This is a genomic window from Tabrizicola thermarum (assembly GCF_003574395.1).
GTDB classification, from domain to species: domain Bacteria; phylum Pseudomonadota; class Alphaproteobacteria; order Rhodobacterales; family Rhodobacteraceae; genus Tabrizicola; species Tabrizicola thermarum.
Map to the genome: position 1 here is coordinate 1 of NZ_KZ984536.1, position 227,416 is coordinate 227,416.

216 protein-coding genes, 2 tRNA genes, 1 other RNA gene and 8 pseudogenes (1 of these 227 cut by a window edge) are annotated in these 227,416 nt (G+C 66.8%); 120 read left to right on the forward strand and 107 right to left on the reverse strand.

Annotation, left to right across the window (positions count from 1 at the left end; all coding sequences use genetic code 11):
* Positions 1-169: 169 nt before the first annotated feature.
* Positions 170-1,831: an amidohydrolase gene (locus tag D5084_RS00575; protein WP_128513578.1), complete on the reverse strand. Its 1,662-nt coding sequence runs from the start codon at positions 1,829-1,831 to the stop codon at positions 170-172.
* A 69-nt stretch (positions 1,832-1,900) separates the two neighbouring features.
* A complete protein-coding gene (locus D5084_RS00580) occupies positions 1,901-2,866 on the reverse strand; it encodes an agmatinase (RefSeq protein ID WP_128513579.1) in 966 nt (321 codons plus the stop codon).
* A gap of 164 nt (positions 2,867-3,030) precedes the next feature.
* On the opposite strand from D5084_RS00580, the gene D5084_RS00585 reads away from it, so the two are divergent.
* Both D5084_RS00585 and D5084_RS00590 read left to right on the forward strand, forming a co-directional pair.
* Positions 3,031-3,411, forward strand: coding sequence for a bactofilin family protein (locus tag D5084_RS00585; protein WP_128513580.1), 381 nt, complete (start codon positions 3,031-3,033; stop codon positions 3,409-3,411).
* Between the two features lies 1 nt (position 3,412).
* Positions 3,413-4,183 (forward strand): enoyl-CoA hydratase, encoded by a 771-nt coding sequence (locus tag D5084_RS00590; protein ID WP_128513581.1) that lies wholly within the window; start codon positions 3,413-3,415, stop codon positions 4,181-4,183.
* Between the two features lie 8 nt (positions 4,184-4,191).
* Here the strand turns inward: D5084_RS00590 and D5084_RS00595 are convergent, their stop codons facing one another.
* The 3 genes from D5084_RS00595 to ctaA all read right to left on the reverse strand — a co-directional run bounded on the left by D5084_RS00595 (position 4,192) and on the right by ctaA (position 8,189).
* A complete protein-coding gene (locus tag D5084_RS00595) occupies positions 4,192-5,382 on the reverse strand; it encodes an MFS transporter (RefSeq protein ID WP_162302348.1) in 1,191 nt (396 codons plus the stop codon).
* A 171-nt stretch (positions 5,383-5,553) separates the two neighbouring features.
* Positions 5,554-7,023, reverse strand: coding sequence for a carboxypeptidase M32 (locus D5084_RS00600; protein WP_128513583.1), 1,470 nt, complete (start codon positions 7,021-7,023; stop codon positions 5,554-5,556).
* Positions 7,020-8,189 carry a heme A synthase gene (ctaA, locus tag D5084_RS00605; protein WP_128513584.1) on the reverse strand — a complete coding sequence of 390 codons (1,170 nt, stop codon included), beginning with the start codon at positions 8,187-8,189 and terminating at the stop codon, positions 7,020-7,022. Before ctaA ends, D5084_RS00600 begins: the two co-directional genes overlap by 4 nt.
* Positions 8,190-8,329: 140 nt before the next feature.
* On the opposite strand from ctaA, the gene obgE reads away from it, so the two are divergent.
* From obgE to D5084_RS00620, 3 genes are all read left to right on the forward strand, one after another.
* A complete protein-coding gene (obgE, locus tag D5084_RS00610) occupies positions 8,330-9,352 on the forward strand; it encodes a GTPase ObgE (protein WP_128513585.1) in 1,023 nt (340 codons plus the stop codon).
* A complete protein-coding gene (gene proB / locus D5084_RS00615) occupies positions 9,340-10,464 on the forward strand; it encodes a glutamate 5-kinase (RefSeq protein ID WP_162302349.1) in 1,125 nt (374 codons plus the stop codon). Before obgE ends, proB begins: the two co-directional genes overlap by 13 nt.
* Before the next feature lie 76 nt (positions 10,465-10,540).
* Positions 10,541-11,800, forward strand: coding sequence for a glutamate-5-semialdehyde dehydrogenase (locus D5084_RS00620; protein ID WP_128513586.1), 1,260 nt, complete (start codon positions 10,541-10,543; stop codon positions 11,798-11,800).
* Between the two features lie 21 nt (positions 11,801-11,821).
* Here the strand turns inward: D5084_RS00620 and D5084_RS00625 are convergent, their stop codons facing one another.
* Positions 11,822-12,418, reverse strand: a complete 597-nt coding sequence (locus D5084_RS00625; RefSeq protein ID WP_128513587.1) for a histidine phosphotransferase family protein — start codon at positions 12,416-12,418, stop codon at positions 11,822-11,824.
* Positions 12,419-12,444: 26 nt separating this feature from the next.
* Between D5084_RS00625 and D5084_RS00630 the strand changes: the two genes are divergently transcribed.
* From D5084_RS00630 to olsA, 3 genes are all read left to right on the forward strand, one after another.
* Positions 12,445-12,627, forward strand: coding sequence for a DUF3553 domain-containing protein (locus tag D5084_RS00630; protein ID WP_128513588.1), 183 nt, complete (start codon positions 12,445-12,447; stop codon positions 12,625-12,627).
* Between the two features lie 133 nt (positions 12,628-12,760).
* Positions 12,761-13,540 carry an L-ornithine N(alpha)-acyltransferase gene (gene olsB, locus D5084_RS00635; protein ID WP_128513589.1) on the forward strand — a complete coding sequence of 260 codons (780 nt, stop codon included), beginning with the start codon at positions 12,761-12,763 and terminating at the stop codon, positions 13,538-13,540.
* Entirely contained in the window at positions 13,537-14,358 is an 822-nt protein-coding gene (gene olsA / locus D5084_RS00640) for a lyso-ornithine lipid O-acyltransferase (protein ID WP_128513590.1), read from the forward strand. The genes olsB and olsA overlap by 4 nt, the downstream gene beginning before the upstream one ends.
* Positions 14,359-14,482: 124 nt before the next feature.
* Here the strand turns inward: olsA and D5084_RS00645 are convergent, their stop codons facing one another.
* Together D5084_RS00645 and D5084_RS00650 are read right to left on the reverse strand one after the other, a co-directional pair.
* Entirely contained in the window at positions 14,483-15,742 is a 1,260-nt protein-coding gene (locus D5084_RS00645) for a lytic murein transglycosylase (protein ID WP_435532651.1), read from the reverse strand.
* A gap of 214 nt (positions 15,743-15,956) precedes the next feature.
* Positions 15,957-16,694, reverse strand: a complete 738-nt coding sequence (locus D5084_RS00650) for an RNA methyltransferase (RefSeq protein ID WP_128513591.1) — start codon at positions 16,692-16,694, stop codon at positions 15,957-15,959.
* A gap of 205 nt (positions 16,695-16,899) precedes the next feature.
* Here D5084_RS00650 and D5084_RS00655 point away from each other — a divergent pair, with 205 nt between their 5' ends.
* Complete coding sequence (locus D5084_RS00655; RefSeq protein WP_128513592.1) at positions 16,900-17,520, forward strand: thiamine phosphate synthase; 621 nt, start codon at positions 16,900-16,902, stop codon at positions 17,518-17,520.
* Between the two features lie 107 nt (positions 17,521-17,627).
* Here D5084_RS00655 and D5084_RS00660 read toward each other — a convergent pair whose 3' ends face one another.
* The 4 genes from D5084_RS00660 to D5084_RS00675 form a co-directional block, all read right to left on the reverse strand.
* Entirely contained in the window at positions 17,628-18,179 is a 552-nt protein-coding gene (locus D5084_RS00660) for a GNAT family N-acetyltransferase (protein WP_128513593.1), read from the reverse strand.
* 184 nt (positions 18,180-18,363) lie between these two features.
* The gene (rpmA, locus tag D5084_RS00665; RefSeq protein ID WP_128513594.1) at positions 18,364-18,633 is read right to left on the reverse strand and encodes a 50S ribosomal protein L27; all 270 of its coding nucleotides are present in this window, start codon (positions 18,631-18,633) and stop codon (positions 18,364-18,366) included.
* 6 nt (positions 18,634-18,639) lie between these two features.
* On the reverse strand, positions 18,640-19,086 hold the full coding sequence (rplU, locus tag D5084_RS00670) for a 50S ribosomal protein L21 (RefSeq protein ID WP_128513595.1): 447 nt from the start codon (positions 19,084-19,086) through the stop codon (positions 18,640-18,642).
* A 196-nt stretch (positions 19,087-19,282) separates the two neighbouring features.
* Positions 19,283-20,134, reverse strand: a complete 852-nt coding sequence (locus D5084_RS00675; RefSeq protein WP_128513596.1) for a DUF2059 domain-containing protein — start codon at positions 20,132-20,134, stop codon at positions 19,283-19,285.
* A gap of 198 nt (positions 20,135-20,332) precedes the next feature.
* On the opposite strand from D5084_RS00675, the gene D5084_RS00680 reads away from it, so the two are divergent.
* From D5084_RS00680 to D5084_RS00690, 3 genes are all read left to right on the forward strand, one after another.
* A tRNA-Ser gene (locus D5084_RS00680) sits at positions 20,333-20,422 on the forward strand.
* A 349-nt stretch (positions 20,423-20,771) separates the two neighbouring features.
* Positions 20,772-22,529 carry an AAA family ATPase gene (locus D5084_RS00685; RefSeq protein WP_128513597.1) on the forward strand — a complete coding sequence of 586 codons (1,758 nt, stop codon included), beginning with the start codon at positions 20,772-20,774 and terminating at the stop codon, positions 22,527-22,529.
* Complete coding sequence (locus D5084_RS00690; protein WP_128513598.1) at positions 22,529-23,758, forward strand: hypothetical protein; 1,230 nt, start codon at positions 22,529-22,531, stop codon at positions 23,756-23,758. Before D5084_RS00685 ends, D5084_RS00690 begins: the two co-directional genes overlap by 1 nt.
* Here the strand turns inward: D5084_RS00690 and D5084_RS00695 are convergent.
* The 5 genes from D5084_RS00695 to D5084_RS00715 all read right to left on the reverse strand — a co-directional run bounded on the left by D5084_RS00695 (position 23,736) and on the right by D5084_RS00715 (position 27,684).
* Positions 23,736-24,164: a GIY-YIG nuclease family protein gene (locus D5084_RS00695; protein WP_128513599.1), complete on the reverse strand. Its 429-nt coding sequence runs from the start codon at positions 24,162-24,164 to the stop codon at positions 23,736-23,738. The genes D5084_RS00690 and D5084_RS00695 overlap by 23 nt on opposite strands.
* The gene (locus tag D5084_RS00700; protein WP_128513600.1) at positions 24,161-25,405 is read right to left on the reverse strand and encodes a DNA-methyltransferase; all 1,245 of its coding nucleotides are present in this window, start codon (positions 25,403-25,405) and stop codon (positions 24,161-24,163) included. Before D5084_RS00700 ends, D5084_RS00695 begins: the two co-directional genes overlap by 4 nt.
* Before the next feature lie 67 nt (positions 25,406-25,472).
* Positions 25,473-25,910 (reverse strand): hypothetical protein, encoded by a 438-nt coding sequence (locus tag D5084_RS00705; RefSeq protein ID WP_238382468.1) that lies wholly within the window; start codon positions 25,908-25,910, stop codon positions 25,473-25,475.
* Positions 25,907-27,232: a recombinase family protein gene (locus D5084_RS00710; RefSeq protein WP_128513601.1), complete on the reverse strand. Its 1,326-nt coding sequence runs from the start codon at positions 27,230-27,232 to the stop codon at positions 25,907-25,909. Before D5084_RS00710 ends, D5084_RS00705 begins: the two co-directional genes overlap by 4 nt.
* Entirely contained in the window at positions 27,229-27,684 is a 456-nt protein-coding gene (locus D5084_RS00715) for a DUF2924 domain-containing protein (protein WP_128513602.1), read from the reverse strand. The genes D5084_RS00710 and D5084_RS00715 overlap by 4 nt, the downstream gene beginning before the upstream one ends.
* Before the next feature lie 391 nt (positions 27,685-28,075).
* Here D5084_RS00715 and D5084_RS00725 point away from each other — a divergent pair, with 391 nt between their 5' ends.
* The 8 genes from D5084_RS00725 to D5084_RS00760 all read left to right on the forward strand — a co-directional run bounded on the left by D5084_RS00725 (position 28,076) and on the right by D5084_RS00760 (position 35,388).
* A complete protein-coding gene (locus tag D5084_RS00725) occupies positions 28,076-30,325 on the forward strand; it encodes a hypothetical protein (protein WP_128513604.1) in 2,250 nt (749 codons plus the stop codon).
* A 78-nt stretch (positions 30,326-30,403) separates the two neighbouring features.
* Positions 30,404-30,649, forward strand: a complete 246-nt coding sequence (locus D5084_RS00730) for a hypothetical protein (protein WP_128513605.1) — start codon at positions 30,404-30,406, stop codon at positions 30,647-30,649.
* Positions 30,650-30,784: 135 nt separating this feature from the next.
* The gene (locus D5084_RS00735) at positions 30,785-31,471 is read left to right on the forward strand and encodes an RNA polymerase sigma factor (RefSeq protein WP_238382469.1); all 687 of its coding nucleotides are present in this window, start codon (positions 30,785-30,787) and stop codon (positions 31,469-31,471) included.
* Between the two features lie 84 nt (positions 31,472-31,555).
* Positions 31,556-31,750, forward strand: a complete 195-nt coding sequence (locus tag D5084_RS00740; RefSeq protein ID WP_018303655.1) for a hypothetical protein — start codon at positions 31,556-31,558, stop codon at positions 31,748-31,750.
* Positions 31,750-32,085 (forward strand): hypothetical protein, encoded by a 336-nt coding sequence (locus D5084_RS00745; protein WP_155523084.1) that lies wholly within the window; start codon positions 31,750-31,752, stop codon positions 32,083-32,085. Before D5084_RS00740 ends, D5084_RS00745 begins: the two co-directional genes overlap by 1 nt.
* Positions 32,085-32,960, forward strand: a complete 876-nt coding sequence (locus D5084_RS00750) for an ATP-binding protein (RefSeq protein ID WP_128513608.1) — start codon at positions 32,085-32,087, stop codon at positions 32,958-32,960. Before D5084_RS00745 ends, D5084_RS00750 begins: the two co-directional genes overlap by 1 nt.
* Positions 32,961-33,061: 101 nt before the next feature.
* Entirely contained in the window at positions 33,062-33,685 is a 624-nt protein-coding gene (locus D5084_RS00755) for a hypothetical protein (protein ID WP_128513609.1), read from the forward strand.
* 14 nt (positions 33,686-33,699) lie between these two features.
* The gene (locus D5084_RS00760) at positions 33,700-35,388 is read left to right on the forward strand and encodes a DEAD/DEAH box helicase (protein ID WP_128513610.1); all 1,689 of its coding nucleotides are present in this window, start codon (positions 33,700-33,702) and stop codon (positions 35,386-35,388) included.
* An 8-nt stretch (positions 35,389-35,396) separates the two neighbouring features.
* Here D5084_RS00760 and D5084_RS00765 read toward each other — a convergent pair whose 3' ends face one another.
* Positions 35,397-36,557: an IS110 family RNA-guided transposase gene (locus D5084_RS00765; protein WP_202910011.1), complete on the reverse strand. Its 1,161-nt coding sequence runs from the start codon at positions 36,555-36,557 to the stop codon at positions 35,397-35,399.
* A 249-nt stretch (positions 36,558-36,806) separates the two neighbouring features.
* On the opposite strand from D5084_RS00765, the gene D5084_RS18590 reads away from it, so the two are divergent.
* From D5084_RS18590 to D5084_RS00805, 8 genes and pseudogenes are all read left to right on the forward strand, one after another.
* Entirely contained in the window at positions 36,807-37,217 is a 411-nt protein-coding gene (locus tag D5084_RS18590; protein WP_238382470.1) for a DUF6511 domain-containing protein, read from the forward strand.
* Positions 37,214-37,615: a hypothetical protein gene (locus tag D5084_RS00775; protein ID WP_128513612.1), complete on the forward strand. Its 402-nt coding sequence runs from the start codon at positions 37,214-37,216 to the stop codon at positions 37,613-37,615. Before D5084_RS18590 ends, D5084_RS00775 begins: the two co-directional genes overlap by 4 nt.
* Complete coding sequence (locus D5084_RS00780; protein WP_128513613.1) at positions 37,602-38,369, forward strand: hypothetical protein; 768 nt, start codon at positions 37,602-37,604, stop codon at positions 38,367-38,369. The genes D5084_RS00775 and D5084_RS00780 overlap by 14 nt, the downstream gene beginning before the upstream one ends.
* The gene (locus tag D5084_RS00785) at positions 38,366-40,687 is read left to right on the forward strand and encodes an AAA family ATPase (RefSeq protein ID WP_238382471.1); all 2,322 of its coding nucleotides are present in this window, start codon (positions 38,366-38,368) and stop codon (positions 40,685-40,687) included. The genes D5084_RS00780 and D5084_RS00785 overlap by 4 nt, the downstream gene beginning before the upstream one ends.
* 340 nt (positions 40,688-41,027) lie before the next feature.
* Positions 41,028-41,567: a hypothetical protein gene (locus tag D5084_RS00790; protein ID WP_238382472.1), complete on the forward strand. Its 540-nt coding sequence runs from the start codon at positions 41,028-41,030 to the stop codon at positions 41,565-41,567.
* Positions 41,564-41,764 (forward strand): hypothetical protein, encoded by a 201-nt coding sequence (locus D5084_RS00795; protein WP_128513615.1) that lies wholly within the window; start codon positions 41,564-41,566, stop codon positions 41,762-41,764. Before D5084_RS00790 ends, D5084_RS00795 begins: the two co-directional genes overlap by 4 nt.
* Entirely contained in the window at positions 41,757-42,137 is a 381-nt protein-coding gene (locus D5084_RS00800) for a DUF6362 family protein (RefSeq protein WP_100929097.1), read from the forward strand. The genes D5084_RS00795 and D5084_RS00800 overlap by 8 nt, the downstream gene beginning before the upstream one ends.
* 435 nt (positions 42,138-42,572) lie before the next feature.
* Positions 42,573-43,244 (forward strand): annotated as a pseudogene (locus tag D5084_RS00805) (ParB/Srx family N-terminal domain-containing protein); the annotation flags it as partial.
* 77 nt (positions 43,245-43,321) lie between these two features.
* Here the strand turns inward: D5084_RS00805 and D5084_RS18930 are convergent.
* A pseudogene (locus D5084_RS18930) lies at positions 43,322-43,950 on the reverse strand (phage exclusion protein Lit family protein); the annotation flags it as partial.
* On the opposite strand from D5084_RS18930, the gene D5084_RS00815 reads away from it, so the two are divergent.
* The 5 genes and pseudogenes from D5084_RS00815 (at position 43,937) to D5084_RS00830 (ending at position 47,842) form a co-directional block, all read left to right on the forward strand.
* Positions 43,937-45,127 (forward strand): IS110 family RNA-guided transposase, encoded by a 1,191-nt coding sequence (locus tag D5084_RS00815; protein ID WP_435532652.1) that lies wholly within the window; start codon positions 43,937-43,939, stop codon positions 45,125-45,127. The pseudogene D5084_RS18930 and the gene D5084_RS00815 overlap by 14 nt on opposite strands.
* Before the next feature lie 548 nt (positions 45,128-45,675).
* Positions 45,676-46,425, forward strand: a complete 750-nt coding sequence (locus tag D5084_RS00820; protein WP_238382473.1) for a DNA-methyltransferase — start codon at positions 45,676-45,678, stop codon at positions 46,423-46,425.
* 1 nt (position 46,426) lies between these two features.
* Positions 46,427-46,933 (forward strand): annotated as a pseudogene (locus D5084_RS18595) (DNA cytosine methyltransferase); the annotation flags it as partial.
* Between the two features lie 205 nt (positions 46,934-47,138).
* Positions 47,139-47,621 (forward strand): hypothetical protein, encoded by a 483-nt coding sequence (locus D5084_RS18600; protein WP_238382494.1) that lies wholly within the window; start codon positions 47,139-47,141, stop codon positions 47,619-47,621.
* Positions 47,618-47,842: a DUF7220 family protein gene (locus D5084_RS00830; protein WP_128513618.1), complete on the forward strand. Its 225-nt coding sequence runs from the start codon at positions 47,618-47,620 to the stop codon at positions 47,840-47,842. The genes D5084_RS18600 and D5084_RS00830 overlap by 4 nt, the downstream gene beginning before the upstream one ends.
* A 54-nt stretch (positions 47,843-47,896) precedes the next feature.
* Here the strand turns inward: D5084_RS00830 and D5084_RS00835 are convergent, their stop codons facing one another.
* Positions 47,897-48,469 carry a DUF3489 domain-containing protein gene (locus tag D5084_RS00835; RefSeq protein ID WP_128513619.1) on the reverse strand — a complete coding sequence of 191 codons (573 nt, stop codon included), beginning with the start codon at positions 48,467-48,469 and terminating at the stop codon, positions 47,897-47,899.
* A gap of 90 nt (positions 48,470-48,559) precedes the next feature.
* The gene (locus tag D5084_RS00840; protein ID WP_128513620.1) at positions 48,560-48,784 is read right to left on the reverse strand and encodes a hypothetical protein; all 225 of its coding nucleotides are present in this window, start codon (positions 48,782-48,784) and stop codon (positions 48,560-48,562) included.
* 111 nt (positions 48,785-48,895) lie between these two features.
* Between D5084_RS00840 and D5084_RS00845 the strand changes: the two genes are divergently transcribed.
* From D5084_RS00845 to D5084_RS00880, 8 genes are all read left to right on the forward strand, one after another.
* The gene (locus tag D5084_RS00845) at positions 48,896-49,456 is read left to right on the forward strand and encodes a hypothetical protein (RefSeq protein WP_128513621.1); all 561 of its coding nucleotides are present in this window, start codon (positions 48,896-48,898) and stop codon (positions 49,454-49,456) included.
* On the forward strand, positions 49,404-51,407 hold the full coding sequence (locus D5084_RS00850; protein ID WP_128513622.1) for a phage terminase large subunit family protein: 2,004 nt from the start codon (positions 49,404-49,406) through the stop codon (positions 51,405-51,407). Before D5084_RS00845 ends, D5084_RS00850 begins: the two co-directional genes overlap by 53 nt.
* A gap of 86 nt (positions 51,408-51,493) precedes the next feature.
* Complete coding sequence (locus tag D5084_RS00855; RefSeq protein WP_128513623.1) at positions 51,494-51,700, forward strand: phage head-tail joining protein; 207 nt, start codon at positions 51,494-51,496, stop codon at positions 51,698-51,700.
* Entirely contained in the window at positions 51,700-53,241 is a 1,542-nt protein-coding gene (locus D5084_RS00860; RefSeq protein ID WP_128513624.1) for a phage portal protein, read from the forward strand. The genes D5084_RS00855 and D5084_RS00860 overlap by 1 nt, the downstream gene beginning before the upstream one ends.
* 5 nt (positions 53,242-53,246) lie before the next feature.
* Positions 53,247-55,301 (forward strand): prohead protease/major capsid protein fusion protein, encoded by a 2,055-nt coding sequence (locus D5084_RS00865; protein ID WP_128513625.1) that lies wholly within the window; start codon positions 53,247-53,249, stop codon positions 55,299-55,301.
* A gap of 74 nt (positions 55,302-55,375) precedes the next feature.
* Positions 55,376-55,711, forward strand: a complete 336-nt coding sequence (locus D5084_RS00870) for a DUF2190 family protein (protein ID WP_128513626.1) — start codon at positions 55,376-55,378, stop codon at positions 55,709-55,711.
* Positions 55,711-56,022, forward strand: coding sequence for a head-tail joining protein (locus D5084_RS00875; protein ID WP_128513627.1), 312 nt, complete (start codon positions 55,711-55,713; stop codon positions 56,020-56,022). Before D5084_RS00870 ends, D5084_RS00875 begins: the two co-directional genes overlap by 1 nt.
* Positions 56,023-56,027: 5 nt before the next feature.
* Complete coding sequence (locus D5084_RS00880; protein ID WP_128513834.1) at positions 56,028-56,657, forward strand: DUF6441 family protein; 630 nt, start codon at positions 56,028-56,030, stop codon at positions 56,655-56,657.
* Between the two features lie 15 nt (positions 56,658-56,672).
* On the opposite strand, the gene D5084_RS00885 is transcribed toward D5084_RS00880, so the two are convergent.
* A complete protein-coding gene (locus D5084_RS00885) occupies positions 56,673-57,629 on the reverse strand; it encodes an arsenic resistance protein (RefSeq protein WP_128513628.1) in 957 nt (318 codons plus the stop codon).
* Between the two features lie 129 nt (positions 57,630-57,758).
* Here D5084_RS00885 and D5084_RS00890 point away from each other — a divergent pair, with 129 nt between their 5' ends.
* From D5084_RS00890 to D5084_RS01000, 22 genes are all read left to right on the forward strand, one after another.
* On the forward strand, positions 57,759-58,970 hold the full coding sequence (locus D5084_RS00890) for an MFS transporter (protein ID WP_202910012.1): 1,212 nt from the start codon (positions 57,759-57,761) through the stop codon (positions 58,968-58,970).
* Between the two features lie 40 nt (positions 58,971-59,010).
* On the forward strand, positions 59,011-59,430 hold the full coding sequence (locus tag D5084_RS00895) for an acyl-CoA transferase (protein WP_128513630.1): 420 nt from the start codon (positions 59,011-59,013) through the stop codon (positions 59,428-59,430).
* 24 nt (positions 59,431-59,454) lie between these two features.
* The gene (locus tag D5084_RS00900; RefSeq protein WP_128513631.1) at positions 59,455-60,396 is read left to right on the forward strand and encodes a phage tail tube protein; all 942 of its coding nucleotides are present in this window, start codon (positions 59,455-59,457) and stop codon (positions 60,394-60,396) included.
* The gene (locus D5084_RS00905; RefSeq protein ID WP_128513632.1) at positions 60,396-60,833 is read left to right on the forward strand and encodes a phage-derived protein YdaY family protein; all 438 of its coding nucleotides are present in this window, start codon (positions 60,396-60,398) and stop codon (positions 60,831-60,833) included. The genes D5084_RS00900 and D5084_RS00905 overlap by 1 nt, the downstream gene beginning before the upstream one ends.
* 53 nt (positions 60,834-60,886) lie before the next feature.
* On the forward strand, positions 60,887-61,093 hold the full coding sequence (locus D5084_RS00910) for a DUF7697 family protein (protein WP_128513633.1): 207 nt from the start codon (positions 60,887-60,889) through the stop codon (positions 61,091-61,093).
* A 44-nt stretch (positions 61,094-61,137) separates the two neighbouring features.
* On the forward strand, positions 61,138-63,570 hold the full coding sequence (locus D5084_RS00915) for a tape measure protein (RefSeq protein WP_128513634.1): 2,433 nt from the start codon (positions 61,138-61,140) through the stop codon (positions 63,568-63,570).
* The gene (locus D5084_RS00920; RefSeq protein WP_128513635.1) at positions 63,563-64,735 is read left to right on the forward strand and encodes a hypothetical protein; all 1,173 of its coding nucleotides are present in this window, start codon (positions 63,563-63,565) and stop codon (positions 64,733-64,735) included. The genes D5084_RS00915 and D5084_RS00920 overlap by 8 nt, the downstream gene beginning before the upstream one ends.
* A complete protein-coding gene (locus D5084_RS00925; RefSeq protein WP_128513636.1) occupies positions 64,732-65,598 on the forward strand; it encodes a phage BR0599 family protein in 867 nt (288 codons plus the stop codon). The genes D5084_RS00920 and D5084_RS00925 overlap by 4 nt, the downstream gene beginning before the upstream one ends.
* An 8-nt stretch (positions 65,599-65,606) precedes the next feature.
* Entirely contained in the window at positions 65,607-65,855 is a 249-nt protein-coding gene (locus tag D5084_RS00930) for a hypothetical protein (RefSeq protein WP_045685068.1), read from the forward strand.
* 5 nt (positions 65,856-65,860) lie between these two features.
* The gene (locus tag D5084_RS00935; RefSeq protein ID WP_238382474.1) at positions 65,861-66,058 is read left to right on the forward strand and encodes a hypothetical protein; all 198 of its coding nucleotides are present in this window, start codon (positions 65,861-65,863) and stop codon (positions 66,056-66,058) included.
* Positions 66,045-69,176: a phage tail protein gene (locus D5084_RS00940; protein ID WP_128513638.1), complete on the forward strand. Its 3,132-nt coding sequence runs from the start codon at positions 66,045-66,047 to the stop codon at positions 69,174-69,176. Before D5084_RS00935 ends, D5084_RS00940 begins: the two co-directional genes overlap by 14 nt.
* 39 nt (positions 69,177-69,215) lie before the next feature.
* Positions 69,216-69,893 carry a DUF2793 domain-containing protein gene (locus tag D5084_RS00945; RefSeq protein ID WP_128513639.1) on the forward strand — a complete coding sequence of 226 codons (678 nt, stop codon included), beginning with the start codon at positions 69,216-69,218 and terminating at the stop codon, positions 69,891-69,893.
* A complete protein-coding gene (locus D5084_RS00950; protein WP_128513640.1) occupies positions 69,890-70,759 on the forward strand; it encodes an SPRY domain-containing protein in 870 nt (289 codons plus the stop codon). Before D5084_RS00945 ends, D5084_RS00950 begins: the two co-directional genes overlap by 4 nt.
* Positions 70,756-71,754 (forward strand): FscB, encoded by a 999-nt coding sequence (locus D5084_RS00955; RefSeq protein ID WP_128513641.1) that lies wholly within the window; start codon positions 70,756-70,758, stop codon positions 71,752-71,754. The genes D5084_RS00950 and D5084_RS00955 overlap by 4 nt, the downstream gene beginning before the upstream one ends.
* A gap of 32 nt (positions 71,755-71,786) precedes the next feature.
* Positions 71,787-72,041 (forward strand): DUF6127 family protein, encoded by a 255-nt coding sequence (locus D5084_RS00960; RefSeq protein ID WP_202910013.1) that lies wholly within the window; start codon positions 71,787-71,789, stop codon positions 72,039-72,041.
* Between the two features lie 72 nt (positions 72,042-72,113).
* The gene (locus D5084_RS00965; RefSeq protein WP_128513643.1) at positions 72,114-72,788 is read left to right on the forward strand and encodes a YcbK family protein; all 675 of its coding nucleotides are present in this window, start codon (positions 72,114-72,116) and stop codon (positions 72,786-72,788) included.
* Positions 72,785-73,042, forward strand: a complete 258-nt coding sequence (locus D5084_RS00970) for a hypothetical protein (RefSeq protein WP_128513644.1) — start codon at positions 72,785-72,787, stop codon at positions 73,040-73,042. The genes D5084_RS00965 and D5084_RS00970 overlap by 4 nt, the downstream gene beginning before the upstream one ends.
* 272 nt (positions 73,043-73,314) lie before the next feature.
* Positions 73,315-73,686 carry a winged helix-turn-helix domain-containing protein gene (locus D5084_RS00980; protein WP_128513646.1) on the forward strand — a complete coding sequence of 124 codons (372 nt, stop codon included), beginning with the start codon at positions 73,315-73,317 and terminating at the stop codon, positions 73,684-73,686.
* 65 nt (positions 73,687-73,751) lie between these two features.
* Positions 73,752-74,543, forward strand: coding sequence for a molybdate ABC transporter substrate-binding protein (modA, locus tag D5084_RS00985; protein WP_128513647.1), 792 nt, complete (start codon positions 73,752-73,754; stop codon positions 74,541-74,543).
* Positions 74,544-74,546: 3 nt separating this feature from the next.
* Positions 74,547-75,215, forward strand: coding sequence for a molybdate ABC transporter permease subunit (gene modB, locus D5084_RS00990; protein WP_128513648.1), 669 nt, complete (start codon positions 74,547-74,549; stop codon positions 75,213-75,215).
* A complete protein-coding gene (gene modC / locus D5084_RS00995) occupies positions 75,215-76,315 on the forward strand; it encodes a molybdenum ABC transporter ATP-binding protein (protein WP_128513649.1) in 1,101 nt (366 codons plus the stop codon). The genes modB and modC overlap by 1 nt, the downstream gene beginning before the upstream one ends.
* A complete protein-coding gene (locus D5084_RS01000; protein WP_128513650.1) occupies positions 76,312-77,130 on the forward strand; it encodes a sulfite exporter TauE/SafE family protein in 819 nt (272 codons plus the stop codon). The genes modC and D5084_RS01000 overlap by 4 nt, the downstream gene beginning before the upstream one ends.
* 118 nt (positions 77,131-77,248) lie before the next feature.
* On the opposite strand, the gene D5084_RS01005 is transcribed toward D5084_RS01000, so the two are convergent.
* The 11 genes from D5084_RS01005 to D5084_RS18505 all read right to left on the reverse strand — a co-directional run bounded on the left by D5084_RS01005 (position 77,249) and on the right by D5084_RS18505 (position 86,677).
* Positions 77,249-77,950, reverse strand: coding sequence for a VIT1/CCC1 transporter family protein (locus D5084_RS01005; RefSeq protein WP_128513651.1), 702 nt, complete (start codon positions 77,948-77,950; stop codon positions 77,249-77,251).
* A 93-nt stretch (positions 77,951-78,043) separates the two neighbouring features.
* On the reverse strand, positions 78,044-78,937 hold the full coding sequence (locus D5084_RS01010) for a cation diffusion facilitator family transporter (RefSeq protein ID WP_128513652.1): 894 nt from the start codon (positions 78,935-78,937) through the stop codon (positions 78,044-78,046).
* A gap of 2 nt (positions 78,938-78,939) precedes the next feature.
* Positions 78,940-79,344, reverse strand: coding sequence for an OsmC family protein (locus D5084_RS01015; RefSeq protein ID WP_128513653.1), 405 nt, complete (start codon positions 79,342-79,344; stop codon positions 78,940-78,942).
* An 11-nt stretch (positions 79,345-79,355) separates the two neighbouring features.
* Positions 79,356-80,201 carry a VOC family protein gene (locus D5084_RS18500; protein WP_202910014.1) on the reverse strand — a complete coding sequence of 282 codons (846 nt, stop codon included), beginning with the start codon at positions 80,199-80,201 and terminating at the stop codon, positions 79,356-79,358.
* A gap of 4 nt (positions 80,202-80,205) precedes the next feature.
* The gene (locus D5084_RS01030; RefSeq protein ID WP_128513654.1) at positions 80,206-81,069 is read right to left on the reverse strand and encodes a universal stress protein; all 864 of its coding nucleotides are present in this window, start codon (positions 81,067-81,069) and stop codon (positions 80,206-80,208) included.
* Positions 81,069-82,145, reverse strand: a complete 1,077-nt coding sequence (gene arsB / locus D5084_RS01035; protein WP_128513655.1) for an ACR3 family arsenite efflux transporter — start codon at positions 82,143-82,145, stop codon at positions 81,069-81,071. Before arsB ends, D5084_RS01030 begins: the two co-directional genes overlap by 1 nt.
* Positions 82,146-82,167: 22 nt before the next feature.
* Positions 82,168-83,919, reverse strand: a complete 1,752-nt coding sequence (gene arsA, locus D5084_RS01040) for an arsenical pump-driving ATPase (protein WP_128513656.1) — start codon at positions 83,917-83,919, stop codon at positions 82,168-82,170.
* Positions 83,920-84,012: 93 nt separating this feature from the next.
* On the reverse strand, positions 84,013-84,666 hold the full coding sequence (gene arsD, locus D5084_RS01045) for an arsenite efflux transporter metallochaperone ArsD (protein WP_128513657.1): 654 nt from the start codon (positions 84,664-84,666) through the stop codon (positions 84,013-84,015).
* Positions 84,663-85,040, reverse strand: coding sequence for an ArsR/SmtB family transcription factor (locus tag D5084_RS01050; RefSeq protein WP_128513658.1), 378 nt, complete (start codon positions 85,038-85,040; stop codon positions 84,663-84,665). Before D5084_RS01050 ends, arsD begins: the two co-directional genes overlap by 4 nt.
* A gap of 471 nt (positions 85,041-85,511) precedes the next feature.
* Positions 85,512-86,281 (reverse strand): IS5 family transposase gene (locus D5084_RS01055; protein WP_274378853.1). Its coding sequence is split into 2 segments (ribosomal slippage): positions 85,512-85,945 and positions 85,945-86,281, totalling 771 coding nucleotides; the frame shifts between segments, so codons are not numbered across the junction.
* Positions 86,282-86,326: 45 nt separating this feature from the next.
* Positions 86,327-86,677 (reverse strand): hypothetical protein, encoded by a 351-nt coding sequence (locus D5084_RS18505; RefSeq protein ID WP_202910015.1) that lies wholly within the window; start codon positions 86,675-86,677, stop codon positions 86,327-86,329.
* Positions 86,678-86,685: 8 nt separating this feature from the next.
* Here D5084_RS18505 and D5084_RS01065 point away from each other — a divergent pair.
* From D5084_RS01065 to D5084_RS01110, 12 genes and pseudogenes are all read left to right on the forward strand, one after another.
* A pseudogene (locus tag D5084_RS01065) lies at positions 86,686-87,048 on the forward strand (phage distal tail protein, Rcc01695 family); the annotation flags it as partial.
* Complete coding sequence (locus D5084_RS01070; RefSeq protein ID WP_128513659.1) at positions 87,045-87,395, forward strand: hypothetical protein; 351 nt, start codon at positions 87,045-87,047, stop codon at positions 87,393-87,395. The pseudogene D5084_RS01065 and the gene D5084_RS01070, both read left to right, overlap by 4 nt.
* Positions 87,388-87,519: a hypothetical protein gene (locus D5084_RS18815; protein ID WP_274378854.1), complete on the forward strand. Its 132-nt coding sequence runs from the start codon at positions 87,388-87,390 to the stop codon at positions 87,517-87,519. The genes D5084_RS01070 and D5084_RS18815 overlap by 8 nt, the downstream gene beginning before the upstream one ends.
* 11 nt (positions 87,520-87,530) lie before the next feature.
* The gene (locus tag D5084_RS01075) at positions 87,531-88,190 is read left to right on the forward strand and encodes a lysozyme (protein ID WP_238382475.1); all 660 of its coding nucleotides are present in this window, start codon (positions 87,531-87,533) and stop codon (positions 88,188-88,190) included.
* Positions 88,191-88,195: 5 nt separating this feature from the next.
* The gene (locus D5084_RS01080) at positions 88,196-88,426 is read left to right on the forward strand and encodes a hypothetical protein (protein ID WP_128513661.1); all 231 of its coding nucleotides are present in this window, start codon (positions 88,196-88,198) and stop codon (positions 88,424-88,426) included.
* A complete protein-coding gene (locus D5084_RS18975; protein ID WP_126155604.1) occupies positions 88,419-88,520 on the forward strand; it encodes a DUF3789 domain-containing protein in 102 nt (33 codons plus the stop codon). Before D5084_RS01080 ends, D5084_RS18975 begins: the two co-directional genes overlap by 8 nt.
* Positions 88,513-88,662: a hypothetical protein gene (locus tag D5084_RS18220; RefSeq protein WP_155523085.1), complete on the forward strand. Its 150-nt coding sequence runs from the start codon at positions 88,513-88,515 to the stop codon at positions 88,660-88,662. Before D5084_RS18975 ends, D5084_RS18220 begins: the two co-directional genes overlap by 8 nt.
* 10 nt (positions 88,663-88,672) lie before the next feature.
* Positions 88,673-88,873, forward strand: coding sequence for a hypothetical protein (locus D5084_RS01090; protein WP_128513662.1), 201 nt, complete (start codon positions 88,673-88,675; stop codon positions 88,871-88,873).
* A pseudogene (locus D5084_RS01095) lies at positions 88,870-89,754 on the forward strand (phage/gene transfer agent baseplate hub protein). The gene D5084_RS01090 and the pseudogene D5084_RS01095 overlap by 4 nt, the downstream one beginning before the upstream one ends.
* The gene (locus D5084_RS01100; protein WP_128513663.1) at positions 89,751-90,185 is read left to right on the forward strand and encodes an NlpC/P60 family protein; all 435 of its coding nucleotides are present in this window, start codon (positions 89,751-89,753) and stop codon (positions 90,183-90,185) included. Before D5084_RS01095 ends, D5084_RS01100 begins: the two are co-directional and overlap by 4 nt.
* Before the next feature lie 9 nt (positions 90,186-90,194).
* Entirely contained in the window at positions 90,195-94,160 is a 3,966-nt protein-coding gene (locus tag D5084_RS01105; protein WP_128513664.1) for a baseplate multidomain protein megatron, read from the forward strand.
* A gap of 21 nt (positions 94,161-94,181) precedes the next feature.
* Positions 94,182-96,103: pseudogene (locus tag D5084_RS01110) on the forward strand (DUF2793 domain-containing protein).
* 196 nt (positions 96,104-96,299) lie between these two features.
* On the opposite strand, the gene D5084_RS01115 reads toward D5084_RS01110, so the two are convergent.
* From D5084_RS01115 to D5084_RS01140, 6 genes are all read right to left on the reverse strand, one after another.
* Complete coding sequence (locus tag D5084_RS01115) at positions 96,300-96,932, reverse strand: thrombospondin type 3 repeat-containing protein (RefSeq protein ID WP_128513665.1); 633 nt, start codon at positions 96,930-96,932, stop codon at positions 96,300-96,302.
* An 18-nt stretch (positions 96,933-96,950) separates the two neighbouring features.
* Positions 96,951-97,958, reverse strand: coding sequence for an ABC transporter permease (locus D5084_RS01120; protein ID WP_128513666.1), 1,008 nt, complete (start codon positions 97,956-97,958; stop codon positions 96,951-96,953).
* Positions 97,951-98,895 (reverse strand): ABC transporter permease, encoded by a 945-nt coding sequence (locus tag D5084_RS01125; protein ID WP_128513667.1) that lies wholly within the window; start codon positions 98,893-98,895, stop codon positions 97,951-97,953. The genes D5084_RS01120 and D5084_RS01125 overlap by 8 nt, the downstream gene beginning before the upstream one ends.
* Positions 98,895-99,644 carry an ABC transporter ATP-binding protein gene (locus D5084_RS01130; RefSeq protein ID WP_128513668.1) on the reverse strand — a complete coding sequence of 250 codons (750 nt, stop codon included), beginning with the start codon at positions 99,642-99,644 and terminating at the stop codon, positions 98,895-98,897. Before D5084_RS01130 ends, D5084_RS01125 begins: the two co-directional genes overlap by 1 nt.
* Positions 99,645-99,830: 186 nt before the next feature.
* Complete coding sequence (locus tag D5084_RS01135; RefSeq protein WP_128513669.1) at positions 99,831-100,214, reverse strand: hypothetical protein; 384 nt, start codon at positions 100,212-100,214, stop codon at positions 99,831-99,833.
* Between the two features lie 112 nt (positions 100,215-100,326).
* Positions 100,327-101,613: an MFS transporter gene (locus D5084_RS01140; RefSeq protein WP_238382478.1), complete on the reverse strand. Its 1,287-nt coding sequence runs from the start codon at positions 101,611-101,613 to the stop codon at positions 100,327-100,329.
* 104 nt (positions 101,614-101,717) lie between these two features.
* Here D5084_RS01140 and D5084_RS01145 point away from each other — a divergent pair, with 104 nt between their 5' ends.
* Together D5084_RS01145 and D5084_RS01150 are read left to right on the forward strand one after the other, a co-directional pair.
* Entirely contained in the window at positions 101,718-102,329 is a 612-nt protein-coding gene (locus D5084_RS01145; protein WP_128513670.1) for a cytochrome b/b6 domain-containing protein, read from the forward strand.
* A 9-nt stretch (positions 102,330-102,338) separates the two neighbouring features.
* Positions 102,339-102,959, forward strand: a complete 621-nt coding sequence (locus D5084_RS01150) for an undecaprenyl-diphosphatase (protein WP_128513671.1) — start codon at positions 102,339-102,341, stop codon at positions 102,957-102,959.
* Between the two features lie 18 nt (positions 102,960-102,977).
* Here the strand turns inward: D5084_RS01150 and D5084_RS01155 are convergent, their stop codons facing one another.
* From D5084_RS01155 to D5084_RS01165, 3 genes are read right to left on the reverse strand one after another with little or no spacing between them, the layout of a single operon-like run.
* Positions 102,978-104,972: a bifunctional DedA family/phosphatase PAP2 family protein gene (locus tag D5084_RS01155; protein ID WP_128513672.1), complete on the reverse strand. Its 1,995-nt coding sequence runs from the start codon at positions 104,970-104,972 to the stop codon at positions 102,978-102,980.
* On the reverse strand, positions 104,969-106,330 hold the full coding sequence (locus tag D5084_RS01160) for a sensor histidine kinase (protein ID WP_128513673.1): 1,362 nt from the start codon (positions 106,328-106,330) through the stop codon (positions 104,969-104,971). Before D5084_RS01160 ends, D5084_RS01155 begins: the two co-directional genes overlap by 4 nt.
* Complete coding sequence (locus tag D5084_RS01165; RefSeq protein WP_128513674.1) at positions 106,317-106,994, reverse strand: response regulator; 678 nt, start codon at positions 106,992-106,994, stop codon at positions 106,317-106,319. Before D5084_RS01165 ends, D5084_RS01160 begins: the two co-directional genes overlap by 14 nt.
* 173 nt (positions 106,995-107,167) lie before the next feature.
* On the opposite strand from D5084_RS01165, the gene D5084_RS01170 reads away from it, so the two are divergent.
* Complete coding sequence (locus D5084_RS01170; RefSeq protein ID WP_128513675.1) at positions 107,168-107,569, forward strand: hypothetical protein; 402 nt, start codon at positions 107,168-107,170, stop codon at positions 107,567-107,569.
* Positions 107,566-108,372, forward strand: a complete 807-nt coding sequence (locus D5084_RS01175; protein WP_238382479.1) for a COG4705 family protein — start codon at positions 107,566-107,568, stop codon at positions 108,370-108,372. The genes D5084_RS01170 and D5084_RS01175 overlap by 4 nt, the downstream gene beginning before the upstream one ends.
* A 185-nt stretch (positions 108,373-108,557) precedes the next feature.
* Here the strand turns inward: D5084_RS01175 and D5084_RS18935 are convergent, their stop codons facing one another.
* The 5 genes and pseudogenes from D5084_RS18935 to D5084_RS01200 all read right to left on the reverse strand — a co-directional run.
* The gene (locus D5084_RS18935) at positions 108,558-108,941 is read right to left on the reverse strand and encodes an AAA family ATPase (protein ID WP_128513676.1); all 384 of its coding nucleotides are present in this window, start codon (positions 108,939-108,941) and stop codon (positions 108,558-108,560) included.
* A 5-nt stretch (positions 108,942-108,946) separates the two neighbouring features.
* Positions 108,947-109,147 (reverse strand): hypothetical protein, encoded by a 201-nt coding sequence (locus D5084_RS01185; protein WP_128513677.1) that lies wholly within the window; start codon positions 109,145-109,147, stop codon positions 108,947-108,949.
* Positions 109,148-110,308 carry a DNA phosphorothioation system sulfurtransferase DndC gene (dndC, locus tag D5084_RS01190; RefSeq protein ID WP_128513678.1) on the reverse strand — a complete coding sequence of 387 codons (1,161 nt, stop codon included), beginning with the start codon at positions 110,306-110,308 and terminating at the stop codon, positions 109,148-109,150.
* Positions 110,309-110,363: 55 nt separating this feature from the next.
* Positions 110,364-110,837, reverse strand: a complete 474-nt coding sequence (locus tag D5084_RS01195) for a hypothetical protein (protein ID WP_354001208.1) — start codon at positions 110,835-110,837, stop codon at positions 110,364-110,366.
* Positions 110,834-111,310, reverse strand: a pseudogene (locus tag D5084_RS01200) (recombinase zinc beta ribbon domain-containing protein); the annotation flags it as partial. The pseudogene D5084_RS01200 and the gene D5084_RS01195, both read right to left, overlap by 4 nt.
* On the opposite strand from D5084_RS01200, the pseudogene D5084_RS18980 reads away from it, so the two are divergent.
* A pseudogene (locus tag D5084_RS18980) lies at positions 111,310-111,441 on the forward strand (phage tail protein); the annotation flags it as partial. The pseudogenes D5084_RS01200 and D5084_RS18980 sit on opposite strands and share 1 nt — an antisense overlap.
* Positions 111,442-111,743: 302 nt before the next feature.
* Here D5084_RS18980 and D5084_RS01210 read toward each other — a convergent pair.
* The 7 genes from D5084_RS01210 to D5084_RS01240 all read right to left on the reverse strand — a co-directional run bounded on the left by D5084_RS01210 (position 111,744) and on the right by D5084_RS01240 (position 118,302).
* On the reverse strand, positions 111,744-112,850 hold the full coding sequence (locus D5084_RS01210; protein ID WP_128513679.1) for an ABC transporter ATP-binding protein: 1,107 nt from the start codon (positions 112,848-112,850) through the stop codon (positions 111,744-111,746).
* Positions 112,851-112,858: 8 nt separating this feature from the next.
* The gene (locus D5084_RS01215) at positions 112,859-113,788 is read right to left on the reverse strand and encodes an ABC transporter permease subunit (RefSeq protein WP_128513680.1); all 930 of its coding nucleotides are present in this window, start codon (positions 113,786-113,788) and stop codon (positions 112,859-112,861) included.
* Positions 113,789-113,797: 9 nt separating this feature from the next.
* Positions 113,798-114,679 carry an ABC transporter permease subunit gene (locus D5084_RS01220; RefSeq protein ID WP_128513681.1) on the reverse strand — a complete coding sequence of 294 codons (882 nt, stop codon included), beginning with the start codon at positions 114,677-114,679 and terminating at the stop codon, positions 113,798-113,800.
* A 57-nt stretch (positions 114,680-114,736) separates the two neighbouring features.
* Positions 114,737-116,068 carry an extracellular solute-binding protein gene (locus D5084_RS01225; RefSeq protein ID WP_238382480.1) on the reverse strand — a complete coding sequence of 444 codons (1,332 nt, stop codon included), beginning with the start codon at positions 116,066-116,068 and terminating at the stop codon, positions 114,737-114,739.
* A 174-nt stretch (positions 116,069-116,242) separates the two neighbouring features.
* On the reverse strand, positions 116,243-117,046 hold the full coding sequence (locus D5084_RS01230; RefSeq protein WP_128513682.1) for a metallophosphoesterase: 804 nt from the start codon (positions 117,044-117,046) through the stop codon (positions 116,243-116,245).
* Positions 117,043-117,858 (reverse strand): sugar phosphate isomerase/epimerase family protein, encoded by an 816-nt coding sequence (locus D5084_RS01235; RefSeq protein ID WP_128513683.1) that lies wholly within the window; start codon positions 117,856-117,858, stop codon positions 117,043-117,045. Before D5084_RS01235 ends, D5084_RS01230 begins: the two co-directional genes overlap by 4 nt.
* Positions 117,859-118,032: 174 nt before the next feature.
* Positions 118,033-118,302, reverse strand: a complete 270-nt coding sequence (locus D5084_RS01240) for a hypothetical protein (RefSeq protein ID WP_128513684.1) — start codon at positions 118,300-118,302, stop codon at positions 118,033-118,035.
* A gap of 183 nt (positions 118,303-118,485) precedes the next feature.
* Here D5084_RS01240 and D5084_RS01245 point away from each other — a divergent pair, with 183 nt between their 5' ends.
* The 14 genes from D5084_RS01245 (at position 118,486) to D5084_RS01310 (ending at position 134,740) form a co-directional block, all read left to right on the forward strand.
* Complete coding sequence (locus D5084_RS01245; RefSeq protein ID WP_128513685.1) at positions 118,486-119,319, forward strand: glycosyltransferase family 2 protein; 834 nt, start codon at positions 118,486-118,488, stop codon at positions 119,317-119,319.
* On the forward strand, positions 119,312-119,635 hold the full coding sequence (locus tag D5084_RS01250) for a lipid-A-disaccharide synthase N-terminal domain-containing protein (protein WP_128513686.1): 324 nt from the start codon (positions 119,312-119,314) through the stop codon (positions 119,633-119,635). Before D5084_RS01245 ends, D5084_RS01250 begins: the two co-directional genes overlap by 8 nt.
* Before the next feature lie 37 nt (positions 119,636-119,672).
* A complete protein-coding gene (locus D5084_RS01255) occupies positions 119,673-121,076 on the forward strand; it encodes a glycosyltransferase family 39 protein (protein WP_238382481.1) in 1,404 nt (467 codons plus the stop codon).
* Positions 121,073-121,819, forward strand: a complete 747-nt coding sequence (locus tag D5084_RS01260) for a phosphatase PAP2 family protein (RefSeq protein WP_128513688.1) — start codon at positions 121,073-121,075, stop codon at positions 121,817-121,819. Before D5084_RS01255 ends, D5084_RS01260 begins: the two co-directional genes overlap by 4 nt.
* A gap of 50 nt (positions 121,820-121,869) precedes the next feature.
* Positions 121,870-123,465 carry an ArnT family glycosyltransferase gene (locus D5084_RS01265; protein ID WP_128513689.1) on the forward strand — a complete coding sequence of 532 codons (1,596 nt, stop codon included), beginning with the start codon at positions 121,870-121,872 and terminating at the stop codon, positions 123,463-123,465.
* Positions 123,462-124,340, forward strand: a complete 879-nt coding sequence (locus D5084_RS01270; RefSeq protein ID WP_128513690.1) for a phosphatase PAP2 family protein — start codon at positions 123,462-123,464, stop codon at positions 124,338-124,340. Before D5084_RS01265 ends, D5084_RS01270 begins: the two co-directional genes overlap by 4 nt.
* A 667-nt stretch (positions 124,341-125,007) precedes the next feature.
* Positions 125,008-126,078: a transporter substrate-binding protein gene (locus D5084_RS01275; RefSeq protein WP_128513691.1), complete on the forward strand. Its 1,071-nt coding sequence runs from the start codon at positions 125,008-125,010 to the stop codon at positions 126,076-126,078.
* Complete coding sequence (locus D5084_RS01280; protein WP_128513692.1) at positions 126,075-126,677, forward strand: ANTAR domain-containing response regulator; 603 nt, start codon at positions 126,075-126,077, stop codon at positions 126,675-126,677. Before D5084_RS01275 ends, D5084_RS01280 begins: the two co-directional genes overlap by 4 nt.
* Positions 126,655-127,536 carry an ABC transporter permease gene (locus D5084_RS01285; protein WP_128513693.1) on the forward strand — a complete coding sequence of 294 codons (882 nt, stop codon included), beginning with the start codon at positions 126,655-126,657 and terminating at the stop codon, positions 127,534-127,536. Before D5084_RS01280 ends, D5084_RS01285 begins: the two co-directional genes overlap by 23 nt.
* Positions 127,536-128,456 (forward strand): ABC transporter permease, encoded by a 921-nt coding sequence (locus tag D5084_RS01290; protein ID WP_128513694.1) that lies wholly within the window; start codon positions 127,536-127,538, stop codon positions 128,454-128,456. Before D5084_RS01285 ends, D5084_RS01290 begins: the two co-directional genes overlap by 1 nt.
* A gap of 18 nt (positions 128,457-128,474) precedes the next feature.
* Positions 128,475-130,088: an ABC transporter substrate-binding protein gene (locus D5084_RS01295; RefSeq protein ID WP_128513695.1), complete on the forward strand. Its 1,614-nt coding sequence runs from the start codon at positions 128,475-128,477 to the stop codon at positions 130,086-130,088.
* The gene (locus D5084_RS01300; protein WP_128513696.1) at positions 130,089-131,048 is read left to right on the forward strand and encodes an acetamidase/formamidase family protein; all 960 of its coding nucleotides are present in this window, start codon (positions 130,089-130,091) and stop codon (positions 131,046-131,048) included. It begins immediately after the preceding gene.
* A complete protein-coding gene (locus D5084_RS01305) occupies positions 131,045-132,826 on the forward strand; it encodes an ABC transporter ATP-binding protein (protein ID WP_128513697.1) in 1,782 nt (593 codons plus the stop codon). Before D5084_RS01300 ends, D5084_RS01305 begins: the two co-directional genes overlap by 4 nt.
* A 198-nt stretch (positions 132,827-133,024) precedes the next feature.
* Entirely contained in the window at positions 133,025-134,740 is a 1,716-nt protein-coding gene (locus D5084_RS01310) for a cation:proton antiporter (protein ID WP_128513698.1), read from the forward strand.
* A gap of 96 nt (positions 134,741-134,836) precedes the next feature.
* Here D5084_RS01310 and D5084_RS01315 read toward each other — a convergent pair whose 3' ends face one another.
* From D5084_RS01315 to D5084_RS01360, 10 genes are all read right to left on the reverse strand, one after another.
* The gene (locus D5084_RS01315) at positions 134,837-136,231 is read right to left on the reverse strand and encodes an aspartate aminotransferase family protein (protein ID WP_128513699.1); all 1,395 of its coding nucleotides are present in this window, start codon (positions 136,229-136,231) and stop codon (positions 134,837-134,839) included.
* Between the two features lie 229 nt (positions 136,232-136,460).
* Complete coding sequence (locus tag D5084_RS01320) at positions 136,461-137,117, reverse strand: GntR family transcriptional regulator (RefSeq protein ID WP_128513700.1); 657 nt, start codon at positions 137,115-137,117, stop codon at positions 136,461-136,463.
* Positions 137,118-137,198: 81 nt separating this feature from the next.
* Positions 137,199-138,773 carry a glycoside hydrolase family 43 protein gene (locus tag D5084_RS01325; RefSeq protein ID WP_128513840.1) on the reverse strand — a complete coding sequence of 525 codons (1,575 nt, stop codon included), beginning with the start codon at positions 138,771-138,773 and terminating at the stop codon, positions 137,199-137,201.
* Between the two features lie 97 nt (positions 138,774-138,870).
* Positions 138,871-140,004 (reverse strand): Gfo/Idh/MocA family protein, encoded by a 1,134-nt coding sequence (locus D5084_RS01330; RefSeq protein ID WP_128513701.1) that lies wholly within the window; start codon positions 140,002-140,004, stop codon positions 138,871-138,873.
* 12 nt (positions 140,005-140,016) lie between these two features.
* Entirely contained in the window at positions 140,017-140,766 is a 750-nt protein-coding gene (locus D5084_RS01335) for a sugar phosphate isomerase/epimerase family protein (protein ID WP_128513702.1), read from the reverse strand.
* Between the two features lie 14 nt (positions 140,767-140,780).
* Positions 140,781-143,153 (reverse strand): beta-mannosidase, encoded by a 2,373-nt coding sequence (locus tag D5084_RS01340; RefSeq protein ID WP_128513703.1) that lies wholly within the window; start codon positions 143,151-143,153, stop codon positions 140,781-140,783.
* A 4-nt stretch (positions 143,154-143,157) separates the two neighbouring features.
* Positions 143,158-144,237 carry an ABC transporter ATP-binding protein gene (locus D5084_RS01345; RefSeq protein ID WP_128513704.1) on the reverse strand — a complete coding sequence of 360 codons (1,080 nt, stop codon included), beginning with the start codon at positions 144,235-144,237 and terminating at the stop codon, positions 143,158-143,160.
* A 3-nt stretch (positions 144,238-144,240) separates the two neighbouring features.
* Positions 144,241-145,149, reverse strand: a complete 909-nt coding sequence (locus D5084_RS01350) for a carbohydrate ABC transporter permease (protein WP_128513705.1) — start codon at positions 145,147-145,149, stop codon at positions 144,241-144,243.
* Positions 145,142-146,074, reverse strand: a complete 933-nt coding sequence (locus D5084_RS01355) for a carbohydrate ABC transporter permease (protein WP_128513706.1) — start codon at positions 146,072-146,074, stop codon at positions 145,142-145,144. The genes D5084_RS01350 and D5084_RS01355 overlap by 8 nt, the downstream gene beginning before the upstream one ends.
* Positions 146,075-146,147: 73 nt before the next feature.
* Positions 146,148-147,371, reverse strand: coding sequence for an ABC transporter substrate-binding protein (locus D5084_RS01360; protein ID WP_128513707.1), 1,224 nt, complete (start codon positions 147,369-147,371; stop codon positions 146,148-146,150).
* 322 nt (positions 147,372-147,693) lie between these two features.
* On the opposite strand from D5084_RS01360, the gene D5084_RS01365 reads away from it, so the two are divergent.
* The 3 genes from D5084_RS01365 (at position 147,694) to D5084_RS01375 (ending at position 151,087) form a co-directional block, all read left to right on the forward strand.
* Entirely contained in the window at positions 147,694-148,731 is a 1,038-nt protein-coding gene (locus D5084_RS01365) for a LacI family transcriptional regulator (RefSeq protein WP_128513708.1), read from the forward strand.
* 22 nt (positions 148,732-148,753) lie between these two features.
* On the forward strand, positions 148,754-149,812 hold the full coding sequence (locus D5084_RS01370; protein WP_128513709.1) for a sugar phosphate isomerase/epimerase family protein: 1,059 nt from the start codon (positions 148,754-148,756) through the stop codon (positions 149,810-149,812).
* A 114-nt stretch (positions 149,813-149,926) separates the two neighbouring features.
* Positions 149,927-151,087: a Gfo/Idh/MocA family protein gene (locus tag D5084_RS01375; protein WP_238382482.1), complete on the forward strand. Its 1,161-nt coding sequence runs from the start codon at positions 149,927-149,929 to the stop codon at positions 151,085-151,087.
* Between the two features lie 124 nt (positions 151,088-151,211).
* On the opposite strand, the gene D5084_RS01380 is transcribed toward D5084_RS01375, so the two are convergent.
* From D5084_RS01380 to D5084_RS01400, 5 genes are all read right to left on the reverse strand, one after another.
* Entirely contained in the window at positions 151,212-152,081 is an 870-nt protein-coding gene (locus D5084_RS01380) for an NUDIX domain-containing protein (protein ID WP_128513710.1), read from the reverse strand.
* Position 152,082: 1 nt separating this feature from the next.
* Positions 152,083-152,535, reverse strand: coding sequence for a TrgA family protein (locus D5084_RS01385; protein ID WP_128513711.1), 453 nt, complete (start codon positions 152,533-152,535; stop codon positions 152,083-152,085).
* Between the two features lie 10 nt (positions 152,536-152,545).
* On the reverse strand, positions 152,546-153,760 hold the full coding sequence (locus D5084_RS01390) for an SAM-dependent methyltransferase (protein WP_128513712.1): 1,215 nt from the start codon (positions 153,758-153,760) through the stop codon (positions 152,546-152,548).
* Between the two features lie 58 nt (positions 153,761-153,818).
* Positions 153,819-155,231 carry a cryptochrome/photolyase family protein gene (locus D5084_RS01395; RefSeq protein ID WP_128513713.1) on the reverse strand — a complete coding sequence of 471 codons (1,413 nt, stop codon included), beginning with the start codon at positions 155,229-155,231 and terminating at the stop codon, positions 153,819-153,821.
* 181 nt (positions 155,232-155,412) lie between these two features.
* On the reverse strand, positions 155,413-156,639 hold the full coding sequence (locus D5084_RS01400; protein WP_435532650.1) for an aminotransferase class V-fold PLP-dependent enzyme: 1,227 nt from the start codon (positions 156,637-156,639) through the stop codon (positions 155,413-155,415).
* Positions 156,640-157,062: 423 nt separating this feature from the next.
* Between D5084_RS01400 and D5084_RS01405 the strand changes: the two genes are divergently transcribed.
* The 10 genes from D5084_RS01405 (at position 157,063) to D5084_RS01450 (ending at position 163,974) form a co-directional block, all read left to right on the forward strand.
* The gene (locus tag D5084_RS01405) at positions 157,063-158,109 is read left to right on the forward strand and encodes an ABC transporter substrate-binding protein (RefSeq protein WP_128513715.1); all 1,047 of its coding nucleotides are present in this window, start codon (positions 157,063-157,065) and stop codon (positions 158,107-158,109) included.
* Between the two features lie 75 nt (positions 158,110-158,184).
* Positions 158,185-158,541: a transfer-messenger RNA gene (ssrA, locus tag D5084_RS01410) on the forward strand.
* 115 nt (positions 158,542-158,656) lie between these two features.
* A complete protein-coding gene (locus D5084_RS01415) occupies positions 158,657-159,307 on the forward strand; it encodes a DUF1194 domain-containing protein (protein ID WP_128513716.1) in 651 nt (216 codons plus the stop codon).
* A gap of 72 nt (positions 159,308-159,379) precedes the next feature.
* Entirely contained in the window at positions 159,380-160,636 is a 1,257-nt protein-coding gene (chrA, locus tag D5084_RS01420; RefSeq protein ID WP_128513717.1) for a chromate efflux transporter, read from the forward strand.
* A gap of 85 nt (positions 160,637-160,721) precedes the next feature.
* A complete protein-coding gene (locus tag D5084_RS01425) occupies positions 160,722-161,177 on the forward strand; it encodes an SspB family protein (RefSeq protein WP_128513718.1) in 456 nt (151 codons plus the stop codon).
* On the forward strand, positions 161,177-161,728 hold the full coding sequence (locus tag D5084_RS01430; RefSeq protein ID WP_128513719.1) for a class I SAM-dependent methyltransferase: 552 nt from the start codon (positions 161,177-161,179) through the stop codon (positions 161,726-161,728). The genes D5084_RS01425 and D5084_RS01430 overlap by 1 nt, the downstream gene beginning before the upstream one ends.
* Positions 161,729-161,812: 84 nt before the next feature.
* Positions 161,813-163,207, forward strand: a complete 1,395-nt coding sequence (gene fumC / locus D5084_RS01435) for a class II fumarate hydratase (RefSeq protein ID WP_128513720.1) — start codon at positions 161,813-161,815, stop codon at positions 163,205-163,207.
* Positions 163,207-163,386, forward strand: coding sequence for a DUF4169 family protein (locus D5084_RS01440; protein ID WP_128513721.1), 180 nt, complete (start codon positions 163,207-163,209; stop codon positions 163,384-163,386). The genes fumC and D5084_RS01440 overlap by 1 nt, the downstream gene beginning before the upstream one ends.
* 47 nt (positions 163,387-163,433) lie before the next feature.
* Positions 163,434-163,664 (forward strand): N-(5'-phosphoribosyl)anthranilate isomerase, encoded by a 231-nt coding sequence (locus tag D5084_RS01445; RefSeq protein ID WP_128513722.1) that lies wholly within the window; start codon positions 163,434-163,436, stop codon positions 163,662-163,664.
* 91 nt (positions 163,665-163,755) lie between these two features.
* Positions 163,756-163,974, forward strand: a complete 219-nt coding sequence (locus tag D5084_RS01450; protein WP_128513723.1) for a ribbon-helix-helix domain-containing protein — start codon at positions 163,756-163,758, stop codon at positions 163,972-163,974.
* On the opposite strand, the gene D5084_RS01455 is transcribed toward D5084_RS01450, so the two are convergent.
* The 3 genes from D5084_RS01455 to D5084_RS01460 all read right to left on the reverse strand — a co-directional run bounded on the left by D5084_RS01455 (position 163,959) and on the right by D5084_RS01460 (position 165,578).
* Positions 163,959-164,639, reverse strand: coding sequence for a DUF1638 domain-containing protein (locus D5084_RS01455; RefSeq protein ID WP_128513724.1), 681 nt, complete (start codon positions 164,637-164,639; stop codon positions 163,959-163,961). The two genes, D5084_RS01450 and D5084_RS01455, sit on opposite strands and share 16 nt — an antisense overlap.
* A 6-nt stretch (positions 164,640-164,645) precedes the next feature.
* Positions 164,646-164,804, reverse strand: a complete 159-nt coding sequence (locus D5084_RS18510) for a hypothetical protein (protein ID WP_187644450.1) — start codon at positions 164,802-164,804, stop codon at positions 164,646-164,648.
* A gap of 75 nt (positions 164,805-164,879) precedes the next feature.
* The gene (locus D5084_RS01460) at positions 164,880-165,578 is read right to left on the reverse strand and encodes a corrinoid protein (protein ID WP_128513725.1); all 699 of its coding nucleotides are present in this window, start codon (positions 165,576-165,578) and stop codon (positions 164,880-164,882) included.
* A gap of 157 nt (positions 165,579-165,735) precedes the next feature.
* On the opposite strand from D5084_RS01460, the gene D5084_RS01465 reads away from it, so the two are divergent.
* Positions 165,736-166,821 carry a PA0069 family radical SAM protein gene (locus D5084_RS01465; RefSeq protein WP_128513726.1) on the forward strand — a complete coding sequence of 362 codons (1,086 nt, stop codon included), beginning with the start codon at positions 165,736-165,738 and terminating at the stop codon, positions 166,819-166,821.
* A gap of 79 nt (positions 166,822-166,900) precedes the next feature.
* On the opposite strand, the gene bmt is transcribed toward D5084_RS01465, so the two are convergent.
* The 3 genes from bmt to D5084_RS01480 form a co-directional block, all read right to left on the reverse strand.
* The gene (gene bmt / locus D5084_RS01470; RefSeq protein ID WP_128513727.1) at positions 166,901-167,911 is read right to left on the reverse strand and encodes a betaine--homocysteine S-methyltransferase; all 1,011 of its coding nucleotides are present in this window, start codon (positions 167,909-167,911) and stop codon (positions 166,901-166,903) included.
* 12 nt (positions 167,912-167,923) lie between these two features.
* Positions 167,924-169,783 (reverse strand): phosphatidylglycerol lysyltransferase domain-containing protein, encoded by a 1,860-nt coding sequence (locus D5084_RS01475; RefSeq protein ID WP_128513728.1) that lies wholly within the window; start codon positions 169,781-169,783, stop codon positions 167,924-167,926.
* A 131-nt stretch (positions 169,784-169,914) separates the two neighbouring features.
* Positions 169,915-170,229 (reverse strand): DUF1476 domain-containing protein, encoded by a 315-nt coding sequence (locus D5084_RS01480; protein ID WP_128513729.1) that lies wholly within the window; start codon positions 170,227-170,229, stop codon positions 169,915-169,917.
* A 190-nt stretch (positions 170,230-170,419) separates the two neighbouring features.
* Between D5084_RS01480 and D5084_RS01485 the strand changes: the two genes are divergently transcribed.
* Positions 170,420-171,172, forward strand: coding sequence for a phosphoribosylaminoimidazolesuccinocarboxamide synthase (locus D5084_RS01485; RefSeq protein ID WP_128513730.1), 753 nt, complete (start codon positions 170,420-170,422; stop codon positions 171,170-171,172).
* 71 nt (positions 171,173-171,243) lie between these two features.
* On the forward strand, positions 171,244-171,483 hold the full coding sequence (gene purS, locus D5084_RS01490; RefSeq protein WP_128513731.1) for a phosphoribosylformylglycinamidine synthase subunit PurS: 240 nt from the start codon (positions 171,244-171,246) through the stop codon (positions 171,481-171,483).
* A 25-nt stretch (positions 171,484-171,508) separates the two neighbouring features.
* On the opposite strand, the gene D5084_RS01495 is transcribed toward purS, so the two are convergent.
* The 3 genes from D5084_RS01495 to D5084_RS01505 form a co-directional block, all read right to left on the reverse strand.
* A complete protein-coding gene (locus D5084_RS01495; protein ID WP_128513732.1) occupies positions 171,509-172,873 on the reverse strand; it encodes a cytochrome P450 in 1,365 nt (454 codons plus the stop codon).
* Positions 172,870-174,087 carry a hypothetical protein gene (locus D5084_RS01500; protein WP_128513733.1) on the reverse strand — a complete coding sequence of 406 codons (1,218 nt, stop codon included), beginning with the start codon at positions 174,085-174,087 and terminating at the stop codon, positions 172,870-172,872. The genes D5084_RS01495 and D5084_RS01500 overlap by 4 nt, the downstream gene beginning before the upstream one ends.
* Positions 174,088-174,151: 64 nt before the next feature.
* Entirely contained in the window at positions 174,152-174,907 is a 756-nt protein-coding gene (locus tag D5084_RS01505; protein ID WP_128513734.1) for a cytochrome c biogenesis CcdA family protein, read from the reverse strand.
* Positions 174,908-175,019: 112 nt separating this feature from the next.
* Between D5084_RS01505 and D5084_RS01510 the strand changes: the two genes are divergently transcribed.
* Complete coding sequence (locus D5084_RS01510; protein ID WP_128513735.1) at positions 175,020-175,250, forward strand: sulfurtransferase TusA family protein; 231 nt, start codon at positions 175,020-175,022, stop codon at positions 175,248-175,250.
* A 50-nt stretch (positions 175,251-175,300) separates the two neighbouring features.
* Here D5084_RS01510 and D5084_RS01515 read toward each other — a convergent pair whose 3' ends face one another.
* The 5 genes from D5084_RS01515 to purQ all read right to left on the reverse strand — a co-directional run bounded on the left by D5084_RS01515 (position 175,301) and on the right by purQ (position 182,730).
* Complete coding sequence (locus D5084_RS01515) at positions 175,301-178,021, reverse strand: Rne/Rng family ribonuclease (RefSeq protein WP_128513736.1); 2,721 nt, start codon at positions 178,019-178,021, stop codon at positions 175,301-175,303.
* Between the two features lie 387 nt (positions 178,022-178,408).
* Positions 178,409-178,570, reverse strand: coding sequence for a hypothetical protein (locus tag D5084_RS18225; protein WP_155523086.1), 162 nt, complete (start codon positions 178,568-178,570; stop codon positions 178,409-178,411).
* Between the two features lie 345 nt (positions 178,571-178,915).
* On the reverse strand, positions 178,916-180,244 hold the full coding sequence (locus D5084_RS01520; RefSeq protein ID WP_128513737.1) for a sigma-54-dependent transcriptional regulator: 1,329 nt from the start codon (positions 180,242-180,244) through the stop codon (positions 178,916-178,918).
* Positions 180,245-180,254: 10 nt separating this feature from the next.
* The gene (locus tag D5084_RS01525) at positions 180,255-182,015 is read right to left on the reverse strand and encodes a sensor histidine kinase (RefSeq protein WP_128513738.1); all 1,761 of its coding nucleotides are present in this window, start codon (positions 182,013-182,015) and stop codon (positions 180,255-180,257) included.
* A gap of 46 nt (positions 182,016-182,061) precedes the next feature.
* A complete protein-coding gene (purQ, locus tag D5084_RS01530) occupies positions 182,062-182,730 on the reverse strand; it encodes a phosphoribosylformylglycinamidine synthase subunit PurQ (protein WP_128513739.1) in 669 nt (222 codons plus the stop codon).
* A gap of 96 nt (positions 182,731-182,826) precedes the next feature.
* Here purQ and D5084_RS01535 point away from each other — a divergent pair, with 96 nt between their 5' ends.
* Entirely contained in the window at positions 182,827-184,197 is a 1,371-nt protein-coding gene (locus D5084_RS01535; RefSeq protein WP_128513740.1) for an FAD-binding oxidoreductase, read from the forward strand.
* 3 nt (positions 184,198-184,200) lie between these two features.
* Here the strand turns inward: D5084_RS01535 and D5084_RS01540 are convergent, their stop codons facing one another.
* From D5084_RS01540 to D5084_RS01620, 17 genes are all read right to left on the reverse strand, one after another.
* Complete coding sequence (locus tag D5084_RS01540) at positions 184,201-184,362, reverse strand: DUF3563 domain-containing protein (RefSeq protein WP_128513741.1); 162 nt, start codon at positions 184,360-184,362, stop codon at positions 184,201-184,203.
* Between the two features lie 129 nt (positions 184,363-184,491).
* A complete protein-coding gene (recN, locus tag D5084_RS01545) occupies positions 184,492-186,135 on the reverse strand; it encodes a DNA repair protein RecN (protein WP_128513742.1) in 1,644 nt (547 codons plus the stop codon).
* 34 nt (positions 186,136-186,169) lie between these two features.
* The gene (locus D5084_RS01550) at positions 186,170-187,009 is read right to left on the reverse strand and encodes an outer membrane protein assembly factor BamD (RefSeq protein WP_128513743.1); all 840 of its coding nucleotides are present in this window, start codon (positions 187,007-187,009) and stop codon (positions 186,170-186,172) included.
* A gap of 106 nt (positions 187,010-187,115) precedes the next feature.
* Complete coding sequence (gene lpxC, locus D5084_RS01555; RefSeq protein ID WP_128513744.1) at positions 187,116-188,045, reverse strand: UDP-3-O-acyl-N-acetylglucosamine deacetylase; 930 nt, start codon at positions 188,043-188,045, stop codon at positions 187,116-187,118.
* Positions 188,046-188,239: 194 nt separating this feature from the next.
* Complete coding sequence (gene ftsZ, locus D5084_RS01560; protein ID WP_128513745.1) at positions 188,240-189,877, reverse strand: cell division protein FtsZ; 1,638 nt, start codon at positions 189,875-189,877, stop codon at positions 188,240-188,242.
* 195 nt (positions 189,878-190,072) lie between these two features.
* Complete coding sequence (ftsA, locus tag D5084_RS01565; RefSeq protein ID WP_128513746.1) at positions 190,073-191,407, reverse strand: cell division protein FtsA; 1,335 nt, start codon at positions 191,405-191,407, stop codon at positions 190,073-190,075.
* Positions 191,404-192,300: a cell division protein FtsQ/DivIB gene (locus D5084_RS01570; protein ID WP_128513747.1), complete on the reverse strand. Its 897-nt coding sequence runs from the start codon at positions 192,298-192,300 to the stop codon at positions 191,404-191,406. Before D5084_RS01570 ends, ftsA begins: the two co-directional genes overlap by 4 nt.
* Positions 192,288-193,208 (reverse strand): D-alanine--D-alanine ligase, encoded by a 921-nt coding sequence (locus tag D5084_RS01575; protein WP_128513748.1) that lies wholly within the window; start codon positions 193,206-193,208, stop codon positions 192,288-192,290. The genes D5084_RS01570 and D5084_RS01575 overlap by 13 nt, the downstream gene beginning before the upstream one ends.
* Positions 193,209-193,247: 39 nt before the next feature.
* Positions 193,248-194,177 (reverse strand): UDP-N-acetylmuramate dehydrogenase, encoded by a 930-nt coding sequence (murB, locus tag D5084_RS01580; protein WP_128513749.1) that lies wholly within the window; start codon positions 194,175-194,177, stop codon positions 193,248-193,250.
* 39 nt (positions 194,178-194,216) lie between these two features.
* Entirely contained in the window at positions 194,217-194,483 is a 267-nt protein-coding gene (locus D5084_RS01585) for a hypothetical protein (protein WP_155523087.1), read from the reverse strand.
* A gap of 4 nt (positions 194,484-194,487) precedes the next feature.
* Positions 194,488-194,733 (reverse strand): DUF2484 family protein, encoded by a 246-nt coding sequence (locus tag D5084_RS01590; protein ID WP_128513751.1) that lies wholly within the window; start codon positions 194,731-194,733, stop codon positions 194,488-194,490.
* A complete protein-coding gene (locus D5084_RS01595; RefSeq protein ID WP_128513752.1) occupies positions 194,730-194,996 on the reverse strand; it encodes a DUF2484 family protein in 267 nt (88 codons plus the stop codon). Before D5084_RS01595 ends, D5084_RS01590 begins: the two co-directional genes overlap by 4 nt.
* A gap of 76 nt (positions 194,997-195,072) precedes the next feature.
* The gene (gene murC / locus D5084_RS01600) at positions 195,073-196,482 is read right to left on the reverse strand and encodes a UDP-N-acetylmuramate--L-alanine ligase (RefSeq protein ID WP_128513753.1); all 1,410 of its coding nucleotides are present in this window, start codon (positions 196,480-196,482) and stop codon (positions 195,073-195,075) included.
* The gene (locus tag D5084_RS01605) at positions 196,479-197,573 is read right to left on the reverse strand and encodes a UDP-N-acetylglucosamine--N-acetylmuramyl-(pentapeptide) pyrophosphoryl-undecaprenol N-acetylglucosamine transferase (RefSeq protein WP_128513754.1); all 1,095 of its coding nucleotides are present in this window, start codon (positions 197,571-197,573) and stop codon (positions 196,479-196,481) included. The genes murC and D5084_RS01605 overlap by 4 nt, the downstream gene beginning before the upstream one ends.
* 88 nt (positions 197,574-197,661) lie before the next feature.
* Positions 197,662-198,825 carry a putative lipid II flippase FtsW gene (ftsW, locus tag D5084_RS01610; RefSeq protein ID WP_128513755.1) on the reverse strand — a complete coding sequence of 388 codons (1,164 nt, stop codon included), beginning with the start codon at positions 198,823-198,825 and terminating at the stop codon, positions 197,662-197,664.
* 151 nt (positions 198,826-198,976) lie between these two features.
* A complete protein-coding gene (locus D5084_RS01615; protein ID WP_128513756.1) occupies positions 198,977-199,615 on the reverse strand; it encodes a nucleoside/nucleotide kinase family protein in 639 nt (212 codons plus the stop codon).
* A gap of 167 nt (positions 199,616-199,782) precedes the next feature.
* Positions 199,783-202,155, reverse strand: coding sequence for an ATP-dependent helicase (locus tag D5084_RS01620; RefSeq protein WP_128513757.1), 2,373 nt, complete (start codon positions 202,153-202,155; stop codon positions 199,783-199,785).
* A gap of 191 nt (positions 202,156-202,346) precedes the next feature.
* Here D5084_RS01620 and D5084_RS01625 point away from each other — a divergent pair, with 191 nt between their 5' ends.
* Complete coding sequence (locus D5084_RS01625; RefSeq protein WP_128513758.1) at positions 202,347-205,790, forward strand: pyruvate carboxylase; 3,444 nt, start codon at positions 202,347-202,349, stop codon at positions 205,788-205,790.
* A 311-nt stretch (positions 205,791-206,101) separates the two neighbouring features.
* Here D5084_RS01625 and D5084_RS01630 read toward each other — a convergent pair whose 3' ends face one another.
* Positions 206,102-206,299, reverse strand: a complete 198-nt coding sequence (locus D5084_RS01630; RefSeq protein WP_128513759.1) for a CsbD family protein — start codon at positions 206,297-206,299, stop codon at positions 206,102-206,104.
* Between the two features lie 162 nt (positions 206,300-206,461).
* Positions 206,462-206,779 carry an EF-hand domain-containing protein gene (locus D5084_RS01635; protein WP_238382484.1) on the reverse strand — a complete coding sequence of 106 codons (318 nt, stop codon included), beginning with the start codon at positions 206,777-206,779 and terminating at the stop codon, positions 206,462-206,464.
* A gap of 225 nt (positions 206,780-207,004) precedes the next feature.
* On the opposite strand from D5084_RS01635, the gene D5084_RS01640 reads away from it, so the two are divergent.
* Positions 207,005-207,079, forward strand: a tRNA-Gly gene (locus tag D5084_RS01640).
* A gap of 52 nt (positions 207,080-207,131) precedes the next feature.
* On the opposite strand, the gene D5084_RS01645 is transcribed toward D5084_RS01640, so the two are convergent.
* From D5084_RS01645 to D5084_RS01655, 3 genes are read right to left on the reverse strand one after another with little or no spacing between them, the layout of a single operon-like run.
* Positions 207,132-207,935, reverse strand: a complete 804-nt coding sequence (locus tag D5084_RS01645) for a CpsD/CapB family tyrosine-protein kinase (protein WP_128513760.1) — start codon at positions 207,933-207,935, stop codon at positions 207,132-207,134.
* Positions 207,936-207,941: 6 nt separating this feature from the next.
* Positions 207,942-209,501: a GumC family protein gene (locus D5084_RS01650; RefSeq protein WP_128513761.1), complete on the reverse strand. Its 1,560-nt coding sequence runs from the start codon at positions 209,499-209,501 to the stop codon at positions 207,942-207,944.
* On the reverse strand, positions 209,502-210,602 hold the full coding sequence (locus D5084_RS01655) for an ExeA family protein (protein ID WP_238382485.1): 1,101 nt from the start codon (positions 210,600-210,602) through the stop codon (positions 209,502-209,504).
* 424 nt (positions 210,603-211,026) lie between these two features.
* Between D5084_RS01655 and D5084_RS01660 the strand changes: the two genes are divergently transcribed.
* From D5084_RS01660 to D5084_RS01685, 6 genes are all read left to right on the forward strand, one after another.
* Positions 211,027-217,350: a type I polyketide synthase gene (locus tag D5084_RS01660; RefSeq protein ID WP_128513762.1), complete on the forward strand. Its 6,324-nt coding sequence runs from the start codon at positions 211,027-211,029 to the stop codon at positions 217,348-217,350.
* Between the two features lie 12 nt (positions 217,351-217,362).
* Positions 217,363-221,991, forward strand: a complete 4,629-nt coding sequence (locus tag D5084_RS01665) for a MupA/Atu3671 family FMN-dependent luciferase-like monooxygenase (protein WP_128513763.1) — start codon at positions 217,363-217,365, stop codon at positions 221,989-221,991.
* Positions 221,988-222,644, forward strand: coding sequence for a 4'-phosphopantetheinyl transferase family protein (locus D5084_RS01670; protein WP_128513764.1), 657 nt, complete (start codon positions 221,988-221,990; stop codon positions 222,642-222,644). The genes D5084_RS01665 and D5084_RS01670 overlap by 4 nt, the downstream gene beginning before the upstream one ends.
* 5 nt (positions 222,645-222,649) lie before the next feature.
* Positions 222,650-223,597, forward strand: a complete 948-nt coding sequence (locus tag D5084_RS01675) for a hypothetical protein (RefSeq protein WP_238382486.1) — start codon at positions 222,650-222,652, stop codon at positions 223,595-223,597.
* Positions 223,598-223,763: 166 nt separating this feature from the next.
* The gene (locus D5084_RS01680) at positions 223,764-224,372 is read left to right on the forward strand and encodes a polysaccharide biosynthesis/export family protein (RefSeq protein WP_128513766.1); all 609 of its coding nucleotides are present in this window, start codon (positions 223,764-223,766) and stop codon (positions 224,370-224,372) included.
* 6 nt (positions 224,373-224,378) lie between these two features.
* A complete protein-coding gene (locus tag D5084_RS01685; protein WP_128513767.1) occupies positions 224,379-225,716 on the forward strand; it encodes a porin family protein in 1,338 nt (445 codons plus the stop codon).
* Here the strand turns inward: D5084_RS01685 and D5084_RS01690 are convergent.
* Positions 225,688-226,632 carry a class I SAM-dependent methyltransferase gene (locus D5084_RS01690; RefSeq protein ID WP_162302351.1) on the reverse strand — a complete coding sequence of 315 codons (945 nt, stop codon included), beginning with the start codon at positions 226,630-226,632 and terminating at the stop codon, positions 225,688-225,690. The genes D5084_RS01685 and D5084_RS01690 overlap by 29 nt on opposite strands.
* Before the next feature lie 153 nt (positions 226,633-226,785).
* Positions 226,786-227,416, reverse strand: the 3' portion of a protein-coding gene (locus D5084_RS01695) for a glycosyltransferase family 2 protein (protein WP_128513769.1). 317 nt of this gene lie beyond the right edge of the window; 631 of the gene's 948 nt are visible here — the last part of the coding sequence; its start codon lies beyond the right edge, outside the window — the gene reads right to left on this strand; the stop codon is at positions 226,786-226,788.

The window sequence follows — 227,416 nt, forward strand, 5'->3', positions numbered from 1 at the left end:
AGATTTTCCGAACCGTCGCTTCCGTTCCCGTCCGCTTCCGTCCGTCACCGTCGCCGTTCCGCTTCGGTGAGGCGGTATTTAGGCCCGGACTTCGGGGCCCGCAAGCGGAAAATGACAGGATGATGACGATTTTTTTGGAAACCGCATTTTCCTGCTTAAAATCAGTGTGTTAGTCCAGTCCGCCCGCCATGGAGAGCGGGTCGTGGGTCACCCTTCCCCCGGCGATCGTCAGCGCGATTCCCGTCTTGCCCAGCCGCTCGGGCGGAATCGCCTCGATATCGCCGTCGATCAGCACCAGATCGGCCGCCATCCCCGCCTTCAGCACCCCCGTCAGCCCCTCCATATGTGCGGCCCAGGCCCCGCCCGCCGTATAGGCGCGCAAGACCTCCATCAGGCCCACCCGCTCGTCCTGACAGCCCTCGTAAGGTTGCCGCGTCAGCGCCGCCTGGATGCCGCGCATGACGCTGACATCCGTCACCGGCCAGTCGCTGGCGAAAGCCAGCGGTGCGCCGTGGTCGGCCAGGGTCTTCGTCAGATAGGCATCCCGCCAGCGATCCCGATGGAAGACCTGCGCCATCGTGGACATCGGGAAATCCATCGCCCCCGGCGGATGCGGCGGCTGGACGCTGGCCGTGATCCCCAGCGCCCCCAGCCGCGGCACATCGGCCCGGTCGATCAGCTCGATATGCTCGATCCGATGCCGCAGGTCGGGCCGGCCCGCCGCCTCATAGCCGTCGATGGTCTGCCGCACCGCCCCGTCGCCGATGGCATGGACGGCGATCTGCAAATCGCGGGCCGAGATCGCGCGGCAGATCTCCTTGAACCGCTCCGCCTCGAACAGCGGCGCCCCGCGCTCGGTCGTTCCCGGATAGGGATGCAGCATATAGGCGGTGCGGCTGTCGACGACCCCGTCCATGAACATCTTGACGAAACCGCTCGTCACCCATTCGCCGGTGAATTCCGCCGCCATCGCTGACGCACGGTCCAGTTCCGACAGTTCCATATGCGGCTTGAAATGGAAGGGAACCTTGACCCGCGCGGTCAGGCGGCCCTCCTGCTCCATCTCCTTCAGCAGCACGCAGGTATAGCGGTTGCCGTCCATGTTCACCATGCTGGTGATCCCATGCATCGCGCAATGCGCCAGGCCCGCGGCCACCTTCTCCTTGTCCTTCGCCCGCTGCGCCGCGTCAGGCCAGGGGTCCGGCTCGCCCCCCGTCGCGATCCCCAGCTGCAAGTGCAGATCGCCGGTCAGCGCCAGCACCGGACTGAACGCCTCGAACTCCAGAAGCTCCCCCGTCGCCGTGCCGTCCGCGCCCATGACGACCACATGCCCCGCCGGCATCTTCGCCCCATGCAAGAGCCCCGCTGCCCTTAACGCCGCCGTATTGGCCCAGACCGTGTGGTGATCCGGCGCCATCATCGCGATGGGCCGGTCGGCAATCACCGCGTCCAGATCATGCCGCGTGACCGGATGGTCGAGGATCTCGTACGCCGCCCCCTGCGCCATCACCAGGGGCAAGCCGGGGTGCTTCGCCGCATAATCCCGGAAGAGCCGCGCCAGCTCCTCGAACCCGGACACCCCGCCCAGTTGCAGTTGCGACAGCTCATTGCCCCCCAGCACCAGATGCAGATGGCTCTCCACGAATCCCGGCAGCAGCGTCCGACCCCCGGCATCCACGACCCGCGTCGCAGGCCCCGCCAGCGCCTCCACCTCGGCCCGCCCCCCGACCGCCAGGATGCGCCCGCCCGCGAAGGCCACCGCCTCGGCCCGAGGGCGCGCCTCGTCCATCGTCAGGACCTTTGCATTGGTGATGATCGTCTCAGGCGCCATGCCAGCCTCTTCCTGCTTGCTCTTTTCCCAAATACTCCGGGGGTCCGGGGGCCGGCCCCCGGTCCGCCCTCAACCCCGCGCGACCCGCTCGGCCATGACGCAGAGCATTTCGAACATCAGGCTGATCCCCAGCCAGGCCGTGCCCCCCGACTGATCGAACGGCGGCGAGACCTCCACCAGATCCGCCCCCACCATATCCAGCCCTCGCAGCGCCCGTGCCACCTGCAGGGCCTGCCACGATGTCGGCCCGCCCACCTCGGGCGTCCCCGTGCCGGGCGCAAAGGTCGGGTCCACGAAGTCGACGTCATAACTCACATAGACCGGCCCCGCCCCCACGATCTCCCGCGCCTCGGCCATCACATCCTCCGGCCCTCGGGCGTGGAACTCGGCGATGGGGATGATCCTGATCCCGTTGGCCTCGGCAAAGTCCCGGTCCTCGCGCCCGTAAGCCGTGCCCCGGATGCCGATCAGGACATAGCGCGAAGGCTCGATCAACCCCTCCTCCACCGCCCGGCGGAACGGTGTCCCGTGATTATACCGCGAGGTGCCGAAATAGACGTCGTTCAGGTCGGTATGGCTGTCGAACTGGATCAACCCCACGGGCCGGGCCTTGGCCACCGCCCGCAGGATCGGCAAGCTGCACAGATGATCCCCGCCCCCCGTCAAGGGCCGGATCCCCGCCGCCACGACCTTCGAGTAGAACGCCTCCATCCGCGCCATCGACTCCATCAGGTCGCCCGGATTGGGCGCCACGTCCCCCAGATCGGCACAGCGCGCCAGGTCGAACGGAGCCACCCAGGTCGCCCCGTTCACCGCCCGGATCATCGTGGACAGGTCGCGCAACTGCCGCGGGCCGTGCCGCGGCCCCGGCCGGTTCGTCGTGCCCCCGTCCCAGGGCGCACCGATCAGCCCGATCTGCACCTCGCCAAACCTCGGATGATCGAACGGCACATGCGGCAGCCGCATGAAGGTCGGCACCCCGGCAAAGCGCGGCAGGTCGAACCCGCTGACCGGCTGGAAGAACGTGTCCCGCATCGTCATCCCCTGATTCCCCGGCCATCTGACCAAACCGGCCCCGCCTTGTCAGTGCCGATTGCGACCTCGCCCCGGGGAAACCTGCCACAGGACCAACGCGGCCCTTGACCCGACAACCGTGATCCTTCCTTATCAGGCCAACCCCTTTCCCGAGGAAGCCGCGCATGTTCTCCAAGACCTCCGATCCGACCTCTGCCCCTCCGGTCTCGCGCCCCACCGCCCCCGGCTCGAATTCGGCACGCTCGGTTCTGGGCGCCGATCTGAAGATCACCGGGGAAATCTCCTCGACCGGCTGGGTCGAGGTTCTGGGCGAGATCGACGGCAACATCACCGCCAACGGGCTGATGATCGGCCAGGAAGGCCGCGTCAAAGGCTCGGTCAACGCCCACACGGTCGAGGTGAAGGGCAGGTTCGACGGCAAGGTCGCCTGCGAAAGCTTCACGCTGCGCGCCTCGTCGCAGGTCAAGGCCGACGTGACCACCGCCGCCCTAGTCATCGAAAGCGGCGCGCAGATCGAAGGCCGTTTCCTGAAACCCAAGGCCTGAGGTGAACGCCCGCCTGACCAGAACCGACGCGGAAGGCATCGCCACGGTCACGCTCGCCTCGCCCGGCACGCTGAACGCATTGTCCACCGCGATGCTTCAGGATCTTGCCGCGACCTTCGGCCGGATCGCCGCCGACGACAGCGTCCGCGTCGTGATCCTGGCCGCCGAGGGCAAGGCCTTCTCCGCCGGGCATGACCTGAAAGAGATGCAGTCCTACCGCTCGGCCCCCGATGGCGGCCGCGCGCAGTTCCAGGCGCTGTTCGACCGCTGCTCGGCCCTGATGCAGCAGATCAGTGCCCTGCCCCAGCCGGTCATCGCCCAGGTCCAGGGCGTCGCCGCCGCCGCCGGTTGCCAGCTGGCCTGCACCTGCGACCTGATCGTGGCGTCCGAGACCAGCCGCTTCGGCGTCAACGGCATCAACCTCGGCCTCTTCTGCTCCACGCCCGCCGTGGCGCTCTCCCGCCGCCTCGCCCCCGGCGCGGCGTTCGAGCTTCTGACCACGGGCGATTTCCTCTCCGCCCCCCGCGCCCATGCGCTGGGTGTGGTGAACCGCCTCTCCCCGCCCGACCGGCTGGCCGAGGACACGCGCGCCCTTGCCGCGCAGATCGCCGCCAAGGACCCCGCCGCGATCCGGCTGGGCAAGCGCGCCTTTCAGGCCCAGCTTGGCCTGCCGCTTGACCAGGCCTACCGCGTCGCGGGCGAAGCCATCGTCGAAAACGCCCTCCGCCCCGACACGGCTGCGGGCATTGCCGCCTTCCTCGACCGCCGGTAGACGCTGCCTCAGACCCCGTCCCTTCGGCGCAGAAGGACCAGCATCAGTCCCAGCCCGGTCGCCGCCAGCACCAGACAGGCCGCATAGACAAGCCCCGGCCCGCCCAGCGCCAGAAGCGCCGCGCCGACCGACGGCGCTGCGGCCGAGGCGAGGATCGGCGCCACCGCCACCGCGCCCGAGATCACTCCGAACCCCTCGCGCCCCAGCACTTCGGCGATCAGCACCGGTCGCAGGATCGACATGAGGCCTGCCCCGGCCCCCTGCGCCAGGGCGAAGGCAAAGATCAGGGGCCAGGCCACGCCCGCCAGGATCAGAAGCAGGCTTGCCAGCACCACTCCGCCCATCGACATGACCGTGGCCCGCCCCGTCGACAGCCGGGCCCCCGCCGCCAGAAGAACCAGCCGCCCCGCCACCTGCGCAGGCCCGATGCAGGCCGCCGCGATCGCTGCCAGGGTCGGATCGGCCCCCCGGTCTGCGAACAGCACCAGCACATAGGTCAGCAGCACTCCGTGGTTCAGGTAGACCGCCGTGAACCCGCCCGCGATGATCCAGAACGCGGGCTTCCGCAGCGCCGCCTGCAGCATTCCCGGCGTGGCCGAAGGCAGGACCGTTCCCGGCCGCTCCCGCCGCCGCAACTGCCGCACCGCAACCCGGTTCAGCGGAATGACCAGCACCATCAGCCCGGCAAAGGCGACCAGCGCGCCCTGCCCGCCCAGGACCTGCCCCAGCCAGTGGCCCAGCGGAAAGGCCAGCGTCCCGGCAAAGCCCGCCACCAGCGTCACCCGCGTGATCGCCGCCCGCGCGCCGTATCCCAAACGGCGGGTCAGGAAGGCGAAACAGGTCTCATAGAGGCTCCCCGCCTGCGCGACCCCGATGACCGCCCACAGGGCAAGCCAACCGGCCAGGCTTTCAACCAGCCCCAGCCCCGCCACCGCCAGCGCCATCATCCCCGGCAATACTGTCAGCATCTCGCCGCCCAGGCCCCGGTCGACCAGCCGCCCGGTGAACGGCGTCAGCCCTGCCATGACAAGGAAGGCGAGCGTCGGCCCCAGTGCCAGAGTTCCCTTCGACCAGCCGGTCGCGGCCTCAAGATCCGGCAGCAGCGCCGGAAAGGAATAATAGCTGCCCGCATAGATCAGCGTCTGCCCGACCGCAAGCAGCCAGACCGCCGCCCCGCCCTTCTCCGTCGCGCCTGCCACTCCGCCCCCCATTCGACTTCGTCTCCCCGTCGGAAGGCCGCCTCGCGCGGAGGGGAAAGCTCACCGAGAGGCTCGAAGCATCACGTCTGTGGTTAAGATTTCCTGAACGCCCACGGCCAAGCCCTTGAAATCAAAGGCTTGGAAAAAGCGCCGCGCGCGGCGCGCGGGCCCTCAGACCCCGTAGATCGCCCCGAACTTGGCCTCCAGATAGTCCAGGAGCGGCCCCTCCGACGGCTCGAACCCGCAGGCCCGCCGCACGACATCCCGGGGCTCATGGAGGCCCCCATGCCGCTGCACCCGCTCCCGCAGCCACCCCGTCGCCGCCGACACGTCCCCACGCTCCATCTGTCCGTCCAGCCCCGGAATGTCCGCCCGCAGGGCCTTGACCAGACAGCCCGCATAGACGTTGCCCAGCGTGTAGGTCGGGAAATAGCCGAACAGCCCGCAGGACCAGTGCACGTCCTGCAACATCCCGTTCGAGGGCCGGTCCACCGCCACCCCGAAGTCCGCCCGGAAACGGTCGTTCCAGGCCGCCTCCAGATCCTCGACCTGCAAGTCCCCCCGGATCAGCGCCCGTTCCAGATCGAAGCGCATCATCACATGCAGGTTGTAGTGGACCTCATCCGCCTCGGTGCGGATATAGCCCGGATGCACCCGGTTCACCGCCTTGTAGAAGGCATCCGCATCCGGGATCCCGAAGTCTCCGAAGACCTCGCGCATCCGCCCGAACAGCCAGCCGGTGAAGGCCCGCGACCGCCCCAGCTGGTTCTCGTAGGACCGGCTCTGGCTCTCATGCACCCCCATCGACACGCCCTGCCCGATCGGCGTCAGCGCGTAGCCTGCGTCGATCCCCTGCTCATAGGCCGCGTGGCCGACCTCGTGGATCGTGGAATAGAAGCAGTTGAACGGGTCCGTCTCATTCACCCGCGTGGTGATCCGCACGTCATGGCCCGACCCCGAACTGAACGGATGCACAGCCAGGTCGATCCGACCGCGCGACCAGTCATAGCCGAAGACCGTTGCCAGCTCGCGGCTCAGCGCCAGCTGCGCCTCCTGCGGGAACACCCCCACGACGCCGCGCGGAGCCGCCGCGCCCAGCACCTTCTCGCGCAGCGCCACCAGCCGCGGCCGCATCGCATCGAACATCGCAGCGATGGCCGCCCCGGTCATCCCCGGCTCGTAGTCGTCCACCAGCGCGTCGTAAGGATCACCCCCCGCCGCCAGCGCCGCGCCCTCGGCCCGCTTCAGGTCCACCACCTTGCGCAATGTCGGCAGAAACCCCGCCACATCCTCGCGCGACCGGCACTCGGCCCAGACGCCCTGCGCCAGCGACATCGTCGCCGCGATCTCTTCGGCCAGCTTCGCCGGAACCTTCATCGTCCGCGCATAGGACCGCCGGATCAGCCGCAACTGCGCCTCGCCCACCGCATCGGGGGCCTGCGCCGCCTCCAGCCAGCCCGCGATCCGCGGATCGGTGCGGCGGGCGTGCAGCACCGCCTCCAGCGCCCCGATCTCCTCGGCCCGCTGCGCCGCCGCACCCTCGGGCATCACCGTCTCCTGATCCCAGCCCAACCGCCCGGCGACCTGCGCCAGGGCCTCGGTCTGGCGCTGGAACGCCATCAGATCGTCGAACGCCGTCATGCTGTTCCTTCCCGGATCGACCCCGCCACGGGGTATTGCGAAAGATGCCGCGCCCGCAGGATCAGCACCCAGAGGATCACCGCGCCGATCTGGTGGGTGATCGCGACATGGACATGCGCCGCCGTCAGCACCGCCGCGATGCCCAGGGCCATCTGGACCACCAGCATCGCCATCACCTGATGGAAGGCGGTCCGCGTCGCCTGATAGCTGGACTGCCGCCCCCGCAGCCAGACCACGACGCCAAAGGCGAACAGCAGATAGCCGGACATCCGGTGGATGAACTGCACCAGACCGGGGTTCTCGAAGAAGGCGTGCCAGACCGGCAGGCTGCCGCCCTGCCCGTCCGGGACATAGAAGGCATCTGCCGGGAAGAATTGCCCGTTCATCGAGGGCCAGGTCGGGAAGGCGCGGCCCGCGTCGATTCCGGCCACCAGCGCACCAAGGATCACCTGCAGGAAAGCGAAATGCATCAGCCCGGTGGACAGGCCGAAGAGCTTCGCCTCGCGCCCGCGCCGCGCCGTCATCAGCTCGGCCTCGGACCGGCCCAGCAGGAACACATACCAGGCGATGAAGCCCAGGATCACGAAGGCCAGCCCCAGATGCGTGGCCAGCCGATAGGACGCGACATCCAGCATCTCGCCCTCCAGCCCCGACGAGACCATCCACCAGCCGATCGCCCCCTGCGCGCCGCCCAGCGCGCCCAGAAGCAACAGCCGCCCGGTCCAGCCCGGCGGGATCTGCCTCGCCAGGGCAAAGCCCACGAAGCCCAGCAGCCAGACCAGCCCGATCACCCGGCCCAACTGGCGATGGCCCCATTCCCACCAGTAGATGGTCTTGAAGGCTTCAAGGCTCATCCCCTTGTTCTGCAACTGGTATTCCGGGATGGCCCGGTATTTCTCGAACTCGCTGGCCCAGGTGGCCTCATCCATCGGCGGCAGCGCGCCCGTGACGGGCTTCCATTCGGTGATCGACAGCCCGCTGTCCGTCAGCCGGGTCAACCCGCCCACCGCGATCATGGTGGCGACCAGCAGGAACAGCGTCACCAGCCACAGCCGGATGCCGCGCCGCGCGCCCCTTGGCCGGGCGTCGATCCCGCCGCTTGCTGGCGTGATGGCAGCCTTCTGCTCTGCCCCGACCTCTTCGAATATGCTGCGCTTGGTGGCCATCCGCTGAACCCTTTCGTCTCGGCCCGGACACTAGGCCCCCCCACCCCGGCCTTCAAGGCCCTGCGGCAAACCGGCCGCGGCTTGAGCATCCGCCCCGCTTCCTGTATCCCCGCCCTTTGACCCTGCCCGAAAGCACCGCCATGAAGTTCCTCGACCTTGCCAAAGTCTACATCCGCTCCGGCGGCGGCGGGGCGGGCTGCGTGTCCTTCCGGCGCGAGAAGTTCATCGAGTTCGGCGGCCCCGACGGCGGCGACGGCGGTCATGGCGGGTCAGTCTGGGCCGAGGCGGTCGAGGGGCTGAACACCCTGATCGACTACCGCTATCAGCAGCATTTCTTCGCCAAGTCCGGCCAGCCCGGCATGGGAAACCAGAAGACCGGCAAGTCGGGCGAGGACATTGTCCTCAAGGTCCCGCTCGGCACCGAGATTCTCGACGAGGACGAGGAAACCGTGATCGCCGACCTCACGGAACCGGGCCAGCGCGTCTGCCTCGCCGAAGGCGGCAACGGCGGCTGGGGCAACCTGCGCTTCAAGTCCTCGACCAACCGGGCGCCCGCCCGGGCCAATCCCGGCCAGCCGGGGGTCGAGCGCACCATCTGGCTGCGGCTGAAGCTGATTGCCGACGCAGGGTTGGTCGGTCTGCCGAATGCGGGCAAATCCACCTTCCTCGCCGCCGTGTCGAACGCCCGGCCCAAGATCGCCGATTACCCCTTCACCACCCTCGTGCCGAACCTCGGGGTCGTTGGCATCGACGGGCACGAATTCGTCATGGCCGACATTCCCGGCCTGATCGAAGGGGCCAGCGAGGGCAGGGGCCTCGGCACCCAGTTCCTCGCCCATGTCGAACGCTGCAAGGTGCTTCTCCACCTCGTCGACGGCACGTCCCCGACGATCACGAAGGATTACAAGACCATCGTCACGGAACTTGAAGCCTATTCCGAAGTCCTTGGCGACAAGCCCCGGATCGTCGCGCTGAACAAGGTGGATGCGATGGACGCGCGTCAGATCACCGACCGCCGCCGCGCGCTGGAGAAGGCGAGCGGAGGCCCGGTCCACGTCATCTCCGGCGTCTCCGGCAAGGGCCTGCCCGAGGTCCTGCGCGCGCTTTACGCCACCATCACGGCGGAGGCCCCGGTGCAGGAGGCCACGCCGTGGCAACCTTGACGCTGACCGCGCCCGACATCCGCACGGCGAAACGGCTGGTCGTCAAGATCGGCTCGGCGCTTCTGGTGGACCGCCGCACGGGCCTGAAACAGAACTGGCTCTCTGCCCTTGCCCTCGACGTGGCCGAGGCCAAGACGCGCGGCACCGACGTGGTTCTCGTCTCCTCCGGCTCCATCGCCCTTGGCCGCAAGGTCCTGGGCCTGCCCGACGGCGTCCTGACGCTGGAACAGAGCCAGGCCGCCGCCGCCGTCGGCCAGATCCGGCTGGCCCGCGCCTACGAGGAAGTGCTCGCCCCCCATGGCATCACCACCGCGCAGGTGCTGGTCACGCTGGAGGACACCGAGGACCGCCGCCGCTATCTGAACAGCCGCGCGACGATGGAGACGCTTCTCGGGCTCGGCGTCGTGCCGATCGTGAACGAGAACGACACGGTGGCGACCGACGAGATCCGCTTCGGCGACAACGACCGGCTGGCCGCGCAGATCGCGGTGACGGTGGGGGCGGACCAGCTGATCCTGCTGTCGGATGTGGACGGCTTCTACACCGCGAACCCGAAAGAGGACGCCAGCGCCACCCGGTTCGACGTGGTGGACAGGATCACGCCCGAGATCGAGGCGATGGCGGGCGACCCGATCTCGGGCCTCTCCAAGGGCGGGATGAAGACGAAACTCCTCGCCGCGAAAACCGCCGTCGCGGGCGGCTGCGCAATGGCGATCATGGAAGGCTCCACCCTGCGCCCCCTCAAGGCTCTGGCCGAAGGGGCGACGCGCACCTGGTTCGTCCCCTCCGCCGACCCTCACGTCGCGCGGAAACGCTGGATCAATGCGATGAAGCCGAAAGGCGAGCTGGTGCTGGACGCGGGCGCCGTGACCGCCCTGCGCGCGGGCAAAAGCCTGCTTCCGGCGGGTGTTACCAAAGTGACGGGCAGCTTCGGGCGCGGCGAGCCGGTGGCGATCCTGTCGCCCGAGGGCGTGGTTCTCGGCAAGGGTCTCGTGCGCTATACTTCCGCCGAGGCCCGCAAGATCGCCGGGCATCGGTCGGGCGAGATCGAGGCGATCCTCGGCTACCAGGGCCGCGCGGCGCTGGTACACAGGGACGATATGGTGGTCTAGGGGGCCCAAATTCCTTCGAAGGAATTCGCAAAAGTTTTCGAAAACTTTTGCCCCCCAGTTGAAACGGAGCGAGACGATGGACGGCCAATTCACCGACCTGATGACCGAGATCGGCACCAAGGCCCGTGCGGCCGCCGCCGAGCTGGCCTGCGCCTCCTCCGAACGCAAGGCCGCCGCGCTGATCGCCGCCGCCGATGCCGTCTGGCGCCGCCGTCAGGAAATCTTCGACGCCAATACGCTTGACCTCGACGCCGCCGACCAGCGCGGCATCACGCCGGCGATGCGCGACCGGCTGCGGCTGGACGACAGTCGCCTGCGCGGGATCGTCGATGCGCTGCGCCAGATCGCCGAACAGAAGGACCCGGTGGGCCGCATCCTTGCCGAATGGGACCGCCCCAATGGCCTGCACATCCAGCGCGTTGCCACCCCCCTGGGCGTCGTCGGCGTGATCTACGAATCCCGCCCGAACGTCACCGCCGACGCAGGCGCGCTCTGCCTCAAATCCGGCAACGCCGTCATCCTGCGCGGCGGATCGGAAAGTTTCGAGACGTCGGAGGCGATCCATTCCTGCATGCTCGACGGGTTGAAATCCGCCAATCTTCCGCCTGCCGCGATCCAGTTCGTCCCCACCCGCGACCGCGAGATGGTGACGGCCATGCTCCAGGCCACGCAATGGATCGACGTGATCGTCCCCCGGGGCGGCAAGGGCCTTGTCGGCCTTGTGCAGCGCGAGGCGCGCGTCCCGGTCTTTGCGCATCTCGAAGGCATCTGCCACGTCTATGCCGACCGCGACGCCGACCTGGAAAAGGCCCGTCGCGTGGTGCTGAACGCCAAGACCCGCCGCACCGGCATCTGCGGCGCGGCCGAGTGCCTGCTGATCGACTGGCAGTTCTACACCAGACACGGCGGCGTGCTGATCGAGGACCTGCTGAAAGCCGGCGTCGAAGTCCGCACCGAAGGCGAGCTGCTGAAGATCCCCGGCACGAAACGCGCCGCGCCGGATGATTTCGGACGCGAATTCCTCGACATGATCATCGCGGCGAAACTGGTGGACGGGGTGGACGAGGCCATCGCCCATATCCGCAGATACGGCAGCCAGCACACCGAGGCGATCCTGACCGAGAACGACGCCACCGCGCAGCGCTTCTTCGACCGGCTCGACAGCGCCATCCTGATGCGCAACGCCTCGACCCAGTTCGCCGACGGGGGCGAGTTCGGCATGGGTGCCGAAATCGGCATCGCCACGGGCAAGATGCACGCCAGGGGTCCCGTGGGGGCCGAGCAACTGTGCAGCTTCAAGTATCTGGTGACGGGCGACGGGACGGTCCGACCGTAAGGATCGGCGAAAGCGCGCGGCTCAGAAGGTCAGCCTGATCGTCTTCTCGCCGATGTCGGTCACCAGCCGCCGTCCCTGCCGGGCCAGTTCCTCGGGCACCAGCGCGAAATGCACCTGGTTCGCCCCGATCTCGGCCGGGGCGCGCGGCTCGGTCAGCACTTCCCACAGCGCGGGATCGACCTTCAGCCGAGGCGCCTCGGCCAGGACCTGCCAGCCGCTGTCCGACCGCGTCACGCTGATCTTGCCGCCATAGGCCAAGGCACTTTCCAGGCATTGCAAAAGCAGGAACGCCAGCCGCACCTCGCGGCGGGACAGGTCCGACGGGCTGGTCCAGGCATAGCCGATCCGCCCCCCGCGCCCCAGATCGCCGAGGATCGAGATCACCTCGGACCGCGCGATGCGCTGATCGCCGGAGGCCTGGCCAAAGCAGACGCGAAAGAACCGGATCCGCGCATTGGCATTGGCCACGCTTTCCGAAATCAGCGCCATTTCCGGCCGCGTCCCGCCCGGCTCCATCGCCAGAAGCTCCACCCCATTGCCGATGGCGCCGATCGGGCTGATAAGATCATGGCAGATGCGCGAGGCGATCAGGGCGGCGAGGTCGGGCTTGTCTTGCATCATGAAACCGGGCGAAAGGGCAGGATATGGCGGCACTTCTGGAACCGGGCATGCTGGTGCGACACCCGGATCAGGCGGATTGGGGTGTCGGTCAGGTGCAGTCGAACATCGACAACAAGGTGACGGTGAACTTTGAACACGCCGGAAAAGTCGTGATCGACAGCAAGCGGGTCTTCCTTCTGCCGGTGGCGGGGACTGCTCACCCATAGTGCGAATCCGGCAAGGAAACTCAACCGGGAATTGCTCTATCCCCGCAGGAACCGGCAAACGGTTGCATTGCCGCCCCCCCGTGGCTAAGTCAGTCCGGTCACAAGCCTGAAGCAAAGCCCCAGATCGCCGCGGATGTCCGTCGAACCTGCCCCCTATGCCGTCCGACTGGCCACCACGCCCGAGGACGTGACGGCCGCGCAGGCCTTGCGCTATCAGGTCTTCGTGCGCGAGCTTGGCGGTGACGGCCCGCTGGTCGACCATGACCGGGGATTGGAGCGCGACGACTTCGACCCGTATTTCGACCACCTGATCCTCGTCGACAGCCGCATCGACCCCGCCAGTCACGCCCATGTCATCGGCGCCTACCGCATCCTGCCCTCCGACCGCCGCGCCGCCGCAGGGCGGTTCTATTCCGAGACCGAGTTCGACCTGACCCCCCTCCTCGCCTCGGGCCGCAAGCTCCTGGAGCTCGGCCGGTCCTGCGTCCATGCCGATCATCGCGGCGGCACCGCGATGTTCCACCTCTGGAACGGGCTGGCCGAATATGTGCTCGACCGCGGGATCGAGGTGCTGTTCGGTGCCGCCTCCTTCCACGGCACCGACATCCCGGCCCTGGCCCAGCCGCTGGCCTATCTGCACCACAACCACCTTGCCCCGCCCGAGATGCGGGTCCGCGCCCTGCCCCCGCACCGGCAGGACATGGACCTGGTGCCGAAGGACCGGCTCGACCGCCGCGCCGCAATGGCGGCCACACCGGCGCTCATCAAGGCCTACCTGCGGCTCGGCGGCTTTGTCGGCGACGGGGCCTGGATCGACCGCGATTTCAACACCACCGATGTCTGCCTGGTGATGGACACCGGCCAGATGTCGGCCCGCCACCGCGAGTTCTACATCCGCAAGGCCGGATCATGACCACCTGGCAGGAGGTCCCGCCCCCTCCCCTGCGCATCACCCCCCTCGGCTGGCTGCGCGTGCTTTGGCGCGGCGCGCTGATCGGCGGCCTCACCTACGGCGGGCTTGTCGTTCTTCTTCTGATCCGCCTCGTCGAATGGCCCATGTGCGGTCAGTCGCGCCCCGTCACGCCCTACATCACCCGTTTCGTCTGCCGCTCCGCGCTGCGCCTGATGCGCCTGCCGCTTGTCGTCCACGGCACGCCCATGACCCGACCCGGAGCGATCGTGGCCAACCATTCCTCATGGCTCGACATTTTCGTGCTGAACGCGGCGCAGACCGTCTACTTCGTCGCCAAGGCCGAGGTCGCCGACTGGCCCGGCATCGGCTGGCTTGCCCGTGCGACCGGCACCATCTTCATCGCCCGCAAGGGGACCGAGGCGAAGAAACAGCAGCAGGTGCTGGAAAGCCGCCTGCAGGCCGGCCACAGGCTCCTGTTCTTCCCCGAAGGCACCTCGACCGACGCGATCCGCGTGCTGCCCTTCAAGTCCACCCTGTTCCAGGCCTTCTTCTCGCCCGCCCTCGAACGCACGATGCACATCCAGCCCGTCACCGTGGTCTTCCACGCCCCGGACGGCGAGGACCCGCGCCATTACGGCTGGTGGGGCGACATGGATTTCGCCAGCCATCTTGTGAAGACCCTGGCCACCCCCCGTCAGGGCCGGGTTGAAGTGTTCTTCCACCCCGAAGTGCCCGTCGACGCTTTTCCGGACCGCAAGTCCCTGTCGCAGCATTGCGAACGGGTGATCCGAACCGCCCATGTGAAGGCCGTGGCCTGAACCCTCCATCCGCGTCGATTTCCTGCTCATTTCCCGGAAACGCCTGCGAGGGACCTTCTCCCTCACCCGCAAGGCGCCGCGGCGAAAAGGCGCGCGGGGTGCAAGGCCGGGCAACCGCCTGACGTCAGCGCAGGCGCCGCAGCAGATCGAGGCTCGGCTCGCCCGTCACCGGAACCCCGACACTCGCCTGCCAGGCGCTGATCGCGGCCTTGGTCTTCGCGCCGATCACCCCGTCCGTGCCGCCGGTATCGAACCCCTTCGCAGTCAGCAGCCGCTGCAACTCCTGCCGGTCGGCCTTCGTCAGGCCATTGGCATCCGGCCCGAACGACGCCAGCACCGGCCCGCGCCCCACCAGGCGGTCCGACAGGTGCCCGACCCCGATCGCGTAGTTCTGCGCATTGTTGTAGCGCAGGATGGTCGCAAAATTCTGCGTCAGCAGGAAATACGGGGCCCCGCCGCCGTTGCCGCCCGCGATGATCGACCCGCCCGCCAGGGCCCGCCCGTCCGCCGCGCGGACACCCAGCGCCTGCCACTCCGCCGCCGACTTGCCCTTGCCGCGACCCAGAAGCTCCGCATCGAAGCCGCCCGGCAGCGTGACCTCCATCCCCCAGGGCAGACCGCGCGTCCAGCCCGACTTCGCCAGATAGGCCGCTGTCGAAGCCAGCGCATCCGTAGGGTCCTCCGACCAGATGTCGCGCCGCCCGTCGCCGGTGAAATCCACCGCGAAGGCAAGGTAGCTGGTCGGGATGAACTGGGTATGCCCCATCGCGCCCGCCCAGCTGCCCGTCATCTGACCGGGCGACACATCCCCCGCCTGCAGGATCTTCAGCGCCGCGACCAGCTGCCCCTCGAAGAACTCAGCCCTGCGACCCTCATAGGCCAGCGTCGACAGGGCCGAGATAACCGGCACATTGCCCCGCCTTGTGCCGAAGAAACTCTCCAGCCCCCAGATCGCCGCGACGACATTGCCCTCGACGCCGTAACGGCTTTCGATGGCCGACAGGGTGCCGGCATATTGCGCGTATTTCTGGCGGCCGAGGCTCACCCGTTCGTCCGAGGCGGCGATGTTCAGGTAATCCTCCAGCGTCCGGGTGAATTCGGTCTGGTTGCGGTCCTTCTCGATCACTTCGGGGATGAAGCCCGCGCCCCGGAAGGCCGCGTCGATGGTGCCTTGGCTGATGCCGCGCCCCGCCGCCCGGCCCTTGAACCCCTCGACCCAGGCGTCCCAGCCTGCATCCGGCACGATCCGCGGCGCCGGATCCGGCGCACGAAATCCGACGCCACCTGAGCGGCCACCACTCACACAGGCCGACAGCAAGGCCGCCATCCCCAGCAACAGCGCGCCGCGCCGGGTGAAACCGTCTGAAAATGCCGTCTCCTGCATCGCGTCGCCTGCCATCTGCTCTTGTTGTCCCGCCATGATACAGGCGCGAGGCGCAAGGCCAAGACCGCAATCGTAAGGTGGGCAATATTGCCCACCCTACCCCTGCGCGAAGGGGTCAACCGGTCGGGAACGTGCCTAACCGTTCCTGAATGCCAAAAAGCAAGTCTTTGAAATCACTGATCTGGAAGGACTGTCCGCGCGTGGTCAGCCCACCTCAGTCACCCTGCTTCTTCAGCTTCCAGGCGATCTGCCGCAGCATCCCGTGGAAGGTCTGCACCTCGGCCCGGGTCAGCCCCAGCCGCCCCCACATGTTGCGCAGGTTGGCCTTCATCCCCTCCACCTTCGTCTCGGGAAAGAAGAACCCCGCCGCCTCCAGCCGCTCCTCGAAATGATCCGCCAGCCGGTCAACCTCCTCCCGGCTGGCAAACTCGGTCCGGGCCAGTTCCATGATGGAGGGAGGAACCGTGGCCCCCTGCCGCTGCCATTCATATCCCAGCAGCAGCACGCATTGCGCGAGGTTCAGCGAGGGGAAATCGGGGTTCACCGGCACGGTCACGATCGCATTGGCCCGGACGATGTCGTCGTTCTCCAGTCCCGCCCGTTCCGGCCCGAAGAGCACGCCCACCCGCTTGCCCTCTGCCCCCATCGCGCGGGCCATCTCCATCGCGCGTTCGGGGGTGACGACCTCCTTCACCAGCTCGCGCCCTCTTGCGGTGGTGGCGAAGACGAAATCGCAGTCGGCAATCGCCCCCGGCAGGTCCGCAAACAGCCCCGCGTGATCCAGGAGCCGCCCCGCGCCCGAGGCCATCGCCACCGCCTTCGGGTTCGGCCAGCCATCGCGCGGCCCCACGACCCGCATCCGTTCAAGTCCGAAATTGAGCATGGCCCGCGCGGCGGCCCCGATGTTCTCGCCCATCTGCGGACGGACAAGGATGAAAACCGGAGGGATCATGCGCCACCTTTGCGAAAGCCTTGCCGCCAGATAGGCCAGCCCCCGTCGACTGACAAGAAGAGCCGCCGATGGCCCGGTCAAGGCTGACGCCCTTCGCGGCGCGCCTCCACCCATGGTGCCTGCCGCGGCTCGGGCCCTGCCCCCCGGTAGCCAAGCCCGCAAAACGCTGATAGACGGGCCGGAAACCTGACGCCCGGAGCCCGAAATGGCCGCAGACGACCGCCCGCAGATCACCCTCATCACCCCCCCGACCTTCGATGCCGAAACCTTCTCTGACCGGATCGGTCGCATCCTTGACGGGACCGAGATCGCCTGCCTGCGGCTGTCGCTCGGCACCCGCGACGAGGACATCCTGATGCGCGCCGCCGATGCCGCGCGCGAGGCGGCCCATGCCCGCGACGTTGCCGTGGTGATCGACAACCACCTGATCCTGGCCGAGCGCCTGGGCCTTGACGGGGTCCACCTGACCGACGGGGCGCGGACTGTGCGCAAGGCCCGCAAGGACCTGGGCGCCGATGCCATCGTGGGCGCCTTCTGCGGTGCATCGAAACATGACGGGATGACGGCCGGCGAGGCCGGGGCGGATTACGTCAGTTTCGGCCCGATCGGCGCCACCGCTCTGGGCGACGGCAGCCAGGCCCCGTTCGAGCTTTTCGAATGGTGGTCCGAAGTGATCGAGGTGCCGATCGTCGCCGAGGGCGCGCTGACCGCCGAACTGGTGGCCAGGTTCGGCCCCGTGACCGATTTCTTCGCCGTGGGCGAAGAGATCTGGTCAGCCGAGGACCCTCTCGCAGCCCTCAAGGCCCTGATCGCACCACTCGGCTGATCCCGCTCGCCGTCAGTCCGACCACCAGATACGGCAGATCGGCCCCCGAATGGCCTGACGTCATCACCCCCGGCGCTGTCCGGCGGCGACAGGCAAGAGCCGATGCCCTAGTCCAGCTTGCGGATATAGGTCCAGGTCGGGACGTTCACCCCGCGCGCGACCGAGAAGCTTTCGGCGTCGCCCAGGTACTGGAAGCCCGCATTCGTCAGAACCCGCGCCGAGCCCGGATTGTCCTGGAACACCTCGGCGAACATGGTGCAGTTCTTCTGCGGGTTGGCCGTCACCAGCGCCTGCACGGCGGCCGAGGCGATGCCATGGTTCCAGAAGGCGGGGGCCACCCAGAACGCCACCTCGGACTGGTTGCGGTCCATCTTCTTCAGGCTGATGACCCCCAGCACCTCGGGCAGGCCCGACCGGGTACCATCCATGACCCAGATGTCCTCATCGCCGCCGAAGGTCATCGCGCGGGCGCAGAAAGCCTCGGCCGCGCCAGGCGGCAGGGGATGGGGAATGCCCTGGGTCGCTTCGGCCACACGCCTGTCACCGGCATAGAGCGCAAACAGCCCTGCATCGGACTTTCGCACCGGGCGCAAGGTGAAACGGTCGGTCACGATCTCGACCGGGGGGACGGGGGCGGTGGCGATCTTCTCCAGTATCATGGCTTCCCTCCTTTGAAGCACATGTGGGGATTGTCGGTTGCCCGTGCAATCGCCCGAATGTTTGGCCCTTTCGGGGTGAGGTCGTGACGCCCTGCCACAATCTCTGCGTGAGGCCCCGGAAACGAGAAAGGGGACCGGCCCTTCGGCCGATCCCCCATCTACAATCCGATTGTAAAGGTTCGGCTTACTCGGCTGCCTCCTGGACGGGGAGCACCGAAATGAAAGTGCGGCCCTTGAGACCTTTCTTGAAGGTCACGCGGCCCTCGACCATCGCAAAGATGGTGTGATCGGTGCCCATGCCGACGCCTTCGCCCGGGAACCACTGGGTCCCGCGCTGACGGCAGATGATGTTGCCCGGAATGGCATGCTGGCCGCCGAACAGTTTCACGCCAAGGCGACGACCGGCCGAGTCGCGGCCGTTGCGGGACGAACCGCCTGCTTTCTTGTGTGCCATGGGGTGTTACTCCTGCGCTGCAGCGGCCTTGGCGGCGCGCTTCGGTTTCTCGGCCTTCTCGGCGGGCTTGGCCGCACCGGGGGCTTCGTGGGCGGCGCGGCGGGCGGCAACGGTGCCGATCGCGGCCTTCACGCCGGTCTTTTCGGCGCCCTTCTCCAGCACCTCGGTCACGCGGACCAGCGTCAGGTGCTGACGATGGCCCTTGGTGCGCTGGGAGGAATGCTTCCGGCGGCGCTTGACATAGTGGATGGTCTTTTCGCTCTTGATCTGGTCGATGACCTCGGCCTGGACGGCCGCGCCCTTGACCATCGGCGCACCCACGGTGGTGCCGACCATCAGGATGTCGTTGAACTGGATCTTTTCGCCAGCGACGGCATCAAGCTTTTCAACGCGCAGAACGTCACCCGCCTGCACCTTGTACTGCTTGCCGCCGGTCTTGAGGACCGCAAACATGGGTCTTTCCTTCCATTGCTCCGCGCCCTGTGGCCCCCCTCACGGGTGTTTCGGACCGCCTCTCGAAAGATTTGGCCCGCCTCGGACAGCGCGCCCTTGCGGGCGTCATGAATATGTGAACCCGGGCCAGGAGTCGCCTCCGGATCCGGGATGCGCGCTTATGCGGTGAAGCAGGTCAAGTGTCAAGCGCCCTGCATCAGATATCGCGGCCCTGCATCGCCTGCCCTGCAGCCCGGCCGAGATCGTGGGAAACCTGCCGGAAGACCCGGTCGAAGGCGGTGAACAGGGCCGCGTTCAGCCGCTGTCCGGCCGGGCTTTCCCAGAAGGCGATGTAGGCCTCCATCTCGTCCTTGCTCAGGGGCGCATAGGCGAGGCCGAGATAGGCGTAAAGCCAGGTCGAGGTGTCCGCGCGGATCTGGTCTTCCTGCCCCCAGATGTCGGACAGGATCTGGTCTTCGGGCATGTCCGGGCCGTAGGCTCCGGTCCCGGCGATGCCGGTCATGAAGGCAAGGTTGCCCGACATCGACCCGGCCACGTTCATCTCCAGCAGATCGGCCGCCTCGATCATCCGGCGAATCTGGGCGACCTTGGGGTCACGCGCCGCCGCCGCGTCATCGGCCGCGACCCGAGCGGCCTCTTCCGCTGCGGTGTCCAGAAACGCCCGGCGCGCCTCGATCTCCAGCCCGACGATCTTGCGGCCGAGGTCCGAGCCGAAGAAAGCCACGATCGCGTCGACGGTTTCGGGGTCGGCGCCCAGCTGCTCGGTCAGGGCGGCGTCGAAGCCCGCGCGCAGTCGGCCCGTGTCGTAAATGGCAGAGACGGCATCCTTCCACGCCGCACCGCCGCCCGAGGGGAACATGTCCGCTTCAAGCGTGGTGCCATGAGCCAGACCTTCGTCCCGCAGCACGGCGAACAGGGCATCAAGTTGCAGGACCTCGCCCAGCTTGTCCGCCGCAACCTCGGTCGTCGCCCTGTCTGCAACGGTCTCGGCCGCGAGCGGTGTTGCGATGGCAAGGACGGCGGCAAGGACAAGACGGGACAGAAGCATGGGCGGCGATCCGGAAATGGCGGACCCTTTGCCCGCCCGCCCAGAGGTAGCCCCTTCGCCGGGCCTTGCCAAGGCTCGCCCCCCGCAACTGCCCGTGATCCCGGCACTCTGCGCCCTGCAGGGAAACCGCCGATTGCCCCTTGCGCATCGCGCGGCTCCCGGCTATCCACCGCGCCACATAGACGACCCCTGAAGCGCGGAGAGGTGACGGAGTGGTCGATCGTGGCGGTCTCGAAAACCGTTGTAGGTTTGCGCCTACCGTGGGTTCGAATCCCACCCTCTCCGCCACTTGCCCTCGCGAAAGCGTTCTCCCGATCCGGCTGCGGCGGGATTTTTCCGTTGTTTTCGAGGGTTATGCGGGAGGGGCTGAGCACTGCCCCTGCCGCCAAGAGCCCCGAAAGCGGTCTCTCTGGACCGATATTCTCCGGACCTGTTGCCTGCGCGGATTTGGTGAAGTTCTACAAGTCTCTGAAAATGGAGCTTTTTTTCACGTCCGGCTGAACACTTCGATCTCAGGGGCATCTACCGGATGGGACAAAAATCGAACAGGTGCCTGCCCAAGCCGATAGACGCGGCCGCATCTCAACTATAGGCTTCTCCCGATCTAGCAGGCAACTGAACGGAACGGGCCAACCGTATGGCAGCACAAGATAATCAGAATTTGGAGGGCCAGTTCTTCACTTGGTTGAAGACCTTCCTGAAGGACAAAGGGCTGCAGTTCTCCAAGTGTGGCTTCAAGACCAGAGATGGGCTTGGCGAACGCCACGAATTCGATCTCGCCGCTGGGTACTGGAAAGAACCGAACTATTCCGCGAACAAGCCCCCGCGATGGATCTATCGCATAATTCCCGAGCCCGCTGGGCTTCGCGCTGAAAACCCCGCTGGCGGTCCATTCAACCTAGGTGCGATCAACACGGCGCAGGAAGACAAGGCGGGTGTAGTGTTCCGTCTTGTGCCGCTGATCCAGCAGGGGCCGGGTGACTTTGTCCAAGACAAGAGCTTCGAGGTTCACGCGCTATTTGTCTTTCACGGTGCAACCCCACAAGGGTCGTCTGCCGAACCGTTCAATTTCGATCCCGCGACAGGAGCGATGCGCTTCAAGGGGGCTCCTCTGGTGTACATCGGCTGCGGCCTGCTCGGTCTGATGCCGCGCGACACCGAGTTGAAGATCACGGAGAACGGCATGGAGCGCACGATCACCTATGGAGATGTGATCGACGCACTCGCAGCGGACATCAAATGCGCGCCGGCAGGAAATCCAGCTGCTCCAATCCCGGTCTACGATCTCACAGCGCAAGCCGAAGTTGATCGACTCAAGAAAATGGTCGCGGACGCTTGGGCGGCGGCCGGGCCTGCGACGCCAAAGAATGTTGCAGTCGCTGCAGTTGACGGCGACGAAAATGACGATGACGGTGAAATTATTCCGCCCGAGTCTCTCGAGATTCCGGAGAACACGGACCTTCTTGGCATCGATCCCACTGTATATCGCCAAATCAATGCGGCGCTGAAATCGGGCAAGCAGCACATCATGCTGTATGGTCCACCTGGAACCGGGAAGACAACTCTCGCGCGCTGGATTGCAGCAACCCTCACTGGCGGGAAGTGGACCCTCGTGACAGGTTCGTCAGACTGGAGTTCGCAAGACATCATCGGGGGGTACCAACCAGTAGGCGCTGGCGCCGTTGCCTTCATTCCTGGCGTCTTGCTTCGTCGCTTTGATCGTCCGTTGATCATCGACGAACTTAATCGTTGCGACATCGATAAGGTGATCGGTCCGCTTTTTACGGTCTTGAGCGGCCAGCAGACCACTTTGCCCTACAGGCTAAACATCGAGGACAAAGATAGCCCGCAATATGTGATCTTGCCAGAAAGCAAGCCCTCGGCAGAGCCATACGAGTTCGCGCCAGGCCCGCACTGGCGGCTGATCGCAACCATCAATTCCATCGACAAGGCCGCTCTGTATCAGATGTCCTATGCCCTCAGCCGCCGATTTGGCTGGGTCTATGTCGACGTGCCGCGCGACACGGCTGGTTTCATTGAGTCTTTTATCAGAAAGTCTGATCCAACTTGGGCTGGGCCTGCTGCGGGCGCACCTTGTCCGCTTGGCGCTTTCTGGGCGGCCATCAACAAGGTTCGTGTCCTTGGACCCGCCCCGATCATTGATGCAATCAAGGCCGTCCAGGCGATGGATGATGGCGCAGACTTCTTCGCTGTCCCTACGCCCTCGATGCGAGAGGCTTTGCTCGATGCGGTGGACATGGTGTTGCTGCCGATGCTCGACGGGATTGTGGTCCAGGATGCCGACTTCCTTGCGCAAGCGGCCGTAGACGCCTTCGGCCTTGATGCGGACTCCAGTGATCGGATCAAGCGGCGGATGGAGTCGGTTGCGGTCTGATGGAGGGGATCGACCGAGCGATTTCCGACTTTGCAGCAGGAATCTTCCTCCGGCATTTCCGGTCTGGGACGCTTCTCGGTGCTGACCGGCCGTCGCTTGACCTTGCCCGCGATCTCGAACTCCTTCGCGCGCACTGGGCGATCTCAGCGCCGGTTCGGGAGTTCGTTCAATATCTCCTTGCCCATCGGCACGAAGCGCAGGCGCTACTGCAATTCCAGAGACGAACAGATGACGCAGTCGCGCGCGGAAGGATCGATGCCCGGGCTTCGGTTATTGCGCGAAGGGTGTCCGGGCACCCGTCTCTGATTGTCTCGGAAGAGCCTGTGAGATCGTTCAACACGGGGCCAAACCAAGTCGTCGCTTGGGTTGTGCACATGGCCGCAACTCATGCCGAGCGGCTGTTTGCGATGCAGCCCAAGAATTCGGCCTATGCTGCCCTGATCGAGGCGGCGATGACGGAAATTGCAGCGGTGAAGCGGCTTGACGCTTTGCGAGAACCGCTGAAGCACGTGACGGCTGGACGAAGGCCGGGGCCAAACGCCGTAAGGGATGCAGCGCGGTCGCGACGACTGATCTATCGCTATGCGATTGCGGCCTACACGACGTTGACGGGGGTCGAAGCTGGCGACGAAGCCGCGCTTTCACGTGTCCTTCGAAGCACGCTCATCGGGCCGCTTGAGGAGTGGCGTCGTTTCGAATTGGCCGTTGCGGCGGGACTCGGGGAAGCGCTGTCTGCGGAACTCGGCCTTCCGCTGCGTCTGTCTGTACTTGATGCTCGGCCAGGACAGCCAGTCTTGCGCTGCGGGCGGTACTCGGTTTTCTGGCAGTCAGGCGGCGGTCTGTACGTGCCACCTGCGCTGGAGCCATCTGAGCTGCGGCTTGAAGCCGTTCTCGCTGCATACGGGATGGCTGCAGCAGCGGATCGTCCGGACCTAGTAATTGTCGACGACGAAGCTGGAAGCGTGGCGGCCATCGTCGAGGTCAAGTATCTGGCGGGCGATACGGCAAATGCGCGTTTCCGTGAAGCCGCGGGTCAGATCGTTCGGTATGGGCGGGGATATTGTGGCGAAGCCGAATTGCCCTCGCTGATCCGCCGGTCACTGATTGCTCTAAGCCGCGAAGTCCCCTCACTCATCGATGACACAGCGGACGCGCCCCGTGCGGTGGACTTCGCGGGGATACTGGATGGGCGGCTCAATTCTTGGGTCAGGGAGCGCCTTTTTGCTTAAGCCCATTGAGGGTCGGAGCAAGTTCGCCGCGCAATCGCACTTCAACGGCGCGAGCGGCGGCAGCATCTGCAGCGGGCAGCACCCGGACCTCGCAGAACTGCCGGATGTGCGCGCGGCAACGCCGCCCTGCCTCCTGTGGGGAGCGTGGTAGATCAGCAGGGTCTAGGATGCGATAAAACAGGAGGTACTGCGCGAACATGTTGACGACCTGCCCGCTGGCATGGTCGCGGAGCCGCCGCCTGAGCGAGCCTTTGCCGTCGCGTCTGGCCATGCCCACATAGATCACTTCGTCCCCGGCAAAGATGACATACACGCCCGCTGTGTCGGGCACGACCGACCAGTCAGCCGTGCCCATGGAAACACGAGGACCGAAACCGGCCTTGTCGAGTATCCTTTGGATGTTCACTCGGCGGCGACCTTCGGCGCGGTTGCCGTCTTGCGCATCGAGGCGGGGCGTTGCGCACCTCCATCTTCAAAGAGCGGTACCGCTTCCTCGTCGACCGGCCGTGCGCAGGGCGAAGCGATCTCATAGGGCACGCCGCGCTCTTTGGGCAGTGGCTGGACGGTCGGCACGAAGCGAGCCTTTGCCCCGAGCAGATATTCCTCAGAAAGCTCGCAACAGACCCATCGTCTGCGTAGGTTCTCTGCGACGACGCCGGTCACGCAGGATCCACCGAACGGATCCACCACCAAGTCGCCGGGATCGGTCAGGAAGCGGATGAAGTACTCAGGCAGCTGCGTGGGGAAGCGGGCTGGATGGATGGCAATGTTCTCTGCCCGGCACTGATCCTGGTAGCGTCCATTCGATTCCGTGTTCGCGATGGCGAGCAAGTTGGGTGGGACTGATCCGCCATTGTCCTTGCTGAATTTGTCGGAAATGTCATGGCCGGAAGGGCGCAACTTCGCGGTATAGCCGTTCTTCAGCAAGTGCTCCATTGACTTGGAGTATGGCTGCAGAATGCGCTTGTTGTTCGCCTTTGGATAAGGGGTCTTTGCAAGCCACCAGACGGTGTTCACGGCATCCTTGACGCGGACGCGACGCACATTCACCCATTCAGCGGGTGTCGGGAGCTTCGATGGATTCCACCAGTAGTGCTCCTGACACAAGTGGAAGCCGTATTCTTCGACCAGCATCACCAGTAGTTTGAAGTGGTAGAGGCTGCGCGTCGGATGGCCAGGCTTCCAAGCTCCACCGATATCGATGACCAGACTTCCGCTGTCCTTCAGGACACGATGGAAGCCTTCAGCAAATGGCCGAAACCAATCACAATACTGATCGGCATCTTCGTTTCCGTAACTTTTCTTGCGAACGAGGCCGAAAGGCGGACTGGTCATGATCAGGTCTACGCTTTTCGGTTTCGCCTTGCCGAAAAGGTACCCCCGACTGTCGCCCCACAGAATCTCCCCGTTGTCCGTGGTGAGGAAGGGCTGCACGAGTGACCGCGGAAATGTCCGCGCGTTCGTCTCGATCGCACTATCCCGAGTGCTTTCCTTACCCAGATGCTCCGAATGCAGGAAGCGAATGTACTCACTGACGTTCTTGTATCCCCTCGTTGCCGCAGCCTCTTCGAATGCCGCGCGTTCCTCCTCCGTCAGCCGGATGTTGGTAAACTTTGTTCTAGGATTCTCTGCTCTTGGTCGCGCCATTAGTACTTTCCCTCGTGTCACGCGAACACCATAGCTCTGGGCTTTCCGTAACACAACAACCAAGAGGTTAAAGCGTGGCACAAAAACCCGTCCCCTGGTGAATCTGGTCTGTGGCGGTGGTGCACTGGAGCGCGACCCTCTGCTCATCCCAATCGACCGGGTGAGTTTCCATCAGCCGCGCCAGCGTCACCTCCGTTCCCTGCCTACCATCAAGGATCGCCTCGACGATGTCCGGCGCGAACTGGGTCAGGCGCAGGACCCGGGTCATGTAGGAGGGCGCGATTGCCTCGCGCTCGGCCAGTTCAGCGATTGTGGCGAACTCGCCGGATTCGAGCATCCGTTTCCACCGGAACGCGCGCGCCAGCGCCTTGACCAGCGCACTATCCGTCCGGCGCGACTGCGTAACACCCTCGGGCATCTGCATCTCCTTCCGGCCGCCGCGCTTCACGACGCGGAACGGAACATGGAGCGTCATGGTCTCAGGAATCGGCGTGCCGCGGTTCATGCAGCCGCTCCCATGTCTCCGGCCAACATCTCGCGCGCGAGGCTCCCGAGGCCGTCGACCCGGAGCCGCACATTCATTCCTTGCGTGCCGACTTCGACTCGCTCGACCAGCAGCGCGACGATGCGTGCCTGTTCGGCGGGGAAAAGTTCGTCCCAAAGCGGGTCGATCTGCTGCAAGGCCGCGCGGGCATCGGCCTCGGAGACGTCGTCGGCGTGGGCACGCGCCGCCTTCCACGTTCCCGCAACGATCTCGGGCTGGCGGAACACGGCGCGGATCTGATCGATGAGGGCGGCCTCGATCTCGCCCGCAGGCACACGGCCGACGGGACACGATCCGGCGCCGTGCTTCAACACCGTCTGACTGACATAGTAGCGGTATAGCCTGTCGCCCTTGCGGGTATGCGTCGGCGAGAAGGCGGCGCCATCTGGGCCGAACAGCAGCCCCTTCAGCAGTGCGGGCGTGTCGGCGCGTGTGCGGGCGGCGCGCTTCCGGGGGCTCTCCTGCAGGATTGCATGGACACTGTCCCACGTCTCGCGGTCGATGATAGCTTCGTGCTCGCCGGGATAGCTGTCGCCCTTGTGGACCGCCTCACCGATGTAGGCGCGGTTGCTGAGCATCCGATAGATGTATTTCTTGTCGATCGGGTTGCCGCGCGGCGTGCGGATGCCGCGCGTGCCGACCTCCCGCGCCAGTTCCGTGCAGGACCCGATCTCGAGGAAGCGGGCGAAGATCCAGCGGACATGCGCGGCGGCTTCCTCGTCGACCACCAGCTTCCGGTTCTCGACGCGATAGCCGTAGGGCGGCACCCCACCCATCCACATGCCCTTTTTCCGGCTGGCGGCGACCTTGTCGCGGATGCGCTCGGCCGTCACCTCCCGCTCGAACTGGGCGAAGGAAAGCAGGATGTTCAGCGTCAGCCGCCCCATCGACGTGGTCGTGTTGAACGACTGCGTCACCGAGACGAAGGTCACCCCGTTGCGGTCGAACACCTCGACCAGCTTGGCGAAGTCGGCGAGCGAGCGGCTTAGACGGTCGATCTTGTAGACCACCACGACATCTACCAGCCCTTCCTCGATGTCTTCCAGCAGACGCTGCAGGCCGGGGCGTTCCAGCGTGCCGCCCGAAATGCCGCCGTCGTCATACTGATCGCGGACCAGCACCCAGCCCTCGGAGCGTTGGCTGGCGATGTAGGCTTCGCATGCCTCGCGCTGAGCGTGGAGGCTGTTGAACTCCTGCTCCAGCCCTTCCTCGGAGGACTTCCGGGTGTAGACTGCGCACCGCAGCTTGCGGACGACCTTTGCTTTTTCTGGCGACTTCGTCATGTTCGCCCCCTGTGGTTCTTCAGCCCGAAGAAGGTCCACCCGTTCCAGCGCGTGCCGGTGATGGCCCGGGCGATGGCGGAAAGCGACTTGTAGGGCCGCCCCTGCCATTCGAAGCCGTCGGCGGTGACGGTGACGATTTGCTCGACGCCCTGCCATTCGCGCAGGAGGCGCGTGCCCATGATGGGGCGGTCGCGGTCGGCGCGGATGCCGCGCTTCTTCCTGTCGCCGCCGTCCAGTTCCTCGCCCAGCCGTTCAAGCCGCCGGATCGTCTCTGGCTTCAGCCCGCCATAGGCCAGTTCCTGGATGCGATAGGCGATGCGGCTTTCGAGATAGCGGCGGTTGAACGGCGGCGGCTCGCTGTCGAACAGGTCGCGCCACTGCGCCTTCAGGTCAGGCGTCGGTGTGGTCTTGAGCGCGGCGAGGCGCGCGGGGATGGGATCGGGCTTGTTCATGCATTTCTCCGGTGAGTTGGAGTTGCATGACGGCATTGGCCGGGCGGATAGTGTAGGCAACGTTCTCCGGTATCGTCAGATACTTCGCCCTTCTCCCGCATGCGCAACCGAACAAGCCCGAGCGCCAGCAGGCCGCACAGCTCAGTGCGGCGCTCGGCGGGTGTCATGTGGTTGGGAGGGAGCGGGTTCGGGCGTTTCATGTCTCGGTGGCTATGCTCGGTGGTGTCGTTACCGATCAAAAGCCACCCAGCCGCCCGGAACGGGACATCTCAGAGGAACGGGATGCAGAAATGCGAACAGGGAGAGAACATCAGGGCTTGCCGATCACGGATTTGTCCATGATTATCGCAGGTTGAATCAATCGAGAGCAGTAGTTCATTGAGGTGAGTTCATGGCGCGCAAAGCATCCCCGATCGGTCCGCATGTTCTGGCGCTGATCGAGGATGCGCGCGTCGACCTCGCCCGAGCTGCCCTTGCCGTGCGCGAGGGCGACAATGAGCCGGAATTCAAGCTGCCCGAGGACGTTCCCGACCTCGCCGACGAAGAAGCGGTCGAGGCGTTTCGGCAAGCACTTGTCGAGACGCTGTCGGATTTCGACCGCGATGACCTGCGACCTGCGGAGCAGCGATCACGAAGGATCCGGGCCCTCGCCGAGAAAAAGGGCGTCACCTCGCTCACCACCATCGTCGAGCAACAACTCGATGAGACACGGTCGCAGGAGTTTCACCGGCAGCCAGATGAGCTCTGCAGAAGCATCTGGGCATATCTCCATGAACGCGAAACCTTCGAGGATGCGGAGAGCTTTCACTTCGCCCGACAGTTCCGCGACCACGGCAAGCTCTACGACGCCTTCGAGGTCGAACTGGAGAACCAGGTAGCCCTCGACGCGGCGGCCATCGACGAAAAGGCGCTGGCGTCCAAGATCAAGGGCATGCTCGAGCTGAAGCCCGAGATATCCTGCACGGTCAAGGCGCTCGATCTGCCTGCCACCGATACGCACCCTGCGTCCATCATGCTGATCGTCCGGCACGGTGGCCCGCTTTCGAGCGTCTACGATCACCGGCAAGACGGACGGCGGGGAACCATCTACTACCGACCGCCGAACGAGGCGACGCTGATCTACACGCCCTCGATGCGGCAGATCGAGGTCTGCGCGGACAGCCCCGTGGTGCGCCAGACGGTCAGCGACTCCTTCGCCGAAGTTGCGCTAGGTCACGACATTTCCCAGAAACCTCTGACCTGGAAGCGCTATAATCTTTCGCGCTTCCGCTCTTCGCTTCTCCTGCAGCCCCCTGAGATCGAAGGGTACGCGTTCGAGTTCGCGCGCGTCATCGAAGCCGAGATCCGGCTGGGAACCTGGCGCCGCAAGCTTCAGCTCAAGGTGACGGTCGACGATGACATCCAGGAGGTTGCCGACCGATATCTCGGGGCGCGGAACATCTTTCGGCGTGCCGAAGCGTTCAGCCGTATCACCATCGCGGTGGCCTACAACCTGATCGGCGATGACAAGCAGCGGACGCTCAATATCACGATTGCGGGCACGAAGAGCTGCAACCTGCAGAGCAAGCCCGATCCGGAGGAACGCAGCCTCGGCTTCGCGCTGCTGAAGGAATGGGGAATCCTGAGCGCGTTCAGGCAAATCGCGCATGATGACCTTCGCGCGATATTTCCCCAGCTTGTTCAACTCCACGATCGCATCGAGGACGAGGTCAGCGGAAGTTATCTGCTGGAACTCGGGCTTGACCCGAAGCGTCTCATCGAAGGCGGCCTGCTCGAGCGCCGCGACCGTCAGGACGTGGTTCTCATCGAGGACGACGACGTCGACGGGGAAGGCGCCGTCAAGCCGTCGGCGACCGAAGGCATGATCCACGCTGTCGGTCCTTTCGGCGAAGATGTCGGCAAGCGCCCCGCGTCGGATGTCGAGATGTTCGCGGTCAACGCTCAGTGGCTTCACGAGACGCTCATGCGCCTGATGAAGCCGCTGCTGAGCAAGCGGGCGGCGCAGATCCTGGACCCGGACCTGACCCTCGTCGGCGCGATCCAGATCGATGAGGCAGATGTGCCCGTCTATTTCGCCCGACGGCTCAATGATCCCAAAGCGGCGCAGAGACTGGATCTGATGTTGCGCGCGCGGGGCACCGCTGGGGTGGGCATCGTCTTCGCCGCGAGCGAGGAGATGCCGTCACATCTTGGGCCTAACGTCGTCATGCCGCTGCTGTCCCATCTCGCATCGGCGGACGAGGAAATGCTGTTCGCGCGCGACGGAATAGAACTCGCGTACCGAGACGGTCTTTCACTCGCACGCGGGGGCGTGTCGCCGCGGGTGGTTCGGACAGGCAAGCAGTCCGGCACGCTGTTCATTCCTGGCCGGGAGCCGCTTCACCTCGCTGGGAACGATCAACTTACGATCTTCGAGCGCCTGGTGGTCGCAGCCGCGAAAGGCAGTCCCGACGTTCAGGTAAAGGCGCTGATGGAAGGCTTCGAGTCCAGAAGCCCCCAGCAGGCGTTCCGGAAGGAGACCTGGGACAGCATCCGGGACGTCTATATCGGGAAGGGTGCGAAGAACGGATATTGGCGACTGCTACTCACTGCGCAGCCGACCGAAGCCGTGGCCGAGCCAGCCGAGGAAGCGACCGTCTAACAGCGGTCTAACATGCGGCGGGAGACGGTCTAACAAACCGCTGATTACTGGAAGGGCTCCACATAGAGGAGCACTTCCATGCCGACTCCCTTCCCCCCGCGCCAGGCAGCCCCGACGAGCTGGTCCGGCGCCGCGAAGACCAAGCCCACCACCCACAACTCGGAATGGCGCTGCACGCGCTGTGACAAGCTGCTCGGCGTCTGCCGGGACGGCCGCATGCACCTGCGCTTCGCACGGGGGCACGAGTATCTCGTGGGCTTCCCGGCGCAGGCCACCTGCCGCGGCTGCGGCACGCTGAACCACGCGACCGCACCCGCGCGCTGACGCGCGCATTCACCCAACCCCCTGAAATCGCAGAGACGCGCGACGTCCTGACCTGGCCACGAGAAGGCGCCGGACGCCTGGCCGCAAGGCAGGCGTCCGATGTCCTTCGCGTGGCACGAGATCCGTGATCAACTCATGCATTCATCCTCCAACCTTGACTTCCAGCGCAGTTTCGACGCCGTCCGGCGTGAACAGGCCGCCCTTGCAGCGTTCCGGGATCCGGCGGCCCTGCTGGACGGACTGCACCGCACCCCCGGCGATCAGGGCCAGAAGAACCTGATCCTCGCCGCTCTCGTCAGGGCAGCGCAGGGCGACGGGCCCGCGTCCGACTGCGCCCTGACGCTGCTGTTGCTGGCACTCTGGCCCGGCCTCGACGCCATCCGCCGCCGGTCGATCTGGCGCAGGATCGGCACCGCCGACGAGATCGCGTCCGACGTACTGGCGCGCACCACCGAGGCAGTCCGCAGCCTCGACCTCGGGCGCGTCAACTGGATCGCGGCCACGGTCCTGCGCAATGTCGAGCGCGACATGATCCGCGTGCGCCAGCGCGACACGGCGCGCGAACATCTCGCCAGTGGCGCCGATCCCGACGAGGTGGCGGACAGCGGCGACAGCGGGATCGGCGCAACCGGGTACGCACGGCTGAACGACGCCGTTCGGAAGCTGCTCGGCGACGACGCCCTTCTCGTGATCCGCGTGGCGATCGAGGGCTTCTCCCAGGCCGAGGTCGCCGTGGAACTGGGCCTGACCGAGGCTGCCGCCCGCAAGCGGTACCAGCGCGCCATGCGCCGGCTGCAAGACGCCCTCGAGGAAATCCCCTGAACCGATGTCCCGATCCGGTGCCGCCGGTGGCTTTTCCCATTCGAGCGCCCCGAGCGCCTTCCCTCCAACCGAAAGCAGACACGCATGAACCGCACTGCCGATCTGTCGCTCGAGGATTTCAGGCGTCTTCCGGGGCTCTATCGCCGCTGGGAGCTGACCGAGGTCTGCGAGCCCAACCGCAACTATCAGATCGAGGACGCCGGCGCCCATGCCGACGGGACGCCGCTCTTGGCGATCTACGTCGCCGAGCCCGCGCCCGACGTCCGCGAGGCCGCGTGATGCGCCTCTTCGATCACATCATCCCACGGAGAACAGCCATGCCGGACCAGCCGGACGACATCACCCGACTTCGCGCCGCGAGCTACGCGCTCGAAGACCTCCCCGAAACCATTTCCCCGCCACAGCGCCCCGGCGACGAGCCCCGCGAGCCGCTGCCGGTCGTCGAGGCCACCGTCGACGAGATCGCCTTCGCGATCGTGGAGGCGGAGCGGGAGAGCACGGCCGCCTACCGCCGCGCCGACGCGCTGAAGCGCCTCTACAAGCTCGCCCGCGAGGCGGGATGCATCGGCGCAGATCGCGCCGCCGCGGTGGCGATGACGAAGGAGGGCCAGTGATGGCCCTTCCCATCATCGGCGCCGACGAACGGCTCGCCCAACGCAAGGGCATCAAGGGCGTCATCTTCGGCCGGTCCGGCATCGGAAAGACCAGCCTGCTCTGGACGCTGAACGCCTCCACCACGCTCTTCCTCGACCTCGAGGCCGGGGATCTGGCGGTCGAGGGGCTGGAAATCGACACGCTCCGACCCCGGACCTGGAAGGAATGCCGGGATTTCGCGGTGTTCATCGGCGGGCCGAACCCGGCGCTGCGCGAGGACCAGCCCTACAGCCAGGCGCATTTCGACGAGGTCTGCGGGCGGTACGGCGATCCCACAGTGATCGGCAAATACGAGACCGTCTTCATCGACTCGATCACGGTGGCCGGGCGGCTCTGCTTCCAGTGGTGCCGTGGGCAGCCCGAGGCGTTCTCCGAGAAGACCGGCAAGCCCGACATCCGCGGCGCCTACGGGCTGCACGGCCGCGAGATGATCGGCTGGCTGACCCACCTGCAGCACACGCGCGGAAAGCATGTCTGGTTCGTGGGCATCCTCGACGAGCGGCTCGACGACTTCAACCGCAAGGTCTTCCAGCCGCAGATCGACGGCTCGAAGACCGGGCTCGAACTGCCGGGCATCGTCGATCAGGTCATCACCATGGCCGACATCCCGGACCCGGGCGGCCAGCCTCAACGCGCCTTCGTCTGCCAGACGCTGAACCCCTGGGGCTTTCCGGCAAAGGACCGCTCGGGCCGCCTCGACAGGGTCGAGGCCCCGCATCTCGGCCGGCTGATGGAGAAGATCCAGCGTCCCGCAGCGCCTGCCGCCGAACGCCTGACCTGGCCGCCGGTGACCCCGGCCGATCCCGCGCCCGCGCAGGAGCCCGGCCATGGCTGAGCGCCTCTCGCCACGCCCGGTGTCCCGATCCGGTCGCCGGGGTGGCTTTTCCCATCTGACGCCGCTGCGCGTCCCATCCTCCAACTGAAAGGAGCCGCGCAATGTCCGGACCTTGGAACGACTTCAACTCCGCCCAATCCAACACCAACGTCATCCCGAAGGGCACGCTCGCCAAGGTGCGCCTGACGCTCCGCCCCGGCGGCTTCGACGACCCGTCGCAGGGCTGGACCGGCGGCTGGGCGCGTCGCTCCGCCACCGGCGCCGTCTATCTTGACGCCGAATACACTGTCGTCGAAGGGCCCTATGCCCGCCGCAAGATCTGGTCGCTGATCGGCCTCTACAGCCCGAAGGGCCCGGACTGGGCAAACATGGGGCGCGGCCTGATCCGCGGCATCCTCAACTCGGCGCGCGGCGTGTCGGACAAGGACAACTCGCCCGAGGCGCAGGCCCGCCGCCGCATCAACGGGTTCGGCGATCTCGATGGGGTCGAATTCGTCGCCCGCATCGACATCGGCCAGGACACCAACGGCGAGGACAAGAACGAGATCCGCGCTGCGGTCACCCCCGATCATCGCGACTACGCCGCGCTGATGGGCACGGTCGCGCCGCAGTCCGCCGCCGCCCCGGCGCAGGGCCACGCCCCGCAGCAGCCCACCACGGTCACACAGCCCAGCCAGCCTGCGTCCGCCCCCGGCGCCGCCGGTCGGCCGAGCTGGGCGCAGTAGGGGGGATCCCGGCCATGCGCCTGCGCCCCCGCCAGAAGACCTTCGTCGAGCGCAGCGTGGCTGCGCTCACCTCCCGCGGCAACACGCTGGGCGTGGCGCCCACCGGTGCGGGCAAGACCATCATGCTCTCGGCGGTCACCGGCGAGTTGATTGGCAACGGCGCCAAGGCATGCGTGCTGGCCCATCGCGACGAGTTGACGGCGCAGAACCGCGCCAAGTTCCAGCGCGTGGTGCCGGGCGTCGCCACCTCGGTCATCGACGCCACCGAGAAGTCCTGGGGCGGCCAGGTCGCCTTCGCCATGGTGCCGACGCTGGCGCGGGCTTCGAACCTTGCCGACATGCCGCGTCTCGACCTGCTGGTCGTGGATGAGGCGCACCATGCCGTCGCCGACAGCTACCGCCGCATCATCGACCGGGTACGCGAGGCCAATCCCGACGCCCGCATCTTCGGGGTCACGGCCACCCCGAACCGGGGCGACAAGAAGGGGCTGCGTGAGGTCTTCGACAATGTCGCCGATCAGGTGCGGCTGGGCGAGCTGATCGCCTCGGGCCACCTGGTGCCGCCGCGCACCTTCGTCATCGACGTGGGCGTGCAGGACGAGTTGCGCTCGGTCCGCAAGACCATGTCGGATTTCGACATGGCGGAGGTGGCGGGCATCATGGACCGCGCCCCCGTCACCGACGAGGTGATCCGCCACTGGAAGGAGAAGGCAGGCGACCGGCAGACCGTGGTGTTCTGCTCCACCGTCGCGCATGCCGAGCATGGCACTGACGCGTTCAGGGCAGCTGGCGTTTCCGCCGCGCTGATCCACGGCGATCTGGCGGCCGAGACCCGCAAGGCGATCCTCGCCGACTACGCGGCGGGCGGCATCCGCGTCGTGGTCAACGTGGCGGTGCTGACCGAGGGCTGGGACCACCCGCCCACCTCCTGCGTCGTGCTGCTGCGGCCCAGTTCCTACAAGTCCACGATGATCCAGATGGTCGGGCGCGGCCTGCGCACCGTCGATCCCGAGGAACACCCCGGCATCGTGAAGACAGACTGCATTGTCCTCGACTTCGGCACCTCGAGCCTCATCCACGGCACATTGGAGCAGGATGTCGATCTGGACGGCAAGACCGAGGCTGGTGACGCCCCAACGAAATCCTGCCCCGGCTGCGGCGCCGATATTCCGCTGGCCGCCACCGAATGCCCGCTCTGCGGCGAGGCGTTCCCGCGCGAGGACGAAGAGGCCGGTGAAGGTGGCGGTGCCGCGCCGCTGTCGGGCTTCATGATGACCGAGATCGACCTGCTGAAGCGGTCCAGCTTCGCGTGGGTCGACCTCTACGGCACGGACGACGCGCTGATGGCCACGGGCTTCGCGGCCTGGGGCGGCATCTTCTGGCTGGACGGGGTCTGGTACGCAATCGGCGGGGCCAAAGGCGAACGCCCGCATCTGCTGGGCGTGGGCGAACGGACCGTCTGCCTCGCACAGGCGGACGACTGGCTGAACACCCATGAGACCGACGAGAGCGCCTTCAAGACGCGCTCCTGGTTGCGCCAGCCGCCGACCGAAAAGCAGCTGCAATACCTGCCGCCCGAGTGCCGCCATGACTTCGGCCTGACGCGCTATCGCGCCTCGGCGCTGATGACCTTCGGCTTCAACAAGCGCGCCATCCGCCAGTTGATCGACACGGCGGCCTCTCCCGAACGGAGGGCTGCGTAATGCGGAAGTCAAGCAGCTTTGAAGAGAGGATCGTAGGTCTTTCGGCGCTGGATCATGGTCCAGAGCACGGAGACGCGCCGGCGTGCGAGAGCGATGAGCGCCTGGGTGTGGTGTTTTCCTTCGCGTCGCTTGCGGTCGTAGAACGCCTTGGAGAGCGGATCCTTTCGACAGACAGCGCAGAAGGCGCCCTGGTAGAAGACGCGCTTGAGGGCCTTGTCCCCGCCGTAGGTGCGCCGCCAGCCTGCCTTTCGGCCCGACTGCCGGATCACGGGCGCAAGCCCTGCGGCGGAGGCCAGCGCATCGGCCGAGGGGAAGCGCCGGATGTCGCCGACGCAGGCGATGAACTCTGCCGCGAGCACCGCCCCCATCCCCGGCAGCGACTGGATGAGGGCGCCATCAGGGTGGACGGCGAGCAGGGCCGCGAGGTCGCGGTCGAGGCGGGCGATCTTCGTCCTGGTTTCGAGTGCTTCGGTGGCCATCTCCCGGACCAGCTCGGCCATGGCCGCCTCGCCGGGTACGGCGAGCATCTGGGCACGCGCCGCGGCAAGGGCGTGGTCGGCCAGCGCCTCGGCGCCCTGCACATGCGGGGTCTTCGCGAGATGCGCCATGATCTGCCGCTTTCCGGCATGCCGGATCTCGGCGGGCGTGACGTAGCGGGTCAGCAGGACCAGCGGCCCCTTGCAGGTGACGTCGAGGTCGCGCTCGAGCCCCGGATGGATGCTGCTCAGGAGCCCGCGCAGGCGACAGAGGTGCCGCGTCTGCTCCTCGATCAGGTCGCGGCGACGGCCGACCTTGAGGCGGATCGCCGTCACCGTCTCGTCGTCCGGCAGGATCGGGCGCAGCTCGCGGGTGCGCACCAGGTCGGCGATGGTGCGGGCGTCGCGCGGATCGGACTTGCTCTCGCCCCCGGCAAAGCCCTGGCCCGCCCGATTGACGGCAATGCCCGGCGCATGGACGAGCCGGAAACCTTCGGCCAGAAGCGACGCGCCGAGGAAATGCGCGAAAGAGCCCACCACGTCGAGGCCGATGACCGGCTCGCCGCCAAGCGCACGCAGATCGGCCGCGAAGGAGGCGATCCCCTCCGGCGTGTTCTCCACCGCCCGATCGAGCAGCGTCCGGCCTGCCTCATCGATGGCACAGGCCCAGTGGATCGCCTTGGCGACATCCATTCCCACAGAAATCCGCATGGCGATCCTCCCTCGTTGCCCCGGACCCGCATGCCCCGTCTCGCCGGCATCGCCTTACAAAGCCATCAGGGGCATCGCGTAATCAGCGGTCGATCAAGGGCGGCGATGCGGGCGGCCCAGCCCTCCGAGCCATCGGGAACAGCCAGCATGACAGCCATACCCGCATCGCCTGCGCCCAAGCAGCTTCCCACCGACATGGGCGCATTGAAAAGAGGTAAGGCGGCATGACCCATGTCCACATCCACCCCCATCCCGGCCGAGGACCGGCGGCGGCTCTGGCATCCGCGTGGAACGCTCTGTGCTGTCTGCCGGCAACCCACCCGTGGTTTTGGCTGGTTCGATCCGCACCGGTCGAAGCGACCCCGGCCCTCGGTCTGGTTCTGCTCGATGCCCTGCCAGTCCTTCTGGACGCGTTTGGCGCGGGAGCGCTTCGCCATGGTTGACCTGACCGAGGAAGAGCGCGCCGCGATCACCGCCACCATGAAGCGCGTGGCGCTGCTGATGGACGAGATCGGCTGGGCCACCCCGCTTGCCGACCTGACCGAGGCGCAGGTGCGCGCGCTGATCGAGGAAGCCGTCGAGGGCTTCCGCGAGGCCATGTCCGACATCGCCCGGGCGCAGACGCCGGAGGTGCCGTTTTGACCAAGCTCTGCACGAAATGCAGCGTCGAGAAGGACGTCTGCGAGTTCGGACGCCGACGGCTCAGTCCCGATGGTCGGCAGACCTGGTGCCGCGACTGCCGCCGGGAATACCAGCGCGCCTACGCGCAGAAATTCAGGAACCCCGAGAAGCATCGGGAGGCGCAGCGTCGCTATCGCCTGCGCCACGCCGAGAAATATCGGGCCCACAGCATCGTCAGGCGTGCCGTCAAGGCTTGTCGGATCGTCGTGCCGGTCTGGTGTCAGCGATGTGGCTGCGTGACCGACCTCGAAGCGCATCACCACGACTATGACGCGCCGCTCTCGGTCGAATGGCTCTGCTCGACCTGCCACGGGCTCGCCCACCGCAGCTACGAGGGAGGCCAGCATGCTGGACTATAACCGCCGCCCCAGCTTCGCCGACCGGGTCAACGCCGCCGTCGACCGGGCGCTGACCGCCGATCAGGCCACGCGACCGCCCCGCGATTATCTCGGCGGATCCCGACTCGGCCATGCCTGCGAGCGTGCCCTGCAGTTCGAGTTCACGGCGACGCCGAAGGACGAGGGCCAGGACTTCTCGGGCCAATCGCTGCGGATCTTCGCCATCGGCCACGCCCTCGAGGATCTGGCCGTCGCCTGGCTGCGCGGCGCCGGGTTCGATCTCTACACCCGCAAGGGCAACCGCCCCGATGGCGGCCAGTTCGGGTTCTCCGTCGCGGGCGGGCGCATTCGCGGTCATGTCGACGGCATCGTCGCCGCCGGGCCCGAGGGTTTCGGTCTCGCCGTTCCCGCACTGTGGGAATGCAAGACCATGAACGCCAAGAACTGGCGCGCCTGCGTCAAGGACGGTGTGGGCAAGTCGAAGCCGGTCTACGCCGCCCAGATCGCCGTCTATCAGGCCTACATGGAAGGGACGGTCCCCGGCATCTCGGCTGCGCCCGCCGTGTTCACCGCGATCAACAAGGACACGGCCGAGATGCACCACGAACTGGTGCCCTTCGACGCCGACCTCGCGCAGCGCATGTCCGACCGGGGCGTGCGGATCCTGCAGGCGACCGATGCGGGCGAGCTTCTGCCGCGCGTCGCCACCACGCCCGACTTCTTCGAATGCCGCTTCTGCCCGTGGTCCGAGCGCTGCTGGGGGTTGCCGGCATGAGCGACGACGGCATCCTGCACTTCAACCCGTGGATGGACTTCAACGACGGGCCACCGTCCGAGAACCCGTTCGGCTGCGATCCCGACCCCGACCAGATCGCCATCTTCCTCGACACCGTGTTCAGCTGGTGCGAGGGGCTGATCCCGCTCCGCGGCTTCGTCGACAAGGGTCAGGGCCGGGACGGCAAGCCACACAACATCTGGATCCCCGCCGACGACACTGCGCCCGGCAAGCTCGCGACCTTCGCCGCGTGGGCGAACCGCGAGGGGGCGGCCGTTTATGTCATCCCCGGCACGGTCGAGGAACAGGGCCAGGCCCGCGCCGCCGACGTGCTGCAGATGCAGGCCATCGTCGTCGATCTCGACGCGGGCGACATCCCGGCGAAGCTGGACCACGTTACCCGCCACCTCGGCCCGCCCACGCTGATCATCGAGAGCGGTGGGCGCACGCCCGAGGGCGCGGCGAAGCTCCATGTCTGGTGGCAACTGACCGAACCCGCCGAGGGCGAGGATCTGGCCACCCTCTGCCGCCTGCGCGGCGAGATCGCCGTGAAGGTCGGCGGCGACACGCATTTCCGCTCGGCGCACCAGCCGATCCGGGTGCCTGGCACGGTCTATCACAAGCACGGCCATCAACGTCTCGTGCAGATCCGCGACCATCGCGACGTCGAAGTCGACCTTGCGGATTTCGCCGAAAAGGTCGCCGAGATGCCGCCGCTGCCAGGCGTGGGCTTCGTCAGCGACGCTGCCGCACCGACCGCGAAGCCCGGCATCGACGCGGTGCTCACTACGCCGGTGCGCGAGGGCGCGGTCGACGACTGGTCCCGGTTCCAGGGGGCCAGCGCCGCCATCGGCCATTACGTGCGCCTGGTGCACGAGGGCCGCCTCGACCCGTTCGCGGGCTGGGAGGCGATCTGCGGTTACAACGCCGCCATGCTGCGCCCGTCCTGGCCGCTCGATCGGCTGATGGCCGAGTCTGAACGGCTCTGGGCGTTGCATGTGAAGCGCAACGGCCCGCCGCTCCTGCGCGCGGCCCATGTCGATGCCCCGACCAGCCCGCTGCCGACCTTCAGCCTCGGCGCGTTGCTCGACGACACCAGTCCGATGCCCGAGGACATCATCGGGCCGCGCGTGCTGACGCCGGGCGGGCTCCTGGTGCTGGGCGGTGCGCCCAAGGTCGGCAAGAGCGACTTCCTGATCTCCTGGCTCGTCCACATGGCGGCAGGCGTGCCGCTCCTCGGCTTCACGCCGCCCCAGCCGCTGCGCGTGTTCTACCTTCAAGCCGAGATCCAGTATCACTACCTGCGCGAGCGCATACAGCAGATCGCGCTGCCCGCCACCGTGATCGCCGCCGCGCGCGACACCTTCATCGCCACACCGAAGCTGAAGCTGCTGCTCGACGCGGAGGGCGTCGCGCGCGTGGCTGAGGCGATCCGGGCCGCATTCCCCAACGCGCCGCCCGACATCCTAGTCATCGACCCCATCCGCAATCTCTTCGATGGCGGCCCCGAGGGTGGTGGCGAGAACGACAACACCGCCATGATGTTCTTTCTGAAGGACCGGGTGGAGCTCTTGCGCGAGGCGGTCAATCCGGACGCGGGCGTCATCCTCGCCCACCACACCCGCAAGGCCACAAAGCATCAGGTCAAGGACGATCCCTTCCTCGCCCTCTCCGGCGCCAGCGCGCTGCGCGGCTTCTATACATCGGGGCTGCTCATGCACCGGCCCGACGAGGACAGCACCGCCCGCAGGCTGGAGATCGAGCTGCGGAACGGCCCCGCGCTGCCGGGGAAGCTGATCGACAAGGTGAAGGGGGAATGGGTCGAACTGAACCCGTTGAACGAGCGCCTGGTGCGCAAGGAGGTCGGCGCCAAACTCGATGCCGAGCGGCTGCGCAAGCATGATGTCATCCTCGGCATGCTGCTGGATGAGGCGGCGAGCGAGCGCCTCTATACCGCCATGCAATTCGCCGAGACCTTCGAGAACCGGGGCGGTCTGGGCAGCAAGCACACGATCCGTGAACGCCTCAGCGTGCTGGCGACCAAGGGCTTCGTGAAGTTCCTGCGCGACCCCTCGGGGTTCGGCTTCCCCGTCACCCGGTCGCGGTTCGGCTATCTCTGCGTCGAGGGCATGCAGTTCGGCGCGCCCGCCGATCATGTCGATCCGGCCACTGGCGAGGTCACCACGGAGGTCCGTCCGGTCCTGCCCAGCCACTTCAAATGCCCCCAATCCGGGCTCTGCCTCCAGGTCGAGAACCCTGCCGTCTGGGTCTACCCGGAAGGGCTCGAAGACGACCTCACTCATATGAGTGAGGCCTGACTCATATGACAGCGCCAACTGTGCACTCAATGAAATCAACAGGTTACTGGCAAATAAGAGTTAGGTCCCTGACTCATGCCCGAGGACTTCATGAAGTCTTATTCCGCAATGATTTCAGCCACTTGAACACCTCGGAACAGTTAGGTGTCAAACCCCCATACTACGTATGGGAGGGCCACCCCACAGGGTTGGCCACTCCTCCCATACGTCCGGGCCAGCCGCGCGCGCCGCCGTGACGCTCCCTTGTGCTCTCCGATCCGACGACGGCGGCCCCGTACCGCCAAGCACCAGACCGCCGTCGTCTTCCACCACCACAGGCCACCGGCAAAGGAGACCCATCATGGCTCAGCCGACTCTGATCCCCAATTGCGACGGCGCAAGGTTTGAATCGCTGCCGCTCGACACGCCCCGCAACCGCTGCATCCTCGCGCTCGATCTCGGCACCTCGACTGGCTGGGCGCTCCGCGGCCATGACGGTCTGATCACCAGCGGCACCGTCTCGCTGCGCCCCGGCCGCTTCGACGGTGGCGGCATGCGCTACCTGCGCTTCACCAACTGGCTGACCGAGATCGACCGGCTGTCCGGTCCAGTCGCCGCCATCTGGTTCGAGGAAGTCCGCCGCCACGCAGGCACCGACGCGAGCCACATCTACGGCGGGCTCATGGCCACGCTGACCGCATGGGCCGAGCTGCGCGGCGTGCCCTACGAGGGCGTCCCGGTCGGCACGATCAAGCGTCATGCCGCTGGCAAGGGCAACGCCGACAAGGCCGCCATGGTCGCCGCCGTCCGCGCCCGCGGCTTCAGCCCGGCCGACGCCAACGAGGCCGACGCCATCGCCATCCTGCTCTGGGCGATCGAGACGAAGGGAGGTGTCGCATGAGATGGCATCCCCACGGCTACGGTGGTCGGCGCCGGGATCCCGAGCAGGTCAAGCGCGAGGGCTGGCACGAACAGGGCGTCCTCGCGGTCTCCGCCGATGACGACCGCCTCACCTGGCCCGAGCGTGAACTGGTCCGCCAGCTCGGCGAGAAGCTCTACGGCCCGCGCCCTGCCGACAGGGAGGCGCGCCGTGGCTGATCGCGAATGGACCGCCGAGTGCGTCGCCGATCATTTCGAGGAGGCGTTCCGCACCCTGCGCAAGCTGCCGCCGGTGAAGGCGCAGGGCTATTTCAACACCTGGCCCGACATCGTGCGCACCAGCCGCGAGATCGCAGCGATGGAGCCGCAGCCGATGCGGGTCTGGCCCTCGGCCGCAGCGATCACCCGGCTCGAGCAGACCTTCGACTGGGTGCTCTGGATCGAGGAGGCAGAGCGCAAGCTGGTCTGGTCGCGCGCGGCCCGTGTGCCGTGGAAGCAGATCAGCGGGGAGCTGGGCTGCGACCGCACGACCGCCTGGCGTCGCTGGCAGCTGGCGCTGACCAAGATCGCTGCGCGCCTGAATGCGCAGTGACTCCAATGTGTTGCAACACTTTTTCCTTCGACATCTGCAACAAGTTCGTGCTATTCCGAAGGCAAGATGGGGAGAGTGCGCTGGAAAGCTCGCTCTCCCCTTTGCTTTTGGCCGGATGCAGTTGGATTTCGGGGTGGCTTCCGGGGTCCGGGAAGGGTCCAACCGGTGTCCATCCCGCTAACCCACTGATTTCTGGTTCCTTCCTGGCCATATTCGTATGCTGGCGGGCGAAGCGCGGGACATCGCCAGCGACAGAGCCGGATTTTTGGGAAGCCACCCGGAAGCCGGACCCGCTCATGCCCCGCTCAAACACCAATGAACGCTGGCCTTCCGACCGGACACCGCTGGTAGCCGCTGGACCCCGTGTGGAGTCCGGGCCGGCATCCGGAGTCGGGAAGCCACCGGCATCCACCCGACCGAGGAACCTTGCCCACCATGACTCTGAGCTTCGCCCCGAACGCGATCGAGACGTGGCCGCTGTCGCGCCTCCAGCCCTACGCGAAGAACGCGAAGGCGCATGGCGCGGACCAGGTCGCCAAGATCGCCGCCAGCATGGCCGAGTTCGGCTGGACGGTTCCGTGCCTGGTCGCCGAAGACGGAGAGCTTATCGCAGGCCATGGCCGCGTGCTGGCCGCAACGCAGCTGGGGCTGACCGAAGCGCCGGTGATCGTGCTGGGGCATCTGACGGAGGCGCAGCGCCGGGCGTATCGGATCGCCGACAACAAGCTGACCGAGCTCGGCACCTGGGACGAGGCGCTGCTTTCGGCCGAACTGAACGACCTGCTGGCCGAGGATTTCGACCTGTCGCTGGTCGGGTTTTCCGATGGCGAGTTGGACAAGCTGCTGGCCTTCGTGCCGGAGGGGGACGGTGAAGACGGTGGCGCTGGGGGCTCCGTGCCTCCGGTGACCATCCCCGAACCGCCGCGCAACCCGGCCTCGCGTACCGGCGATCTGTGGATCCTCGGGGATCATCGATTGCTGTGTGGTGACAGCACCAGCGCCGCCGATGTGCGCCGCCTGATGAACGGCGAACGCGCAGTGCTGTTCGCGACCGATCCGCCGTATCTCGTGGACTACGACGGCTCGAACCATCCGACCCGCAACAAGATCCCATGGGCAGGTGGACGACGGCCGACTCGCTGACAGAGTGGGGTTGTTCATCGGACCAACCACTCTGGAGCCANAAAGCCTCGACCATCTCCTGGTTTGAGTTCGCGATCACGTCGAGTGGGCGGTGCTCCTGCCGCATGAGCGCGATCAGGAGACAGGCTGTGAATAGCCAGAAGGGCGAACCGGCAGGAAGGCTGTAGCCGCTGATCATCGCCGTCAGCCGCTCGGCCATCGGCGGATATCTCCGATTACCCCAATGGGCGTGGGTCGGCGTCATCGCATGGATGATCACGGCCGCGAGCGCTATCCCCATGGCGCGCTTCTGCTGGACTTCGGCGAAGTTATGCCCGTGCTTCTTCGCATAGGCTGCAAGGCCGCTCGTCATGAAGTCGCGGGCATAGGTATCGCAGGCGATTTCCTCCTCGGGCAGCGCCGAGGGGGCACTGTTGTCGGCGCAATACATGACGTGTTGGAATTCGTGTAGAAGCGAGAACGCCAGGGCGAACGCCACGAGATCGAACGCCGCCATGTGCTGGACGTCGCCCAGACTTTCACGATCGGAAGTGGGTTCGGGGATATCCGCTGGCCAAGAGATTTCGGCGGTCTGATCGGCTGAAACAAGATCCCATGGGCAGGTGGACGACGGCCGACTCGCTGACAGAGTGGGGTTGTTCATCGGACCAACCACTCTGGAGCCAGCCATGGAGACCACAACCGAGCGCCCTGTCGAACCGACTGCCGTCCGCACCGATCTTGGCGCAATCTTCGTCTCGTTGGAACTCAGCCGTTCGAGCTGGGTCGTCACCGCGTTGTTGCCGGGCGGCGGCGAGAAGATGTCGCGCCATGCGGTTCCCGGCGGTGACATGGTCGGCCTTCTTGCGCGCCTTGCGCAACTCCGGGACAAGGCGCAGGCGCGCACCGGGCGCACCTTCCCGATCATCGTGATCGAGGAGGCCGGGCTCGACGGGTTCTGGATCCACCGCGCCCTGCAGAAGCAGGGCATCGAGAGCCACGTCGTGGATCCCGCCTCGATCGCCACGTCGCGCCGGCGGCGCCGCGCGAAGACCGATCGGCTCGACGGCGAAACGCTCGTCCGGACCCTGTTGGCCTTCAAGCGGGGCGAGCCGCGGGTCTGCGCCATGGTGCGGGCGCCGAGCCCCGAGGACGAGGATCGTCGGCGCATCACCCGCGAGCGCAAGGCGCTGATCGCGGAGCGCGTCGAGCACGTCAACCGCATCAAGGGCTTGCTGCTCGCCCAGGGGGTTCGCGGCTACGAGCCCCTGCACCGGAACCGGCGCGCCCGGTTCGAGGACCTGCGCACCGGAGACGGCCGAGATCTGCCACCCCATCTGAAGGCGCAGATCCTGCGTGAGATCGATCGGTTGGAGCTTCTCCTCAACCAGATCAAGGCGGTGGAGGCGGAGCGCGATACCGCGCTCGCTGCGGAGCCGCAGGATCGCGAGACGCCCGCGGCGGCGAAGATGCTGCTGGATATCAGGGGCATCGGTCCGGAGGTCGCCGCGGTCCTGTGGTCGGAGGGGTTGTTTCGCCATTTCGACAACCGAAGGCAGGTGGCGGCCTATGCGGGGCTGGCGCCGACGCCATGGCAAAGCGGCGCGGTGAGCCGCGAACAGGGTGTGTCGAAGGCGGGCAATCCCAGGTTGCGATCGACGATGATCCAGCTCGCCTGGCTCTGGCTGGGCCACCAGCCGGACTCGGCGCTCACCCGCTGGTTCCGCGCGCGCGTCGAGCAGAATGGCGGCCGCCAGCGCAAGACGGCGATCGTGGCGCTGGCCCGGAAGCTGCTGGTAGCGCTGTGGAAATACGTGACGTCGGGCGTGGTGATGGAGGGCGCCACGATGAAGCCAACGGCCGCCTGAGCACCGTGGCCGAGAAGGAACATCGAATACCGGCCCGGGCCTGATCAGCCCGGATCGGTCCAGGTGGGCGAGCCGTACCAGTCCGTGGCCTGACAACAGGACCGTAAACAAGAAGGGTGTCGCCCCCTCCGAGCCCCGCCCGCCGCACGCGGGATATTGGTGCAGCCGCTCCGAGCGGCGACCGGATGTGAGGTTGATCGTGCCCGGCAGCGGGCCGCGTCATGCAACCGGGCTCCGTTCCTGGACCGAAGGGTATGGAAGATGCCCACAGGCGATGCGTCGCCCCGCGCGAGACGCGCGCAACGCAGCCGCCGGGACCTTGATGGCCACAGGCCCGCAGCCCGAAGCCGTCCCCATTCGGGCCAACCTGCTACACCGCACCGGCCGCGGCCCCGCCGTCGCCAGCGGATAGGTGCGCGCGCCGACGGGGCCGCGGCCTCCGCCGTGCCGGTCTCGAGCCGTTCCGGCCCGAATTCGCCATCGCACCGTGTCGCTGCCCCGTTCTCAGCGGCCTCCAAGGCCAGTGTCTCAGCTCATCGAAGGGATCAATGGCGATGCCAAAGAAACGGTTGACGAAGAAAAGCCCATGTGAGGACTGGTCCGCGTCCTACGGCACGACATGGGACGACAGTTCGCAGGGCGCGGAGCTTTACGATGGTTTCATCGCGGCGGCCGTGGCGGAAGCCATCACCGAGGACGCCGCCTGGTACTGCTGGCACGCGTCGCGCCGCCAGGCGATGCTTGAAGCCTGCTGGGAAAAGGCGGGGGCCTTCGTCCACCAGCAGATCATCTGGGTGAAGGACCGAGGCGTCCTGACCCGGTCGCACTACCTATGGAAACATGAGCCCTGCTTCATGGGCTGGCGCAGACCGAACCGCCCGCCGAAGGTGGCCGAGGAAACGCTGCCGTCGACATGGGCGCTGCCCAGCTTCGCCAAGGACGACCGGCCCGACCACCCGACGCCGAAACCGCTCGACGCCTTCGGCATCCCGATGCGGCAGCACGTCGCGCGGGGCGGGCTCTGCTACGAGCCGTTCTCGGGCTCCGGCTCACAGATCATGGCGGGCGAGGCCAACGGCCGCCGCGTCTTTGCGATGGAGATCAGCCCCGCTTACGTCGACGTCGCCGTCGAACGCTGGCATGCCGAGACCAGCCGCGACGCGATCCTCGACGGCGAAGGTCGGACCTTCGCGGCCGTGAAAGCTGAACGGCTGGGCGACGACACCAACGCCCCGGCCGAAGCTCCGGCAACGGACACCGAACCCGAACCTGCGCGCAAGCGCAAGACCGCCGCGTGACATGCATGACCTGGCTTTACATCCCTCCGGACTTGGCTCCGGAGCCGGAGACGCATGCCTCTTCGGACTCTCCCTCTGCTCCGGCGCGGGCGGGCTCGATCTCGGGCTTGCCATCGCCATCCCCGGATATCGTGCTGTGGGCCATGTCGAACGGGAAACCTTCGCCGCAGCCACTCTCGTGGCGCGGATGGAAGACGCGTCCCTGGATCAGGCTGCTATCTGGGACGACGTTGGAACCTTCGACGGCCGACCGTGGCGCGGCGCGGTGGACATCGTTACTGCGGGCTATCCGTGCCAGCCGTTCTCGGTCGCGGGCCGACGGCTCGGTGCCGAGGATCCACGCCACCTCTGGCCGCATGTCGCCCGCATCATCGGCGAGGTCCAGCCGCCCTTCGTCTTCCTTGAGAATGTCGCCCATCATCTCCGCCTCGGATTCCCCGAAGTCGCCGCAGGACTGGTCGGCATGGGCTACCGCCTTGCGGCAGGCCTCTTCACAGCGGCGGAAGTCGGTGCGCCCCACAAACGCGAACGGCTCTTCATCCTCGCCATCCGCGAAGGCGACGAGCTGGCCGACCCCGCGCGCCTGCTCTGGCACCCGGTCGAGTGGCGGGAACCGGACGGAACTGCTGCGGCTGTGGCCGACGCCTCGGGCCAGTGCCAACGAGAACCGGCAGACGAAGCCGACACCCTCGCAGGAAGCGGGCCAGCACGGGATGAACCTGGCGACCACGGCGGCGCTGTGGCCAACCCCGCAGATCGACAGTTTCCGCAGCCGGGGTGGCGAACGAAAGGACGAGAAAGGCCTGGACCGGATGGCGCGGGATTGGCCGACGCCTATGGCCAACGATGGTTTCAAACCGAGTGCGGGCAACCGGCGGACAGCCGACCTGACCCATGCAGCGGGAATGTGGATGACGCCTACGGCGCGGGACCACAAGGATGGGGCGACGACACTGGCGAACACGCCGGTCAACGGCCTGCTTGGCCGCCAGGTCCTGGCGACGCCGATGGCTGGGAGCGATACCTCCGAGCCGCGCCGGACCTTGAACCCGCTGTTCGTCGAGGCGCTGATGGGCTGGCCCACCGGGTGGACCGGCTTCGCCTCTGTGGCAACGGCGTGGTCCCGTTGGTTGCGGCGTATGCGCTGCGAACTCTGGCAGTTGAACTGCTGGTCGATGGATGAGGCGGCGACATGAAGCAGTCCCGCACCATGTCGCTGGTCGAGTCCGTCGCCAACGTGATCGTCGGCTACGGCGTCGCCGTCGTCACGCAGGTCCTGATCTTCCCGGTCTTCGGGCTGCACACGACGCTGGCGCAGAACCTGAAGATGGGGGCGGTGTTCACCATCGTGTCGATAGCGCGTTCCTTCGCCTTGCGGCGGGTGTTCGAGGCGATCCGGATGCGGACCGCCAAATGATCGACCGCCGCCCCATGCGGGACGGCGGCCATCAGCTTGTCGGGGGCCGGCGCGTCAGGCGGCGGGGAGTTTGTACACGCGCCCCCGGTTCTCGACCTTCTCCGAGGTCACCTCGAGCCCGAGCTTCTTCTTCAGCGCCCCGGCCATCGCGCCGCGCACCGTGTGCGACTGCCATCCCGTCGCGGCCATGATCTCCTCGATGTTCGCGCCGTCCGGCGCGCGAAGCATGGCGATCAGCGTTGCCTGCTTGGTGCCCTCGCGCGGTGTCCGCGTCTTGGGCGCAGCCTCCGGTTCGGTGGGGGTGTCCGGCGCGGCCTCCTCGGTCGGCGCGTCCGTCGCGCTCGCAGGCGCGGTGTTCGCTTCCTCGGGCTCGATGCCGATGGCGGCGAGGCCTGCGTCTGTGGCGACCAGCGTGACGCCGTGGCCGTCGCCGGTCTCGCGCCAGACGGGTTCGTCCTTGCGCATGTCGGCGTCGACCTCTTCGAGGAAGCCTTTGGCGAGCATCGCGCCGACCACCTTGGCGGCGGCGCCGCCGCGCAGGCTCTCGGGCAGCGGCAGGGCGATGTGCTCGGGCCGCTGGGCGGCGGCGCTGAGGATCAGGGCTTGGGTGTCGGAAAGCTTGGTCATCGTCGTCTCCCGTATCGGGGCGCGCGGGATGCGGGCCCTTCTACGAGGTCGAGCCCGCCAGTCGGCGGGCGGGACCGGGAGCGGGTCGTCTCACTCGGCGTGTTCGCCTTCGCTGAAGGCCATGTCGGCGATTTCGCGCAGCTTCGCGCGGTAGTGGTTCAGGGTGCCGACATGGCCCCAGTTGATCTCGTCGGGGCTGGTCTCGAAATGGTCCGCGCTGAGCGCGGCGAGCCGCTCCAGCATCGCGTCGATCTCGGTCTTTGCGACGATGAAGGCGTCGAGGGCTTTCGTGTTGTCTTGTGCGCGGCGGGTCATCGGGTGCTCCTTGGGTCGAGTTGCATCGCTTTCTTGCAGTGACGTTCGCTCTGTCCGCGAGGCTTATCAACTCGATAAGCGCATGATCTTGAATGATAATCGGAGCCGTCAATGCAGGGCATGAGCGAGCGCCAGTACGCCGCCCATGTCGGGCTGTCGCGAGGCGCGATCCAGAAGGCGAAGACGGCCGAGCGGCTGGTTCTCTATCCCGACGGCAGCATCAATGCGGCGGCCAGCGACACGCGGCGGGCGGAGATGACGGACCCGTCGAAGACGAGGAACCCGCCCGCATCGAAGTTGAAGCCTGTCCCCGAAGCGGCGGTGGCCGCCGTCGGCGACACGCTCCGCGAACAGGGGCTGGCGGTCCCGGCCGTCGGGGGCGGCACGACCTTTCTGCAGGCGAAGACGGCGAACGAGGTGCTGAAAGCGCAGGAGCGTCGCATCCGGCTCCAGAAGCTGAAGGGGGAGCTGATCGAGCGGGCCCGCGCGCTGGCGCTGGTGTTCCGGCTGGCGCGCGAGGAACGGGACGCGTGGGTGAATTGGCCCGCGCGCGCGGCGGCGCTGATGGCGGCGGAACTGGGCGTGGAACCGGCCGCGATGCAGAAGGCCTTGGAAAAACATGTCCGTGCACACCTCGACGAGCTTGCCGAGGCCCGGCCTGATTTCCGGTGACGATGATGGCCTGACGGGCTTTGACGGCGCGGCGGAGATTCTGCGCACTTGGGGCGCGGGGCTGACGCCGGACCCTGACCTGACGGTGTCGCAGTGGGCGGACAATCATCGGATGCTGTCGGGCCGGGCCTCCGCGGAGCCGGGGCGCTATCGCACGGCCCGCACGCCTTACATGCGCGAGATCATGGACCGGCTGTCGCCCGGCGATCCCACGCAGCGGGTCGTTTTCATGAAGGCCGCGCAGGTCGGCGCGACCGAGGCAGGCAACAACTGGATCGGCTTCGCCATCCACCAGGCGCCGGGGCCGATGCTGGCCGTCCAGCCGACGGTGGAACTGGCCAAGCGTAACTCGCGCCAGCGGATCGATCCGCTGATCGACGAAAGCCCGGACCTTCGGGAAAGGGTGAAACCTGCGCGATCCCGCGACGCGGGCAACACGATGCTGTCGAAGGAATTCGCGGGCGGCATCCTGATCATGACCGGCGCGAACTCGGCGGTCGGGCTGCGGTCCACCCCGGCACGGTACATCTTTCTCGACGAGGTCGATGCCTATCCGGCCTCGGCCGACGAGGAAGGCGACCCGGTCACGCTGGCCGAGGCGCGGTCGCTGACCTTCGCGCATCGGCGAAAGGTCTTCCTGGTCTCGACCCCCACCATCCGGGGGCTCAGCCGGATCGAGCGGGAATACGAGTCCAGCGATCAGCGGCGCTTCTTCGTGCCGTGCCCGCATTGCGGCCAGGCACAATGGCTGAAGTTCGACCGGCTGCGCTGGCAGAAGGGCCGCCCGGAGACGGCGGAGTATCACTGCGAGGGCTGCGACGCGGCAATCGCGGAACACCACAAGACGGCGATGCTGGAGGGCGGCGAATGGCGGGCGACCGCCGTTGCCGCCGATCCGACCACGGTCGGGTACCACCTCTCGGCGCTTTACTCGCCGATCGGCTGGCTGAGCTGGGAGCGGATCGTGCGGGCATGGGACGCAGCGCAGGGTTCGGACGAGGCGATCAAGGCGTTCCGCAACACGATCCTCGGCGAGACATGGGTCGAGACCGGAGAAGCCCCCGACTGGCAGCGGCTCTACGACCGCCGCGAGCGCTGGACGTCCGGCATGGTGCCTGCGGGCGGGTTGTTCCTGACCGCCGGGGCCGACGTGCAGAAGGACCGGATCGAGGTCGATGTCTGGGCCTGGGGGCGCGGACTTGAGTCCTGGCTCGTCGACCACGTCGTCATCGAGGGCGGCCCCGACCGGCACGACGCCTGGTCGGAGCTGACGGCCTTGCTGGATCGAAGCTGGCCGCATGAACGCGGTGCGCATCTTCGGATCGCGCGGCTCGCCATCGACACGGGCTACGAGGCGCCAGCGGTCTATTCCTGGTCGCGGGCGCAGGGGTTTGGGCAGGTGTCGCCGGTGAAGGGCGTCGAGGGGTTCAACCGCTCGAGCCCGGTCTCCGGCCCGACCTTCGTCGACGCGACCGAGGGCGGCAAACGCCTCCGGCGCGGGGCGAGGCTCTGGACCGTGGCGGTCTCGACATTCAAGGCCGAGACCTACCGCTTCCTGTGGCTGGCGCGGCCGACCGACGAGGACATGGCCGAGGGTGCCGCGTTCCCGCCCGGCTCAGTGCATCTGCCGCACTGGGTCGAGAACGAATGGCTTAAGCAGTTCGTGGCCGAGCAGCTGGTGACGGTGCGCACCAAGCGTGGCTTCGCCCGGCTTGAATGGCAGAAGCTGCGCGAGCGCAACGAGGCGCTGGACTGCCGGGTCTATGCCCGCGCCGCCGCCTGGATCGCGGGCGCGGACCGGTGGCCCGACGAGAAATGGCGTGACCTCGAGGATCAACTCGGGGCGGCCCCCACCGACACCGATCCCGCCGGGCAGATCAACCGGCCGGGACAGACCCCGCAGGGCAAGCGCCGCTCCGACTGGCTCGGGCGGCGCGGAGGATGGTTCTGACATGGTGAGGACCGGTCCGCGCAGCGGATGCGAAGCTCCAGTGGAGCGTCGCAAGGGAACGAACGCACTGAGCGGGAGCGAAGGGCATGAACTGGACGGAAACCGAGCTCTCGGCGCTCCGCCGCGCCTATGCCAGCGGCACGACCCGGGTCAGCTATGACGGCAAGTCGGTGGATTACGGCTCGGCCGAGGATCTGCTCGCCCGCATCCGCACCATCGAGCGCGCCATTGCGGGCGTGGGCCGTCCGCTGCCCGTGGCGGGGCTCGCAGGCTTCTCGCGCGGGGATCGCTGATGTCGGCGACCTGGTTCGATCACGCCATCGCCACGGTGGCGCCGCGGATGGCCGCGCGCCGCGTGATGGCTCGTCAGGCGTTCGAGACCCTGACGCGGGGCTATGACGGCGCGGCGCGCGGACGGCGGACGGAGGACTGGCGCGCGCCGGGATCCTCGGCCGACACCGAGATCGGCGTCGCCGGGGCGCTCTTGCGCGACCGGATGCGCGATCTGGTGCGCAATAACCCGCATGCGGCCAAGGCCGTGGCGGTGCTGGTGAACAACATCATCGGCTCGGGGCTAATGCCGCGCGCGGCCAGCGGCGACGACAAGCTGGACCGGAAGGTAGACGCGCTCTTCGAGCGTTGGACGGCGGACTGCGACGCCGATGGCCAACTCGACTTCTACGGCCTGCAGACGTTGATCTGCCGCGAATTGGTCGAGGCGGGCGAGGTGCTGGTGCGCCGCCGTCTGCGGCGCTCCTCGGACGGACTGCCGGTCCCGCTGCAATTGCAGGTACTGGAGGCCGACTTCCTCGACGCCACGAAATCCGGCGCCCTCGGCGCGGGACGCCTCGTGCAGGGGATCGAGTTCGACCCGGTCGGCAAGCGCCGGGCCTACTGGCTCCATGCCGAGCACCCGGGCGATGCCTATGGCGCCTTGCAGAACGGGTTGCAGAGCCGCCCGGTCCCGGCGACCGAGATCGCCCATGTCTACGAGAAGCAGCGCACACAGGCGCGCGGCGTTCCCTGGGGCGCACCGGTGATCCGCAGCTTGCGCGATCTCGACGACTACGAGGTGGCCGAGCTGGTCCGCAAGAAGACCGAAGCCTGCGTGACCGCCATCGTCTTCGGCGACGACGAGGCGCAGCAGGGCATCGCGCCGTCGGTGGTCGATGCCGACGGGAACCGGGTGGAACAGTTCGAGCCGGGGCTCATCGCCTATGCCCGTGGCGGCAAGGACATCCGGTTCAACCAGCCCTCGGCAACCGGCGGCTATGGCGAATACAAGCGGGCGAGCCTGCACACGATCTCGGCCGGGTTCCGGGTGCCCTATGAGTTGCTGACCGGCGATCTCAGCCAGGTCAATTATTCCTCGATCCGGGCGGGGCTCGTCGAGTTCCGCCGCCAGATTGATGCGGTCCAGTGGCAGCTGTTCATCCCGATGTTTTGCGCCCCTGTCTGGCGCTGGTTCACTGAAGCGGCATGGGCGGCGGGCCAGATCCCGTCGCCCGATGTGCCGGTGGAATGGTCGCCGCCGAAGTTCGAAGCGGTCGATCCGCAGAAGGACGCGATGGCGAACCTGCTGTCGATACGGTCCGGCACCATGACGCTGGCCGAGGTGATCGCGAAACAGGGCCGCAACCCGGACGCCGTGCTGGCGGAAATCGCCGCGACCAACGCCAAGCTCGACGCGCTGGGGCTGGTGCTCGACAGCGACCCGCGGCGTGTCACCAAGACCGGCAGCGCACAGACCGGCGATCCGGCGACCGATCCTGCCGCCGACGACCCGCCCGCTAACGCGGACAATGACCCGGCGCAGGCCGACCAACAGGACTGACCTTCATGGACACGATGATCGAACTGCCGGCCATGCGCCGGTCGGCGGAGCTTGCGCCGAACACGGCCGATGCCGACAACCGCACCGTCGAGGTGGTCTGGTCGGCCGGGGCGCGCGTCCGCCGTGCCACCTTTTTCGGCGAGCCTTATGACGAGGAACTGAGCCTCGACCCGGCCCATGTCCGGCTCGACCGGCTGAACGCGGGCGCGCCGTTCCTGAAGGTGCACGAGCTCGATACGCTCGACGCGGTGATCGGCTCTGTCGTCCCCGGTTCCGCCCGGATCGAGAACGGCCGCGGCATCGCGCTGGTGCGGATCAGCGAGCGCGCCGATGTCGAACCGATCTGGCGCGACATCCAGGCAGGCCACATCCGCGCGGTCTCCATCGGCTACCAGGTCCACCGCTTCGAGGTCTCCAAACCCGAGGCCGCGCGCGAACTCTGGCGCGCGGTGGACTGGACACCGTTCGAGGTCTCCGCCGTCGCCGTCGGCGCCGATCCCGCCGCGGGCTTTCGCGCCCAGCATCCCCTTCACGACTGCGTCCTTCACCGCCGGGACGCCCCCACAGAGCAAGGAGCAGACCCGATGACGGAGCAGACCCAGACCCCGGCGCGCGACGCCGCAACCCCCGCCACCAATCAGCCGACCGAGCCGGTCGAAACCGAGGACACCACCATGACCGAGCCGAAACCGGCTGCGCCCAACCCGAAGGTCGCCGCCAGTGAGACGCGCGCGCAGCCGAAGACGCACGCAACGCCAGCACCCGACACCGAAGCCGTCGCCACCCGCGCCCGCGAGGCCGAGCGCGACCGGGTCTCCACCATCTATGATCTCGCGGGCCGCCTGAACCTCGAGCGCGGCTTTGCCGAGGATCTGGTCAAGCGCGGCGTCAGCGTCGACGAGTCCCGCCGCCTGATCCTCGACCAGGTCGCGGCGAAGTCGGACGAGACCCGGACCTTCGGCCATGTCTCCGTCCCGCTCGGCGCCCGCGACGAGCGCATCACCCGCCGCGACGCCGTGGCAAACGCGCTGCTGCACCGCTACAGCCCGACGCTGTTCCAGCTGGAGGACGCCGCCCGGCAGTACCGAGGCATGACGCTGCTGGAACTTGCCCGCGAAAGCCTCGGCAACGCCGGGGTCAACACCCGCGGCCTGTCGCGCGACGAGGTGGCGACGCGAGCGCTGCATTCGACCTCGGACTTCCCCGAGATCCTGTCGGCGGTCACCAACAAGACGCTGCGGCAGGCCTACGAGGCCTATCCCCGCACCTTCATGCTGTTCTGCCGCCAGGTTCTGGCCACCGACTTCAAGGCCATGCACCGGGTGCAGCTCGGTGAAGCGCCGCAGCTTCTGGAGGTCGGCGAAAGCGGCGAGTTCAAGCGCGGCACGCTCGGCGAGAGCAAGGAGAGCTACAAGGTCAAGACCTATGGCCGGGTGGTCGCCATCACCCGCCAGACGCTGATCAACGACGATCTGGACGCCTTCACGCGGATCCCGGCGATGTACGGCAACTCCATCGCCCAGCTTGAGTCGGACGTGGTCTGGGGCATCATCACCGCCAACCCGGCGATGGCCGACGGCAACGCGCTCTTCCACACCACACACAAGAACCTCGCGGGCACCGGCGCGGCGCTCGATGTCGGCAGTGTCGGCGCGGCCCGCGCCGCGATGGCGAAGCAGACGGGGCTCGACAAGAAGACGGTGCTGAACGTCCGCCCCGCCTTCCTGATCGTGCCCGCTTCGCTGGAACTGAAGGCCGAACAGCTGGTCGCCCAGAACCTTGTGCCCGCCGCGACCTCCAGCGTCGTGCCGCAGTCGATCCGCACGCTCGCGCCGATCAGCGAGCCCCGGCTCGACGCCGCCAGCGAGACCGCATGGTATCTGGCCGCGAGCCCGAACCAGATCGACACCATCGAGTACGCCTATCTCGAGGGCCAGCAAGGCGCCTACATCGAGACCCGCAACGGTTTCGATGTCGATGGCGTCGAGATCAAGTGCCGCCTCGACTTCGGCGCCAAGGCCATCGACTGGCGCGGCCTCTACAAGAACCCGGGCGCGTAAGCCCAGCATCCTGAAACCCGACATGCGGGCGGTCCAATCGGGCCGCCCTTCGTCATTCCACGAGGATCCCCATCATGAAAAACTACGTCCAGCCCGGCAACACCATCACCCTGACCGCGCCCTATGCCGTCGCCTCCGGTGATGGCCTGCTCGTCGGCTCCATCTTCGGCATCGCGGCCGGGGACGCCGCCATCGGCGAGCCCGTCGAGACCGCGCTCATCGGCATCTTCGACATCACCAAGGTCGGCTCGCAGGCCTGGACCGTCGGCGCCAAGGTCTATTGGGACGACACCAACAAGCGCTGCACCACGGTCGCCACCGACAACACGCTCATCGGCGTGGCCATCGAGGCGGTGGCGAGCGGCGCGGGCGACACCATCGGCCGGGTCCGCCTGAACGCGAGCTTCTGATGAGCGCCTTCGCCTTCGCCGTCGGCGTGCTCTTCGCCGATCCGAACATCGGCCGGGACGCGGTCTACATCGCCGACGGCGGCGCGCCCGTGCTGGTGCGCGTCGTCGCCCGGCGCGCCGACGCCATCACCGACTTCGGCGATGCGCGGCTCTGGTCCGAGACCACCCGCATTGACGTGCGCGTGGCTGAGGTGGCGAACCCGCGCCCGGGCGACCGTATCGAGATCGACGGAGACGCCTTCCTCATCCAGGGAGAACCCGCCCGCGACCGCGAACGGCTCGTCTGGACCGTCGATTTGCGCCCAGCGTGACCGCTGTGAAGCTGAAGCTCAACATCGATCCCGACATCGTCGCGATGATGCAGGCCGAGGTCGCGGCAGGCGAACGCGCAGTGACAGCCGCCATGCGCGAGGCCGGGACCGGGCTGAAGTCGGCATGGCGGTTGCAGATCACCGGCGCGGGGCTCGGCACACGGCTCGCCAACTCGATCCGGAGCCAGAACTTCCCGAGGTCGGGCGAGAGCCTCGATGCCGCGGCTCTGGTCTGGTCCAAGGCTCCGGTCATCGTCGGCGCGCATGACACCGGGCCGCTGATCCGCTCGAAGAACGGGTTCTGGCTGGCGATCCCGTTGCCCGCGGCGGGCAAATCCCTGCGCGGCGGCCGGATCACGCCTGGCGAATGGGAGCGGCGCCGCGGCCTGCGCCTGCGCTTCGTCTATCGCCGCACGGGCCCCAGCCTGCTGGTGGCGGAGGGGCGGCTGAACACGAAGGGCCAGGCGGTGGTGTCGCGCTCGAAGACCGGGCGCGGCAAGGTCACCGCGCCGATCTTCCTGCTGGTGCCGCAGGTGAAGCTGCCGAAGCGGCTGGATCTGGCGCGGGATGCGGGCCGGGCGTTGGACAGCGTGCCGGGGTTGATCGTGGCCAACTGGGTAGATGCAAAGTTCTGATGCTGGCGGACTGTCTCAGCGATCGGGCAGAAGCCGCGGCACCGCCTTCAGATAGACCAGCACGCCGAGCAATTCGACCAGCGACTGGAAGACGATGACCACGATGGCCAGCCGCCATTCCTGCGGCAGCGCCAGCGCCAGCGGCAGCACGACGAAGGAATTGCGTGTGCCGAGGCTGAACACCAGCGCGCGTCCTGACCGCGCGGGGAGATCGAGCGCCCGTGCTATTGCCAGCGCCGCGATCAGGGCGAGCACGAGGAAACCGACGAACACACCCGTCACCTGCGGCAGGACCGGAAGGGAGGCGGTCACGGTCTGCACCTGAGATGCGGAAATCAGGAAGACGACCAGCGCCAACAACGGCACCGGGAACCAGGCAAGACGCGTCATCACCGCGCCCCGTCCGGATCGCGCCTCGGCCCATCGCTCTAATAGCCATGCCGCCACCAGCGGCGCCACGATCAGCGTCAGGAAAACGGTCAGGATGGGACCGACTGCGAAGATTTCCAGAAAGGCCGATCCCATGAAAAGCCAGAGATAGATGGGCAACAGCGCCATCTGCACGATCAGGTTCACCGGCGTGGCGGCGATCGCCCGGCCGGTGTCGCCTCCCGCCAGATGCGTGAAGGTGATATACCAGTCCGTGCAGGGGACGAGCAGGACCAGAAGAACGCCCAGCCGGACTGCAGGATCGCTCGGCAGGAACACCAGCATCCCCGCCACGATCAGCGGGACGATCACGAAGTTGCCCGCGAGCATCGCCCCCATGAAGCGCCGGTCGCGGAACGCCTCCGGCAGATGGATCAGCGGGACCTGCGTAAAGGTCACAAAGATCAGGATGCCCAGAAGCGGCCAGAGCGCCGCCTCGAGATGTGCGGCGGCCCCCGGCAGCAACAGACCCAAGCCCAGCCCTGCCAGGATGGCGGCGAGATAGATCCAGACCTGGTGGCGCTCCAGCGCAATGCGGCTCATGTCCATCCTGTTCGATTGTTGCAGTCGAGGTATAACCTCCTCGTCAAAGAAGGCTATTGCCCTCCGATACAAAGAAGAACCTGAAGAATGAACGATGCCGATCCGAATGCGCACCAAACGGGCGTTCCAATGCCCCCCACCGGATGGTTCAACCGCACAGTCGCCGGTGCCGGGGTTACCTCGGCGCTCGGGGATTTCGCTTATGAGACGACGACCGTCATCCTGCCGGGTTTCCTCGCCGTGCTCGGCGTGCCGGCGGCGGTGCTGGGGATCATCGAGGGCATCGCGGATGCCGTGGCAAGTTTCACGAAGATGTTCGCGGGCCACATCGCCGACCGGTTCGGGCACCGCAAGGCGCTGGTTCTCTTTGGCTATGGCCTGACCCCGGTCGGGCAGGCGCTGATCGCCCTCGCGGTCGGCTGGCCGCTCCTGCTGCTTGGCCGCACGGTGTCGTGGTTCGGCAAGGGTCTGCGCGGCCCCTTGCGCGATGCGATCATCGTGCAAGCGATCAGTCCCGAGACCCGCGGGCGCGCCTTCGGGTTTCATCGGGCGATGGATACTGTCGGGGCGATCTTCGGCCCGCTTCTTGGGATCGCGGCACTCGGTTGGGCACAGGGACTTAATTGGCCGGATCCGGCTGATGCGTTTCGGTTCGTCTTCTGGTTAACGTTGATCCCCGGCGGGTTGGCCGTGCTGGCGTTTCTGACGTTGGTCCGCGACCCCGAGCATTCGCCCAACCCCGAGTTGCGTCTGATCTCGACGCTCAAGGGGCTGCCCGTACGGTTCAAGCAATACCTCGGCGCGGTCGGGGTATTCGGTTTGGGGGATTTTTCGCACAGCCTGCTAATCCTGGCTGCGACGGTGCTGCTCACGGCGCAGATGGGCGTTGTGCAGGCGGCGCAGGTGGCGGGGCTTCTCTATGTCTGGCGCAACGTGGTGCAGGTGGTGGCATCCTATCCGGTGGGCGTGCTGGCCGATCGACTGGGGCCGGGCCGCGTGCTGGTCGCGGGCTATGCACTCGGCGTGCTGACCGCTGCTCTGATGGCGACGGCCTTCGCGTTCACGACGGAAAGCCTGTGGTTTCTTGGCCTGATCTTCGCCATTGCCGGTCTCTATGTCGCTGTGCAGGAGGCGCTGGAGGCGACGGTCACAGCAGACATGGTGCCCGAGGACAGGCTGGCGACCGGCTACGGGGCGCTGGGAACGGTGAACGGTGCGGCCAAGCTGATTTCCAGTTCTGCTGTCGGGATCCTGTGGACGCTGGCCTCGCCTCTGGTCGCCTTCGCGGTGGCCGCAGCGCTGATGGCGGCGGGAACGCTGGCCTTGCTCCGAGTCAGGTAATCGGCGTGTCGTTCAACGTCTGAGGTCTATAAGCAGTTCAATGCCCACCCCCCGTGAATCCATCCTCACCGCGCTGCACGCGCGGCTCTTGGCACTGCCCGCCACCGCCCTGCGCGGCGAGGTGCTGCCCGAGCGCGTGCCGGCCGAGGGCCTGCTGATCCTGCGCGATGGCGAGCCGGGGGAGCCGGAAGTGACCCTCTCGCCGCTTGCCTACCACTACCAGCACCGGGCCGAGATCGAGGCGGTCGTGCAAGGCGCCGACCGTGACGCCGCCTTCGACACGTTGACCGCCAGCATCGGCGCAGCGCTCGCCGCCGACCGCACACTGGGCGGGCTGTGCGACTGGGTAGAGGGCGAAGCCCCGAAGCCGGTCGATCTGCCGGTCGAGGGCGCGGCGAGCCTGAAGGCCGCCGTGATCCCGGTGGTGCTGCACTATTCCACGGCCGATCCGCTCGGCTGATCCCGACAACCCGAGGAGAACACCATGGCACGAGCCCAAGGGGCGCGGGCGCAGATGGCGCTTGCGTTCGAGACGACCTACGGAACGCCGCCTGCCAGCGGCTTCACCCGGATGCCATTCGCCAGCGCGACGCTGGGGGCGGAGCAGCCGCTGCTGAACAGCGAACTGCTCGGCTACGGCCGCGATCCGCTGGTGCCGATCAAGGACGCGCTGACGGCCGACGGCAATGTCGTCGTGCCGATCGATGCGGAGGCGTTCGGCTTCTGGTTGAAGGCGGCCTTCGGCCAGCCGATCACCACCGGCACCGCCGCGCCTTACAGCCACGAGTTCCGCTCGGGCAGTTACGTGCTGCCGTCGATGTCCATCGAGACCGGCATGCCGGAGGTGCCGCGCTTCGCGATGTACTCGGGCTGCGTGCTCGACACGCTCAGTTGGCAGATGCAGCGCTCGGGCCTGCTAACCGCGACGGCCAGCCTGGTCGCTCAGGGCGAGGCCATCGCCACGACCTCCGCCGCTGGCACGCTGGCCGAGATCGACCTCCAGCGCTTCGGGCATTTCAACGGGGCCATCACCCGCAACGGCCAGCCGCTTGGCAACATCGTCTCGGCCGAGATCACCTATGCCAACACCCTCGACCGGATCGAGACCATCCGTTCGGACGGGCGCATCGACGGTGCCGACCCCGGCATGGCGGCGCTCACGGGCCGGATCGAGGTGCGCTTCGCCGATCAGCTGCTGGTCAACCAGGCGATCAACGGCGAGCCCTGCGAGATGACCTTCGCCTACACGCTGCCCTCGGGGGAAAGCCTGACGCTGGTGGCGCATGCCGTCTACCTGCCGCGCCCGCGCATCGAGATTTCCGGGCCGCAGGGCGTGCAGGCGAGCTTCGACTGGCAGGCGGCGAAGGATCCGGGGACGGGGCGCATGTGTACGATCACGCTGGTGAACGAACGGGAGACCTACTGATGCTGACACTCGATCTGACGAATGCGCCGCGCTGGCTCGACCTGCTGCCCGGCGTGCGACTGAAGCTGCGGCCGCTGACCACCGCGCTGATGGTCTCGGCGCGCAGCGATGCCGCGATCCGGGCACTGCCGCCCGAGGCTGGGCCCGAGGAACTGGCGATGATCATGGCCAAGGCCGTGGCGCGGCGCGCGGTGCTGGATTGGGAGGGTGTCGGTGATGCCGCGGGCAACCCGGTCTCTGTGACGCCCGAGGGGATCGACGCGCTCCTCGACATCTGGCCGGCCTTCGACGCCTTCCAGTCCGCCTATGTCGCCAAATGGCTGCTCCTCGAGCAGGAAAAAAACGTCTCTGCGCCCTTGCCGAATGGTGGCTCGGCGGGGGCGATCGCTACTGTGCAGCCTGCGAAGGCCCGTGCCCGGACTGCCCGGCGCGGCTGAACCAGCCGGAAACCCCGGAAGGCTGGCAGGTCTGGGATCTCGCGCAACGGATTATGGGGCAACTGCGGGTCGCATCCGGCGCCGACGGGACAGTGGTTCTGGGCTGGGACATAACCGCGGCGCTGGCCATGGCGCAGGCGCTCGGGGTCGCCCCGCTCATCGCGGCCGAATGCCTGCCCGTGATCGAGGCCGTGATGGTCCGCAAGTTCAACGAACAGCGGGCGTCCGATGACCGGGCGTCCCCGCCCGGTGGCCGATGAACCCGGTCCGCAAGCCGCGCCCCGCTCGTCAGGAAGTCTGATCCATGGCCCAGAAACGCGTCTCCGTCCGCCTCGTCGCCGAGGGCGGCAGGCAGGTGAAGGCCGAGTTCCAGGGCATCGGCGATGCGGGCGAGCGCAATTTCAAGCGGATCGAGCGGCAGGCCGATATCACCGGTGCCGTGGTGCGCCGCGTCATGGGCATTCTCGGCGCCGCGATCAGCACGCGCCAGCTTGTGGCCTATGCTGACCAGTGGACTGATCTGCGCTCGCGCGTCGATCTGGCCACCGGCTCGCAGGAAGCGGGTGCTGCGGTCATGGAACGGCTCGCCGCCATGGCGCGGCGGACCTATTCCAGCCTTGGCCAGACCACGGAGTCCTGGCTGGCCAATGCGACAGCGCTGCGCGAGCTGGGCCTGACCACGGCGGAGTCGCTGGATTTCACGGAGGCGCTGAACAACGCCATGGTGGTGTCGGGCGCGCGCGCCGAACGCGCGGCCTCGGTCCAGACCGCGCTCTCCCGGGCGATGGCGCTTGGCACCCTCAGCGGGGACAACCTCAACACTGTGATCCAGAACGGCGGGCGGCTGGCCGAGCTGCTGGCGGCTGAACTCGGCACCACCGTTTCGGGCCTGCGCAGGCTGGGCCAGGAGGGTGGGATCACCGGCGAAGTGATCCGAATGGCGCTCATCGGCAATCTCGAGCTGCTGCGCGAGGAAGCCGAAAGCATGCCGGCGACCATCGGCGATGCCTTCACGCTGATCGGCAACGCAGCACTGCAATTGGTCGGCACATGGGACCAGATGGTTGGGGCCTCATCGACGATGGCCGCGGCACTGATCGGGCTCGCCGACAACATGGAGCGGCTGGCGGCCATCGGCATCGCCTTCGCGGGCTTCATGGCCGCGCGCTGGGTTGCGGGGCTCATTGCGGCGCAGGTCGCCACCATCAGCCTCGCAGGCGCGCTTACGCTCTTGCGCGGGGCGATCATCCGCACTGGCATCGGGGCGCTGATCGTGGGTGCGGGCGAGTTGATCTACTGGTTCGGGCAGCTGGTGCGCGGCGCGGGCGGATTTGGCACTGCGCTCTCGCTCTTGGCCGATCTTGCCCGCGAGGTCTGGGAACGCATGAAGCTCGGTGCCGTCGCATTGGGGCTGGCGATCATGGCGAGTTGGGCCGATATCAAGGGCGCCATCGCGGAGGCGCTGCAGACCTCGCTGGAAGCCGTGGTCGGTTTTGGCAATTCGGCGCTGAACACATTCCAAGGGGCGTTTGAGGCAATCAAGGTGCTCTGGGGCGCGCTGCCCGCGGCGATCGGAGATTTTGCGTTCCAGGCTGCGAATGCGCTGATCTCGGGCGTCGAGGCCATGCTGAATGGCGTCGGCCAGCGGATCAACGGCTTTCTGGAGGGGATCAATGGCGGGCTCGAGGCGCTGGGGATCGAACGGCGCATCTCGCTGATCGGCAATCTGGAACTCGGCCGGATCGACAACCCCTTCGCCGGGTCGGCGACCGAGGCCGGAGCCGAAGCCCGTGCGGCGTTTCAGGCGGCGCTCTCAGCCGAGCCGATCACGATGCCGGATCTCGGGCTGGGCACCTATGCCGAGGAAGCGCGCGGTCAGGCCGAGGCCCTGCGCGCGACGATGGCCGGTGTGGCGGAAGCGGCGACGGCACCGCTCGAATCCATTGACGCCCTGCGCGAAGCGGTGACGGGAAGCGGTCTGGACTCTGAGGCCGCGCTGAACGGCGCACGTACGGCCGCCGAGGGGCTGGGAGAGTCGCTCGATGCTACGGGCGAGGCTGCGGGCCGCGCAGGTGGCGCCGGTCGCGGTGCGGGTCAGGCGCTACGCGAGGCGGCCGATACGGCGCGGGGTGCCTGGGAGGCTACCGCCGAGGCAGTCCGCGCGGCGCAGGAACGCTCGCGCGAGATCGCCCAAGGTCTGGCGCAGGACATCGTCGGTCCGATCAAGGAGGCGCTGCAGTCGGGTGAGTTCACTTGGGAGACCTTTGCCAGCGCCATCTCGCGTATCGCGCAGAACCTCGCGAACCGGCTGATCGAGCTGGCCTTCAAGCCGATCGAGAACGCGCTGATGCGCGCCTTCTCGGGCATGGGCGGAGGCGGTGGGTTCTTCGCGAGCCTGTTCGGCTTCGCCAGGGGCGGCGCATTTGCAGGCGGACAGGAACTGACCGCCTTTGCGCGCGGCGGTGTGGTCAACCGGCCGACGGTCTTCCCGTTCTCCCGCGGCATCGGGCTGATGGGCGAGGCCGGGCCCGAGGCGATCCTGCCGCTGCGGCGCGGGCGCGACGGGCGGCTCGGGGTCGAGATGAACAGCGCGCCCACCCAACCCGCGCAGGACATGTCGACGCGCATCATCAACGTGCTCGACCCGTCGGTGGTCGGCGACTACCTCGCCACGCCCTCGGGCGAGCGGGCCATCCTGAACGTCATCCGCCGCAACCGGAGTGCCCTGAATGCCTGAGATGGGAGGCCCACTGCCGCCGCTGTTCTGGTCCTTCCCGGCGGCGCAGGAGATCGCCGAAGTGCTGGAATGGCGCACCGATGTGCTGACATCGCGCGCGAGCGAACAGCGCATCGCACTCCGACCCCGGCCGCGCGAGATCGTCACATTTCGGCACAGGCTGGATGCGCTGGGGATGGCGCGCGCGACGGAAATGGCCCGCGTCGGGTTCGCCGGAGACTGGCAGGTCCCGCTCTGGCACATGGCGCTGCAGCCCAATGCCGATCTGGCGCAAGGCGTGACCGAGATCCTGCTCGACACCGGCGTGGCGGATTTCCGGAGCGGGGAACTGGCGGCGCTTGCGGTCGATGGCCGCGAGGCGGCGGCAGTGGCCATCGCCAGCGTTCAGGCCGACCGGCTGATCCTGGCGGAACCTCTGGTGCTGCAACTGCCCGGTCCGGTCGTGGCGGCACAGCGGGTCACGGTCGCGCCGATCCGGGCCAGTGCGCTGACCTCAGCCATCGAGGTCACACGCCGCAGGCAGGGCGATGGCACGGTCACGGCCAGCTTCCTCTTGCGCGATGCGCCGGACATCACCGCACCGGTCCTGCCGACCTATCTCGGCCGCCCGGTCCAGACCGATCCGAGCCTTGTACGCCGCCCGCTCACCGCCAGCCTGCGCCGCGCGGTCGAATACGTCGACAACGGTTTCGGCCCGGTTGTGGCCGAGCCGCTGCGCGACGTCTTCGAGCGGAGCGAGACGATCACGCTGAAGGCACAAGGCCGCATTGCACGCCACGCCCTGCGGCGCTGGCTCTGGTCGCTCCGAGGGCGGCAGGCCAGCTTCTGGCTGCCGACCTGGGGGCGCGACCTGCAGTTGCGTGCCGCGATGACCTCTGGATCCACGCTGGTGCGCGTGGCGCCGGTCGCGTCGCTCCCGGCCTATGTCGGCCGCGCGATCCTGCTGGAAATGCCGACCGCGCTGCGCTTCCGGACGATCACCGCCGCCACCGCCGAGGGCGCGGATCACCGGCTCACGCTGTCCTCGAACCTCGGCGAGAAGGTGCCGCTCATGACCAAGGCGCATTTCCTGACCCCGATGCGCGCAGATGCCGACCGCGTGGAGATCCAGCATGGCGCTGTGGCGAGCGAGGTCACGCTGCCTCTTATCGAGGTGCCCGCATGACCTATGCTAGCATCGAAGCCTCGGTCGCAGAGGGCCGCCCGTATTTCCTCTATCAGTTTGTCGAGGTGGATCAGGTCTGGCGTTTCACCAGCCGAGCCACGGCCTGGACCAGCGCGGGGAGCGGCGGGACCGAGATCACCTGGGAGCCAGCCGCCGTGGCCCATGGCGATGTGGTGCAGACAAGCGAGATCGAGCGGGGGCGGCTGGAACTGACCTGGCCGCTCTCGCATCCTTTCGCGCGGCGCTTCCTCGGTCCCTTGGGCAACACGCCCGTGACGCTGACCATCTTCCGTGGCCACGAGCAGGTGCTGGGGGAGACGGTCGCGCATTGGAAAGGCCGCGTGGTGGGGGCCGAGGTGGAGGGGCAGCGGATCCTGCTGCAGGCCGAGTCGATCTTCAGCACGCTGCGACGCGCGGGCGTGCGGGCGAAGTACCAGCGGCTTTGCCGCCATGCGCTTTACGGGCGCGGCTGCGGCCTCGACATCGCGCTCTACTGGCTGACCGGCACGGTGACGGCCGTATCCGGCAACGCCTCGAGCCTGACGATCCCCGAGGCGGCGGCTGAGCCCGCCGGCTGGTACCGGGGCGGTGTGCTCAGGTTCGGCGCGCAGCTCGGGTTCATCACCGGCCATGCCGGGGCCACCCTCACACTGTCGCGCCCGATGCCGGAACTGGCGGCGGCGCTCGCCGCGCCGGAAATCGATCCGGACACCGGCTCGCCGCTCCCGGTCCTCGCCGACATAGCCCCCGGCTGCGATCTGCGCGCCGCCACTTGTGCCGCGAAGTTCGGCAACCTCGCGAACTTCGGGGGCTTCCCCGAGATCCCCGGCCGCAACCCCTTCGGCGGCAGCTCCATCGTCTGAGAACGCCCATGGTCTGGACCTTCATTGCACGGCTCGTCCTCGGGCTGGTCCTCTCGGCGATTTCCTATGCGCTGAGCCCGCGCCCCAAGGTCGAGAAGCCGCAGGCCGCAGGGCTAGACGACTTCTCCCTGCCCACCGCCGAGGAGGGTCGGCCGATCCCGGTTGTGTTCGGGACGGTGCTGATCACCGGGCCGAACGTCGTCTGGGCAGGCGACCTGAAGGTGGATCCGATCAAGAAGAAAGGCGGCAAGAAGTGACGCGTGTGACGATCCAGGACCTGCGCGATGCCCGCTACTGCCTCGCGGGCGTGCGGCCATGGTTCCGCCGCCACGGGTTCGACTGGCAGGCGTTTCTCGACAGCGGCATCGAAGCCGACCGGCTGCGCATAACCGGGGATGCGCTGGTGGAGCCGGTGATCACGATCGCCGAGCAGCGGGAGGCATGCGATGGGCGGGCGTAGCAAGGCGCAGACCGTTGGCTTCCGCTATTCGCTGGGGATGCATCTGGCGCTCTGCCATGGGCCGATCGATGCCATTCGCGAGATCCTCGTTGACCGCCGCACCGCATGGTCTGTCACGACCGGCGGCGGCGTTTCGGGTGGCGGCGCGGCCGTGGAGACGCGGATCGGCACAGTCGCAGGCATGACCGCCACTGCCGCGCTGGCAGGCGACACGGGCGCCACGATCACCTTTCCGGGGACGCGCGCCGGGGTGCGCATCGGCCGGGACTACCGGCTGCAATTGGCGAATGGCACGAGCCAGACCATCACTCTGCGCGGCGTCACCTTCAACGCCACCACGAATGTGAGCTCCTGGTCCGTCCTGCCCGAGGCACTGAGCTTCCCCTCGCAGTCGGTCGAGGTGTTCGAGGCGACCAGCGCCGCCAGCAATGCCGGCGCTGGCGGTGGGCGCATCCGGATAGACAAGCCCGACCTCTTTGGCGGCGAGAGCCGCGAGGGCGGTGTCCGCGGCGATGTCGATGTGCTGATGGGCGGGCCGGGCCAGGGGCAGAACGATTACCTGGCCGCGCGCATGGACGGAGACGTGCCCGGCTATCGCGGGCTTTGCAGCCTAGTGCTTCGGCAGGTCTATCTCGGCATCAATCCGTATCTGAAGCCTTGGGCGGTCCGCGTGACCCGCGTGCTGACCGGCGAGGCAGGCGCGGCGCAATGGTATCCCGAGAAGGCCGCCATCGTGCCCGAGGCCAATATCTCGGACGCCGCGATCTATATCGCGCTCGATGTCTCGGGCTCGATGTCGGGCACGCGCATGGCGGCGCAGAAGGCAGGGGTTGCCGCGCTGATCCGCGAGATCGGGGCCAGCGTCGATCCCGACCGCCCGAACGACATCCGCATCGTGCTCTGGAACGCTGGCGTCGCGGGCGCGACCCTTCGCCGCGACATGGGCCCGGACGACTATGCCGCGCTCGATGCCTGGATGCTGGCGCTGTCGAACAGCACCTCGGGCGGCACCAGCTTTGACGCGGCCTTCTCGCAGGGGGGTGCGTTTTTCGCGGGCGGCGGGTCGAAACGACGGATCGTGATCTTCGTGACCGACGGCGAACCTGCGCCGGTCTCCTCGGTCGATGCGGCGCTGGCGATCATCCGCATGCTTCCGCCCGCCGACATCTTCGGCTTCAACATCGCGCTCGCGAACACGACCTCTACCGCGCGCATCGACAACACGCCCGTGGACGGCGTGCCAGTGATCCCGGCCGGCAACCCGCAGGCACTGGTCGCCTCCCTTCGCGGGGCCTTCGGGAACGGCCCGGACATGAACCCGGCCCATATCATCCGGGAGTGCCTGACGAACCGTGACTGGGGGCTTGGCTATTCCACGGTCGAGATCGGGGCCAGTTTCACGGCGGCTGCGGACACGCTCTACACCGAAGGCTTCGGCCTGTCGCTGATCTGGCAGCAGGACAGTTCCATCGAGGAGTTCATCGGCAGCGTTCTCGACCATATCGACGCAACGCTCTTCATCGACCGGCGCACGGGGCTCTGGGAATTGCGGCTCATCCGGGCCGACTACACGGCCGCAACGCTGCCACTCTTCGACGAGACGAATGTCGTGGACTGGGGACGCCTCGGGCGGCGCGCGCCTTCGGACCTCGTCAACAGCGTGACCGTGCGCTTCACCGATGCCTGGACGGACGACACCGGCGCCGTCAGCGTGACCGATACGGCCCGGGTCCAGTCGATGGGCGAGGTGATCGCCACCACGCTCGACTATCCGGGCATCCGCTACCAGGGGCTCGCGATCCGCGTGGCCGAGCGCGACCTTCGCGCCCTTTCCGTGCCGCTACTCACGGGCGAGATCGTGGTGAACCGTGAGGGCGCGGACCTCGGCCCCGGCGATGTAATTCGGCTGCGGTCGTCCCGCCTCGGGCTCGACGATGTCGTCATGCGCATCTCCGAGATCGGTCAGGGCGACGGCCGCGACAATGGAATCCGGCTGAAGCTTGCGGAGGACGTCTTTGCCCTTGGCGCGACCGCCATCGCAGGCGGGCGCATGCCGACTGGGTCCGGGGTCGCGGCTCCGCCTAGGGCACTCTCCCGGCGCATGGTCGAGGAAGCACCGTACTGGCTGCTGGTCCGCGAACTCGGCCACACCGAGGCCGACCGCATTCTGTCGGAGGATCCAGATGCGGGCGCGGTTGTCGCCACGGGCGAGCGCCCCAGCGCCGATGCGCTGGCGGCGGAACTCTGGATCGACCCTGGAACCGGCCCGGCACAGGAGGGCGTGGTCGCCTTCGCGCCCACGGCGCTGCTGGCTGCGGACATCTCGGACCACCCGGAGGCGCGCGTCCTTCCCGTCACCGGCTGGCGCGACATCGGCGAGGTCGGCATCGGCACGCTTGCGAGCATCGGTGGCGAACTGGTCCGCGTCGACGGGATTACCTCCACGGCCATCACCGTGGGCCGGGGTTGCCTCGACACCGTGCCGCGTGCCCACCCTGCAGATACGCCCGTGATCTTCTTCGACGAGGGCGCGCGGATTACAGAGGACAGCTGGGCCGCGGGCGAGACCCTCGCGATCCGGCTGCTGCCGGAGACCGGGCGTGGCACGCTCGCCTTCGCGCTGGCACCCGAGGACAGCGTCACACTGGACCGCCGCGCCATCCGGCCCCTGCCGCCCGGGCGGGTGCAGGCCAACGGCAGCTATGCTCCTGATGTCGATGCGCTGATCGCAGATGATCTGGTGCTGACCTGGACCCATCGTGACCGGCTGACACAGACCAGCCCCGTGATCGTCGATCACACCGGTTCCTCCATCGGGCCGGAGCCGGGCGTCGGTTATGCAATCGAAGTGCGCTGGATCGACCCCGACATCGGCGTGGCGCTCATGCCGCCCGGCATCGTGATCGACGCTGGCATGGGGACAAGCTGGACGCTCGCGCCCGAGGACATCCCCGAGACCGGCGCGCCGGACCGCACGGCCGAGATCGACCTCGCCGTGCGCTCACGTCGTCTGGTTGGAGGCGCCTGGCTCACCGACCGCGAGGCCCGCCAGTTCCGGCTGACCGCGCCCTTCGCCGCTGGCTGGGATCGCGGCTGGGGCTTCCTCTGGGGCACCTGAGCCCCGCAATCACCATCCTCACGACAAGCGAGACCAAGCATGCCCGAACGGATCATGCCGGGACTGGGGCTGCGTGCCTTCTATGATCCCGGCCAGCGCAACTGGGGCACCAGCCTCAGCGAAGACCTGCGCCGTCTCTCGGCCCTCGTGCAGGCGCGTGCCACATCGCGGACCGCAGCACTTCCTGCCACGGGCACCGCAGGCCAGATCGCCATCGTGCCCGCCGCGGCAGGCGCCAATGCCAATGCGCTCGCCCTCTGGGACCAGTCGCCAGCCGGGGCGGCTGCATGGGTCTACCTGACCCCCGAGGAGGGCTGGCAGGTCTGGATCGCGGATGAAGCGCGGCATGTGCGGTTCACGGGTGGGGCATGGACCGAGGTGCCCCGACCGGGCGTCGTGCGCATCCGGACGCTGACGGCGACCAGCCACACGCTCGAAGCCGGCGATCTGGGCAGCATCCTCGAGACGACCGGCTCCTCGGCCGTCACCGTAACGATCCCGATTGAGGCGACCGTGCCCTTCGAGATCGGCACGCTCATCAATGTCACGCAAGTCGGCGCCGGGATCGCCACGATCACCGCTGCACCGGGCGTGTCGCTCAATGGCGTCACTGGAGGCTCCGTCGCCCTCGATGGCCAATGGTCCGGCGCCGCCCTCGTCAAGCGCGGGGCAGATGCCTGGGTCATCCAGGGCGCGCTGGCGGGGGCTGTCGCATGAGCCTGCTGATGATGCGCGCCGCCATCCTGGCGCAGGGCGGCGACACCGCTCCGCCGGTGGACATCGGCTCTGTCTGGCAACTCGACACAGCCCGCCGCCCTCCGGGCTACACTCTGTCCGATGCCAATCAGACCGCCGTGAACACCTCTGGCGGGACCAACTATATGCGCTGGGTGCCGAGTGCCAAGGCGATCCTGCCCTCGGACGGGCGGCGCTATTGGGAAGTTCTCTGTGCAGCCAGCGGGGCTGCCAGTTTCGACGGCTACATGGGCGTCGTCTCCGCCGCGCAGCGCGAGGAGTTCAATGTCGGCAACAACCCGATCACGCTGGGCTCCATCGGCTATCGCGGCAACGGTACCCTCTGGTCGTCGAACAACACTGTGGCCGAGCAGCGCCTGACCGGCCTGCCCACCTTCGGGGCGGGCAGCGTGCTGATGTTCGTCCTGGACCCGGCCACCGCGCGGCTCTGGGTCGGCAGGAACGGCGTCTGGCGCGACGATCCGGTGAGCGGGGCGGCAACGTGGACGGCCGCGCAGAGCACGGCCTTCTATCCGCAGGTCCAGGGCCGCAATCCCGGCGACGGCGGCACGCTGCGTTCGCAGCCCTCGCAGTTCAGCTACCCGGTTCCTCCCGGGGCGCTGCCGCTCGGCTACGAGCACCCCGACCTGCGCATCTTCGAGGCGCATGCCTTCATCGAACTGGCCTGGGACAAGGACCTCAGCGTCGGCGAGTTCGAGGCCTGGTTCAATCTCGGCGGCGGCACGCGCCTCACGGCGGGCGGCGTCTCGATCTTCCTCGATCACGGCGGGGGAACCTCCCTCACCGCCGCCCAATCCGCCCTCTACATCGAAGTGGAACTGCCATGAGTTACATCCTGCATCTGGGCCACCAGCCCACCGACATCGCCGGCATCTCGGGGCTCCTGAGCACCGCCGCCGGAGGGTTCGACCCGACGCTCGACGTCAACGCGATCCGGCACGTCGGCTTCAACACCTATTCCGCGCCGTTCTCCTTCTCGGTTTCGGAACCCGTGGGCGATCTCTGGCTGGGGTTCCGCTATGTGCCGCCCAGCGCCGACGCCAACAGCATCAATCGGTCAGAGGCAAGCTTTCTGGAATTCTACAGTGCGACCAACGTGCTGCTGGCCCAGATCAAGCCGGTCACGACGTCCAACCGCTATCACGCTATCGCCGCTGGCGACACCAGCGTGCAGGGCAGTTCCTCCTACACCGCCCCCAACGGTCAGCCGCAATGGATCGACGTACGGGTGACGGTCGGTGCCCAGATTACCATCGAGTTCTATGTCGAGGGCGTTCTGCAATCGACGGCCACCGCCGCGAACGCGAATGGAAAGGGCAAGCCGCGCCACGTGGTCTTTGCCAACACCTCCCTGCACGGGATTTCCACGAACCGCACCTGGTACTACGCCCATATCGCGGCCCTCGACGGCGTCTCGACTATCGGGCGGCGTTTCGTGCGCCGCAGCCCCAATGCCATCGCCAGCTTCAACCAGATGGTGGGCAGCATCGATGCGCTGCGCGATGGCGATATCGCCACGCGGGTCGCCAGCACGGCAGCGGGGCAGCGCATGTCCTTCTCGCTGACTGGCCCGACCGGACCCGCCTCGGTCTCGGCCATCGCTGGCGTGCATCTCAAGCAGATCGCGCAGGCGGGCACGGTCGGGCCCGACGCCACGGCAGGCTTTCTTCGCATCGGCGGGGTGAACCACGATGCCACCCCCGAGACCGTGCCGGACCTCGCACCCAAGCCCGTCTATTCGAGCTGGGCGGTGAACCCGGTCGATGCGAGCCCGTGGAGCGATCTGACCTTGCCCAACGAGGTTGGGATCCTGTCGGCATGAGCCCGCGTCGCTCCGGTGAGGGTCATGTCCGGATGCCCGATGCCGAGTTCGAGGAACTGCTGGCACGCGCGGCGGAAGAGGGTGCCAAACGCGCGCTGGCCGATGTCGGGCTCGACGGTACAGAGGCTGCAATGGATGTCCGCGATCTACGTGCGCTCGTGGACAGTATCCGGCTGGTGCGCCGCACCGCCATGCAGACAGCCGTCCGCATGATCACCACCAGCGTCATGCTGGCGCTGCTCGCCGGTATTGCCATTAAGCTCAAGATCTTCGGCGGCGGTCCGTAGCCGCGCCCATCCCGATCCATCAGCCCAACCGCACCCGCCCTCGTGGCGGGTTTTTCGTTTTCGGAGGACCCCATGCCCACGACTTTCCACCGCCACTGGCACGACGTGCCTGAGAGCACCTGGCGCTGGCCGAACTTCAGCCCGGCCGAAATCGCCTGCCGGGGCACCGGCAAGCTGCTCATTAACGAACCGGCGCTCGACAAGCTCCAGGCGCTGCGCGACCGGCTGGGTAAGCCGCTGATCGTCCGTTCCGCCTATCGCAGCCCCGAGCACAACAGTGCTGTCGGAGGCGCGACCCGGTCGAAACACCTCGACGGCGCCGCATTCGACATCGCCATGGCGAACCACGACCCCGTGGCCTTCGAGACCGCGGCGCGCGAGGTCGGGTTCCTCGGCTTCGGCTTCTACCCGCGCTCGGGGTTCATCCATGTCGATCTCGGTCCCGCACGTCAGTGGGGCGAGCGGTTCCCGGTCCGGGCGACCGCATTTGCAGCCGAGGCTCCGCCCGCGCGCGAAGTGCTCGCCGACAGCCGCACCATGAAGGGCGGTGGCGCGGCTGGCGTGGCGACACTGGGCGCAGCCGGAGTCGAGGTCGCGCAGAGCGTCCTGGCGGAGACCCAATCCGCCATCCTGCCGCTGGTGCCGTATCTCGACACGCTGCGCTGGGTGTTCATCGTGGTGGCGCTCGGTGGCATCGCGGTCACGATCTACGCCCGGCTCGACGACTGGCGCCGGGGGCGGCGGTGATCGCAGCGCTGCTCACCGGGATTGCCGCCAGCCGCTGGATGCGGGTGGTCCTGCGCTACGGCGCCATCGCGGTCGCCGTACTTCTGTTCTTGCTGGCACAACGGCGCTCCGGCGAGCGCGCTGGCAGCCTCGTCGAACGCCTCGAAACCACGGAGAAGGCCAATGATGTCCAACGCCGGATGCTGGAAGCGGCGGCTCGCCGCCCTCGCAATCGCGACGATCTTGCTGACCGGCTGCGCAACGGTCGCTTCTGAACCGCGCCTCGCGACCGTTTGTCCGCCCGTGGTGGAGTACACCCGCGAGGTTCAGGCGCGGGCGGCCGAAGAATCGTCGCAACTGCCCGAAGGCTCCTTGATTGCAGAGATGCTGAGCGACTATGCGGCCATGCGGGATCAGGCGAGAGCGTGTGATTGACACCCGTATGGCGATCTTGGCCACGCACTCCTGCCGCAGGCCCACCGCGACCTGCGAGACCGGAAAGCGATTGCTCTTGCATGCAACCGTAACAGGCCCCGATAGTAGGGATATGGATACAAATACCAAACGCCCAGTCTTGCGCATCCGGATCGTCTTCGGCGACGAGGAAATGATCGGGCCCGGAAAAGCCGAACTGCTCGAACGCATCGATCGCTGCGGCTCCATCGCTGCAGCGGGGCGCGAAATGAGCATGAGCTACAAGCGCGCATGGCAGCTGATCGGCACGTTGAATGCAATGTTCCGCGAACCACTTGTCGACAGCACCCGCGGCGGGCCGGGCGGTGGCGGGGCGGTGCTGACCGAGACGGGCCGGAGGGTCCTGGCCCTTTACCGCGCTTTCGAGGCGGATGCGGCGGCCGCGGGGGCCGCGCGGCTGAACGATATGCAGGCACTGCTGCGGGATATTCCCGACGGAAGATAACGATTGACCTTCGTGCTCTGTTCCGGCGATATGTTTCTTGAACAATATCACCGAAGAGGCCGCGCATGTTCGTTACTTTCTCCCGTCGTTCCGTTCTTGCGGCCGTCGCCGCAGTTGTCTTCGCGACCGGACCCGCCTTGGCTCAGGACGACGCGCCTGTCGTCGCCGCTGCTGCGGACCTTCAATTCGCGGTCGAAGAGATCGCCGCCGCGTTCGAGGCCGAGACGGGCATGCGCGTGCGGTTATCGATGGGCTCGACCGGCAACTTTGCCCGGCAGATCCGCGAGGGTGCGCCGTTCCAGATCTTCATGGCCGCGGATGAGCAGTTCATCTTCGATCTGCACCGGGACGGCTTTGCCCCGAACGAAGGCGATCTTTATGCCATCGGCCGCATCGTGGTGAAGGTGCCGCCGGGCTCGACCCTTGTCGCCGACGGCACCCTCGGATCGCTGCGCCAGGCGCTGGCCGAGGGGCGGATCACCCGCTTTGCCATCGCCAACCCGGATCATGCGCCCTACGGCCGCCGCGCCAGGGAAGCGTTGCAGCACGCGGGACTGTGGGAGGATATCCAGCCCTTCCTCGTTCTGGGCGAGAACGTCAGCCAGGCCGCGCAGTTTGCGCTGTCGGGAAATGCCGAGGGCGGCATCATCGCTCTGTCGCTGGCGCTGGCGCCGCAGTTGCGTGACCTGGGCACCTCAGATCTGATCCCGGAGGATTTCCACGAACCCCTGCGTCAGCGCATGGTCCTTCTGAACGATGCAGGAGAGGTGGCGCAGGCGTTCTACGCCTATATGAACGCGCCCGCGGCGCGCGAGATCATGGAACGCTATGGGTTCCTCCTGCCAGAAGGCGAGTGACCTATGGACTGGACAGCGCTCTGGCTGTCCCTGCGGCTGGCCGCATGGACAGTCGTCATCCTGCTTCCTGTCTCGGTCTTCATGGGGCGGTTTCTGGCCTTCCGGCAGTTCCGGGCAAAGGGGCTGGTCGAGGCGCTGGTGATGCTGCCGCTGGTTCTGCCGCCCACGGTGTTCGGCTTCTACCTGCTCGTGGCCTTCGGGCGGAATTCGCCCGTGGGGGCGTTATGGCAGCAGACATTCGGACACCAGCTGGTTTTCAGCTTCGAGGGGCTGGTGGTGGCGTCGGTGATCTTCAACCTGCCCTTTGCCATCCAGCCCGCGCAACGCGGGTTCGAGGCCATCGCGGTCGAGGTGCGCGAGGCGGCGCGCTGCTGCGGGATGTCGCCGCTGACCTCGCTGTGGAAGGTCGAGTTGCCGCTCGCCTGGCCGGGGCTGATGACGGCGATGGTGCTGACCTTTGCCCATACGCTGGGCGAATTCGGCATCGTGCTGATGGTCGGCGGGTCGATCCCGGGCGAGACCAAGACCATCGCCATTTCCATCTATGACAAGGTTCAGGGCTTCGACGACCGCGGGGCGGCGATCATGTCGGCGACGCTGGTGGCGATCAGCCTTTTCACCATCGCGCTCACCTACTGGCTGTCGGCCCGTGTCGGGCGGAGGTTGTCCTGATGGCGCTGGAGGTGATGGCGCGGGCCACGACACCGATCCCGCTTGATGTGGCCTTTCGCGTCGAACCGGGCGAATTGCTGGCGCTGGTCGGCCATTCCGGATCAGGCAAGACGACGTTGTTGCGCACCATCGCCGGGCTTTGGCGGCCCGAGGGTGCGCGGGTCACGGTCGATGGCACGACCTGGCTGGATACGGTCGCGCGCGTCGATCTGCCCACGCATCGCCGCCGCGTCGGGATCGTGTTCCAGAACTACGCGCTGTTTCCGCATATGACCGCAGCGCAGAACGTGATGGCCGCGATGGACACGGCGGATGAGGCCGAGGCCGAACGCATCCTCGATCTGGTCAACCTGCACGGACTGGCCGACCGCAAGCCCGCGCAGCTGTCGGGTGGCCAGCAGCAGCGGGTGGCGGTGGCGCGCGCGCTCGCCCGCAAACCCCAGGCGCTGTTGCTGGACGAGCCCTTCTCGGCGGTGGACCGCGCCACGCGCGAGCGGCTCTACGCCGAGATCATTGAGTTGCGCCGCTTCCTCGCCATGCCGGTGGTGCTGGTGACCCATGACATGAACGAGGCGCAGCTTCTGGCCGACCGGATGGTGGTCATCGAACAGGGCCGCGTCGTGCGTGAGGGCACGACCGCGCAGGTCATGGCCGACCCGGAGGCGCTGCGCGCCATGGGGATCCGCGAGGTGGCGGTGATGCTGCCCGCCGTCATCGCCGAGCACGGAACCGATGGGTTGACCCGTCTGGAGGCGGAGGCGGGACCACTGTTTCTGCCCGCAGTCGAGGGCGCGCCCGGAACGCATGTTCGAGTGCGGATCATGGCGCATGAGGTGATCCTGTCGCGCGCCCGGCCCGAAGGGCTGTCGGCGCAGAACATCCTCAAGGGCCAGGTGACGGAGCTCGTAACGGGCAAGGGACCGGCCGTGACTGTGCACGTCATGGTGGGCGACCACGAGATACTCGCGCGCATCACCCGACGCGCCGCCGAGCAGATGGCGCTCAGGCCGGGCGACCCCGTCCACGTCATCCTGAAATCCATGTCGGTGGCCCGGGACCATGTCGCCCGCGCCCCCTCTGCGGCCCGGGCTGCCGAATGAACCGCCCTGTACGCCCTGCGATGTCCTTTGGGATCGGCGCCGCCGTCGGCACCGCCGGGGGACTGATCGGCCTCGGCGGTGCTGAATTCCGGCTGCCTGCTCTCATCGGGTTCCTGCGCTTTTCCGCGCGCGAAGCTGTGGCGATCAACCTCGTGGCCAGTTTCATCGTGCTTGCTGCGGCCTTTCCGTTTCGGGTATCAGCCGTTCCGATAATGGAGATCCTGCCGCACCTGCCCGCTGTGCTGGGAATGCTCGCAGGGTCCATGTCCGCCGCATGGGTCGGCGCAGGCTGGTTGCGCAAGACATCCGACCGGTTGCTTGGTCGTCTGATCCTGATCCTGCTCGTCGTCCTCGGCCTGATGTTGATCGCAGAGGGGCTGTTCGTGGCCGAGCCCTATCGGCTTGTTGGGGAGGGGCTGGTCGTCACGGTCCTCGTGGCCGCTGCCTGCGGGGTGGTGATCGGCCTCGTGTCCTCGCTCCTCGGCGTGGCGGGGGGCGAATTGATCATCCCCGTCTTCATCCTGCTGTTCGGCGTTGATGTGAAGCTGGCAGGTTCGATGTCGATGCTGGTGGGCATGCCCACCATCGCCGTGGGCCTGTTGAGGCATTTCGGGGCGGGCTCGGTCCTGCGCGAAAGGCCAGTGTGGTGGCAGATCATCCTGCCGCTCGGGGCGGGTTCGGTCGTCGGCGCCATTCTCGGCGCGCTGGCGCTTGGACTTGTCCCGTCGCAGGCGCTCAAGATCGGACTGGGTTTCATCCTGATCTGGTCGGCTTGGGGCGTGTTCCGGCACCTCGAAGAGCGCCGACTAGCTTGAACCGACTGAATTTTTGTGGGCGGTCCGAGGAATTCGCACACTGCGCAAATCATGACTTTCTCCACGTCAACATGGCACAAAACGAAGCTGCCGGTCAGTCAGTTAACTTCCCTTCTGCTCACAGTGCGGTGCCGACAAGCGCCCCGATACCTGCGGTCAGCGCCATCGCGAGTGCACCCCAGAACGTTACGCGCAGGGTTGCGCGCCAGACCGGCGCGCCTCCGGCAGACGCACCAACAGCCCCCAGCAAGGCAAGAAACAGCAGCGAGGCGATGGTGACCGTCCAGACCAACAGATCGGCGGGCGAGACCAGGACCATCGTCAGCGGCATTGCGGCGCCAATGGCAAAGGTGAGCGCCGATGTCAGCGCCGCTTGAACCGGCCGCGCCGTCGTCACTTCGGAAATACCCAGCTCATCGCGCAGGTGCGCGCCGAGCGCGTCGTGTTCCATCATCTGGGCTGAAACCTGCCGGGCAAGCTCCGGCTCGACCCCGCGCGCAACGTATATCTGGGTCAGTTCATCAAGCTCCGCCTCGGGCTGGCCGACCAGTTCCGAGCGCTCTCTTTCGAGGTCGGCAGTCTCGGTATCGGATTGGGAGCTGACCGAGACATATTCCCCTGCCGCCATCGACATGGCGCCAGCGACCAGCCCGGCGATCCCCGCAACCAACACTTCCGACGTTGCGGCAGAGGCCGCCGCGACCCCGACGATCAGGCTCGCCGTGGATACGATGCCGTCATTGGCGCCCAGCACGGCTGCGCGCAACCAGCCGATACGCGAAACAAGATGGGCTTCGGCGTGAAGGGTTACCGCGCGCATCGCTGCAACCTTCGGTCAGAATATGACGGGCTCATGCCCCTATTCCTTTGCGATTCCGGAGCGGATCGCTCCCCGATTGAATTGCTTGAGGGGTCATGTCGCCAGGCACACGGCCGCCCGTTCGCAGAGCGCCCTTTCCAACTGCAGCGTCACGTGGCCGATGCCGAAGTCATGCTCCAACTCGTCCGTGACCTGTTCGATGAAAGCGTCGGCGTCGGCGCCCTGCCAGACCACATGCGCCGCCAGAGCCGTGCGCGTTGTCGACAGGGCCCAGATGTGCAGATCGTGCACATTGCTGACGCCTGGCAGGTCGCCGATCCAGTCGGCCACTGCTTGCCGATCAATGCCCTCCGGCACTCCGTCCAGCCCCAGTCGGAGCGATGCGCGCATCAGGCCCCACGCCGTCCAGGCGATCAGCAGGCTAACCGCTATGGCGACCGCCGGGTCCAGCCAGTGCCAGCCGGTAAGCATGATTCCGGCCGCGGCAATGACGACCGCGCATGAGACGGCCGCATCGGCGGCCATGTGGAGATAGGCGCCCTTGGCGTTCAGGTCGTCCTTTTGCGACTCGATGAACAACAGCGCCGATCCTGTGTTCACCCCGATCCCCACCATCGCGACCAGCAGGATCGTCAGCCCCGGCACCTCGACCACGGTCTGGAACCTTTGCGCGGCCTCCCACACCACCACGACGACTCCGATCAGGATCGCAACCGCGTTCAGCATCGCGGCGAGGATCGTCGCACGGCCATAGCCGAACGTGTAGGTGGCGCTGCCCACACGCTTGGCCAGCACCGCCGCCCCCCAGGCGATCAGCAGACCCGCCACGTCGGTCAGATTGTGCGCAGCATCCGCCAAAAGCGCGAGCGAGCCTGTCAGGAACCCGAACGTCGCCTCGACGATCACATAGGCCGTGTTCAGCCCCACCGCCCAGCGAAACGCCGGGCCAAGGTCGGTTGGTGGGGTATGCGTGTGGTCGTGGGCCAATGTCAGCCTTTCCGCCGGATCGTGCCGGAAAGCTCCGTCGCACCCGCCAATGTGTTGAAGATCGTGCCATATTTCTGAAGGTTGCGGTGCAGCAGGTCGAGCCGCGCATCGGATTCGTCGGTGTCCACGACGATGTCGTAGGTTATGCGGACCATCTTTGGCGGGCTGTCCTGCCGTATGCCATGCAGGCTGACCTCGATGCCGCGCAGATCGAAGATCAGCACCGGGGTGACCCGTTCAGCGCTTTTCAGGATGCAGGCGGCAAGGCTGGCCAGCAACATCTCGGCCGGATTGAATGCATCGGCTCGGCCCGCCATGTCGGTATCAAGGACGATCCGCGCCTCCTTCGTGGTGGCCTCGGAGCCGTGACTGTCGATGCGGCGGGCAGAGACGTGGTATTCCAGCATGATCCGTCCTTTCAGGCCGAAGTCTCGGTGCCGGGAACCAGGAATTCCGGCGCCTGACCCTCGGGCATCGCCGCCAGTTCCTCTGCCGTCAGTCGGGCATAGACCTCGACCAGCGTGCCGTCAGGGTCGGTCAGCCACAACTCGTGCAGCGGCGTGCCCTTCCAGGTCGTCCGCGGAGGCTTTTCGACATGCCCGCCCACGGCGACAGCGCGGTGATAGGCGTCGATCACCGCCGCGCGGTCGGGCAGCGCGATCCCGAGGTGATAGAGCGTGTCGTGATGCAGATCCTCGCCGTCGGCGACCATGATCACGAAGTTGAGGTTCAGGTCGGGGCGGATGAAGGTCGCATAGCGGTGCGTCCATTCCTTGGGCCAGGTGTTCAGGAGCCAAGCGTAGAACCGTGTGCTGGCACCGAGATCGCGCACTCGAAGGCTGGCGTGAAACTCGGTCCCGGTCGGTCCTTCAGGCACATCGATCAGTCCCGCCAGAACCTCGATCCTCGCCTTGATCTGATCGCGTGCGGTGCGAAACGCAGCGATGTCGCCTGCTGCCGAGGGGTCGGTGATGGGCCAGTGCAGCCGCCTGACCGGGCCGGGGACGAAGGGGCAGACCTCTTCGGCGCAGAGCGTGACGATCAGGTCTGCCGTTTCTGGCGACACCTCCTCGAGCGGCTTTGACCGGTGACCCGAAATGTCGATGCCCGCCTCGGAGAGAGCCTCCACTGCCAGCGGGTTCACTCGCCCGGGGTTTGAGCCCGCGCTGGCGACCTCCACGGACGCAGGCAGCAATGCGCGGGCCAGCCCCTCGGCCATCTGGCTGCGGGCAGAATTGGCGACGCAGAGAAACAGGATACGCATGGGGTCAGACCTCGTTGTTCTGAAGCGGCACCATCAGCACAGGGCGGCGGGCGATCTCGCAAAGATTGGCTGCCGTGGAGCCGATGGTGATGCTGTCCACCCAGCCTTGGCCGTGCTTGCCGACGACGATGAGATCGGCATCGCGAGCGGCGGCTGCGCGGGCGATTTCCTCGAACGGTTTGCCCGTCGCCAACTGGACCTCGGACTTGCCACCGGCGGCGGCGACCTCATGGGCGATGTCGTCGAGTGCGGCACGCGCCATCACCGGCCAGCGCGGGTAGCGGGCCTGCTCGTCAGAACTGACGACATGGACCAGTTCGACGACGCCCGCATGAGGGGCGAGCCTGGCAGCCACGGCTTCGGCGGCATGGGCTTGTGGCGAGAAATCCGTTGCCAGCAGAAACCGCCGCAAGCCCCCATGACAGGTGCGCTCGCAGGCCGCATCGCCATCCGTGCCCGTGGCCTCGATCCATTCCAACCGCACCGGGAGGGTGCTGAGCCGGATCACCTCGCGCGCGACAGAGCCGAGGAACAGGCCGCGGATCATGTTCTGCCCGCGCGATCCGATCACGATCAGGTCGGCGCCATGCTCACTGGCTGCGGAGAGGATGTCCTTCGCCACTTCACCTGCGGCGCGTATGTCGACATCGACCTCGAGTCCTGCCTCGCGCATCGGCGCGGCCCGATCCCGCAGCCAATCCTCCAGCGCATCCTTGTTCCCGTAGGAAGCCCCCTGGCCGTAGCCGACTTTCACGACATGGGTCAGGATCACACGGGCGATGCCCATCTCGCGCAAGTCCGCCAGGCAGTCGAGCAGAGGGCCTTGGGCGGCGGAGTAATCGAGAGAAATCAGAGCTGTGCGAAACATCAGTTTTGCTCCTTTGTTCTGGGCGTGCGGATGGGGGTTTCCTCGGCCGGGAACCAGTGTCGGGTGCGGTTGGCAAACCAGACCAGCGACAGCATCACCGGCACTTCGACCAGCACGCCCACCACTGTGACAAGGGCGGCGATGGAGTTGAGGCCGAACAGGCCGATGGCCACCGCCACGGCGAGTTCAAAGAAATTCGACGTCCCGATCATCGCGCAGGGGGCCGCGACGTTATGGGGTACGCGCCATGCTTTCGCGGCCCAGTAGGCAATGGCGAAGATGCCGTATGACTGGATCAGCAGTGGGATCGCGATCATCACGATGACCAGTGGCTGCGACAGGATCACCGCGCCCTGAAAGCCGAACAGCAGAACGACCGTCGCCAGCAGGCCCACAACCGAGAACGGCTTCACCTTGGCTGTGAACGCGCCGACGGCGGCCTCGGCAGCAGCCGGATCCGCGGCGCCGCGCGTCATCAGCATCCGCGTCACGATGCCAGCCGCCAGCGGGATCACGATGTAGAGGCCAACCGACAGGATCAGCGTCGCCCAGGGCACCGTGATATCGGTGACGCCCAGCAGCAAGGCCACGATCGGCGCATAGGCGAAGACCATGATCGCGTCGTTCAGCGACACCTGCGCCAGCGTATAGTTTGGATCGCCCTTGGTCAGTTGCGACCAGACAAAGACCATCGCTGTACAGGGCGCGGCACCCAGCAGGATCAGACCCGCGATATACTGGCCCGATGTGCCGGGCTCGATGAAGGGGGCGAAGATCCAGTCGAAAAACAGCACGCCGAGTGCTGCCATGGTGAAGGGCTTGATCAGCCAGTTCACCGCCAGCGTGATGATCAGACCCTTCGGCCGTTCATGGACCCGCGCAAGCGCCCGGAAATCCACCGCCACCATCATCGGATAGACCATCGCCCAGATCAGCGCGGCGACGACGAAGTTGACCGAGCCGTATTCCAGCGACGCAAGGAAGTTTACCAGCCCCGGAGCGATCTGACCGAGGGCAAGACCGGCGATGATCGCCAGTGCGACCCAGATCGAAAGATAGCGTTCAAATGCAGACATGGGCGACGTCGTCCTCTAGGGTTCAGGCTATGGCGGGTGTGCGGCCGACCAGCGCGCGCAGGCGGTCCGCGCCAACCGGGTCTTCGGGCAGCATCGGCACCACGGCATGAAGTGCGGCAAGCCCACCGCGCACTTTGGCGATCTCAGGCGCTTCCGTGGCCGCGCGGGCCGCGAGGACCGGATGCGTGGTCGCCGTGGCGGCGAGACTTGCGTTGATGACCCAGCCGTAGGGCGTGATCCCGGCGCGTTTCAGATCCTCCTGAAGCCGGGCGGCTTCCAGAACCGGCGTCGTCTCGGGCAGGGTCACGATCAGGATCTTGGTCATCTCCGGGTTCTGCAGCCGCATCATCGGCGTCGTCATGTGGCTGGCCTGCTCCCCCGCGTGCCGCAGCACATCACGGTGGTAGGATCCTGTCGCATCCAGCAGCAACAGCGTGTGGCCGGTTGGCGCGGTATCCATCACCACGAACTTGCGCCCCGCCTCGCGGATCACCCGTGAGAACGCCTGAAACACGGCGATTTCCTCGGTGCACGGCGAGCGCAGGTCCTCTTCCAGCATCGCGCGGCCCTGTGCATCGAGGCTCGCGCCCTTGGACGCCAGGATGTGGTCGCGGTAGGTCTGCGTCTCGAGGGCGGGGTCGATGCGGCTGACGGTCAGGTGCGGCACGTCTCCGGCCAGCGTCTCGGTCAGATGCGCGGCGGGGTCGGTGGTGGTCAGCAGCACCTCATGCCCGCGCGCGGCGAGTTCGACGGCCACGGCGGCAGCGATGGTGGTCTTGCCGACGCCGCCCTTGCCCATGGTCATCACAAGTCCGCGGCCCCCGGCTTCGATCCCGTCGACCAACGCTGAGAGCGGCGGGAGATCGGTGTCGGTGACGCGCGGCGCGGCCTTTCCGAGTTCGACCGGTGCATTCATCCGGCGCAGCGCGTCGAGACCTACAAGGTTCTCGGGCCGCAGCGCGAAGCGGCTTTGCGGCAGGGCTGCCAGGTGCGTGTCCATGCCATCCAGCGCCGCTTGGTCGCGCGCGATCAGGCTGGCGGCGAGCGCATCGCCCATGTCCTTGTCCGGCATCAGCCCGTTGATCGCCAGATGCTGGTTGCCGATGCCGATATCCGCCAGCTCCCCACTGGTGCGCGCGGCCTCCGCCAGCGAACTGACGCGCGGACGTGCGACGAGGATCAGCCGCGTGCGGGCCGCATCGGACAGGCTGTCCACGGCCGCCGCATAGCGCGCGCGTTGCTTCTCCAGCCCAGCAAGGGGACCGAGACAGGACGCATCGCCCCCGGTTTCCAGAAACCCGCTCCAGGCGCCGGGCAGTTTCAGCATCCGGATCGTGTGGCCGGTCGGGGCCGTGTCGAAGATGATGTGATCGTAGGCACTGGTCACGGCATCGTCGGTCAGAAGTGCCGTGAACTCGTCGAAGGCGGCGATCTCGGTCGTGCAGGCGCCCGAAAGCTGCTCCTCGATGCCCTTCAGCGCCTTTTCGGGCAGCACCCCGCGCATCGGCCCGACGATGCGGTCGCGATACTCGGCCGCTGCCGCCTCGGGGTCGATTTCCAGCGCGTCGAGCCCAGGCACGGCGGCAACCGGGGTGACATGGTTGCCGATCTCGATCCCGAACACCTGCCCGACATTCGAGGCCGGATCGGTCGAGACCAACAGAACCCGCTCCCCCGCATCGGCTAGGCCCACCGCCGTGGCGCAGGCCAGCGAGGTCTTGCCCACGCCGCCCTTGCCGGTGAGAAAGACGAATTTGGGCAGATTGTTGAACATGACTTCTCCTTTCGCCGCCCCGAACGAGCGGTCGTCATCTGTCGCACGGGCTTTGCCGGCGTAAATTGCTTCAGGTCAGACGTTGGCGCCGCGTCAGCAGCAGCTTGCAGCCTTTTCCATGGCCGGTTCGGCCTTGGAACTGCCGCCGCAGCAGCCCGTCGCCGCAGCGGGTGCCGCCTTGGCCGGACCGCAGCAGGTTGATGCCTTCGGGGTCTCGACTTCAGGCTCGGGGATCAGCTTTTCGGCCAAGGTATGAATGTTTTTTGCCGAGGCTTCCTTCACCATGCGCCCCACGGCGATGGCCTCGCGCATCTGCGCCTCGCTCAGCCCGACTTCCCGCGCCTTTTTCGTGTGATACTTCAGGCAGGGCTCGCAGCTTGCTCCAATTGCCGCCCCGAGCGCGATCAGCTCGCGCACCTGCTCGGTGATCTCGAGCTTCGGTGCGTTGATGCCCGTCCAGTCGGCCAGTTCCGCGCGGCTCGGATAGTGCGCCTTGGCCTTTAGCGCGCCGTTGATCATGAAGACCGGCAGATCGTCGCCTTCGCTGTCCTGCATGATCTGGCGGATCGTGTCGTTGGCGGCGAACTCGGCCGGTTCGCGGCTCAGCCCGAAACGCTGAACGCGCACGCCTTGCGCTTTAAGCCAGTCCAGATCGGCGGCCAGATCGACGAGTTTCTGGTCAACATCGGTGCCGCAGATGCCGGTCGAGCAGCACATGGCGGGGTCGTAGACTGTGATGGTGGTCATTTGCACATCTCCTTGGAAACGCATCCTTGCGGGGTGAAACAGCAGGGCGCCTCGCCTTCGGCCGGGCGTGCGGCAATGGCTTCGATCAGATCGCGGATCGGGGCGAGCGCCGCCGGGTCGAGCGCGTAGCAAACTCGGGGATAGTCAATGGTGCCCGTCACGAGCCCTGCATCCTTAAGGACCCGCAGGTGTTCGGAGACCGTCGATTGGGCCAGTCCGACTTGATCCACGATATCCCCGCCGATGCAGCCAGGCTTCGAGAGCAGAAAGGTGACGATCCTGACCCGGGCCGGATGCGCGAGCGCCTTGGCGATCGCAGCGATCTGTTCCGCCTCGATCGAAGGCGACAGCGCTACGGTGTTTCGATCCAACATGTCACAGCTTCCTTGTATCGGCTATATCCGATACATATGGATCGGCGATCCACGATACAAGAGCCTATCGTCAATCACCGATCAATAGTGCGACTGATGCGAAGTCGGGCAGGCTCGAAGCCGTTGACGGCGTGGGACGTCGGGCTTCCGAAAACGACGGCGCCAGATTGAGACATAATAGAATCAATTACTTAGAAGTGGAGAAGGTTGGATATCAGGCCCATCCCCTCCGCCACTTGCCCTCGCGAAAGCGTTCTCTTCATCCGGCTCCGGCCGGATTTTTCCGTTGTATTCGAGGGTTATGCGGGAGGGGCTGAGCACCGACTGCGGCGGTAGGAGGCCCGAAAGCGGTCTCTCCTGGCCGATATTCTCTGGACCTGTTGCCTGCGTCAATTCGGTGACGTTTTGACAAGCACCTGATAAGAATGCGTTTTATCAAGCGTCCCGTTAGGGTCAGGACTCGTTCTCCATTCATAGCCAGAACATGACGGTTGCGGCGAGTGCGACGGCTGAGAGGAAGACCTTTGGGCACCGGTCATAGCGGGTGGCAACCCTGCGCCAGTCCTTCAGCCGACCGAACATGATCTCGATCCGGTTGCGCCGTTTGTAGCGTCGCTTGTCGTGCTTGATGGGTTTGCCGCGCGACTTCCTGCCCGGGATGCAGGGCTTTATCCCCTTGTCTTTCAACGCATCTCTGAACCAGTCAGCGTCATAGCCCCGGTCAGCCAACAGCCATTCTGCCTTTGGCAAGCTGCTCAGTAGCGCCGCCGCGCCGGTGTAATCACTTACTTGGCCTGCCGTCATGAAGAACCGGATCGGGCGGCCATCAGCGTCGGTGACGGCATGCAGCTTGGTGTTCATGCCGCCCTTCGTCCGACCGATCAGACGGCCCCTCTGGTCGCCTGGCCCCCCTTTTTCGACCGCAGGCTGGTCGCCGTGCGGTGCGCCTTGAGATAGGTCGCGTCGATCATCACCGTCTTCGGGGTGGCGGCCTCGGCGGCCAGCCCAGCCATCATCCGGGCAAAGACCCCCTTGTCGCTCCACCGCTTCCAGCGGTTGTAGAGGGTCTTCGGCGGGCCATATTCCTTGGGCGCATCACACCACCGCAAGCCATTGCGATTGATGAAGATTATCCCGCTCAACACCCGCCGGTCATCGACCCGCGGCTTTCCGTGGCTTTTGGGAAAGAAGGGCTGAAGCCGCGCCATCTGCGCGTCGGTCAGCCAGAAAAGGCTGCTCATGATCCAGTCTCCTTGCGGAGCTTGAATCAGGCCGAGCCCACAAAATCAATGGGTCCTGACCCTAGGCACCATGAGAACGCGGCCATCGATCCTTCGCGGAACGAGATCCTTGTAGATCAGTGAGCCGTCTGTTCCTGGCGGCGACTCGTTCCAAAGCACCTGTTTGCATAGCAGCAGGACGCCGGCGTAAAGGTTCCGGATGACCGAGATCACCACGTCCGACACCTCGGGCTGCAGATGGCGGTCGAGTTCCTGCTTGTAGAGCAGACAGCTCTCGCGGTCGAAGGTCACCACCTGCGCGCCAAAGCCGTTCGGGGCGACCTTCTCCTGGAAGTGCTTGGCGATGTCGCCGCAGATCGCGCGGATGCGTTCGGGCGCCTTGACCAGGATCGACATCTTGGCCGCCGCCTTGCCCACCCGCACCGACCGATCAGGTGATCGGCACCGGCGATGGCGCGACGACCGCGTTCCAATTGGTGAAGCGCTACGCCTCGGGCGCGCAGTCGTGGACGCGTACCATCGCCAAGCCGGTGGCGGGAACCGTGCGCATCGCGCTGGCGGGCGTCGAGCAGCTGTCCGGCTGGTCGGTCGATACCACGACCGGTGTCATCACCTTCACCGCGGCGCCGGGCTCCGGCGTCGCGATCACCGCGGGCTTCGAGTTCGACGTGCCGGTCCGTTTCGACACCGACGTGCTCGACGTGACGCTCGACCTCGAGCGGCTGGGCTCGATCACCTCCATCCCGCTTCTGGAGATCCGACGATGAATGACGAAACCGGATTTCTGGCGGCGGCGCTGAAGGAACTGCTCGCCTCCACAGCGGTGATCCTTGCCGCCTGGGGTGCGCTCGGGGGCGCGACCAACGCGCTGACGACGAAAATGCGCCTGCGTGACGCGCTGCGCCACATCCTGCTCGGCGGTCTGATCGCGGCCGGGATGGGCAGCCTGTCGATGGCGATCATCACCCGCTGGCTGAGCCTGCCGCCCGAGGCGATCCCAGCCGGGGGCGCGGCCGGATCGGCCGCCTATCTGGTCGGCGTTTTCGGTCCCGCCTTCATCGAGGTGCTGCTCGCCCGCCTGCGCCATGCCGGGAAAGGTGATGGCGATGCATGACATTTTCCGCCTCGCGCGCTCCCTGCGCTGCGACCCGGCCGATCCCGGCCAGGCCTTCCGCCACCGCCTGGGCGTCGGCATCGCCTTCGCCGCGCTGATCCTGATCCTCTCGCTTCTGGGGTAACTTCCATGCAGATGACTGACTGGGGCCTTCTGGCCCTCGTGCGGCACGAAGGGATCGTGCCCGGACCCTACACGGATGTGAAACAGGTCTGGACGTTCGGCATCGGCCACACGGGCGCAGCCGGGGCACCCGATCCCGCCACGATGCCGCGCGGCATGCCCGCCGATCTCGATGCCGCGATCCGCGAGGCGTTCCGGGTCTTCCAGGCCGACCTCGCGCGTTACGAGGATGACGTTTTGCGCGCCGTGAAGGTGCCGCTCGAGCGGCACGAATTCGATGCGCTGGTCTCCTTCCATTACAACACAGGCGGCATCGCCAAGGCAGCGCTCACTCGGCACCTGAACGCGGGCGACCGGGCAACAGCCGCAGGAGCCTTCATGGGCTGGCTCAAGCCCGCCGCGATCCGCCCGCGCCGCGAGGCCGAGCGCGATCTCTTCGCCACGGGCCGCTATCCGACTGGTACCATCCCGGTCTGGTCGGTGGATCGCAACGGCCGGGTCGATTTCTCGCGACCGATGCGGCGCCTGACCGAGAACGAGGCGCTGGCAATGCTGCGTCCCGCAAGCGTGCCGATACAGAGACCATCCGTGCCTGCCGCCACACCTGAACCCGCAATCAGCTGGTTTACCCGGCTGACCTCCTTCTTCTCCAGCCTGAACCGGAGGGCCTGATCCCCATGCGCTACATCCGTCCGACCTCGCTCACCTGGTGGGCGGGGTGCCTCACCATGCTCACCGGCATTGCCTCGCTCGCGCTGCCCGCCACCGGGCCGTTCGGCGAACTCTCCCGCTTCGTCGCGCTGCTTGCCGGCAGTGGCGATGCCTCGCCCGCGGGGCTGATGTTCCTCGGGCTGGGCCTGATCGGCCTGCGTGACCGGATCGAGCGCGGGTTCCGCGGCGATGCTTGAGTTCCTCGCAGGGATCATCCTGGGCGGGGGTCTCGGCGTTTTCGTCGTCGCCCTCTGCGTCGCTGCCGCGCGCGGGGATCACGACGATGGCTGAGTTCCTGATCTGGCTGGTTGCAGGTCTCGGCGCGATCGGAGGCGTCGTCCTCGGCCGGGTCTGGGGCCGCGCGGAAGGCGAACGCCAAGGCAAACGGGAGGCGGAACGCGATGCCATGGAAGACAAGAGCAAGCGTCTCTAGCGTGGGCGGGATGCGGTCCGTGACGGTCGCGGTGCTGGCGATCCTGCTGACCGGCTGCGCCGCAACGACGGGCGCTGGTGATGCAGGCTGCGCCTCCTATGCCGAGGCGCGGCTGGCCCGGCCGCCTGCCTCTGCTGTAGCCGCCGCGCCCCCGGAATGGGCGATCTGGATCGCCGATCTCGACGACCGCATGACAGGAACCTGCCGATGAAATCCCTCTCGTCCGCCCTGCAGGCCCATCTCGACGAAGGCACGACGACGCTGGCTTGGTGCTGGCGGATCGCCCGGGCCGATGGCGTCACCTTCGGCTTCACCGACCATGACCGGACGCTCAGCTTCGACGGCACGGATTTCGAGCCAGAGAGCGGGCTGACGGCATCGGAGGTTCGCTCGGGCTCGGACCTGTCAGTCGATGCGCAGGACGCCGAAGGCGTGCTGACCTCCGACCGCATCACCGAGACCGACATCCTCGATGGCCGCTGGGACAACGCGGCGGTCGAGGTCTAGCGCGTGAACTGGGCCGACACCGCGCAGCGCGTGCTGATGCGGCGCGGGGCCATCGGTCAGATCCGGCGCGGGCGGCTTGCCTTCGTCGCGGAGGTGCGCTCGCTGGCCCATGTGCTGGGCCAGACGGTGGGGCGAACCTTTCAGGCGAGTTGCGACGTGGCGCTCGGCGATGCGCGCTGCGGAGTCGATCTGGAGGACCCCACCTTCAAGAGCTCGGGCGTCGTCGTCGATCTGCTGCGCGACCGCGCCTTCACCGCCTCGGGTCTTGGCGGCTTCGACGCTGGCTGGTTCACTTTCGGCTCGCTGGACTGGACGAGCGGCGCGAATGCTGGGCGGCGCACCGAGGTGCTGGGCCATGACGTCACGGACGGCATCGCGGTGCTGACCCTGCTCGAGGCACCGGTGCGCGCGATTGCCGAGGGTGACGCCTTCGTCATCCGGGCGGGCTGCGACAAGCGCCTCGCCACCTGCGGGACGAAGTTCGCCAACACCGCCAGCTTCCGGGGCTTTCCGCATATTCCCGGTCAGGATGCCGTTCTGCGCTATGCCACCAAGGACGGCGGCCACGAGGGGGCTGTGCTGTGACACCGGCCGATCCCGATCTGGTCATCGCCGTCGCACGGTCCTGGCTGGGCACGCCCTATCACGATCAGGCTAGCCTCAATGGCATCGGATGCGATTGCCTTGGCCTTGCGCGCGGTGTCTGGCGCGAGGTTGTCGGACCCGAACCCTTCCCGATCCCGCCTTACAGCCGCGACTGGGGTGAGAGCGGCCCGCGCGAAGTGCTGGCCGAAGGCGCGCGTCGCATGATGCCGGAAATCGCACCCGTCGATGCCCCGCCCGGCGCGTTGATCCTGTTCCGCATGATGCCGCGCGCCATTGCCAAGCATGTGGGCATCCTGACCGGCCCCGACACCTTCCTGCACGCCTACGAGCGCCTCGGCGTCATCGAGGAACCGCTGACCCCAACGTGGCGACGCCGTATCTCCTTCGCCTTTCTCTTTCCCCAACGTTGAGAGTTTTCCATGGCCACGCTTGTCCTCGGCGCTGTCGGCACGGCCATCGGCGGGGCCTTTGGCGGCGCGATCCTCGGCTTTTCCGGTGCGGCCATCGGCAGCTTCATCGGCTCGACCGTGGGCTCGGTGGTCGACAACTGGATCGTCTCATCGCTGGCCCCGGCTCAGCGGATTGAGGGCGCGCGGCTTGACACGCTGCGCATCACCTCGGCCACCGAAGGCGCGGTGATCCCGCGCCTTTACGGTCGTATGTGGATCGGCGGCAACATCATCTGGGCGACCGATTTCCGCGAGGAGACGAAGACCACCACCCAAGGCGGCGGCAAGGGCGGTGGGGGCGGCAAGGTCAAGACCACCGAATACCTCTACTATGCCAGCTTTGCCGTGGCGCTGTGCGAAGGTCCGATCACCGGCATCGGCCGCATCTGGGCCGACGGAAAGGCGATGGACATGACCGGCGTGACCTGGCGCTGGTATCCCGGCAACGAAGTGCAAACCGCCGATCCGTTCATCGCAGCAAAAATGGGGGCCGCTAACACGCCCGCCTATCGTGGCACGGCCTATGTCGTGTTCGAGGATCTGGCGCTGGCGACCTTCGGCAGCCGCCTGCCACAACTGTCGTTCGAGGTGTTCCGCCCACTGGCCGATCCCGACACCGCCGAAGGCCTGACCCGAGCCGTCACCCTGATCCCGGCCTCGGGCGAGTTCACCTATGCCACCGACGCGATCCGGAAGGGCAGCGGCGGTGCCACCGTGGCCGAGAACCTGAACGCGCTGCCCGACCAGGCCGACATCGTCGTGGCGCTGGACCGGCTGCAGGCCGTGGCTCCGGCGGTCGAGAGCGTGAGCCTCGTCGTGGCCTGGTTCGGCAACGATCTGCGCGCGGGTTCCTGCAAGGTAAAGCCGGGTGTCGAGGTCGCCTCCAAGGCCACCACGCCCGCCAACTGGTCGGTGAATGGCGTCAGCCGGGCCAGCGCCCATCTGGTCAGCCGTGATGCCGAAGATCGGCCGGTCTATGGCGGGACACCTGCGGATTTCGCGGTGGTGCAGGCGATCCAGGAGATGAAGGCGCGCGGGCTGCGGGTCACCTTCTATCCCTTCCTGCTGATGGATGTGCCGCCCGGCAACACGCTGCCGAACCCCTACAGCGCCAATGCTGCCACGCTGGGTCAACCCGCGTTTCCATGGCGGGGGCGGATCACCTGTTCCCCAGCGGCCGGATTTGCCGGATCGGTGGACAAGAGCGGCACGGCGGCAACGCAAGTGTCGGCCCTGTTCGGGGCGGCGACGCCGGGGAATTTCAGCGTGTCGGGCGAGAGCGTCAGCTTCACCGGCTCGCCCAGCGACTGGGGCCTGCGCCGCATGGTGCTGCACTACGCGCACCTTTGCGCAGCGGCGGGTGGCGTCGATGCCTTCCTGATCGGCACCGAGATGCCAGGCCTCACCACCATCCGCTCGGGGGCCAGCACTTACCCTGCCGTCACCACTTTCAAGACCCTCGCGGCCGACGTGAGCTCCATTCTCGGCGCGGGCACCAAGATCGGCTATGCGGCCGACTGGTCGGAATACTTCGGCCACCATCCGCAAGACGGCAGCAATGATGTCTATTTCCACCTCGACCCGCTCTGGTCGGATGGCAACATCGACTTCGTGGGCATCGACAACTACCTGCCGCTGTCAGACTGGCGCGACGGTTTCGATCATGCCGATGCGCTTCAAGGGTGGCCCGCGATCTACGACCGGGCATATCTGCAAGCGAACATCGCAGGCGGCGAAGGCTTCGACTGGTTCTATGCCAGCGCCGTTGACCGCTCCGCCCAGATACGGACAGCAATCACTGATGGTGCGGCAGGCAAGCCGTGGGTGTTTCGACCCAAGGATATCCGCGCCTGGTGGACGAACCCGCATTTCAACCGGCCAGGCGGGGTGGAAAGCGGCGCGCCCACCGCATGGGTGCCGCAGTCGAAGCCCGTGTGGTTCACGGAACTGGGCTGCCCGGCCATCGACCGGGGCACAAACCAGCCGAACGTGTTCTTCGACCCGAAGTCGTCGGAGAGCTTCACGCCCTGGTTCTCCCGCGGCTGGCGCGACGACGCGATCCAGCGCGCCTATCTCGAGGCCAGTTACCTCTGGTGGGGAACCCCGGCAAACAACCCGACATCCACGATCTACGGCGGCCGGATGGTCCATGTGCCGGAATGCGCGGCATGGACCTGGGACGCGCGGCCCTATCCGTTCTTCCCTGAGCTGACCGGCGTCTGGACGGACGGCCCCAACTGGCGGCTTGGTCACTGGCTGACGGGGCGGCTGGGCGCGGTGTCTCTCGCCGCCCTCGTGCGCCACCTGTGCCTGCGAGCGGGCCTCGATGAGGCATTCATCGACGTCTCCGGCCTCTGGGGCGCGGTCGAGGGCTATGTCATCGGCGCCCTCGAAAGCCCTCGCGCGTCGATTTCCACGCTGGCCCGACATTTCGGCTTCGATGCCATCGAGACCGAAGGCATGATCCGCTTTGTCATGCGCGGGCGGGCTTCGGTTCTGAGCCTGGCGCATGACGACCTCGTGGCATCCCGCGAAGGGGAAGCGCTGGAACTGGTCCGCGCGCAGGAAACCGAACTGCCGCAGGCGCTGAAGTGGCAGGTCGCGCGCGCCGACGAGGACTATGATGCCGCCCTCGTGGAAGCGCGGCGCATCACGGTCGATACGACGCGCATCGCGTCCGAGAGTTTCCCGATGGCCATCCCGCCAGAGGAGGCCGAACGGCGCTGCCGCCGCGCGCTGATGGAAGCGTGGATCGGTCGCGAGAGCGCGACCTTCCGTCTGCCGCCCTCGCGGCTGGCTCTGGACCCTGCCGACGTGATCCGGCTCTCCCATGACGGCCGCGAGGTCGAGTTCCGCCTGGTCTCCGTCGCCGACGCCGAGGCACGCGGCATCGAAGCGGTGCGTCAGGACCGTGCCGCCTATGACCTGCCGCCGTGGGACCCCCGGCCCGCGAGCATTTCCAGCCCTGTCGTGTTCGGCACGCCGGAAGTGGTGATGCTGGACCTGCCGCAGATCAGCGAGGACCAGCCCGCGCATCGCCCCCTGATCGCCGCCCATGCCAGCCCCTGGCCGGGCGAGATCGCGGTGTTCCGCAGCGCGTCGACGGACGGGTTCAACCTCCTGACGACCTTCGGGAGCCGTGCGCGGATCGGCACGCTGGCTTTCGATTTCTTTCCGGGACCGACCTCGCGCTTCGATCTGGGCAACGCGCTGGTCGTCGATCTGCTGTCAGGGACGCTCGAGGGTGTGACGGACGTTGCCCTGTTCGGCGGGGCAAATGCACTGGCTGTCGAGTCTGCGGCCGGGGTCTGGGAGATCGTCCAGGCTGGCCAAGCCGAACTGATCGCCCCCGATCGCTACCGGCTGACCCGCCTGCTGCGTGGCCAGCGCGGGACGGAACAGGCTATGGGCAATCCCGCCCCGGCCGGGGCGCGGGTCGTTGTATTGGAAACGACACTGGCCTCGCTGCCCATTACAGAGGCCGACCTCGGCCTGCCATGGAACTGGCGGGTCGGCCCTGCCGCGCGCGATGTCAGCGACGCGAGCTATGCCGCGCTGGGCTTTACGCCGACAGGGCGCGGCCTCGTGCCCTTCGCGCCGGTCCATGTCGAACAACCATGGCGGACGGCGCGCAGCCCGGGCGATCTAACCATTCGATGGACACGGCGATCGCGCACGCTCGTGGCCGATTCCTGGGAACAGGTCGAGGTGCCGCTGGCCGAGGATCTGGAATCCTACGACGTCCAGATCCTCGACGGCGCCGCCGTCAAGCGCACGCTGACCAGCACCACGACCTCCGTCCTCTACACCGCCGCCCAGCAGAGCGCTGATTGGGGCACGCCGCTCGCACCCGGCCAGACGCTGTCGATCCGCATCTACCAGCTCTCGAACCGCCTCGGCCGCGGCACGCCTGCCGCGGTCACGATGCAATTCTGATCCCAACCCACGGGAACCCCCATGTCCGACACCACGACCCATCTGGGCCTGCCCTATCTTCTGGCGGCGCAGGCGCAGAAGCATGTCACCCACAACGAGGCGCTGCGCCTGCTTGATGCCATGGTGCAGCTCTCGGTCCTCGACCGCACGCGCACTGCGCCCCCGGCCAGCCCCGCCGACGGCAACCGCCATCTGGTGGCCTCGAGTGCCACCGGCCTCTGGGCCGGGTGGGACCTGAACATCGCCTTCTGGATCGATGGCGCGTGGATCCGCCTCGTGCCACACACCGGCTGGCTGGTCTGGGTTGCGGCCGAGAGCCTGTCCTCGTCTGGACCGGCAGCGCCTGGGAGGTCGTGGGCGAGCCACGCGACGTCTCCGACGCGGTCTTCAGCTTGGTGAACGATGCGGACCCGACGAAGAAGGCCACCTTCTCGCTGGCAGGGATCAGCACGGGCACGACGCGCAGCTTCACCCTGCCAAACACCTCATCCGAACTGGCGATCCTCGCGGGAACACAGACCTTTAGTGGCAACAAGACGTTTTCGGGGACGCTCACGGCGTCCGGGACCGTGACTGTCTCCGCAGCCAGCGCCTCGATCGGCACGGCGACGACGACCGCCACCTACGGGATGGGCACCGGCGCCACGACCACGGGCGTGACCAAGACCGTGAACCTCGGCACCGGCGGCGCGTCCGGGTCGACAACGGTCATCAACATCGGCTCGGCCACGGGTGGTTCGGGCGGCACGACCGTCATCAACACGCCGACCGTCACCTTCGCCAATGCCGTCACACAGGTCGGCATGCCCCAGGCGAACCTGACAGCGCAGCTCCTGGGCCTCGGAGGGGCCACGGCCGACAGCTACAACCGGGTGTCGGTCAACACGCCTGCCGTCCTTCTGAACAACGCGGGCGCGGGCATCGAGGCCACGGTGAACAAGGCGGCCCCGGCTAACGACGCAGCCTTTGCCTTCAAGACCGGCTTCTCGGCGCGGGCGCTGATCGGCCTCTTGGGCAACGACGACTTCAGCTTCAAAGTCAGCCCGGACGGCTCGGCCTTCTTCGATGCCTTGAAGATCGACCGCACCAATGGCCAGGTGGAACTGCCGCAGCCGACGATCCTGCCCGGGCTCAGCGCCTCCCCGAGCGCGCCGCCCACCGGCAAGGCGGCGATCTATGCCCGTAACCGGGCGGGCGCACCGTGGATCGACGTGATGCGCCCCTCCGGCCGGGATTTCCCGCTTCAGCCGCATTTCGGGGTCAACCGGATTGCCAACTGGTCGCCCTCGGTCACCACCACGATCACCAGCGAAGGCCTGCCGATCACCTCGGTCGGAACCGTCTCGCATCCCACGCTGGCCGCGACCAGCCTGGCCGCCAGCATGCGGCGCTGGCGTTTGACCTCGGCCGCGGTGGTGGACTCGGTGGCCGACCAGCGCTCCGCAGGCTGGGCCTGCTGGCGCGGCAATGCCGCGGGCTTGGGCGGCTGGACCTTCGTGACGCGGATTTCGCTCACAAACCTACAAGCCACCGGCATGGGCTTCTTCGGCCTCTACGGTTCCACCGCCGCGCTCGCCACCACCCTGACGCTCTCGGCCGTCATCAACTGCATCGGCATCGGCTTTCAGCGCGGCACCCACACTCGTTGGCAGCTGGTCGCCAACGACGGCACCGGGGCGCCAACCCTGACCGACATGGGCGCAAGCTTCGCCATCGCCACCGGCGGCGTGCTGACCCTGTTCATCGCAGCGCCACCGAATGGATCATCCGTCTGGGTGCGGGTGATCGACGAGGTCTCCGGCGCGGTCTTCGAGCAGGAAATCACCACGGACCTGCCAGCCAACACACAATTCCTGTCACCCCGGCTGTTCATGAACAACGGGGCAACTGCTGCGGCAGTCGCTTACGACTGCTCGGGGGTCTATCTGGAGACAGATTTCTAGGTAACGAACATAATCCATGTGCGAAGCGAAAAGGGTGAGGCAACTGGTCCACGTATTGCAATCGCAAGGACCAGCATGTTGACTTCGATCTTAAGGGCGGCCTGACTGACCAAGCGACAAAAAAACTCCCTGCGCAGGAAACTGACCCGCGCAGAGAAAATGGCAGGAGGCAGGGCCAAGCCTGAACCGGAAGCCCTCAGTCTGCGGCTTCCGCACCGCCCTTATCCTTGGCGACATCGACGCTGACCGGCGCCTGGCCATCGGCCTTCAGAACGAAGGTGATCGTCTTTGCGGCCTGGCTGGTGATGTAGATCGAGTTCGGGTTGGCGCGGAAATGCCCGGCCACGGCCCCGTCGTCGAGGTGGATCCGCGCTTCACCCCCGGCGGGAACGCTGAAGCCGTCAAGCTTGCGGAACGTGCCCTCGACCTTGCCCGTGTCGGCATCCGTGATGCTGTAGTAGATCGAGAACCCCGACAACGCGGCGCTGCCCGAATTGGTCACCAGGAGTTCCAGGTGATCGGTCGCGTCCTTCTTGGCGGCATAGTCATAGTTGTTTTCGACCAGCGCCTCCTTGATCGCAAAAGTGGCGGGCGCACCGGTCATGTCCAGCGGATTCGCCATGAAGGCGGGATCGGTGTCAGCCAGATCGTTCTGACCGTCGCCATCGGTGTCGGCCACCATCGGATCGGTGCCAAGCAGCACCTCCGAGGCATCGGGCACACCGTCGCCATCCGTATCGGTCGTGGTCTGCGAAAACCCGGGATTGGCCAGTGTCAGGCCAAGAATGGAGACGAGGGCAAGCGTCGAGATGTGTTTCTTGAGAGTCATGGTGTATTTCCTTTGAGTTCAGGCTTTTGCAAGCCGGTCGGGGTTGAGGGGAAGGGCCAGCGCCAGCGCGCCGAGCCCGAGGGCAGTGAGGAAAATCCAGATCAGATTGCCCAGCATTTCGATCAGGATCGGGCCAAGCGGCATCCCGGCATAGGTCGCCTTGATACCCAGCACGGCGAAGGTGAACCGCTCGAAATGTTTGGTGACAGAGGCCTGTTCGATGCCGTCGCGCACTGTCTCGAAGGTGGCAAAACCCTTCATGATCTCAATCTGATCAGGTTTGGCGATGTTCAATTGCTTGAACACACCCCCGGCCACCTGATTGTCGGGGTCCAGCGTGTCACCGATCTGCGGCGCGATCAGCACCAGGGTCAGCCAGATCGCAAAGGCCACCAGCAGCGCGTGGCTGGGCTGCTTCATATGCAGCGACAGGATGAAACTGACCAGGAAGAAGCAGGCGGTATAGGCCACGGCCACAGCCCAGACCACAGCGATGCGCAGCACGTCATCCGCGCCCAGACCGATGCCGGACATCAGGTGCAAGAGCAACGTCAACCCGCCCAGAACCAGCGCAAGACCGCCCGCCAGCAGGCCGATCCCGGCCAAGGCCTTGCCTGCCACAAATTGCCACCGGCGCATCGGGCGGGTCAGCATCAGCGCCAGGGTTTGCCGACCGCGTTCGCTGGCGGCCGAGCGATAGCCGATCAGGATGGCGATGGCGGCCCCGATGATCTCGATCTGTTCGATGGCGCCGCGCAGCAGACGCAACGGGTAGAATTCGGGCGCCTTGATTGCATCGGCCGATTTGCCAAGCGCCAGAAGGGACGCCTTGGCCGCCTCGTAGGTGGCGACGTCGTTGCGCAGGGCGATGGCACCTGTGACCAAGGCTACCAATGCAGCGAGGCCCAGAAAACCGGTAACAATCAGGATGAATCGGTCGCGCAGCGCATCGCGGATATCCTTGGCGGCGATGGTGCGGACGGGGGTCGGGTTCAGACGGACGGGGTTCAGGGCGGCGTCAGACATTGTAATCTCCTTGCGTCATGGAAAGCCGGGTCAGCGCGCGCCAGGCGACAGCGGCCGCGACACAGCTGGCGAGGATCAGGGTCAGGACAGGAGGGTTGAAGGAGGGCGAGGCGATGCCCTGCGGCAGGTAGTCCAGCAGTCCCGCCGAGGCGAACTTGTAGGCATCGGCCAGCGAGACGGGGCCAAGAACAATCGCCGCCCAGTGAAAGAAGCTGGTGTCGGGTGGGGTGGCCAGCGCCGAGATCGGGTTGATCGCAGCCGTGGGGTTCAGGTTGGCGGTCAGCTGCGGCAGGATGAAGGTCAGGGTCAGCCAAAGGGTAACCGGCAGCAAGAGCCCGACAGTTTCCGACTTTGCCCAAGCCCCAGACGCGAGGCCGATCAGCCCGAAGATGCCCATGTAAAGCGTGGTGATGGCCATAAACCCGGCCAATTGGGCCCACTGCGTGCCCGTCAATGTGATGGCAGGCAGCATCAAAAACGTTGCAACGGCTACAACTCCGGCCACCGCGCCCAAGGCCAGGATCAACCCGGTCAGGGCTGCGATCTTGCCGCCCGCATAGGCATTGCGTCCGAGCGGACGGATGCCGATCAGCGGCAGCACCCCCGCCTTGCGATCAAGGCCAATCAGTCGATTGCCTATCACGATGGCGGAAAGCGCCCCGATCAGTGCTACGTAGACCGACATGTTGCGCATCAACGACAGGGGCGAGATGTCCAGAACCGGATTTGTCGGCACCGGCTGGCCTGCCTTTTGCAGAAACGCTGCCGCGTCCAGATAGATGCGGTTCACGGTCGAGGTCGCGGACCAGCCAAGCCAGGCCGAGATCAACACAAGGACAACAAACATCAGCGACAGAAGCGCCACGGTGCGTTCGCGCAGCACGAAGCGTGCGGATTGGCGGGCGATCAGCCAGCCGGGTGAGGGTGCAGCTTCCATCACGCCACCTCGGCCAGACGGCCAACCGGGGTCAGCGACAGGTAAAGTTCCTCCAAGGCCGCGTCGTCGCCATACCGGGCGGTGACGGCTTCAATCCGGTCGTGGTAGACCAGCTTGCCGTGGCTGAGCACCGCGATGCTGGTGCAGGTCTTGGCAATCTCGGAAATCAGATGGGTGTTCATGAAGATGGTCATCCCGAATTCGTTATTCAGGCGCATCACCAAGTCGCGCAGCATCTTGATGCCCATCGGGTCGAGTCCTGAAGTGGGCTCATCCAGAAACAGGACTGCGGGCTGGTGCAGGATGGCCTGCGCAAGGCCCACCCGCTGCCGCATCCCCTTGGAAAAGCCGCCCACGCGCTTGTCGGCCAGGTAGGCGCAGTCCAAGAGGTCAAGCACCTCTGCCACGCGCCACTTCGGGTCCGCCACACCCGACAAGCGGGCAAAGAACATCAGGTTCTCCGCCGCCGTCAGAGTGTCGTAAAGCCGCACGTTTTCGGGGACATAGCCGATGCGGCGTCGCACCTCCAACGGGTCGTCGCAGATGTCATGCCCTGCCACGGTCGCCGTCCCGGAGGCAGGACGCGCCAAGGTGGTCAGCATCTGGATTGTGGTCGTTTTGCCCGCACCGTTGTGACCGAGAAAGCCGAAGATCTCGCCTTTGGCGATGTCCAGCGACAGGGCATCAACGGCGGTCACCCCTTCGAAAGATTGCGTTAGCCGGTTCAACCGGATCATGGGTTCAGGCATTGGGGGTTCCTTTTCTGGGGGGCCGTGTGGGCGGGTTCTCGATGGACCCTGTTTGTCTGACCCAAACCGCAGCGTCCTTTCGCCCAACTTACAGTTTTGTAATGTGGGCTTTTTCCGGCGATGTCTTTTGGGCAAAAGAAAAGGCGGCGCCTTGCGGCACCGCCTATCCTGGCATTGGGTCAGAGATCAGTTGTTGGCGTTTTCGCCATCCTGCTCGCCGTCACCGTCTTCGCCGTCCTGTTCGTCACCCTGCTGGTCGTTCTCGGCCAGCGTGATGTTCATCACCTTGCCATCGGCGGGATTGATGGCGACGGTTTTCTCGCTGCCGTCGGCAAGCACCACGTCGGCCATGATCAGGTCAGGCGCACCGTTTTCCCCGCTCTGGTATTCGATGCTGGACACCTTGCCGCCTGCCGCCGCTTCCGCGGCGGTAATCGCTTGGGAAAGGCTCGTGGGCGAGGCCAGAAAGGCCTGCGCTTCGGCCATCGGGTCTTCGGTGCCTGTGGTTTCGGCAAAGGCCGAGGTGCCAGAGATCAGGGAAAGCGCCAGAAGCGCGCCGGTGATCGTCAAGGAACTTTTCGTTTTCATGGGTCTCTCCAGTAAATCACGACCACGGGTTGCGGCCTGATGAAAGACACATGGGGTTGCCATCTTAGACTCACTTGTCAGCAGCCTTACAAGCTCAGGCCCCGCGCGCGGTGGGCAGATTTCCGCCACGCTTGAAAAGCAGGACCAAGGCCGCAGCACTGAACACCGCCCCCGTCAAGAACGTTGCCGGGGCGCCAAGACTGTCCCACAAGAGCCCCGCCACAAGGCTTGCGATCAAGAGCGCCACCCCGCTGACCAGATTGAAAAACCCGTAAGCCGTGCCGCGCAAGTCTGCCGGGGCAGTGTCGGCCACCATGACGGCCAAAAGGCCCTGCGTCATGCCCATGTGAACGCCCCAGACCGCCACTCCGGCAAGAACCACGGCCCAATGGGCGGAGCTGGCCAGAATGAGGTCAGCCACGATCAGCAAGGCCAGCCCCCCGATCAACAGGGATTTGTGGCTGACCCGGTCCGAAAGGCGGCCCAGCGGGTAGGCCGACAGGGCATAGACCAGGTTCATCGCTACCATGACCAATGGCACAGTGGCCAAAGGAATTCCGCTTTGCTGGGCGCGCAGGACCAGAAACGCTTCGCTGAAGCGGGCTAGCGTAAAGACGGCGCCGATGCCGACAACCTGCCAGTAGGCGGGCGGCAGGCGGGCAAGACTGGCACGCCGTATCGGGTTTTGCCGGAGGGCTCCGGGTTTCGGCGGCGGCTCCTTCACGCCGAAAGCGAGCAGCGCCACGGCCAAGGCACCGGGGATGACCGCCACCCAGAACACCGCCTGAAAGTCGTTGGACCACAGTAGCATCAGCCCCACTGCGACCAGCGGCCCGGCAAAGGCGCCAACTGTGTCCAGCGACTGGCGCAGCCCAAACGCAGCACCTCGCAACTCGGGCGGGGCGATATCGGCGACGAGCGCATCGCGGGGCGCGCCGCGAATGCCCTTGCCCACGCGGTCCAAGAGCCGTGCGGTCAACACCACACCCACACTTGGAGCAAGGGCGAAGAGCGGCTTTGTGACCGCCCCAAGACCGTAGCCGATCAGCGCCAAGCCTTTGCGCCGCCCGAACCAATCACTCAGCACGCCCGAAAACACCTTGACGATCAGCGCGGTTGCTTCGGCCAGCCCCTCGATCAGCCCGACAACCAGCGCACTGGCCCCCAATGAGGTGACCATGAAAAGCGGCAGCAGGCTGTGGATCATCTCGGACGAGACATCCATCAAGAGACTGACGAAGCCCAGAATCCAAATACCGGTCGGAATCTGGCTGTGGTTGGATGCGAACATTGTGCTGGCTCCGGGCGATGAACGGACTGGGTTGCAGCCGAGCTGTGCGTCGGCATCCAGCGACGGCGCAACCTCGACGCCCTTCGGCAACCTTACAAATTTGTGACCTGGCGGAAAGGCTGGCGTGGATTTGGAGATTTAGTTGGGCGCATCGGTCCCGTCTTTCTGGCCGCCCCAATTGGAACAACCTCGACATGCACAGCACCACTCCTGTCACAAACCTTCAAACCCGGCACAGTCGCCCAACCCGCCTTTTGCATGCAGGTCTGGCCCTCGCCATTGTGACCCAGCTCTTGACCAGCCTGCAGATGCACGGACCGGATGATGTGCAGGCTGGCGATATCCTGTTTCAGGTTCATCGCTATTCGGGCCTTGCGGCCACGGTTCTGGCATTCGGGCTTTGGGTGACGATTCTGGTGCGCTCGCGCGGGACTGACCTTGGCGCATTGATCCCGTGGTTTTCCGTCCGGCGCTTGGTGGCACTGCGGCGCGATATCAAGGTGCATGCCGAGGCAGCGTTGAAGTTGCGGCTTCCCGAGCATGACCCCCAGGCGGCGTTGCCGTCAGCCATTCATGGCCTTGGTCTGCTGTTGATCTCGGCTATGGCCGCCTCTGGCGCGATCTATTTCGTGCAGGTCGCTCTTGGTCTGCATTCGGCAGAACCGGATGGGATGATCGCGATCACCGTTCACTTGGCGCTGGCCAATTTGGTCTGGGCCTACCTGATCGCCCACGCTGGCCTCGCCCTGCTGCACCATCTGTTGCAGTCGATGCGCCTGTCGACGATGTGGTCCTTGGGGCGGTAGGGCCCCGATATGACCTTGTCCGCAGTCGAGCTTTGGAATCAGAACGCCTTTCTTGTGATCAACGCCGGTGCGCAAGCACCGGCTCTTGTCATCGCGATTGCCAGAATGCTGGCAAGTTGGGCGATCTATCTCGCCATGATCCTGTTGATCATTGCATGGGTTCGGCGCGGCAAGGCCGTCCGATTTGCTCTGCTGGATGCAACAGGCGCCGCTTTGATCGGCTTGGCCGCCGCTCAGGGGATCACGGCAACCTGGTATCACCCAAGACCCTTCGAGATCGGGCTGGGTCGCCAGTTGCTGGACCATGCCGCAGAAGCGTCTTTTCCAAGTGACCACGCCACTTTGATGTTTTCTTTGGCAATACCCCTGCTTTTGAATGCGGCCAGCCGGGGCTGGGGAGGGATCCTTCTGGTTTTGGGCTTTGCCGTGGCCTGGTCCCGCATTTACCTCGGGGTTCATTTCCCCCTCGACATGGTCGGCGCTTTGGGAGTGGCGGCCTTAGCCTCCCTCTTGATCACGATGGCCGGTTCGCACCTGCGCCGCCTGTTCTATCCACGGCTGGTCTCGATTTACGAGACAGGTCTTCGCGGGCTCAAGCTTCCTGGCCCCATCTTTCCCCGCAACTTGTAGGAACGAAATTTTGGCCGATCATGGCGCGGCTGAAAGGGGAAGGTCGACAATCCTTCTCATGTCCCCGGCGGTTTGAGGCAGGGCCGCCACCACCCCGGCCTTTACAGTCGCCAGCTGGTCCGGCCGAAACTCTGCCTCCTCAAGTTGCGTATATCCAAAAGCGACTGGGTCCAGCCTGTCGGCGCTTAGCGAGACCATCAAAAGCGGTGCAGTGCCCGTGCCATCCTGCACAAGGGTTTGCGTTTCCCAGATCCGCAACACAATGCGCTGATCGGTGGCGTCCATCCTGGTGAAGGTCGCCAATGCCGAGCGGCCAAGATGCGTCATCGGCCAAGGGGCGTGACCGCCAAGCTCATGACGAGATGGCACGACGGCTGAAAGGATCTCGTCCGACAGTGTGGCCTGCGAAGATTGCCAGCCCGCAGCCTCGAATGCGGTCACCAGGTCCGGCAGAGGCAAGGTGGTTTGTAACAGCATCGGCTCGCCCTGTTCGCCGTCCAGCAAGATGCGATGGGTGGGCATCTGTTGCCAGCCGGTCGCCAGCCAGTCACCTGCGGCAAGCGTCGTCAAGGGCGGCGCGGCATCATAGCGGGCTGCAGCAGTGGTCCAGCCTGTCCACAAATGCAACGGCATGATGCCCAGCCCGATAACCATCAGCAAGGCGCCAAACGCAGGACGCGGAATAGCCACGCCCCGCGCATGCAGCAGCAACGCTACGACGCTGACCACAGCACTGCCAAACAGCATCCCCGCCAGCACATCACTGGGCCAATGCGCCTGCAGATACACGCGCGACAGTCCAATCAGCGCAATCAAAGTGGCGATGCTACCGTAAACCAAACTGCGAAATCTTGCGGGCAGCGAATGCGCCAGGAAAAGCGCCAGCATGCCGAAGATGATGGTGGCCAATGTGGAATGGCCGCTGGGAAAGCTGAAGCCGTCCGCTCCCTGATACATGGGGATCGGGCGCGCGCGGTGCAGTAGTGTCTTGAACAAAGGCACAAAGACAACCCCTGCCATGCTTGCGACCGTGACGGCCACGGCCAAAGCCCATTGGCGACGGACCGCGAGAACTGCGATCAGCAGCAGTGCCACCGGCAGCAACACTGCGGTATCCCCCAACATGGTGATGCCAACCATTGCAGACGTGGCCCAATCGGTACGCAGCCCCTGCACGAACTGTCCGATCGCCGCATCCGCCTGCGCCATTTCCGGATCAAAAATCACTGCGACAAGCAGTAGCGCAAAACTGGCAAGTGCCACGAACGCCAGCCCGATCAGAGCCGCCGCTTCCAGCATCCGGTCGTGATTTCGCAAGACGCGCGCCAAAGCTCCGCTGCGGTCCCCCTGACGCTCAAGCCAAAGGGCCAGGCGCAGGCGGCCTTGGTCGGCCGCAGGGACCAGAACGCCCCGCACAAGGCGCAATGAGGCCCAGGCCAGCAACGCGGCCGCGACGCCGAGCCCCGCGAGGATGGCAAAGCGCGGGTTAGCCGCGTGGGCGACCTGCAGGCCGCGCCCCAACGCGATGGCGGGCAACAGATGTGCCGCTGCCCAAACGAAAGCCGACCCGACATTGACCAGCACAAAACGTGTCGTGCTCATCCCCATCATTCCAGCAATCGTTGGCACCACCGCCTTCACACCCGGTATGAAACGGACGATGAAGATGCTCTTGCCACCATGGCGCGCAATGAACTGCTCGCCTTTATCCATCAGCGCTGTGTAGCGCGAGAATGGCCAGAATGTACGGATCTGCTCTTTCCAGTGCACACCTGCCCAAAACGAAAGGGCATCCCCGGCAATGGCTCCCGCAACCGTTGCGGCGAAGACCGGCAGAAAGGCCATTTTTCCTAGACCGATCAATGTGCCCAGACCGACCAGCACTGTCGTCGAGGGTACAAACAAGCCAAGGATCAGCAACGCCTCGCCAAATGCCACAAGAAAGGCAAACAGGATCGCCAGCATCTGATGCGCCGCAAGGAAATCCACGAGCTGTGACAGCAAATGGCTCATGACGCACCGACGATCCGCGCGAACCGCATTTCCACGCGCAGACCCGGCCTTGCATCTGCCAGCGCCAATTCGGCGCCATGCAGATCCACTACGGCCTTGACCAGCGACAGACCAAGCCCCGTGCCTTCGGTCGTGCGGCTTTTCTCGAGGCGGTAAAGCCGGCGCAGCACCAATTCGCGCTCCCCGGCCGGAATTCCCGGCCCGGTATCCGAGACTGACGCCGTCACCTGGTTGCCCACTGCTTGCGCCGTGCAGGTGATCGCCGTGCCACTAGGGCAATGCCGGATCGCGTTTTCGATCAGGTTTGCAAAGGTCTGAGTCAGCAATTCCTTGTCGCCCATCACCCATGCAGCCCCCCCCGCATCGCACGACAGGGTCTGGCCCGCATCTTCGGCCACCTCGACATAGACATCTGCGACATCAGCAAGCAGGGCCGCCAGATCGACCGGAGCGAATTTCTCGCGCCGTGCCCCGGCCTCGATCTGGGCGATGCGCAGCAGCGCAGAAAAGGTCTGGTCGATGGCTTCGCTTTGCGCGATGGCGGCGGCAAGGTCGTCCTCGACCGGGGCGGAGACGGCGGCATTGCGTGCTGCCTGCTCAATGTGAATGCGCAGTCTGTTTAACGGGGTGCGCAATTCATGGGCGATGTCGGCGCTGACCTGACGCATCGCCTCGACCAGCGCGCCAAGGCGGCCCACGGTATGGTTGATCTCACCAGAAATCAGGTCGAGATCATCACCACGGCCCGACAAGGTCAATCGTGTGGACAAATCCCCGCCGGCAACGCGGTGCAGCCCGGCGGTGACCTCGGTCAGTCGCCGCTGCAGTCGCGCTGCGACCCAGGCTCCGGCAGCGATGGCGGCAATCAGGATTGCCACGGCTGACCAGATGAACCCGGTCAGAATGATTTCGGCCAGATCGTCCAGATCGGCGTTACTCAAGCCCACGACCAGATAATCGCCATGAAGCTCCCCGGCATAGACGCGGTAGGGATAGTCGGTCTGCACCCCAAGAACCTCGGCCTCGACCGTGGACCAGCCTGACCCGATCGGGACATCGTTGATGTTGCCGACCAAAACCTTGCCCGTCGCATCCCGAAGCAGAAAAACCGAAGCGTGGGTCGGACTGGCGGTGATGCGGGCCGCAATCGCCTCGATCAGATCCTGCTGATCGGCCGCATCGGATTGCTGCAAGGTGGTGAAAATTTCCAGCAGCCGCGCATCCTGCCTGTCGGCCAACTGCCGATGCAGGACGGTGTAACCGATGGCGCCCACAAGGATCAGCGCAGCAAGAACCGCCAGTGTGACGCCGAGCGCCAGCCGGAACGAGCTGTGCCGCCAGAGATCAGCGGGGCGCATGAAGTGAATAGCCCATGTTTTTCAGAGTGTGCAGCAAGGCCACCTCGAACGGCTTGTCGATTTTGGCGCGCAACCGGCTGATGTGGGTTTCCACCACTGACGTGTTCGGATCGAAATGGAAGTCCCAAACCCGTTCCAACAGCATTGTGCGGGTCACCACCCGGCCTTCGTTGCGCATCAAGACCTCAAGCAGCGTGAATTCCTTTGGCAGAAGCTCAATCGCCTGCCCCCCGCGTGAGGCCTGCCTGCGCATCAGATCCAGTTCCAGATCGGCGACCCTGAGCACTGTTTTCACCTCTTGCACCGGAGGGCGGCGGGCCAAAGCGTTGACGCGCGCCAACAGTTCCGCAAAGGCGAAGGGCTTGGTCAGATAGTCATCACCACCGGCCTCCAGCCCCTCGACCCGGTCGTCAATGCCGCCAAGCGCCGTCAGAAACAGCACCGGCGTCTTGCGCCCGGCAGCCCGCAACGCACGCACCAGCGACAGACCGTCGAGGCCCGGTATCATCCGATCCACGACGACGACGTCATAGCTTTCCCGCGTAGCGGCAAACAGCCCATCCGTGCCATCGGCCAGGACATCGCAAACATGGCCGTTCTCGGACAGTCCGCGAGCGACATAGTCGGCGGCTGAGGGATCGTCCTCGATCAGCAGGATGCGCATTGGCGGTCATTCAAGCTCGGATATCTGGATAGGAGTGACCAGACTATGTGGGCGGCTTAACACATAGGTCTCGGCCACAATACAAATCTGTAAGCTGGGCGAAAGTTGGCTGCAGGATTGCCGGTTCAGAAGCGCCAAGGCCGGGTCACTTCCGGTTCCAACCGGAGCAAACCATGAGACAACTTCTTCTCGCCACGGCGCTGATCGCGCTGCCCGTGGCCGCCTTTACTGGCTACAACGTCTACGCGGCCAAGGCGGCGGTCACCGCCAACGCGCCATCTGCCAGTCTTGGCGACCTGTCCAGCTTCAGAACCATCATCACCGATGTCCAGGCCATCGCAGCAACGGGCGACCTTGCGGCGGCCAAGACCCGTATCAAGGACTTTGAAATCGCCTGGGACGACAATGAAACCGGCCTCAAGCCGATGGACCCCGCCCATTGGGGCATGATCGACGATGCCGCTGATGGTGCATTCACGGCCTTGCGCAGCGGTAAACCGGATCCTGCTCTTGTCACCGAAACGCTCGTTGCGTTGCAGGCGTCACTGCAAGATGCGGCGCAGGTGACGCAATGACCGCCATTTCTTCATCCGATCACAAGGTTCCTTCCATGCAGACTTCTGCCGTCGTCTACAATCGCGTGCCCGCCGTCACCGCAGATTTCTGGCTGATCAAACTGATGGCTGTGACCATGGGGGAAACTGCGGCGGACTACCTCGCCGTCAACCTCGGGTTCGGACTGACGACGACTTCTCTGATCATGTCGGCCGTTCTGATCGGTGCGCTTGTGCTTCAATTCGCGCAGAAGCGCTATGTGCCATGGTCCTATTGGCTTGCGGTTGTGCTGATCAGCATCGTCGGCACTTTGGTGACCGACAACCTGGTGGACAACTTCGGCGTTTCGCTGATGACCACAACGATCCTGTTCACCGGGGCACTTGCTGCCACGTTCGCAGTCTGGTTCGCCTCTGAGAAGACGTTGTCGATCCACGCGATCTTCACCACGAAGCGCGAGGCTTTCTACTGGCTCGCGATCCTGTTCACCTTTGCCTTGGGAACGGCGGCTGGCGATCTGGTGGCAGAAGCCTTCGGCCTGGGATACCTGGCCACCGGCGTTCTGTTTGGAATGATCATAGCGTCGCTGATGTTCGGGTATTTCTTCCTTGGCCTCGATCCGATCCTTGGCTTCTGGCTGGCCTACATCTTCACACGGCCCTTGGGCGCCTCCTTCGGCGATCTCCTGTCGCAACCGATCCAATACGGCGGCTTTGGCCTTGGCACCATTGTGACCAGTGCGCTGTTCCTCGGGACCATCATAGCCATCGTTGCATGGATGAGCTTTGGTCGCCGAGGAGAAGAACCTGTGGCAATGAATTGAACTGAGACCAAGCATCTGACGCTGGCCGTGAACTCTCCTTTGCCAGCGTCAGCCATACTTTGGGCTAGTTTCGGTTGCGAGGGCCAGAGAAGGTTCGACCGCAGTCGCGTCCGCTCCGCCACTTGCCCTCGCGAAAGCGTTCTCCCCATCCGGCTGCAGCCGGATTTTTCCGTTGTTTTCGGGGGTTATGCGGGTGGGGCTGATAACCGGCCTACGCGCCAAGAGGCCCTAAAGCGGTCTCTCCGGGTTGATATTCTCCGGACCTCTCGACCTGCATGAGTCAGTGCAGAGTCCTTAAGTCCTTCGAAAAAATGAAGAAATCCGAGGCCGGACCTGAACACTTCGACGCCAGTCGCACGGTCGAGATGGAACTGGCATCGAAAATGGCATCGCTGTGCTGAACGAACCCGAAGCATCGTTAGCACGATGGCTTCGAACAGGCTCGTCTTGCCATAGCCATTGGGCGCACCGATCAAGATGATGTTTCTATCTTTGCCTGGGGCGGGGAAGTCGAAATTGGCCGTGGTATAGGCCTTCCAGTCGCGGAGAGTGATCTGGGAAATATACATACGCCTTATTCGTCCACCTGAATCCGGTCGAGAATGTCATCAAAGGAGTCCCACAAGCCGGCGCGGCGCTGCTTGCCCGTCTGTTCGACCTCCGCCTGTACCAACTCTTCGAACTCAGCGAAGAGCAGCCCGTTCTTCTTGCAGGCCTGTTTGATCATTGCCCGGCCATCGGCGTTATCAAGGAGCACGACGACATTGCGCGGCATCTACTTGTCCTTCCTGATCCCACGGACGCTCATCGGTCGTGTGTTCGTGTAGGTTGCGAGCTCTTCCGCCCAAATCTCGTGGATCAGACCAATTTCCTCCTCGCTGATCAAGGCTTGTCCCGTCTCTGTCTCCAGCGCACGCAACCGCTCGAAGATTTCCGAGCGTGTCTGGAGCGTGAAGGGGCCGGGCACGAACACCCCGCCATCGGTGATTGTGATCCGTCCGTCGCGCCGCCGCGCCTGCCTGCGTGCCTTGTCGTTGCGGATCGAGGCCAGCCAGTCACGGAAGTCGAGCAGTGGGCTGAACTCGGCATAGCCGGACTCAACGAAGCCTTCCAAGCTCCGGTCCTTCTCCACCACGGTGCAAGTCCAGCACCCAAAGCGCGAGGACGTGGTGCCGCAAGACGGTGCATCCTCTTTCGACGTGACGACCGGGCACTCACCACCGCTCGCCTCTCGGTAGAGGCCGATCAGTTTGAGATGCGAGCCGCCCCAGGGCGGTTCGTTCAACGCCAGGAACTCCCATACGTCATCAGTGTCGAGCTCAACAATCGGGCGGAATACCATGCAGCCTTGGAGATCATTGTGTTTGTTGAGCCGCTCGCCATTGTCATAGCGCCCGACCGATGCGGCGCGCGTTGCACTCTCCGTCCGGCGCACGCCCAGCAGCAAGATCACTTGCCCAGCAGTATCAGCCTGAGACCTAATGTAGCGGCTGGTCGGCAGGATTTTCATACGATCCGTACACCAGCGGAACGAACGGTTCGGCGACGGATAACCCCGGCCGATGAGGTTGACCCAGAACGACTGATCGGGTGCAGGCCGCGTGATCTTGGTGACGACCGGCAGACCGAACGCAAGAGCCGCATTCTCGATCTCGGTGATGCTGTCTATGATGTGCTGGACGACGAGCGGGCTCTCGACGAGCGTGTCGTTGGCGACGATGTGCACCTGACGCCTCCGCTCGCTTGGGGGCAATGCCATGAGCATCTCGAAGACCAGATGGGCAACTAGTGTGCTATCCTTGCCGCCCGAATAGTCAATGGTCCAAGGATAGGGGTGAGGCTGCCGGTACTCATCAAGCAGCTCGGCGCGTATGTGCTGGAAGGCCTGGGCGTGGTCGTCATCTGCCCGGATGACCTCAGCACTATCCAACCCCATAGCCTGCTCCTGTTTCCCATTTTTCTTGTTTATTTGGTGTAGCAGCCGAACGGCCCTACTGTAAATCGCGGATGTGCCCTGCGGACCCTTTGACACCCTGTGCGTGGTCGCTTGCGGTGGCAGTGTCGTCGGAGAATTCGCCGCCCGACAGCGATCGCCTCCGCTGTTCTTCCCAATCCAGAGGGAAGGGGGCCATCAGGTTCGCGAGCGTGATGCAAGCGGGCTGACGGCCGTCCATGATGGCCTCCACGAGTTCAGGAGACAACAGGGGCAACCGCATCAGCCGCGCCATGTAAGTGAAGCTGATGTTCTCTCGCTCGGCCATCTCAGAAATCGAAGCATATTCGCCCGAGTCCAGCATCCGTTTCCACCGGAAGGCACGCGCCAAGGCCTTGACGAGGGTACCGTCCGTGTGTCGACGCTGCGCCGCTTCCTCCGGCAGCTGCATCTCCTTCCGCCCGCCGCGCTTCACGATGCGGAACGGCACGTGGAGCGTCACCGTCTCCGGGACTGGAGACCCGCGGGTCATGCAGCTTCTCCGATCCCGCCGGACAGCATCTCGCTCGCGAGCCCTCCGAGGCCGTCCATCCGGAGCCGGAAGTTGAGACCGTTTGCGCCGATATCGACGCGCTCGACCAGCAGCACCACGATGCGTGCCTGTTCGGCGGGGAAAAGTTCGTCCCACAGCGGGTCGAGCTGCTGAAGCGCTGTCCGTGCGTCGGCCTCGGTGATCTCCTCGTCCTGCGCCCGAGCCACTCTCAACGTGCTAGCCACGATCTCGGGTTGGCGAAACACGGCGCGAAGCTGGTCGATCACCGCCGCCTCGATATCGCCCGCAGGCACGCGGCCGACCGGGCACGACCCAGCGCCATGCTTCAGCACCGTCTGGCTGACATAATAACGGTAGAGCCTGTCGCCCTTGCGGGTGTGCGTCGGCGAGAAGGCGGCGCCGTCCGGCCCGAACAGCAGCCCCTTCAGCAGCGCTGGTGTCTCGGCGCGGGTGGGGAGCGGTTGAGGGCTACGCCATCACGGCGCTCGAAAGCCCGCGCGCGTCCATCACGACGCTATCGCGACACTTCGGCTTCGACGCGGTGGAGACCGAGGGCGTGATCCGCTTCGTCATGCGCGGCCATCCTTCGCCGATGTCTGGTGGGCATCGCGCTCGGGGCGCTCGCCTCCTCGAGACCGTCGCCCTTGATCAGGCGCAGCAAAACAAGGTGTCTGAACTGCCGGATAGAAGACACTTTGTTCTTCGACCTTGACACCGTGTTCTTCAACTGCCCTCCGATCTCGAGTGGATCTGTCGCGTCTTCGTGCCCACCGGTGCCCGTTCGGGCCACCGGGCGTTCGAATGCCAAGGGGCTTTTGCCTGCCCGTGCTGAATGTCGACGGGGCGCGCGAGGTGGCGCCCGCATGGAATTTGCGCAACAACGCCCTACTGCGCGGGAACGGCACGCAGCGCCCCGAGGGTGGTTTCCATCCGCTTGCCGGTCGCCCCGTCGAAGAGATGGGCATGTCGCAGGTCGAGGACGAGGCCGGTTGTGGCGCCGACGGGCGGATGAGCCCTCGCCTCGGTGATGAGGCTGAAGGGAATGTCCTCGATCCTCAGGTTCCACAACCGGCTCGCGCCGAGGTCCTCCACGATCTCCAGCCGGGCGTCGATCATGCCATGACCGGGCGCTCGCAGGGCAACATGCTCGGGACGGATGCCAAGCTGGACGAATTGCCCGTCAGAGGCCCCGGGATCGCCGGGCAATCCGATGACCGCCCCGCCTTCCAGCACCACGGCGCGGCGGGCGGCGCTGTACTGGCCGGGCAGGAAGTTCATCGCCGGGCTGCCGATGAAGCCCGCGACATATAGCGAAGCGGGACGGTCATAGATCTCGGCCGGGGTGCCGACCTGTTCGATCGTGCCCTTGTTCATCACCACCAGCCGGTCGGCCAGCGTCATGCCTTCATGCTGGTCGTGGGTGACAAAGACCGATGTCGCCTTGATCTGGTTGTGGATGCGCCGGATCTCGTGGCGCATCTGCACCCTCAGCTTGGCATCGAGGTTCGACAGGGGTTCGTCAAACAGGAACACTTTCGGCTCGCGGATGATGGCCCGCGCCATGGCGACACGCTGGCGCTGGCCGCCGGACAATTGCCCCGGCTTGCGGTCCAGAAAATCGGCAAGGCCCACGGATTTCGCCGTCTCGGCCACGCGGGCCATGCGTTCGGCCTTGGGCACACCCGCGACCTTCAGCGCGTAGCCCACGTTCTCGGCCACCGTCATGTGCGGATAAAGCGCATAGTTCTGGAACACCATGGCACAGCCCCTCTCCCGAGGCTCAAGATCGTTGACCACCTGCCCGGCGATCGCGATCTCGCCTGCCGTGATCTCTTCCAGCCCCGCGATCAGGCGCAGAAGGGTGGACTTGCCGCAGCCCGAGGGGCCAAGGATCACCACGAACTCGCCGTTGTGGATGGTCAGGTTTACCCCCTGCATGATCGTGGTCTTGCCATAGGTCTTGGTGACGTTGCGGATGGCGATCTCGGCCATGGGGTGCCTCACTTGTCGGTGTTGATCAGGCCGCGCACGAACCAGCGCTGCATGAAGATGACGATCAGAATGGGCGGCAGCATCACGACCATCGTCGCCGCCATCGCAAGGTGCCAGGTCGGCGTGCCGCCCCCGGTGGTCAGCTGGTCAGGCACAAGGTCGGACAGCTGCACGACGACCACGCCGTAATTCGCCCGGTCGGTGACGACCAGAAGCGGCCAGAGATACTGGTTCCAGGCGTAGACGAACATGATCGTCGCCAAGGCCGCGATGTTGGTCTTGGACAGCGGTATCAGGATGTCCCACAGGAACCGCAAGGGCCCTGCCCCGTCCATCCGCGCGGCCTCGACCAGCTCATCCGGGATGGTCAGGAAGAACTGGCGGTAGAGGAAGGTGCCAGTGGCCGTGGCGACCAGCGGCAGGATCAGGCCGGTGTAGGAATTGAGCAGGTTCCACTCGAGGCTGACCTCGATGCCCGCAAGGCTGTTCAGCAGCCACGAGATGCCGGTCCAGTCCATGATCGTCTGGAACGGCGACAGCGCGTTGGCGGCAACCGCATAGGTGGGGACGATGCGGACCTCCAGCGGCAGCATCAGCGTGATGAAGATCGCCCAGAAGATCACCATGCGCCCCCGGAACTGGAAGAACACCAGCGCAAAGGCGGTGAGGCAGGCCAGCGTGATCTTGCCCACGACGACGCCGATGGCGACGATGAAGCTGTTCACGAACTTCTGCCCGAAGTCGGACAGCGCCCAGGCCTCCTTCAGGTTCGGCCAAAGCTGGTCGCCGGGCCAGAACTCGACCGGGGCCGAGTTGACGGCTTGCAGGTCGTGGGTGGCCGCGACGAAGGCCAGCCAGATCGGCACCAGGATCAGGACCAGACCGACGGCCAGGATCAGATGCGTGGCGAGGTTCAGGATGGGGGTGCGTTCGATCATGGCCGGCCCTCAGGTGTAATGCACGCGCCGCTCGACATAGCGGAACTGGATGAAGGTCAGCGCCATCACAAGGCACATCAGGATGATCGACTGCGCGGCGGCACCCGAGTAGTCAAAGCCGCGGAACCCGTCGGAATAGATCTTGTAGACCATCAAGTCGGTGGCCCGGAACGGCCCGCCTCCGGTCAGGGTATCGACGATGCCGAAACTGTCGGTGAAGCTGTCGGTGATGTTGATGACCAGAAGGAAGAAGAACGTGGGCGTCAGCAGCGGCAGTTGCAGGTCGATCATCCGGCGAAGGGGCCGGGCTCCGTCCATCGCGGCGGCCTCGGTCAGGCTGCGCGGGATGGATTGCAGGGCGGCGAGGAAGAAGATGAAGCTGTAGGCCACCTGCTTCCAGGCGCCCGCGATCACGATGGCAGTCACCGCCTGCCAAGGGTATTTCGACAGGTCCCACCAGCCCGGCGACAGCGTGTTGATGACGCTGAAGATGCCGGCACCCGGGTTGAAGACGAAGTTGAACGCAAGTCCCACGGCAGGGGCCGCCACCGCATAGGGCCAGATGATCCCGACGCGCCAGGCGCGGTAGCCCGCAAGCTGGCGATCCACGAACAGCGCCAGCGTCAGCGCCATGCCCATGGCCAGAACCGTGGTCGCCAGCGCGTAGATCACCGAGACCCGCACAGAGCCCCAGTAGTAGGGGTCCGACAGCACCTTGCGGAAGTTCTGGAGGCCGACCCAGGTATTGCCGCCACCCCAGGGCTGTTCCAGCGTGAAGGCCCAGTATAGCGCCTGTGCAGACGGCCAGTAGAAGAAGGTGAAGATCACCAGTAGCTGGGGGGCCAGAAGCAAGGGCACGATCCAGCTGAACTTGAAATGGGCGCGGCGCATCGGTCCCCTTGGGAAAGGATTGGGGCGCGACCCCTGCGGCCGCGCCCCGGGTTCTGGTCAGGGGAAGGACTTGCCCGCGTAGGTCTGGGCAAAGCGCGCCAGGATTTCGTTGCCACGGGCGGCAGCGGTGTCCAGCGCCTCCTTCATCGGCTTCTGCCCGGCGAGCGCCGCTTCCACCTCGGCGGTCCATTCGGCGCGGATCTGGATCATGCCGCCCAGTCGGATGCCGCGGGTCAGCGGGCCCGGCTCGGTATAGGTCAGCGACTTCATCGCGATGTCGCGGTTGATGTAGGGTTCCTTGGCATAGAACCCTTCAGCCAGCAGCGCCTCGTAGGTGGATTTGGTCACCGGGATGTAGCCCGAGTTCTCCAGCAGGAACTGCTGCTCCGGCTTCGTCGCCAGGAACGCAAGATAGGCCGCTGCCGCCTTGTATTCGTCCTCGGTCTTGCCCGACAGGACCCACAGCGAGGCCCCGCCGACGACGGTGTTGTGCCGCTCCACGCCCTCGTAGGTCGGGATCATCTGCACGTCCCAGGCGAAGGCGGGCGTCAGCTTGTGGATCGTGTTGTGGTCGGCGATGGACGAGAAGAACACCGCGCATTCGCCTTCGACAAAGCTGTCGCGCGAGCTTTTGCCTGCGGCCGGGGTGCGCAGCGTGGCGGTGCCTTCGTTGATCCAGCGCTGCATGTTTTCCATGTGCTGGACGTGCAGGGTGGTGTTGAACAAGAGCTCGGTATCCAGCCCGTCATAGCCGTTGTTGTTCGAGGCGACGGGGATGTTGTGCACCATCGAGAACTGCTCGAGGTCGATCCACGAGGACGGCGCATAGGCCAGACCGCAGGCCGCGCCCGACTCCTTGACCTTCACGAGAGCGGCTTCCAGCCCTTCCCAGGTCAGCGGGGCCTCGGTGATCCCGGCCTTGGCGAAAAGGTCCTTGTTCCAGTAGTAGACCGGAGTCGAAGAGTTCCAGGGCATCGAGAAGAACTCGCCCTTGGACGACGAATAGTAGTTGGCGATGCCGGGGAAATAGTCGGCCCAGTCGATGGTGACGCCGGTGTCGGCCATCAGCTTGGTGACCGGATAGAACTCTCCCGACAGCATCAGGTCGGCGGTGCCGGCGTCGAAGGCTTGCAGCAGCGTCGGGTGTTTGCCCGCACGGAAAGCGGCGATGGTGTTCTGCACGGCCTTCTCATAGCCGTCCTGACCGACACAGACGGCCTCGTACTGGTCCTGGGCGGCGTTGAAGCGGTTGCAGGTCTCGGCCACCACGGCACCAAGATCACCGGTCAGGCCGTACCAGTATTCGAATTTCGCACGCTCGGCCGAAGCGGTGCCGGCAGTGGCGGCCAGCGCCAGAATCGCTGCGGTCGCAAGTTTTTGGGTCATCATCCCGGTCTCCATGCTGGATGGTTGGATCGCGGGGTCCTTATGCGGGGATTCGATGACGGATTGACGACAGATCGGTACAAATAAATATACATATCAATATCTTGATGCAATTAGACATGGCGCGCCGGACTGACCGGCGCGCTTCGGGTCGCAGCTTTGGTGGCACCGGGGCCCCTAGTGGAACAGGCCCGGCGCCAGTGTCAGGTGGCGTTCGCCGTGATCCTGGAAATGCACGGTGACGCCTTCGGGATGCAGCAGAACGACAGCCATCTGCGCCGGGCCTTCCAGCTGACGCTGCTGGCCGGGCACGCCCGGCACATGCGGCGTGACGGAATAGTGCGACCCGGCCAGCGTTGTCATCGGCAGGCCCTTCCAGACCGCCGAGGTCGGCAGATGGACATGGCCCGCGATGACCTGACGCACATCGGGGTGGCGGTTCAGCACGTCGACGAACTCGGCCGCGTTTTCCAGGATGATCTCGTCCACCGGCAGGAACAGCGGGTTGGCATGGTGGTGCTGCACCACGATGACCGGGCGGTCCTCGGCTTCGTTCAGGCGCGCGGCCAGCCAGTCCAGCCGCCCCTGGCACAGCCGCCCGCCGACAAGGCCGGGCTCGGTCGTGTCCAGAAGGATGATCCGGTGCCCGCCCGCGTCAAAGGCGGTCGAGACCCGGCCAGCCGCATCGTCGCGATCCGCCCCGAAGACCGACAGGAAGGCATCCCGGTCGTCGTGATTGCCAAGGGTCAGGTAGACCGGCATCGGCAGGTCGGCGATAATGTCGTGCAGGTGGCGGTAGGCCGCGACTTCGCCTCGGTCGGCCAGATCCCCGGCCAGCAGGACGAAGGCCGCGTCGGCATGGTCACGCAGGATCGCGTCCAGCGCCTCGCGCGTGCGGGTGCCGGTGTCCAGACCGTTGACCGGCACGCCGGGCGCGGACAGATGCAGATCGGACAGGACGATGAACTTTAGCGGGCTCATTCCGCAAGCCCCAGCGATTTCAGATGCCGCGCCGAGGGGATCACCCCCGCCTTGTCGCGCAACTCCAGGATCAACCGCGGGTTCGCCCCGGTCTTGCCGATCGCATCGAAGACCGAAGGCCAGAGGATCGTGCCATGCCCGATCTGCCAGTGCCGATCCGCAAATCCGTCGGCGTCCTGAAGGTGGATGTGGCCCAGCCGGGTCCCGGCGGCGCGGATGTAGTAGTCCACCGGCGGCGCCCCGGTCGAGACATGGGCGTAATGCGCGTGTCCGGTGTCCACCGACAGCTCCAGCGCCTGCCAGCCAAGCTCGGCACAGAGCATGGCGCGGTCGGCGGGCTCCACGTCCTCGATGTTCTCCAGCACGAAGGTCACGCCCATGTCTTCGGCCCGCTTCAGCGCGGCCCCCAGCGTGTCGCGGGCAGCGGTCAGCATCCGGTCGGTGTCGGTCGGATATAGGCCGCGGTGGTTGTAGCCCCAGGTGGTGAAGGGCGAGTGGATCACGACATGCGTGCCCTTGACGGCCGCGCAGACGTCCAGCGCCTGCTCCATCCGGCGGGCAACGATCCGGCGCACCTCGGGGTCGTAGGAGGCGATGGTAAAGCCCCAGAACGGGCCGTGGATACCCCGCCGTCCCTCGTGGCCCTCAAGAAGCCCGTTCACCTCGTCGGCCAGCCCCGACCAGTCGCCGTCCAGGACTTCGGCATCGACGAAATGCTGCAACTCCAGATCGCGCGGCGCTTCGCGCAACCAGTCGACGTGGGTGGCAAGGCTGGCGCGGCAGAGCGCGGCACCAAGGATCGGAAGGGTCATAGGTCAGCATCCCGTGTTGCATTCCCCGGGATGCTGCAAGCGTTGCACGACAGAACTGTTTGGGTTCGGTAAAAGATTCACGACTGGCCGCTGATCGACCGCGCCGTACGATCCCGACGACCCGACGGGTCAGACGGCCGGGTCGGTCGCTGCCTTGCGCCGCCGTCGAGCCGGTCAGGGCGGAGCCTCGGCGACCGGTTCGGCGGCATCGACCGGAGGGGCAGCCTGCGGAACAGGGCCCGCTTCGGCCACGGCTTCAGCATCGCCCTCCGGGCTGTGCCTTGCGACCCACTCACGCATGAACCGGCGGATTTCACGCGCGGCACTGGTGTCCATCCGGTCGCAGAGTTTGACGAATGCATCGCGCTCACCTGCCTCGATCCGGATCACCAGCTGGCTGGATTTCTTGTTCTTCTTCTTGCCGTCAGACTTGGATTTGCCCATCAGTATCCCCGCTTTTGCATATGCAATGTATATGCAATGTATATGCATATTTGCACAGGATCGTACGGCGGGCAAGCGCCCTGCTGCACTGTCACCGCCTGATGGAGCCTTGAAACAGGACCGTCGCAATACTATCACGTTGCAGTCGTAAATTCTTATGGCATCCTCGACTGGTACCCCGTAATGCATTCCAGCCCGACCCCGCTTCCGGCGTCCCGCCTTCCGCCGCGGCTTTCCGTCGTCGTGCCCCTGCACAACGAGGAAGGCGCGATCGAGGATCTGGTCGCCGACATCACCGAAGCGCTGGCAAGCTGGCCCTACGAACTGATCCTGGTGGATGACGGATCGACCGACAGCACCCGGTCGAAGTGCCTCACCCTTGCGGCGCGGGATGGGCGCATCGTGGTCCTTGGCCATCCCCGCTCCGGCGGCCAGTCGGCAGCGCTGCATTCCGGGGTCCTTGCCGCCCGCGCGGCCATTGTGGCGACACTTGACGGAGACGGACAGAACCCGCCCGAAAACCTGCCGCGTCTGGTCGCTCCGCTGATCGGCCCCGACGTCGATCCGGCCTGCGGCCTGGTTGCCGGGCAACGCATCGGGCGCAAGGACAGCCTGTCAAAGCGGCTTGCCTCGCGCTTTGCCAATTCCATCCGCTCGGCGGTGCTGCGGGACGGGACGCGCGACACCGGATGCGGGCTCAAGGCCTTCCGGCGCGAGGCCTTCCTGGCCCTGCCCTACTTCGACCACATGCACCGCTACCTTCCCGCGCTTTTTGCCCGCGACGGGTGGAAGGTGCAGCTGGTCGATGTCACGCATGCTCCGCGCCGCAGCGGCCGATCTAAATACGGCAACCTCGACCGCGCGCTGGCCGGGATCCTCGACCTTGCGGGGGTGGCCTGGCTTATCCACCGCAGAAAACGCGCGCAGGCCGAACGTCTGACCCCCGAACCGCTGCACGGCACTGTCGAGACCGCCGCGCAGCCGATACCCGCGACGAAAGGCAGGATCGATGCATGAAACCCTCTGGGCCTGGCTGCATGTGGACAGCTGGACCGAATTCACCTGGGTCCTGATCGGCCTGTCCGGTCAGCTACTGTTCACCGCGCGCTTCCTGGTGCAATGGATCGCGTCCGAGCGCGAAAAGAGGTCGGTGATTCCGCTGGCCTTCTGGTATTTCTCGCTGGCGGGGGGAATCGTGCTGTTCAGCTATGCGCTCTGGCGGCGCGACCCGGTGTTCATCCTGGGCCAGTCGATGGGTCTGGTGATCTACGCCCGCAATCTCTGGCTGATCCATGCCGAGCACCAGCATCGCACCGCCAGCGCCGAAAACTGACCGGACCCGGGGTCTGGCGGACACTGCCCTGTGGGTGGTGTTCGGCCTGGCCGTCTGGCGGCTGGCCCTTGGCCTGCTGGACCGGACCGAGCTTTCGACGGACGAGGCGCAGTACTGGTTCTGGGGCCAGACCTTCGACTTCGGGGCCTATTCGAAACCACCGCTGATCGGCTGGATCACCCGGGTCTCCACCGATCTCTTCGGCCAATCGGTGGCCGCCGTGCGCCTGCCCTCCGTCGCCTTCCACACGGCCACGGCGATCCTGATCCTTGCCAGCGCGCGGCGCCTGACCCCGCCCGCTGTCGCGGGATTGGCGGCGCTGCTTTACTTCGTCTCGCCTGCGGTCGCGCTCGGATCGTCGCTAATGACGACCGACACCCCCCTGCTTCTGGCCGCAGCCCTGGCCCTGCTTGCGCAGCTGCGTCTGGGCGAGGCGAACGCCGCCGGACAGCGCGCCCCCGGCACGGCGGTCCTTCTGGGACTGGCGCTCGGCCTCGGCTTGCTGGCCAAGCACGCGATGCTGTTCTGGCTTCCGGGGGCCGGGATTGCGGCCCTGCTCTCCCCCCGCTTCCGCCCGGCCCGGTCCGACCTGATGCTTGCCTGTGCCGTGATGCTGGCGGTCATTGCACCGCACCTTCTGTGGCTTGCCCAGCACGGCTTCATCACCTTCCGGCACATCGAGACGATCACCGAGCCGACCGGCCTTTCCCTCCTGCGCCCCTTGCGCTTTCTGGCCGAGCAGTTCCTAGTCGCGGGGCCGATCACCTTCGCGGCGCTTCTGGTGGCGCTGCGCGATAAAAGGCAGGCGGGCCTTGCCGCATTGGCGCTGGCACCGCTGCTGTTCGTTCTTGCCCAAGGCGTGCGAGGGCCGGTGCTGGCGAACTGGGCGGTGCTGTATCTGGTGCCGGGCTCCATCCTTGCCGCCCAGGTGCTGCTGCCGCATCGCCTGCTGGTCGGGCTGGCACTGGCGCTGGGGCTGGCCGTCTCGGTCGCTCTGCCGCTGGCGAAGGTCGTCGGAACCGAGGCGCAAAGGCCGGATGGGCGCCCGCTCCTGTCGCGCTACCTTGGTCATTCCGCCGTCGCACTCTGGGCCATCGACGCCGCAGCGTCGAACGGGGCGGATGTGCTGATCGCCCGCGACCGGGACCTGCTGGCCGACCTGTCCTGGTTCGCCGCCGGGTCCGGGATTGCCATCCGCGCCGTCCCTCCCGATGGCCCGCCCGCGCATCATTGGGAAATGACCGCGGCCTTCCAGCCGCAGGACGGCGCGCATCCCCTTATCCTGTTGCGCGCCGGTGGGGCGCTGCCTTGCGACGACGCTGAGCCCATCGCCGAAACGGTCGCGCCGCCCGGCTTTGCCGGAGGCGAGACAATCCTTCTCTACCGGCTGCCCGATCCAGGCTGCCTTGGTGCAACAGCATCGGAAGGTGAACCGAAATGACCCTGCAACGCCTGCTGATCGCCTATCTGATCGTCGTGGTCACGGTGCAAGCCCTGTTCGCGGCCTTCCCCGGCATCGACCTTGCCATCTCGAGGCTGTTCGCCGACGACAGCGGGGCCTTCGTCTGGGCCAGCGGAACGGCCCCGACGGTCAACCTCGTGGTCCGCCGCATTGGCGAGGCGGTCACCTTCCTGCTTCTGGCCGGATGGATCTTCGGCGCGATGACCGCGGACACGCGCGGCGATGCCCTGCGGCTTCTGGCCTACCCGCTGCTCTGCGTCGCCCTCGCCAGCGGCGTCATTGTCAATCTCCTGCTCAAGTCCCACATCGGACGCGCCCGGCCCGACACGCTTGTCGAGTTCGGCGGCACGGCGCAGTTCACCCCGCCCTGGCAGGTCGTCCAGGAATGTGCGCGCAACTGCTCGTTCACCTCGGGCGAGGTCGCGTTGGCTGCGGGCCTGGCCATTCCCGCCGTGGTGATCCTCTGGCCGCATCTCAACCGGCCCGGCGCCCGCCTGCTGGCGATCCTCGTCGCAGTGGCCTATGTCGGCTTTACTGCGGTGTTGCGGATCGGACTTGGTCGTCACTTCCTCAGCGATGCGGTCTTTTCCATCCTCTTCGCGGCAGGCGTGGCGCTTGCGGTCTATCCGCTTTTGCGCATCGATCGGGCGCGCCAGCATGTCCCGCTTCTCGCCCCGCGCAATCCGGCTGTCGCGCCGCGCGAACAAAGGGGCGTCTTTTGACCCCAGGTTTTCAGGCCCGAACGACGCAGCCTGGCGTGACCGGCGGCTGGATGGCCCTGGCCCTGTTCGCGTTTCTTGCCTTTCTGCCCGCGCTGGCGTCGCTGCCGGTGACCGACCGGGACGAGGCGCGCTTCGTCCAGGCCAGCCGGCAGATGGTGGAAAGCGGCGACTTCGTGGACATCCGGTTCCAGAACGAACCGCGCTACAAGAAACCGGTCGGCATCTACTGGCTGCAAAGCGCCGCCGTCCTGGTCTCGGGCGCCGGACCAGAGGCGCCGCTCTGGGTCTATCGCCTGCCCTCGCTGGCGGGCGCGGTCCTGTCGGTGCTGCTGGTCGCGGTCACAGGGACACCGCTTTTCGGCAGACAGGCCGCGCTTCTGGCCGCAGCCGTCTTTGCCGGCGGGCTGGTGATCGGCGGCGAGGCCCGGATCGCCAAGACAGACGCGGTCCTTCTGGCAACGATCCTGGCCGCTCAGGCCGTCCTGGCGCGGTTGTACCTGCACCGGATCGCCGGGCGCGGCGCGGCCTTCGCCTTCTGGCTTGCCATCGCCGCAGGCGTCCTGGTCAAGGGGCCCATCGGCCCGATGGTTCCGGCGCTCACCATCCTGACCCTTGTCGCCATCGAGCGCCGGGCAGACTGGCTGCGCCCGCTCTGGTCGCCCTGGCCGATCCTGCTGGCGCTTGCCGTGACCCTGCCCTGGTTCGTCGCGATCACCCTGCGCAGCGAGGGCGCCTTCTGGCTGGGCTCGGTGGGGGCGGACCTGCTGCCCAAGATCGCCTCGGGACAAGAGGGCAAGGGCGCGCCGCCGGGCAGCTATCTTCTGCTGCTGTGGCTGACCTTCTGGCCTGCGACCCCGCTCCTGATCCTCGCGCTGCCCGCGATCTGGCGGTCACGACGGGACCCCGCAACGCGGTTCTGCCTCGCCTGGGCCATCCCGGTCTGGCTGGTCTACGAGGCGATCCCGACGAAACTTGTCCACTACACCCTGCCGGCTTTCCCGGCGCTGGCCCTGCTGGCCGTAGCCCATCTGCCCAAGGGTCTTGCCACCGCGTCGCGGCTGGTCCGCGGGCTGGCCACCCTCGCCATCCTGCCGGGACTGGCGCTTGGCGGCGCGGTCGTGGCCTTTGCCGCAACCCGGGACGCCTGGCCCGCTGCCGGGCTGGCGCTTGGCGGACTGGCAGGCGCGATGCTGGCCGCAGGCTTCGCGATACGCTCTGCGCTTGGAGCAAGGCCCTGGGCCCTGGCCGCGCAGGCCGCGCTTGCGGGGGCGGTGCTTCACGCCGGGCTGATCTCGGCCGCCGCGCGCATCCCGGCCCTCTGGCCCACAGACGCGGCGATCTCCGTCGCAAACGAGCTCGCCGCCGCGCAGGGCTGTGACCGGCCGCTTGTCACCGGCTGGGGCTACAGCGAGCCGTCGCTCGTCTGGCACGGCGGTCGGGACACCGACCTTCACCCCGCGTCCGCCCCCGCGTCCGAGGCCGTCCGGCCAGGCCCCTGCCGGGTCGTCATCCATGCCCGCGATGCCGGCTCGGCGGCGCTGCCCCTGATCCGGGGCTGTCACCAGGCGCGCAGCGTCACCGGCTTTGCGCTCGGCGCAGGCCGCTGGGTCACGCTCGACGTGCTCGACTGTCGGGGCGCACCATGAAGCACGAGGACTTCCGCGAGACAGCCTTCGCGCCCCGAGACCCTGAAGCCACCGGGACCTCCCCCCTTGGCTGGTTCGCGACAGCAGCCCGTCGCCAGGGGCGGCTGTCCTGGCTGGTCACCTTCGCCTGCGCGCTGCTGCTGGTTGCCGTGGTGGCGGATGGACCTGTGCGGCAACTGGCGCGGTCGCTCGACCCTTCGGTCGTCGCGGTCCTGCGCGCTGTCACCCAGTTCGGAAACTCGGCCTGGCCGGTTGGCCTGTCGCTGCTGTTTCTGGCCGCCGCGACGATCGTCTCGCGCCGTCCGAACCCCTTCGCGCCCGAGGCGCTGGGAAATCTGCGCTCGGCCCTGATCCTGGTCATCGGATCGGTGATGATCAGCGGCACGATCGCAAGCCTGACAAAGAACATGATCGGCCGCGCCCGGCCACCGATGGGCCCCGACACCCAGGTGTTCGAGTTCGCGATGATGTCGTTTCGCGCCAGCTGGGCCTCCTTCCCGTCCGGCCATGCGACCACGGCCACGGCCTGCGCGATTGCCCTGGCGGTGATCTTTCCGCGGCAAGCCTTTGCCTGGCTGGCCATCGGCCTGACCGCCGCGCTGTCCCGCGCCTTCCTCGGTGTCCACTGGCTGACGGACTGCCTTGCGGGCATCGCGCTTGGGGCGCTGGTCAGTCTGACCCTGCGACGCTGGATGGAGGCGCGACAGCACAAGTTCCAAGTCGAGCCGGCTTTCGTTCTGCGCGTATCGGTCTTGGGCTGCATCCTTGCCCTTGGCGCTGGCTACAGGCTGACAAAAGAGGCAGTCAGACGCGCGGGGAGGTTTCTCAGGCGGGCGGCCACGCGCTTCGGGAACGGACCTGCCCCAAGGCCGTGACCGAGACCCCGGGTGCAATACACCGTGGCCGTGGTCGCCAAGAACTCCATCGTGCCGCTTCCGAATGACAGGCTGATCCGCCCACTCTGCCGCGAGGGAGCTTTTCGGCACCTTCCGCCGCCCGGACACCGTTCCCGCCCACGACCACATGGCCTTGGCCGTGATGGCCGTCCTGACTTCTCAACTGGGCCCGCGCGTCCCGGAAGATGTCTCGGCCTTGGGCTTCGACCCTACCGGGACGGATCGCCATGACGAAAGCCGCCCTTCAGCGCCTTGCCTGCGCCGAGGGGGGCCGGGGACCGGCATTGTCCGCGATGGTCCGGCAGATGCCCGGGCAAGGTCTCCGCTTTCCCTTGCCGCGGACGGATGTCCGTCTGTTTGTGAAACCCCGTGCGCGGCGATGGCGGAGTCAGGCTCCGGCACGGCTGACGAGGTGTCAGGCCGTTGACCAGGTGACTGCGGTCCGGCACCCCCGGATGCCCGAAGATTGACCATTCGGCCAGGGGACCCAGGCCTTTGCGGAAGAAAATCGACAAGAGGCCTTGACCCGCGTCGGGCCACGCATATCGTCGGGAGACAAATCGACGATCAGTGATGTGGCACTCGGGCCTTGCACGCAGACGAATGGACGTCTGCGACAAGGCCCTTTGACGTTTGGGGAACGGGATTGAAACGGCAGATCAAGCTGGGGCTCCTTCTGTCGCGCTCGGGCAGCTATTCGCTGATCTCCGAGGCCTGCCGCTCGGGCGCGCTGGCGGCGATTGCGCGGGTCAACGGCGACCCGGACCTGGACCTGAGCTTTGTCCCCGTCGAGCGCGATCCCGGCGGCAACATCGACGCCTATGCGCCGCTTTGCGAGGAAATCCTGCGCGATGCCGGGGCCCGGCACATGGTGGGTTGCGTCACCTCGTGGAGCCGGAAGGAGGTCATCCCGACGGTCGAGAAATACGGTGGCACGCTGTGGTATGCCGTGCCCTATGAGGGCTTCGAGGCGTCGGACCATGTGGTCTACACCCATGCCTGTCCGAACCAGCACCTTCTGCCGCTGCTTGACTGGGTGATGCCCGCGCACGGGCGCCGGGCCTATCTGACCGGCTCGAACTATATCTGGGGCTGGGAGATGAACCGTCTGGCCCGCGAGAGGATCACGGCGGCGGGCGGCGAGGTTCTGGGTGAACGCTACCTGCCCATCGGATCGCGCGACGTGGGCCGGATGATCGAAGAGGTCCGTTTTGCCCGGCCGGACTTCATCCTGAATTCGCTCATCGGGCCGTCGTCCTATGAATTCATGGCTGCCTATCGCGCCCTGGGACTGGAGGATGCCGCCTTCCGGCCTGACCGCTGCCCGGTCCTGTCCTGCAACGTCACCGAATGCGAGCTGCCTGCGCTCGGTCAGGCCGCCGAGGGGCTGGTGGCGGCGGGACCGTATTTTCGCGGCGCGCCCGGGGCGGGCAATTTCGGGTCGTCGCACGAAGCGGCGGCGTTTTCGGCGGTGATGGAACTGGCGCGGCTTCTGGCGGGGCGCGAGGGTTCCGAGACCTGGCCGTTGTCGCAGCTTCTGGCCGGTCGGGGCGGGATCGTGGACCCGGAGACACATCACACCGTCCTTCCGGTGGTCATCGCCCGGGTTGAAGGCGGGGCCTTCAGGACGCTGAAGCGGTGGGAGGCGGTGGCGGGCGACCCCTACCTTACCCGCAGCCGGTCGATCCCGACCCCAAGCCTGCGGGTGGTGTCATGAAGCGCCGCGCGATCCGCATTCCGAACCTCGGCGGGGCGCAGGCGATCATCCTGCATCGACCGCATCCGACCGTGCAGGCGCTCAGCCGCCAGCTGACGGCCATCGGCCTGCAAGTGGTGCAGACCTGGCCCGAACTGGGGCCCGAGGCGCTGGCCGCCGACTACATCTTCTTCGACGCCGACATGGGCCATGACGGGATGTTCCCGTGGGAGCCGGGCCAGCCACCGATCCCGATGATCGCGCTGATCGGCTCCGAGGCTCCGGGCCGGATCGAATGGTCGCTGAAGGTCGGATCTCATGCCCAGCTTCTGAAGCCCGTGGGCGACAGCGGGGCCTATTCGGCACTGCTGATCGCGCGGGACGCCTTTGACGCGCAAAAGGCGCTGTCGGCCGAAATCGCCGACCTGCGGCGGCGGCTGGAGGAGCGACAGACCGTGGTCCGCGCCGTGACACTCCTGGCCGCGCGGGGCAAGTCCGACGCCGAGGCTTATGCGCAACTGCGCCAGATGGCGATGGCCTGGCGGATCAGCTTCGAGGATGCGGCGGCGCGGATCGTCGCGGCGCAGGGGGGCGCGGATGACCGATCCGAGCGTCGTTGACGTCCCTCCACAGGGCGCGCTGGCCCGGCTTCTGCGGCGGAAGCTGGCGCTGTTCGGGCTGGCGATCATTGTCCTGGTGGTGGCCGGCGCGGTCTTTGCCCCCTGGATCGCACCTTTCGACCCGAACGACCAGATGTTCGACGGGCTGACCCTGGAAGGCGCGCCGATGCCGCCGGACGGGAAATTCCTGATGGGGACCGACCTTCTGGGCCGCGACCTTCTCAGCCGGCTCCTCTATGGCGCGCAGACCTCGCTGGTCATCGGGGTCGTGGCGAATGGCCTTGCGCTGGTGATCGGCACGCTGGTCGGCATCACCGCCGGCTTCTTCCGGGGCTGGATCGGAGGTGTGCTGATGCGCTTCACCGATCTGATGATGGCCTTCCCTGCCCTTCTCCTCGCCATCTGCCTCGCCGCGATCTTCCAGCCCTCGCTCTGGATCGTCGCCATGGTCATCGCGCTGGTGAACTGGGTGCAGACGGCGCGGGTGATCTATACCGAGACCTCGTCTCTGGCCACGCGCGACTTCATCGCGGCGGAACGCACGCTGGGCGCAAGCACCCCCCGCATCCTTTTCCGCCACATCCTGCCGCACCTTCTGCCCACGATCATCGTCTGGGGCACGCTGGGGATTTCCACGACGGTCCTTCTGGAGGCGACGCTCAGCTTCCTCGGCATCGGGGTCCAGCCGCCCACGCCAAGCTGGGGCAACATCATCTTCGAGAACCAGACCTACTTCCAGACCGCGCCCTGGCTGGTCTTCATCCCCGGCGCTGCGATCATCCTTCTGGCACTGGCCTTCAACCTGGTCGGCGACGCGTTGCGCGACGTGCTGGACCCGACACAAAGGGGGCGCGACTGATGGCCGCCTATCTGATCCGCCGACTGATCCAGTCCGCGCTGATCCTCCTTGGCGTCAGCTTCATCACCTTCTTCCTTCTGTTCGTCCTGCCCGCCGACCCGGTGCGCCAGATCGCCGGACGCTCCGCCACCGCCGAGACGGTGGAGAACATCCGCCAGCAGCTTGGCCTCGATAAGCCGTTCATCGTGCAATACGGCCGCTACCTGGGCGCGCTGCTGCAAGGCGACATGGGGCGCAGCTACCTCCAGAAGACCGAGGTCGCAGACCTGATCCTGTCGCGCCTGCCGGCCACGCTGCTGCTGATGCTGGGGGCTATCGCCTGCGAACTGGTCCTGGGCCTGACGATGGGGATCATCGCCGCACTGTGGCGCGGAAGGGCGCTGGACCAGACGCTGATGGTGACTTCCTTCGTCACCGTCTCGGCCCCGCAATTCGTGGTCAGCCTGCTTCTCCTTTACGTCTTCGCGGTGAAGCTGGGCTGGTTCCCGATCGGCGGCTACGGGACCTTTGCCCATCTCGTCCTCCCGGCCGTCACCTTGGGCATTCTCGGCTCCGGCTGGTATTCCCGCATGATGCGGTCCTCGATGATCGACGTCTTGCGCGCCGACTATATCCGCACCGCCCGCGCCAAGGGCCTGACCCGCGCGCGGATCGTGCTGCGCCATGCCCTGCCCAACGCCATCCTGCCCGTCATCGCGATGATCGGCATCGACATCGGCATCTTCATGGGCGGGATCGTCGTGGTGGAATCCGTCTTCGGCTGGCCCGGCATCGGGCAACTGGCCTGGCAGGCCATCCAGCGCGTGGACATCCCGATCATCATGGGCGTCACGCTGGTCTCGGCCTTTGCCATCGTGCTGGGCAACCTGCTGGCCGACCTCATCGCCCCCCTCATCGACCCCCGGATCCGTCTTCGCTAACCCAACAGGAGAGAAAGAATGAAAAGACTGCTCGCCTCTACCGCCGTCATGCTGGCCCTGGCCCTGCCTGCCCTGGCACAGGACTACACACCCGACCCCGCCGCGAAACCCGGCGGGTCGATCACCGTCACCTACAAGGATGACGTGGCGACGCTGGACCCGGCCATCGGCTACGACTGGCAGAACTGGTCGATGATCAAATCGCTGTTCGACGGGCTGATGGATTATGTCCCGGGCACCACGACGCTGCGCCCGGGCCTTGCGGAAAGCTACGAGATTTCCGAGGACGGGCTGACCTACACCTTCAAGCTGCGCGCAGGGGTCAAGTTCCACAACGGGCGCGAGATGACGGCCGAGGACGTGAAATACTCGCTGGACCGGGTGACCAACCCCGAGACGCAGTCGCCGGGCGCGGGCTTCTTCAGCGCCATCGCCGGGTTCGAAAACGCCGGGCCGGGGGGCCTTTCGGGGGTCGAGGTCGTGGACCCGCTGACGGTGAAGATCACCCTGTCCCGCCCCGATGCGACCTTCCTGCATGTCATGGCGCTGAACTTCGCCTCTGTCGTCCCGAAAGAGGCTGTGGACGAGGCCGGGGCCGATTTCGGCAAGAAGCCGGTGGGAACCGGGGCCTTCAAGCTGGCGGAATGGACGCTGGGCCAGCGGCTGGTGTTCGAGAAGAACGCCGACTACTGGCGTCCGGGCGTGCCGTTCCTCGATTCGGTCGTGTTCGAGGTCGGGCAAGAGCCGGTCGTCGCCCTTCTGCGCCTGCAAAACGGCGAGGTGGACGTCCCCGGCGACGGCATCCCGCCCGCCAAGTTCACCGAGGTGATGGGCGACCCGGCCCAGGCCGCGCGGGTGGTCGTCGGCGGGCAGCTGCACACCGGCTACATCACGCTGAACGTCACGATCCCGCCCTTCGACAAGCTCGAGGTCCGCAAGGCGGTGAACATGGCGATCAACAAGGACCGGATCGTCCAGATCATCAACGGCCGCGCGGTTCCGGCAACCCAGCCGCTGCCGCCCTCGATGCCGGGCTATACCGAAGGCTATGCGGGCTATCCCTACGACCCCGAGGGGGCAAAGGCGCTCTTGGCCGAGGCGGGGCTGGCCGACGGTTTCGAGACCGAGCTTTACGTGATGAACACCGACCCGAACCCGCGCATCGCGCAAGCGATCCAGCAGGACCTCGCGGCCATCGGGATCAAGGCGAACATCCAGAACCTCGCCCAGGCCAACGTGATCGAGGCCGGGGGTGCTGGCACCGCGCCGATGATCTGGTCGGGCGGCATGGCATGGATCGCCGACTTCCCCGATCCGTCGAACTTCTACGGCCCGATCCTCGGCTGCGCCGGCGCGGTCGACGGCGGCTGGAACTGGTCCAAGTTCTGCGACCCGGTGCTGGATGCCAAGGCCGCCGAGGCCGACAGCATGGCTGACCCGGCCAAGGCCGAGGAGCGGCTGAAGCTCTGGTCCGACGTCTACATGGGCGTGATGGAACAGGCCCCCTGGGTCCCGGTCTTCAACGAGGAGCGCTACACGATGAAGTCGGAACGCATGGGCGGCGAGGATGCGCTTTACGTCGATCCGGTCTCGATCCCGGTCAACTACGATTACGTCTGGGTCAAAGAGTAAATGTGCAAGGCCTGCGACTACACGATCCACGGCGCGCAGCATCATTTCGGCTGGGACAACTCGCTCCCGCCCGCGCTGCGCGTCGCACCGGGCTCGACCATCGAGTTCCACTGTCATGATTCCTCGGCGGGCCAGCTTGGCCCGTCGTCCACCCTGCAAAGCGTCATCGACCTCGACTTCGGCAAGATCAACCCGGTGTCGGGGCCGATCTGGGTGGACGGGGCGAAACCCGGCGACGTGCTGAAGGTGACGCTGGAGGGTTTCGCCCCGAAGGTGTTCGACGGCAAGGGCTTCGGCTGGACGGCGAACATTCCGGGCTTCGGCCTTCTGGCCGACCAGTTCACCGACCCTGCGCTGTGCCTGTGGTCCTACGACCCGGTCAGCATGGAACCGGCGATGTGGGGCAAGTCCGCCCGCGTGCCCTTGAAGCCCTTCTCCGGCACCATCGGCAATGCTCTCGCTGAACCCGGCCTCCACTCCGTCGTCCCGCCCCGGCGCGTCGGCGGCAACCTCGACATCCGCGACCTGACGGCGGGCGTCACGCTGTATCTGCCGGTCGAGGTGGAGGGCGCGCTCTTCAGCGTCGGCGACACCCATGCCGCCCAAGGCGACGGCGAGGTCTGCGGGACGGCGATCGAAAGTCCGATGAACGTGGTCCTCACGCTGGACCTGGTGAAGGACCAGCCGCTGAAAACCCCGCGCTTCACCACTCCCGGGCCGGTGACGCGGCACCTGGACGCCAAGGGCTATGAGGCGACGACGGGCATCGGGCCGGACCTGATGACAGCGGCCCGGGACGCGGTGTCGGGGATGATCGACCTTCTCACGAGGCAGCAGGGCATCTCGGCGGTGGACGCCTACATGCTCTGCTCGGTCTGCGGCGACCTGAGGATTTCGGAAATCGTGGACATGCCGAACTGGGTCGTCAGCTTCTACTTCCCCCGGGTCGTCTTCGAATGACCCTTGCGGAAGCCTTGCCAGCGTCCGGGGCGGCCCCCGCCCCGGAGACCGTCCTGCGGGTCGAGGGGCTGTGCGTCTCGGCCCGGACGGAACAGGGGCTGAAACCCCTGGTTCAGGATCTGTCTTTCGATTTGCGCAAGGGCGAGACCCTGGCCATCGCCGGGGAAAGCGGCTCGGGCAAGTCGATCACGTCGCTTGCCATCATGGGCCTGCTGCCGCAACCCGCCGTCCGCGTGACCGGGGGCAGCATCCGGTTCGGTCAGCAGGACCTGACCGCGCTCTCCGAATCCGCCCTGCGGCAGGTCCGGGGCGACCGGATCGCGATGATCTTCCAGGAGCCGATGACCTCTCTCAACCCGGTCATGACCGTTGGCGCGCAACTCTCGGAAGCAATCCGCGCGCACGCGCCCGTCGGCCGGACCGAAGCCCGCCGTCGCGCCATCGAAGCCCTTCGCGCCGTCCGCCTGTCGGAACCCGAACGGCGGATGGGCCAGTATCCGCACGAACTGTCCGGCGGCATGCGCCAGCGGGTGATGATCGCCATGGCCCTTGCCTTGCGACCCGAAGTTCTGATCGCCGACGAACCCACCACGGCACTGGATGTGACCGTGCAGCGCGAGGTGCTGGACCTTCTGCGGGATTTGCAGGCGCGGCTCGGCACCGCGATCATCCTCATCACGCATGACATGGGCGTGGTCGCCGAAATGGCCAACCGAGTCATCGTCATGCAGCAGGGCCGCCAGGTGGAAACCGCGTCGACCGAAGACATCTTCGGTCGCCCGCAGGCGGCCTATACCCAGGCCCTGCTCGCGGCTGTCCCGCGTCTGGGTCAGGGCTCTGCGCGCGCGCCTGTCACCGGCGAGCCGATTGCCCGGCTGTCCGACGTCGTGGTCCGCTATCCGCTGCGCGGCGGTCTGCTTGGCAGGATCACCCACAACGTCCACGCTGTCGATCATGTCAGCTTCGACATCCGCAAGGGCGAGACCTTCGCGCTGGTGGGCGAATCCGGCTGCGGCAAGTCCACCATCGCCAAGGCCCTCGTCGGCCTGGCCCCGCACCAGGGCCGGATCGAGATCGGCGGGCAGGCGATGCAAGGGCTGGACCCCGCGGGCATGAAGGCGATGCGCCGCCGCGTGCAGATGGTGTTCCAGGACCCGATGGCGGCCTTGAACCCGCGGATGAAGGTGGGCGAGCTGATTGCCGAGCCGCTGGTGATCCACGACATCGGCGATGCCGCCAGCCAGCGCGCCCGCGCCGCCGACCTGATGGCCCGCGTGGGGTTGGAAGCCAGCCATCTTGACCGCTATCCTCATGAATTTTCCGGCGGCCAGCGCCAGCGCATCTGCATCGCGCGCGCGTTGGCCCTGCAACCCGACCTCATCATCGCCGACGAAAGCGTCTCGGCGCTGGATGTCTCGGTCCAGGCGCGGGTGCTTGACCTGCTTCGGGCGCTCCAGTCCGAATTCGGCATGTCTTATCTGTTCATCAGCCATGACATGGCGGTCGTCGACAACATCTCGGACCGGGTCGCGGTGATGTTTCTGGGACAGATCGTCGAGATGGGAACCCGCGCGCAGATCTTCGGCAATCCCCAGCACCCCTATACCCGCCGCCTGATCGAAGCGGTTCCGATACCCGACCCAAGGCTGAAACGCCTGTCCCGTCCGCGCGACGCTTCCGAAGTCCCCAGCCCCGTGCATCGCCCCGGCCATGAGCCGGCGCGGGTCATCCTGCGGGACATCGGTGACGGCCACCTGGTAGGCACATCGGTCGGATAGGACCGGCAGGCGCGGAAACTCCCGGCGTTGTCGGGATCGCGGCGTCGATTGACACAAGTCATTCGAAACCGGCTATGCTTCGCTATCCTTCACCAAACCGCACAAGACGCAAAAGGCCATGCCGCAGGACCAGCATCGGACAGTGCCCGGACCGACCAACGCCGAATCGCATCATCGGGATGCGGGCCGGGCGTCGTGATGCCGGGTCTCGCCCCTTTTGCCGAAGTGGCCCTGCTTCTGGTCATGGCCGCAGGGATCGGGCTGATCGGCACACTGGCGCGCCAGCCGCTGATCGTCAGCTTCATCGCCGTGGGCCTGATCGCTGGGCCGTCGGCCCTGGATGTCGTGCGGTCGGACGCGCAGATCGAGCTTCTGTCCGAGCTTGGCATAGCGGTGCTGCTGTTCCTTGTCGGCATCAAGCTGGACGTCAAGCTGATCCGGTCGCTGGGTGTCGTCTCGGTGCTCACCGGGCTTGGGCAGGTCCTCTTCACCGCCTTCTTCGGTTATCTGATCGGCCTCGCCCTTGGGCTGGGTCACATCACCAGCCTCTATGTCGCGGTCGCGCTGACGTTTTCCTCGACCATCATCATCGTCAAGTTACTGTCCGACAAGCGCGAGATCGACGCGCTGCATGGCCAGATCGCGCTGGGGTTCCTGATCGTCCAGGACCTCGTGGTGGTGCTGGCGATGATCGTGCTGTCGGCCATCGGCATCGGCGCGGCCGAGGATGGGCATGGCGGGGGGTCGGTGGCCACCGTTCTGGCCTCGGGGCTGGCGCTGGTCGCCGCGGTGGTCGTGTTCGTGCGCTATGTCGCCAATCCGCTGACCGAACGGCTGGCCCGTACGCCCGAGCTTCTGGTGATCTTCGCCATCGCGCTGGCCGCCATGTTCGCCGCCTTTGGCGACCACGTCGGCCTTGGCAAGGAAGTCGGCGGTCTGATGGCAGGCGTCGCGCTCGCCTCGACGCCCTACCGCGAGACCATCGCCGCCCGGCTCGCGCCCTTGCGGGACTTCCTGCTCCTGTTCTTCTTCATCGCCCTCGGGGCCACGCTGGACCTGTCGCTTCTGGGCATGCATGTCGCCGGGGCGATCCTGTTCTCGCTTTTCGTGCTGATCGGCAACCCTTTGATCGTGCTCGCGATCATGGGCGCCATGGGCTACCGCAAGCGCACCGGATTCCTCGCCGGGCTGACGGTGGCGCAGATCAGCGAATTCTCCCTGATCTTCGTCGCGATGGGCGTCTCGCTGGGCCATGTGACCGAGGACGCGCTTGGCCTTGTCACCATGGTCGGCCTCGTGACCATCGCCGCATCGACCTACATGATTACCTATTCGCACCAGCTTTATGCGCTGTTCGAGCCCGTGCTTGGCATCTTCGAACGCAAATCCACCCCGCGCGAGCCGTCCGAGGCCGGGGCCCATGCGGCCGAACGTTATAAGGTCATCCTCTTCGGTCTGGGCCGGTTCGGCACCGCCATCGGGCTCAGGCTGCACAAGCGCGGCATCCGGGTGCTGGGCGTCGACTTCAACCCGCAGGCGGTGCGGCGCTGGCGGTCCCTCGGGCTCGACGCCGATTTCGGTGACGCCAGCGATCCCGAATTCGTCGCCGAACTGCCGTTTCAGGGGGCCGAGTGGATGGTCTCGACCGTACCGATCCACCTCACCGGCCTCAGCCACGAAGACACCCGCCGGACCCTGATCCAGCTCGCGCGCTCGGCCGGGTTCTCGGGCCGGATCGCGGCAGCCTCGCACAACACCAGCGACAGCGCGGCCCTGTCCGATATCGGCGTCGATCTGGTGCTGGAGCCGTTCCAGGACGCTGCCGACCGGGCCGTGGAACTGCTCTGCGGCGCCGCAACCGAGGACCGGACGGACTTCCCCGAAATCGCCTCCGAGGGCCGGGAGACGGTGTGACGGCAGGACGGTCCGGCCACCTGCCCGAGATGCGACGCCCTCCCGGTCCGCGGCACCACCGAACGTCGGTCCGCCAGTCGACGGCGGGTGCCCGCCTCAGGCCTCTACCCAGAGCCCTTCGTCCTTCACGATCCTGTAAGCCTCGTCCAGCGACTTCCGCGCGCGTTCGATCAGCACGTCGATCTCCTCTGGCTTGATCACCAGCGGAGGGGCAATGATCATCCGGTCGCCGACGTGCCGCATGATGAGGTTGTTGGCAAAGCACCGCTCGCGGGTCTTGAACCCGACGGTCCCGGCCTCGCTGGCGAATTTCGCCCGCTTGGCCTTGTTCGGGGTCAGCGCGATGGACCCCATCAACCCGACCAGCTTCGCCTCGCCGACCATCGGGTGATCGGTCAACGCTTCCCAGCGTTCCTTCAGATAGGGATGCGCCACGTCGCGGACATGCTCGACGATCCGCTCGTCCTGCATGATCCGCAGGTTCTCCAACGCCACCGCCGCCGCCACCGGATGGCCCGAATAGGTGTAGCCGTGGAAGAACTCGCCGCCGCCGCCGACCACCTCGGCCACTTCGTCGCAGACGATGCTGCCCCCGATCGGCTGATACCCCGACGACAGCCCCTTGGCGATGGTCATGATATGCGGCTTGATCCCGAAGGTCTCGGACCCGAACCAGTTCCCGGTGCGGCCAAAGCCGGTGATGACCTCGTCGGCGATCAGCAGGATCCCGTACTTGTCGCAGATGCGCTGAATTTCCGGCCAGTAGGTTTTCGGCGGAATGATGACCCCGCCCGCGCCCTGGACGGGCTCGCCGATGAAGGCGGCCACGTTGTCCGGCCCCAGTTGCAGGATCTTCTCCTCCAGCTGCCGTGCGCGGGCAAGGCCGAACTCGTCCTCGGACATGTCCCCGCCCTCACCCCACCAGTAGGGCTGGTCGATATGCTCGATCCCGTCGATCTTGCCGCCATGGGCATGGATCGGCTTCATGCCCCCCAACGAGCCGCCACCCATCGTGGAGCCGTGATAGCCGTTCCACCGCGCGATGATCGTCTTGCGCCAGGGCATCCCCTTCACGTCCCAGTACCGGCGCACCAGACGGATATTGGTATCATTCGCCTCCGAGCCCGAGCCGGCAAAGAACACGTGGTTCAGATCACCGGGGGCCAGCTTCGCGATCTCCGCCGCCAGGGCGATCGCCGGCACATGCGTCGTCTGGAAGAAGGTGTTGTAGTAGGCCAACTCCTCCATCTGCCGCGCCGCGACCTGAGCCAGCTCCTTGCGGCCGTAGCCGATGTTGACGCACCACAGCCCCGCCATCCCGTCGATGATCCGGTTGCCTTCGCTGTCGGTCAGCCAGACGCCCTCGCCCCGGGTGATGACCCGCGCGCCCTTGGCCGCCAGCCCCGCCTTGTCGGTGAAGGGATGGAAATGGTGCGCGGCGTCCAGACGCTGCAACTCGGCCGTGGGCATGTGATTGGTGATCATGTTCATCGGGGAATCCTCGCGGAAGCGGCAGGACCGGATGCCCCGCCTTTGCCGCAGGATATGATCAAACAAGGCGGCGTTCAAGAAATTTGATCAAATTATTCGCCTTCCCTGGTCCTTGCCCATTTCCCAAATACTCCGGGGGTTTGGGGGCAGCGCCCCCATCGCCCGAGGAGGAGGCGAAGCCCGACGACGAGACAAGAGCCTCGCGCGCCAGCGCTCAATCTGGAAACCGTCAGTGACTCTCGGCCAGCGCCTGACGGATATGGTCCACGCCCTGCTGGATGTCACGCTCGATGGCAGATCCCAGGGCCTTCGCATCCCCTGCCCGCATGGCCGCCAGGGCCACGCGATGCAGGTCCGGCGCGACCTCGCGGCCGTATCGGCCGATCACGGCCCGAAGGCCCGGCCCCGCCCGCAGCCAGAGCGACCGCGCAAGGTCCAGCAGCACCGGCGCCTCTGCCGCCTCATACAGGGCAAAGTGGAAGGCATGGTTCGCCGCCAGATAGTCCGGCAGCTTTCCGGCCTCGATGGCCCGGTTGACCGCCCCGTCGATGGCCTCCAGCCGGTCGATCTGTGCCCCCGTCAGCTTGGGCGCCGCCAGTTCCGCCAGCCTCGGCTCGATCGCCAGCCGCGCGAAGGCCACCTGCTCCAGCAGGTCCACCGACAGTTCCGGCACCGCCACCCGCCGGTTGCCCTGCGGCAGAAGCGCCCCTTCCGCCGTCAGCCGCCGGATCGCCTCGCGCACCGGGGTCATGCCCGCGCCCAGATCGCCGATAAGCCCCTGGATCGTCACGGGGGCTCCCGGCGCCAGATGCCCGAACAGGATCATGTCACGCAGCCGCGCATAGGTGACCTCGTGGCTGGGGATCTTGCGGGCGTCGCTGTCCATCGGGGCTCCCTTCGGCTAAGGCCCTTTATGACGCCATCTCACCGGCAATCAAGAGTTGATCAAATCCCGCGCGCGCATTCCTCAATCCGCTTTGGGCGCATAGCGGAACCGGGTCACATCCGCCGTCCAGCCCTGCCCCGTCAGGTCATGCGCGACGACCCCGACAAAGGCCCCGGTAAAGCTCGCATGCTCCCCGCGCCCGCCCTCGTCCGACACCACCGAGGCATCCAGCTCCGGCCCCACCGCCGCCCCGTTCACGCTGAACCTCTGCACCGCCCGGTTGACCGTCACGCCCAGCGTGACCTTGCCCTCCGCCACAGGGAAGTGCCCGTGGAAGGTCAGCGCCTCGCCCGGCCAGTCGCCCAGGCACGAGACCAGCGTCACCACCCGTTTGCCACCCTCGCGCGTCACCAGCGCCGCATGGAACTTGTGCCGGTTGTAGTAGGTGATCAGCCCCGCCACCCGCTGCCAGTTGGGCGGGTCGGCCAAAAGGTCGCACTCGACCTCATAGGCCGGCTCGTCCTGCCGCCGCGCCACGAGGCTCTGCTCGAACCATGACCCCAGGCTTTCCCGCCCGATCAGGCGCAGCGCCGTGCCGGTCATGCGGAAGATCCGCTCTGGCTGTGGCGTCCGCAGCCACTGGAAATCCATCGGCAGGTCCGGTCCCCGGAAGTCATACTCCACCGCCGCCGGATCGATGCGCTCCACCGGCAGGTCGATCGTCGTGGGCGGCAGCATCCCCCCGTCCTTCAGCCACAGCCAGCCGTCACGCCAGACGACCTCGGCCAGCCCCGTCTCGCGCCCTGTCGCGCAGAACCGCCCCCGAGGCCCCTGCTGCGGTCGCCCGCACAGGAAGGAATGCCAGAACCGGCCGTCATGGCCTTCGACATACTGCCCATGCCCCATCCGCTGGATCGGGTTTTCCGGGTTGAAGCGGGCGGTGATCAGATGCTTCTGCGGATGCGTCTCATAGGGCCCCCGGATGTCCCGCGACCGCGCCAGCGTCACCGCGTGGTCATAGCCCGTGCCCCCCTCCGCCGTGGTCAGGTAGTAATACCCGTCATGCCAGAACAGATGCGGCGCTTCGGTCAGGCCAAGGTCGGTGCCGGTGAAGATCGTCGTCACCTCGCCAAGAAGACCCCTCTCGGGATGCCATTCCTGCAACTCGATCCCGTCGAAGGCGTCATGCGCCGGGTTCAGCCCCGTCCCCTTGCCGCGATGGTTCCAGCGCATGTTGACGAACCACTTGCGCCCGTCCCGGTCGTGGAACAAGGACGGGTCGAACCCCGAGGAATTGACGTAGGTCGGGTCCGACCAGTCCCCCTCCACCGTCTCGCAGGTGACGATGTAGTTGTGCGCGTCCTTGAACGCCCCATCCAGCCGCTTCACGTCCGTATAGACCAGCCAGAACTTCCCGTCCGCGTGGGACAGGCACGGCGCCCAGATGCCGCAGCTGTCGGGGTTCCCCCGCATGTCCAGCTGGCTCGCCCGCCGCAGCGGCCGCGCCACCAGCTGCCAGTTCACCAGATCGCGCGAGTGATGAATCTGCACCCCCGGATACCATTCGAAGGTCGAGGTGGCGATATAGTAATCCTCGCCCACACGGCAGAAGGACGGGTCGGCGTTGAAGCCGCGGATCACGGGGTTTTCCAGCATCATCAACCTCTTGTCATGGATACGGGCGGAGGGAGCCCTCACTCCCCCCGCCCGCCCGCGACCGACCTGACAGGGAGGTGTCAGGCCAGGCCAACCCTCAGCGCATCAGCGCCCGCGCCTCGTCGGGAGACAGCGCCGCGGGCCGGGTGCAGGTGGTCGTCAGCGTGACGAACTCGCCCCTCTCGCCCGATGTCAGGCAGGCGGTCATCACGTCCACCCCGTGCAGCGTGCGTTCCAGAGAACAGCGCGCATCGCGCCCGGCCTGAAGCGCCGCCACCATGTCGGCCAGCCCCGCGGTGCGATAGTTGGCCAGCATCCCCAGCTTGGGATGTTCCTGGTTCGGCACTCCGAACGGATGATCCCAGGGCGCGACCGTGGTCAGATTGCCCGCCTTGTCCGCCACCTCGACCGTCCCGCCGAAGAAGTTCGGGTCCGGCACATACAGGGTCCCTTCCGTGCCGTAGAACTCGAAATGGTTGCGCTTGTGGTGCCAGACGTCCCAGCTCGTGGTCAGGTTCACCACCGCGCCGTTGTGGAACTCCAGCAGAGCATGAATGTTCGTCGGCGTCTTGACCGGGATCGCCTGCCCCGCCCGCGCGCCGGACCCGATGGTCCGCGTCGGCGTCTGCGACGAGGTCATCGCCCCCACCCGTTTCACCGGGCCCAGGAGGTTGATGAGGTTCGCCACATAATAGGGCCCCAGGTCCAGCATCGGCCCCGCGCCGGGCAGGAAGAAGAACTCCGGGTTCGGATGCCAGCCCTCGGGCCCGTGGTTCTGCACGCAGGCGACCGCCGTGGTGATCCGGCCCACGCCGCCCTCATCGACCAGAGCGCGCGCCTGCTGATGCGCCCCACCCAGGAAGGTGTCGGGCGCACAGCCCACCGCCAGCCCCTTCGACGCCGCCAGATCGCGCAGCGTCTTGCCTTCCTCCAGCGTCAGGACCAGCGGCTTTTCCGAATAGGCGTGCTTCCCTGCCTCCAGAATCCGCTTCGTCACCGCGTAGTGCGCGTCCGGGATGGTCAGGTTGATGACCACATCCACGTCCTTGTTCGCCAGAAGGTCATCCACCGACTGCGCCTTGACGCTGAACTCCTCGGCCCGCGCCTTCGCGGCCTCCATGTTCACGTCGGCGACGGCGCGCACCTCCAGCCCCTTGAACAGAGGCGCCAGCCGCAGATAGGCGCTGGAGATGTTGCCGCACCCGATGATCCCGATCCCAAGATTTGCCATTTTTCCCATTCCTCAGAAAGCCTTGGCCGAAGCGATCGACCGCGAGGCGAACCGCGCGTCATCCTTCGGGTTGTCGTGTTCCATGACGAAGTGCCTGACCCCGATCTTCCGCAGCGCGGCCATGATCGTCTTCCAGTCCACGGTGCCGTGACCGACATCCGCCCAGCCGTCCTCGTCCCTGTTCTCGCCCGCCGGCGCGATGTCCTTCACATGCGCCGCGGTGATCCGGTCCTTGTATCTCTCGATCCAGGCCAGAGGGTCCGCGCCGCCCCGGATCACCCAGGCCACGTCCATCTCCCATTCCAGGTCCGGCCCGCCTTCGAAGATGCGGTCCTGCGGCATGGACCCGTCGGGCAGAGCCTTGAACTCGAAGTCGTGGTTGTGCCAGCCGAAGCCGTATCCGGCGGCCTTGTAGGGCGCCCCGGCCTTTTCCAGCCGCTGCCCGAAGGCCACCCAGCCCGCCGCGTCGGTCGGGCGGTCCTCGGGCATGATGTAGGGGCAGTAAAGCCGCTCCATCTTCAGCGCGCGGGCGATGCCCAGCACCTTTTCCACCTCGGTTTCCAGCTGTTGCAGCCCGAAATGCCCCGTCGGCATGGTCAGCCCGGTGGCGGCCAGTCCCTCCGCCGTCGCCGCCACCGCCGCATCGTCGGCATAAAGCGCGCCATAGCCTTCCACGGCCGTGTAGCCCGCCTTCGACACCATCTCGAAGGTCCGCGACATGGGCGGGAAGTTGCGCGAGGAATAGAGTTGATAGCTGAACATGAAGGGTCCTTTCGTCAGCCGCCACAGGTGGCGGAATGGAGATCTCTGAAGGTGAAGGCGGGCACCGCCGAGGGATCCTCGGGGGTGAAGGTGATCGTGGCCGGATGGCCGGGGAACAGCGTCACGGCATTGGTGGAAAAGCGTCCCGGAACTTCAGATTCCACCGCAACAAACGGCGCGAGTGCCTTGACCTGCAAAGTCAATTTCCAAACGTCGTTATCGCGCCGGATATCCGCTTTCAGTCCCGAGGGCTTGAGGTCATAGCCCTTCCACGGCTTCGGCGCATGGACGTCCCCGCCCTGTGCATCGCCGCTCCAGGTGAAAGCAAGAACCTCATCCGGGCGCAAAGCCTCAGGGGGCAGAACCATAAATTCGACCGCCATATCGGGAGAGACCGTGACCGTCGCCTCCCGCAGCTTGCGCGTTGAACCATCCATCGCTGCGGCATTGGCCGTGACCGTGATGGTCACTGCCTCGGGCCGGTCATTCACTGCGCGCAAGACGATCCCGCCGTCCTGCGGCACCGCTGTGACCAGCACCGGCGCATAGAACCGCGCCGCCATGTGGTGCAGAAGCTTCCAGTTTCCGCCGTGATCGAGGCTCGACCACGAACACACCGGCCAGGTGTCATTGAGCTGCCAGTAAAGCGTGCCCATGCAATGCGGCTTGAGGCTCCGCCAATGCGTCACCGCCGTCTTGATCGCCAGCGCCTGTTGAACCTGAGAGACATAGACGAAGTTCGGAAAATCCACCGGAAAGCGGAAATAGCGGAACATGGTTTCAGCGATCCGCGCATTCCCGCCGGGGTTCTTCTGGTGGCTCTCCATCACGGGGCTCGCGATGTTCCAGTCCTGCGGGTCGGCGAACTGCCGGATCACCGACAACGAGGGGTAGGACTGGAAGCCGAATTCCGAACAGAACCGGGGGCTTACGTCGCGATAGTGATCGAAGTCGCGCCCCTCGTGCCAGACAGACCAGAAATGCATGTCGCCCGATGAGTCGTCGTGCCAGGCGTCGCCGAAGGCCAGGGGCCCCGGCGAAGGCGACGAAGGCCACCAGTTCGCCCCCGGCAGAACCGAGTGCAGCGCGGCCTCGACCGTCCGGTTCAGCCGGTCATAGTTCACCAGATAGCGGTCGCGGTCCTTGCGGCTTTCCGGGAACCAGGTCAGCGCCCCGATCAGCTCGTTGTCGCCGCACCAAAGTGCAAGGCAGGCGTGGTGGCTGATCCGGCCCACCACATCGCGGACCTCGGCATCGACCTCGGCCAGGAACTCGGGCGTCGATGGGTAAAGGTGGCAGGCGAACATGAAATCCTGCCAGACCATCAGCCCCAACTCGTCGCAGAGGTCGTAGAACCAGTCGGGTTCATATCGCCCGCCGCCCCAGACGCGGATCATGTTCATGTTCGCGTCCACCGCCGATTGCAGCAGCCCCCGCACCGCCGCACGCGTGATCCGTCCGAACAGCGCATCCGCTGGAATCCAGTTCGCGCCCCTGGCAAAGACTGCGCGGCCGTTGACCTGCACCCCGAAGGACCGTCCGGCCGCGTCCGGCTCGGACACAAGCCGCATGTCCCGCAGGCCGATCCACTTGACCGAAGTCGCCCCGCCTCCCGTCAGCACAAGCTCGTGCAGTACCTGCGCCCCTTGCCCGGCAGGCCACCACAGCACCGGATCGCGGATGACCAGCGACAGCTTCGCCACCCCGCCCACTACAGGCGCGGTTTGTGTGACGCCACAAAGACTTGCCGTCACATCCTCAGATGTCGCATCAACCGTCAGCCGCACCTCGACCTGGCCGCGGGAATGCACCTGTTCCACCAGCACATCGCCGATCCGGGGGCCGACAGGCTCCAGCCGGATGCAGCCCGAGACCCCGAAAATCCCCAGCGCGATGTTCCAGTCCCAGCCGAAATCGCATTGCTGCTTGCGCAGCATGTTGGCATGCGGGATGGGACCGTTCACCTGCTGATAGGGGATCGGAAACGGCATCCGTGCCGCCCGCGCCGCAGCCTCGAGCGCCGGAGAGCGGAAGAGGATCTCCACTGCGTTCTCCCCCGGTTTCAGCGCCGCCGAGACATCCACCCGCCAGCGCCGATGCACATTGGCGGCCGACAGGACCGTGACCCCGTTCAGCCGCACCTCGGCCACGCAGTCCAGCCCCTCGACCACCAGCACGCCCGGGCTGCCGTCATGGGCGAAGCTGCGCCGCGCCAGCCAGTCGCACTCGGATACCCAGCGGCAGTCGTATTCGTTGCGGCCGAGGTAGGGTTCGGGGATCACGCCGGCGCGGACGAGGGCCGAAACCCCGTCCCCCGGCAGGTCGAACGCCACGACATGGGCGCCGCTTTCGTCCGAAAGCGTCCAGACGCCCGCAAGGTCGAGCATGATCTCAGATCCTCTGTTCCGTCTTCGCGTCGAAAAGCGAAGCCTTGGGAATATCCAGCCCCAGATGCACTTTCGTCCCCGCCGGAAGCCGCCCCTCGACCGGGACCCGCACGCTGAGGTTCGCGCCCTCGGCCTTCAGCCACAGCAGGCTGTCGGCGCCGAGATGTTCGTCGATCTCGACCTCGGCAGGGATCGAGGGGCCGGCGATGGGCGTCGTCGAAACCGTGATGTGCTCGGGCCGCACGCCCAGGATGGCATCGTCCCGCTCCAGCACCGCGCCGCCTTCATAGCCGGCAAGGTCGATCTTCGTGGAGCCGAACTGGAACGCCCGTCCCCCGTCCACCGTGCGCCCCTTCAGGAAGTTCATCGACGGGCTGCCCAGGAAGCCCGCGACGAACAGGTTTGCGGGGCGGTTGTAGATCTCCAGGGGTGCCGCCAGCTGCTGGATCACGCCCCCCTTCATCACCGCGATGCGATCGGCCAGCGTCAGCGCCTCGATCTGGTCGTGCGTGACATAGACCATCGTGTTGCCCAGCTGGTTGTGCAGCCGCTTGATCTCGACCCGCAATTCGCTGCGCAATTTGGCGTCGAGGTTCGACAAGGGCTCATCGAACAGGAACACGTCCACGTCGCGCACCAGCGCCCGGCCGATGGCCACCCGCTGCCGCTGCCCGCCCGAAAGCGCCGCCGGTTTCCGGTCCAGAAGCGGCTGGATCTGCAGGATCTCTGCCGCGCGCGCGATCCGCTTGTCGATCTCGGCCTGCGGCACGCGCGCGTTCTTCAGCCCGAAGGACAGGTTCCCCCGCACCGTCATCTGCGGATAGAGCGCATAGGACTGGAACACCATCCCGATGCCCCGGTCGCTGGGTTCGGCCCAGGTGACGTTCTTCCCCTTGATCCAGATCTGCCCGTCGGTGATGTCCAACAAGCCCGCAAGGCAGTTCAGAAGGGTCGATTTCCCGCAACCCGACGGGCCCAAGAGCACAACGAACTCCCCCTCGGCCACGTCGAGGTTCATGTTCTTCAGAACCGAAACCGAACCGAAGTTCAGCGTCAGGTCCTTGACTTCAATCGAATTTCCCATGTGTCAGCCTTTCACGGCACCAGCGGCGATACCGCGCACGAAAAGTTTGCCCGAGACGAAGTAGACCACCAGCGGCACAAGGCCGGTCAGCAGCGTCGCGGCCATGTTGACGTTGTATTCCTTCACCCCCTGGACCGAGTTGACGATGTTGTTCAGCTGCACCGTCATCGGGTAATAGGCGGGCTTGGTGTAGACCACCCCGAACAGGAAGTCGTTCCAGATCCCCGTCACCTGAAGGATGAGGGCCACCACGAAGATCGGCAGGCTCATCGGCAGCATGATGCGGAAATAGATGCCCCAGAACCCCGCCCCATCGACGCGCGCGGCCTTGAACAGCTCTTCCGGGATGGAACTGAAGTAGTTGCGGAACAGAAGCGTCAGGATCGGCATCCCGAACACCGAATGCACCAGAACCAGACCCCAGAGCGAGCCGTAAAGCCCCATTTCCCGCAACAGGATCACGATGGGATACAGCATGATCTGATAGGGGATGAAGGACCCGAAGATCAGGATGGTGAAGAAGATGTCCGATCCCTTGAACTTCCAGTTGATCAGCGCGTAGCCGTTCACCGATGCGATGGCGATCGACAGGATCACCGAAGGCACGGTGATGATGACGCTGTTCCAGAAGCCGCGGGAAAGGCCGTCGCAGTTCAGGCCCGTGCAGGCCTCGGACCAGGCCTTGACCCAGGGCTGGAAGGTGATCTCGACCGGCGGGGCGAAGATGTTGCCAAGGCGCACCTCGGGCATGCCCTTCAGGCTGGTCATCACCATCACATACAGGGGCAGCAGGTAATACAGGCATACCACGATCAGGATGCCGTAAAGCATGATGTTGCGGGGGCTCAGCGCGCGCTTCGGCCTGGCCCCGCGCGGGCCGGTCATGGCGGAACTCATCGACAGGTCAGCCATGCTTCTTGCCTCCGAATTCCAGATAGGCCCAGGGGATCAGGACGATCAGCACGGACAGCAGCATCATGGTCGAGGCCGCAAAGCCCTGGCCCAGATTCTGCGCCTGGAACATGTAGTCGTAGACATACATCGCCGGCACCTGACTGGCATTGCCGCCGGGCCCGCCGCTCGTCATGGCGACGACCAGGTCGTAAAGCCGGATGATGCCGCTGGCCACGATGACCAGCGTGGTGATGAACACGGGCCGCATCATCGGGATGATGACCATGACATAGGTCTTCCAGGTCGGGATGCCGTCAACGCGCGCGGCCTTCCAGATGTCCTCGTCGATGCCGCGCAGGCCCGCCAGCATCAGGCACATCACGAACCCCGTGCCCTGCCAGAGCCCGGCGATCAAAAGGCCGTACAGCACCGTCTGCGGATTGTTCAGCGGATCGAAGCTGAAACTCGTCCAGCCCATGTCGCGCACGACGCCCTGGATGCCGAACTGCGGGTTCAGGATCCACTGCCAGACCAGCCCCGTCACGATGAAGGACAGGGCAAAGGGATACAGCATGATGGTGCGGAACGTGTCCTCGAAACGGATCTTCTGGTCCATCAGCACCGCCAGGATGAAGCCCATCGTCACGGTGAAGACCAGCGACATCACGCCGTAGAACATCAGGTTCTCGATCGAGATCAGCCAGCGGTTCTGCGACCACAGCCTTTCGTACTGATCGAAGCCGACCCAGCGCAGCCGCGGCAACAGCTTGGAATCGGTGAAGGAATAGACGACGGTCCAGATCGTCCCGCCGACGAAGACCACCAGCGCCGTTGCGATCATCGGGATCGCCGCGATCTTTGCGCTGATGTTGCGGGTCCAGCGCGCTCTCGGACGCGCCTCCGCCCCCTGGCGGCCAGTCGCCGCCTCGGTGGTAGATGCCATCGGTTCCCTCCCAACCGTCGGTGAGAATGGGGGCCGCCCGCTCGACGGACGGCCCCCGGTCGTCAGGACGGGATCAGAGACCCGACTTCAGGATTTCCACCCACTTCTGGTGGGCGACTTCCGGGGCCATGTCCGACTTCCAGAACTCGACCATCAGGTCCTCGGCCTGCTTCTGCACGTCCGGCGACCAGTTCATGTCGCCCGAGGGAACGATGTTGCCACCGGCCAGGATCTTCAGACCCTTCTTCATGCAGTCGTTGGCGGCGCTGAGGTCGATGTCGCCGCGGATCGGCAGCGAGCCCTTCTTGAGGTTGAAGGCAACCTGGACCTCCGGGCTGACAAGCAGCGCGGCAAGGCGCTTCTGCGCGGCTTCCTTCTCGGGATCATTCAGCTTCGGGAAGTAGAAGGCGTCGCCGCCGGTCGAGATGTACTCGTTCAGGCCCAGGCCCGGCAGACAGGTGTAATCCGTCCCGGCAACCTTGCCCGCCACCTGGAATTCGCCCTGCGCCCAGTCGCCCATGATCTGGCCGGCCGCTTCGCCCGTGATCACCAGGTTCGTCGCCTGGTTCCAGTCCTGAACCGTCGACTTCGCCGCCAGTTTCCGGGCGTCCGCTGCGGCCTGGAAGACCTTGGCATATTCCGGGCCTGCCGCCACGTCCATGTTCTTGTCGATGTTCACGGCCTTCCAGGCATCAAGCCCGGCCACCGCGATCTGCATCGCACCGAAGGCAAGGTTCGACTGCCAGGGCTGGTTTCCCAGCGCCAGCGGGATCTTGCCCGCCGCTTCCACCTGCGGCGCGGTGGCCACGAACTCGTTCCAGTTGGTCGGAACCGGCAGGCCGAGGTCGGTATAGACCTTGTTGTTCAGCCACAGCCATTCGGGCGAGTGAATGTTCACCGGCGCGCAATAGATCTTGCCGTCCACGGTGCAGGCATCCAGAAGGCTTGGCGGATAGATGATTTCCTTCCAGTTGTTGGCCTCGGCCACATCGGTCAGGTCCAGCATGAGGCCCGCCTCGACCAGCTCCAGCGCCTGCTGGCCGTGGTTGAACTGGGTGGCCCCCATCGGGTCGCCGCCGGTGATGCGCGAGATCATGATCGGCCGCGCCACGCCGCCGCCGCCGGCGATCGCGCCGTCGACCCACTTGTCTCCGCTCGCGTCGAAGGCCTTGGCCAGCTCGGCGACCGCAGCCGCTTCCCCTCCGCTGGTCCACCAATGGGTGACCTCAAGCTCCGTCGCCATGGCGGGCATCGCCACCGACATCGCAAGAAGCGCCGTCATCTTCGAAAGTTTCATACCGTTCCTCCCGGTTTCTAAAACGTTATAGAAACAGCCTATAACGTTATAGTTTTGCCGGGCAACTGATCTTTTCGCTTGTTTGCGCCCGCGCGCCAAGTTTTCATGTCAGGATGATCCGCGCCCTTCGCGGCCGGAAACCAGGGGATGACCCGCTCGATGCTGCACCGCGACAATCGCCTCGAACCCCTTGCCGGACGGGAGCTTCCCGCCTCTGGCCGGTCGCCGCGTGCTGCGGGTGCAAATGCGTCGCCAAGGGCCGAATCAGCCAGGGGGATTCGCCACGGCCTGTCCGGCCGTGCACCCTCGCCCAGGGGGAGCCATGGTCACGCTGCCTGATCTCCCCCCCCCTGATTCGGACACCCAGCGTCCGACGCTGAAGACCATCGCTGCCGTCACCGGCCTTGCCATCGCCACCGTCTCGCGCGCGCTCAAGGACGCCCCCGACATCGGCGAAGACACCAAGCGCCGCGTCCGCGAGGCCGCCGCCCGGCTCGGCTACCGTCCGAACCGCGCGGGTGTCCGCCTGCGCACCGGCAAGACCAATGTGATCGCCCTTGTCCTGTCGACCGAGACGGACATCATGAACCATACCTCGCGCCTGATCTATTCCATCGCCAACGCCCTGCGCGGCACGGCCTACCACCTTGTCGTGATGCCCTTCTTCCCCGACCAGGATCCGCTCGACCCGATCCGCTACATCGTCGAAACCGAAAGCGCCGACGGCATCATCCTGAACCAGACCAAGGAAGACGACCCCCGCATCCGCTACATGCACGACCACGGCTTCCCCTTCGCAGCGCATGGCCGCACCGCGATGGGCATCGACCACCCCTATTTCGACTTCGACAACGAAGCCTTCGGCCGCATCGGCGCGCGCGCTCTGGCAGACAGGGGGCGCAAGCGGCTCTACCTCCTCGCCCCGCCTCGCGCGCACATGTATGCGCGGCACATGATCGTCGGTTTTTCCGACGCGGCCGCTCTTCTGGGCCTGCCCTTCGAGGTTGCCGCCGATGTCACCTCCGACAGCGGCGGCGATGCAGTCGAGGCCGCCGTCGCCGCCCGCTTCGCGCTGCCGAACCCGCCCGACGGCCTTCTCGTCGGCTCGACGACCGCCGCGATGGCCGCCATCGCCGGGGCGGAACAGTCGGGTCGCGTGCTGGGCCGCGATTTCGACGTGGTTGCGAAAGAAGCCATCGCAGTCCTGCGCCGGTTCCGGCAGGATGTCCTCATCGTGCGCGAGGATGTCGGACGCGCGGGCGAATTCCTGGCCCGGGCGCTGGTGGCCGAGATCGACAAACGCGACTGGACCGAACGGCAGGGCCTCGAGGTTCCGGTCAGGGTGGAATGCGGCCGCTAGGCCCGAAGTGGGAGGAACGCTGATGAAGACGATCAAGGGCCCGGCCCTTTTCCTGGCGCAGTTTGCGGGGGACGCGGCGCCGTTCAATTCCTGGAGGTCAATCACGAAGTGGGCGGCCGACTGCGGCTATGTCGGGGTGCAGGTGCCCAGCTGGGACGCGCGGCTCTTCGATCTGGAGAAGGCGGCGGCCTCGAAGGATTACTGCGACGAAGTGAAGGGGGTGGCGGCCGAGGCGGGGCTTCAGGTGACGGAACTTTCCACCCACCTGCAAGGCCAGCTGGTCGCAGTGCATCCGGCCTATGACACCCAGTTCGACGGCTTTGCCGCCCCGTCCGTCCGTGGCAATCCGAAGGCACGGGCTACTTGGGCGGTGGATCAGGTGAAGAAGGCGCTGACCGCCAGCCGGAACCTCGGGCTGACCGCCCACGCCACCTTTTCCGGCGCGCTCGCCTGGCCCTACCTCTACCCCTGGCCGCAGCGCCCGGCGGGGCTGGTGGAGGAAGCCTTCGACGAGCTTGCCCGCCGCTGGCTGCCCATCCTGAACCATGCCGAGGACTGCGGCGTCGATGTCGCCTACGAGATCCACCCCGGCGAGGACCTGCACGACGGCGTCACCTTCGAGATGTTCCTCGACCGCGTGAAGGGGCATGCCCGCGCGAACATGCTCTACGACCCCTCGCACTATGTCCTGCAACACCTTGATTACCTTGCCAATATCGACATCTACCACGAGCGGATCAAGATGTTCCACGTCAAGGACGCGGAACTGAACCCCACGGGCCGCCAGGGCGTCTATGGCGGCTTCCAGTCCTGGGTGAACCGCGCGGGCCGCTTCCGCAGCCCTGGCGACGGGCAGGTCGATTTCGGCGGCATCTTCTCGAAGCTCACCCAGTACGGCTATGACGGCTGGGCGGTGGTCGAATGGGAATGCTGCCTGAAACATCCCGAAGACGGCGCCCGCGAAGGCGCGGCCTTTGTCGATGCCCATATCATCCGCGTGACCGAGAAGGCCTTCGACGATTTCGCCGATGCCGGCACCGACCGCGCCGCCAACCGGCGGATGCTGGGGCTTGGTGACTGAGCGCGGAAGCGGGGGTTTCACACCCCGTCGCCAGTGGTGCTTGAACCAGTGGCGCACCACTGACGACCCCCGTGGGATATTTGAGGACAGATGAAAGACGAGACGAGGTAAGCCATGCCCATCGACGCCGCCCATACCGCCCGCCCCGAACGCCTGCGCCTTGGCATGGTCGGGGGCGGGCGCGACGCCTTCATCGGCGCGGTCCACCGCATCGCCGCACGGATCGACGACCAGTACGAACTTGTTGCGGGGGCCTTCTCCTCCAACCCGGAAAAGGCGCTGGCCTCTGCCCAAGACCTCGGCGTGCCCCGCGCCTATACCTCCTTCGCCGAGATGGCCGCAAAGGAAGCCCGCCGCAAGGACGGCATCGACGTGGTGGCCATCGTCACGCCCAACCACATGCACGCCCCCGTGGCGATGCAGTTCCTGAGACGCGGCATCCATGTCATCTGCGACAAGCCGCTGACCGCGACGCTTGCCGAGGCGAAGAAACTCGCCAAAGCCGCCGAGGCCTCGGGCGTGGTCTTCGCCCTGACCCACAATTACACCGGCTATCCGATGATCCGGCAGGCCAAGGCCATGATCGCCAATGGCGACCTCGGCGACCTGCGTCTGGTGAACGTCGAATATGTCCAGGACTGGCTGACCGAACCGGTGGACAACAAGCAGGCCGACTGGCGCACCGATCCGGCGCGGTCCGGCGCAGGCGGCTCGACCGGCGACATCGGCACCCATGCCTTCAACCTGGCGAACTTCGTCACCGGCCTCACGCTCGACACGCTCGCCGCCGACCTCACCGCCTTCGTCCCGGGCCGCCGGGTCGATGACAACGGCCATGTGCTCTTGCGCTACAAGGGCGGGGCGAAGGGCATGCTCTGGTGCAGCCAGGTCGCGCCGGGCAACGAAAACGGGCTGCGGCTCCGCGTCTATGGCACGAAGGGCGGGCTCGAATGGTCGCAGGAGGACCCGAACTACCTCTGGTTCACCCCCTTCGGCCAGCCCAAGCGCCTCATCACCCGCGGCGGCGCCGGTGCAGGCCCCGAGGCTGCCCGCGTGACCCGCGTGCCCCCCGGCCATCCCGAGGGCTATCTGGAAGGCTTCGCCAACATCTACCTCGAGGCCGCCCGCGCCATCCGCGCCGCCAAGACGGGCACCCCCCTGCCCGAAGGCACCACCTTCCCGGGCCTGAAGGAGGGTCTCGAAGGCGTCGCCTTCGTCGATGCCTGCGTCAGGTCGTCAGCACGGAATGGCGCCTGGGTCGGGCTGAACCTGTAAGGCTTGCCCTTTCGGAAATACTCCACGGGAGGTCCGGAGGGTGTGAAACCCTCCGGGGTCGGGCACAGAGAGCAGCCCTCCACCCAGTAGCGCAGGCGTAGGGTGGGCGATCCGCCCACCGCCCCTACCTGCGCAAGCGCGCCCGTTCACGCTGCAACCACAGGGCGGTCAGCAAAAGCGGCGCATTGCCGATCTCGCCCGAGGCCAGCACCTCGACCAGCCGGTCGAAGCTCAACAGATGGCCCTTGATGTCCTCGCCCTCATCCGCGGCGCCGAAGACCCCCGCCACCCCGTCCGGCAGGTCGCACAGCGCAACATAGGAATACAGATACTCCGCCACCGCCCCCGGCGTCGGGTAATACTCCGCGACCTTCTCCAGCGCGCCCAGCACCAGCCCCGCCTCTTCCACCGCCTCGCGCCGGGCGGCGGCTTCCGGCGTCTCGCCGGGGTCGATCCGGCCCGCGATCGCCTCCAGCTGCCATGGCAAGGGGTCGCCGCGCCCAAAGGGGCCCACGCGGAACTGCTCGATCAGCAGCACCCTGTCGCGCACCGGATCATAGGGCAGCACCGTGACCGCATCGCCCACGACAAAGACCTCGCGCGTCAGGGGATCGCTGAACCGGCCGTCGAACCGCCGATGCCGCAGCCGGTGCAGGTCCACCGCGAAGAACCCGGCATGGAGCGGCTCGGGCGGACCGGCCTCCACCTCTCCCGTGCCCTGCCGCAGACCTGGCCTCCGCGCCCCTGCCGCCCGCATCCGGCTTGCCGCCTCGACCCGCAGCGACGACAGGCGCCGGGCAACCCGCTCGGCAGGAAGCCGGCCATAGGCCCGCATGATCAGCGTGGCGAGGACCCGACCCTCCTCCCCCTCTGCCAGGGCAGCGCCCTGCAGCACGTCGCGAAAGAAGGCGAGCCGCCCCGCCGCCTCCGCAGGATCCGGTCCAAGCACGACCGCCCGCACCTCGGGCGGCACGTCCCTTGCCTCTGTTGTCATGCTATTTCCAGCGGCGGCTGGCGTTTTCGGTCAACATCCCGGCGATGATGCCGCCCAGCAGGATCGTGCCGAAGACCCCCAGCGACAGCAGCGCCCGCGACCGTTGCGCCATGGTCTGGAACACATCCAGGATCGCATCAAGCGCGGTGTCATAGCGCATCTTGACCGAGTTATCGAGCATCTCGCGCAAGGCCAGCAGGAACAGCGCCGCCACCGCCAGGACCACCGCAGTCTTGATGCCAGATCCGGCCGCCTCGACATAGCCCTTGCCGACTGTCGGCCCCATCACCGTCCAGCCGATCAGTGCCCCCACCACCGCCGCACCCTCGCGGATCGGTCCCGCGGCCGAGGCATCGGGCATGTTCATCGCGTAGTAGTTCGCCATCACGAACCCGACGACCGCGAAACTGACGGCGGCCATCAGCTTGGCGCCGGTCGGCATTTGCGAAGCCATTCCAAAGCCCTCAGTTGGGACGCGTTACCGTGATCTGCGTCACGTCGCAGTTTCCACCCTGAAACGCCCCGGCGCAAGAGGCCAGGTAGAAATCCCACATCCGCTTGAACCGATCATCGAAGCCCAGCTTCTTCACCTCGCCCCAACGCTCGGCAAAGGTCTCGTGCCAGCGCCGCAGGGTCAGGCTGTAGCTCTCGCCGAACTCGATCGACCCCTTGACCCGCAGCCCCGCCCTTTCGACCTCGGCGCGCAGGACCGAAGGCGCGGGCAGCATCCCGCCCGGGAAGATGTATTTCTGGATGAAATCGACCCCCTTGCGATACAGATGCCACCGCTGGTCGGCGATGGTGATGATCTGCAAGGTCGCATTGCGCCCGGGCTTCAGCCGGTTGCGCAGGGTGTCGAAATAGACCGGCCAATAGCGCTCGCCCACCGCCTCGAACATCTCGATGCTGGCGATCCCGTCATAGGAGCCGCGCTCGTCGCGATAGTCCTGCAACTTGATCTCCACCCGGTCCGACAGGCCCGCCCTCGCGATCCGTTCCACCGCATAGTCGTGCTGCGCCTTGCTGATCGTCAGCCCGGTGACGCGCAGGCCGCGCTCCTTCGCGGCATATTCGGCAAAGCCACCCCAGCCGCAGCCGATCTCCAGCACATGCTCGCCGGGCTGCGCGCCCATCTGGTCCACCATGCTGGCATATTTGCGGATCTGGGCCGTTTCCAGGCTCTCCTGCGGATTGGCAAAGATGGCCGAGGAATAGGTCATCGTGTCATCCAGCCACAGCCGGTAGAACTCGTTGCCCAGGTCATAGTGGTACTGGATGTTCTTCTTCGCCTGCCGACGCGAGTTCGACTGCAACCAGAAGCGCATCCGCTCATAGGCGCGCAGCAGGCCCAGGCCGGGAAAGCCGTCGCCGACGATGTTGTTCGCCGGGCGCTGGATCAGGTCCAGGAATGCCTGCAAGTCCGGCGTCGTCCACCAGCCGTCCAGATAGGCGTCGCAGAACCCGAGATCGCCCTCGCGCACCAGCCGCGCAAACAGGTCCGGGTTCACCACCCGAACTTCCGCCGCAATCCCCGGCGCCTTTCCTTCGATGCGGAACCGACGCCCGTCCGGCAGCACGAAGTCCAGCCTGCCCTCGCCCAGCCGCCGGGCCACCTCGAAGGCCGCAGCGAAATAGCGCGGCAGGCCGGTTTGTCCCGCCACTGTCGTCAATACGTCCATGGCCCCACCCCCAGGGTCGATGTCGGTCCCGGCAGTTTCACCAAACCGGGCGCCTTGCTCAAGCATTTCGTGCTCCATATGCCGCAAGGGCAGTTGCGCGGCCCGTCGCCAGATCGACGACCGGCGCGGGATAGCTCTGGTCCGGCCGCAGGCCCCAGGACCGCGGCACCGCGTCGAAATAGGCCAGCGCCTCCGGCCCGGGGTCTTTCGACAACTCCGCAACGAACCGCCGCCGATAGCGCGCCTCTGCATCGAACTTCTCGGCCTGCCCTGCGGGGTTGAAGATGCGGAAGAACGGCGCCGCATCCGGACCCGATCCCGCAACCCATTGCCAGCCCATCGCATTCGCCGCCGGGTCCCAGTCGGTCAGACAGTCGGCAAACCAGTCCAGCCCCAGCTTCCAGTGTGTCATCAGATGCTTGGTCAGATAGCTCGCCACGATCATCCGCGCGCGGTTGTGCATCGTGCCCGTCACATACATCTCGCGCATCGCCGCATCGACGAAGGGCTCGCCCGTCATCCCCCGCCGCCAGCGCTCCGCTTCGGGACTGTCGCCCCGCCAGGGAAAGCCGTCCCACTCCGGTTTCCAGTTGCTGCGGGTGATCTGCGGCGTGTGGTGCATCAGGTGATAGCTGAACTCGCGCCAGCCCAGCTCCCGCAGGAAGCTCTCCGCCCCCGCGCTGCCCTCGTCCCTGACCCGCAGCCCCGCATGCCAGACCTCGCGGATGCCGATCTCGCCGCAGGTCAGGTTTTCGGACAACCGCGACGTGCCCGCCTCGGCCGGGAAATCGCGCAGCCGCGCATAGTCCGCCACCGGCCCCGCCAGAAAGGCCTGCAGTTTCGCCCGCGCCGCCGCCTCGCCCACCGCCTGATACCGCGCGACGACCCCGGCCCCCCGGTTCATGGCCGCGCCCAGCCGCCAGTCCTCAAGCCGGTCCGAGCCCGGCCAGCGTTCAACCCCGCGCAGCGTCCTGGGCGCTGACTCCGGCGCCGCCACCTCCATCCCCCGCAGGGCTTTCCAGTACGGCGTGAACACCCGGTAGAATCCGCCCTGCCCGGTCTCCACCTCCCAAGGCTCGTGCAGAAGATGCCCGGCAAAGGACCGCGCCTCCACCCCCTCGGCCTTCAGCGCCCCCTTGACGCCGGTATCCCGCGCGACCGAAGCCGGGTCGTAGAGCCGCGACCAGAAGACCCCGCCCGCTCCGGTCTCGGCCACCAGCCCGCGCAGCACCTCCAGCGCCGGCCCCCGCCGCAGGATCAACCGGACGCCCCGCCCCTCCAGCGCCGCCGCAAAGGCCTGGACCGCCAGCCCCAGCCGCCATTTCGGCGCCGCCCCCAGCGCCTCGGTCTCCGGGTCCAGGATGAACAAAGGCACCACCGGCCGCCCGGTTGCCACCGCCGCCGACAGCATCGGATGGTCTCCCAACCGCAAGTCGCGGCGGAACCACAGGATCAACGGACGGTCGGTCATTCCCCAGCCTTTCCCACACCTGCTTTACGCTTCGACTCCGCGAACGGATCAGATTGATTTGCTCTTTTTCCAAATACTCTCGGGGGTTTGGGGGTGGAAAACCCCCAATCTCCGTCCCTTGCGCAGATCGCGCAAGGGACAGATGCAAAGACGCGCGCGCCAGCGCTCCGCTCTGCTGACCTCACAGCACCCGGTCCAGCGCCGCGATCAGCCGCTCTACGTCCTCGGCGCTGGTATAGTGCACCGCCGACATCCGCAGCACGCCCTTGTCGCGGGAAATCCCCAGCGCCTCCAGCGGCCGCACCGCATAGAAATCCCCGGCCCAACAGGCGATCCCGTTGCGCCCCAGCTCCTCGGACACCGGCTCCGCCGCCCGGTCCAGCTCCACCGCCACCGTCGGCGCCCGCCGCGCAGCGTCCTTGGGCCCCAGCAGCCGCACATCGTTCCGCCCCGCCAGATACTCCAGCAAGGGCTGGATCACCGCCACCTCCTGCGCGCGCATCAGGTCATGCACCCCCCGGTTCCGCGCCGCCGGATCGCCCGATACCCCATGCCGCTCCGCCAGCGCATCGATGTAATCCGCCATCCCCGCACAGGCCGCGATCTGCGCATGGTCCGGCCCGGCCGGAGTATGCCGCTTGTAAAGCACTCCGTGGTTGAAGAAATGCGCCTGCCCCGGCAGCTCCATCCCGAAATCCTCGCGCAGGATCATGATCCCCTGATGCGGGCCATAGGTCTTGTAGGCCGAGAACAGATACACATCGCACCCCAGCGCCGGAATATCCGGGAACCCGTGCGGGGCGTAACTCACCCCGTCCACCACGGTCCGCGCCCCCGCAGCCTTGGCCAGCGCACAGATCGCCGCCACGTCGTTGATCTCGGCGATCACATTGGAACACTGCGGAAAGCAGACAAGTTTCACCTTCCCATCCGCTAGAAGCGAGCCCAGCGTCGCGGGATCCAGCGATCCCGTCTCCCGGTCCAGCTTCCACTCCCGAACCTCGATCCCCTCCTCGGCCAGACGCCGCCAGACGCCCGAATTGGCCTCGTGGTCCTGGTTCGTCACCACCACCGCACCACCCGTTCCGGCCAGCCACTTCCGCACCGCTTGCGCCAGCACATAGGTATTGGCGCTGGTCGACGGCCCGAAGGACACCTCTTCCCGCGCGACCCCCATCATCGCCGCCAGCCGGGTGCGCGCCTCGTCCATCTCCGCGCCGCCCGCCTGGGCCCCCGGATAGGGACCGTAGGGCTGCACCTTGCGGTCCCGGTAGAACCGCGTCAGCCGGTCCACGACCTGCACGCAGGGGTAACTCCCTCCGGCATTCTCGAAGAAGGCATGGGTCGACAGGACCGGCGAGGAAAACGCCGGAAACTGCGAACGGACGAAATCAAGATCAAGCGCCACCTGCGGCTCCTCCATCGGGCCGCGGCTCCCGGAATACCCCGCGCGAGGCGGGTAAGTCCCGGTCCGCGGCAGGTCTTCCAGCCAGACCCAAGGATGTCTCCCCAAGGGCCAGGGCCGGGTCTCGCCCGGCCTCGCCCACAGGATTAGCCTCCCGCCCTTTGCCCCGCAACCCCGCTTCGCCCGGCACATGCCCCGCGACGGGCGCGCCCTGCGCCCGGCAAGCGTGCATATGGACGCAAGGTCACCGGAATTTGTGCCGCATTTCGCGGCGATGGCCGCGAGAACCCGCAAATTCCCCTTGTCCTTTTCCGGCCAGCCGACCAATCTTTCGTCATGGGCGCGCCGAGGGGGCCGCGTCTGCCATCCAACCATGCGCACCGGAGGCCATCGGCCCCGTCCGCATGTCCCGCAGAAGGAGCACACATGTCCCGACATTCCCTGACCCTCTTCAGCGCCGCGTCTCTCCTCGCGCTGTCCGTCGCTGCCCATGCCGCCGACCCCGAGCTGACCGTGCTCGACTGGGCGGGCTGGGAAATCGACGGGATGCTGCAACCCTATGTCGAAAAGAACGGCCAGAAGCCGACCTATGTCTTCTTCGCCGACGATGACGAGGCGTTCCAGAAGATGTCCTCGGGCTTCAAGGCCGATGTTGTCCACCCCTGCGCCGCCGCCGTGCCCCGCTACATGGAAGCCGGTCTGATCGAGCCGTGGGATACCTCGAAGATCCCCGAATTCAAGAACATCCCCGAACGCATGGTGAAACCCTTCACCGATGACCAGGGTGTCTGGTTCATCCCCACGGACTATGCCTATACCGCCATCGCCTACAATGCCGATACGGTTCCGGCCGAGGATGTGGCCTCCGTCCAGGTCTTCGCCGATCCGAAATACGCCGGCCGCATCTCGCTGCCCGACAACACCGATGACATCTGGTCGCTGGCCTTCATGGCCACCGGCGTGACCTCGTGGGACAACGTGACGGATGAACAGTTCACCGCCGCCGCCGACTGGCTGCGCAAGGTCCACCCCAACGTCCGCGCCTACTGGTCCGACCCCTCGGAACTGTCGCAGCTCATGGCCTCGGGCGAGGTTCAGGTGGCCTGGTCATGGAACGACCCGGTCGCGATCCTGAAGGGCGAAAACTTCCCCGTCGGCTTCAACCGCGCCGCCGCCGAAGGCGCTGCCACCTGGTACTGCGGCTTCGTGAACATCAAGAACGGCCCCGGCGTCGAGGAAAAGGCCTACGACCACATCAACTCGCTTCTTTCGCATTCCTCGGCCAAGCCGCTGCTGGAGGCGATCGGCTATGCCCTGGCCAACGACGCCGCGATGGCCGAAATCACGCCGGACGAGCTGAAGGCGGCCTACGTCGACCCGGTGACCACACCGCTCTTCGTGCAGTCGCCCCCCACCACCGCACTCCGCGACCGCATGATCGAGGAATTCGAGCTCATCAAGTCGGGCTTCTGATCCCGATGCCGTGACCAAGGACACGCCCGGGGGAAACCTCGGGCGTTTTCCGTTCCGAAGCAGGCATGAGAGGCGCGCCTTGCACCCTCCGCGCCCACCCCCTATATTGATCGCTGTCGGGGGCGACCCCGACTATGGCGATAAACGCACCTGTAATAATCGGCTCGGACCCGGGGGCGGTACCCGGCGGCTCCACCAGACCTTCCCGTTCGTTGCGGGCGTGTGGGGCCGAAATAGGATCGACGAACGACCAAAGAGGCCAGCTTTCGCTCGGTGAGGTACCACCGTTATCGGTCCATGATCACAGTTGCCAACGACAACCGTGCTCCGGTGGCGCTGGCCGCGTAAGCGGCTCGCAATACCAAATCTAAGTCCTTGCGCTTAGCCGCGTAAGGCGGGGTCCGCAGGCACCTGGCAACAGAAGCCTGCACCTTCCCCCACGGCTCCTCGTTCGACTTCGCCCCCGCGCCGCCCGTCACCCGGCATGGCGGTACGACATCAACGACGGGCGGCTTGCCAGCGACCCGCCCCGGCCCCATCCTGCCCCATGCTCCGTGCGGCCCTCCTTGCCTGCCTCTCCACCGGCCCCGCGCTGTCCTGCGAGACGGCGCTCATGCTGTCGATCGACGTCTCGGGCTCGATCGACGCGGGCGAATACCAGTTGCAGACCGGCGGCCTCGCCGCGGCCCTTGCCGACCCGGAAATCGCCGACGCCCTGGTCCGCGGACAGGTCGCGCTTGCCGTGGTCCAGTGGTCAGGCACCGAGGAACAGGCCCTCGTTCTGCCGTGGCAGCGGATGCTTGCCCCCGACGACGTCACCCGCTTCGCCGCCCGCGCCGCCGTCGTTCCCCGCGCCTTCCGGGGCTCGGACACCGCCGTGGGCCAGGGCCTGCGCTTCGCCACCGCCCGGTTCGCCGCCGTCCCCGACTGCCGGCGCAAGGTCATCGACATCTCGGGCGACGGGCAGGAGAACGCGGGCTTCACCGATGCCGCCGCGCGCGGCGAAGCGATGGCCGCGGGGCTGACGATCAACGCCATCGCCATCGAGGAACCGGGCCAGGCCTTCCCCATCAGTGCCTACTACCGCAAACGGATCGTCACCCCCGACGGCTTCGTGGTCAGCGTCCGGGGCTTGCAGGACTATCCCGAGACCCTGCGCCGCAAGCTCCTCCGCGAACTCACGAAGACCCTTGGCTGATCTCTCCCGCGCCTGTCACGGCCGCAGCCTTTTCCCCTTCCGCTTTCCCGGTTGCCGGGACACTGTCAGCCCATGATTCCGACCCTCTCCGAACTGACCCGCACTTTCGCCCGGATCGGCTGCCTGTCCTTCGGCGGCCCGGCGGCGCAGATCGCCCTGATGCACCGGGTGATCCTGGACGAAAAGCGCTGGGTCGCGGAACCCGACTATCTGCGCGCCCTGTCCTTCTGCATGCTTCTCCCCGGCCCCGAGGCGATGCAGCTGGCCACCTGGATCGGCTGGCGGCTGCACGGCGTGCGGGGCGGCCTGATCGCCGGGGGCCTCTTCGTCCTGCCCGGCGCGGCTGTCGTCCTCATGCTCAGCCTGATCTACGCCGCTTTCGGCCAGGTCCCGGTGGTGGCGGCCCTCTTCACCGGGGTCCAGGCCGCCGTCATCGCCATCGTGATCGAGGCGCTGCTCCGCCTCTCCAGACGCGCGCTGAAATCGCGCGAGGCCTGGCTCATCGCCTGTGCCGCCTTCGCGGGCCTGTTCCTGTTCAGGCTGCCGTTCCCGGTCATCATCCTTGCCGCCGGACTCTGGGGCTTTTTCCGCACCGCAGGGACCCGACGGGACCCGACAGCCCCCGCCCCGCCCGCCGCTCTGGCCCGGTCGCTGCGGGCCGCCGCGCTCTGGCTGGGGGTGTGGCTCCTGCCGCTCGCCGCCCTGATCCTTGCCGCCCCCGCCAGACTGGCCGAGATCGGCATCTTCTTCTCGAAACTCGCCGTCCTGACCTTCGGCGGGGCCTATGCCGTGCTGGCCTGGATGGCGCAGGAAGTGGTCCAGGACAAGGGCTGGCTGACCCTGCCGCAGATGATGGACGGGCTGGGACTGGCCGAGACCACGCCCGGCCCGCTGATCCTGGTAAACGAATTCGTGGGCTTCATGGCGGCGCATCAGGCGGGCGGCTGGCCCCTGGGACTGGCGGGCGCAGCGGTTGCGCTCTGGATGACCTTCATTCCCTCCTTCCTGTTCATCTTCGCCGGCAGCCCCTTCATCGACCGGCTGGCCCACATGCCCCGCCTGTCCGGCGCGCTTGCGGCCATCACGGCGGCGGTGGTGGGCGTGATCGCGAATCTCTCGCTCTGGTTCGGGCTGCATGTCCTCTTCGCAGCCCTTCCGGCCTGGAGCTTCGGACCGACAAGCCTGATCCTGCCGGACCTTTCCAGCCTGCGCCCGCTGCCCGCCCTGATCGCGATTTTCGCCGCCTCCGCGCTGATCTGGCGGCACTGGCCGCTGCTCCTCGTGCTTTTGATCTCAGCTCTCGTCTCGGGCACGGCCGCGCTCGTCTAGGGTCCGCAGCAGAACCTGGCCTTCCGCCTCTTCCCTTGGCCCTCGAATTGCCTATGCTGCAACTCAACCGGGAAGGACGGCGCCCATGGCACGCAGCATCGACTATGGCACTCTCATGCACCGCGCGATGCGGGGCCTGATCCGGTCGGTCCTGACCGAGGTGGCCGAACACGGGCTTCCGGGGGCGCATCATTTCTTCATCACCTTCGACACCACGCACCCCGATGTGCAGATGGCCGACTGGCTCAAGGAACGCTATCCGACAGAGATGACCGTCGTGCTGCAGCACTGGTTCGAGAACCTGTCCGTCACCGACGACGGGTTCAGCGTGACGCTGAACTTCGGCAACAATCCCGAGCCGATGGTGATTCCCTTCGACGCGCTGCGCACCTTCGTTGACCCCTCGGTCGAATTCGGCCTGCGGTTCGAGACGCAGGAGCAGGACGAGGACGAGGAAGAAGAAGAGGATATCGAGGTCGAGGAAGAGCCCGAGCGCCAGGCCGCCGAGGTCGTGTCCCTGGACCAGTTCCGAAAACACTGATGAGCGACCTCGCCCTTTTCCGTCGCAGGCTGCTCAAGAACCCCCGTCAGGTCTCGGCCATCGCACCGTCCTCGCGCACGCTGGCGCGGGCGATGACCCTGGGGCTTGGCCCGAACAGCGGCCCGGTGGTGGAATTCGGCCCCGGCACCGGACGGTTCACCGAGGCGATCCTCGCGCGCGGCGTGCCCCCCGAAAACCTCACGCTCTTCGAGTTGGACGAGGAATTCGTTGACCACCTGCGCAAGAAGTTCCCCGGCGTGACCGTGCATCAGCGGCCCGCGCAAGAGGCCGCCCGGCTGGTCGAGCCCGGGGTCGGCACGGTGATCTCGGGCCTGCCGCTCCTGTCCATGCCGCCCGATGTGCGCGAAGGCATTGTCAGTGCCGCCTTCGCCATCCTCGCCCCGCGCGGCCACTATGTGCAGTTCACCTATGGCCCCCGCCCGCCCTTGCCGCCGGAAACCATCGAGGCCCTGCGCCTCAAGGTGAACAAGGGCCACAAGGTCTGGGCCAACCTGCCGCCCGCAACGGTCTACCGCTTCCGCCGGGCCTGAGATTTCGGTATACCATTGCATGCCGGATTGATTTTCCGCGCTCCCGGCGCTATGGGACGCGCGAGAGCCTGCGAGGAGCCCCCCATGACCGCGACCCGTACCGAAACCGACAGCTTCGGCCCCCTTGAGGTGCCCGCCGACAAGTACTGGGGCGCGCAGACCCAGCGGTCGATCATCAACTTCCCCATCGGCTGGGAACGCCAGCCCGTCCCGATCATCCGCGCGCTTGGCGTCATCAAGCGCGCCTGCGCCGTGGTGAACATGGCGCAAGGCGACCTTCCGGCCGAGCTTGGCAACGCCATCGTGGCCGCCGCGCAAGAGGTGATCGAAGGCAAGTTCGACGACAACTTCCCGCTGGTCGTCTGGCAGACCGGGTCCGGCACCCAGTCGAACATGAACGCGAACGAGGTGATCTCGAACCGCGCGATCGAGATGCTGGGCGGGGTGAAGGGGTCCAAGAAGCCCGTCCACCCGAACGACCATGTGAACATGGGGCAGTCCTCGAACGACACCTTCCCCACCGCGATGCATGTCGCCATCGGGATGCACAGCCGCGATGTGCTCTTGCCGGGGCTGGAGAAGCTGTCCAGGGCGCTCTGGGCGAAGTCCAACGAGTTCAAGGACATCATCAAGATCGGCCGCACTCATACCCAGGATGCGACGCCCCTGACGCTTGGCCAGGAATTCTCGGGCTATGCGACCCAGGTGGATCGCGGGATCGAGCGGGTGAAGATGTGCCTGCCGCACATCTACGAACTGGCCCAGGGCGGCACGGCGGTGGGCACCGGGCTGAACACCCGCAAGGGCTTCGATGTGCGCGTGGCGGCCGAGATCGCGAAGATCACCGGCCTGCCCTTCGTCACCGCCCCGAACAAGTTCGAGGCGCTTGCCGCCCATGATGCGATGGTGATGTTCTCGGGCGCGCTGAAGACGGTGGCCGCCAGCCTGTTCAAGATCGCCAACGACCTGCGGCTTCTGGGCTCCGGCCCCCGCTCGGGTCTTGGGGAACTGATCCTGCCGGAAAACGAACCCGGCTCCTCCATCATGCCCGGCAAGGTCAACCCGACCCAGGCCGAGGCGCTGACCATGGTCTGCGCCCATGTGATGGGCAACGACGCCGCCGTGGGCTTTGCCGGGTCGCAGGGCCATTTCGAGCTGAACGTCTACAACCCGATGATGGCCTACAACGTGCTGCAATCGATCCAGCTTCTGGGCGATGCGGCCTCCAGCTTCACCGACAACATGGTGGTGGGGACGCAGGCCAACATTCCGCGGATCGAGAAACTGATGAAGGAATCGCTGATGCTGGTGACGGCACTTGCGCCGACCATCGGCTACGACAACGCGACCAAGGTCGCCAAGACCGCGCACAAGAACGGCACGACTCTGCGGGAAGAGGCGATCGCTTTGGGCTTTGTCGATGGCGAGACCTTCGACCGCATCGTGCGGCCCGAGGACATGGTCGGCCCGAAGGGCTGATGAGCGAGATCGTCAACCTCCGCACCGTGAAAAAGCAGGCGGCCCGCAAGGCCGCCCGCGCGGCTGCCGATGTCAACGCTGCAAAGCATGGCCGCACGAGGGCCGAGCGCGATCTGGAAAAGACCCGCGCCGAAAAGGCCGCCCGCGACCTCGACGCCCACAAGCGCGAGACCGAGTAACCCGGCGTTAACCCTGCTTTGGCAGGGTTCTTGCAGGAGGTGCGCCGATGACCCTACTGCCTGACGTGATTTCCCCAGAGAAATGGATCGTCCACCTGTTCTCCGCCAAAAGCGTTGCAGAAGGCGGAACCGTCCGCCGCAAGGTGGCCGACGTGGAACGCCTGATCGGTCGCGACCGTTTCCTGCATGAAGTCCGCCGCCGCGGCTTCCGCGTGGTCGAAAACGCCGGACAATTCATTGTCTTCTGCAACCGAGAGCCGGTCTATGTCCTGAACTGACAGCGCGTCCGGGTGCAAAACTTTTCGAAAAGTTTTGCAAAATCCTTCGAAGGATTTTGTCCCCGCCCAGCCGTTCCGCTACGGTCGCCCCATGACCAACCGCCCTGCCAAACACTCCCTCACCCTCCGCGGCCACCGCACCAGCGTCTCGCTTGAGCCCGAATTCTGGGACGCCTTCCGCGCCATCGCCGCCGAAAGGAGCACCCCCCTCAACGCCCTGGCCGCCGAAATCGACGCCGCCCGGCGCAACGACGAAGGCCTCGCCTCGGCAATCCGGGTCTTCTGCCTGAACCATTACAAGGGAAGCTGATCCACGCCGCCGTCATCACCGATTTCGCGCTGACCGGCCACGCGCGCAAGGGTCGTCGCCAGATCGCCATAGCCGGTGAACCGCCGCTCATAGGCCAGCCCGAGCCGCGCGGCGCACTCCTCGGCCTTGGCATCCAGCGCGGGGTCATCCGTCTGGGCCTGATAGACCAGCTTGCGGTAATTGCCGAAATACATGTCGCGCAGCTCGGGATGCCGGTCCAGGCCCATCGGCTTCCAGACAAAGGCATCGAACTGCCGCACCAGGAAATCGGTCAGGTAGAAGGCGTCGAACTCGGTCTCGGCCCGTTCGGCAAAGGCCGCATTGCCCTCGAAGAAGGCATAGCAATGCGGCCCCTCCACCATCTCGACCCCCAGCCGGTCGCAGGCGGCCTTCAGCAGCCCCCCCGTCCCGCAATCGGCATAGACCACGAACACGGTCTCGTAATCGCCCCGCGCCGCCGCCACAGCCTCCTCGACGGCGGGGATGATCCGATCCGGCCAGAGATGCAGCTTGGCGGGCAGGCATTGCAGGTCCAGATGAGTCCAGCCGTTCGCCGCCTTCAGCGCCAGGATCTCATGCGCCAGCGCGCCGCAGGCGATCAGCAGGATGCGCCCGGACCGGGCTGGAGCCAGCCCGGCTTCGGACAGGGTGACGTCATCGATCACGGAAGATTACCGGCTGACCCGGGTCCAGGTCAGGATCGCGCTGGCCGACAGGGCGGCAAAGGCCAGAGCGGCGAAGGGAACCCCGGTCCAGAGCGCCAGCCAGATGGTCAGACCGGCCGCAACGATGACCAAGGCGATCAGTCCAAGGAAATGGGTCAAGGGCATTGTGTGTCTCCCTGACAGCAATCTGCGCCCGGGAAGGGCGCATGACAAGCCCCTCCCGAATCACGGTGGCGTGCGTCAGCCGTTCAGCTGGTTGTGCTTGCGCGCGACGAACTGCTTGGCGGTTTCCACCGCCACGGCAGCATCGCGGCAATAGGCATCCGCGCCGATCGCCTTGCCGAACTCCTCGTTCAGCGGGGCGCCGCCCACCAGCACGATGTAATCCTCGCGCAGACCCTTTTCCTTCATCGTGTCGATCACGACCTTCATGTAGGGCATCGTCGTCGTCAGCAGCGCCGACATCCCCAGGATATCGGGCTTCTCGGCTTCCAGCGCCTCGATGTATTTCTCGACCGAGTTGTTGATCCCCAGATCCTTCACCTCGAAGCCTGCGCCTTCCATCATCATCGCCACCAGGTTCTTGCCGATGTCATGGATGTCGCCCTTCACCGTGCCGATCACCATCTTGCCCATCCGCGGCGCGCCTGTTTCCACCAGCAAGGGCTTCAGGATCGCCATCCCCGCCTTCATCGCATTGGCGGCCAGCAGAACTTCGGGCACGAACAGGATGCCATCGCGGAAGTCCGCTCCCACGATCGTCATCCCCGCCACCAGCGCCTTGGTCAGAACGTCATAGGGCGTCCAGCCGCGCGCGATCAGGATGTTGACGCCCTCTTCGATCTCTTCCTTCAGACCGTCGTAAAGGTCGTCATGCATCTGCAGCACAAGCTCGTCATCCGAAAGTTCGGACAGGATGATCTCGTCGTCGTCGGCCATGGGGCGCGCTCCAAGCGGAAGGGTTTTGCATGGTGATGGTCGCAAAGCGACGCACCCACTATTCGCCAAGCGACATACACCGGATGAAAGCCGACAGAAAGCCGTCGCAGACCGGAAAGCTGTGGCAAATGTTTTTGTTTCGTTCTAGACTTCGGCCATGACCAGACGCGCAAGCCTGCTTCCCGGCCAGCGCCTGCGGGCGCGCGGGGCCGATACCAACCGCGCCGGCCGGTATGAGGCCACAGACCGCGAGGCTTTCGACGACGGCTGGGACCTGCCCGAGGACGAACGCCTGGTCGCGACCGAAGTCCGCATCGAACGGCCCCGCTCGGCGCTCAGCTTCAACCGCTCGCCCGACCTGCCCTTCGACCGCTCGATCAACCCCTACCGCGGCTGCGAACACGGCTGCATCTACTGTTATGCCCGCCCGACACACGCCTACCTGAACCTCTCGCCCGGGCTTGATTTCGAAACCCGCCTCATCGCGCGCCCCGGGATCGCCGCCGTGCTCGACAAGGAACTGCGCCGCCCGGCCTACCGGGTCGCCCCCCTGGCCATCGGCACCAATACCGACCCCTACCAGCCGGTGGAGCGTGACCATGCCATCATGCGCGAGGTGCTCTCCGTCCTGGCTGCCTTCCGCCACCCGGTCTGGATCACCACGCGCGGCACCACGATCGAGCGCGACATCGACCTGATCGCGCCGATGGCGGCAGAGGGGCTGGCCTCGGTCTCGATCAGCGTCACCACTCTGGATGCCGATCTTGCGCGCAAGATGGAACCGCGCGCGCCGGCCCCGCGCCGCAGGCTGCAGATCATCGAACGCCTCGCGCGCGCGGGGATCCCGGTGCGTATCCAGGTCTCGCCGCTGATCCCCGCCCTCACCGACCATGAACTGGAGGCCGTGATGCAGGCGGGCCGCGACGCCGGGGCCACGGCGGCGAACACCATTCCGTTGCGCCTGCCGCTTGAGGTGTCGACCCTCTTCCGCGACTGGCTGGAGGCCACCTTCCCCGACCGAGCCGCCCGGGTCATGGGCCGGGTGCGAGAGTTGCATGGCGGGCGCGACTACGACCCCGACTTCGGCACGCGGATGCGGGGCCAGGGGCTCTGGGCCGACCTGATCCACCGCCGCGCCGATCTTGCCCGCAGGCGGCTGGGACTCAGCGAAGGCCTGCCCGCCCTGCGCTGCGACCTCTTCCGGGTGACGCCGCGCCCGGGCGACCAGTTGACGCTGTTCTGACCGGCTTCGACCGGGGCCAAATCTTTTCGAAAAGATTTGCCAAAATCCTTCGAAGGATTTTGCGCCCAGGCCCGCCCGTTCAGCCCCGCCGTCCCCGACGCTCCCGCTTCGCTCCGGCATCGTCCCCCGTCCCGTCCGAGGCCGAGGAGAACGCGCCCAGCTTGGCCTGGATCACCTCCAGCGAGGGGCGGTTGCCCTTGGGACGGCTCTCCAGCGCCACCCGCATCGCGCGCAGGTGTTCCGGCATCGTGCCGCAGCAGCCGCCGATGATCCTGACACCCGCGTCGCGCGCCATCACCGCATATTCCGCCATCAGTTCCGGCGTGCCGTCGTAATGGATGTGGCCGTCATGGTACTTCGGGATGCCCGCATTGCCCTTGGCGATGATCGGCCGTTCGGTGCCCGTCGCCGCAAAGCCCAGCACCGTGCGCATCAGGTCGGACGCGCCCACCCCGCAATTGGCGCCAAAGGCGATCGGCGGGTTGACCAGCCGTTCGACCATCTCGGCCATCGCGGCCGAGGTCGTGCCCATCATCGTCCGCCCTGCCGTGTCAAAGCTCATCGTGCCGCACCAGGGCATGTCGGCCCGCAGCGCCGCATCGGCTGCCGCCCGGTATTCCTCGGGCGCCGAGATCGTCTCGACCCACAGGACATCCGCGCCCCCCTCCTTCAGCGCCTCGGCCTGTTCGTGGAAGATTTCCACCGCCAGCGCATGGGTCAGCGTGCCCATCGGCTCGAAGATCTCGCCCGTCGGGCCCATCGAGCCTGCAACGACCACCGCTCGCCCGGCCTTGTCGGCGATCTCGCGGGCCAGTTCGGCGCCGACGCGGTTCAGCTCGCGCACCCGGCCTTGCGCATTGTGCAGCTTCAGCCGCGCCGCGTTGCCGCCGAACGTATTGGTGAGGAACAGGTCCGACCCGGCCGCGACGGCATCGCCATACAATTTGCGGATGTTTTCCGGCTTTTCGACGTTCCAGAACTCCGGCGGCTCACCCGAGGACAGGCCCATGTTGAACAGGTTGGTCCCGGTTGCGCCATCCGCCATGATCCAGTCACGGGCGGCAAGCATCCGGGTCAGCGCGTCGGTCATTTCGGGCATCCTTCAGGCCTGCATATCCCCCTCCCTCTGCCATGGGTTGCGGCGATAGGCAATTTCATATTCCTCATCATGACCGGTGGTCCGCCTCATGCTGGCAAGCTCTCGCGGATGGCAGACGCGGCGCCAGATCTCGGCCCCGACGATCGCAAGGGCGGGATAGGACGGTGCTGCGATGTAAAGACGCTGCCAGCGCGGCGCGAAGCCGGACTTGAACTGGTCCAGCCCGCGCATCGCTTCGCCCGCAAGGCGCCGCCCCAACCGCGCGATCGGGCCGGTCTCCCCGCCCCGCGCCCCGATCGGGACGGCGGCCAGCGACAGATGCTGCACCCCCTTCTCCCGCGCCGCGACAAGGGCTGCCAGGATCATTGCCTGCGCCGTGCCTTCGGGGGCTGTGGGCCCGGGGCGCAACAGGTCCAGCGTCCAGACCTGATCCGGCCCGATTCGGGTCGCATGAAAGCTGACAAAGCCCACCACCTCGCCACCCGCGCGGGCCACGACGACGACCTGGCCCGCCAGATAGTCCGGGTCGAAACGCCCCATGGCAAAGCCGCGCTCCTTCCCGCGCGCCCGGATCCAGGCTGCGTTGAGCCGGCCCAGCGCAGCCCAGTCCGGCCGAGGCTCCACCGCAGCGGTCACACCCGCCGCCTCGGCCCGCCGCAGCTTGCGCCTGAGGCCCGCGCGCGCCGGGACGTCCAGCCGGAACGCCATCGGGCAAAGCCAGGCCTCGCGCGCCACGGGAAGCACCCGCAGCCCCGCCCGCCGCGCCGCAACCGCCTGTCGACCGGACAGCTTGTACAGGACCGGCCAGCGCCCTTCCTCCCGCGCCGCGCGGCAAAAGCGCGCAAGGTCCGCCACTGCCGACAGCGCGACCAGCCCATGTGCCGTCCGCCCGCCGACAAAGCCTTGCGGATGCGCGAAAAGCTCGCCCTGCGCGACAAGTCCCGCCTCGGCGATCTGCGGCGGCGGCACCGGGGCGCGCCGGGGCGCCCCGCGCGGCCCCGTGGCCGCCAGCAGCGCCACCCCGGCCCCGATCAGCGCGGGCAGGGCATAGGCGATCGCCCGCCAGGCCACCACAGCCGCCAGCAGCCCCGCCTGCGGCTCCCCCGGCAACAGCGCCAGAAGGACAATCTCGAACGCGCCCAGACCGGCAGGCGAGCCCGAGACCAGCCCCGCGCCCAAGGCCAGCAGGAACGCCGGCAGAAACACCGTCAGCGCCGGATCGCCCGGGATCAGCAGCCACAAGGCCACCCCCGCGGCCAGACAGTCGACCGCCGCCAGGGACAGAAGCCGCCCGATGGTGAAAAGATTCGGCACCCAGACTCGCCCCAGCGCCAGGGCCGCGCCCAGACCAAGGACCACCGCCGCCAGCCCCACAGGTGCAAGCCCGGCGAAAGGCGCATCGGGCAGAGCCAGAAGACAGACCGAGGCGAGCACCGTCCAGGCCATCAGGAACGACGCCGCCACCAGCACCGACAGCCGCATCGCGGCCATCAACCCCAGCTCCGGCAGCATCCGCCAGCGCACCAGCGCGCCGCTGACCACGCCCAGACCCACGGTCTGGCCGATGGCAATCGCCGCGACCCCCGCCCGAGCGGCGCGGCCGGGATCGACCCCGGTCAGAAGATGCCGGTGCCAGGCCCGGTCATACCCCGCCACGGCCCAGAAGCTGACCCCGGTGGCCAGCATCGCCAGGATCACCGGCAGCACCCCGATCCCGCCCAGCGCCGACAGGACCAGCTGCGGATCGACCGCCTGCACCCTTTGCGCCAGCAGCCCCAGGAACAGCGCGCCAAGGCCCGCCGTCCCGGCCAGCCGCTGATAAAGCCTTGGGCGCACGGCCCCCGCCAGTCCCTGTCGCCGCACGCCGTCGCCTCCGCCTGTCCAAGGGGGACAGGCTGCACCGGCAGGGCTGGAGATCGGGTTAACGTTTCAAATGCGCACAAAAAAGCGCGGCCCCCGCAAGGACCGCGCCCGGTGCCCGCGCTGCGACGGGATCAGATCTCGGCCAGAAGCTGCGCCTTGGCGACCGGCAGCAGTTCCTTCATCTTGGCGCGAACCTCATCGGCGCTGGCCTTGCCCGCAAGATCGGCCACGACCTTGCGCACCACATCCTCGTCGCCCGCTTCCTCGAAATCGGCGCTGACCACTTCCAGCGCATAGGCGGCGGCATCCGCCTCGGACTTGCCCATCAGCTCTGCCGCCCAAAGCCCGAGCAGCTTGTTGCGCCGCGCCTCGGCCCGGAACTGCATCTCGCTGTCATGGGCGAACTTGGCCTCGAAGGCAGTCTCGCGATCGTCGAACGTGGTCATGGGCTCCCCCAACAGTCATGGATATCCGGTCTGGCCTGCCTTTCCATATGCCCATCCCGCCCCGTCGCCGCAAGCCCCCTTGGCGCCTTTGGCCGCTCGCGCCTTGCGGGTATTGGCCCCTTGGACTATAGGCAATTTAAAGCGGCTTGAAGGATTGCCCTTCCGCCCACATCCCCGGACGAAGTGAACCATGGCACGGCGCAAGAAGGTCTACGAAGGCAAGGCCAAGATCCTGTATGAAGGGCCCGAGCCCGGCACCCTTGTCCAGTATTTCAAGGACGACAGCAGCTCTTCGGTGGCCGTGCCCTCGACGCTGGAAGGCAAGGGCGTGCTGAACAACCGGCTGTCCGAATTCTTCATGTCCGGGCTGAACCAGATCGGCGTGCCGACGCATTTCATCCGCCGGCTGAACATGCGCGAACAGCTGGTCCGCATGGCCGAGATCATCCCGCTGGAAATCGTCGTGCGCAACTTCGCCGCAGGGCCCCTGTCCGCGCGCCTCGGCATCCCGGAAGGCACGCAGCTGCCGCGCCCGATCGTCGAATACTACTTCAAGGACGAAAAGCTGAACCTGCCCCTCGTGGCCGAGGAGCACATCGTCGCCTTCGGCTGGGCCAACCAGCAGGATCTGGACGACATCGTGGCCCTCGCGCTGCGCGTCAACGACTTCCTGTCCGGCGTGATGATGGGCGTGGGCATCCGGCTGGCCGATTTCCGGATCGAGGTCGGGCGGATCTGGGAAGGCGACTTCATGCGCCTGATCGTGGCGGACGAGATCAGCCCCGACAGCTGCCGTCTGTGGGACATGCGCCAGCCCGAACGGCCCGACGGCACGATCCCCGACCCCCAGCCGATGGGCGATGTCTATACCGAACTTGCCCGGCGCCTTGGCGTCCTGCCCTCGAACGTCACCCACACGATGAAGCCCACGCTCATCAACTGAGCCGCGCCCCTTGTCCCCTGTCCGGGCCTTGGATATGGACCGGACAGCCCAGGAATACCGGAGACCACCCGATGAAAGCCCGCGTCACCGTCATGCTCAAGACCGGCGTTCTCGATCCGCAGGGCGAGGCCGTGCGGCACGCGCTGGGATCCCTGGGCTTTGCCGGAGTGAACGGTGTGCGGCAGGGCAAGGTGATCGAACTGGACCTGGCCGAAACCGATGCCGCGAAGGCCGAGGCCGAAGTGAAGGCGATGTGCGAGAAGCTGCTCGCCAACACTGTCATCGAAAGCTACCGGGTCGAACTCCTTTGACCGATGGTGGGCGATACCGCCCACCCTACAGAGAGTCCCGCGCAGGGTGGGCAATCTGCCCACCCTGCCGATTTGTCACCCGCAACCAGATCCCGTCCTTCGCCCGCACTGTCAGATGCGCCACAGGCACGGGAACCCGCTCCGGCAAAGCCTCGAACCGGAACGCCCGCACCAGATGCGCCAGCATGAGCGTGCCCTCCAGCATGGCAAACCCCGCCCCCGGGCACACCCTGGGGCCCCGCGAGAACGGCAGATAGCCCCCCTGCGGCACCTCCCCCGCCCAGCGGTCGGGGTCGAAGGCATCCGGCCTTTCCCACAACCTTTCATGCCGGTGCAGATGCCAGGGGCTGATCACCACCTGCGCGCCCAGCCGCACCTTGCGCCCCCGGAACTCCTCCGGCCGCGCCGTCTCGCGCACCAGCATCGGCACCGGCGGGTACAGCCGCAGCGCCTCGCGGAACACATCCCGAGTGAACCGCAATGACCCCACAACCCCGAACTCCGGCCGCAATGCCGCCGCCTCTGCCGCCACCCGCTCCTGCACCTCGGGATGCGTCGCCAGCAGATACAGCGCCCAGCCCAGGGCCGAGGCGCTCGTCTCATGCCCCGCCAGGAAGAAGATCGCCACCTGATCGACCATCTCTGCCGTCCCGAACGGCATCCCGGTCACCGGATCCGGCGTCGTCATGATCTTCGTCGCCAGATCGGCAGGAGCCCGCCCCTCGGCGATCGCCACCGCCCGCTCCGCCGTCAGCCCCTCGATCAACCCCCGGATCGCCCGGGCCGACCGCCTCGTCGCCCCCCGGTGCAGCCGTGGCACCCACGCGGGCAACCGCAGGAAAGCCCCCAGGTTCAGGATCGGAGCACTCCGCTGGTAGGCCCGGAACTCATGGAACACCGCCTGCGCCACCCGGTCCTCGATCGGGATGGAAAACAGCGTGCGGAAGATCACATCCGCCGCCGCATGGCTGGCGGCCAGCTCCACTTCGACCTCTCCGGTCTCCATCCGCGCCACCGCCGCCTCGGATGCGGCCCAGATGGCCGGGAAACTGTCCTTCACCCGACCGCCTTCGAACGCCGGGTCGATGATGCGCCGCTGGCGCAGCCACTCCTCGCCGTTGGTCACAAAGACCGACCGGCCCAGCAGGGGCCGCAGGCCCTCGGTCACCCGGTCCGACTTCGGGAAATCCCCCGGCCGCTCGTCCAGCACCCGCCGCACCAGCGCGGGATCGTTGCACAGATAGCTGCGGAAGAACGGCGTGCGGAACTCGGCCATCCAGGCCCGGTAGAGCCGCGCCGGCTGCGCCGAAAGGATGTCGCGCCGGAACGCCCGCAGATGCCCCCAGAGAGACACCCTCTCAGCCCGCGAGTCCGGCTTGGGCGGCGTCATGCCACGTCCCGGAACGGCGACAGCGGCGTGACGATCCGGCTGGCCGAGGGCTTGCGCCCCGCGAACCGCTCACCCAGCGTCAAGGGCCCCGCCGTGATGCGGAAATAATCGTAATCCCCCGGTCGATCAAAGGCGCAGAGATACTGGAAATGCAGCCGGAAATACCGCCGCCGCAGCGCCCGCCACCGCTCGGGGCTCAGCGTCCGCGTGAAGGCCGCCGACAGGATCAGCGGCCAGCGCTGGCCCGGCGGAGCGACCCCGCTCACCGCCACCGGATCGCACAGCGCAAAGCTGCACCCGTCGCCGGGGGCCGAGACATCCACCCAGGTCAGCTCCTCGCGCGTGGACAGATAGGCCAGGTCCCCCCGCAACCGCCCGGCCCCCGGCAGGAAGGACACCATCGGCACCGCCTGCCCCAGCGACAGGAACCCCAGCGCCGGACCCTGCGGCACGCCGTCCCGGATCAGGTCGGCCAGCACCGACACCCCCAGATGCACGCCCGAGGAATGGCCGACGACCAGCACCTCGTCCACGCCGCTTGCCAGGGCCGCCCGCAGCCGCTGGACGAAGGCGCGCAGCCGCTCTTCCAGCGCCGCCGGATAGGCCCCGCCCTCGCCCGCGGTGAACGCATAGTCGTGCATCAGGTAATAGACGAACAGCCGGTGATCCAGCCGCCGGAATGCCTCCAGCACCAGCCAGACGACCGCTGCCGCAAGCCCCCAGCCCATCCCCCGGGGCAGACCCGACCCCAGCCAGACCACGATACCGCCCGCCACCAGCGCCAGCGCCGCCTGCACCACCAGCAGCACCGCGGGATACAGCGCCGCGATCATCGGCCCCTTGCGCAACCGGATCAGCCGCCGCAACGCGCCCGAGGCGGCGTAGACCCAGGCCGTCCGCGCCAGCTGGACATAGGTGCCAGCGATGCCCCGCCGCATCGAGCCCTTGACCAGATCCGCCCAGACCAGCACCTCCACCTCGGCCTCGACGGCCCGCCCCTCGATCTCGGCGGTGACGGTCCAGCCGTAGGCTTCGCCCTGGCGCGGCTGCAACCCGATCCGATAGCCCGAGATCGCCGCCTGCGCCGCGCCCTCGGTCCGATACAGCTCGCGATAGCGGCGCGGCGGGAACGGGTCATAGCCCGGGATGTACAGGACATGCCGCCGGAAGACCTCTGCCCCGCCCGTGCTGTCGCTTGCTGTCGCCACGCCCATCCCGTCCCTCTGCCGCCGCCACCTTAACGGCAGGTAAGCGTCAGGGGAACCACGCGCCGAACGGTCAGCCCGGCAGCGGCAGACCCAGAACCTGATAGGTTTCCAGCATCCAGTAGCTGAAGTCCGAAAAGGCCCCGGTCAGAAGGGCCAGGCCGACCAGGACCAGCAGGCCCCCCATCAGCCGCTCGACCAACTTCATGTGCCGCTTCAGCTTTGCCATCAACGACATTGAATGTTCGATGAAAATCGCCGCCAGCAGGAAGGGCAGCCCCAGACCCAGCGCATAGACCCCCAGCAAAAGCGTGCCCCGCTCCATGCTGCCTTCCTGCGCGGCCAGCGACAGGATTGCGCCCAGCTGCGGGCCGATGCAGGGCGTCCAGCCGAAGGCAAAGGCCAGGCCCAGCAGATAGGCGCCGAACGCCGACCCGCCGCGGTCGCCCGCATTCATCCGAATGTCGCGGTCCAGGATCGGGATGCGATACAGACCCAGGAAATGCAGCCCGAAGGCGATGATGAGCAGACCGGACACCCGCCCCAGAAGCACCTGATTGTCCAGCACGAAGCTGCCGAAGGCCGAGGCGGTGAACCCCAGCAGCAGGAAGATCGTCGACAGCCCCATCACGAAGAACAGCGCAGGCAGGATCACCCGGTGCCGGTCCACCCCGTCGCGCATGTCGCCGACCGAGATGCCCCCCATATAGGCCAGATAGGGCGGCACGATGGGCAGGACGCAAGGCGACAGGAAGGACAGCACGCCCGCCACCAGCGCGACCAGCATCGCGGGCAGAAGGGCAGCGTCGATGATCTCGATTCCGAACATGTCCCGTCCCAGATAGCGGCTTTCCCGGCCTTCGTCACCGGGTCAACCCGTCACATCGCCGTGGCAGGGTTGTAACCTTGCCCCGCTGCCCTGCCCCGGCTACACCGCCCGCATGACGGATTGGGACGAGATGGTGGATTGCGAGGGGCTTCTCTGCCCGCTCCCCGTGCTGCGCGCACGGAAGCGGCTTCTGTCGCTTGCCCCCGGCACGGTGCTCTGCGTCCGTGCGACCGATGCCATGGCCGGGATCGACCTGCCGCATTTCTGCGCCGAAGCCGGTCACGCCTATCTCGGGTCGTCCAGCGAAGGGGCCGTGACGCTGCACCTGATCCGTCGCGGCTGAACGCAAGACGGGCGGCCGAAGCCGCCCGTTCCGCAATCCTGCGCACCGCCTCAGCGGCCCAGCGACCACCAGCCCTTGCGCCTGGGCTTGGCCGGTTCATCCGCTTCCGGCGCCGGAGCTTCGGCCTCGGCCGGATCGGCGACCACGGTCTCGGCCACAGGCGCCAGTCCCGGATCGGGGGCCAGCGCAGGGGCCTCGGAGGCCTCGACCACCGCCTCCGCCTCCGCCGCCACAGGTGCCTTGGCTCGCGAGCGCGCCCTCGGCTTCGGCGCCTCGGCCTCGGGGGCCTCCTGGACGACCGGGGCCTCGCCGACCGGCGCGGCCAGAGCCTCCGCCTCTGCCGCGACCGCCTTGGCCCGGCTTGCCCGCTTCCTCGGCGCCGGCTTCGCCTCGGCGACCGGCTCATCCGCAGGCGCTTCGGTCGCCGGCGCCGCCGCTGCGACACCCTCGGCCACTGTCTCCACCGGCTCGGACCTTGTCCCGCGCGGCTTGCGCGTGCGCTTCGGCTTGGCCGTCGGCTCTTCGCTCACCGCTTCCGCCGCAACCTCCACCTCGACCTCGCCCGCGCCGTCCTCGTCCGCGCTGTCCTCGTCGTCGCCCTCGGCCCCGGCCTCGACCGACTCCTCGCCCGCCGGAGCGGCCCCCTCACGCTGGCCACCCCGCCGCCGCCGACGCCGCCGACGCTTCTTGCGCCCGCCCTGGCCATCGCCCTCGCCCGCCGCCGCAGCGGCAGCCGTCCGGGTCCCGCCCGAAACCTCGACCGAAGCCTCGGCCTCCTCGGCTTCCTCCTCGACCAGATCGTCGACGATATCCTCGTCGTCCTCTTCCTCGACCGGAGCACCCATCAGCCCGGCATGGCCCGACACGACCGGACCCTCCGGCACCGCCCGGATCGCGGTCTTGAACTTCTCGATGGAATAATCGGGCGACACCATCGTCGGGTCCGCCTCGATCCGCACCGCCATGCCATAGCGCGCCTCGATCAGCGCCACATGTTCCCGCTTGGCGTTGAAGAGGTAGTTCACGATCCCCACCGGCGCCTTCAGCAGCACCTCCTTCGACCGCTTCCGCGTCCCTTCCTCCTCCAGCGCGCGCAGGACCTGCAAGGCCATCGAATCGTCCGACCGGATCAACCCCGTGCCATGGCAATGCGGGCAGGGCTGGGTCGTCGATTCCAGCATCCCCGGGCGCAGGCGCTGCCGGCTCATCTCCAGAAGGCCGAAGCCCGAGATCCGCCCCACCTGGATGCGCGCGCGGTCCGTCTTCAGCTTGTCCTTCAGACGCTTCTCGACCGCGGCATTGTTCTTGCGCTCTTCCATGTCGATGAAGTCGATGACGATCAGCCCCGCGAGGTCGCGCAGGCGCAGCTGGCGCGCGATTTCCTCGGCGGCTTCCAGGTTCGTCTTCAGCGCCGTCTCCTCGATCGAGCCCTCCTTCGTGGCCCGGCCCGAGTTCACATCGATCGCCACCAGCGCCTCGGTCACGCCGATCACGATGTAGCCACCGGATTTCAGCTGCACGACCGGGTTGAACATGCTGGCCAGATAGCCCTCGACCCCGTATCTCGCGAACAGCGGCACCGGGTCCTGATAGCGCACGACCTGCTTGGCGTGGCTTGGCATGATCATCCGCATGAAGTCCTTGGCGGTGCGATAGCCCGCCTCGCCCTCGACCAGCACCTCGTCGATCTCGCGGGAATACAGATCCCGGATCGACCGCTTGATGAGGTCGCCTTCCTCGTAGATCTTGGCCGGAGCGATCGACTTCAGCGTCAGCTCGCGAATCTGTTCCCACAGCCGCATCAGATATTCGTAGTCGCGCTTGATCTCGGGCTTGGTGCGCTTGGCGCCTGCCGTCCGCACGATCAGGCCCGCGCCTTCCGGCACCTCCAGCTCGTTCGCGATCTCCTTCAACTTCTTGCGATCCACCGCATTGGTGATCTTGCGGCTGATCCCGCCGCCCCGCGCCGTGTTCGGCATCAGCACGCAATAGCGGCCCGCAAGGCTCAGATAGGTGGTCAGCGCCGCGCCCTTGTTGCCGCGTTCCTCCTTGACCACCTGGACCAGCATGATCTGCCGGACCTTGATGACTTCCTGGATCTTGTAGCGCCGGGCGCGCGGGCGGCGCGGAGCGGCGATCTCCTCGGCCAGATCCTCCTCGGCGATCGATTCGATCTCGTCGTCGGTGTCGCTGGCATGGTCCACCGCACGGTAATGCCCGTCAGAACCGTTTTCGACCGACTCGTTGTGGTGGTCGTGATCGTGGTGCTCATGGTCCTGATCTTCGGGGGCATCCATTTGCCCCGCTGCGGCAGCCTGCACCAGCGGCCCGTCGGTCCCCTCGTCCTCGCCCAGATCGACCACGTCCATCCCGGACGGGCCCTCGGTCACCATGTCGTCCGACTTCACCGTCTCGGCCCTGGCCGCAGGCCGCGGCGGGCGCCGGCGCGAACGACGGTTGTCCTCTTCCTCCTCGGCGCGGGCCATCGCCCGCTCTTCCTCAAGCAGGGCTTTCCGGTCGGCCACCGGGATCTGATAGTAATCGGGGTGGATTTCGGCAAAGGCCAGGAACCCGTGGCGGTTGCCGCCATATTCCACGAAGGCCGCCTGCAGCGAAGGTTCGACCCGCGTCACCTTGGCCAGGTAGATGTTCCCGGCAAGCTGGCGCTTGTTTACGGTCTCGAAGTCGAACTCTTCGACCTTGTTTCCGTCAACCACGACCACCCGGGTTTCCTCGGGATGGGTGGCATCGATAAGCATTTTCTTTGACATGTTGGTCCACTGCGCCCCGGGCGCAACGGGTCGTCCGGCGGGCCGGACGGAAGGTCGAAACGGGCGGGGCGGCTTGTCTGGGCGCGGGCAGCGGGCAGATGCAGCGGTCTGCGACCCTTGGGGTCGCCTGATCCGTTGCGCAAGATGCCCACACGCCTCATCGCGGTTACAACTGAAAGGCCTTTCGGGCCCTCCACCTAATTCAGCCAACAAATCCAAGGACTTGCGGGCAATGTGCACAGCCTTGCGGCCGATCCGGCTCCTTTGAGGGGACACGAATTTCACGCGCCCGGGCCCCAAAGGAGAGAATTCTTCGGGCAGCGAACTGCCTCTGGCCGACCCTATGGGCAAGCCGCAGGAAGGGCAATGGCGAATTTCACGGCCCTGTCACAGGCGTGTTTCGGGCACTCGATGGCCCAGCCGCCACCGGCAGACCGAGTCCGGCTCGTCCCGTTCCGTCGGGCAGATCGCCCGCATCGCCGCCTCGGTCCCGACGGCAGCATTGTCGGCCCGGGTCGTGTTGCGCGGGGCCAGCGGGATGGCAAGCACCCGGTCCCATGTCGTGCAGCCGGGGATTCGCGCACAAGCCCGCCTCGACCGCGTGCAGTTTCCAGGCCAGCCCGCCTTGCGAGGCAAGCGGCACGCCCAGAGTCAGCACCAGCCCTGCCCCGATCCACCCGTTCCGCACCTTGCCACCCCTGCGAGTCCTCCGCCGAGAAAGCCATGCAACGCGGGCCTGAGGCAAGTCCGGCTTCGCCGTTCAAGGGCCGAATAGGGGCGACGCAGAGCCACCCCTCAGGCGCGGGCAAATCCTGACGCAACCCTGATGCCCACAGCCAAGCCCTTGTTTTCACTGGCCGCGAAGACCTGCCCACGCGTGGGCAGCCCACGGGATCAGACGTAGTCGCTCCGGCTCAACCCATACTTGGCCATCTTCTCGTTCAGCGTCCGGCGCGGCAGGCACAGCTCCTCCATCACCGCCACGATCGACCCCTTGTGCCGCCGCATCGTGTTGTCGATCAGCATCCGTTCGAAGGCCTCGACATAGTCCTTCAACGGCTTGCCTTCCGTGGTCAGCGCCGGCCCCGAAGCCTCGTTCTCGGCCATGAGGAGACTGGCAATCGACCCCGACCCCCGCCGGTTCTGCAACACCGCCCGTTCCGCGATGTTGACCAGCTGCCGCACGTTCCCCGGCCAGGGCGCCTGCAACAGCTGCGCGGCTTCCTGAGCCGTCACCTGCGGCGCCTCGCAGCCGTATTCCTCGGCGAACTGCTCGGACAGCCGGGTGAACAGCTGCAGGATATCCTCGCCCCGCGTCCGCAAGGGCGGCAGCAGGATCGTCATCGCCCCCAGCCGGTAGTAGAGATCCGGCCGCAGCGACTGCTCCAGCGTCGTGTCCGGGGCATGGCTGTTGCAGATCGCGATGATCCGCGTCTCGGGCGGCGTGCCCTGATCGTTGATGAAGGTCAGCAGCCGCGCCTGCAACGCGGACGGCATCGCCTCGATGTCCTCCAGGCACAGCGTGCCCCCCCGCGCTTCCTCGACCAGGGGCAGCGCGCCATCCTCTGCCGGCCCGAACAGCCGCGCGGCCAGCTTGTCCTCGCTCCAGGCCGCGCAGGAGATCGCCACGAACTTCTTCGACGCCCGCGGCCCCACCGCGTGCAGGGCATGGGCGACCAGCGTCTTGCCCGTCCCCGTCTCGCCGTCGATCAGCACATGGCTGTCCGCCTGCCCGAGGTCCAGGATATCCTCGCGCAGCCGCTCCATCGCGGGCGACGAGCCGATCAGCTTCTTGATGATGGTCGAGCCGTCAGCCAGTTCCTTGCGCAGCGCCCGGTTGTCCAGCGTCATCCGCCGCGCCTGGGTGGCCTTCTTGGCAAGCTCGGTCATCCGGTCGGGATTGAACGGCTTCTCCAGGAAATCGAACGCCCCCACCCGCATCGCCTCGACCGCCATCGGCACATCGCCGTGGCCGGTGATCATGATGACCGGCAGTCCCGAATCCTGCCCCATCAGCCGCTTGAGGAACGCCATCCCGTCCATCCCCGGCATCTTGATGTCGCTGACCACCACACCCTGGAAATCCGGCCCGATCGCCTTCAGCGCGTCCTCGGCGCTGGCATAGGTTTCGGTGTCGAACCCGGACAGGGCCAGCCACTGGCTGATCGACTGCCGCATGTCGGCCTCGTCATCGACGATTGCCACTTTCATTGCGCGGGCCATTTGGACCTCATCATTCTGCTGCTTCCTGTCTGTTGCCAAGGATCGGCAATTGCATCTCGAACACCGCGCCGCCCCCGTCGCCGTTCCGCGCGGTCAGACGGCCGCCCAGATCGGTGACGATGCCGCTGGAGATCGCAAGGCCCAGCCCCACGCCCTCGCCCGGTTTCTTCGTCGTGTAGAAAGGTTCGAACAGGTTCTCGAGATCGCTGATCCCGTGACCATTGTCGCGCACCGTCAGAGTCGCGGTCTCGCCCGCCGACAGAAGGATGTCGATCTGCGGGTCCTTGATGTCTTTCGTGGCGTCCAGCGCGTTGCGCAACAGGTTGATGATCACCTGTTCCAGCCGCAGCCGGTCGGCCATCACCATCACCGGCTGGCGCGGGACGCCCCGGCTGATCTTCACCACGCGCGCCTTCAGCTGCGGCTCCATCATCGCCAGCGCCGACGACACACAAGCCCGAAGATCAACTTCTTCAAAGGCTTCGCCGCCTTTCCTCGCGTAAGACTTCAACTGCCGCGTGATCGCGCCCATCCGTTCGATCAGGTCATCGACCCGCTGGAACGACGACAGGGCCTCGTCCAGACGCTTGCGCTGCAACAGAAGCCGCGCGCCCGCGAGATAGGTCTTCATCGCCGCCAGAGGCTGGTTCAGCTCGTGGCTGACGGCCGCCGACATCTCGCCCAGGGCCGCCAGTTTCGACGACTGTGCCAGCGTCAGTTCGGCCACCTCCAGGTCCTTCTTCACCTTCTCCCGCTCCGCAATCGCCCGCTGCAACCGGGCGTTCAGAAGCCGCAGTTCCGCTGACTCCCGCTGGAACGACAGCGACCGCGACCAGGCCCGGCGCGACAAGAGGTAGAAAGTGAAGGCCATCAGGATCGCAAATCCCATGATCTCCAGCGCCAGGATCCCGTTCACCTGATCGCGCACAGATCCATAGGCGGTGAAGGTGGCAATCTTCCAGCCGCGGAACGGCACGCGCGCCTCGGTCCGCATCACCGCCTCGCCCCGCACATAGGCGTCGGGTGGGTCCTGCGTCCATTCCGCCGTGGCCCGCAGGGCCCGGGCGATGGCCGAGGGCGGATCGCGCAGCGCCAGCGCATCGGCGGCGGGCAGACCCCGCCAGCGCGGCTCGGTCGCCAGCATCACCGTGCCCTCGCTGTCGGTGACCATGATCGCATCCTGCAACCCCGCCCAGGCGCGTTCGTATTTCATCAGATCGACCGAAACCAGGATCACCCCCCGCGTCGTGCTGCCATCGGTGACCTTGCGGGAATAGAGGAAATCAAAGCCCCCCGTCTCGCGCCGCACCGCCGAAAAGATCGTGTCCTTCGACCGCTGCGCATCGACGAAATACTTCGCGTTGCGATGGCTGGTGCCCAGAAGATTGCGGTTCGTCGCCCCCACCACCCGACCGTCGGAATCCAGCAGCCGGATCGAGGCGACGCCGAGTTCCGATTGCAGCTTGATCAGCTTGGCCGAAGTGCCGGAAAAGTTGCCGCTTTTCAGCGACGAAACAAGGTCCGGGTCATTGGCCAGCAACAGCGGCACGACCGAAGTCCGCTGCAATTCCGCCATCAGGTTCCCGGTGTAAAGCGCCAGCCGCACTTCGGCCCGGCTGCGGGTATCGGCCGTGTAGCGGTCGGTCAGAAGTCGGTTCGACACCAGCACCACGATGGTCGCCAGAAGCACCAGAAAGACGACCACCAGCTTGGCGCGCCAGGGCAGGCCCGGCGCAGCGGCAGAGATCGAACTGGTATCATTGGAAGTCATGCGGGCAGAGTAGGCCCCGCCGGAAGTGGTCTCAAGCCGAAGCGGCTCAGGCCAGCGCCATCCCGCGCATCAGCGAGGCGAAGAGCCCCTTGCCGTCGCTGCTTCCCAGCGCCGGTTCGGTCGCGCGCTCGGGGTGCGGCATCATCCCCAGCACGCGGCGGTTCTCCGACAGGATGCCCGCGATGTCGCCCATGCTGCCGTTGGGGTTCTGCGTGTAGGTGAAGGCGATCCGGTCCTCGCCCTTCAGCCGCGCCAGCCCTTCGGCGTCGATCGTGTAGTTGCCGTCGTGATGCGCGATGGGAACGAGGATCTCCTGCCCCTTCCGGTAGGCAGCGGTAAAGTCGGACTGCGCCGTCTCGACCCGCAGCGAGACCGTCCGGCAGACGAATTTCAGCGTCGCGTTGCGCATCAGCACGCCGGGCAGAAGGCCCATCTCGGTGATGACCTGAAACCCGTTGCAGATGCCCAGCACATAGCCGCCGCGGACGGCATGGGCGCGGATCGCCGCGCTGATCGGAGACTGCGCCGCAATCGCCCCGCAGCGCAGATAGTCGCCAAAGCTGAAGCCTCCGGGCACCCCGACCACGTCCACGCCTTTCGGCAGATCGCTGTCCTTGTGCCAGACCCGCGCCACCTCGAACCCCGCGCCCTCGAAGGCCACGGCAAGGTCGCGGTCGCAGTTCGAACCCGGGAAGGTGACGACAGCGGCTTTCATCGGGGCGACTCCATCTTGCGACCATGCGCCTGATAGCCGAACGCCTGGAAAAGGGCCAGTGCTTGTGCCCCCCTTGAAAGCCGCTAGGCTAAAGCGATGCTTGACGATACCGCCCTCGCCGCCCTTCGCGCGATCTTCGGCGACCGGCTTTCGGTTGCGCCCGCCCTCCTGGCCCAGCACGCCCAGAGCGAAAGCCTGGTCTCCGCCGGCCGGCCCGACGCCGTGGTCTTCCCCCACGCCACCGATGAGGTCGCCGCCCTTGCCCGCTGGTCCTCGACCCACCGCGTCCCCTTGATCGGCTGGGGCGCGGGGACCTCGCTTGAAGGCCACGCTCTCGCGGTCTCGGGCGGAGTGGTGGTCAACTTCCGCGACATGGCCGCCGTCCTTGAAATCCGCCCCGAGGACCGCCTCGTCCGCGTCCAGCCGGGCATCACGCGCGAGGCCCTGAACCGCGAGCTGCGCGCCACCGGCCTGATGTTCCCGGTCGATCCCGGGGCCAATGCCACGCTTGGCGGGATGGCCGCCACCCGCGCCTCGGGCACGACGGCGGTCCGTTACGGCACGATGCGCGACAACGTCCGGGGGCTGGAGGTTGTGCTGGCAGATGGTCAGGTGATCCGCACCGGCACGGGCGCGCCCAAGTCCTCGGCGGGTTACGACCTGACCGCGCTCTTCGTCGGCTCCGAAGGCACGCTCGGTCTCATCACCGAACTGACCCTGCGGCTTCACGGCCAACCCGAAGCGGTGATGACCGCCGTCGCCGCCTTCCCCTCGGTCGCGGCCTCGGTCGATTGCGTGATCGCCACGATGCAGATGGGCCTCACGCCCGCGCGGATCGAGTTTCTGGATGCCGAGACGGTGGCCGCCTGCAACGCCTATTCGCACCTCTCCCTGCCCCCTGCCCCGCAGCTCTTGGTCGAGTTCCACGGCCACCCTGCGGGCCTGGCCGAGGACGTCTCCCGTTTCCGCGATCTGGCCGCCGCCCATGGTGCGACGGGGTTGGACTGGGCTGACAAGGCCGAGGACCGCACCCGGCTCTGGGCCGCGCGTCATGCGGCCTACCGCGCGATTCTGGCCTCCAGACCGGGGGCAAAGGCCGTGGTGACGGATGTCTGCGTGCCGATCTCGGCTTTGGCGACGGCAGTCGAGGAAACCCGGGCCGACATCGCGACCTCCGGCATCCCCGGCCCGATCCTCGGCCATGTCGGCGACGGCAATTTCCACGCGATCCTGCTGGTCGATCCGGCTTCGGACACCGAAGTGGCCACGGCAAAGGCCCTGGCGGGCCGCATGGCCCGGCGCGCCCTGCGACTGGGCGGCACGATCACCGGGGAACATGGCGTGGGCTTCGGCAAGCGACCCTGCATGCAGGCCGAACACGGGGCCGCCTGGGCGGTCATGGGCGCGCTGAAACGCGCCCTTGATCCTTTGGGGCTGATGAACCCCGGCAAGCTGGTGCCGGACTAGGGCCTAGTAATAGGGATGCGGCTGGCGGAACAGTCCGCGGTCGATCTCGCGCTCGCGGCGTTCAAGGTCGATCCGGGACACGGCAGCGTCAAGATAGGCCCGCTCGCGTTCCGAGATGGCATCGGTGGGAGGCGTTGCGACAAGCGATTTCAGGATGTTGAACATGTGACTGCCCTTTCTTCTGGCCCTGAACATAGCGCGCCGCAGCGCAGCATTGCAGGTCCGCTCCGGCAATTCCGTCATGCGCCTGACGCATAGGCTGTCACAAGAATGCCGTAACTGCGGGCAGAGCGCCTAGCCGGCCAGCAAGGCGCGCGCGGCGGCGCGGGCCGCTTCGGTCACCGTGTCGCCCGCCAGCATCCGGGCGATCTCCTCGACCCTTTCCCCGGGCGGCAAGGCCGTGACGGTGGACAGCGTCTGGCCCCCCGCCACCCGCTTCTCCACCCGCCAGTGCCGCGCGCCGAAGGCCGCGACCTGCGGACTGTGCGTCACCACCAGAACCTGTGCGCCCTGTGCCAGGGCCTTGAGCCTGCGCCCCACCGCATCCGCCGTCGCCCCGCCGACCCCCCGGTCGATCTCGTCGAAGATCAGCGTCAGGCCGGGACTGTCGCCCGTCAGGCAGACCTTCAGCGCCAGAAGGAACCGGCTCAGCTCCCCGCCCGAGGCAATCCGGTTCAGCGGCCCCGCCGGTGAGCCGGGGTTCGTAGCCACGGTGAAAGTCACCGCATCCACCCCCTCGGGCCCCGGCTCGCCCGGCGTCACCTCGGTCACGAAAACCGCGCGCTCCATCTTCAGGGGCGCCAGTTCCGCCGCCATCGCTGCATCCAGCCGGCTCGCCGCCGCGCGCCGAGCCGCCGTCACCCGCGCCGCCTCGGCCGCATAGGCGGCTTCCGCCTCGGCCACCGCCTTCGCCAGCCGGGCAATCCCCGCCGCCCCGCCGTCGATCGCCGCCAGCCGCGCCCGCAAGCCATCGGCAAACCCGCCCAGATCGTCGGCCAGGACCCCATGCTTGCGCGCCAGCGCCCGGATCGCGAACAGCCGCTCTTCCACCCGCTCCAGTTCCCCGGGATCGAAGTCCAGCGCCTCCAGCGCCCGCTCCACCCCGGCCTGAGCCTCGCCCAGTTCGATCAGCGCCCGGTTCAGCGCCTCCATCGGCGCGTCGAGCCGCCCCTCGGCCTTGTCCGCCGCGCCGTCCAGCCAACGCAGCGCGTCGCGCATCCGGCCTTCGGCACCCTCGTCCGACAGGGCCATCAGCGCCTTGGCCACATCCTCGCGGATCCGCCCGGCGCCCTGCATCAGCCGACGACGGGCGTCCAGCGCCTCGTCCTCACCGGGGCGAGGGTCCAGCTTGTCCAGTTCCCCCACCGCATGGCGCAGAAACTCTTCCTCGGCCGCCGCGCGCGCCAGCGCCGCCTCGGCCTCGGAGAGCCGCATCCGCGCCTCGCGCTGCGCCGCCCAGGCCGTGCGCACCGCGCCAAGGTCCAGCCCCGCGTAAGCGTCCAGCAGCGCCCGATGCCCGCGCGGGTTCAGCAAGCCCCGGTCGTCATGCTGGCCATGCAGTTCGACCAGAGTGTCCGACAGATCGCGCAGAACCTCGCCGCTGACCCGGCGGTCGTTGACGAAGGCGGTCTTGCGCCCGTCTGCGCTGTTCACCCGGCGCAGGATCAGCTCGTCCTCGGCCTCGATCCCCGCCGCCTCCAGCACGCCCCGCGCGGCATGGCCGGGGGAAAGGTCGAAGACCGCCGTCACCTCCCCCTGCGAGGCGCCCTGCCGCACCAGCTCGGCCCGGCCCCGCCAGCCCAGCACGAAGCCCAGGGCGTCCAGCAGAATCGACTTCCCCGCCCCCGTCTCGCCGGTCAGCACGTTCAGACCCGGGCCAAGCTCCAGGCTCAGCCGGTCGATGATAAGGACATCGCGGATATCCAGACTGCGCAGCATCGTCAGCCGCAGGGTGCGCAGCAGCGCACCATCCTCACAACCACTCGCCGCGGACCATCTGGCGATAGATCGTGCGCAGCCAGCCTTCGCCCTTGGCTTCCGGCGACAGGCCCTTGCCCTTCAACAGGCGGAAGCTGTCGTCGTAGAACGGCGAGGACTGGTAGTTGTAGCCCAGGATCGCCGCCGCCGTCTGCGCCTCGTCGGTCAGGCCCAACGCCAGATAGCATTCCACCAGCCGGTGCAGCGCCTCGGCCGTGTGGCTTGTCGTCTGGTAATCCGCGACCACGGTGCGGAACCGGTTGATCGCCGCCGCATAGTGCCGCCGCTTCAGGTAGTAGCGCCCGACTTCCATCTCCTTCGCCGCCAGCTGGTCGAAGGCCAGCTCGAACTTCAGCATGGCCGATCGGGCATATTCGCTGTCGGGATAGGTCTCGATCACGTCGCGCATGCCCTTGAGCGCCTGGAAGGTCACGCCCTGGTCACGGCCCACGTCGTCGATCTGGTCGTAATAGCTCAGCGCCATCAGGTACAGCGCGTAGGGCGCATCCTCGTCGCCGGGGTAGAAATCCAGGAATCGCTGCGCTGCATCGCGCGCTTCGGGATATTGCTTGGCCTTGTGATGCGTGTAGGCCTGCATGATCAGGGCACGCTTGGCGAATTCGGTATAGGGATACAGCCGTTCGACTTCCTGGAAGTAGATCAGCGCATCCTTGGGCTTCTTGCCGGTTTCAAGCTCCAGCTCGCCCTTCTTGTAGATTTCTTCCGCGGTGTAGGTATCAAGCGCGCGTTCCTGCGGGCCGCCCGCGCAGCCGGCCAGCGCCGCCACCAGAACCGCCGCTCCTAGAAACCCTGCGCCGGGCCTTCTGCCTGACATTCTTTGCCTATCCAACCTGCAGCCCGGGCGGTTCGCCCCTGTGTTTGGCCCGTCCTAGCACAGAAAAATCCGGGGCGCAAAACGCCTTTCGTGACTTTGCGTAGGTTCAGAGACACCCGTTGCGCAAGGGCAAATCACCCGCATGGACGCCAACCCCCGGCAGCTTGCCCAGGGTGCGCGGCCCGCAGTCCACGATTTCATAGGCCGAAGCATCGGCAAACAGTGCCCGCAACAGTCGGTTGGTCAGCGCATGGCCCGCCCGTTCCCCGATGTACCGCCCCAGGATCGGGCCACCCGCCAGCGCCAGATCGCCCACCGCGTCCAGCATCTTGTGACGCACGGGTTCGTCGGCATGGCGCAGGCCGCCCGGCGACAGCACCCGGTCGCCCGCGAAGACCACCGCGTTTTCCAGCGTGCCGCCCAGGGCCAGACCCTTGGCCCGCATCGCGTCGATGTCGGACTGGCGGCAGAAGGTGCGGCTGTCGGACAACTCGCGCACGAAGGCGCCGTTGGCCATGTTCAGCCGACGCTCCTGCACGCCGATCGCCTTGTCCTCGAAGTCGATGCGGAAGTCGATCTCCAGCATGTCGGCCGGTTCCAGCCGCGCCAGGGCATCGCCCTCGCGCACTTCGACCGGCTTCAGGATCCGCACCGCGCGGACCGGCGGGTCCTGTTCTTCCAGCCCGGCGGCCATGAAGCCCTCGACGAAGGGCACGGCCGAGCCGTCAAGGATCGGTACTTCGGGTCCGTCGATCTCGACCAGGGCGTTGTGGATGCCGAACCCGGCCAGCGCGGCCATCAGATGTTCGATGGTCGAAACCGAGACACCCGCCTCGTTCTGGATGACCGTGCACAGGCGCGACGGCGTGACGGCATCCCAGCGCGCCGGGATCATCTGGTCGCGGTCGGCGACATCGGTGCGACGAAACCAGATCCCGTGATCGGCAGGCGCCGGATGCACGACCATCCGCACGGGCAGGCCAGTGTGCAGGCCAAGCCCGGAAAAAGTCGCAGGGGAATTCAGCGTATTCTGCACGTCTCGCTCAACCTCATGCCGGGCAGGTTCAGCGCCCGCATCCGGTTGCCCGTTAGCTATTCGTTAAGAGCCGCTATCTCAACTCACTCTTTGTGACCATATGTGACAGATGTGAAACCTTCGGCAAGGCCTTGCCACCAAAAGGAAAAGGCCCGGTTTCCCGGGCCAGTCTCGGTGGTGGTGCCGCGTTCTTTTCAGTTGGCCTGGCGGCGCAGGAAGGCGGGAATCTCGATCCGGTCCTGATCGGAACCCAGGTCGTGATCGTCGTCGTAAGAGGTCACCGGCGGCTGCGTGCGGCCCGTCGGGGCAGTCGGGCTGCCGGCTTCCAGATGTCCGGCCATGCGGTTGATCAGCGAGCCGATGCCGAACCGCGGCTTTGCGGCCGCAGCCGGTGCGGCAGCCGGAGCGGCGGCCGGGGCCGGGCGTGAGAACTGCGACGGGGCATGGCCCGGACGGCTGACCGCTGCCTGCAACCGGGCCAGCGCCTCGGGCGAGGGCTGACCGGCAGCCCGCGGACGCGGGGCGACAAAGGCACCCGGATCGGCTTCGATCGCGGCCGGGGTCGACCGGACCAGCGCCGGCTGCGCCGGGGTCTGCGGGCGATAGGCGGGCGGCGGCAGATCGTCGGCGATCGACAGGTCGTCGGCCTCGAAGTCGGCTTTCGACGCCGCTGCGTCAAAGGCCGCGTCGGCAACCCTCTCGACCTCCTGCCCGAAGGCCATCCGCTCTTCCATCACCGGCTCGGGCGTCGGCACATGCGCCGGCGCAGCCGCGCGCGGGGCTTCCGGTTCGCGGGCGGGGGCCATGGACAGCGGCCGCTCCATCGTCCGGCGCGCCACCGGCGGCTCGGCCTTGTTCGCCGCCGAGGCGTCGATGCCCGTCGCCACGACCGACACGCGGATACGGCCTTCCATCGCAGTGTCCAGAGTGGAGCCGACGATGATGTTCGCCTCGGGGTCCACCTTCTCGCGGATGATGTTGGCGGCCTCGTCCAGCTCGAACAGCGTCAGGTCGTGCCCGCCGGTGATGTTGATGAGGACACCCTTGGCCCCGTTCAGGCTGATCTCGTCCAGAAGCGGGTTGGCAATCGCCTTCTCCGCCGCCTGGATCGCCCGGTCGTCGCCACTGGCTTCGCCGGTGCCCATCATCGCCTTGCCCATCTCGTCCATCACCGCGCGGACGTCGGCGAAGTCCAGGTTGATGAGGCCGGGCCGCACCATCAGGTCGGTCACGCCCTTCACGCCCTGATACAGCACGTCATCGGCCATGGCGAAGGCTTCGGTGAAGGTGGTGCGCTCGTTGGCCAGCCGGAACAGGTTCTGGTTCGGGATGATGATCAGCGTATCGACCACCTTCTGAAGCGCCTCGATCCCCTCTTCCGCCTGGCGCATCCGCTTGGCGCCCTCGAACTGGAAGGGCTTGGTCACCACGCCGACCGTCAGCACGCCCAGCTCGCGCGCGGCCTGCGCGATGATCGGCGCCGCACCCGTGCCGGTGCCCCCGCCCATGCCCGCGGTGATGAAGCACATGTGCGCCCCCGCCAGGTGGTCGACGATCTCTTCGATCGTCTCCTCCGCCGCCGCCGCCCCGACCGAGGGCCGGGCCCCTGCTCCAAGACCTTCCGTCGCCTTGACACCCATCTGGATCCGCGCGCTTGCCCGGCTTTGCTGCAAGGCCTGGGCATCGGTGTTGGCCACGACGAACTCGACGCCTTCCAGCATCTTGTCGATCATGTTGTTCACCGCATTGCCGCCCGCGCCGCCCACACCGAACACGGTGATGCGCGGCTTCAGCTCTTCACGCTCGGAAGTCATCGTCAGATTGAGTGCCATGGGTTTGCCTGTCCCTTTGTCCGCCGCCTGTTTCCGGTCCTTTCCGCCACGAAATCCACGCGGAAGGCCGACTTATCCCCGATTCTATCCACAACGGCGCACGACGTCACGCGAAAACTCGTGCCAAACCACGAAATCTGGGGGGCTAACCCCCGTATTCAGCGGTATTTCGCCCTTCGCCCGTGGATATGGTGGTCACCAGTTGTCCTTGAACCATTTGACGGCCCGCCGCAAGGACCGCGCCGGATAGCGTTCCGCCGGGATTTCGAAGTCCCACCATTCGTCCTGCGGGTGCGCCGCGAACAGACACAGCCCGACCGCAGAGGCAAAAGCCGCCCCCGTCGCCGCCTGCGGCAGGCCCTGCACCCGAAGGGGCCGCCCCAGCCGCACCCTTTGGCCCAGGATGCGCGTCGCGATGCCGTCCAGCCCCGGGATCTGGCTGCCGCCGCCGGTCAGCACGATCTGCTGGCTTGGCAGAGTATCGAAACCCGCCGCGTCCAGACGGTCGCGCACTTCTTCCAGGATCTCCTCGACGCGCGGGCGCATGATGCCGATCAGCTCGGTCCGGCTGATCTGGCGGCGATCCTTTTCCCAGTCCCCGCTGTCGCCGCCGATGTCGATCATCTCGCGGTCGTCCATGCCGGTGGCATACAGACCGCCATGCCGCGTCTTGATCCGCTCGGCCACCGCCATCGGGATCTGCAAGCCCTTGGAAATGTCGCTCGTCACATGATCCCCGCCCATCCGCACGCTGTCGGCATAGATCATGTGCTTCTTCATGAAGATCGAGATGCCGGTCGCGCCCCCGCCCATGTCGATGCAGGCCGCGCCCAGTTCCTGTTCGTCCTCGACCAGGGACGCGATGCCCGAGACATAGGCCGATGAGGCCAGCCCCGCCAGTTCCAGATCGCAGCGCTTGATGCAGTACAGAAGGTTCTGGATCACATCGCCGTCCACCGACAGAAGGTGCATGTCCACCGCCAGCCGGTGCCCGATCTGCCCGCGCGGATCGCCCAGGCCCGTGCGATGGTCCAGCGCGAAGTTCACCGGCTGGGCATGCAGGACCTCGCGTCCCGGCCCGAGATCCGGCACGTCGCAGGCGGCCAGCACGCGGCTGACGTCCTGTTCCGTCACCACGCTGTCCTGCAAGTCCAGCTCGCCCGCCAGCCCATAGCTGCGCGGCTCTGCGCCCGCAAAGCAGGCGATCACATGATCGACCCGCACATTGGCCATCTTCTGCGCCGCCTGCACCGCCGTGCGGATCGCGCGCTCGGTCTCGTTCATCACCGCGATCTCGCCAAAGCGCACGCCCCGGCTGCGGGTGGTGGCCGCACCGATCACCCGGAACTGGCTCTGCCCCGCCATCGGCCCCACGCCGTCCTGCTCGCGCAGCCGGTCCGGGCCGTCGAACCGCAGGACCAGGCAGGCGATCTTGCTGGTGCCGACGTCCAGAATGGCGATCACGCCGCGCTGCATGGCGGCCTTGCGCATGTTCCGCATGGCCCGCTGGGAAGTATAGAGATCGGTCACAGTTCGTTCTCCACGGTTGCAAGGCCCTGCGCGCGGCGCACCTCGGCAAGGGCATGGGGGGAAAGGCGAAGGGTGGGGCGGTGGTCCGACCGCAGATCGACGGTCAGGATGTCGCGGTTCATCAGGTCCTGCGCATGGTCCAGCGCAAGCAGACGCTCCAGCGCCTGCACCGGGTTCTTCTCAGGCAGAAGCACGCGCTGGTCTCGGTCCAGCACCAGATCCCAGCGGCGCTCGCCCACCCGCACCAGCCCCCGGATACGCGGCGTCAGCGGTCCGGCGGCGGCGATCAGGTCCAGCGCCTCGGGCGTGGCCTTGTCGGCCCCCTCGCCCGCGATCAGCGGCAGGTCGGGACGGTCGGTGCGCGACAGAAGACCCGCGACGCGATGGCCGGTCTCGTCGACCAGGGTCAGGCCATCCTCGGTGCGCCAGATCGCGACCGGCACCCGTTCGGTGATCAGCACTTGCAGAATTCCACCCGACCGCACCCGCAGATCGGCCTTCTTCACCGCATCCAGCTTCTCGATCCGTGCCCGCGCCGCGTCCAGGTCGATGTCGAAGGACGACATCGGCAAGGGTAGCGCCAGCTTGGCGCGGACTGCTTCGGCCAGGTCCTCCGAGGCGCCCTCGATCCGGGCAAGGCTGACGCGGAACTCGGGCCGCGCCTCGAACTCTTCGCGCAGATGCGTCAACTGGCCGATCACCGCCTGCCGGTTCGGCTCGTGGCTGAACCACAGCACCGTCGCGCCGATCATCCCCAGCAGCGGCACGCCCTTTACCAGGAAACCGCGCACATAGGGCGTCAGCATCAGCCGTTGCAGCCGGTAATCCCACTTCGACGGCGCGGGATCGCGGCGCGGGCTGCGACCGGGGCGGCGGCCGATCAGCGATTGCATGACGCATCCTCCACCATCCAGGCGCAGAACTCCGGGAACCCGATCCCCTGCATCGCCGCCTGCTCGGGCGCGAGCGACGTGGGCGTCATCCCCGGCTGGGTGTTCGTCTCCAGCAGGATCAGCCCGGCCAGCCCGCGCGCCTCGTCCCAGCGGAAATCGGTGCGACTGACGCCCCGGCACCCCAGCGCCCGGTGCGCGCGCAGCGCATAGTCCAGACAGGCCGCCTCGATCTCGGCCGGGATGTTCGCCGGGCATTCATGCCGGCTGCCGCCCGGGGCATACTTGGCCTCATAGTCATACCAGCCGTCGGTGATGATATCCGTCACCCCCAGCGCCCGGTCGCCCATCACCGTGGTCGTCAGCTCGCGCCCCGGGGCATAGGCCTCCACCATCACCACCGCCGGCATCGACGCCGCCAGCCGCGGCACGTTCGACCCCTCGCGCACGATGTAGACCCCGACCGAGGACCCTTCGTTGTAGGGCTTCACCACATAGGGAGCCGCCAGCACATGCCCCGCCTCGACCTCGTCCCGCGACGCCAGCCGGCTTTCCACCACCGGCAGACCGGCAGCGCGATAGACCTCCTTGGTCCTGACCTTGTCCATCGCCAGGGCCGAGGCCAGCACCCCGGAATGCGTATAGGGGATCCTCAGCCATTCCAGCATCCCCTGCACGCAGCCGTCCTCGCCCCAGCGGCCATGCAGCGCGTTGAAACAGACGTCGGGTTTCAGCTCGGTCAGACGCGCAGGCAGATCGGGGCCGCAATCGACCTCCGTCACCCGGTAACCAGCCTCCCGCAGGGCCTTGGCGCATTCGCGCCCAGAGACAAGCGACACTTCCCGCTCGGCGGAAAGGCCACCCATCAGAACCGCCACTTCGGGGGCCATCCTGCTCGATGCGCCCGCCATGCACTGCCTCATCCGGGCCTTGTATGACCCGTGATATCGTTAGTCCTGCGGGAATTCTCCGACCCGCATGATTTCCCACTCTAGCGTGATACCGCTTGATTGGAAAACCTTTTTTCGCACTTCCTCGCCCAGATTTTCCAGATCCGCCGCCGTCGCCCCCCCGGCGTTGATCAGAAAGTTGGAATGCATGGCAGACATCTGCGCCCCGCCGACCCTCGCTCCCCGCATCCCGGCCTCGTCGATCACCTTCCAGGCCTTCAACTCGTGGCTGTCGTCCGCGCGGCCGGTCGAGCTGAACCCCGCCGGATTGCGGAACGTCGACCCCGCCGAGCGCTCCTTCGTCGGCTGGCTGGCATCGCGCCGGGCGATCTGGTCCACCATCCGCGCCTCCAGCGCCGCCGGATCCCCCCGTCCCGCCCGGAACGTGGCCGAAACGATCACCGCGCCCTCCGGCAGATCGCTCTGCCGATAGCGCAGGGCCAGCGCGCTTGCAGGCAATGTCACGACCTCGCCCGACCGCAAGACGACCCGCACCTCCTCCAGCACATCCGCCACATAGGACCCGTAGCACCCGGCATTCATCCGCACCGCGCCGCCGATCGTCCCCGGAATGGTCCGCAGGAAGGTCAGGTCCAGCCCAGCCTCTGCCGCCCGCCGCGCCACATGCGCGTCCAAGGCCGCAGCCCCCGCGACGACCCTGTCCCCCTCGACCGCAATCGCATTGAACCCCCGCCCCAGCCGGATCACCACCGCACGGATGCCGCCGTCCCGCACGATCAGGTTCGACCCCACGCCCATCGGGAACACCGGCACGGAAGGATCCAGCGCGCCCAGAAACGCGGCCAGATCGGCCTCGTCCGCGGGCTGATACAGCCAGTCCGCCGGCCCGCCGACCCGCAGCCAGGTCAGGTCCGCCAGCGGGCGATCCGGCGTCAGCACGCCGCGCGTTTCGGGCAAAGTCACCGTCATCCCTGCCTTCTGCGGCGCTTTCCGCATCCGTGCAAGACCTCAGGCCCGCCGCCACAGCGCAAGCAGGATTCCGACCACCGCGCCCCCAAGGATCGGCGCGGCAAAGAGCAGCGCCTCGCGCAAAAGGCCGATCCCTCCGGCCATGTCCAGGCCCGCTTCCTGCCAGGTCATGCCGATCATCGCCGCCAGCGCCAGAACCGGCAGCAGCACCGCCGCCCCCCAGCCATAGCGACGGGTCATGAAATGGGACATCAGCCCAGCCAGAATCACTGTCGCGCCCGCAATCGCCCAGAGACTCCCTGTCATCGCCCTACCCGACCTGACGGCGCAGCCAGCGCCAGAGGAAGATCACCGGCCAGCGCAGGACCGACGCCCCTGCGGCCAACAGCAGAAGTCCCACCACCGGGCCGCCGACATAGGTCGCCCAGCCCAGAAGCGGCACGCCCAGCGCGATCAGCACATAGGCCGCCCGCCAATGCCTGTCGCGCGACGGAAACATCGCGATCACATTCGCCGCGATCAGCCAGACCAGACAAAGCGCAAGCGGCAGCGTCACTTCTCAAGCTCCTTCGGCAGCGGCGCGGGCCGTCCCATGGCCCGCCGCGCGAAGTAGAGCAGCGGGTTGCGGAACATCGAGACAAAGGCGAACAGCCCCACCGCCAGCCAAAGCCAGCCATGCAGCCAGCCGATCCAGACCAGCAGCACCGGAGCAGCCGCCAGCAGAGCCAGCCCTGGCGCCATCTGCCGCCGCATCGGCAGCATCGCCGTGACCGCTGCGGCAAGGACCCAGAGACAGCCCAGGATCAGCGGCGGGCTCATTTCAGCACCGTCAGCCCCGGGAACCCAAATTCCTTCGAAGGAATTTGCAAAACTCTTCGAAGAGTTTTGGCCCCCCTCATGCCGCCTTGCCGATCAGTTTCGCGGGCAGTGAATTGGCCCAGGCACTGATCGTCCCGGCCCCGAGGCAGACCACCATATCCCCCGGCTGCGCCTGTTCCCTGACCAGCCGCGCCAGTTCGGATTCGTCGGCCAGCGCCCGGGCGTGGCGATGGCCATGCGCGATCAGCCCCGCCACCAGATCGTCGCGGCTCGCGCCCGCTATCGGGTCCTCGCCGGCGGAATAGACCTCGGCGATGGCCACCACGTCGGCCTCGTTGAAACAGGTGCAGAACTCCTCGAACAGGCTCGACAGCCGGGTATAGCGGTGCGGCTGATGCACGGCGATGATCCGCCCCCTGGTGGCCTGCCGCGCGGCCTTCAGGACCGCCGCGATCTCCACCGGGTGGTGGCCGTAATCGTCGATGATCGTGACCCCGTTCACCTCGGCCACCTTGGTAAAGCGCCGGTTCACCCCGGCAAAACCCGCCAGCGCCTCGCGGATCTCGTCGCGCTTCATCCCCAGATGCCGCGCGACCGCCACCGCCGCCAGCGCGTTCGACACGTTGTGATCCCCCGGCATCGGCAAGGTGCAGCCCTCGATCATCTGGCCTTCCGCCTGCAAGGCGATGTCGAACTGCGCCGTGCCGTTTTCATAGCGCAGGTTCACCGCCCGCACGTCGGCCTGAGCGTTGAAGCCGAAAGTCACCACGCGCCGGTCCGTGACCCGGCCGACCAGAGCCTGCACCTCGGGGTGATCGGTGCAGCAGACCGCCAGCCCGTAGAACGGGATGTTCGACACGAAATCCAGGAAGCCCTTGCGCAGCGCGTCGAAGGTCCCCCAATGCTCCATATGCTCGGGGTCGATGTTGGTCACGATGGCGATGGTCGCGGGCAGCCGGTTGAAGCTGCCGTCGCTCTCGTCCGCCTCCACCACCATCCACTCCCCCGCCCCGGCCCGCGCGTTGGAGCCATAGGCATGAATCACACCGCCGTTGATGACCGTGGGATCAAAGCCCCCCTTGTCCAGCAAGGTCGCCACCATCGTCGTGGTCGTCGTCTTGCCATGCGTCCCGGCAATGGCGATGTTCGACCGCAGCCGCATCAGTTCGGCCAGCATCTCGGCCCGGCGCACCACCGGCAGCTTGCGCCGCCGCGCCTCTTCCAGCTCCGGGTTGCCCTTCTTGATCGCGGAGGAAATCACCACGACCGACACCCCGTCCCCGATGTTTTCGGCCCGCTGCCCCTCGAAGAAGGTCGCGCCCAGGCTGACCAGCCGGTCGGTGATCTTCGACGCCTTCGCATCCGACCCCTGCACCCGGTAGCCCAGCGTCATCAGCACCTCGGCGATGCCCGACATGCCGATGCCGCCGATGCCGACGAAATGGATCGGCCCCAGTTCCAGCGGCAGTTTCGTGGCTGCGTTCATTGCGTCTCTCCGCCCAACTCTTCCACCAGGGCCACCAGTCGCGCCGTCGCGTCCGGCTTGCCCTCACCCAGCGCCGCCCGCGCCATGCTCTCGGCGCGATGGGGATCCTCCAGGATCGCGGCGATGTGGCCCGCCAGGACACCCGCGTCAAGCGCCTTCTCCTGCACCACCACCGCCGCCGCAGCGTCAGCCAGCCCCTTCGCATTCGCCGTCTGATGATCCCCCGTCGCCGCCGCATAGGGAATCAGGATCGCCGGCCGCCCGATCACGCTGATATCCGCCACCGACGAGGCGCCCGACCGGCTGATGACCAGCTGCGCCTCCGACAGCCGCCGGGGAATGTCGGAAAAGAACGGCGCGATCTCGGCCCGCACCCCCGCCGCCTCATAGGCCGCCGCCGCCCGCGCCGCGTCCTCGTCCCGCGCCTGATGCGCGACCCGCAGGTTGGCGCGCAGGCCCTCCGGCAACAGCGCCACCGCCGCCGGCACCACATCCGACAGGATCCGCGCCCCCTGCGAGCCCCCGATCACCACCATCGACATCGGGTAATCGCCCGGAGGAATATAGGGCGCCGAGGCCCGGTCCAGCACCGCCTGCCGCACCGGATTGCCCACCGGCTCACCCGCCACGCCCACCGGCAGGGCCGTGGGCCAGGTCCCGCAGGCGACCTTGTCCACCCGGCGCGCGAGAACCTGGTTCACCCGGCCCAGCACCCCGTTCTGCTCATGGATCATCCGGGGCCGCCGCAGGATCCAGGCCGCCGCCAGCGCCGGGATGGACGGATAGCCGCCGAAGCCCACCACCACCGCAGGCCGGTCGCGCAGCTGCGACCACAGCGCGCCCATGACCCCGCCCAGAATCCGCACCGGCACCATAAGCTTCGCCGCCGTCCCCCCGCGCGCAAAGGTCGCCGAGGCCACCCTTTCCACCGTCACCGCCTCGGGAAACCCGCCGGCATAGCGCGCGCCGCGATCATCCGTGGACAGCTTCACCCGCCAGCCCCGCGCCAGCATCGCCTCGGCCAGAGCCTGCGCCGGGAACATGTGCCCCCCCGTGCCCCCCGCCGCGATCAGCAACAGCTTGCCGCTCATCCTCCGGGACCTCCGGTCACGACAAGTGCCCCCCTCCCCCCTCCGTGGGGGAGGGCCGGGGTGGGGGGGCTCACGATCAGGACATCCATCACCGCCCCCGCCGGAAGATGTCGCTCATCTGCCCGCGCGGCCGTTCCCGCGTCAGCGCCAAGAGCATCCCCAGCGTGATCCCGGCCGCGATGACCGAGGACCCGCCATAGCTGACGAAGGGCAGCGTCATCCCCTTGGCGGGCAGAAGCCGCACCGCGACCCCCATGTTGATCATCGCCTGCACCCCGAAGATGCAGGCCAGCCCTGCCCCCGCCAGCCGCGCGAAGGGGTCGCGCTCCGGCAGAAGCCGCCACAAGGACCGCACAACGATCACGCCATACAGCGCCAGGATGAACAGGACCAGGATCAGCCCGTATTCCTCGGCCGCGACCGCGATGATGAAATCGGTATGCGCGTCCGGCAGCGACCACTTCACCTGCCCCTCGCCGACGCCCACGCCGAAGAACCCGCCCTCCTGGATCGCATTCGCCGCATAGCCCAGCTGTGTGCGCGGGTCCACGTCCGGCGACAGGAACCCGTCGATCCGCCGCGCGAAATGCTCGGAGGATTCATAGAAGACCAGCCCCGCCGCCGCGACGATCCCGCCCACGACCCCGATCAGCAGCATCGGCGCGCCGCCCACGAAATAGACCACGCCCCAGGCGAACAGCACCAGCGCCGACTGGCCGAAATCCGGCTGCATCGCCAGGAACCCGACCACGACCAGCGTCAGCGCGAATGAGATCGTCTTGCCCGGCGGCCCCGCCAGATCCTGCGACGCCGCGATCAGCCAGGCCACCACCACCACGAAGCCCGGCTTCAGGAACTCGGACGGCTGGACGCTGGCAAAGCCGAAGGAAAACCAGCGCACCGCGCCCTTGCCGAAATCGGTGCCGAACAGGGGCAGCAGCATCAGCGCCAGCATCGACACCGCAAAGCCCAGCACCCCCACCCGACGCACCATGTCGGGCGGCATCATCGACACCGCGATCATCACCACCAGCGCCACGCCGCCGAAGAAGGCCTGCCGCTGCACATAATAGAACGGCTCCAGCCCGTTGCGCGTCGCCAGCGGCACCGAGGCCGCCAAGCCCAGCAGAAGCCCCACGCCGAACAGCACGAAGACGCAGGTCAGCACCCACTTGTCGATGGTGCGCCACCATTTCGGGATGACCGGCTCCGATACCCGTACGGGATTGGAGCCATAGACCATTTCAGTCATGGAAAACCGCCTGTCCGTCTGCTCTGCCTTCAGGCCCAGGTGTGTCCCCCGGGTCCTGGCGATCAGACTAGCTTCAAATCCGTCGCATGGCCAGCGGGAATACGGGGCCCGGGCAAGCGGGGTTTTCCGGCCTCCCGCACTGCCTCCGGGGCTAGCCGTTGCGGATCACATGATCCGCCGAGATCGAGCAATCGCGCACCCGGCGCCCATTCGGCAGATCGTTTTCTTCCAGCTTTTCAACAATCTCGGCCTCGCTCAGCCCCAGCCGTTCCCATCGCCCGCGCAGGCGCGCGCGCAGGACATGCTCGGGCACATCGACCATCACCGTCAGATCGAACATCGGACGAAGCCGGTCCCAGGGCGCTTCGTTCAGCAACAGCCAGTTGCCTTCGACCACGATGATCTGCACGTCCTTCGGGATCAGCCGCGCCCCGGCGCGGGCGATCTCGATCCTGCGGTCGAAGACCGGGACCGCGACCTCATCCTCATCCTGCGCCCGCAGCCGCTTCAGCGTGTGGTAAAGCCCGCCCACGTCGAAGGTCATCGGCGCGCCCTTGCGTGGCCGCAGCCCCGCCGGGACAAGATACAGGTCGTCGTAATGATACCCGTCCATCGGCAGCACCGCCGCCTGCCCCGGCTTCCGGCCGTTCAGCTTGCCCACCAGCTTGTCGGCCAGCGTCGATTTTCCCGACCCCGGAGCCCCGGCCAGCGCCGCAATGACGCGCCCGCCCTCTGCCGCGCGGGCCTCCAGACGGTCTGCGATCTGCGTCAGGTCGGCCAAGTTGCCCATGCGGTCCCTCCCCGGATTTGCGCGATCCTGCCCCGGCTTCCGACCCGGGTGCAAGACCCGGCAAAGCCCCTGCGCCCCCTTTGCACAAGTCTTAACAAGACCTGAACGCCCACAGCCAACCCGTTGATTTCGTTGCCACAGAAAACCGCGCCGCGCGCGGCGCGTCCTCAGAACGGCACGTCGTCCACCTGATCCGCCGGGATCACCCAGCGCGCGACGACCTTCTTCGATCCGGCATGGTCGAACTCCACATCCAGCTTGTCCCCCTCGATCCCCATGATCTCGCCGTAGCCGAACTTCCGGTGGAAGACCCGGTCGCCGATCACATAGGGGGACGAGGCCTCCATATCGATCACCACATGCCGCGCCTCCTGCGGCTGCCGCATGGGGCGGGCACTGGAATTCTCCTGCAGCCGCCGCCAGCCCGGCGAGTTGTAGACGTCGGCCTTCGAGACCCGCTCCTCCAGGCTCGACCCGAACCCCACGGACGCCGCCGCCCCGAAGCCCCCGCCATAAAGGCCGGGCGCGGTCAGCACCTCGACGTGGTCGGCCGGAAGCTCGTCGATGAACCGCGAGGGCAGCTGCGACTGCCACTGCCCGTAGACCCGCCGATTGCTGGCAAAGCTGATCGTCGCCAGCCGCTCGGCCCGGGTGATCCCGACATAGGCCAGCCGGCGTTCCTCCTCCAGCCCCTTCAGCCCGCTTTCGTCCATGCTGCGCTGGCTGGGAAACAGCCCATCCTCCCAGCCCGGCAGGAAGACGACCGGAAACTCCAGCCCCTTGGCGGCATGAAGGGTCATGATGGTGACCTTCTCCTCCGCCCCTTCCGTCTCGTTGTCCATGATGAGGCTGACGTGTTCCAGGAACCCCTGAAGATTGTCGAACTGCTCCAGCGCCTTCACCAGTTCCTTGAGGTTGTCCAAGCGGCCGGGAGCCTCCGGCGTCTTGTCGTTCTGCCACATTTCGGTGTAGCCGCTTTCGTCCAGGATCGTCTCGGCCAGCCGGATGTGGTCGTATTCGGGGTGCAGCGTGACCGCGTGCCAGCGGTCCACCCCGTCGACAAAGGCCCGCAGCTGCGCGGCCCCTTTCCCCGGGATCACCCCCTTCGCCAAAGCCTCCCGCGCGCCGTCGAGGAGCGACACCCCCGCCGCCCGCGCCAGCACGTTGATCTTCGCCTGCGCCGTGTCGCCCAGGCCCCGCTTGGGCAGGTTCACCACGCGCTCGAAGGCCAGATCATCGTCCGGGGACACCGCCAGCCGGAAATAGGCCATCGCATCGCGGATTTCCTGGCGTTCGTAGAACCTCGGCCCGCCGATCACCCGGTAGGGCAGGCCTATGGTCAGGAACCGGTCCTCGAAGGCGCGCATCTGGTGGGACGCGCGGACAAGGATCGCCTGATGGTTCAGGTCCACCGGGTCCATGCCCCGCGTCCCCCGCTGGATGGCCTCGATCTCTTCCCCGATCCAGCGCGCCTCTTCCTCGCCGTCCCAATGGCCGATCAGCCGCACCTTCTCGCCCAAGGCCCCCGCCGTCCACAGGGTCTTGCCCAGACGGCCTGCGTTCCTGGCGATGATGCCGGACGCCGCCGCAAGAATACGCCCGGTGGAGCGATAGTTCTGCTCCAGCCGGATCACCTGCGCGCCGGGGAAATCCTTTTCGAACCGCAGGATGTTGCCGACCTCGGCGCCCCTCCAACCGTAGATCGACTGGTCGTCGTCGCCCACGCAGCAGATGTTCCGGTGCGACTGCGCCAGAAGCCGCAGCCAGAGATACTGGCAGACGTTGGTGTCCTGATATTCGTCCACCAGGATATAGCGGAACCAGCGCTGGTATTGCTGCAAGACATCCGGGTGGGTCTGGAAGATCGTCACGCAGTGCAACAGAAGGTCGCCGAAATCGGTGGCGTTCAGCGTCTTCAGTCGGTCCTGATAGGCGGCGTAAAGTTCCGTGCCCCGGTTGTTGTAGGCCCCCGCTTCGGACGAGGGTACCTTTTCGGGCGTCCAGGCGCGGTTCTTCCAGCCGTCGATCAGGGAGGCCAGCAACCGCGCGGGCCAGCGCTTTTCGTCGATGTTGGCGGCCAGGATCAGCTGCTTCAACAACCGCAACTGATCGTCGGTATCCAGAATGGTGAAATTGGGTTTCAGCCCCACCAGTTCCGCATGCCGTCGCAGGATCTTGACCGACAGCGAGTGGAAGGTGCCCATCCAGGGCATCCCCTCGGCCACCGCGCCCAGCATCCGGCCCACGCGGTCCTTCATCTCGCGCGCGGCCTTGTTGGTGAAGGTCACGGCCAGAATCTCGTTCGGGCGGGCCTTGTGCTGGTTCAGCAGATGCACGATCCGCGCCGTCAGTGCCTTTGTCTTGCCCGTCCCCGCGCCGGCCAGCATCAGGACCGGCCCGTCCAGCGCCAGAACGGCGGCGCGTTGCGCGGAGTTCAGCTCGTCCAGATAGGGCGTGCCGCGCGTCGCCATCGCGCGCTGCGACAGCGGCACGACATTTGCGGCGGCGGCAAAGGCCTCGTCTTCATCCCATCCGTTCATCGCGCCAGTATAGCCGGAACCGCGCAGGGGGAAAGGCCCTGCGTTCCCGGATTGTTCGGGATGCAACCGCCCGCTTCGGTGCACCCGGGTATACTGTCGCATTTCTGTCGGGAAACGGCGGCATTCCCTCTTGCGCTGCAATGCAGCACCCCTAAGGTGCCTTGGTCACGCTGCCTGGGGGAGTGCCGCCGATGCCCGAATTCAAGAAGATCCTGGTCGCCAACCGGGGCGAGATCGCGATCCGCGTGATGCGGGCGGCCAACGAGATGGGCAAGAAGACCGTCGCGGTCTATGCCGAGGAGGACAAGCTGTCGCTCCACCGCTTCAAGGCGGACGAGGCCTACCGGATCGGCGAGGGGCTGTCGCCGGTGGGGGCTTACCTGTCGATCCCCGAGATCATCCGCATCGCGCGCATGGCGGGGGCGGATGCGATCCACCCGGGTTATGGGCTTCTGTCGGAGAACCCGGATTTCGTCGATGCCTGCGATCAGGCCGGGATCACCTTCATCGGGCCCCGCGCCGAAACCATGCGGGCGCTAGGCGACAAGGCCAGCGCGCGGCGGGTGGCGATGGAGGCGGGCGTGCCCGTCATCCCGGCGACCGAGGTGCTGGGCGAGGACATGGCCGTCATCAAGAAGCAGGCGGCGGAGGTCGGCTATCCCCTGATGCTGAAGGCGTCATGGGGCGGCGGCGGGCGGGGGATGCGGCCGATCCTGAACGAGGAGGAGCTTGAGGCCAAGGTCCGCGAGGGTCGGCGCGAGGCCGAGGCCGCCTTCGGCAATGGCGAGGGGTATCTGGAGAAGATGATCCAGCGCGCCCGGCATGTCGAGGTGCAGATCCTGGGCGACAAGCAGGGCAATGTCTGGCACTTGTGGGAACGCGACTGCACCGTGCAACGGCGGAACCAGAAGGTCGTCGAACGCGCGCCCGCCCCGTACCTCACGCAGGAACAGCGCGAGGAGGTCTGCGAGATGGCCAAGCGCATCTGTTCCCATGTGAACTATGAATGCGCCGGGACCGTCGAATTCCTGATGGATATGGACACCGGCAAGTTCTACTTCATCGAGGTGAACCCGCGCGTGCAGGTCGAACACACGGTGACCGAGGAAGTCACCGGCATCGACATCGTCCAGGCCCAGATCCTGATCGAGGAAGGCAAGTCCCTGCCCGAAGCGACCGGGGTTGCCAGCCAGGCCGATGTGAAGCTGAACGGCCACGCGCTGCAATGCCGGGTGACGACGGAAGACCCGCTGAACAATTTCATCCCGGACTATGGGCGGTTGACGGCCTACCGTAGCGCCACGGGCAACGGCATACGCCTCGACGGCGGCACCGCCTATGCCGGGTCGGTCATCACGCGGTATTACGACTCGCTTCTGGTGAAGGTCACGGCCCATGCCCAGACCCCGGAGAAGGCGATTGCCCGGATGGACCGGGCGCTGCGCGAATTCCGCATCCGGGGGGTGGCGACGAACATCGAATTCGTCATCAACCTGCTGAAACATCCGACTTTCCTGAACGACACCTACACCACCAAGTTCATCGACACGACGCCCGAGCTGTTCCAGTTCAAGAAACGCCGCGACCGGGCGACGAAGATCCTGCTGTACATCGCCGACATAACGGTCAACGGGCATCCGGAAACCGTCGGCCGCCCGAAGCCGCCGGCCGAGGCGAAGCCGCCGAAGCCGCCTGCGCTGAAGGCCGATCCGGCGATGGGGACGCGCAATCTTCTGGAACAGAAGGGTCCGCAGGCCGTCGCGGACTGGATGAAGGAACAGAAGAAGGTCCTGCTGACCGACACCACGATGCGCGACGGGCATCAGTCGCTGCTGGCCACCCGGATGCGGTCGATCGACATGATCAAGGTCGCCCCCGCCTATGCCGCGAACCTGCCGCAGCTCTTCAGCGTGGAATGCTGGGGCGGGGCCACCTTCGATGTGGCCTACCGCTTCCTTCAGGAATGCCCCTGGCAGCGCCTGCGCGACCTGCGCGCCGCGATGCCGAACCTGATGACGCAGATGCTGCTGCGCGCCTCGAACGGGGTGGGCTACACCAACTATCCCGACAACGTGGTGCGCAGTTTCGTGCTGCAGGCCGCCAAGACCGGCGTGGACGTGTTCCGCGTGTTCGACAGCCTGAACTGGGTCGAGAACATGCGCGTCGCCATGGACGCGGTGCTGGAGGCGAACAAGGTCTGCGAGGGCACGATCTGCTATACCGGCGACCTTCTGGACCCGGCCCGGTCGAAATATGACCTGAAATACTACCTTGACCGCGCGAGGGAGCTGAAGGCCGCAGGCGCCCATGTGCTGGGGCTGAAGGACATGGCGGGGCTTCTGAAACCCGCTTCGGCCAAGATCCTCATCAAGGCGCTGAAGCAGGAGATCGGGCTGCCGATCCACTTCCACACCCACGACACCTCGGGCGCGGCGGCGGCGACGGTGCTGGCCGCCTGCGATGCCGGGGTGGACGCGGTCGATGCGGCGATGGATGCCTTCTCGGGCGGGACCTCGCAACCCTGCCTTGGCTCGATCGTCGAGGCGCTGCGTCATACCGAGCGCGACACGGGTCTGGACATCGCGGCGATCCGGCAGATTTCCGACTATTGGGAGGCGGTGCGCAAGCAGTACGCGGCCTTCGAAAGCGGGCTTCAGGCCCCCGCGTCGGAAGTCTATCTGCACGAGATGCCCGGCGGCCAGTTCACCAACCTCAAGGCGCAGGCGCGCAGCCTTGGGCTGGAGGAACGCTGGCACGAAGTGGCGCAGGCCTATGCCGATGCGAACCAGATGTTCGGCGACATCGTGAAGGTCACGCCCTCCTCGAAGGTGGTGGGCGACATGGCGCTGATGATGGTGGCGCAGGGGCTGACCCGCGCGCAGGTCGAGGACCCGAATGTCGATGTGGCCTTCCCCGACAGCGTCGTGGACATGCTGAGGGGCAACCTCGGCCAACCCCATGGCGGCTGGCCCGAGGGCATCCTGAAGAAAGTGCTCAAGGGCGAGAAGCCCTTGACCGACCGTCCGGGCAAGACCCTGCCGCCGGTCGATCTGGAGGCGGTGCGCAAGAAGATCTCGGCCGAGATGAACGGGATCACCGTCGATGACGAGGACCTGAACGGCTATCTGATGTATCCCAAGGTCTTTCTCGACTACATGGGCCGGCACAAGCAGTACGGCCCGGTGCGCACGCTGCCGACGCCCGTATTCTTCTACGGCATGCAGCCGGGCGACGAGGTCTCGGTGGAGATCGACCCCGGCAAGACGCTGGAGATCCGCCTGCAGGCCGTCGGCGAGACGACCGAGGACGGCGAGGTCAAGGTCTTCTTCGAACTGAACGGCCAGCCCCGCGTGATCCGGGTGCCGAACCGCGCGATCAAGGCGAAGACGGCGGCCAAGCCCAAGGCGCAGGAGGGCAACCCCGCCCATGTCGGCGCGCCGATGCCGGGGGCGGTGGCGTCCATCGCGGTGACGGTGGGCCAGAAGGTGCGGGCGGGCGACCTTCTGCTGAACATCGAGGCGATGAAGATGGAAACGGGCCTGCACGCCGACCGCGAGGCGGTGGTCAAGGCGATCCATGTCCATCCCGGCAGCCAGATCGAGGCCAAGGACCTGCTGGTGGAATTCGAGGCTTGACCCTCCGCTCTGCCGGCTGAGGCTTGGCGTGGCGGCAGCATTGCCGGCCTTCTGGCGAATTGGTCCGGCAACCTTGGCCCGCTAAAGGCTGGCGAGCGGGTCAGGTTTGCCGAGGTGATGATCCCGGCCCCGTATCCCGACACGCCATTCGGCAGTCCGCGGGAGAGCCGCTCAGGGCGCGTGATGCCCGACGCAAGGCCCTTCGGTGGGATGCGCCTGGGCCAGGACTTCACGCCTGATTCCGTGCTGCCCCGGTGGCATTGAAAAGGGGCGCCCCGCAAGGCGCCCCTTTCCGTTTGCAGGATGTCCGGTCAGACCTTGTCGAAGAAGCGCTTGACCTCGGCCTCGGCCTCCTCCTTGGTGCGGCCATAGCGCTCCTGGATCAGCCCGGCGAGCTTGTCCTTCTGGCCCTCGGCCTGGTCAAGCTCGTCATCGGTCAGCTTGCCCCACAGGATCTTCGCTTCGCCCTTGAGCTGCTTCCATTTGCCGGCAATCTGGTCCTGGTTCATCGGATGTCTCCTTGTCTGTGACCGCGAGGGGATGTCGCGGACTTCATGACGGGACAACGCCGCACCCGGACAGGGGTTCCACGCTGGTTTGCTGATCGGCAAAACTGCGCGCAAACGAAAGGGCCGCCCCGAAGGACGGCCCCCACATCATCAGAGCCGGGATCAGGCCTTGAAGGCGCCCGAGTCGACGGCCGCTTTCAGCTCTTCCGGCGACAGTTCGCCCGAAGCGTCGGTGTCGGCCGCCTTGAAGGCCTCTTCGGTCACGGAAGCGTAGGTCGCCTGCACTTCTGCCAGCGAGAAGGTGCCGTTGCCGTCAGCGTCAGCGACGACCGGCGCGGCAGCGTCTTCAGCGAAGACAGCGGTGGCGGTCAGGGCCGTTGCGGCCAGAACGAAAGCGAATTTGGTTATTGTCTTTCTCCAGTTTGCGGCAGCGCGGATATCGCCGCCGCGCAAGAAGGCGATTCTGCCTTCGACGCGCAAGCTATTCAAAAAGTTCAGGAATCCAAGTCGAAATCCCGAAAGATTGCATGGCTCTCACGACGATTTTACTGCGACCGCAAAGGCCATTGACGCAGCCGCAGCATCATGCTGGCGGGCCAGCGCGGGCTGCCCCGTCGCCGAATGTGCGAGAATTTTGCGACTGATTGCACTTTCCCTCTTGCAGGCATCCGCGCCACTTTATAAATCCCCGGTCATCCGGACGGTGCGGGCGTAGCTCAGGGGTAGAGCATAACCTTGCCAAGGTTAGGGTCGTGAGTTCGAATCTCATCGCCCGCTCCATCTGGATCTGACAAGGGCCCCCGACGGGGCCCTTTGTCATTTCGGGGTCGGGCTATTCCGGATAGACGCGGGCTTCTTCCTGTTCCATGAAGCGGCACTTGTTCAGGACGACGCCCAGCACCTGCGTCCGCTTGGCCAGGTCCTTGCCGCAGCGGTCCACCTCGGTCACCGTCGTCTCGTCCGCCGCAGCGACCATCAACGCACAGTCCACCTGATCCAGGAAGGAAATCGCGTCGTCATTGGCCAGCATCGGCGACATGTCGAACAGGATGACATCGGGGCGGAGTCTGGCCTCGATCTCGTCGACCATGTCGGCGGTTCGGGCGGCCGACAACAACTCTGCCGGGCTTTCCACCGGTTTCGAATTCAAGCCGACCGCCAGATTCGGGGCGCACCGGCGAATCTGGGAAAGGTCGACCGTCCCCGAGGCCAGCATTCCGGCAAAGTTCTGGTCTGGCTCGACCCCCAGGATGGTCTGAAGCGACGGATGCCGAAGGTCGAGGTCCAGCAGCAGGACCCGCGTATCGGCCATCCGCGCCAGGCTGAACGCCAGGTTCACCGCGACGGTCGACTTGCCGCAGCCCTGGGTGGGTGAGGTGATGGCAACCCTGCTCCACCCGTTCGAGCGCAGCGCCCGGATCAGGTTGGTGCGCATCAGGTCAAAGCTGGCCGAGTTCTGGTTGGGGTGCATGGCGACGACGCGGTTCCGCTCCAGCACCTTGGGGTTCAGCGTCAGGCCCGGAAGATCGGCCCAGGGACCAGTCTCTGCCTGCCCGGCCCCACCGGAGGTCGCCCCCTTCATCTTGCGCTCGCGCGCGTCCCGGGCCTTGGCGAGTGCCGATTGTATCCGTTCCATGATGTCCTACTCGGTCTTGCCGGTGGTCGCGGGGTCAGCGACCCCGCCGATTTCGGGTGCGTTGGAGGCCAGCCCCAGAAGTGAATTGAGCGGCGCGACATAGATGTGAACCACCAGCATCAGCACCGGAATGTTGATGAGCAGCACCACAAGCATCGCCAGTGTCCCGTGCGAAAATCGCCTGTCGTGCGTCCCGCCCTCGAGGTAGCCGACGGTCGCAAAGGGCGGCGCCCCGATCACCTTGGCCAGTTCCGACGGACGACGGATCGTCTGGTTCAGGATTTCCAGAAGGAAAAGCAGCGCACCTGACAGGATCACTCCGGCCCCGAAAGACGCGATCGCGATGCGCTTGCGATTCGGCTCGGACCGGATGGTGGGCGGCACGGCGCGTTCGATCATCGTGATCCGCTGGCCGCGGTCGGTGGCCTCGATCCGGTTGCCCATCCGTGCCTCGGACAGGCTGCCCACCGCTTGCTCGTACTGAACGCGGAGCGTTTCGTAATTGCTGCGCAACTCGGCCAGCCGGATCGAGTTGCCGGGCGTCGCCTCGATGCTTGCCTCGAGCGCGGCCAGGTCCTTTTCGACAATGCCCTTCTGTTCGGCGAGGTAGTCGATCTGTCCGTCGATATCCAGCATCTGCACCTGGAAGGGTGTCAGGCGCCCGCCGCCGGACAGGTTCAGCTGCTCCTTCACCGCCTCCTCAAGCGCGTTGACCTCGTTCTGAAGCGCCTTGATGCGCGGGTTGTTGGGCGACAACACCACCAGCGCCGAGGCAAGCTCCTTGCGCAGGTCATCCAGACGCTGCTCTTCGGGCGTGCGGGCTTCGTCGGTGTTCACAAGTCGGCCGGTGCGGTCGTAAAGTTCGGTCAACCGCTGGCGCCGGTCGCGCAGCGAGGCCAGGTCGCGGTTCAGTTGCAACAGACGTTCCTGCTGCGCGGCCTGACGCGAGCGCCGGAACTCCAGGCTTTCGGGCAGCGCGTCGCGGTTGGCCTGCTCGAACTCCAGGATCTTCGCGTTCTGCTCGCTCAGCTCCTGCGTCAGGCGCTGCACTTCCTGTTCGAAGAAATCCAGCGTATTGGCCGAGGCTGCGGTGCGCAGTTCCGTGCTCCATTGCAGGATCTGTTCGGCGATGTCGTTGGCGACATCGGCCGAACGCTGCGGCTCGGACGCGCCGAACGACACGGTGACGACCCCGGTGTTGCCCTGATTGTTCGGCATGTAGATCCCGACCCGGCTGCTCATGTCCCGCAGCTTCTGATCTGCGGTCATGGTGGGGGCATCACTGAACAGGTCGTGCCGCTCGGCGAGGGCCAGCAGGTTGTCCCGCGTCATGATCCGCTGCTGGATCGCCAGCAGGGTCTCGTCGGTCGTCGAGCGCACGGTCGAGGCCGCCAGTTCGTCGGGGATCTGGGCGTTCTCGATCAGAAGCCTGGCCTCTGCCCGAAAGACCGGCGGCAAGGATACGGCATAAAGGATTCCGGCCGTCGTTGCCGTGAAGATGATCGCAGCGATGACGGGAAGCCGCCGGAGGATCAGGGACAGATAGAAACGCAGGTCCAGCGTCATTCAGGGGGTCTCACTCGTCTCGCTTGCGGCATTGGCATTTGCCGAAAAGAATACGCCATCATCCAGCACCTGCTGGAGGATCGCAGGGGTCACCAGGCGCTTGCCTTTGGTGAAGGCATAGACCATCGCCAGATCGCACAATTGGTTCACCAGACGCGGCACGCCCTTGGTCAGGTCATAGATCATGGAGATCGCAGGCGCCGTGAAAATGCGCGACTCGCAGCCCGCGATCTTCAGACGATGCGGAATGTAGCCGCGGACCGTCTTCAGGTCCATCGCCGTCAGGTGATAGCTGGCCGCCACCCGCTGGGCAAACTGGCGCATCTCGGGCCGCGACACCAGAGCGCGCAGCTCGGGCTGGCCGATCAGCACCAGTTGCAGCACCTCGTCCTTGCCCGAGTTGATGTTGATGAACATCCGCAGCTCTTCCAGCGCCTCGGCCGACAGGTTCTGCGCCTCGTCGAAGATCAGCACCACGCTGCGGCCGGCGGCATATTCCGCCAGCAGGAAGTTCTGGAACCGCGAGAACAGGTCGACATAGCTTTCCTCAAGCTCGGCCGGTTGCTCCAGCGCGTGCAGCACCCAGCGCAGAAGCTCGGCCCGCGATCCGTGCGGGTTCGACACCAGCCCGACCTTCAGCTCTGCGCCCAGCGACCGCACCAGATGCAGCAGCAGCGTCGTCTTGCCCGCCCCCACCTCGCCGGTAATCAGCGTGATCGGGGAATGCGCGCGCACGCCGTATTCCAGCATCGTGTAGGCGCGCTGGTGCGACGGCGGCCAATACAGGAAATCGGGATCCGGCGTCAGCGCGAAGGGGCGCATCTTCAGCCCGAAATGTTCCGTGTAAAGATCGGGCGTCCTGACCACCGGCGCCTCGGTCGGCAAGAGCCGCGACCGGACCCGCGTCGAACGTGGAGCCGCTGATTCGAGAAAGCCGGGCGGCGGCGTCATGGCGACGCTACGATCCTGGTAGGTCGGAATGTCCAGGGCCGAGTCGTCCGTCCGTGCAGAGCTGTCCGGCACCGGGTCCGCCTCGTTTCCGGCCTCGGGATCAAGCCACAGGATGCGGGATAACAACCTGCGGGATCTACTGCGCGTCATCTACTCACCTTTAAGCAATTCCCCGGGACCGTGGGGCTTTGTTCCCCTGTCATAAGCAAAGTCAGACGGCATGGCGACGCCTTACAGACTACTGGTGCGAATGCATCAACAAAGTAGGGAAATCATAGCCGTAGGGTCCGGAATCCCCCAGAAATGGCCACTATCTTACCCAACACTCGTGCTTATCTAGACGGACTCATGTAGGAAAGCTCAAGGAAATTTTGACGGCATGCGAATCGTTGATGGTCCCGGTCAGTCCCCGGTTTTCGGGAAGGTGCAGCGTAGGTGAGATTGTGAACAACTGTCCCGGCGCCTTTGCGCAGACGGGAACAATCGCATCGGTCGCGCCACGAGGCCAGGCAACGGGACGCGGCATCCGCAGGAACGACGCGGACCGCAGACGGCAAGTCGAGAGGTTGGTCGCATGAAGAACGGACTGCAGGACCTTCCGGCAGACACGGATATCGCCATCGTCGGCATGGCCGCGCACCTGCCGGGTGCCGCGGACATCGCCGCCTATTGGGAAAACCTGCGCGAGGGTCGCAGCGCCGTGCGCCGCCTGACCGAGGCAGAGATTCTGGCCTCGGGCGAAAGCCCTGCCCTGCTGCGCAATCCGAATTACGTCCCCGCCGCCGCCCTGCTGGAAGGCTACGACCGTTTCGACGCGGAATTCTTCGGTTTCTCCCCGAAGGAAGCCGCCATCCTCGACCCCCAGCACCGCCAGTTCCTGGAGGTCGCCTGGGAGGCGCTGGAAAACGCGGGCCACATGCCGGAAGGGTTCAAGGGCAGGATCGGCGTCTTCGCGGGCTGCGGGATGGGCAGCTACTTCTACTTCAACCTCTGCTCGAACCCCGCGCTGGTTGAAAGCACCGGCATGTTCCTTCTGCGCCACACGGGCAACGACAAGGATTTCCTGTCCACCCGCGTCAGCCATGTCTTCGACCTCAAAGGCCCCAGCCTTGGCCTGCAGACCGCCTGCTCCACCTCGCTGGTCGCCACGCATTACGCGATCCAGGCGCTCTTGAACGGCGAATGCGACATGGCGCTGGCGGGCGGGGTCACGATCGACATGCCCCAGGGGCGCGGCTACCTCTACAAGGAGGGCGAGGTCCTGTCGCCCGACGGCGTCTGCCACGCCTTCGACCACCGCGCGCAGGGCACCGTTTTCGGCTCGGGCGCGGGCACGGTCCTTCTGCGCCGGCTGGAGGACGCGCTGGCCGATGGCGACCACATCTGGGGCGTCATCAAGGGCTCGGCCGTCAACAACGACGGGGCGGCGAAGGCTGGCTATCTGGCTCCTTCCGTCGAGGGTCAATCCGCCTGCGTCGCAACCGCCCTCGCCGTGGCCGGGACGCCTGCGGACACCATCGACTATGTCGAATGCCACGGCACCGGCACCTATCTTGGCGACCCCATCGAAGTCGCCGCCCTGACCGAGGCCTTCCGCCGCACCACCGACGCGAAAGGCTTCGCCAGGATCGGCAGCGTCAAGACCAACATCGGCCACCTCGACACGGCCGCCGGGGTCGCGAGCCTGATCAAGACCACGCTTGGCCTCTACCACGGCCAGATGCCGCCCAGCCTCAACTTTGAATCGCCGAACCCCGCCATCGACTTTGAGAACAGCCCGTTCCGGGTCAACGACCGGCTCTCCGACTGGCCCCGCCGCATGGGCCCCCGCCGCGCTGGCGTCAACTCGCTGGGCGTCGGCGGCACCAATGCCTTTGTCGTGGTGCAGGAACCCCCGGCGCTGCCCGCCTCGGACCCCTCGGACTGGCCCTTCCAGCTTCTCACCCTTTCCGCCCGCAGCCAGTCGGCCCTTGGCGAAGCCTCGGCCCGCCTCGCCGCCCACCTCCGCGCGCATCCCGAACAGCCGCTGGCCGATGTGGCGTGGACGCTGAAGGAAGGCCGCCGCGCCTTTGAACATCGCCGCGTGCTGGTGGCGGGCAGCCACGAGGAAGCGGCGCAGATGCTCGAGGCCGGCGATCCCCGCCGCGTCTTCACCCAGCGCCGTCTGGGCGATGCCCCCGATGTCGTCTTCATGTTCCCCGGCGGCGGCGCGCAATACCCCAACATGGCGCGCGACCTTTACGAGACCGAACCCGTCTTTGCCGAATGGATGGACCGGGGTCTGGCGGCGTTGGGCGATGCCGAAGCCGAAACCCGCGCGCTCTGGCTGCCCGCGAAAGGCCAGGAACAGGCCGCCGCCGAAGCGCTGCGCCAGCCGTCCAAGCAACTGCCGCTGATCCTGATCGTCGAGGTGGCGCTGGCGAAGCTGTGGGAAAGCTGGGGCGTGAAGCCCGCCGTCCTGATCGGCCACAGCATGGGCGAAAACGCCGCCGCATGCGTGGCGGGCGTGATGACGCTGGAGGCCGCCGTGGGCCTTGTCCGCCTGCGCGGGCAGCTGTTCGACACCGTGCCTGCGGGGGGCATGCTGTCGGTCCCCCTCTCCGAGGCCGCGCTGAAACCCTACCTCGGCGATCTCGACATCGCCTCGGTCAATGCGCCGGAACTGACCGTCGTGTCCGGCTCTGATGCAGGGTTGAAGGACCTCGCGGAACGCCTGAAAGCCGACGGCATCGACACCACCCGCATCGCCATCGACATCGCGGCGCATTCCAGGATGCTGGAAAGCATACTGCCCGCCTTCCGCGCCCATCTGGCCGGGATGCAACTGTCACCCCCACAGATCCCGATCATCTCCAACCGCTCCGGCCGGATCCTCACGGACGCGGAGGCCACCAGCCCCGACTACTGGGTCGCCCACCTGCGCAACACCGTCCGCTTCGCCGACGGCATGGCGACGCTCCGCCAGAAGCCCGACCGCGTGTATCTGGAGGTCGGCCCCGGCCGCGCGATGGCCTCGCTGGCGCAGGCCAACGGCGCGATGGGCGGCCAGCCGGTCCCCGCCAGCCTCCGTCACCCCGACGACACGGTCAGCGACGACCGCCACTTCATCGCCACCCTCGGCCGCCTCTGGGCCTGCGGGGCGGAGCCCGACCTGACCCAGCTCTGGGGCGAGGCGAAACGCCGCCGTGTCCCCCTGCCGACCTACCCCTTCCAGCGCAGCCGCTATTTCGTCGAACGCGGCCAGCCCGCTGTCACGACCGAGGCCGACCTGACCGCGAAACGCCACGACAGCGTGACCGACTTCGGCTACCGCATCGGCTGGCGCGTGATGCCCGCCGACTGCCCGGTGGACGTGGAAACCGAACTCGGGCCTGCCCTCACCTGGCTCGTCTTCGCCGATGAGGCGGGCCTTGCCCGCGCCGCCGTCCAGCGCCTGCGAGCCGCGAACCACCGCGTGATCACCGTCCACGCCGGCGACGCCTTCGCCCGCACCTCGGACGACACCTATACGCTCGCCCCCGAACATGGGCGCGAAGGCTATGACGCCCTTCTCGCCGACCTCGCCCAGCGCGACCTGTCGCCCGCGCGGATCGCGCATTTCTGGCTGGTCACGGAAAAGGAAACCTTCCGCCCCGGCTCCTCCTTCTTCCAGCGCAATCTGGAGCAAGGGTTCTGGAGCCTCTTCTTCCTCGGCCAGGCCATCGCCGAGATCGGCCTGAAGCCCCTGCCCCATCTGACCGTCGTCACCTCCGGCGCGGCGCAGGTCCGCACGGAAGCCCTGCCCTACCCCGAGAAAGCCACCGTCGCGGGCCCCGGCCGCGTGCTGCCGCGCGAACTGCCGGGGATCACGGCCAGCCTGCTGGACGTGACGCTCGACAGGAAGATCCCGGCGGAAACCGTCTCGGCGGTGCTGGAGGAAATGCTCGCCACCCCGGCCAACACCGTTGCCGCCCTTCGTGGCAGCCGCAGGCTTGAAACCCGCCTCGTCCCCGCGAAACTGCCCGAACCGGCCGAGGTTCCCGAAGGCTCGGTCTGGGTCATCACCGGCGGCTTCGGCGGGATCGGCGTCACCGTGGCCGAGCGCCTGATGCGCGACCGCCACGCCAGGGTCGCCCTGATCGGCCGCCATGTCCCCGAACCCGGATCGGTCCGCGCCGGGGTCCTCTCGCGCCTCGAACGCCTCGGCCGCGTGATGGCCGTCGCCGCCGACGTCTGCAACCCCGAGGACATGCGCGCCGCCTTCGACCGCGTCCGGTCCGAGTTCGGCCCGATCTACGGCGTCGTCCACGCCGCGGGCACCGTCGATGACGCCCCCCTTCTCGGCAAGGACCCCGGCTCTGCCGATGCGGTCCTGTCGCCCAAGGTCCACGGCACGAAACTGCTCGATACGCTCCTCCCCGACGGCAGCGTCGACCGGATCGTGCTGTTCTCCTCGACCTCCACCGTCCTGACCCCCGCCGGTCAGGCCGATTACGTCGCGGCGAACGAATACCTCAACGCCTTCGCCCGTTCCCGCTCCGGCGGCCGCACCCGCGTGACCGCGATCAACTGGGGCATCTGGTCCGGCATCGGCATGGCCGCCGACGCCGACGCCCGCCGCCAGGGCAAGGACGCGGGCACCCCGCTGCCCGGGCAACTGGTCCTGGAACGGATGCAGAAGACCGAGGATGAAACCCGTTTTCACGCGACCCTGACAAAGAACCACTGGGTCATGGACGACCACCGGCTTCTTGACGGCACCGCCGTCCTGCCCGGTTCCGCCTACCCGGAAATCGCAGGAGAAGCCCTTGCCGCAGCGGGTGCCAAACCCGGCTTCCAGCTGACCGACCTCACTGTCTTCCGCCCCCTGCGGCTGGAGGCCGACCTGCCCCGTGACCTGCGCGTGTCGCTGACCCGCAGCCGCGACGGCACCCAGCGCCTTCAGGCCCGCGCGCTGGAGCCGCAAGGCTGGGCGCTGACCGCCGAAATGGGGGTCACGCCCCTCGACACCCCCGCAGGGACCATCGACCTGTCTGCCATCGCCGCGCGCTGCCCTGACAAGGCCACCGCACCCGGCGGCGAAAACCTGCCCTCGGCGCAAGAGGACCGCATCGCCTTCGGGCCGCGCTGGCAGGTCCTGCGCGCGACGGCGCTGGGCAACCGCGAAGGTCTTGCAACCCTCTCCCTCCCGCCGCAGGCCGTGGCCGATACCGCGACCGCCGCGCTGCACCCCGCGCTTTACGACATCGGCACCGGTTGGGGGATCGCCCTGCTGCCGAAGGTGGCAGAGGGCTTCGTCTGGGCCCCCGTCACCACGACCTCTGTCCGCGTCCACGGCGCCCTGCCTGCCGAAATCCGCAGCTGGGTCCGCCTGTCCGGCACCCCCACCGAGGACACCGCCAGCTTCGACGTGACCCTCACCGACCCCATGGGCCGCGTGCTGGTCGAGGTCGAGGGCATCACCTTCCGCAAGGTCGCCTTCGAGGAGGCGCTGGCCAAACCCGCCGCCCCGAACCCGCGCGAAGTGATCCGCGACGACGAAAACCGCGCCCAGTCTCCGGCCGAACAGCGCCTTGCCGAGGCGCTTGCCGGCGGCATCCACCCCGCCGAGGGCGCCGAGGCCTTCCTGCGCGCCATCGCGGCGGACGGCGCACAGGTCCTTGTCTCCTCGCTCGATCTGGAAGCCCTGGTGAAACAGGCCAACGCCCCCGTCGCTGCGGAAAGCGAAGGCCCCGGTTTCGCCCGCCCCGACCTGGAAAGCGCCTATGTCGCGCCAAGGAACAGCGTCGAACGCACCCTCGCGGCCTTCTGGGCCGAGCTTCTGGGCGTGTCCGAAGTGGGGGTCGAGGACGACTTCTTCGCCCTCGGCGGCCATTCCCTGATCGCCGTGCGCCTGTTCGCGATGATCCGGCGGCAGTGGAAGGTGGATTTCCCGATCTCGGTCCTGTTCGAGGCCCCGACCATCGCCCGCTGCGCCGCGCTCATCATCGACCGCATCGGCCCGCAGGACGACAGCGCCCCTGCGCCGACGCAACTCGCCGATCCGGCCGGGCCGAAGTTCACCCATCTCGTCGCCATGCACCGGGGCGAAGGCGGGCCGAAGACCCCGTTCTTCCTGGTCGCCGGCATGTTCGGCAACGTGCTGAACCTGCGCCACCTTGCCAGCCTTCTGGGCACCGATCGCCCGTTCTACGGGCTTCAGGCCAAGGGCCTGTTCGGCGACGACAAGCCGCACATGACCATCGAGGAAGCCGCTGCCTCCTGCCTTGCCGAAATCCGGCAGGTGCAGCCGAAGGGCCCCTATCTGCTCGGCGGCTTCTCCGGCGGCGGGCTGACCGCCTGGGAAATTGGCCGGATGCTGCGCGCCCAAGGGGAGGAGGTGGCCCTCATGGTCCTCCTCGACACGCCGCTCCCGGTGCGTCCGGTCCTGACCAGGCCGGACAAGGCCCTGATAAAACTGGCCGAAATCCGCGCCGGCGGTCCGAAATTCCTTGCACAGTGGGCAAAACGGCGCTGGGAATGGGAACGATCGCGTCGCGCCAGGGCCGCGAACGAACCCGACCCGACCGTGCCCTCCTACAACAACGCCGCCATCGAAGCCGCCTTCCGCCATGCGATCGGCGTCTATGATCTGAAGGCCTGGGAGGACGGCAATGTCGTCCTCTACCGCCCGCCCCTGGACCGCCGCTTCAAGGTCACGGGGGGCAACTGGGTGTCGGAGGCCCGGGAATACGTCTTCCACGACAACCTCTGGACGCCCTATGCGCCCCGGCTGACCGTGGTCGAGGTGCCGGGCGATCACGATTCGATGGTGCTGGAACCGAACGTGCGCGTTCTTGCCGCACGGATGAAGGCGGCGATCCAGGCCGCCGAAGCTGGCGAGTCCCGCCACCCCGACCGTAGACTTGCCGCCGAATGACCGGAGACTGACATGACCCTGACCGCCCTTCTGATCGGCAATGAAAGTCTGACGGTGGAATGCGGCAAGCGCTGGCTGGAGCAGGGGCACCAGCTTGCAGCCGTCGTCACGCGCGAACCCAGGGTCGCCGCCTGGGCCTCGGGCGCCGGGCTTCGGGTCATCGCGCCGGGCGCAGGCCTGGTCGAGCGGACCAAGGGGCTAAGCGTGGACTGGCTGCTCTCGGTTGCCAATCTCTCTCTGGTGGCCGCCCCGGTCCTGGCGCTGGCGCGGCAGGGCGGCGTCAACTTCCACGACGGCCCGCTTCCCGGCTATGCCGGTCTCAACGCCCCGGTCTGGGCGCTTCTCAACGGTGAGGCGACCCACGCCGTCACCTGGCACCTGATGACCCAGGGCATCGACGAGGGCGAGGTGCTGGCCACCCGCCGTTTCGAGATCGAACCCGACGACACCGCCTTCACCCTGAACGCCCGCTGCTTCAGCGCCGCCCTCGACAGCTTTGCCGAAGTGATGGCGGCGCTGGAGGCGGGCGGCCACCCGCGCCAGCCGCAGGCGTCGGGCGCGCGCAAGGTCTGGCGACGCGCCGACCGCCCGGCAGCGGCAGCGCGGCTTGACTTCACCCGCCCGGCCGAGGCGGTCGCCCGCCAGGTCCGCGCGCTGGATCATGGCGGCTACCGCAACCCGCTGTCGGTCCCGAAGATCGAGGCCGCCGGTCAGGTCTGGGCCGTGGGTCTGGCCGAGGTCGTACCCGGCTCTGCCGCCCCCGGCACCGTGCTGGCGCGCGATGCCGACAGCCTTACCGTCGCCTGTGCCGAAGGCGCGGTGCGCCTGTCGCACCTCAGCTGTCTCAAGGGCCTGCCCATCGACACCGCCCGGGCTGGCGCCTCGCTCGCCTCGCCCGACGCAGCGGAAGCTGCCCGCCTGGACGCGGCCCTCAGCCCGACCGCCGAGGCCGAAGTCCGCCTGCGCGGCCTGCTTCTCCGCCCCGATCCTGTCCTTGCCGCCGCCACCGGACCGCAGGACTGGCACCAGATCCCGCTTTCGGGTCCGGCCGCCTCTGCCGCCCGGATCGCTCTCGCCGCGATCCGCGCCCTTGGCCGCACCGGCGGCGACATCGCACTGGCCCTGGCCAGCGACCCCTCCCCGGGCTACCTGCTCCCCTGGGTGCCGGTGCGGCTGGAGGCGTCGGGATCGGTCATCGACGCCGAAACCCGCACCGCAGGCGCGCTTGACGCGGGCCGGGCCGCAGGTGGCCTTGCCGCCGATCTGGCCCTGCGTGAGCCCGGACTGACCGGCCTGCACCCTTCGGGCCTTGCCATCTCTGACGGAACGACCCCTCTCACCGGCAGCGTCATCACGATCTCGACCGCCGGACCGGTGACCCTCTGGCATGATGCGGCGCGCCTTCCTGCGCCCGAGGCCGCGCGACTGGCCGACCGGATCGCCCGGCTTCTGTCCGCCATGGCCGCCACGCCCGACGCCGATCTGGCCGGCTTCTCCCTGCTCTCGGAACAGGAAATCCGCGCCTGTTCCGGTGCGCTGGCCGCGACGGCCCGCGATTACGACCGGCAGATCACCCTGCCCGGCGCGATCCTGGCCCAGGCCGCCCGCACGCCCGAGGCGACCGCCGTCATCGCGGGCGATACCCGCCTCACCTACGCCGAACTCGCCGACCGCGCCGCCCGCATCGCCAATACCCTGCGCGGCATGGGCGTCCGGCGCGGCGCTCTCGTGGGTCTCGCCTGCTCCCGCTCCACCGACATGGTCGCGGGCGCGCTGGGGATCCAGTTGGCCGGTGCCGCCTATGTCCCGATGGACCCGGCCTACCCCGCCGATCGCCTGGCCCTTTATGCCGAGGATTCGGGCTGCCCGGTCATCGTCACCGAAAGCGCCGTCGCCCAGGCGCTGCCCAAAGGCCCCGCGCTCCTTGTCCTGGACACCGACCAGCGCCTTGCCACCGCCGCGACGACCCGGCCCGCCGAGGGCCCGACTGCGGACGACCCGGCCTATGTGATCTACACCTCCGGCTCCACCGGCCGCCCCAAGGGCGTCGTGGTCGGCCACCGCAACGTGATGAACTTCTTCGCGGGGATGGATGACGTGCTGGGCACCGATCCCGGCACCTGGCTTGCGGTCACCTCGCTGTCCTTCGACATTTCGGTGCTCGAGCTGTTCTGGACCCTGACCCGTGGCTTCACCGTGGTCCTCGCTAACGAAAGCGCCCGCGTCCGTCCCTCGGGCGACAGCGCGATCAATCCCCGCAAGATGGACTTCTCGGTCTACTACTGGGGCAATGACGACCTGCCCGGCCCCTCGAAATACGAGCTTCTCCTCGAAGGCGCCAGGTTCGCCGACCAGAACGGCTTTGTCGCGATCTGGACGCCCGAACGCCACTTCCACGCCTTCGGCGGCCCCTACCCGAACCCCGCCGTCACGGGTGCGGCGGCGGCGGCCATCACCCGGAACATCGGCGTCCGCGCCGGGTCCATCGTCGCGCCCCTGCACCACCCCGCCCGCATCGCCGAGGAATGGGCGGTCATCGACAACCTGACCAACGGTCGCGCCGGGATGGCCTTCGCCTCGGGCTGGCAGCCCGACGATTTCATCCTGCGGCCCGAGAACACACCCCCCGCGAACCGTCAGGCGCTGTTCGAGTCCCTCGAGGCCGTGCGCAGGCTCTGGCGTGGCGAAGCGGTGGAGTTTCCCCGCAAGGACGGCACCCCCTTCGCCGTGGTGACCCAGCCGCGCCCGGTCTCCAGAGAGGTCGAGGCCTGGGTGACCACCGCCGGCAACCCCGAAACCTGGCGCGAGGCGGGCCGGATGGGCGCACATGTGCTGACCCACCTCCTGGGCCAGTCGATCGCCGAGGTTGCAGAGAAGGTGAAACTCTACCGCGCCGCACTGGCCGAGGCGGGGCATGACCCGTCCCGCTTCAAGGTGACGCTGATGCTGCACACCTTCCTGGCCGAAGACCGGGAAACCGCGCGCAACATCGCGCGTGAACCGATGAAAAGCTACCTCCGCTCGGCGGCGGGTCTCATCAAGCAATACGCCTGGGCTTTCCCGGCCTTCAAGAAGCCGCAAGGTCTGGCCAATCCGATGGACATCGACCTCGGGTCGCTTGCCCCCGATGAACTGGAAGCCATCCTCGACTTCGCCTTCCAGCGCTATTTCGACGACTCCGGCCTGTTCGGCACCGTGGACGACGCCGTGAAACGGGTCGAGGGGCTCAAGGCCATCGACGTCGACGAAGTCGCCTGCCTGATCGACTACGGCATCCCGACGACTGTGGTGCTCGAGGGGCTGCGGCATGTGGCCGAGGTGCTGCGCATCACCAATTCCGGGGCCGGGGACGACGATTCGATGGCGGGCCTGATCCACCGCCATGCCGTCACACATCTGCAATGCACCCCGTCGATGGCGCGGATGCTGGCCGAAGACGACGGCGCCCGCGCTGCGCTGAAACGGCTGAAGCGGATGCTTGTCGGGGGCGAGGCGCTGATGGGCCGTCTGGCCGGCGATCTCTCCGGCCTGATCGGCGCGCCGGTCCTGAACATGTATGGCCCGACCGAGACGACGATCTGGTCCTCGGTCGAGGCGACGACCGGCGAGGATGGCGTGGTCAACATCGGCCAACCCATTGCGAACACCGCGCTTTATGTGCTGGACGACACCCAGGCCCCGGTCGCGGATGGCCAGGAGGGCGAACTCTGGATCGGCGGCGAAGGTGTCGCGCACGGCTATTTCCAGCGCCCCGACCTGACCGCCGAGCGCTTCCGCCCCGACCCCTTCGCAGGCCATGGCCGGATGTACCGCACGGGCGACCTTGTCCGCAAACGTGCCGACGGCAAGCTCGATTACCTCGGCCGCGCCGACTTCCAGGTCAAGATCCGCGGCCACCGGATCGAACTGGGCGAGATCGAGACCGCGCTCGAAGCCGCGCCGGGCATCCGCCAGGCCGTCGTCGTCGCGCGCGAGGATCAGCCCGGGGATGTCCGTCTGGTGGCCTATGTCACCGCCGCTGGCCCGGTCGATGCCGCCGCCCTGAAAGCGACCCTTGCGGAACACCTGCCCGAGGTCATGGTGCCCGCCCATATCGTGAAGCTCGACGCCTTCCCGCTCACCCCGAACGGCAAGGTCGACCGCAAGGCGCTGCCCGCGCCCTTCGCGGCGTCCCCCGCCACCGCCGCCGCCACACCCGAGCCCCTGGCCGCGACTGCGCCCTCTCCGACACCCGCCGCGGCGCCCGCAGTCACCGTTGCGGGCAACCTCGAAGAGGCCATCGCCGCGGTCTGGGCCCGCGTCCTTGGCGTGCCGCAGGTCGGCCGGTCCGACAACTTCTTCACCCTCGGCGGCCATTCGCTCTTGGCCGTGCAGGCCCACCGCGAGATGAAGGTGGCGCTCAACTCCGACCGGCTGGCGATCACCGACATCTTCCGCTTCCCCGTCGTCTCGGCGCTGGCGGCGCATCTGGGCAAATCGATCACCGTGGTGCCGACGCCCGTCCAGTCCATCGCCGCAGCCGCGCCCCCCGCCGCCTCGACAGCTGCGGCAGCCACCGGCGACACGGCCGCCGACAGCCGGATGGATGCGATGGCCCGCCGCCGGGCGATGCGCGAAGCGCGGGAGAAGGCGCTGGGATGACCCAGCCCTCCCGGCTGAAGCGGATCGAGACGGCGCTGGCCGCATTGTTCCCGGCGGATGTGGCCGTGGCGCTCTGCACTCTGCCCGCCGCCGACCCGCGCGACCTCTGGCCTGCGGAACGTCCGGCCGTGGCCGGGGCTGTCCCGGCGCGCCTGGCCGAATTTGCCGCCGGACGACAGGCCGCCCGCACGGCGCTTTCGGCCCTTGGCCTGCCCCCCGTCGCGCTGCCGATGGGGCCGGACCGCGCACCCGTCTGGCCTGACGGCATCGCCGGGTCCATCGCCCATGCCGCCGGTCTGGCCGTCGCCGTCGCCCGCCGCGGCGCGCCCCTTGGCGTCGATGTCGAGCACGACAGCCCCCTGCCCGATGACCTCTGGCCCACCCTCACCTCGCCCGAGGAACGCGCCGCCTTCCCGCCGGGCGAAACGGGCCGACAGGTCCGCCGCGTCTTCGCCGCCAAGGAGGCGCTCTTCAAGGCCCAGGCCCAGGGCGCGCGGGCCATGTTCGGCTTCGACGCCGTGCGCGTGACCCTTGTCGAGGACGGGTTCGATGCCCAGTTCCTCTGCGATGCCGGGGCCTTCCGCACCGGCGATCGGGTGCGGGGGCGGTTGGCGCGCGTCGAAGGGCTGATACTGGCAGGGGTGGCACGGTGACGATGATGACACGACGCACGGCGATCCTCGGCGGCCTTCTGTCAGCACTTGGCGCGGGCGGGCTTTACTGGCAGCTGACGCGCGCGCCCTCTGCCGCCTCGGTCAGGACGCGGCTTGCGGCGGCATCGGTCCCGAAACCCGACAGACCGCTGACCGTCTTTCACCTTGGCCACAGCCTGGTGAACCGGGACATGCCCGCGATGCTGGCCCAGCTTGCTCCCCCGGGGCACCGCTACGACAGCCAGCTGGGCTGGGGCACCACCTTGCAGGCCCACTGGGGCGACGCGCCGATCAACGGGTTCGAGGCCGAGAACGCCCATCCCCGCTTTCGCCCCGCGCTCGAGGCCGTGCGCAGCGGCGACTACGACGCCATCGTCCTGACCGAGATGGTCGAGATCCGCGCCTCGATCCGCTATTACGACAGCCCTGAATACCTCGCAAAATGGGCGATGGAGGCGCTGAAGGCCCGGCCCGACGTGCGTCTTTACCTCTACGAGACCTGGCACCAGCTGGACGATCCAGAAGGCTGGCTGGAACGGCTGGACGCCGACCACGACCGCTACTGGCTCTCGCGTGTCCTCGGCCCCGCGCTGAAACGCCTGCCCCAGGGGGCGCAGATATTCCTGATCCCGGCGGGCCAGGTCCTTGCCGCCTTCGTCCGCGCGGTCGAGGCGCAGGGCGGCCTCGGCAATGTCCGCGACCGGACCGACCTCTTTTCCCGGGCCGAGGATGGCACGCTGGACGTCATCCACCTCAACGACATCGGCAACTACCTCGTGGCATTGGTCCACCATGCGGTGCTCTATCAGCAAAGCCCGGTGGGCCTGCCCCATGCCCTTCTCCGCGCCGATGGCACCCCGGCAACCGCCCCCGAGCCTCAGGTCGCGCGGCTGATGCAAGAGACGACCGATTCTGTCGTTCACAACTTGGGCTTGTCCGGCTTCACCGCGTGATGTTGCATATCCGCCACCACGGGCGGCAATGGTGGTCTTCCAGGGTCCTGCGGGCCATCAGGAAGCCGGTTCGGGTGGAATTCCCCTTTCCGATCGGCGTCAGGCCAAATATCCTGCCCTGAATGCAGCTCACCCGGATTTTGCGGGCCGCTATGGAGAGTTTTCGATGTTCATCCTTCGCCGTCTCGTCGCCGCCCTGTTCCTCTTGCCGATCCTGGCCCTGACAGCCGCTGCCCAGGACTACCGCATCCGCCCCGGCGACGTGCTGCAGATCGAGGTTCTCGAGGACGCAACGCTGAACCGCAGCGCGATCGTGCTGCCCGACGGCCAGATCTCGCTGCCGGTCGCGGGCACGGTCCGCGTCGCCGGACGCAGCATCGCCGAAGTCCAGGCCGACCTTGTCCGTCGCCTCGCTCCGGGCTTCGCGTCCACCCCGACGGTCTTCGTGACGCTCAGCGCCCTTGCCGAACGTCCTGCCGGCACCGCGGCCGCAGCGCGCACCATCGACATCTACATCCTCGGCGCCGCGAACAGCCCCGGCAAGATCGAGGTTTCGCCCGGCACCACCCTGCTGCAGGCGATCGCACAGGCCGGCGGCGTATCGCCCTTCGGCGCGAAGAAACGCATCCAGCTCCGCCGCGTCGACAAGTCCGGCAACGAGCAGGTCTACAGGCTTGACCTCGACGCCATCGAGCGCGGCGCCTCGGCTGGCGGCACCACGCGCCTGGTGAAAGGCGACGTCATCGTCATCCCGCAGCGCAAACTGTTCGAGTAATTCGGAATGCGCCATACCGGCCACCTGATCGGAGGGGTCTGCGCCCTTGGCGCGGCTCTTGTGCCCGGCGCAAGCCGTGCGCAGGAGGGTGGCCTCTTGCTGCGGTTCGGGATCGAGAACCGGCTGGAGATCACTCGCAATTCCGGCCTCTCCGTCCCGGCGGAGGGGACCGAAGTCGCCAATGCCACGCTGCTGTCCTTCGGCCTGTCCAGTGAAACCACCATCGACCGGCTGACCTTCGATGTGACCGGCGGGGTGATCGCTCAGAATACCGACGACGGCAGCGAGATCGACTTCGGTCGCACCGCGCTGACCTTCGGCTACCACCGCGAGGTTCCCGCTGCCGTGCTGGATCTGGCTGCCGAATTCCGCACCGACGATGCCGATGCCTTTGGCGACGATCTCGGCGATGTCGGCGCCGTCGGCTCCCGCAGCGATCTGTCCCTGTCGGCGCGGCTGGAAACAGGCCGCACTTCCGGCGTCGGCCTCGCCCTCGGCGTCGCCTACGACCAGACCAGATATCAGGACACCATCGACCCCGATCTGGTCGACACCACCGAATGGCGCGGTGACGTGGCCGCGATCCTGCATTTTTCCGAAGTGGCAACCGGCCGTGTCGGCCTGCGCTATCGCCACCGCGAGGAAGACGATCTCGGCACCACCACCACGGATGCCACCACCGTCTTCGCCGGGCTCGACTATTCGCTGTCGGAACGGACGGATCTGTCGGTCGAACTCGGCTACACCGAAACCGAAACCGAAGACGGCGGCGTCATTGACCGGGACACCGGCCCCGATGCCAGCGTCCGGCTGTCCTACGACATGCCGGTCGGCACGGCCTATGCCCTCCTCGGCGTCACGACCGATGCCGACGAAGGCCAGCGCCAGACGTTCGAGATCGGCCGCGCGCTGGAAGCCCGGCGTGACACCCTCTCGGCCCGCCTGGGGGTGACCCATGGCGACCGGACGGGCACCGATCTGATCGGATCGCTGGAATGGACCCGCGCCCTGCCGGATGGCAGCATCGGCGTGACCGCCGAACGCCGCGTCAGCTATGACGCCGACACTGACGAAGGCGTCACCGATTCGATCTTCAGCCTGACCTGGGCGAAGACTCTGAACGACACCACATCTGTCCTGTTCGGCGCCACCTACGAAAACAGCGATTCGGCGTCGGAACGGATCGAACAGGTCTCGTTCGACGCGGGCGTAAGCCATAGGCTGACCGCCGACTGGAGCCTGTCGGGCGGCATGGGCTACACCGTGCGCCACGATGCAGACGGTCGTGCGGAATCGCCCAGACTTTTCGTCGCGCTCAGCCGGGACTTCCTGTTCCGGCCCTGACCCAGGGCCTCCTGGCTCGGGCGAACAGCCCGATGCAATCGTACTTCCGATCCGGCGGCGCAAAGGCCGACCGTGCCAGCAGCGCCAGATCGCGGCCGAGCGTTCGGCGCGGTGTCACCTTGCCTCCCCCATTGTCCCGCAAGCGCCGGTGCACCTGGTTCTCCCAGGCCCGCCACCCGGGCGAGAAATGCCGCGTCCGGCCATGGTGCACTTCCTCCACGATCTCGAACCCGGCTTCTTCCATCAACCGGCGCAGCGATTGCGGCGTGAAGAACTTCAGGTGCCGCGGCACGTCCAGCATTTCTGAGATCTCGGCATAGGTCTGGAAATGCAGTGCCGCGCAATTCGGCACCTCGCAGTAGAACCCGCCCCCCGGCGCCAGCAGCCCGTGCACATTGCGCAAGGCGCGCCCCGGATCGGCGCAATGCTCCAGCACATGGGTCATCAGGATCAGGTCGAACCTCTGCTCCCTCACCGAGGGCGGGATCGCCTCGGCCGTGCCCGCCTCGACCGTGACACCCCGGCCTGCCGCGACCTCTCGCGCCTTTGGGTCGGGATCGACGCCGAACAGCTCCCTCCCGGGCGCAGCCAGCGTCGCGACGAAATCCCCCCCGCCGCAGCCGATGTCCAACACGCGCCGGGCCTCGGGTTGCAGCGCCTGCAGCCGGGCGGCATCCATCATCCGGCCCTGATCCGTCAGCCAGGCCAGCTTGACCAGCACCCGGTCCACCGGCCCGGCGGCCACCTCGGGGAAATGCGACTGGCCATGCGTGTAATAGGCCGCCATGTCGTAGCTGACCCGCACTTCCTCGGGCGTCAGTTCCCGGCGCATCAGCCCGACATCGCAGGCCCGGCACCACACCAGCCCGCCCGAGCTGATCGCCTGCCCCGTCTTCACATCAATCGGAATGTCCAACCAGGGCGTCAACTCTGCCGCCGGTGTCGCGCAAATCGGACAACGCGGCGTGTCTACAGGATCGTCCATGCGAAAGGTCCCGTTCGTTTGAAAATGGCTTATTCAGAAATAAGCATTCTTCGCCCGGAGACACCCAGCTGGCGCGAAAAAACTCTACTTTCTGACCAGGCTTCGCAGGGCATGCCCGACCAGGTCGCGCAGGAAATGCGGCGGGCCGGGAGGGATCGACGGCTGCACCAGCCGCCGCGCCCGCAGGATCAGCCCGCCCGTGACATGCGCCAGCGTCGCCGCCACCACGCGCGAGGTGCCTCCCGCCTTGCGGAAATAGTGCCAGCGGCTGTCGAACCAGTAGCCCGGCACCCGCTTCCACGTCTTCATCCCGGTCGAGACCGAGCCGATATGCTCCACCCGGCTTTCCTTCACGAAATGCGTGGGCCAGCCGGCTTCGGCCGCGCGGCGGCAAAGATCGGTTTCCTCGAAATACAGGAAGAAGGTCTCGTCGAAATCGCCGACCGTGCGGATCACCTCGTCCCGCAGCATCATGCTGGCCCCCGCCAGCCAGTCCACCGGACCCGTCGCCTCGGGGACCCCGATGGCCACCGACTTGTGCCGCAGCAGGCGCGAGATCGGCCCGGTCCGCGCCGCCCCCTCCAGCTCCGACGCGACCGAGGGGAAGCGGAAACAGGTCACATGCGGCTCACCGTCCGAGCCGTGGATGTAACTGCCGGCGATCCCGACCCCGGGATGCGCCTCCAGATGGTCCAGCAGCTGCCGGATCGCATCC

Coding starts and splice junctions, on each gene's coding strand:
- D5084_RS00965 (WP_128513643.1), top strand. CDS start 72,114: ATGCCCACGACTTTCCACCGCCACTGGCACGACGTGCCTGAGAGCACC.
- D5084_RS01320 (WP_128513700.1), bottom strand. CDS start 137,117: ATGGACAGCGACGCCCGCAAGATCCCCAGCCACGAGGTCACCTATGCG.
- D5084_RS00650 (WP_128513591.1), bottom strand. CDS start 16,694: ATGATCCCTCCGGTTTTCATCCTTGTCCGTCCGCAGATGGGCGAGAAC.
- D5084_RS00835 (WP_128513619.1), bottom strand. CDS start 48,469: ATGACCAAGCTTTCCGACACCCAAGCCCTGATCCTCAGCGCCGCCGCC.
- bmt (WP_128513727.1), bottom strand. CDS start 167,911: ATGACCGACGCGCTGACCCGGATGCTTGCCGCCCGTGACTGGATCATG.
- D5084_RS01160 (WP_128513673.1), bottom strand. CDS start 106,330: ATGCGCCCCGCTGATCTCTGGCGGCACAGCTCGTTCCGGCTGGCGCTC.
- D5084_RS01535 (WP_128513740.1), top strand. CDS start 182,827: ATGCTTGACGATACCGCCCTCGCCGCCCTTCGCGCGATCTTCGGCGAC.
- D5084_RS18600 (WP_238382494.1), top strand. CDS start 47,139: ATGAACCTGGCGACCACGGCGGCGCTGTGGCCAACCCCGCAGATCGAC.
- D5084_RS18590 (WP_238382470.1), top strand. CDS start 36,807: ATGTCCACATCCACCCCCATCCCGGCCGAGGACCGGCGGCGGCTCTGG.
- D5084_RS01630 (WP_128513759.1), bottom strand. CDS start 206,299: ATGAACCAGGACCAGATTGCCGGCAAATGGAAGCAGCTCAAGGGCGAA.
- D5084_RS00945 (WP_128513639.1), top strand. CDS start 69,216: ATGCCCGAACGGATCATGCCGGGACTGGGGCTGCGTGCCTTCTATGAT.
- D5084_RS00705 (WP_238382468.1), bottom strand. CDS start 25,910: ATGAACCGCGGCACGCCGATTCCTGAGACCATGACGCTCCATGTTCCG.
- D5084_RS01375 (WP_238382482.1), top strand. CDS start 149,927: ATGCCCATCGACGCCGCCCATACCGCCCGCCCCGAACGCCTGCGCCTT.
- D5084_RS01015 (WP_128513653.1), bottom strand. CDS start 79,344: ATGCTGGAATACCACGTCTCTGCCCGCCGCATCGACAGTCACGGCTCC.
- D5084_RS01300 (WP_128513696.1), top strand. CDS start 130,089: ATGTGCAAGGCCTGCGACTACACGATCCACGGCGCGCAGCATCATTTC.
- D5084_RS00575 (WP_128513578.1), bottom strand. CDS start 1,831: ATGGCGCCTGAGACGATCATCACCAATGCAAAGGTCCTGACGATGGAC.
- D5084_RS01685 (WP_128513767.1), top strand. CDS start 224,379: ATGCGCCATACCGGCCACCTGATCGGAGGGGTCTGCGCCCTTGGCGCG.
- D5084_RS00785 (WP_238382471.1), top strand. CDS start 38,366: ATGAGCGACGACGGCATCCTGCACTTCAACCCGTGGATGGACTTCAAC.
- D5084_RS00585 (WP_128513580.1), top strand. CDS start 3,031: ATGTTCTCCAAGACCTCCGATCCGACCTCTGCCCCTCCGGTCTCGCGC.
- D5084_RS01485 (WP_128513730.1), top strand. CDS start 170,420: ATGGCACGGCGCAAGAAGGTCTACGAAGGCAAGGCCAAGATCCTGTAT.
- D5084_RS01430 (WP_128513719.1), top strand. CDS start 161,177: ATGAGCGACCTCGCCCTTTTCCGTCGCAGGCTGCTCAAGAACCCCCGT.
- ctaA (WP_128513584.1), bottom strand. CDS start 8,189: ATGGCCACCAAGCGCAGCATATTCGAAGAGGTCGGGGCAGAGCAGAAG.
- D5084_RS01665 (WP_128513763.1), top strand. CDS start 217,363: ATGACCCTGACCGCCCTTCTGATCGGCAATGAAAGTCTGACGGTGGAA.
- D5084_RS00865 (WP_128513625.1), top strand. CDS start 53,247: ATGGACACGATGATCGAACTGCCGGCCATGCGCCGGTCGGCGGAGCTT.
- D5084_RS00885 (WP_128513628.1), bottom strand. CDS start 57,629: ATGAGCCGCATTGCGCTGGAGCGCCACCAGGTCTGGATCTATCTCGCC.
- D5084_RS00730 (WP_128513605.1), top strand. CDS start 30,404: ATGCCGACTCCCTTCCCCCCGCGCCAGGCAGCCCCGACGAGCTGGTCC.
- D5084_RS01425 (WP_128513718.1), top strand. CDS start 160,722: ATGGCACGCAGCATCGACTATGGCACTCTCATGCACCGCGCGATGCGG.
- D5084_RS01520 (WP_128513737.1), bottom strand. CDS start 180,244: ATGGCCCGCGCAATGAAAGTGGCAATCGTCGATGACGAGGCCGACATG.
- D5084_RS01440 (WP_128513721.1), top strand. CDS start 163,207: ATGAGCGAGATCGTCAACCTCCGCACCGTGAAAAAGCAGGCGGCCCGC.
- D5084_RS01645 (WP_128513760.1), bottom strand. CDS start 207,935: ATGGAACGGATACAATCGGCACTCGCCAAGGCCCGGGACGCGCGCGAG.
- D5084_RS01550 (WP_128513743.1), bottom strand. CDS start 187,009: ATGTCAGGCAGAAGGCCCGGCGCAGGGTTTCTAGGAGCGGCGGTTCTG.
- D5084_RS01225 (WP_238382480.1), bottom strand. CDS start 116,068: ATGATGACCCAAAAACTTGCGACCGCAGCGATTCTGGCGCTGGCCGCC.
- D5084_RS01625 (WP_128513758.1), top strand. CDS start 202,347: ATGCCCGAATTCAAGAAGATCCTGGTCGCCAACCGGGGCGAGATCGCG.
- D5084_RS01460 (WP_128513725.1), bottom strand. CDS start 165,578: ATGGCCGACGACGACGAGATCATCCTGTCCGAACTTTCGGATGACGAG.
- D5084_RS00930 (WP_045685068.1), top strand. CDS start 65,607: ATGGTCTGGACCTTCATTGCACGGCTCGTCCTCGGGCTGGTCCTCTCG.
- D5084_RS00645 (WP_435532651.1), bottom strand. CDS start 15,742: ATGCAGGAGACGGCATTTTCAGACGGTTTCACCCGGCGCGGCGCGCTG.
- D5084_RS01355 (WP_128513706.1), bottom strand. CDS start 146,074: ATGGCATCTACCACCGAGGCGGCGACTGGCCGCCAGGGGGCGGAGGCG.
- D5084_RS01285 (WP_128513693.1), top strand. CDS start 126,655: ATGACCGATCCGAGCGTCGTTGACGTCCCTCCACAGGGCGCGCTGGCC.
- D5084_RS01175 (WP_238382479.1), top strand. CDS start 107,566: ATGACCGCCATTTCTTCATCCGATCACAAGGTTCCTTCCATGCAGACT.
- D5084_RS00890 (WP_202910012.1), top strand. CDS start 57,759: ATGCCCCCCACCGGATGGTTCAACCGCACAGTCGCCGGTGCCGGGGTT.
- D5084_RS00795 (WP_128513615.1), top strand. CDS start 41,564: ATGAGATGGCATCCCCACGGCTACGGTGGTCGGCGCCGGGATCCCGAG.
- D5084_RS01105 (WP_128513664.1), top strand. CDS start 90,195: ATGGCCACGCTTGTCCTCGGCGCTGTCGGCACGGCCATCGGCGGGGCC.
- D5084_RS01070 (WP_128513659.1), top strand. CDS start 87,045: ATGAATGACGAAACCGGATTTCTGGCGGCGGCGCTGAAGGAACTGCTC.
- olsA (WP_128513590.1), top strand. CDS start 13,537: ATGACCACCTGGCAGGAGGTCCCGCCCCCTCCCCTGCGCATCACCCCC.
- D5084_RS01405 (WP_128513715.1), top strand. CDS start 157,063: ATGTCCCGACATTCCCTGACCCTCTTCAGCGCCGCGTCTCTCCTCGCG.
- D5084_RS01395 (WP_128513713.1), bottom strand. CDS start 155,231: ATGACCGACCGTCCGTTGATCCTGTGGTTCCGCCGCGACTTGCGGTTG.
- D5084_RS01145 (WP_128513670.1), top strand. CDS start 101,718: ATGCACAGCACCACTCCTGTCACAAACCTTCAAACCCGGCACAGTCGC.
- D5084_RS00940 (WP_128513638.1), top strand. CDS start 66,045: ATGGGCGGGCGTAGCAAGGCGCAGACCGTTGGCTTCCGCTATTCGCTG.
- D5084_RS01385 (WP_128513711.1), bottom strand. CDS start 152,535: ATGGCTTCGCAAATGCCGACCGGCGCCAAGCTGATGGCCGCCGTCAGT.
- D5084_RS00840 (WP_128513620.1), bottom strand. CDS start 48,784: ATGACCCGCCGCGCACAAGACAACACGAAAGCCCTCGACGCCTTCATC.
- D5084_RS01240 (WP_128513684.1), bottom strand. CDS start 118,302: ATGGGCAAATCCAAGTCTGACGGCAAGAAGAAGAACAAGAAATCCAGC.
- D5084_RS00710 (WP_128513601.1), bottom strand. CDS start 27,232: ATGACGAAGTCGCCAGAAAAAGCAAAGGTCGTCCGCAAGCTGCGGTGC.
- D5084_RS00790 (WP_238382472.1), top strand. CDS start 41,028: ATGGCTCAGCCGACTCTGATCCCCAATTGCGACGGCGCAAGGTTTGAA.
- D5084_RS01305 (WP_128513697.1), top strand. CDS start 131,045: ATGACCCTTGCGGAAGCCTTGCCAGCGTCCGGGGCGGCCCCCGCCCCG.
- D5084_RS01090 (WP_128513662.1), top strand. CDS start 88,673: ATGCGGTCCGTGACGGTCGCGGTGCTGGCGATCCTGCTGACCGGCTGC.
- recN (WP_128513742.1), bottom strand. CDS start 186,135: ATGCTGCGCAGTCTGGATATCCGCGATGTCCTTATCATCGACCGGCTG.
- D5084_RS01465 (WP_128513726.1), top strand. CDS start 165,736: ATGACCAGACGCGCAAGCCTGCTTCCCGGCCAGCGCCTGCGGGCGCGC.
- D5084_RS01295 (WP_128513695.1), top strand. CDS start 128,475: ATGAAAAGACTGCTCGCCTCTACCGCCGTCATGCTGGCCCTGGCCCTG.
- D5084_RS00875 (WP_128513627.1), top strand. CDS start 55,711: ATGAGCGCCTTCGCCTTCGCCGTCGGCGTGCTCTTCGCCGATCCGAAC.
- D5084_RS01150 (WP_128513671.1), top strand. CDS start 102,339: ATGACCTTGTCCGCAGTCGAGCTTTGGAATCAGAACGCCTTTCTTGTG.
- D5084_RS01195 (WP_354001208.1), bottom strand. CDS start 110,837: ATGACCCGCGGGTCTCCAGTCCCGGAGACGGTGACGCTCCACGTGCCG.
- D5084_RS00745 (WP_155523084.1), top strand. CDS start 31,750: ATGCGCCTCTTCGATCACATCATCCCACGGAGAACAGCCATGCCGGAC.
- D5084_RS01415 (WP_128513716.1), top strand. CDS start 158,657: ATGCTCCGTGCGGCCCTCCTTGCCTGCCTCTCCACCGGCCCCGCGCTG.
- D5084_RS00860 (WP_128513624.1), top strand. CDS start 51,700: ATGTCGGCGACCTGGTTCGATCACGCCATCGCCACGGTGGCGCCGCGG.
- D5084_RS01315 (WP_128513699.1), bottom strand. CDS start 136,231: ATGAACATGATCACCAATCACATGCCCACGGCCGAGTTGCAGCGTCTG.
- D5084_RS00630 (WP_128513588.1), top strand. CDS start 12,445: ATGGCGGCACTTCTGGAACCGGGCATGCTGGTGCGACACCCGGATCAG.
- D5084_RS01585 (WP_155523087.1), bottom strand. CDS start 194,483: ATGACAGGGAGTCTCTGGGCGATTGCGGGCGCGACAGTGATTCTGGCT.
- D5084_RS18500 (WP_202910014.1), bottom strand. CDS start 80,201: ATGCGTATCCTGTTTCTCTGCGTCGCCAATTCTGCCCGCAGCCAGATG.
- D5084_RS00735 (WP_238382469.1), top strand. CDS start 30,785: ATGCATTCATCCTCCAACCTTGACTTCCAGCGCAGTTTCGACGCCGTC.
- ftsZ (WP_128513745.1), bottom strand. CDS start 189,877: ATGGCACTCAATCTGACGATGACTTCCGAGCGTGAAGAGCTGAAGCCG.
- D5084_RS01335 (WP_128513702.1), bottom strand. CDS start 140,766: ATGTTCAGCTATCAACTCTATTCCTCGCGCAACTTCCCGCCCATGTCG.
- olsB (WP_128513589.1), top strand. CDS start 12,761: ATGTCCGTCGAACCTGCCCCCTATGCCGTCCGACTGGCCACCACGCCC.
- D5084_RS01675 (WP_238382486.1), top strand. CDS start 222,650: ATGACACGACGCACGGCGATCCTCGGCGGCCTTCTGTCAGCACTTGGC.
- D5084_RS01540 (WP_128513741.1), bottom strand. CDS start 184,362: ATGTTCAACATCCTGAAATCGCTTGTCGCAACGCCTCCCACCGATGCC.
- D5084_RS01050 (WP_128513658.1), bottom strand. CDS start 85,040: ATGTTGGATCGAAACACCGTAGCGCTGTCGCCTTCGATCGAGGCGGAA.
- D5084_RS00755 (WP_128513609.1), top strand. CDS start 33,062: ATGTCCGGACCTTGGAACGACTTCAACTCCGCCCAATCCAACACCAAC.
- D5084_RS00725 (WP_128513604.1), top strand. CDS start 28,076: ATGGCGCGCAAAGCATCCCCGATCGGTCCGCATGTTCTGGCGCTGATC.
- D5084_RS01185 (WP_128513677.1), bottom strand. CDS start 109,147: ATGCCGCGCAATGTCGTCGTGCTCCTTGATAACGCCGATGGCCGGGCA.
- arsA (WP_128513656.1), bottom strand. CDS start 83,919: ATGTTCAACAATCTGCCCAAATTCGTCTTTCTCACCGGCAAGGGCGGC.
- D5084_RS18220 (WP_155523085.1), top strand. CDS start 88,513: ATGGCTGAGTTCCTGATCTGGCTGGTTGCAGGTCTCGGCGCGATCGGA.
- D5084_RS01120 (WP_128513666.1), bottom strand. CDS start 97,958: ATGTCTGACGCCGCCCTGAACCCCGTCCGTCTGAACCCGACCCCCGTC.
- ftsW (WP_128513755.1), bottom strand. CDS start 198,825: ATGACTGAAATGGTCTATGGCTCCAATCCCGTACGGGTATCGGAGCCG.
- D5084_RS01250 (WP_128513686.1), top strand. CDS start 119,312: ATGCATGAAACCCTCTGGGCCTGGCTGCATGTGGACAGCTGGACCGAA.
- D5084_RS01680 (WP_128513766.1), top strand. CDS start 223,764: ATGTTCATCCTTCGCCGTCTCGTCGCCGCCCTGTTCCTCTTGCCGATC.
- D5084_RS01115 (WP_128513665.1), bottom strand. CDS start 96,932: ATGACTCTCAAGAAACACATCTCGACGCTTGCCCTCGTCTCCATTCTT.
- D5084_RS18975 (WP_126155604.1), top strand. CDS start 88,419: ATGCTTGAGTTCCTCGCAGGGATCATCCTGGGCGGGGGTCTCGGCGTT.
- D5084_RS01080 (WP_128513661.1), top strand. CDS start 88,196: ATGCGCTACATCCGTCCGACCTCGCTCACCTGGTGGGCGGGGTGCCTC.
- D5084_RS01260 (WP_128513688.1), top strand. CDS start 121,073: ATGACCCTGCAACGCCTGCTGATCGCCTATCTGATCGTCGTGGTCACG.
- D5084_RS01380 (WP_128513710.1), bottom strand. CDS start 152,081: ATGACAACAGAGGCAAGGGACGTGCCGCCCGAGGTGCGGGCGGTCGTG.
- D5084_RS00820 (WP_238382473.1), top strand. CDS start 45,676: ATGGCGATGCCAAAGAAACGGTTGACGAAGAAAAGCCCATGTGAGGAC.
- D5084_RS01445 (WP_128513722.1), top strand. CDS start 163,434: ATGACCCTACTGCCTGACGTGATTTCCCCAGAGAAATGGATCGTCCAC.
- D5084_RS01005 (WP_128513651.1), bottom strand. CDS start 77,950: ATGCGCGCGGTAACCCTTCACGCCGAAGCCCATCTTGTTTCGCGTATC.
- D5084_RS00905 (WP_128513632.1), top strand. CDS start 60,396: ATGCTGACACTCGATCTGACGAATGCGCCGCGCTGGCTCGACCTGCTG.
- murC (WP_128513753.1), bottom strand. CDS start 196,482: ATGAACGCAGCCACGAAACTGCCGCTGGAACTGGGGCCGATCCATTTC.
- arsB (WP_128513655.1), bottom strand. CDS start 82,145: ATGTCTGCATTTGAACGCTATCTTTCGATCTGGGTCGCACTGGCGATC.
- D5084_RS01270 (WP_128513690.1), top strand. CDS start 123,462: ATGAAGCACGAGGACTTCCGCGAGACAGCCTTCGCGCCCCGAGACCCT.
- D5084_RS01450 (WP_128513723.1), top strand. CDS start 163,756: ATGACCAACCGCCCTGCCAAACACTCCCTCACCCTCCGCGGCCACCGC.
- murB (WP_128513749.1), bottom strand. CDS start 194,177: ATGACGGTGACTTTGCCCGAAACGCGCGGCGTGCTGACGCCGGATCGC.
- D5084_RS01220 (WP_128513681.1), bottom strand. CDS start 114,679: ATGCGCCGCGCCCATTTCAAGTTCAGCTGGATCGTGCCCTTGCTTCTG.
- D5084_RS01030 (WP_128513654.1), bottom strand. CDS start 81,069: ATGTTTCGCACAGCTCTGATTTCTCTCGATTACTCCGCCGCCCAAGGC.
- D5084_RS18815 (WP_274378854.1), top strand. CDS start 87,388: ATGCATGACATTTTCCGCCTCGCGCGCTCCCTGCGCTGCGACCCGGCC.
- rplU (WP_128513595.1), bottom strand. CDS start 19,086: ATGTTTGCGGTCCTCAAGACCGGCGGCAAGCAGTACAAGGTGCAGGCG.
- D5084_RS18935 (WP_128513676.1), bottom strand. CDS start 108,941: ATGTATATTTCCCAGATCACTCTCCGCGACTGGAAGGCCTATACCACG.
- D5084_RS01310 (WP_128513698.1), top strand. CDS start 133,025: ATGCCGGGTCTCGCCCCTTTTGCCGAAGTGGCCCTGCTTCTGGTCATG.
- modB (WP_128513648.1), top strand. CDS start 74,547: ATGGACTGGACAGCGCTCTGGCTGTCCCTGCGGCTGGCCGCATGGACA.
- D5084_RS00850 (WP_128513622.1), top strand. CDS start 49,404: ATGTCCGTGCACACCTCGACGAGCTTGCCGAGGCCCGGCCTGATTTCC.
- D5084_RS01670 (WP_128513764.1), top strand. CDS start 221,988: ATGACCCAGCCCTCCCGGCTGAAGCGGATCGAGACGGCGCTGGCCGCA.
- D5084_RS01325 (WP_128513840.1), bottom strand. CDS start 138,773: ATGCTGGAAAACCCCGTGATCCGCGGCTTCAACGCCGACCCGTCCTTC.
- D5084_RS00915 (WP_128513634.1), top strand. CDS start 61,138: ATGGCCCAGAAACGCGTCTCCGTCCGCCTCGTCGCCGAGGGCGGCAGG.
- D5084_RS01660 (WP_128513762.1), top strand. CDS start 211,027: ATGAAGAACGGACTGCAGGACCTTCCGGCAGACACGGATATCGCCATC.
- D5084_RS01360 (WP_128513707.1), bottom strand. CDS start 147,371: ATGAAACTTTCGAAGATGACGGCGCTTCTTGCGATGTCGGTGGCGATG.
- D5084_RS00910 (WP_128513633.1), top strand. CDS start 60,887: ATGGGGCAACTGCGGGTCGCATCCGGCGCCGACGGGACAGTGGTTCTG.
- D5084_RS01345 (WP_128513704.1), bottom strand. CDS start 144,237: ATGGGAAATTCGATTGAAGTCAAGGACCTGACGCTGAACTTCGGTTCG.
- D5084_RS01495 (WP_128513732.1), bottom strand. CDS start 172,873: ATGACGCCGCCCAAGCCGGACTCGCGGGCTGAGAGGGTGTCTCTCTGG.
- D5084_RS00895 (WP_128513630.1), top strand. CDS start 59,011: ATGCCCACCCCCCGTGAATCCATCCTCACCGCGCTGCACGCGCGGCTC.
- D5084_RS00690 (WP_128513598.1), top strand. CDS start 22,529: ATGGAGGGGATCGACCGAGCGATTTCCGACTTTGCAGCAGGAATCTTC.
- D5084_RS00950 (WP_128513640.1), top strand. CDS start 69,890: ATGAGCCTGCTGATGATGCGCGCCGCCATCCTGGCGCAGGGCGGCGAC.
- D5084_RS00765 (WP_202910011.1), bottom strand. CDS start 36,557: ATGGATGTCGCCAAGGCGATCCACTGGGCCTGTGCCATCGATGAGGCA.
- D5084_RS00980 (WP_128513646.1), top strand. CDS start 73,315: ATGGATACAAATACCAAACGCCCAGTCTTGCGCATCCGGATCGTCTTC.
- D5084_RS01365 (WP_128513708.1), top strand. CDS start 147,694: ATGGTCACGCTGCCTGATCTCCCCCCCCCTGATTCGGACACCCAGCGT.
- modA (WP_128513647.1), top strand. CDS start 73,752: ATGTTCGTTACTTTCTCCCGTCGTTCCGTTCTTGCGGCCGTCGCCGCA.
- D5084_RS01280 (WP_128513692.1), top strand. CDS start 126,075: ATGAAGCGCCGCGCGATCCGCATTCCGAACCTCGGCGGGGCGCAGGCG.
- D5084_RS01525 (WP_128513738.1), bottom strand. CDS start 182,015: ATGACTTCCAATGATACCAGTTCGATCTCTGCCGCTGCGCCGGGCCTG.
- D5084_RS00920 (WP_128513635.1), top strand. CDS start 63,563: ATGCCTGAGATGGGAGGCCCACTGCCGCCGCTGTTCTGGTCCTTCCCG.
- D5084_RS01570 (WP_128513747.1), bottom strand. CDS start 192,300: ATGCAATCGCTGATCGGCCGCCGCCCCGGTCGCAGCCCGCGCCGCGAT.
- obgE (WP_128513585.1), top strand. CDS start 8,330: ATGAAGTTCCTCGACCTTGCCAAAGTCTACATCCGCTCCGGCGGCGGC.
- D5084_RS00925 (WP_128513636.1), top strand. CDS start 64,732: ATGACCTATGCTAGCATCGAAGCCTCGGTCGCAGAGGGCCGCCCGTAT.
- D5084_RS01350 (WP_128513705.1), bottom strand. CDS start 145,149: ATGGCTGACCTGTCGATGAGTTCCGCCATGACCGGCCCGCGCGGGGCC.
- D5084_RS00960 (WP_202910013.1), top strand. CDS start 71,787: ATGCCCGATGCCGAGTTCGAGGAACTGCTGGCACGCGCGGCGGAAGAG.
- D5084_RS00760 (WP_128513610.1), top strand. CDS start 33,700: ATGCGCCTGCGCCCCCGCCAGAAGACCTTCGTCGAGCGCAGCGTGGCT.
- D5084_RS00660 (WP_128513593.1), bottom strand. CDS start 18,179: ATGATACTGGAGAAGATCGCCACCGCCCCCGTCCCCCCGGTCGAGATC.
- D5084_RS01505 (WP_128513734.1), bottom strand. CDS start 174,907: ATGTTCGGAATCGAGATCATCGACGCTGCCCTTCTGCCCGCGATGCTG.
- D5084_RS01340 (WP_128513703.1), bottom strand. CDS start 143,153: ATGCTCGACCTTGCGGGCGTCTGGACGCTTTCGGACGAAAGCGGCGCC.
- D5084_RS00955 (WP_128513641.1), top strand. CDS start 70,756: ATGAGTTACATCCTGCATCTGGGCCACCAGCCCACCGACATCGCCGGC.
- D5084_RS01575 (WP_128513748.1), bottom strand. CDS start 193,208: ATGGCGGGCGCATCGAGCAGGATGGCCCCCGAAGTGGCGGTTCTGATG.
- D5084_RS18505 (WP_202910015.1), bottom strand. CDS start 86,677: ATGTCGATCCTGGTCAAGGCGCCCGAACGCATCCGCGCGATCTGCGGC.
- chrA (WP_128513717.1), top strand. CDS start 159,380: ATGATTCCGACCCTCTCCGAACTGACCCGCACTTTCGCCCGGATCGGC.
- D5084_RS01210 (WP_128513679.1), bottom strand. CDS start 112,850: ATGGCCGAGATCGCCATCCGCAACGTCACCAAGACCTATGGCAAGACC.
- purQ (WP_128513739.1), bottom strand. CDS start 182,730: ATGAAAGCCGCTGTCGTCACCTTCCCGGGTTCGAACTGCGACCGCGAC.
- D5084_RS00700 (WP_128513600.1), bottom strand. CDS start 25,405: ATGGCGCGACCAAGAGCAGAGAATCCTAGAACAAAGTTTACCAACATC.
- D5084_RS01170 (WP_128513675.1), top strand. CDS start 107,168: ATGAGACAACTTCTTCTCGCCACGGCGCTGATCGCGCTGCCCGTGGCC.
- D5084_RS01615 (WP_128513756.1), bottom strand. CDS start 199,615: ATGGGCAACTTGGCCGACCTGACGCAGATCGCAGACCGTCTGGAGGCC.
- D5084_RS18510 (WP_187644450.1), bottom strand. CDS start 164,804: ATGCCCTTGACCCATTTCCTTGGACTGATCGCCTTGGTCATCGTTGCG.
- D5084_RS01515 (WP_128513736.1), bottom strand. CDS start 178,021: ATGTCAAAGAAAATGCTTATCGATGCCACCCATCCCGAGGAAACCCGG.
- D5084_RS01370 (WP_128513709.1), top strand. CDS start 148,754: ATGAAGACGATCAAGGGCCCGGCCCTTTTCCTGGCGCAGTTTGCGGGG.
- D5084_RS01130 (WP_128513668.1), bottom strand. CDS start 99,644: ATGCCTGAACCCATGATCCGGTTGAACCGGCTAACGCAATCTTTCGAA.
- D5084_RS01330 (WP_128513701.1), bottom strand. CDS start 140,004: ATGGCAAATCTTGGGATCGGGATCATCGGGTGCGGCAACATCTCCAGC.
- D5084_RS00580 (WP_128513579.1), bottom strand. CDS start 2,866: ATGCGGGACACGTTCTTCCAGCCGGTCAGCGGGTTCGACCTGCCGCGC.
- modC (WP_128513649.1), top strand. CDS start 75,215: ATGGCGCTGGAGGTGATGGCGCGGGCCACGACACCGATCCCGCTTGAT.
- D5084_RS00685 (WP_128513597.1), top strand. CDS start 20,772: ATGGCAGCACAAGATAATCAGAATTTGGAGGGCCAGTTCTTCACTTGG.
- D5084_RS01215 (WP_128513680.1), bottom strand. CDS start 113,788: ATGATCGAACGCACCCCCATCCTGAACCTCGCCACGCATCTGATCCTG.
- D5084_RS01290 (WP_128513694.1), top strand. CDS start 127,536: ATGGCCGCCTATCTGATCCGCCGACTGATCCAGTCCGCGCTGATCCTC.
- D5084_RS00600 (WP_128513583.1), bottom strand. CDS start 7,023: ATGACGGCGTTCGACGATCTGATGGCGTTCCAGCGCCAGACCGAGGCC.
- D5084_RS01265 (WP_128513689.1), top strand. CDS start 121,870: ATGGCCCTGGCCCTGTTCGCGTTTCTTGCCTTTCTGCCCGCGCTGGCG.
- arsD (WP_128513657.1), bottom strand. CDS start 84,666: ATGACCACCATCACAGTCTACGACCCCGCCATGTGCTGCTCGACCGGC.
- D5084_RS01155 (WP_128513672.1), bottom strand. CDS start 104,972: ATGAGCCATTTGCTGTCACAGCTCGTGGATTTCCTTGCGGCGCATCAG.
- D5084_RS01075 (WP_238382475.1), top strand. CDS start 87,531: ATGACTGACTGGGGCCTTCTGGCCCTCGTGCGGCACGAAGGGATCGTG.
- purS (WP_128513731.1), top strand. CDS start 171,244: ATGAAAGCCCGCGTCACCGTCATGCTCAAGACCGGCGTTCTCGATCCG.
- D5084_RS01605 (WP_128513754.1), bottom strand. CDS start 197,573: ATGAGCGGCAAGCTGTTGCTGATCGCGGCGGGGGGCACGGGGGGGCAC.
- D5084_RS00655 (WP_128513592.1), top strand. CDS start 16,900: ATGGCCGCAGACGACCGCCCGCAGATCACCCTCATCACCCCCCCGACC.
- D5084_RS00830 (WP_128513618.1), top strand. CDS start 47,618: ATGAAGCAGTCCCGCACCATGTCGCTGGTCGAGTCCGTCGCCAACGTG.
- D5084_RS01230 (WP_128513682.1), bottom strand. CDS start 117,046: ATGAGCCCGCTAAAGTTCATCGTCCTGTCCGATCTGCATCTGTCCGCG.
- D5084_RS00740 (WP_018303655.1), top strand. CDS start 31,556: ATGAACCGCACTGCCGATCTGTCGCTCGAGGATTTCAGGCGTCTTCCG.
- fumC (WP_128513720.1), top strand. CDS start 161,813: ATGACCGCGACCCGTACCGAAACCGACAGCTTCGGCCCCCTTGAGGTG.
- D5084_RS01510 (WP_128513735.1), top strand. CDS start 175,020: ATGACGGATTGGGACGAGATGGTGGATTGCGAGGGGCTTCTCTGCCCG.
- dndC (WP_128513678.1), bottom strand. CDS start 110,308: ATGGGGTTGGATAGTGCTGAGGTCATCCGGGCAGATGACGACCACGCC.
- D5084_RS01165 (WP_128513674.1), bottom strand. CDS start 106,994: ATGCGCATCCTGCTGATCGAGGACGATCCCTCAGCCGCCGACTATGTC.
- D5084_RS00780 (WP_128513613.1), top strand. CDS start 37,602: ATGCTGGACTATAACCGCCGCCCCAGCTTCGCCGACCGGGTCAACGCC.
- D5084_RS01500 (WP_128513733.1), bottom strand. CDS start 174,087: ATGGGCGTGGCGACAGCAAGCGACAGCACGGGCGGGGCAGAGGTCTTC.
- D5084_RS01620 (WP_128513757.1), bottom strand. CDS start 202,155: ATGAACGGATGGGATGAAGACGAGGCCTTTGCCGCCGCCGCAAATGTC.
- D5084_RS00715 (WP_128513602.1), bottom strand. CDS start 27,684: ATGAACAAGCCCGATCCCATCCCCGCGCGCCTCGCCGCGCTCAAGACC.
- D5084_RS00625 (WP_128513587.1), bottom strand. CDS start 12,418: ATGCAAGACAAGCCCGACCTCGCCGCCCTGATCGCCTCGCGCATCTGC.
- D5084_RS01650 (WP_128513761.1), bottom strand. CDS start 209,501: ATGACGCTGGACCTGCGTTTCTATCTGTCCCTGATCCTCCGGCGGCTT.
- D5084_RS01245 (WP_128513685.1), top strand. CDS start 118,486: ATGCATTCCAGCCCGACCCCGCTTCCGGCGTCCCGCCTTCCGCCGCGG.
- D5084_RS00675 (WP_128513596.1), bottom strand. CDS start 20,134: ATGCTTCTGTCCCGTCTTGTCCTTGCCGCCGTCCTTGCCATCGCAACA.
- D5084_RS01390 (WP_128513712.1), bottom strand. CDS start 153,760: ATGGACGTATTGACGACAGTGGCGGGACAAACCGGCCTGCCGCGCTAT.
- D5084_RS01480 (WP_128513729.1), bottom strand. CDS start 170,229: ATGACCACGTTCGACGATCGCGAGACTGCCTTCGAGGCCAAGTTCGCC.
- D5084_RS01125 (WP_128513667.1), bottom strand. CDS start 98,895: ATGGAAGCTGCACCCTCACCCGGCTGGCTGATCGCCCGCCAATCCGCA.
- D5084_RS00750 (WP_128513608.1), top strand. CDS start 32,085: ATGGCCCTTCCCATCATCGGCGCCGACGAACGGCTCGCCCAACGCAAG.
- D5084_RS01655 (WP_238382485.1), bottom strand. CDS start 210,602: ATGACGCGCAGTAGATCCCGCAGGTTGTTATCCCGCATCCTGTGGCTT.
- D5084_RS01000 (WP_128513650.1), top strand. CDS start 76,312: ATGAACCGCCCTGTACGCCCTGCGATGTCCTTTGGGATCGGCGCCGCC.
- rpmA (WP_128513594.1), bottom strand. CDS start 18,633: ATGGCACACAAGAAAGCAGGCGGTTCGTCCCGCAACGGCCGCGACTCG.
- D5084_RS00870 (WP_128513626.1), top strand. CDS start 55,376: ATGAAAAACTACGTCCAGCCCGGCAACACCATCACCCTGACCGCGCCC.
- D5084_RS00845 (WP_128513621.1), top strand. CDS start 48,896: ATGCAGGGCATGAGCGAGCGCCAGTACGCCGCCCATGTCGGGCTGTCG.
- D5084_RS01235 (WP_128513683.1), bottom strand. CDS start 117,858: ATGACCCTTCCGATCCTTGGTGCCGCGCTCTGCCGCGCCAGCCTTGCC.
- D5084_RS01595 (WP_128513752.1), bottom strand. CDS start 194,996: ATGAGCCCGCCGCTGATCCTGGGCTGTCTCTGGGTCCTTGCCGCAGCG.
- D5084_RS00900 (WP_128513631.1), top strand. CDS start 59,455: ATGGCACGAGCCCAAGGGGCGCGGGCGCAGATGGCGCTTGCGTTCGAG.
- D5084_RS00620 (WP_128513586.1), top strand. CDS start 10,541: ATGGACGGCCAATTCACCGACCTGATGACCGAGATCGGCACCAAGGCC.
- D5084_RS00855 (WP_128513623.1), top strand. CDS start 51,494: ATGAACTGGACGGAAACCGAGCTCTCGGCGCTCCGCCGCGCCTATGCC.